This window comes from Pantoea sp. X-Soil-TKNS-1211 (genome assembly GCF_059730495.1).
Map to the genome: position 1 here is coordinate 1035686 of NZ_AP035953.1, position 220071 is coordinate 1255756.

Here is a 220071-nt window from a genome sequence, read left to right on the forward strand (position 1 = left end):
ACCGCTGGCATTCAATGCATCAAGGGCGTCCAGCGCGGTGTCGAGCGTTTCGGCATCCAGCGTGCCAAAGCCTTCATCGAGGAACAGCGATTCGATGCGGGTTTTGTGGCTGACGAGGTCGGATAACGCCAGCGCCAGCGCCAGACTCACCAGAAAACTCTCGCCACCGGACAGTGTGCGAGTGTCGCGAGTGGCATCGGCTTGCCAGGTATCCACCACATCCAGCTCCAGTTCATCCGTGGCACGACGCTGCAACAGATAACGGCCATGCAGGCGATCGAGCTGACGATTAGCCAGCCACACCAGGTGATCGAGGGTTAATCCCTGGGCGAAACGGCGGAATTTGTCACCTTTAGCTGAACCGATTAACTCGTTGAGTTGGCTCCATTGTGTCAGTTCCGCTTCGTGGCTGTCGATTTGCGCCAGCAGCGATTGCTGCTGCTCACGCAGTCGGGCATCGCTGGACAGCTGCTGCTGTGCCTCGCCTTGCTGGCGGGCATTGTCGCGTAACGCCATGCGCAGGTTTTCCAGCCGGGGGCCGACCTCTGCCGCCAGTTCATCGCTCAGTTCCGCCGGACGTTGTTGTTGATGGGCAATTAACCGTTGCGCCAGTTGCTGGTTCAGCGTGGTTTGCTGTTGGCGTTGTTGCTCCAGCGCCTGTAAACGCTGCCGCAGTGGCTCAACTTCAGCAACATCAAGCAAAGCGGCACGTAGCGCGGCTTCGTCGGCAAAATCGCTGTGCTGCAAGGCACTGAGGAAGTCGCTTTCTGCCGCCTCCTGACGTGCGGTTTGCGCCAGTTGCTGCTGCTCAAGTTGCGCGCGCTGGCCGTTCAGGCTGTGCACGGTGCTTTGTGCCTGCTGCCAGTTCTGTAATTGCTGCGTCAGCTCCTGTTCGCACAATTGCAGCGCGGCCTGATGCGTCTGACGTTCGGCCTGCACCTGACGAGCGCCAAACAGTTGCTGACGACGCTGTTGTTGTTCAGTGCTTTGCTGTTGTAACGCGCTGAGTGTTTGTTGGAGTGCCTCCAGCCGTTGCTGTTCACGCGCAAGATTCTGTTGCTGGTTGTGACGTTCGCTGTCGGCTTTCATCAGCTGCGGTTGCAAGGTGGTAAGTAACTGCTCACTCTCTTGCCATTTCTGCCAGCGTAGTTGCAGCGTGTTCAACCAGCCGTCACGCACATCGCGGGCGGGCAGGGTGAGCTGATGTTGTGCCAGTTGCTGTTCCAGTTGCTGACTTAATTGCTGCCACGCAGCGTGCTCAGTGCCGCTGCGCTGGCTGAGATCGTTTAACGCCTGCTGAGCACTGGTAATCTGCTGCTGCGCCAACTGTTGCTGCTGTAGATGTTCCAGCCACTCCCGTAGCTGGTTTTCCTGCTGATCCTGCTGCTGTTGCCAGCGGCTAACATCGTCCTGCTGCTCCAGCGTGCAGGTGAGCGCCAGCTCACCGGTCAGCCGTTGCCACTGCTCAGTCAGCGAGCTGAGTTGTTGCCCGATATCCTTGAGTTCCTGCTGCAACGCCTGCTGTTGCAGCAGTGACAGCCGCTGCTGCTCACCTTTGGCAGTGCCGGATTCTTTAAGCTGCGTCTCCTGGTGTTGCAGTGCGACCAGCCGCTGCTGATTTTCACCGGGTTCCAACTGTCGATATTCTTCGATGGCCGGATGTTGGCAGGAGCCGCATAAAGGGCAGGGTTGGTTTGGCTGTAACCGGGCGCGTTCATCCGCCAGGCGGGCGATGGTAAGTTCCAAATCACAGATTTTCTGCACATCAAGTCGCGCTTGATTGATGCGCTTCCACTCCTCGCGCAGCGCCTGTAAAACCTGTTCTTCGGCCTGATATTGCTGGGTTAATGCCTGCAATTTCTGCTGGCGCTGTTGCTGCTGCGGCTGGAGCGAGCGCCACTGCGCGGCCAGCAGGGTCAGCTGCTGGCGGGACGCACGTTGTGCCTGATGTTGCGCCAATGCATCCCGCACCTGATCGATAGCCGGTGGCGCTGCTGGCAGCGCCTGTTGGCGGGCAGCAAAAGCCTGTTGGAGCTGGTCGAGCTGCTGTTGCTGCTGCTGTTGCTGGTTGCGCAACTGGGTGATGGTCTGCTCACGTTCATCCAGCCGGGTGATATCGGACTGCCAGCGTGTGAGGTGTTCACCCCAGCCAGCCACGCTGGTCTCCTGGCTACGCCATTGTTGCTGCTCATCCCAGAGTTGTTGTAAGCGTTCACTCTCCTGTTGTTGCTGGCTGAGTGCGGTGCTGCTGTTCTGTACCAGGTGCTGCTGCGCAGCGGCCTCGCGCTGCTGATCACCGATCTGTTGTTGCAGAGAGGCGAGCTGTTGATCGAGTGGGATGACCTGCTCCGTCAGCAGTGTTTCCAGTTGCTGCTGCGCGTTCTGCGCCTGTTCGCGCGCCTGTTGCGCTGCCTGGTAGTGGGTTTCGCCTTGTTGCTGCGCTGCGAGCGCCTGCTGTTGTTGTCGCTGCACCTGTTGGTACTGCTGCGCTATGGCGATACTTTCCTGTTGCAGTTGGGTGCGTTGTTGCAGTTTATCGCGCAATTTTTCCGCGGGTTCGGCGCGTGCCAGCCGTTGGCGTTCTGGGGCAGCCTGTTGCCACGCGTTTTCTGCCGTCTGCATCGCCTGTTGCGCCTGCTGCTGCTCCTCAGCCAACTGTTGTGACTGGCTCAGCCACTGTTGTTGCTGCTGTGTGGAGGTCAGTTGCTGATTCAGGGTGGTTTCGGCAGCATTGAGTTGCTCCAACTGACTTGCCAGCTCTGCCCGGCGCACCTCATCCAGCAGCGACATGCCCCCGGCGCGCGCGCGCAGGGTATCAAGATCGGCACGTGCGCCTTTGTAACGCTCAAAAATCTGCATCGAGATTTGTCCGTAAATCTCGGTGCCGGTCAGTTCCTCCAGCAGTTCGGCTCGCTCGCCCGGTTTGGCGTTCAGAAAGGCGGCGAATTGTCCCTGCGACAGCATCATCGAACGGGTAAAGCGGGCAAAGTCGAGGCCGGATAATGTTTCGATCAACTTCAGTTTGTCGCCCACTTTATCGGCGACGATTTGGTTGTCGGCACAGCGCGCCAGCTCGACGCGCGGTGCCTGCAATTTGCCATCGGCCTGACCACGGGCGCGGTTCTGGCTCCAGAAGGCACGCCACGCTTCGCCTTTGATCTCAAACTCCACCTCGGCGAGGCATTCGGCGGTATCACGGGTGATCAGTTCATTCTGGGTTTGCGACAGCACGCCGAGGCGCGGTGTCTGGTGATACAACGCCAGACAGATAGCATCGAGCAGGGTGGTTTTACCGGCACCGGTGGCGCCGGTGATGGCGAACAAACCGTTACTGGCAAATGGCTCGCGCCGGAAATCGATAAACCATTCTCCACGCAGGGCGTTGAGGTTTTTAAAGCGTAACGTCAGGATTTTCATGCCGAGGGGGTCTCCAGCGCAGCAAGGGTGGTGCGGAACAGCTGGGTGAGCCGGGCAGCCTGCTCATCATCCAGATCTTCCTCGAGCGCCAGACGGCGCGCAAACACCTCCTCAACCTGTAACTCGCTCAGGGTTTCGTTATCCAGCCGTGCCAGGCTGTGGCTGCGCTGCTCACGACTGCGGCGGACCAGCAGCACCTCTACCGGTAAATTTTCCGTCAGTTGCTCCACGCGGCGCTGTAAATCGCTGAGGTGTTCCTGGGTGGTGATTTCAATATCCAGCCAGACCGGCAGCTCGCTATCTTTATCTTTAAACGCGGCCAACTGTTGTTCGATGTCCGCCAGCGAACCTTTTAGCATCTGCATCGGCTGGAACAATGGGATCGTCAACGGCGTTACCGCATCGAGACCGGTAGTGAAATCGAGCAGAAATACGCTTTTATCGCGGCCCAGCTCATCAAAGCTGAGCGGGATCGGCGAGCCGCTGTAACGAATATGATCGCTGTCGGCAATGCGCTGCGCGCGGTGAATATGGCCGAGGGCGATGTAATCGGCGGCGGGAAACGCCTGCGCCGGAAAGGCGTCGAGCGTGCCGATGTAGATATCACGTACCGAGTCGCTTTTGGTGACGCCGACGGTGGTGAGATGACCAGTGGCGATAATCGGCAGTGTACCACTCAGCGCCGCGCGTTGCGCCTCGGCGGCCGCAAAGCAGTGCTGATAATGCTGTTCGATGGCTTCCAGCAGCGACAGCTGCTTTTCCCGCCCGGACTGTCCGGCCTGGCTGCGCAGAATATCGCGCGGGCGCAGATAGGGAATGGCACACAGCAGCGCGCCTGGCGTACCGTCTCTCTGCTTCAGGGTCAGCACCTGCTGCTCGCCCTGCGGCGTAGCGCTGGTGATCACCTGGGTATTGAGGCAGGCGAGTAGTTCGCGCGATTCATTCAGCGTCGCCACCGAATCATGGTTACCGGCCAGCACAATCAGCTGGCACTGGCTACCCTGTAACGCGACGACAAAACGGTTAAACATTTCACGGGCATAGCTGGGCGGCGAACCGGTGTCAAACAGGTCACCGGCGATAATCAGCGCATCCACCTGATGCTGTTCAATTTGCTGTCGCAGCCAGTCGAGAAACGCCTGATGTTCAGCTGCGCGACTTTTGCTGTAAAAGAACTGGCCCAAATGCCAGTCCGCCGTATGAATGATGCGCATGGATGCTCCCTGCCAGTTAAAGCGATGGGCAATTATAACGGCTTCATCGCGAAAGAAAAAAATTCGCCTCGTCGCTGTCACATTTCTGTTTTTTAACTAAATATTCAGGGATGCGTTTTTCATAAAAGTGTCATAAAACTGACGCATAATGGCGCCGCAAATCCCAGTGACAGCCGTCATATCAGCAGGAGTAATAATGGCTAAGCGCATTTTGGTTGTGGAAGACGAAGCTCCCATCCGTGAAATGTTATGTTTCGTGCTGGAACAGAACGATTACCAGCCGATTGAGGCGGAAGATTATGACAGCGCAGTGGGGAAGCTGATCGAACCCTGGCCTGATTTGATTTTGCTGGACTGGATGTTACCCGGAGGCAGCGGTATCCAGTTTATTAAGCATCTGAAACGTGAAGCGATGACGCGTGATATTCCGGTGATGATGCTGACTGCGCGCGGTGAAGAGGAAGATCGTGTGCGCGGTCTGGAAGTGGGCGCTGATGATTACATCACCAAACCTTTCTCACCGAAAGAGTTGATGGCACGTATCAAAGCGGTGATGCGCCGTATTTCACCGATGGCGGTGGAAGAGGTGATTGAGATGCAGGGGCTGAGCCTCGACCCGTCCTCACACCGCGTGATGTCCGAAACCACGCCGCTGGAAATGGGACCGACTGAATACAAGTTGCTGCACTTCTTTATGACCCACCCGGAACGCGTTTACAGCCGCGAACAGCTGCTGAACCACGTCTGGGGCACCAATGTGTATGTCGAGGATCGTACTGTCGATGTACATATCCGTCGTTTACGTAAAGCGCTGGAGGTCTCCGGCCACGATCGCATGGTACAAACCGTACGCGGAACAGGGTATCGTTTCTCTGCCCGCTACTGAACGGAGTCTTTACCGTGCTGGAACGACTCTCCTGGAAGAGATTATTGACCGAACTGGTGCTGGTCTGTCTGCCGGCACTGATTATCGGTCTGGTATTTGGTTATCTCCCCTGGCTGCTGCTGATCACCGTGCTGGGCCTACTGCTGTGGCATTTCCGCAACCTGATGCGCTTGTCGCACTGGTTGTGGGTTGACCGTTCCATGACACCACCCGGCGGACGTGCCAGCTGGGAACCGCTGTTCTATGGGCTGTATCAAATGCAGCTGCGTAATCGTCGTCGTCGTCGCGAATTGGGAAACCTGATCAAACGCTTTCGCAGTGGTGCGGAATCGCTGCCGGATGCGGTGGTGCTCACCACCGAAGAGGGCATCATTTTCTGGTGTAACGGTCTGGCGCAGCAGCACCTCGGTCTGCGTTGGCCGGAAGACAATGGTCAGAACATCCTTAACCTGCTCCGCTACCCTGAATTCTCCCGCTATATTCGTCAGCGCGACTTTAATAGGCCGCTGACGCTGGTGCTGAATAATCAACACCATATGGAGTTTCGCGTGATGCCCTACAGCGAAGGTCAGTGGCTGATGGTGGCGCGTGATGTGACGCAAATGCATCAACTGGAGGGTGCACGACGTAACTTCTTCGCCAACGTCAGCCATGAGCTGCGGACCCCGCTGACGGTGTTGCAGGGTTATCTGGAGATGATGAACGATTCGGTGATGAATGAACGTTCACGCAGCAAAGCGTTGCAGACCATGACGGAGCAAACGCGCCGCATGGACAGCCTGGTGAAGCAACTGCTGACGCTGTCGCGCATTGAAGCGGCACCGGCCCTCGACATGAAAGAAACGGTAGACGTGCCGACCATGCTGTTGTTGTTGCAGCGCGAAGCGGAAACCCTCAGCCAGGGACGTCATGAGATCCATTTCCACACCGATCCGCACCTCAAAGTGCTGGGCAATGATGAACAATTGCGCAGCGCCATCTCCAACCTGGTGTATAACGCGGTCAACCATACGCCGGAAGGGACGCGCATTGATATCAGCTGGCTGCGTAATAAGCTGGGGGCCGAGTTTAAGGTATGCGATAACGGGCCGGGGATTAGCCCTGAACATCTGCCACGCCTGACGGAACGTTTCTACCGGGTGGATAAAGCGCGTTCGCGCGCCACTGGCGGCAGTGGCCTCGGGCTGGCGATTGTTAAGCATGCGCTTGGCCATCACAACGCGCGCCTGGAGATCACCAGCGTGCCGCATCAGGAGACCTGCTTCAGCTTTATCCTGCCGCCACGGTTGATTGTCGCCAGCCAGATACGGGAGAATGTGGCGCAATAAATTGCTCAAAAAACTGCGCGATAAATCGCGCCGCTACATGGAATCCCTGCATGAAATCGTTGCTGCTGTTCATTTTGCTGTCGTTCTCAGTGTTGGCGCAGGGGCAACAAACCATGCTGGCGGGCAATCTGAGCAGTGTCGGTTCCGATACCCTTGGCTACCTGATGACGTTGTGGGGTGAGGATTTCAGCCGCCAGTCACCGGGCGTGAACGTGCAGGTGCAAGCGGCGGGTTCGTCAACCGCTCCCACCGCGCTGGCAGCGGGCGCGGCCCAACTTGGACCGATGAGCCGCCCGATGCAGGTGGATGAGCGCCAGTTGTTCATTGCTCGTTATGGCTATCCCCCGCTGGCGGTGCCGGTCGCGATGGACGCGTTGGTGGTGGTAGTCAATCAGGACAATCCGCTGACGCAGATTGCGCCGCAGCAACTCGACGCGCTGTTTTCGGTGACGCGTCTGTGCGGTGCACATCAGGCGCCACAGCGCTGGGGTGATGTCGGCTTGACCGATCCGCAGTGGGCCACGCGCAGCATCCAGCGTTACGGACGTAACTCCGCATCCGGCACCTGGGGGTTCTTCAAGCAGCAGGTGTTGTGCAAGGGCGATTTCCGCGCTGATGTGGCGGAATTTCCCGGTTCGGCTGCGGTGGTGCAGGCGGTGGCGGCCACGCCCAACAGCATTGGTTACGCCAGTTTCGGCTTTCATCTCAGTGGGGTGAAGACGTTGCCGGTGGTCACCAACAGTGGCGAAAGCATCATGCCGGATGCGGAATCTATTCGTAGCGGTCGCTATCCGTGGTCGCGTCCACTTTATCTCTATATCAACAAAGCGCCCGGCAAACCGTTGCCGCCGTTGGTTTCGGCATTTCTGCATCAGGTGTTATCGCCCCAGGGGCAGCGTCGGGTCAGTGAGGCGGGATATCTGCCGCTGTCTGACAGCCAGATGGCGCAGGCGCGCGCCGCCATTGAGGAAAATTGAAGAACGTGCATCGCAACATGAATTTTCTTCATGTCACCTGAATTTTCTTCGTTTGCCCAAATCCGCTCAGCATGTCACTCTTCTTAGCCATATAGCCATCCAGATGGCTAAAAATAACCAGGTGAAATTATTACCTGACGCAACTATGCGTTTACGGCTTTAGCCAGGAGTGATCATGCAACGAGTAACCGCCCCGTTCCGTGCCGATACCGTCGGCAGTTTTCTGCGTCCCGCTGCTATTAAGCAAGCGCGCGAGCAGTTTGCGAAGGGTGAAATTGATGCCGCCGCGCTGCGTCAGGTCGAAGATGAGGCCATCCGTCATGTGGTGGAACAGCAGCGTGCCAACGGTCTGAAAGTGGTCACCGATGGTGAATTCCGTCGCGCCTGGTGGCACTTCGACTTCTTTGATGACCTGATCGGCGTCGAGCGCTACGAAGCGGAGCAGGGCATTCAATTCAACGGCGTGCAGACCAAGGCGCGTGGCGTGAAAGTGACCGGCAAAGTGGCGTTCAATCCGAACCACCCGATGCTGGAACATTTCCGCTTCCTGCAAAGCATTGCCGGTGATGCGGTGCCGAAGATGACCATTCCCAGCCCGAGCGTGCTGCATTTCCGTGGTGGTCGTAAAATGATCGATGCCACCGTTTACCCGGATCTGAAAGCGTACTTCGCTGATCTGGCGCAGACTTACAAAGATGCCATCCAGGCGTTTTACGCGGCAGGCTGCCGCTATCTGCAACTGGACGATACCGTCTGGGCCTATCTGTGTTCCACCGATCAGCAGCAGCAGATCCGCGAGCGTGGGGAAGATCCCCAGGAACTGGCGCGTATTTACGCTCAGGTGTTGAATACCGCGCTGGAAGGTAAACCGGCGGATCTGACCGTCGGTCTGCATGTGTGTCGTGGCAACTTCCGCTCCACCTGGATCTCCGAAGGCGGCTATGAGCCGGTGGCTGAGGTGCTGTTTGGTGGCGTGAATATCGATGCCTTCTTCCTCGAATATGACAACGAGCGTTCCGGTGGTTTTGAGCCGTTGCGCTTTATCAAGCCGGGCCATCAGCGGGTGGTACTGGGCCTGGTCACCACCAAAACCGGTGAGCTGGAAGATCCGGCCCAGGTAAAAGCGCGCTTAAAGGAAGCGGCGCAGTTCGTCAGCCTCGATCAGATTTGCCTCAGCCCGCAATGCGGCTTTGCTTCCACCGAAGAGGGCAATAGCCTGAGCGAAGATCAGCAGTGGCAGAAAATCCGCCTGGTGGTCGACATCGCAAATCAGGTGTGGTGATGCTGTAAAGTTGTGCAAACAGGCGCGTAAATCGCGCCTTTTGTGCATCTGAAAGCAAGGTTATGCGCGGATATCTCCTGTCCTGTGGAAAGTTTAAACAAATCATCTGATGTGATTTCGACCTTATCTATATTGATTCACTGCTTTTTATCTGTTTAGCGCTATATCATTCTGGTTTTCCGATCCCGTATTGCCTTTCTCCGCTATAAACGTTTTACTACGCGCCGTTGTCGATTCTTCCCTCTGTGAACAGAAGAAAAGCAGTTTAAATCACCTGCGCTTTAACCCTACGACGAGCATAACGCACTGGCGTTGACGGATAAGTCGTTGTTTTGGCGCGGTCAGGGAGCAACACAAACTCAACTTTCACCGCAACATCAGCTACAGGCAGTACAGAAGTTTATGACATATCGTTTAACCCCGAAGGATATCCTCGCGCTGGGCTTTATGACGTTTGCCCTGTTTGTTGGCGCAGGAAACATTATTTTCCCGCCGATGGTAGGTATTCAGTCCGGCGAGCACGTCTGGGTCGCCGCTATTGGCTTCCTGATCACTGCCGTGGGTCTGCCGGTGATGACCGTTATCGCGCTGGCGCGTGTTGGCGGCGGTATCGATGCCCTCAGCTCGCCGATTGGTAAAGCTGCCGGTTTACTACTGGCGACCGTTTGCTATCTGGCCGTTGGCCCGTTGTTTGCTACGCCACGTACCGCGACGGTATCATTTGAAGTGGGGATCGCCCCGCTGACCGGTGATGGCGCGCTGCCGCTGTTTATCTACAGCCTGATCTACTTCTCGCTGGTGATCGTGATTTCCCTCTATCCGGGCAAACTGCTGGATACTGTGGGTCACTTCCTCGCCCCGCTGAAAATTGTTGCTCTGACGGTACTGGGCGTTGCCGCACTGCTGTGGCCGGCTGGCGGTCTTTCCCCGGCGACGGCGGATTATCAGCGCGCAGCCTTCTCCAGCGGTTTTGTTAACGGCTATCTCACCATGGATACGCTGGGCGCGCTGGTGTTCGGTATCGTTATTGTTAACGCGGCGCGTTCGCGCGGCGTGGAAGATTCCGGCCTGTTGACCCGCTACACCATGCTGGCCGGTATCATTGCCGGTGTCGGCCTGACGCTGGTGTATCTGTGCCTGTTCAAACTGGGTTCAGACAGCGGCGCGATTGTTGATCAGAACGCCAACGGTGCGGCGATTCTGCATGCTTATGTGCAGCAGACTTTCGGTGGTATGGGCAGCTTCTTCCTTGCGGCGCTGATTTTCGTGGCCTGTATGGTGACGGCTGTCGGACTGACCTGCGCCTGTGCAGAATTTTTTGCGCAATACCTGCCGTTGTCGTATAAAGCGCTGGTCTTTATCCTCGGCCTGTTCTCAATGGTGGTGTCGAATCTTGGCCTGAGCCATCTGATTCAGATTTCCATTCCGGTGCTGACGGCGATTTATCCGCCTTGCATCGTGCTGGTGGTGCTGAGTTTCACCCTGAATTGGTGGAACAAGAGCAGCCGTATTATCGCTCCGGCGATGCTGGTGAGCCTGCTGTTCGGTATTGTCGACGCGATCAAAACGACCAACTTTAAAGACGCGCTGCCGTTGTTCAGTCAGCACCTGCCGCTGGCCGATCAGGGACTCTCCTGGTTACCGCCGTCACTGGTGATGCTGCTGATTGCCGCAGTGGTGGATCGCGTGAAAGGACGCGAACAAGTCGCCGTTCACCAATAAGCGACATTGCTGTTAATTTCGACCACGGGCCTGCCCGTGGTTTTTTCATTTGCAAGGTACTGTTGTTATGCAAGAAACCAATAAGCTCAAACGTGGACTGAGCACGCGCCACATTCGTTTTATGGCACTGGGTTCGGCGATTGGCACCGGGTTGTTTTATGGCTCGGCGGATGCCATCAAGATGGCCGGTCCCAGTGTGCTGCTGGCGTATATCATTGGCGGGGCGGTGGCGTATATCATCATGCGCGCGCTGGGGGAAATGTCGGTAAATAATCCGCAGGCCAGCTCCTTCTCCCGTTATGCGCAGGATTATCTTGGCCCGCTGGCGGGTTATATCACCGGCTGGACCTACTGCTTCGAAATTCTGATTGTCGCCATCGCCGATGTGACCGCGTTTGGTATCTACATGGGGGTATGGTTCCCCGAGGTGCCGCACTGGATTTGGGTGCTGAGCGTGGTGTTGATTATCGGTGCTATCAATCTGATGAGTGTGAAGGTGTTTGGTGAGGTGGAATTCTGGTTCTCCTTCTTTAAAGTCGCCACCATCATCATCATGATCATCGCCGGTTTCGGTATGATTTTCTGGGGCATCGGCAATGGTGGGCAGCCAACGGGTATCCATAACCTGTGGACCAATGGCGGCTTCTTTGCTCATGGTGTGGTCGGCATGTTGCTCTCCTTACAGATGGTGATGTTTGCTTACGGCGGGATCGAGATTATCGGTATCACCGCCGGGGAAGCCAAAGACCCGAGCAAATCCATCCCGCGTGCGATTAATTCCGTGCCGTGGCGTATCCTGGTGTTCTACGTCGGTACGTTGTTTGTGATTATGTCGATCTATCCGTGGAATCAGGTCGGCACCTCAGGCAGCCCCTTTGTCCTGACTTTCCAGCATCTCGGCATTGCCGCAGCGGCTTCCATCCTGAACTTTGTCGTGCTGACGGCCTCCTTGTCGGCGATCAACAGCGACGTGTTTGGCGTGGGGCGTATGCTGCACGGGATGGCACAGCAGGGGCATGCACCGAAGATGTTTATGAAGGTGTCGGAGCGCGGTATTCCGTGGGTCACGGTGCTGGTGATGATGGTGGCGATGCTGGTTGCGGTGTACCTCAACTATCTGATGCCGGAGAAGGTCTTCCTGGTGATTGCCTCGCTGGCGACCTTTGCCACCGTGTGGGTGTGGATCATGATTTTGCTGTCGCAGATCGCTTTCCGCCGCAAAATTGGTAAGCAGGAAGCTGGCAAGCTGCAATTCGCTCTGCCGGGTGGCAGCGCCACGGCATGGGTTGGGGTCGTGTTCCTTGCCTTTATCATCGCGCTGATCGGCTACTTCCCGGATACGCGCGTGTCGCTGTACGTCGGATTTGCATGGATTGTGTTGTTGCTGCTGGCCTGGCCGCTGGTGAAGCGTAACAAGTAACGATCGCAAATGTTTGTAGCGGCGCGATTTATCGCGCTGTTGTTTTTTTGTCCCCTGACGGCATTGCGCGATAAATTGCGCCGCTACAATAACTTGCGAATAATCACCAGTTCTTACCTAACGCCATCTCGCCACCATAAGGGCTAAGGTGGTTGTTATCGTAATACAGTGGCAAGCCACCGTTGGCAAACATGCAACCATTGTCATTACAAAGCTTGTCACGCAAAGACAGCACCCGTACGTCTGACGTCTGATAACTCTGCAACAGTTCATCCACTGCGGCTTCCGGGTACTGGAACAGTTTGGTGCGCGCTGTCGGTAACGGTGGCGTATCCCAGCGGCCCAGCCAGTCACTCAACTCGCGGCGAATCGGGATGTTGCGATTGTTGCTGTAACGCAACGGATCGATATCCAAGGATGGGGCGTCCTCAATAATGGTGACTTTTTTCCCCGCTTTGCGCAGTTCAGCAATCACATTATCCATGCCAACTTTCAGCGCCTCCAGATTGTCCTTTTCCGGGTGTGCCAGCTCGCGAAAGCCCGCCTTGGGCAGGATACTCATGCCAGAGGCCCAGTAAGCGCTGATCACCACTTCATCAATCTTGTCACTCAGCACCATTTTCAGTACTTCGCGATTAAAATCGACGCATTGTTGTGCATGTGTCGGCACCTGGCTCACCACCCGTGTCACACCAATCAGGAACGGGCAAGACGCTTTGGTCAACTGGAACAGCGGTTTGTGCTGACGCAGGGCATATTCCGCCACCGTGGCGCGCAGCGCCGCAGCATGGCTGTCGCCGATTAAGGCGATACCGGGTTGGTCAGTGACCGGATGGCATTGCGCATCAAGTGACGGGAAATTCGCGCCGTAATCCAGCAGGCAGGGATTGCGTTGCGCCGAAATCTTCCAGGATTCGCCGTTGACCACCAGCTCGCTGACCCGGTATTTCATCCCACCGGTCTGCCACACCACCACCATGGCACCGGCAGCCAGCAGCGACGAGGCGCAGTAAACCGGGATCACCAGGCGAGTGCCGCGTTGCGGATGACGGAAAGGTTGCTCGACAAAGCGCCATGACAGCCAGGAAATCAGGAGGGCAAAGGCGCTGATCATCAGGCCCTGCCACGCGGTTAAGGGATGATCGCTAAAGATCCGCGCCAGACTAAGCAGCGGCCAATGCCACAGATACCAGGAGTAGGAGACGGTGCCGATAAACCGCATCACACGGTTTTCCAGCAGCAGCTGGTTCAGGCGGCCACGCGCACCAATCATCAGACAACCTGCCGCCACCGGCAGGATCGCCAGCCAGCCCGGAAAGTCATCCTCTCGGGTCATGAACATGGCGCTGGCGACAATCAGCAGCCAGCCCAGCAGATTGCACAGGTTAGCGCCGCGTCCCACTTTGGGTTGCGGCTGCCACAGCGCCAGCAGTACCCCGGCACCCAATTCCCAGGCACGGGTCGGCAGCAGGTAAAAAGCATGGGTACTGTCCCTGGGGGTCAACCACAGGCAGGCGACCAGTGAGGCGATGCTGAGGACTAAAATCACGCCAGCCATCGAACGCTTAAAACGGGCGGCCAGCAGCAAGATAAAGGGCAGCACCACGTAGAACTGTTCTTCGATACCGAGGGACCAGGTCATCAGCAACGGATTTAAATCGGAATCGCTGCTGAAGTAGTCGCCGCTTTTCATCAGCAGCATATTGGGTACGGAGATGAATACTGCGACGCTGTATTTTGCCAGTTGGCTGAACTCAAGGGGGGACAGCAGGATATAGCCGAGTAGCAGCAGAATGGCCATCATAAAAAACAGCGCAGGCGCGATACGTCGAATACGGCGTAAATAGAATTGATAAAAGGAGAAACGCCCTGCGGTGATTTCACGGCTAATAATGCCACCGATTAAAAATCCGGAAATAACAAAAAAGATATCAACCCCGATAAAGCCACCCGGCAGAAAGCTCACGCCGGAATGGAACAACACCACCGACAGAATAGCGACAGCGCGCAAGCCATCAATATCCGCACGATAACGGAAACTATCCGAATTGGTCATAATACCGCCCGTTGATTTTTAATTACCTGACGCAAATGGCGAAAAAATAAATCGGCGACTCCTTGTCGCCGAAAAACAAGGGTAAAAAAATAATGAATCAAGGGATGATTGACACTGACAGGTTAACCCGAGGTTAAAAGAATCCGAATGCCTGACGGGAAATATAGAAAATCCTCAGAGGACACTGACGAATAGCTTACGAAATCTTAATGATTGTATTTGGGTCAGATAAGCCAGAGGAACGTGCGCGTTCGTAGCGGCGCGATTTAACGCGCGGATTTTTCTGGCCGCGCGCGCAGAATTGCGCGATAAATCGCGCCGCTACGGATAATTGACGGGGATTATTGCCTGTTTATCCAACGCCTGGCTGAAGGTGTTCAGGGTGGATTGATAAGGGCACAAGGTACCGACTTCCGTCACTCTACAGTTTTTCTCATGCCACTCCTGACGCAGCAACGGATGGCGATCGTCCACCGGCGTTAAATGCCGCAAATCATCAAGGCTTTGCGCCTGGAAGTAAATGCGTACAAAACGTTGTCCCGTCGATATATCGCGCCAACGTTCAAACACCAGGCTACTGCCAGGGGGAACGTTACCGCGTGCATAGCCTGGCAATTGCCAGTTGAAGTTCATCAGGGTGCGCACCCGCGCGATATTGGTATCGTGCGCCACCAACAGCAGCCAGCGGGTATCCGGGGAGGCATTGCCGTCGCGGTTGACGCCTTGTTCCAGGCCTTTTATCACCGCGTCCAGCAAGATCGAGCCGCGGCGCTGTGCCATGTAAGGGACATCGTTGCTGAGGTCATAGCTGGCGGTCAGAATCGGCAGCAAGGCGGTGATCTGTGCGGAAGAGGTGATGTTGCCCCATGCCAGCTGGCTAAGCGGCAGGTTTTCGCTCCAGCCGAGACGCAGCGTTTCGACCATGCTGGCCAACACGCTCAGCCCCTGTACCCAGGTGTGGCCTGTTTTCGTTTCTTTTAATTGCCACGCTTGGGTAAACGCGGTGCAGTCACTGCCGGGCGCGCAGACCGCCTGTCTGAGTTGTTGTATGGCGGGTTGGAGTTGCTGTTGTAGCGCGGCTAAATCACCAGCTTTGGCGATGATAGCGGCCTGTTCTTTGGTCGGGTCAAGCTGGGCAAATGGCTCCTTTTCGCTCTGGAACAACGGATCGATATCGCCATCCACATGATGAATCGCCACACCACAGCCAGGAAAGGCACCATCAACCAGCGCTTCAGCGGTGGCGCGCGTGCGTTGCAACGGGCTGGCGCGCACATAGATATCCGTGGCAGTCGGGCACCCACGGGTGAGCAGACCCAGTTGACGATAATGCTCACCCTCCCAACGGCCTTTGTTCACCACCGCGGCATAGCCGTGGCCGGTCAGTTCGCCGTCGTGGGTGGTCCACTGCGTCCAGGCGCGCTGCGTGGCGGCTTCGATCTCTTTACGGTTGCCGGGCGTCGGTGGTCGCACGCCGTGGCGGCTGATTTCGACCACTTTTTCCAGTTGATAGCGATCCGCAGCCTGGCTATTACCGAGCAGCAGCAATAAGGCGCTGGCCAGCACCAGGCGGGCGGGCAGAGAAAATCGCACCGACATCAGCACATCCTTAATTACAGGAGAGAGGAGGAGGGCAGCATCGCTTTCAACTGCGGATAGAGCACCGCATTGGCGAGCAGCACCGGATTGCCGTGTTTCAGCCCGTCATTATGCAGATAATCATTGGTGACGCCGCCTGCTTCACGCATCAGCACGATACCGGGCAGGCCGTCCCACGGGTTCATGTGCGCTTCGTAATAGCCAATCAGCCGACCGGCCGCCGCCCAGGCGCTCATCAAGGCACCCGACCCGGTGCGTATAAACATACCGCCCTGTTGTAGCAGCGCCGAAATAAAGGAGGTGAGGGGTTCAGCGGGCTGGCTGTTGGAACTGCTGATGCCCAGTACGCCCTGATTGAGCTGCTGGGCGCTATGGGCCTGAATGCGCTTATCGTTAACCCAGGCCCCCTTGCCACGGCAGGCATGGAACTGCTCGTGATGATTGGGATCGCTCACCACGCCAATCACCGCCTCATCTTCACACACGATAGCCAGTGATACGCACCAGTTATGCAGGCCATTGACGAAACTGCTGGTGCCATCAATCGGATCCACTACCCAGACAAAACGCGCACCCTGGGTGTCGCCGCCGCTCTCTTCACCCAGCACTGCATCTTCGGGAAAGCGTTCGGTAATCATGTACTTAATCAGTTGTTCCACATTACGATCGGCTTCGCTGACCACATCCTGGAGATCCTTCTTATGCTCGACTACCAGTTGATGGCGTTGCTGATACCAGGAGAAGGCGCGGCTGGCAGCGGCGGTGGCGACATCACGGGCAAAATGGTAACGCGCGTCAAGTTCAGTAAGTGATGCTGATGACATCTTTCCCTCTTATGATTTATACCCTTCGAACGACTCGCCCCCTTCGGGGATTGGGTAGTGTGACAGGCGAAATGGCTGTGTGATCCAGGTAACGAAAGATAAGAAAGGCTTCATTAAGCCGCAGATGTTTGCGGCTGGCAAGAGGGGAGAGGATTCTGAATGTGTTACAGCTGCTGCGTACGCGCCAGTTCCATCAGTCGCGGATAAAGCTGGAAGAATTGTTGCTCCAGTCCGGCATAATTCTCGACGAAATCCTGATATGAATCGCGCAATGCGGCGAGACGTGGACGGCGCTGCGCCATGCCACTCAATACTCGCGCCAGACGGGCCGGTTCAGCGTAATGTTCCAGCCAGCGCTCGCGCCACATCACCGCGTTCAGCTCGATAAAACCGTCCGGTGTACCCTGTAATTGCGGCATAATTTCCCGTTCTGCCGCAGCAGAGAAGGCCGCCAGCGATTGCGAGGGATGGAACTGATCCCAGTGACGTGCCAGGAAATGATCCCAAATCACATCCAGGGTGATCGGTGCCACGCGCCGGGTTTCTGCACGAAACCACTGACGCGCCTCGCGCACTTCAGGCAGGCTATCGGTCAGGCTATCGAGACGCCGATGCAGCAAAATGCCGTCGGCAATCGGGGTTGGCCATTGTTGATGCGGATTACCGCGCACAAAGTCGGCCATTAAGTTGCCGAGCAATGAGCTGTCAGCTAACTGGGCCAGATGGAGGTGAGCGAGAAAGTTCATACCGCATTATATACACGTCATCCTTCAAGTTACAGGTGCGTTGGCTACGCGCGCTCACCCCAGTCACTTACTGGTGTAAGCTCCTGGGGATTTACGCACTTGCCGCCTTCCTGCAACTTGAATGATTTTGTGTATAGACAGAATCAATGAAGCACAGCCAGTTGTTCAGAATTGGTCGCTTTTCCGCTAAACTATGCCGCCTGTTTTTAGTCCTGAAGAAGTTGAGCATGCGTGTAGCGGATTTTTCCTTTGAATTGCCAGAATCTTTGATCGCCCATTACCCCCAGGCGCAGCGCAGCGGTTGCCGTCTGTTATCGCTGGATGGCCCAAGCGGTGCGCTGAGTCACGGCGTGTTTACCGATGTGCTGGAGAAGCTCCATCCGGGCGATCTGCTGGTATTCAATAACACCCGCGTGATCCCGGCGCGCGTTTATGGCCGTAAAGCCAGCGGCGGTAAAATCGAGATGCTGGTGGAGCGCATGCTGGACGACAAACGGGTGCTGGCGCATGTGCGTGCGTCAAAAGCACCGAAGCCGGGAGCAGAGTTACTGTTGGGCGATGACGAAAGCGTCAAAGCGACTATGGTGGCGCGTCACGATACGTTGTTTGAAATTGCGTTCGAAGATGACCGTGCGGTGCTGGATATCCTCAACAGCGTCGGCCATATGCCGTTGCCGCCGTACATCGATCGCCCGGATGAAGAAGCGGACCGTGAGTTGTACCAGACGGTGTACAGTGCACGCCCGGGTGCGGTTGCCGCGCCGACCGCCGGTTTGCACTTTGACGACCCACTGTTGCAGGCGCTGAAGGAGAAGGGCGTGGAGATGGCGTTTGTCACGCTGCACGTCGGTGCCGGGACCTTCCAGCCGGTGCGCGTCGAGACCATAGAAGATCACACCATGCACTCCGAATATGCCGAAGTGCCACAAGAAGTAGTGGATGCGGTGCTGGCCTGTAAAGCACGCGGCAATAAAGTGGTAGCGGTAGGCACCACCTCGGTTCGCTCGCTGGAGAGCGCCGCGCAGGCAAGCAAAGATGCGCTGATTGCGCCTTTCTTCGATGATACTCAGATTTTTATCTATCCCGGCTATCAGTATCAGGTGATCGATGCGTTGATCACCAATTTCCACCTGCCGGAATCCACCCTGATTATGCTGGTGTCGGCGTTTGCCGGTTATCAGCACACCATGGCGGCTTATCAGGCGGCGGTGGCTGAGCAGTACCGTTTCTTTAGCTACGGGGATGCCATGTTCATTACCCGTAATGTGAATGCACCTGACGAAAACGTTGGGTCTTAACCGTCAGACTGTTTCTCTGATGCTCAGAGTCAGTCGTCACAGGATGGCGCGTGATATTCAGCAGTTAAAACATTAACTTACGAGTGATATTTTCGCTGCTCTTTTTTCATATTCGTCGTCCTGTGCCAGAAATGTGACAACACCGCTAAATCTGCTCAAATGTTCGCCACTCAGGTGAGCATATTTATTGACCATTTCCAGCTTCTCCCATCCACCAAGTTCTTTCAGTACCATCAGTGGTGTTCCGTTCTGCACATGCCAGCTTGCCCAGGTATGGCGGAAGTCGTGGAAGCGGAAATCACTGATGCCTGAAAGTGATAATGCCTTCCTGAAATCATCCCTGTTTATTTCGTTCATCTTCTTCCCGTGATGAGCGAAGACATAGGCACTGTCACGCGGCAGATTATTAAGAATGTCCACGGCAACGTCATTGAGCGGAACGGGACGTGCGCGCCCTGATTTAGCGTCCTCTGCTGCAATCACAGCAACCTTCCTTCTCAGGTCGACGTTTACCCACTTCAGAGAAAATATTTCCCCCTTCCTTGCGCCGGTCAGAAGTGCAAATGAGCACACTGCCTTCATCCATTCCCCCGACAGATTATCAATCAGTATTCTCGCCTGATGCTTTTCTATCCACCGGACACGCACCTTTGGCTCGCGCAGTGACGGCACAAAAACTTTCCTGTCCAGCCACCCTGATTTCTGCGCCAGAGAGAATGCCCTCATGACAAACGAGCGATAACGATTTTTCGTGGCGTTCGCCAGCGGTTTCCTGGTTGTGGCATTATGCGTCGGCAGTGAATTCAGTATTTCCTCGCCCGTTATTGATGACACAACCCTTCCCCCAAAGAAGTGCAGAAAGTAACGGGCGTAAATCTGCTTGTTCTCAAATCCTGATTGCCCCTCCGCATCGCGCAGCGCGGCAACCATTAGGTCTTCGAACGTTCGCTCAGGCTTCTTGTCCAGATTGCTGACAGACCACATTTCATGCTTCAGCTTGTCATGCAGTTGCTGGGCCTTTACTTTTTCCTCGGTGCCAGCAGATCGCCTAATTCTTTCTCCGTCTGGCGCTGAGATATCGATCCAGTACGTTTTACCCCTTTTGTAGATCGGCATACTTTCCTCTCCTTACCGCCTACAACAGCCAGCCGGAGAACATTGTTATCTCTTGCTGACTGCTGTTCAAATTTTTTCATACTGTCGATGTTCGCGCGCCAGCCGCAGCCAACTTTGAACATGTGGTATTTTGCAGGGTCCCGATAAATAGTTGACGCCGACACCCGGATAAGTGCGGCGTACTCCCTCACTTTCATGAAGGCTTCAGCGTCAGGCATGCTTACTCCTGTTATAAAATTGAGATATCAGCGGTTATGTCGCCATATGGTTACAACGCATATGGCAACGAGGATGATGAATGTGAGGGTGAGGATGATTTTATGGATGGTCATTCACTATCCCGGTCATTACTTCGGGGCGCACCACGATATCTCGGCTTTGCCTGTTTGGTAGGTTTGCGAATAGCGTTAGCGAGAATGGCATCCCACACAGCCTTTTTATTTGGCACCCACATTCCGCCATCACCATCAATCCAGCCCGGCGCAACATCAACAGCAAATCCCTCCAGGAGAGCGCATGGAACGGCCAGCGTGTGATAGCTGTTGTTGTAATACGAAAGGTCTTTCATGACTTCTGACTTGGCATATCGCCCTGATGTCCCAACCCGTGCCCGATATCCGCTATCATTCGGTCCCCACAATGTGATGTATGGGTTTTTCCTTTCTGTCCATTTCACGGACACGATGAAATATTCCGTCTCTTCAGACATAACAACTCCTCACGCAGAGCGCGATAATTAAATGGGGTGGGGGATTATTTGGTGAGAAACTGAAGCTTGTTTATGATTTCGCTAACATCCACATCATTATTTTCAGCGTGCTCGCCGAGTAACTCCGTAATAAGCTCCACATCCTCTTCCGTGAAATGGTCATCGCGATAATCGAAAAAAGAAATAGATGACGCCTTTCCTCCGAGGATGTCTGTTGTGAAGCCAATTGCTGGCTCTTTACCATCGGGGAATTTCACCACTAACGTATATACACTCATTTAATTGAATCCTTTTTTCGTGGCTTCGTCTTCTGCCGACAGTCATTCCATACCTGTTCAGCAAACTTAATACGCTCAATGGACCAGCCATCCTTGCGCTTTACAGGCTGACCTGCTTCCGTCCATGCGACACCATTGAGATATTCGGTAAAGTCTGGGTCGCGAACTTTTAGCATTACGCCACCCTCCGATTCTTCAGCGCGTGCAACTCCTTCGCATGGTCTTCACAGCATTCCCGGCTGCAATAATTACTCCCGCTTTGAGATGGCTCTCCGCAATCTCCATTCATGCAAACTGCTGACCGAGGTGCCGGTTTCTGTCTGTTAGCCAGAGCAACGATAATCATCTGCTGCTCACGTTCTGCTGCTTCATCAATCGGGTCTGCGTGGTTCATGATGCAGCCTCCATGAATGCCTGCTCACACTGCAATGCCACGCGGTTGATGTGCTGCTCCATTGCCTGCAACGACTGAACATCAGAGAGCTGCACATCCAGGTTAATCAGCGCTGTAATCGCCTGGCTGAGTTTCGGGAAATAGCCGACCAGCGAAAGGTATTCGCTACCGGCGTTCTTGCCATCCTTGACGGTTTTCTTTTCCTGAACGATGTACTGATATTGGTCAGCGGTGAGCACATATTTGTCACCGAGTTCGATATGCATGGTCATTTCTCCAGGTTCGGGTAATAAAAAACCCCGCCGTGGCGAGGTTGTCTTTTTTATCTTGTTTCGAAAATTCTTCCGCAGTCGTAACAGATAAATCTCTTTATTCCAGGGGCTGAACGCACCTTAAATGAACTGCATCCCGGACAGCGGGGCTTTATTGAAAACAACATACTCTTTGCACTCCTTTTTTAACGGGGAATTTCCCGCTATAGGAGTATATCCCGGCACTATTTTCAGTGGTTAAATCGAGGAAAAGTCTTATGCCAGTTTAGGAGCTGGAAGGGTTACTCGGTTGGTGGGGAAGGGAGTGGTTGCATTGTTTCTACAGACATCAGCGCATAATGCTGCGCCTGCGATTCGTTGACATCCTCCCAGCCATAAAGGTGGGATTCCTACCGTGTTCAGGCCGTAGCCTGGATCACTTCAGTGGGTTCCTGATTCATCGGGTGGCCAGAATGCACCATCCCTCCACAGGCAAGTACGGCATGTCCTGCCGCTAAAATATTACGTGCGCCGTTGATATCGGCATTCTCCGTGTATCCGCACTCGTGGCATTCAAATTTACTTTGTGTCTGGCGATTCTCTTTCGCTGTATGACCACAGCAAGCACAGCGCTGGCTGGTATATGCCGGAGGTACAGCCAATACCTGACCCCCGCGCCAGAGTTGCTTGTATTCAAGTTGACGGCGCAGTTCGTACCATCCCTGATCCAATATTGAACGGTTTAACCCTGATTTTGCCCGGACATTGCATCCAGGCTGAGCAATGGTTCCCGCTGCTGACTTCGACATGTTGGAAATCTTCAGGTCTTCAATAACAATGACCGCGTGGTTTTTGCTTATTGTCGTTGTGACCTTATGAAGATAGTCTCGGCGGATGTTGGCAATATGGGAATGTAGGTTTTGTACTTTATGCTTGGCCTTCTTCCAGTTCTTGCTGAACTTGACCTTACGGCTCATTTCGCGCTGGAGTCTGGCCAGTTTCTTCTGATTGGATTTGAAGCTATTTACAGGCTCGAAAATCGTCCCATCTGACAGAGTGGCCAGCTTTGCGATGCCTGCATCGAGCCCAACAATTGACGTTGAAAGATGTACTGGGTCAGCTACCTCATATTCTGTCTGGATACTGACATACCACTTACCGCATGACTGGCTGATAGTGACATTTTTCACCAAACCAATGACCTTCTGGCTATTGCGGTATGGCATCCATCCAAGCTTGGGCAGAAAAATACGGTTATTTTCCTGTTCTAGCTTTACACCCTGAGGATAACGAAATGAATCACTTTTCCCGCGCTTTTTAAATCTTGGGAATGCTGCCCGATGCTGAAAAAAGTTTTTGTAGGCGCGCTCAAGATCTTTTAACGCCTGCTGTAATGGCTGCGCTGGCGCTTCTTTCAACCACTGTGTTTCGGGAATGCTTTTCCACTTCACAAGCCAAGCGGCCATGTGGTTGTAGGGAATGTATTTACCTCCGGCCTCATGATTTTCATTCTGGGCTGCCAGTGATTTGTTGAAAACGAAACGACATGCCCCGGCAAAGCGCCGCATGTCACGCCCCTGCTGACCGTTTGGTCGTAATTGGAATTTGAAGGCTTTTAATCGTTTCATTTTTGTCATTATACCTTTACCCATGAAAAATTAAAATTATGCAGGTTCTACCAGACGAACAATAACAGGCATCATTTGGTTGGCTCCTTCATTCGTGACAATTGACTCTCCAGCCATTTAATAGTGAACTCCCGCGCTTCGTCTTTGGATTTAAATCCATCACCAATCAGAAATTCACGCCGGGTTTTGCACCCATATTGGTTTATCCCTTCATTGATTGACGTCCCGCCAATACGAACCTCAATTCCCCGACCACAGGTAACAATCTCTATGTTTTCGATGGTATCCTTCATACCCCTCCCTCCCCGACATGCCCACCGTTACGGAGTCGTGCGGCGAACTCGTTAGCAACTCGTGCCGAATACGCCAGTACAGCGTCATTCTGATGTGGTTTTCCTATTTTGGTGCGTTGGCTGGTCGCGAACATCTCCACGCCTTCAGCATGCATCGAATTGAGGTAATCATCAGTGGCTGGGGTTTCAGGCGATTCCACATACTGAGAATAATCACAATTAGGGCAGTCCTGATATCCACCATCAATGTTGCACGCCTTTTTCAGGGCCGCATTCTCCGCCGTCACAGCGTCCAGTTTCTGTCTTAGGGTTTCATAATCTTCGAGCAATAAGGCAACCATATCTTTCAGTGCCACATTCTCATCATCCACTGCATCCAGCCTCTGTTGCAGGTCGATGATTCTATTTTCTCTGCTCTCTGATATCGCCTCTGCTGCATGCAGCTTCTGTTGTAGCTCAGCAATTCTTTCGTGTAAGTCCATATCTCACCCCATACTCAAAATTGATAATCCCCACCAGAACATCAGCAGAGAGGTTATTGTTGCTATGACTAACCACTGACGTTCTTACCAGGCCATGATTACTCCTGCATTTGCGCCCCGAACCTGCCGCGAATGGTGTTGGTAAAGTCGCGCCAGTCTTCCATTGGCCGCGTGACGTAGATGACAGGCAGCATTGGGCGGCGTGACATCTCTCTGTGCTCAATCTTCTTAATTGCCAGAATGTAGAGCGATTCCTTTCGCTCTTTGGTCAGCAGGCGAGGGTGGTCACGACCTTCCTTCTGTGCTGCTAAGGCCGCCATGACACCTTCCAGTGCTTCCTGTTTGCGTCGCTTAATCTCGCTTTCAGATGCTTTCAGGCGTGCGTAATACGCCGGTAGGTCCGGTGATGGAAACATGGTAGCGGCCTTAGTGGTGGGTTAAATCAGAAGTCTTTGACTGGAAGTGAGGTGAAAAATTCTGATAGCTCATTGTCGCCAATCTTGTAATCAGCCCACTTGCTCGCCAACGTTGATGGTATTGCAATAGTGGATGAGCTTGTTGCTACTTCATTTGGTAGCAGGAAGACATGCTGGACGGCGTTGTCGTTGCATAAAGCGTATAGGACAAAAAAATCCGATTTGTCCTTCTGCTTGTTCACACAGAAAGCCCAACGGTCACTGCACTTCTTACCTCTTGAATTTCTTCCTCCATTATGGATTTTCGAGGTTTTAACATCTACGGTGTACCCCAACACCGTGAAGTCCACAGTTGACTGATATTCCATCTCATTGTTGTCTATCGCGAATGGAACGGCGACTTTAAACAGTGATTCACCAATCACCGCTAGCCTGTCTGTGACCGAGCCATATCTCGCCTTGTCTCCGGTTACTGGAATTCCGCATTTCCTTAAGTGCACATAAACAGTTTGCCATGGTATGCCTAGCTCTTTTCCTGTGAGCTTAAGGTTTTTAAGTCTTCCGTAACTTTCAATACATTGCTCTGATATGGTCATCTTTACTCCTTAAAACGGGATCATCTCATCATGTTCTTGCAATCCGGATTGTTGCTGCCGTTGAGATTGTTGTCCGATGCTAGTACGTGGTGGCAGGTCGATGTCGCTGACCAGGATGGTTGGAATTGACGCCTTTGTGCCGTCATTTCTTTCCCACTCTTCCAGGACGAAAGCGCCGCTTACTGTGACCTTTGCGCCTTTTACAATGCTCTGTGATAGCTTCTCAGCCATCGCGCCAAACATTTTGCATTGCAGCCAGGATGTTTTTTCGTTCTCACCAAAGCCAGATTTGGCAGGCAGTGAGAATGTGGTGATGTGCTTGCCGTTCGGCGTGACGCGAAGAACTGCGTCCTTACCCACATTCCCTGAGATGGTTATTACGTTGATAGGCATCAGGCTGCCACTCCTTCTAACTCTGATTTGCGATCGAGATATACAGACAAGGCTTTGTCGTGCTGCTCAGTTCCGGACAGCGTTTTATCCGCAGACTTCCATGCGTTTTCCAGCTCGCTGATTGTTGCCTTCATGGCATAAGCAGTGAAGTCGGTAAGTAGCTGCTGAGGTGTTCGCTGGTCGGCGTGAGGCCTCTGCTGAGGTGAGACATTGTGAACCTCGGCATCAGGGTCAGTGGCGGTCTCTTCCGTCGGGATACAGAACGCCTGAAATGCCGCGTACTTGTAGGCGATAGACATGGCTTTGTTGGTTGCCTTGTCGCCGCTGTCCATTGCCTCACCGTAAGTCACAACCGTGTGGATGCTTCCATCTTCCGTCGCCACAAAATCAAACTCAGCTTTCACCACGACATAAAACAAAACGCCGCCTTTCTGCGTGGTTCGTTCGGTAACAGTGCGCTCGGTAATTCGTGGCAGAATGACCAGACCGTGCTTTGCCAGTACCGGTGCCAGCGCGTTATAAACCTGGTCGATACCGCGAAACTGAAACCCCTGTTGTACGTTCTTGCGATCCTTGCTGATGCCTTTCTCAGCCATTTCCTTGGCTACTGCGCTGATCGCCTGATAAACCTTTCTTGTTTCCATATGAACCTCAGAACGGGCATTCCCCGATAAAGAATTGTTGTTTCAGCTTTTCGCACTTCGCCATATTCAGCTCGACCATCATGCGAACACGATCACCTTTCTTGCGGTACATCAGAGCACTTGCGATGTATGACAGGCGGGCAAATTTGCTGACCTGCATTTCAATCTCTGGTGTCATTTGCTTCATCTGCGCTCTCCCATGCCGAGGCTTCTCAGCATCAGATTGATAAAATCAAAGTCCTTCGACTTCTCCAGCATCTCGCGCTGGCGTTCTAACTCTTCCTGCTGCTTGCGGTAGTGTTCCGCCTGTTGCTGGCTCATAAGGGATGTCCTTTCTGTGAAACGACATCAACCAGGCGCTCCCACAGCTGCTGTAAGCGGCTCTTTGGCTGCCAGTGCATAACGTCTGCGCCGGTTAATTTGAATGCGAACTGGTGATATACGGGCGTGTTGAAGCTAGGGCGAGCCACGATGGCATCGCCCGCGATTGCATATGACATCGTGGGATCCTTAATTAAATGGTGAGAACTCTTTGTTCAGGGTGATTGAGGCTTTTTGATATGCCTCATTGGCTTCTTCTGCAGTGGCAAAACCACCAATTCTTTTTATCTTTCCGTGAAATGTTATGGAGGCAATAAATCTCTTGTCCCTTTTGCAGAAGTACACCCCTTTAAATCCAGAGGTGTTGGTTGAATACATGCCGGCATTTGCTGCGTTCTGCTCTTTTGTGGCAATCCGCAGGTTCTCTATGCGGTTGTCAGTTTTAATACGATTGATGTGATCAATTAGCCCGTCAGGCTCCGAACCGTTTAACAAAATCCAAATGAGCCGATGGGCTGCGTATAACTTCCGTTTTATCGTTATGTAGCGGTATCCATCCCGCTTAACTGAACCAGCCGGCATTAATGCACGGCTGCTAAATCGCGGGCTTCTCCATGTAAGAGTTCCGTCACTTTCCGAATACATGAAAAGCCGCCCAATCTCCGCTTGGGTTGGGTACATGGGTAACTCCTGATTAAATTTTGTTGGTCGGTGTTGGAAAAAAGAGGGCACCATTGCGGTGCCCGTCAGGGAATAAAACTGTCTGCTTATTTTCAATCTCTAAAGCGTTGGTGAATATCACCGTCAGCCACCCGTACACAGATGGCTTGCGCTGCTATTCAGTGTTCTCAGCCAACCAGTTAAGCAACGCCTCCATCGCCTCTTCTCTGCTGCCATAGGTATTTGGTAGCCAGTCTCCATTCCAGGCCGCAACCCAGCTACCATCTTCATAATCAACTTCCCACATACATCCCCCTGTTATTGGTTACTGGCCTAGCGCCTTTTTGATTGCAGCCATTGCCTTTTTGCCAACATCCTCATCTTCCAATTTCCAGAATCCAGCATCACCTGAGTCAGCGAGCTGTTTGTAATTGGCGAATAAATCCTGAAGCGCCTCCAAAAGATCAGGTGCTGCTGCTATCAGGTTGGCGTTGGCGGTCTGCTGCTCATCGGAAATCCAGCGGTGTGCTTCAGTGCTATCAGCCCAATGCTGGTAGCCTTTATCAGACCATCCTTCCAGAATTTGGCAACGAGGCGCATCAGCCACGCAGAATCCTGACGTATCAATCACGGTTGTGGAGTCTACGTAATATTCACTAGCCATCCACGGGCCACGCGTGCCTTTAAATCCTTCCATTTTACCTCCCACTTACCGCACAAAAATAAACCCGCTCGGGGCGGGCTATTTAATTAATCCGAACTCGTAATTAAGATTGGTTATCTGCTCCTTATCTGCCTCAAAGTCATAATCCCATACATTCTGGTCAAGGGATTCACTGGCTAATTGCCACCGCCAGCCGTCCTTGCTCATAACTCTGCGAACCTTTCTTGGAACCACTTTGTCAATGTCGAAGATAACCCCGCCACCAGAGCCTATTCCCATCCGCAGAACATCCAAATCAACTTCAATCACACGGCCCAGTTTTGGCATTCGATGCCGAGGCAATTTCATGATTTCATCAATGGTCATGCTCACCTCTCTCAATTAATGGAATGCTGTGTAAATCGAAATCCAGAACAATGCACAAAACGCAAATACTGATAACCAAGCAGTTCGTTTAGTCATGATTTATTCCTGGAAAGAAAAAACTGTATGTTGTGTTGGCTAATTTAATTAGCCATTCGGATTTCGATTTCTTCGTAGTCGTAGCTATATCCCTCGCAAAATTCTTTGGCTACTGAATCATCTACAATTCCCTCTCCATTACAGGTGTCGCATTTATTACCGCCATGGACCTTTCCCTTTGGATGATGGCCGCAAACCGGACATCCAATTCTTCCTTCATCAGTGAAGGAAAGAGCTGATAAAAGACCGTGGTCAGGGTTGTGGCATGTTTCAAGTCCATCCCCCGAGCAGTCAGGGCACTTAACTTTCATATTTCACCTCAAATCAAAGGAATCGACTTGCCACGAACTCTCTGCACCGCATGTATCTGGCGGCCAGCTTCGTTTGTGACTTTCATATGCTTGCGGACAGCTTTTTCACGCAATGTGCCGAACTCGTATTCATACAGATATGAAGCCCGGATAATCTGTCCCTTGTATTCCCGCGCTGACCAGAAGATGTCCTGTGCTACAAACTTGATGCATTGAGGCTCGTAACCGGGCTTCTGAGTAACCTCAACGAGGCCTGTCATATTCTGCTGACGACCAACAACTGAAGCGTTTGCTGCTGCCCATGCCTGCTGTTTTGCTTTCCGGCGCTCATCACGACGACTGCGGGCATTGGACTTGATGTTGTGCTCTTTAATCATGATGACCTCCTGAAATGATTCGGGTGATGGTGTGCCACGACGCTGATCTCCGTGGTTGCGCTTTCTCACGCTGCAATTCACACCATCCCAGACTCATCTCATCTGGCACATTGCACTTTTTCAGTGCTCGATTGTTCCCTTTAGGTTTCTACAGCGTCCTGCTGATGGAATTTAATGTACAGGCAAACCTGTATCCTGTAAACAGGCATTTTTGTATTTCTTGCCTGTTAATATTGTATTTGCCTGTTTTTTAATGTGAATTAATTTTGTATAGGCGAAAAAAAACCCGCCGAAGCGGGTGTTTTTTATTATCTTGTCACCGGAAGAACCTGCGACTGACTGCATACCAGAACACAAATCCTACAATTCTGATTCTGTTCGCATCCTCTCCAAGATAGTGCTCATCAGGGTGTTCATCGGAATTGAATGATCTCAACCTTATTCCACCACCAGGAAGCCTGTACAGCATCTTAACTCTGGCCATTCCTTCTTGGTCGATAGCATAGATTTCACCGTCTTTTATGTCGGTCAGGCTGGTATCAATAGCAACAGTTGCACCATCAGGTATTACTGGCTCCATGCTATTACCCCATACCGTCATACAGGCGGCATTTTCTGGATGAACCCCAAGCTTTTTGAGGCTGCGTAAAGAAAACTTAAGTTTACGACCTTCGCTATCAAGCTCTACCACTCGACCATCACCCGCAGCAAGTTGCGCTTCTTTGAAGAAGGGAAGATAAATATCATCATCGCTTAGATCATCTTCTTCGTGCCAAGCGTTAATTTCTTTTAACTCACTTGCATTAGATTCTACAACACCTGTTTTAAGCCAATGTGGAGAACATCGGAGTGCAGTAGCTAATTCGTAAAATTTTCGAGGGTTTTTTGTTTCTCCCTTTTCAATTTCCCCTATTGATTGTTGAGTCATACCAACCAAAGAGGCCAATTGAGTCTGTGTCAGGCCAAGCTCTACTCTTCTCGTCCTGACGCGATCAGCCAGGGTCATAATCTTTCTCCAAATTTCAGCAACAAATCAACTTTACAGGCATACCTGTCCTTGACAAAACAGGAGTTCCTATAGTTAAATACAGGTAAATTTGTTAGGAGACAGGTATGAAACAAGTGGAAACCATCTCCCAGCGAGTTAAGCAGCGACGGAACGAACTCAGCCTTACTCAGGCTGAGGTTGCAGAACTGGCAGGGATTACCCAGCAGTCATATCAGGCGATCGAGTCTGGAACAACTAAACGTACTCGACACCTGTTAGAAATTGCTAACGCACTCCAATGTGAAGCTGGCTGGATCATGTTTGGAAACGCACCAAAGTCAGCCGCCTAATCACCACCACCTCAATCGAGCGCTGAAAAAGCGCATCCCAATGAAAAAATCATGACGTGACTGCATTACGCATCGTCACGTAACTACTTATTCGATAAAGGAAATACTAAATGGACGTACATGCAAACTACAGCAAACCAACCGAGAGCGACATTAATCGCACTCAGACAGACCTGTTACTCGCAGTTTCTCAGATGACCGGGCGTGAATTCGCCAAAGGTGTTGGCTGCCACGAATCGAAAATCAGCCGTGTCGACTGGCGCTTTATTGCGGCAATTATTTGCACTGCCCGCATGGCGTGGGAAGTCAGCCCTATGGGGCGGTTAGTGCAGGAAACGATTGAGGCGATCAGCGCCAAAGAAAAAGCCCCAAACGCTGGAACGTTTGAGGCCTGATAGCAATTTGCGAACACAAATAACTGGAGGAAATTATGCCAGGACTAACTGGATATGTAAACAGTAAAGGGGGGCTTTATGGCTGAAGCAGCCCTTGATAACGTTTCACCAATCAGACCTGATTTGCAGGTCGTGGAGCGCCGCGTGGTCGATACCGATAATGGTTTCACCCGTATCGCTAATGAGCTGCTGGAAGCGTTAATAGGCGCTGGTTTATCACAGAACCAGATGCTGATAACTCTGGCGATCATCCGCAAAACATACGGGTACAACAAAACATCCGATTGGGTAGGGAACGCTCAGCTGGCAGAACTCACAGGTCTGCCGGTCACCCGGTGTAGCACGGAGAGGAACAGGCTGATCAGGATGAAAATACTGGTAGCAGACGGGCGAATGGTTGGAATCAACAAAGAAGTAAGCGCCTGGCAGTCAAAGGTTAACAGAATCGGTAAACCTGCCATTACAGAACCAGTAAATGTTACAGAAACTATAAACTTTACAGAATCTGTAAATAAAACATTTACGGAATCGGTAAATCCGGCTTTACAGAATCTGTTAAACACAAAAGACAATTCTACAAAAGACAGTAAAGACAATAAAAATAATAACCCTGTTGTCCCTTCCGCTGATTCTGATAAGCCATCCAAAGAAACAAAACGGGCTACGCAATTCCCCAAAGACCTTTCTCCGAATGATGGTAACCGGAAGCTCGCTGAAAAGCTGGGTTTGAATCTGGAAAACGAATTCGAAGCATTCTCAGACCATCATCGGTCAAAAGGTTCGACGTTCAAGGACTGGAATCTGGCCCTGAATACCTGGCTGAGACATGCAGCTAAGTATGCCGCCAAATCGTCTTATCGACCTCAGCCATCCCCAACTCGCGCAGTGGCTGAAAACTTCAACAGCAAAGACTACGGTCAGACTCAAGAGCCTGCATGGGCAATAGGAGTTGCAGATGAGCCATCATGACACCTTCGCGAAAGACACCCGCGACAAAATTGCCAAAGTTCAGCGACAACTGGCTGACCTGAACTCACCGCCGAAGCAGCTGGAGAACACTGTGTTTGAAGTTGTGCGTGCTGTATGTGATCGCCATGGTGAGTTTGAGCAGCGTTGCCGGACTATGGGGAGCCTTGTTCCAGGCGGCAAGGGGATTACCACCAAGAGCGACTGCCCAAAGTGCCTGACCGAAAAGTTGGAAGAGTTGCAGCAGGAGGATGCCAGGTATGAGGCTCGCAGGAAGGAAAGCAATATTGCCCGTTTGCTGATGGATTTGAATCTGCCTGAACGCTTTGCCAGTGCAACTCTGGAGAACTACCAGCCGGTCAATCCTGAAGCCGCCAGATGCCTGAAACTCTGCAAAGCCTACGCAGCAAAATGGGCGGATCGCCGCAAGCAGGGTGGCGGACTGGTGATGTGTGGCAAGCCCGGAACGGGCAAAAATCACCTGGCACTGGCGATTGCGAAACACGTCATCAGCGAGCATCAGCACGCGGCCATGTTCACGACAGCATTACGCGTTGCCCGCGCATTCAAATCCACGTGGGGCAAGAACGCCGAGCGCACTGAATACGATGTGATTCACGCCTACACCGATCCCGACCTGTTAATCATCGACGAGGTTGGCGTGCAGTTCGGTAGTGAGTCGGAAAAGCTGATCCTGTTCGAAGTAATCAACACCCGGTACGAGCAGATGAAGCCAACCATTCTGATAAGCAACCTGCCACTTGATGAGCTGTCAGCATTCATCGGAGAGCGCGTCATTGACCGCATGAACGATGGCGGCGGTTGCACGCTGGCATTCACCTGGGATTCGTATCGTTCGAGGGCGGCATCATGACACAGGTAATCCACGGCCTAACCCGCGATGAGCTGGTTAAGTTGACATTCGATCCAAAAGAGCGATTGCTGAAGGCGCTGATTGAGAACCGTGGCAATTACACCATCAGCAAAGATGGAATAGTCACGCCGAAACTTGAGGCGGTCAAATCGGCAGTGGTGAATTTCGGCAACCAGAAGCAGCGGGGTGGGGAATGAGCAAAGCATATTACATGAGAGACAATCACACTTTTCGGTTGCTACCAGAAAGCCTCATTGAGTGCATTCAGGTGCTGAAAGAAGAATTCGATGCAGGTGAAGAGCATGGAATGCTATGCACGAAACTTCCTGCTATGGAGCACAAGAAAGTGCATTGCGATGGGCGGTGGCGCGAGTTTGAATCAGCAGCACGAGAATGGCTTGCTGAATTCTTCTCGCATCAAGGTCAGGCCATGACCAGCAACGATGAGCTTGAGCGAAGTAAGTTTGAAGCGTGGATTATGTCTATGCCATTTGCCGAAGACGATGATATCCGGCGCGATGAAAAGGGAGGGTATTTCCACCTGCAAACGCATTGGTGCTGGAATGCCTGGCTTGCTCGCAGCAAGCAGGAGGGGTGAGATGGCAAGAAGAAGCAAAGCAGAAGACAAATTTTCGGAAGCGCTGGAAATGATGCACCGCACCGGAATAGACCCACTGAATTACATGCTGAGTTATGTCATGGGGTTTATGGAAGCCCGGCAGAAGGATGAATATGTCCATAACTTCGAGCATCGCCGAATGACCATTTCACTCAGCGATTACGACGACAAGCCGAAACTTACCCTCATCAAAGGTGATAAGCATGGAGATACCGAAAGAGGGCCTGAAGCTTCATAGGGGTAACTTCAATGCCATCGGGCAGCACCTTCAGCCCCTCCTCGAATCAGGTCAGTGTTACCGCCTCAAGTTAGTCCCCTGGAAAGAAAAACGCAGCCTCAGCCAGAACGCATTATCCCACATGTGGTACGGAGAAATCAGCGAATACCTGATTAAGTCCGGCCGCACTGACGCAACGCCAGCCTGGGTAAAGCGGAACCTTAAGAAAACATACCTTGGTAGCCAGCAGGTCGAATACACCGACTTTGTCACTGGAGAGAAAGTCAGCACATGGGAACCCCGGCACACATCGGAGCTTGATACAGGTGAGATGCATTTCTTCCTGAATCAGGTTGAGTTGTGGTGCGCGCAGTTCGGCCTGGCGCTGACGATTCCACACGATTCTGAATATCAGAAACTGAAGGAAAAGCAGAATGATTAAGACCCTTACCCAGCTAATAACCGAACTCCTCTCCGACCATCAATGGCACTCCTCCAGGGAGATAGTGAAATACTGCCTCGGACGTTCTGACAAAGACCGGGCAGCTATCAAAGTTTCTCTTCACAACATGGTCACACGTAACAGCGTTAAGCGCGCCAGGATGAACGAAGATGACGCAGATGTGAAATACCGGCTGGCAGAGGTATCCGGCTTTGGCGTCAGCGAAAGGATGGCATTACTTGACCAGTACCTGAGAAAAGCGAGGGAAGCTAATGCGACGGCCTAAGTCACCGACTCAGAAAGCCATAGACAGTTTGATATTCCAGCCTACAAAACTTTCAAAAAACAAACCCAAGCCCATTCCAGCAGCCAGTGAGGTTAAGTCCTACGACCACGCATGGGTGCTCATTAAGGCGAAGTGGGACCGCATGAGGAGAACGAGATGAGAAAAGTCAGGCGGCGATGTAAAAACCCCGACTGCCGCGAATGGTTCCATCCTTCATTCCAGAATCAAACGTGGTGCTCTCCAGAATGCGGAACCGTGATAGCGCTGGCGAAGCGGGATAAAGACCGGCAGAAAGCGATACAGGAAGCAGAGCGACGACGAAAGGAAACAGCCCAGCAGGAACGACGAAGCACCAAAATCCGCAAGTTAGCCATCAAGCCAGATAACTACTTCAAGAAACAAGCTCAAGACGCCTTCAACCAGTTCATCCGCCTTCGCGACCATGACCAGCCCTGTATCAGCTGCGGAGAAACAAACCCGCCTGATTTGCATGGCGGCCAATGGGACTGTGGTCATTTCAAAACAGTCGGTGGATTCCCGGAACTCCGCTTCGTAGAAAAAAACGCCTATCGCCAGTGCAAATCCTGTAATGCAGGGTCGGCAAAGCATGGGGCAAAGGCGGCAACAGTGGCGCAGCAGTACGAATCTAACTTGGTGAAAAAGTACGGACAGGAACTGGTTGACTGGCTTAACGGACCTCACGAAATGACGCATTACCGGCGCGATGACTTTATCCGCATCCGTGATGAATACAGGCGCAAATGCCGTGAACTGAAAAAGAAACTGGAGGCAGCGTGAAGATTCAGCATATCGACGAGGGCAACTTTGCCCGCATCTGGATTACAGGTCCGTTCTGGCAATTAGCGAAAGCACGAAAGCTGGCTGATGTGGGCTTTGACTCAGCTCCGGTGCACGGCTGGGAATCGAAAGGGCTTACCTTCCAGTTGACGTTATACGGAGCCAACAAGCACATCTTACGGGCATTCAAGGCGATCGCCGCCGATATGCGGAGGAAGGCATGACAACCTGGCTAACCAAACTACTCACTCACTTCACCCCCATCAAACCAGAACCCCAGCCAACTCATGTTCAATCGTGGGATGCGGTTGGCAAGAGAGGGAAGGGTAAAAGATGAAATTCGTCGAAGGGTTTGAAGGAAAGTACTCAATAACATCTGATGGGCGAGTCTGGTCTCATGCCAGAGCTGGAACTCGCGGGAATAACCTTAAAGGGAAATGGCTTCGTCCTGCAAAGAATCGAAGCGGTTATTTGCACGTTGGATTTTATACGAATGGGAAGGCCAAGTACTTCGATATTCATAGGCTGGTAGCGAATGCCTATATTCCTAACCCGGAATTAAAGAGAGAAGTGAATCATATCAATGGAGATAAATCTGACAATCGACTGGAAAATCTGGAGTGGGCAACAATTTCTGAAAACAGAAAACACGCAGTTGCAACGGGGCTTTTTTGTAATCAAGGCGTATCACACCCATTCGCAAAATTAACTGAGAGTGATGTGTATGAAATTAGGAAAAGCCATGAAAATCCTAAGTTTCTTGCTGAAGTATATGGGGTTTCGCAGGGGGCGATATACGACATCTTAAAAAGAAGAACCTGGAAGCATATTTAATTTGGAGAAAACTATGAGCCTCGAAAGTACAGTGCGTTTCCACTTTCCAAAGAGCCAGAGCTTTTCCGGCATGGCACCAAATACCTCACCAGACACGCTTACCGGCACTGACTACATCGCTGGCATGGGTATGACAATGGCTCGTGCTCCGATGGGCTACAGCGCGTTTATGGGGAAGGTTGGAGTAAGCGAGAACGACGCCCGACGCGCCGTTTCCCTGTTAACTGAATATGCACTTCAAACCTGCGATAAGGTGGCAGCCTTACGCAAACTCGAAAGCGATATTAAACCAGCGGTCATGCAAACACTCGCAACTTATGCGTACATGGATTACTGCCAGAGCGCGGCCAGCGTTAAGCCATGCGAGTGCTGTAATGCAACGGGATTTATTGAGGCTGACGTGTTCACGATGAAATCACGATTCGGCACGCAAAGGCCGGGGGCGGTAACGGAGATTAAGCGCCTGGATGAAGTTCTTCCGGAGAATGCAAGCTATCAGGTGAGGGATGTTGAGCGCGTTCTGTGCCTAGAATGCAAAGGGAAGTGTGTCGTCAGCACGTCCTGCCGGGATTGCAGGGGGCGAGGAAGGGCGGTAAACGAGAAGCTGTCAAAGGCGCAAGGGGTTCCTGTGTTGGCTGACTGCAAGCAATGCGGTGGTAAAGGATTTGAGCGCATTCCATCAACTGATGCCTTTCGGGCCATCTGCGAGTTAACGGATGCTATCAGCCTGGCAACATGGGAAAAAAGCGGGAAGAGATTTTACGAATCGCTGACGGTAAAGCTGGAAATAGAAGAGGCTTTTGCCAATGCGGCGCTCAATAAAGTGACGGCATAGCGCAATAAGAAATAGCTCATAAATTTATCGTGAGCTATTTACTTTTCCGGTTTCCAGGGATATGATTCCCAACAGTTGAAGTTGCGTCCTGTTGTTAAAAGCGCAAATAAAAGCAGTTCCTTCTCCTTGTTAACAACTAAATGTGATAATCAAAGCGCCCGAAGCCTCACCAGCTTGCGGGCGTTTTTTTATGCTCCACACATAAAGCCGTTATATGTGGACCTTACTCCACACATATCGTTCGCGTAGCTTAAATGGTTAAAGCACCCGACTCATAATCGGTCGATTGCAGGTTCAAGCCCGGCCGCGAACACCATAACAGAGCCGCAGCCCTAACTGGCAATCCAGCCTTCACCTGTGATTGTTACGCTGCGGCCTTCTAATCTCAAAATCAGGCAGTTTTGCGATTGGTTGAGATATCCTTCATTCAAGTAAACAAAAATGTTGACTATGTAAGCATAAATGCTTACTATAATCACATGTTCAACAGAATGGAGGAGTGGTGAAGCAAAGCGAGTTCAGGCGGTGGCTTGAATCTCAGGGGGTTGAAGTTTCAAACGGTACTAACCATCTGAAACTGAGATATAACGGGAAGCGAAGCGTAATGCCAAGACATCCCGGCGCTGAGATAAAAGAACCACTGCGAAAGGCCATACTCAAGCAGCTTGGCCTGAAATAACAAACCAGCCCTTCGGGGCTGGTACTCGCGGAGATTCATCAAAACGATATGCGATACCCTATAAATCTTGAGCCATGCGAAGGCGGATTTTTTGTATCGTTCCCGGATATCCCGGAGGCTTTGACGCAGGGTGATACCCGTGAAGAAGCATTAGAGATGGGGCTTGATGCGCTGGTGACAGCCTTAGAGTTCTATTTTGAAGACGGTAAGAAAATCCCGGCTCCCGGCGATATAACCGGTGATTTCGTGGAAGTTCCCGCCAGTGTGGTGGCAAAGGTACTTATGCTTGGCGCGTTCGTTGATTCCGGCTTAACTCAGGTTGAGCTGGCTAAACGTATGGGTGTTACAAAGCAGGAAGTGACGCGGATATTCAATCTGCAACACGCCACTAAAATCGACACCATCCAGAAAGCGATGGCGGCTCTGGATAAGCGACTGGAAATCAGCATCGCTTAATTTTCGCTAACAAAATGCTTAAAGGCTCACTTCGGTGGGCCTTTTCTTTTTTCGTCCCTGCCAATCACTGCGACCTTAAACCTTTCCTGAAGTGGCAAGCGGGCGATTTTTCCTTTGTTACTACAGACAGCCACCCCAACAAGCGGGAGGTGGAGATGAAGCGCATGCCGGAAAAAGACGTTGGGTTTTGGGCTAGCCTGATCGCCTGGTTATATGCCCACAAAAACGAATCAGGCTATGCCGGTCTGGCGGGTGTTATGGCGCTCCTGAGAGCAACTTACATTGGTAAAGATACATGGTCCCGGCGCCTCCTGGATGCCGCGATGTGTAGCATCTTTGCTTTTTTCCTACAGCCGACACTACAGGTTCTTGGCTCTGCATTTAACTGGAATTTCAGCGACGACACGACACGCGTTGCGGCTGTGTTCCTCGGCTTTCTCGGAGTGGACTGGCTTTCTACTAAGCTGCGCCGGGTGCTTGATAAGCGATTAGGGGATGGTAATGCTGACAGCCAATAAATTTCAGATGGCGACAGGTGTATCCCTCGGCGCTGCTGCTTCCTGGTTCACGTATATCGCCGGGGCAATGACTGATTTCCAGATCAACACACCATTACGTCAGGCGCACTTTCTGGCGCAAACGGGCCATGAGTCTACCGGCTTCACAAAAGTTGAAGAAGGGCTGAATTACAGCGAGAACGCATTAACGGCAATGTTCCGTAAGCGCATCACCGCAGAACAGGCCCGATTGTACGGCAGAAACGCAATGCACGCCGCTAATCAGAAGATGATCGCCAACATCATTTACGCCAACCGTAACGGAAATGGTGATGTTAATTCCGGTGATGGCTATCGATATCGCGGAAGGGGACTGATTCAGATCACCGGCAAGGCCAACTATGCCGCACTGGTTAAACAGCTTGGCGCTGACATTGTGGCGAACCCTGATTTACTGACCGGCTATCAGATGGCGGCAACCTCAGCGGCAGCATGGTGGAAGAATAACGGTTTAAACGAGCTTGCCGACTCTGATGATGTTGACCGCATCACCAGAATCATTAACGGCGGCACGAACGGACTGGACGACAGGAAATCCCGCTTAATCAAAGCTAAGGGGATTCTATGCTCAACGTAATCAGCTTCATCCGAAATTATTCTCACATCATCATCATTGGCCTGGTATGCGTCTGCCTGTGGGGGCTTAACGCCCGTAACTCACAACTGTCAGCAACCAATGACCGACTGGAAAAACTGACTGACAGTAAAGACAGCCAGATTAACGATCTCCGCTCCAAGAATGACGACCTTGCATCAAGCGTTAATGACCTGGTAAAAGCAGTGAACCAGCAGAACGCCGTAATGAGTGAGGTAGCAGAACAACGCGCCGTTACCGCAGAGCAGAACAGGAAACTACAGAATGAAATCAAGCGCTATCTCGCAGCGGATAAATGCGCTGCTGCTCCTGTTGACAGTCGCGCTGTTGAGCGGTTGCGGGACGCAGCGAAGTCAGCCAGTGGTGGAGTACCGGACAATCAGCCAGCCCCGGCTAAACCTGCCAGCGGAACTGACAAGCCCGATTAGTGTTCCTGCCGTCCCGGACCCGATGACGTTCGGGGATAGTGTCGGCCTCAACGCTCAGTTATATGACGCGCTCGGCCAGTGCAATATCCACAGGGCAGCAATACGCAAGATTGAGGCAGGACAGAAATGAAATTCATTGAATGGCTGAAAGGCCTGTTCACCAAACCCAAAGAAGAGAAAAGCGAAATGACCGATCAGGTTGTAGAAGTGCAAGCCGCACAACCAGCAGCGGCAGCTGACGTTCAGCAAGCTACCCCGGCAGCAGAAGTACAGACCGGCGTCAAAGACCTTAAAGCCGCCCTGGAATTCCTGGATGACGGCATTAAGCATCTTGGCGAAGGTGCCAAAGACGAACTGGTAGCGTTGGCGCAGAAATATCTGTAACACCCCCAAACACCGAACGGGCTGCCATCTGGCGGCCTTTTTTGTGCCCGCAGTAAACCCACGCGCATCTCACGCGCAATTCAACGAGAGCCTTTCAGTAAGCGAGCCTGAGAACTGCCGTTAGGTGGCGACCTACTCTCGGGCGGCTTTTCTGTGAGACAGGCTCACTTTCTAAAAGGTAAAACGCTATGACATACCCAACCGTTATTGTGAATGGCGTCTCTGTCCGTGTGGATAGGGAAGGGCGCTACTGTCTGAATGATCTGCACGCAGCCGCTGTTCTAAATGGTGAGGCAACAGAGTCTCAGAAGCCAAGCAAGTTTATCCGCAGTGGTTCAGTGAAGCGGTTTGTCCGGGCGCTTGATGCCAGAGGACAAAAAAGTCCTTTGGAACAAAATCAGTCACTTAAAGTAATTCGAGGTGGCGATTCGCAAAGCGTTTGGGGCGTCGAGATGATTGCCGTGCGTTATGCGGCGTGGATTAAGCCTGAGTTTGAGATTGATGTGTACAACACATTCATTGAGAGCCGAACCAAATCATTGGATGTTCTCAATCAGCTTAATCGACTGGATTACGTGATTAACGGCGAAACAAAAGACATCAGCCAGTGCGCAAGCAAAATGGGCAGATGGGGTTCAGGCGGTCGCAAAGCTTTGCTTAACGAAGCCCGGCAGAATCTCATAGACCAGCTTGATCCTGACATGGTGGCGTTGATGGAAGGTAAGGCAGCGTGACCATCACAAGGCGCACGCGCTAATGCGCCTGATTATACTTGCATTTATTACAACCACAGCCAACCATACATGAATCTTCATCAGAGGTTGGCTATGGAAACTTTAAGCGAAAAAGAATTCAAAAAGATTTGGCACGGTCTGTTGTGCATCCCAACTATTGATGAGCGTGAAGATGCAATCACATTAGCTCAGGGGATCGTAGACAAATATGAAGCTGGATTGTTGAGTATGACGGAAAAGCAATATAACTCACTTAAAAAGGGTTTGGTGCCTCTTGCTACCGAATTACCTCAGAATCGAAAACTAAAAAATACACAATGAACCGCCTCCGGGCGGTTTTTTATTGGAGTGAATATGGGATCGAACACATGAGCATGAATCGTCCACTCCCTCCAATTGAGTTTGTTGAAGAGTTCGCCCCCTATATCAAGCTCACCCCGGCAACTGGAGTACATGAGTGGGTTATAGAGCAAATCATCAGTGAAGAAGGTTTGCTGCATAACCCGGATCATCTGCATTTGCTTGAAGCTGATATTGCTTTCCTGTGGGCAGCTACCGCATTCACCAAGCAGGGCCGTACCGTACTCGGTCAGGCTGAAGAGGTGATGATGCGTGCCGGCGGATGGCAGAAGGCCAGAATGGAGCAGCAGCTCTATGAATGGTTCGGGCACAAACCCGATTTCATCATCACGCTGGCCGGTGACTTCTGCTCACAATGCAGCGACCTCGAATTCTGTGCACTGGTAGAGCATGAGCTTTATCACATTGCCCAGGCGACCGATGAGTTTGGCGCACCGAAGTTCAACAAAGCAGGCCAGCCAGTTCTGACTCTGCGCGGCCACGACGTTGAAGAGTTCGTGGGAGTGGTTCGCCGCTACGGTGCCAGCGCTGACGTGCAGGAGCTTATCGACGCCGCCAGCCAACCGGCAGAGGTGGCAAAAATTGACATCGCCAGGGCGTGCGGGACTTGCCTGCTAAAACTGGCATAAATCCAGGACAGGCCAGGACAAGAGGAGAACTATGGCGGCCCTCAATCGACACGTTAAAGCCTTTATAGTTCAATCTGTTGCGTGCTATGACTCCCCCTCTCAGGTGGTCGACGCTGTCCTTAAAGAATTCGGCTTAAAAATTAGCCGCCAGCAGATTGAACAGCACGACCCCACGAAGGCCAGTGGAAAGACTCTGGCAAAGAAGTGGGTAGACATGTTCAACACCACCCGCGAACGTTTTCAGACTGAAATTTCTGACATCCCGATCGCCAACAAAGCATACCGCCTGCGTGGACTTGACCGCATGGCGACCCGGACCGAGCAAATGAAGAACTTTGCACTCACCGCCCAGTTGTATGAGCAGGCGGCGAAAGAGTGCGGCGACGCTTTTACCAACCGGCAAAAGCTGGAGCATACAGGCAAAGATGGCGGTGCTATTCAGACCATCACGATGAGCAAAGAGGAATATAAATCCGCCCGGCAGGAGATGATGGAGGATGACGACTGCTGAGCAAAAACTATTCGCGCGCCGCATAGAGTGTGAAGAGGACGGCATGTACTTTGCCCGTTACTTCTTCAAGCAGCGCACCGGCGGCAAGATGATCGTCGCACCACATCACCGGGTTATACAGCAGACGCTGGATCGCGTGATTAATGGCGAGATCTCACGCCTGGTTATTAACGTTCCCCCCGGTTACACCAAAACCGAACTGGCAACCATCAACATGATGGGACGCGGGCTGGCACTGAATCAGCGCGCTCGGTTCATGCATCTGTCGTACTCACACAACCTGGCGTTGCTCAACTCATCGACCACGCGCGGCATGGTCAAATCGAGCACATTCCAGAGCATGTGGCCGATGGAGCTGCGCGACGACGCAGACAGCAAGGCTATGTGGTGGAACGAGTTCGGCGGCGGCGTGTATGCCTCATCAGCAGCCGGGCAGGTTACCGGCTTTCGTGCCGGGCACATGGAGCCGGGATGGCAGGGCGCGTTGATTATTGATGACCCGGTAAAGCCTGACGACGCCTACAGCGAGACGGTGCGCGATGGCGTTAATAATCGCTTCAACGAAACTATCAAATCACGCCTGGCGATTGAAACTACGCCGATGATCGTGATTATGCAGCGCATCCACTACCACGACCTGAGTGGCTACCTGTTGCGTGGTGGCAGCGGTGAGAATTGGCATCACCTGAATCTGCCCGTGCTGATCGACAACAGTCAGAGCTATTCCGAGCAGTATCCGGATAACACTCACGCCATGCCTATTGACCATGGGCTGCCTGATGGTTGGTTGTGGCCTTTCAAGCATAACGAGACACATCGCGTATCGCTTTTCTCTCACCGTCGGACCGCTGAAGCTCAGTACATGCAGAATCCTCGGAGGTTTAATGCAGAGGGCGCGCTCTGGACAGAAGAGATGATCGCTGCCGCACATGCTCTCAATATCTCTGAGAAACTGTCTCGCACGGTAGTGGCAATTGATCCGCAGGCGACCAACAGTGCTGAAAGCGATGAAACAGGCATCGTTGCCGCCAGTGCGTATGGCGTTGGTGAGCGCAAACAGTATTCAGCAGACGGCGATTACAGCGGCAAGTACTCGCCTAATGGCTGGGCGACTCGCGCTATGGATGCCTATAAACAGCATGACGCAGACGCAATTGTCATCGAGACCAACCAAGGCGGAGATATGGCCGAGGAAACTCTGCGAAATGCAGGCTTTAGAGACCGCATAATTCGAGTCCATGCCAGCAAGGGTAAGTTTGCCCGCGCAGAGCCAATATCAGCCCTCTATGCACAAGGGCGAGTCGCGCATCGCGGCAATCTCTATCAGCTAGAGAATCAGCAGATGGAATACGTACCAACCACCGCGAAAAAATCCCCCGACCGCCTTGATGCTCTTGTTTGGGCAATGACCGAATTGAGTGGTCAGGCACCAGGCGCAATCTTCTTCTAAGGAGTTCATCAGTGAGTGAACAAAGCAACGAGGTCACATTCCTCGTTAATGCCCTTGCTGATGCTATGGGCCGTCAGCGCATGCTGTATGGTGGTCATCAGGGCAACACCAAGCGAACGAAGCTCTATGAAGAGTTTGGTTATCCCAACAATCTGGATTTTGACCGCTACTATCGCGCCTATGAGCGCAACCCAGTGGCATATGCTGCCGTGCACAAGTTGCTGGATTCGTGCTGGGTAGACAAACCGACCATCATTGATGGTGATGAAGACAAGGAATCGACCACCACTACGACATGGGAGACTGCTGCGACCAAGCTGCTGGCGCGACACTGGCCGAAGATTAAAGACGCTGACCGACGCAATCTTGTGGGTAAATACTCCGCGCTGTTGATTCAGTTCCGCGATGGGCGTGAGTGGAAAGAGCCAGTAGACAGCGCTGTCATTAAGCGGTTAGGTGACCGGGCAGTTGTTAAGCTTATCCCTGCGTGGGAGTCGCAGATTAAGCCTGGCAACTTCGACACCGACACCATGTCTGAAACCTATGGCGAGCCGGTAAATTATCAATTCAACGAGCAGCCTGTTGGCGATGATGGCACATACGGACCAGTTCGCAGTGTCACTGTTCATCCTGACCGCGTCATTATCCTGTGCGAAGGCTCTGAGGATGAGAACATGCTTTCCGGCGTTCCTTATCTTCGCGCCGGCTACAACAAGCTTCTCGACCTTGAGAAAATATCTGGCGGCAGCGCTGAGGGATTCCTTAAGAATGCAAGCCGGCAGCTTGGTATTGCTTTTGATGCTCAGACAGATATGGCGACTATTGCGGGCCAAGCGAAAGAGGCCGGTTACGCAAACATCGGCGAGGCGATGAACGATAAGATAGCTCGCATGAACCGTGGCACTGATGCGGCGCTGGTTATGCAGGCCGGAACACCATCGGTTCTCTCTGTTGCAGCGGCTGACCCATCACCGTCATGGACCGTTGCCGCCAACGAGTTCTCATCATCAATTCAATGCCCGTTCACCATTCTGTTTGGGCAGCAAACCGGCCGTCTGGCATCTGACGAAGATAAAACGGACTGGGCCAAGCGCTGCAATGGTCGCCGCTGGGGGTTCATGACAGCGGTGATTAAAGCGATTCTGGAGCGATTCTGGACGCTGGGTGTGATTGATGCCCCCCAGTCGGGTGAAGTCACGCTGGCATGGTCTGACCTGCTCGCACCGAGCGAGAAAGAGAAGATTGCCAATATGCAGGCACTGGCAGACGTGGCGCAGAAAACGCAGGCTGCTTACGGCACGCCGGCAATAGAGCAGAACGAGATTCGCGCTGCAGGTGAGCTGGAGCCGATCGCTGAAAACGAACTGCCTCCAGTCGTACCACCGGGAGACCCGCTAAGTGATGACGCAGAAGTTAATCCGGACGCCGGTAATTCCCCGCAACAAATCTGACCCGACACAGTCAGCACGCCCCGTTAATCGAATGTTTCGCGACATTGAAGGGCGTTACTACCGCATTAAGGTGGCGCTGAAGCAGCTATTCGATGAGAAAATTACAGGGCGAGAGCGAGCCAGTAATCAGCAATCTCACGCAGTGCATGGCAATATCATATACCAGGTGAATGCGGGCGCGTACATCTACGACATGACGGCAACGCAACTGGCTGACCTGCTGCAGCGTATGCAGATCATCCTGGATGACGCGTTACTGGAAGGTGGCAGCAACAACCTGTGGGCGCTGAGCTATGTCTCTGATGAGTATGAGCGCGGCACACATCAGGCATTCACAAATCTCTCAGTGCAATCGCCGATATACGAGCAGCAGACAACACTGGCGCAACTGCTGAGCAGCCCGGCATATCAGAATCAGGTGGCGGCAGCCTACGTATCAACTTACAGCGACTGGCTGCTTGAATCTGACCGTGCTCGCGGTGATCTGGCTAACGTGATTTCAGATTCAATTGGTCGCGGCATAAACCCGCGAGAAACGGCTCGGATAGTTAGTCAGCGGCTGGATGTGTCTATGGCTCGCGCCAAGAACATGGCACAGACAGAGCAGGTTGGCGCGCTTCGAAAAGCTCAGTGGCAGGAAACGGACTGGGCACGTGAAAGGTTAGGGCTGAACACTGCAGTACTCTGGCTGTCTGCGCTTAAACCAACAACGCGTTCATGGCATGCATCACGTCACGGTAGGGTTTACACCACCGAAGAGGTTGAGGCTTTCTACGCGACCAATGGCAATCGTTACAACTGCTATTGCAGCCAGATACCAGTCATCCTCGATGATGACGGAAAGATTGTGAATACCGGCCTTGTTGAAAGGCTAGCCAAAGAGCGTCAGGAGTGGCAGCAGGCCGCTTAATCATCACTACACGAGGAAGCAGCATGAAACGCAATCGCGTTAACGTGCTGACCGTCGTCAACTCCGCTTCAAACATCACTACCGAAACCATCGACGGAAAGCCACATATCGTGGTTCGCGGCATCACGCCTGTTGTCGACGATATTGTGATGAACCGGAAGTTGTACCCGGCAGCAGAAATTGGCAAGGCCTACAACACGCTTGAACGTAACCCGATGCCGCTGGGGCATCCCAAAGTGGATGGCAAGCACGTATCGGCCCGTGATGTTCGCGCAGTAAACAACTACCACGTTGGTGCATGGCTGCAGAACGTGAGTCACACCGATGGCAGGGTGACCGGTGATATGTACGTTGATCGCCGATACGCCGAATCCAGCGATAAGGGTAAGCGCCTGATTAATCGCCTGGATGAAATGGCCGCCGGCACTAACTCCGAACCCATCCACATCTCAACCGGGCTGCTGTACTCAGGCATCGCTGCTAACGGCGAGTCAAAAGGCAAAAAGTACAACGAGATCGCCACCAACATGATGTTCGACCATGTGGCGGTGCTGCTTGATGAGCCTGGCGCAGGAACTCCCGATGAAGGCGTTGGCATCTTCGTTAACTCTGATGGCGAGGACCAGCAGATTGAAGTAGCCAGTCTCTCTGAGGCATCAAACTGCACCAAGGAAGGCCTTGTTAACAAAACAAGGTTCTTCTTCACCAACGCTTCCAATTTCAGCTTTGACGACATTCAGCGCGCCATCAGCGATCGGCTGCGTGAAGGTCGTGATGGCGATAACTGGCTCTGGCCCGAAACTGTCTGGCCGGAAAGTTTTATTTACCGAGATGACACTCGCTATTTCAAACAGAAGTACCTCATCGACGATGACGGCACCGCTCAATTCGTCGGCGAACCTGTAGAAGTCGTGCGCAAACCCACTGAGTACGAAATTAAAACCAACGGAGAAAACGATCCGATGAAAGACATCATTGTTAATGCGCTGAAAGCAGCTGGTAAGCCGACTGAAGGCAAGACCGATGCCGAGCTGATGGATGCATACAACCAGATGCAGGCTGACAAGGCAAAAACGCCAACTGAAACCCCGGAAGAGAAAGCGGCCCGCGAGAAAAAAGAGGCTGATGAGAAGGCAGCTAAAGAAAAAGCAGCCAACTCGGAAGATATGCCTGGCTGGGCGAAGTCGCTTTCCGAAGATATTGCCGGATTGAAAAGCCAACTCAACGCTAACTCTGACAAAGAGAAGGCTGACAAGCGGGCAGCTGTGAAGCTGGCAATGAACATGAGCGATGACGAAGTCGCTGATCTGGATGGCAAGGCCCTCGACCGCCTTTATGCCAACAGCCAGAAATCACATGGCCTGAACGGCGTTTTGCGTCAGGTAAACAACAACGAATCATTCAGCGAAATGCCGGAGTAAGAAATGGCTAAAGATGGAAAACATATCATCCACGCCGGTGGCGTGTACCCTAATCCGCTGCTTAACCGTGAAGGTGGTGCGGCTGCATCGACTCTGCCTGGCACCGTTGGTGTCTTCAGTACTGCCGACAAGTTCACGGCCTCTGTGGCAGGCGCAGAATTCGCCATCAAGTATGTGGCAAATAAAGACTACCTGCGTTGCCTGAGTGTTGATGACGCAATCCCAGCCAATGAGTTGGTTGTAGGCATCCATCCGCTGCCAGGAATGTTCCTGAACGTGCGTGCCGCCGCAGGCACTTACACCAAAGGCCAGCCTGTCGCCGTATCAAATGGTCGCGTCACTGCTGTTGTCGATGACGCCGCTATATTCGCTTATATCGAAGAAGATCAGCCAACCACTGCGGTTGCAGACGATCTGATTCGTGTTGTGTTCAAGTAAGGAGCAATGAATGTTTGTATTTTCCCGCTCTATCGGCGAGCGCACCGGCAATCTGGAAGTCAACCAGTGGCAGTTCAACAATCTGCAGCGCGAGCGTGATGCTTCCGCTCAGTCCATGGCTGACTTCCTTGCCCGCACCCGATTTGGTGAGCATGGCTCACTGGATGCAGTAAACGCTGTGGATGATATCCGCCGCCTTTACCGCGCATACGATACCACCGTTACCCAGCAGTTCGAGCCGAACACCGAGTTCACCCTGCTGAATGACCTGATGCCTCTGTCTCGATCTGTGCGTCTGGAGCAGTCTCGTTACGACTACGCACGCACCGGTGGTCGTGGTTGGGCTCACACATCCATGTCAGGCCAGATTGGTGCTGCGCTGGATGCGAGGACCTACACCTTCGACGGCACCATGGTTCCTATCCATGACTCTGGATTCAAGTTCGAATGGCGTGACCCAATCTTTAATAGCCCATCGGCGCTTCAATCTCAGGGTGATGCGCAGCGTGGTTCTGTTGATGATGTTCGCCGCAAGTATGTGGGCTACATCTTCAACGGCTTCAAAGACAAAGCCGGTAACTGGGCAGTGTTCGATGGCCTGACGTGGAAAGGTCTGCGTGATGATGAACGTGTGATGCAGATTGATTTGGGCGCCACTGGCCTGAATATTGACTTCAGCTCCGCTGCTGTATCTTCTGCTGACATTCGCAACGGCGCGATTGCGCTTCGTGACCAGATGCGCCGGATCAACAACCAGTATGCAGACCAGACCTGGTATGTATCTGGCGACATCATTTCAAACCTCGAACGCTTCTTCTCTGACAACTATCAGAGCGGAACCATCCTGGCTGAGTTGCTGAAGTTGACAGGTATCTCTGCGATCAAAGAAGACAACGAACTGAGTGGCAACGAAATTGTCATCGTTCCGCTGGGTGCTGGTGTTATCGCTCCGATCGTCGGTCAGGCAGTCGGCACCGTTGCTGAGCCGCGCCCTCACTACAACAGTGATTATATCTGGCGCACCTGGGGTGCGATGGGACTGATGGTTAAGCAGGACATCAACAACAAATACTCAGTCATCCACGCCTCAAGCTAAGGAGCAAACATGGCACTGGTAGAAATCACCTCAGGCAGTCTGCATGCCGGTGCCAACCTCCGCAAACTGGAGGTTGGTGAAATTGTGGAAGTTGATGATGCGACAGCTAAGCGCTGGATTGCATCTGGCAAGGCCGCTGAAACCAAAGAGAAGAAAGGCAATAAGCTGACTTCTTTCGAGGTTGCAACGCCTTCATCCGGTGACACGTCGGCATTGCAGGCGAAACTGGATGACGCTAACGCTCAGATTAAAGCCCTGCAGGATGCGGCAGAGGTCAAAGATAAGGAGCACGCTGCTTCTCTGGAATCTGAAGGCAAGCGCGCTGATGCGGCAGAGGCTAAGCTCGCTGAGCTGACCAAAACCGAGCCAACCAAGGATAAGTAATCATGGCAGTGCAGATAACAGCAGCGCAGGTGAAACAGCAGTTATCTGCGCTGGGTTACACCGTGCCCGATTTCATGATTGATGCCTACCTGTGCAAGCTGGACAGTATCAGTCAGTGCCTGGAGGCGGCTGGCTACGATGAGTGTGACATGGTTTTGATTCAGGTATACGCCGTAACCCTCATGGCGGTAACTGCATTCAGCCAGCGCATTAAATCACAGTCAGCGCCTTCAGGGGCGTCCCGGTCTTTCGATTACAGCGGCGATATAAAAACCATGCGGAATACGCTGGCAGCACTGGATAAATCAGGCTGCACTTCATCGTTGCCGATTGATGTTGGCGCGAGCGTAGGTTTCTTCGACGTGGTGGGGGGCTGCTGATGGAATGGAAACCGGCAGATCAGAAACCTAAAGCGTTTGAGCGGGTATGGGTGAAAACGTCTAACGGGCGCGAAACAACCGGGTATATCAACGGCAGTGGAGAATGGGTAATTAACTGTCGCCGTATCGCAGCCGAAAAGCCCACTGTAATCGGCTGGAGGGTATGACATGGCAATTGTGACGGGCAAAAAACTGATAGCGGTATTTTTTGACATCAAATGCAATATTGCGGGCGACCAAGAAAACTTCAGCGGCGAGACCAGCAATCCTTGGGCAATGGAGGCGTTGCTGAGCATCACAAGCGGTAATCCATCCTGCATTTTTATTCCCGTCGGTAACGATCGCTATATCAGCATTAAAACCATTGAGTCGGCACTCATTACAAAAGTGCTTGAGGATTGATATGTCGTCATTAGCCAACTGGTCATACACGGCTCAGGCGACCATCTGGAAGCGCTCCGGCACAACCAATTATTATGGCGATCCGGTGTTTGATGCTCCGATTGTCATCGCCTGTGACTATCAGGGCGGTCTGTCGAAACGCCTGGGTGATATCGGTGCTGAAAAGGTCGTGAAAAACACTATCTGGACCGAGTACGCCTTGGCCGATACCGGCGATTACATCCTGATCGGATCATCAACTGAGACTGACCCGATTGCTGCTGGCGCGGATGAGGTAATGCAATCAATTCAGTACGCTGACACGTTTGATCGCATCTCAGATGACTGGGCCATAATCACTGGAGTGTAGCCATGGGCATCAAAATACGCGGCGTCGAGCAAGCCAAGCGAAACCTTGATGCGGTCATCGATGACATTCAGGGGCGGAAGGCTTTGCGTGCCATCCAGAGTGTGCTGATCATCGGCTCATCTCAGGCTGCGCTTTACACGCCAATCGACACATCGACGTTACTTAATAGCCAGTATCGTGAGGTAACAGCGAGCGGTACGCGCATCGTTGGGCGTGTCGGTTATTCGGCCAACTATGCCGTCTACGTCCACGACCCCAACATCCCGCAAAACTTCAGGCGCTCAACCGCTCAGAAAGAGTTTCTGACTAAGGGCTTCGAAGATTCGCGTGATGCCATCAGTGCGGCGATCAAGAAGGAGATGGCGCTTTGAACCCTCCAATGCACACGCGGGTGCGCAATTACCTTGTGGATGCAGGCCTGACAGACGGGTTTAAAACGCAGTTGCTTGTCTGGAATGACACCGGAACAGCATCAGATAAATTCATGGTGTTTCGCCCCAATGGTGGTAGCGCGGTGCGCAACCAACTTGGTGCTGAATATTACGTCCTGCTGGATGTGGTCGGCGCCAAGGGGGGTAACGGTGTGGTGGATGAAGTGGTTCAGTCCATCATCTCCTACGTCCAGCAAAACCCAATGTCTGATAACTGCGTTGGTTATCTGCAAAACCTCGGCGGCATCCCGGCCCCCGTTCTTACAACCGAAGGCCGCCTGGTCTATCGGCTTCAGTTCGTCGCCACCTACGGCGATTAGTTAAACGTCAAAGAGGAATTACTCATGGCAAATTGCCAGAACAGCAACGAACGTTTGTTCGGTGGCGCGGTTGTGCTTGAAGTTGCTGACGGATGCAGTGACGTGGTCCCTGTTGAGTCAGAATGGAAGGCGCTGGCGGCAGGCACCAGTAAAACTTTCGACTTCAACCCAAACGCCACAACCAGTGATGCGGATGACGGCGGCGGCTATGTTGAAAGCATCATCACCAATGCCGATTTCACTATCAGCTTTGAAGGTGAAGTGCGTAAAAAGGATAAGCTGGATCAGTATGGTGTTGGCAAATTCATCAAATATTTTGCCACTGAGCTTGCAGCTAAGCGTCAGCCTGGTCTCTGGGTTCGCATGGAATTCGGTCCTGTCACCTTCCAGGGTTATATGGTGATCACCGCGCTCAGTTCAGACGGCGGCACCAATGACATCGTGACATTCTCAACCGAATTCAAGGTTGGTGATGCGTCAACTATTCAGGCTTACGACACGCCTGAAGACGTTCCAGTAACCGGTGTTACCGTCTCACCATCTACCGCATCAGTTGCTGTAGGTGCCACAATTCAGTTAACAGCAACCATCGCGCCTTCTGATGCAACCAACCCGGCAGTAACCTGGTCATCCTCCAACCCGGCGATCGCCACGGTGAATTCTTCCGGCATGGTGGCCGGTGATACGGAGGGATCTGCAACCATCACCGCCACAACCACCGATGGCAGCTTTACCTCTACCTCAGCGATTACCGTTACGGCATGAACGCCCGGCCAAGATCAGATTGGAGTTGATTTTGTTCTTGGTAGCTCTGCCATTTCTTAGTTACATGGGGCGCACTTTTAGTGCGCCGCATATAAGCGCGGGCGAATGAAATGCCGTTTGAAGATGGAAAAATACTCTATGCAAGCCAACTCAATCTGTTAGATACAGGGATCGAGTCGGGCGCATACCGATTAATATCCAATATGCGTGCCGGGCTAAGTGATGTAACCGTTATCTGCAACTCTGATTCCACCGGCATTACCGGTGACTATGACAATGTAACGTATTACAACAAGTGGCTGTATAAGCTGGCAGTCTGGCTGGGTGAGCAGTATCCAACCTACACCGTGCGCTACTACGATGTGGTGCCTTCATTTTACAACGCCGTCCAGATCCTTCAGACAGGAAAGAGCAAAGTTACTGCTGCCACTGTCGCATCAGGAGGTAGCGGCTATGCTACCTCTGACCACATCTATCTCGATGGTGGGGTAACCCTGAATGTGACTGGTGTAACATCCGGCGCAATCACCTCTGTATCCATTTTAGCCCCTGGCGCAGCTGATGCAGGTGGCTTGCCGACCAACCCGGCAGCACAGAGCAGCACCAACGGTTCAGGTACAGGCGCATCCTTCACACTGACGTGGGGCCAGGGGCCAACCCTGTATTTTTATAATGGTGCTCTTGCAGGTACTCAGCCAACTTATCTGATGGGTAACCGTCTCCAGGCTGTATTCAACCCGCGAAGTAACGCCGACTTAATCATTTTCAATCACGGGCACAATACCGATGGAAACGCCAGCGCCAACACGCAGGCAGGTATGGACATGGCCGCTATTTATACCATCCGAGGGTTCCATCCATCAGCGGGTGTAATCATCGTGTCTCAGAACCCTATTCGAGAAACCGACTCAGGCACTAACCGCAGTGTAGGTGCCCGCCAGGCAGGGATAGCATCTGGATTCAGTGTGCTGGATGTACATCAGATGTATCTGGAGGCTGGCAAACCTGAAGAGTGGTACAGGATTGTCCCGGACACACTGGTACGCGATACAGTTCACCCTGGAGCTGTGGGCGACGATAAGATATTTGAGCTGGCGAAGAATCTGTTTAACTGGCCGCTTGTGCCTAAGCATGTCCGTCCCGGCTTACAGTTTGGGCAGAACCTCCTGGTGAATGGAGCCTTCAGCGCCTGGACTGATACAGGGGCAGCACCTGACAGCTGGAGTATGTCCGGTGTGACGCTTGTGCAGAACACCACACCAGGTCTGTTTGAGTCAGGAACATGGAGTGTGCAGGCCACGAGCACAGGCACCTCAGAGGCTTATTTAGAACAGAGCATCCCCGCTGCGCTGGTTCGTCAGCTGGCCGGAAAGGTAGTCACTCTGACCCTCCGCTGCTACGTACCGAGCAGTAACACGTCGAGTACAGCCGCAAGGGTGAGAATCACTGAGATAGATAACTCGACCCCATACGGTATCCCTACTGGTGGGCGTGATGGCTTTATCTGGAAATCTGTGGTGGTGACCATTCCTGCTACAGCAACCACACTCACAATCCGCGTCACGGCTGATACGTCAGTATCTGGAAGCCTTTGTTATCTCGACAGGGTGTGTATGAGCGTGGGTGATGTACCACAGGATTTTTATTCATGACATATCAGAAATGAGTAGAAAAAGTTGGTAAGTATGACACCTCCACTGAAAGAAATTGGCGAGTGCCTTCTCAGCTTCGGTGATGAAGATTTTTTCCTGCGTCCGTCCTTCGCCAATATGTCACGCATTGGCGATCCTGAAGAAATCGTTCAAGCCTTTTACCATCTTCACAGCGACGAAATATCTCCACTTATACAGAGGGCGATAAAAGCCTATGGCGGCGTACCGGTATGGCTTATCAAGCATGTATCCGCGCCGCAATTCTCAAAGCAGGTTATTTATGCGGCAATGAGCGTGATACAGGCGTGTTGTGATACTGATGCATCTGCGCTTATTGGCGAGCTTCGTCCTGGCAAAAGTGGCAGGTGGGCGATGGTCTACAAAAAGGGCGCGCTGCCTGTCCATGAGCAGGTCATCATTGCCAGATCACTCATTGCGCATGGGATCATCGGTAAAGCAAAGGTGCGCAAGTTGCAACGCAATGAGACAGGAGAAAGAACCGCATCCTTTGTCGCATTCGAATATATCAATGCTGCGAGAAGTCATTTCGGGATTAGCAGGGAAGAGGCTGAGAAGCTGACGATGACCGAATTCCAGATGATGATGGCGATGAAGTACCCGGACCAGAAAGGATTCACTCGCGAAGAGTATGACAAGGTGGCTGATGATTACCTGGCTAAGAAGGCGAGGAAATTGGCTAAGGCTGCATAGCCCACTCAGGTGGGCTTTATGATGGTTATTCTTTATTGTTGGGTATCTCGACTAAAAAGCCACCGGCATCCAATGACTTTTCCATTACCTCGTAACCCAACTCCTTTAAACGAGAGAATGTCGGATCTAAAATCGTATAAAAATCATCAACCTCTAGGCCATCAAGCTCAAGATCATCAAGGTCTACGTGGAAAGATGCGTGCCCAATGCGAATCTTCTTATTAATTTCAGTAAAGGTTCTTTGGAACACAATTCCTGCAAGCTCGTACTTGGCTTTATTGATTATTTCCAACGCATCAACAGCAGAAATTTGCTCATCAGCTGATATCTCGCTTAGGAAACTCATGTCTAATCTATGCACGATTTCTGCATTCAAAGAACGCCCGTTAGTCTTTGCTGAATCTTCTACTTTTTCTTTCAATTCAATAGGTAGCCTGATTCTGAATTGAGGGTCTTCACGGCTCATTCTAACTCCAGTGTTAGAAGAAATTAGCAACTTCTAAAATTATGCCCCACGGTGGGGTTGACTTCAATGACGCACGGTGTGACACTTGGTTTGTCTCACGGTGGGGCACCAAAGGAGAAGGTAAGTGGAAAAAGCAAAAGATATGTATCAGCGCAAGATTCGTATCCCTGACGACATTAAGCGCGCAATTGAAAGCAATGGTGAGCGGCAGTGTCGTCAGTTCAACACCGAACTGATTTACCAGTTGAGGAAGGCTTACGGGTTGATAGGGGGTGAGTGCAGTGAGGTATAAAAACAGCGAAGCCCAACGGTGGTCAGACCGTCAGGCTTCATTTACCGAAAATCCCCAGCAAGGAATTAACGATATGAACATTGTAGCGAAAACCGAAATGAACTTCCACGGTATCAACCTGACGCCAGTATCAGATATGTCAGGTATCTGGCTGACGTCTGCGGATGTTGCTAAGGCCCTTCATTACAACAGCACCAAGTCAGTTACCAACCTATTCAACCAGTATAGCGATGAGTTTTCTCCCGGAATGACAATGGTCATTGAATCAGTGACCAATGGTATTAACGGTACTTCTCGCCGTATGAAGGTGAGAGTTTTCTCTCTTCGGGGCGCTCACTTGCTGGCAATGTTTGCCCGTACCCCAGTTGCTAAAGAGTTCCGCCGCTGGGTGCTGGATATTCTGGATCGTGAAGTTGAACACTCGCCGATCGCCAAACAGTTCAGCGACGAAGAGATTGTGCACCTCTGCTACATGCAACTGTGGATGGAGAAAACTCAGCGTATGAGCAAGGCGCTTTACCCGGCCATGAAGGAGTTGGGTTCAAACTTCTCAGGCACGCTTTACGACATGGCTCACGAAACCCGTTACTTCACCGACGAGACGCGCAAGGCTTTGCTTCGTGAGGCTGCACATCTCGACAAAAGCGACCGCGCGGTAAGTAACGCTGAAGGCATGTTCAGGATTTTACGTAATCAGGGAGTTCATTGATGGGCGCATGGGATGGCGCAAAAAGAAAAACCGCCAGGTAGGACTGGCGGTCATCACTAACTAAGCAGAAGGAATCACTTAATGCTTACAGGTAATTTAGCAGTGCAGAGTGAAGTTGTCACTATGTCCAGCCTGGAAATTGCCGCGCTGGTTGGCAGTCGCCACGATAGTGTGAAACGTGCCATCGAAAGATTGGCCGCCGCTGGCGTGATATCCAAGCCACCAATGGTGGATGGGGAGAAATCGGCTAATGGCGTTGTGACGAAAGTTTATGTTTTTGAAGGTGAGAAGGGCAAGCGTGACAGTATTGTTGTGGTGGCGCAACTCTCACCGGAATTCACCGCAAAACTGGTAGATCGCTGGCAGGAGTTGGAGAAACAGATTGCTGCTCCTGCATTCGACCCTATGGCAGCACTTAATGATGCGGAGTTTCTGCGCGGCACGCTGCTTACTTACAGTGAAAAGGTTATCGCCCTTGAGCATAAGGTCGAAGAGATGAAGCCGGATGTTGAAGCGCTTGACCGAATTGCCAAAGCAGATGGGAGTATGTGCATCACCAACGCCGCCAAGCATCTTCAGGTTCAGCCAAAGTTTCTTTTTAAAATGATGTCGGAAAATCACTGGATTTATCGGCGCGCTGGCGGGAAAGCGTGGCTGGCATATCAGGATCGTATTCAGTCCGGCTTTCTTGAGCACAAGGTAACTACGGTTGAGCGGTCAGACGGCAGCGAGAAAGTGGTTGAGCAAGTGCTCGTTACAGCCAAGGGCCTGACTAAGCTTTCTAAAATGCTTGGTATCAGCGGTGTAGCTGCTTAATCGGCTGACATTTCAGCCAATCAGCCGAAATCCCGGCCAATCTATCAACCCGCTTAACTGCGGGTTTCTTGCTTCCCTTTGCATTACTTTCCCTTTAGGATTTGTCAGAACATTACTTTTGGGGATAGGGATATGAAGAAAATAGTTTTATTAACTGTAATGTTGGCATGTTGCATGCCATTGCATGCCAGAGAGCTTACTTCAGATGAAATTAAAGCAGTTGAGTCAACGGTTAAGGACAGCCTAAAGGATCCATACTCTGCAAAGTTTGAGCATGGAGATTTCCCCGAGACGGATAAGAACAGCCTTTATTGCGGATTAGTCAATGCGAAAAATTCATATGGGGCATACACTGGTAACCAGTTATTTTCAGTTATGTTGGCAAAAAATAAGCATGGTGAAACGAAGGCAATTTCTACAGATAAAAATTTTTCCGACGACAAACCACTAGATCAGGAAATAATCGCCGCATCATGCTCTGGTGCTGGGTATCCAGTAAAAGTAAAAAGATATTTAGTGAAAAATGTAAATAAGGTTAGGCACGAAAAGGGCTTACCTGATATACCAAAATCGCTAATCATCAAATGAAAAACATAGACCTCGCTTCGGCGGGGTTTTTTTATTCCCGGAGATAAGTATGTCAGAAAAGGTTGGTCAGATTTATTACGACGTTGAACTGGAGACTGCCCAACTCCTGACTGGTGCCAATGAGGTTAAATCTGCGTTGTCTGACATGACCGGGAGCGCTAAGAACACCGGGAAAGCGGTTGATAATCTTGGTAAAGAGGCAAAATCTACAGCTTCTAATCTGGACCAGATCACCAGTCATGCAAAATCAATGGATGGTAGCCTCCAGTCGCTGAATACCACCTTTTCTGCTGTAGCTACAGCCATCAGCCAGGCCAACACAAACTCTCTTGCCGCCAGCATGACGCTGACACAGATGAATGCCGCCATGCAGACACTGATTTCATCGGTGAACTCTATGGCGAGCGCGATGAAAGAATCATCCAGCAGCACGGCGGCGGCATCAAGGGAGTATTCACGCGCCGAATCTATCATCGAGGGATTGGGCAACCAGATAGCCATTCTGGAAGAGGCCAGCGAGAATGGGGCGCGTAGCGCGGCTGTCTTGGCTGCACAGTTGCGGGCCGGTTCTGCTGCTACTGATGAGGAGAAGCAGAAGATAGGTCAACTGACAGGCCAGCTTTTCGACATGAAAAACAGTGTCGATCAGGGCACCAAAAGCCATGGGGCGTGGCGTCAGCAAATGCAGCAAGCCGGTTACCAGGTGCAGGACTTCATTGTCCAGGTCCAGGGCGGTCAGTCTGCACTGGTGGCATTCAGCCAGCAGGGATCTCAGCTGGCCGGTGCATTCGGTCCGAGCGGTGCCATTATCGGCGCGATAATCGCGTTGGGATCCGTGCTGGTAGGAACTCTGGTTAAGTCGCTGGGTAATGCCGAAGATAAAATGAAAAATTTGGCGGCTGCCACAAACGCGTTGGACCAAGTAATTTCTATTTCTCAGGGGGGAGTCGCAGCGCTTTCTGATAAATATGCATTATTGGCTCGGACGAATGCAGAAGCGGCAACAATATTAAGAAATCAGGCCGTTTTAGAATATAAACAGGCTGTGTCTGAACTCCCAGGTGCAATGAGCGATGCCGCAAAATCTATTGTGTCATTTGGTGATGCGTTAATTAGTGGAATCGGGGGAGGTTATGCATCTCTTGAAACTTTTTCATCAGCATTAAAAACATTGAAAATTGACACCTCAAATTATGAATCAGCGTTAAAGCAGGCTGATAATGCCGGAAGTGGGTTTTCAGCAACAATTAACAGCATGACTAACACAGTAGGAGCAATATCCAGCAAATTCGATATCTCTCAGCAACAGGCGTTTGAATTAGCGAGAGGATTAGATAGTGTTGCCGAAACCAAATCACCGGAAGCCTTAAGGGATTTGATTTCAAGAGTCCAAACATTTACCTCCACAACACCTGAGGGAACTAAAGCGCTATTAGCGTTTGTTAAGGGCTTGGTTTCACTATCATCACAAGCGTCGATAGCAGAAGGTCAGTTGAAATCCTTGCAGGCTGAAAGGGATAATTTTACTCAGGGGCAGAAGAACCTGATACAGCAGTCAGAACGGGACTTGGAGCTTTCGCAGAAGCAGGGTGCTGCTCGTGCCAGATTACAGGCACTTTACAAGGCCAGGGATGCAGGATTTTCTGATGACAGCCCCCAAGCTCTTCAGATGCAAAATGAGGCCGAACAGACATATAACAATGTCCAGGCTCAGCAGCAGCTGAAAAAGAGTGGATCGCAGCTGGCTAACCAGCAGGAAAGCGTTGCACAAAAGCTGGCAAACCTGAAACAGCAGTCTGAGCTGGCGGCTGGTTCAACTCAGGATTTAAGCAAGGAGCAAGCCATGCTCCGTGCGGAGCAATCATTAGGTAAAGGGGCTACTGCCGATCAGATCCAGCAGGCAAGAAGCTATGCTGCGGCGATATGGGATACGGCGGCGGCAATAAAGGCGCGAAACGCGATCCCTGAACTTAAAGAGAATGCAGACTATACCGCGCAGAAATCTCAACTGGACATGTTGAAAGATGCTAAGGATGCGCAAGGAAACCTGCTTATATCTCAACAGCAATACAATTCGGCATCTGAGGCGCTGGAGCAAGAGCACCAGGTCAATTTAGCCAAGATCCGGGCAGAGCAAAATTCCGGTGTTTCACCTTTACAGGATGCCCAAGGCGCAATTGATCCCGTCCAGCAACTTGCAAATGAGAACGCCCGTAAACTGGCTCTCATCCAGCAATTCGAAACTGAAAAGGGCGTGCTGACGCAGAATGGGCTGGCGCTTATGAATGCTGCCAACACTGAGTATGAGCAGGCGCGGATCGCCGCTCAGTGGCAGATTTACAAAGCGCAAAGTGATTCAAACGCATTATTGGGAACAGCCATTGAGTCTTTGGGTGGCGGAGCCACTAACGCTATCACCGGGCTTCTGAATGGTACTCAAAGCCTTTCGGAAGCATTCGCCAACCTTGGTACATCTGTCCTCAATGGCCTGGTAAGCAGTCTGGTCGAGATGGGTGTGCGATGGGTTGAATCGGCTGTCATGGGCCAGGCCGCGCAGACCACTGCGATCGCCAGTAACCAGGCAACCGCCGCAACCGCCCTGACAGCATCAGTTTTTGCCGGGTCAGCCGCAGCAGCTGAACTGCTGGCAGCATGGTCACCTGCTGCAATGGCGGCATCTGTAGCAACATCTGGAGGAGCTGCGGCAGCGGGCATGACGGGCTTCACAACGGCAATGACAACTGCCCAGGCAATGTCACTCACTGGTGCTCGCGAACACGGCGGCACAGTCAGCGCCAACAGCATGTATAAGGTGGGCGAGGGCGGTAAGCCTGAAATCTTCAAGGCCAGCAATGGTAGCCAGTACATGATCCCCGGTGATAACGGCTCGGTGATAAGCAATAGGGACATAGGCGGGTCGGGGGGTGGTAGTTCTTTCAATCCAACAATGAACTTAACCCTAAACACGACAGGTGGAATTGATAGCGACACCGTCAAGCAACTAAGGCAAGCATGGTCCACTGACATGTTGAAGATGATGAAAGACCAGCAACGGCCTGGTGGCGTCCTTCGTAAATAGCAGGTAATCCAATGCCAGAAACTTTCACATGGTCACCGCAGAAGGCTTACACCGTCTCGAGGCAACCGAACGTATCCGTTGTGTCTCTCGGAGATGGCTATGAACAGCGTCAGACCAAAGGCATCAATCCGCTGATGGACAGCTACTCGCTTAAATTCGTGGGTTATGACGATACAAAGTGCTCCCGGCCTAATGTGGCAAAAGAAGCCGAAGCCTTTATTAAAGCACGGATGGCGGTAGATTCATTTTACTGGACGCCTTCAGACACTGGAGTCCAGGCGCTTTTTGTGTGCCGATCCTGGTCGATGACTAAAACCGGCAATTATTACGAGTTAACAGCGACGTTTGAGCAAGTACCCAGATAACTCAGGAGAGAAGATCATGACTTTAGAAAAGCGTGTAGCAGACTTAGAGAAGGCGGTAGCCAACCTGACCTTGTCCAACGACAAAGCAGAAGAGCTATCAAAGATGATGCGCGATGTTGCGGAAGAAGCGATTAAGAATGCTTGCCGCCCGGGTGGAGTGTTGTACAAACTCGGTGAAGAGGCGGCCAAAAGTAATTTGACCGCATTTGAAATTGAGCCTGGCTCTGTGCATATCAGCCCAGCGCGAATCAGTGCTTCTGAGTTGGCGTGACTTCAACTGAGTCTAGTATTTTCAGTAGTGCTGTTTGCGCGTGTTTGTGGGCATCTGCCATTTGTTCGCTACTGCTTGTAGACTTGATGAAATCAGCAACAGCTTTCTTATTATCAGTCGATACCACGAATGCGCTGAATGCTTGGGCCAAAAGCTCAGTGAGTGCATAATTTTTGCGAGCTGTGTCATTCATCGCTGCTAAGATATCTTCAAGTTTTAATTGATTAGCCATTTTATTCCTTATCCAGAGGTAATCAGCCATCCCCCATTGCTGTTACGCCCATGCCCCAAACATGGACGGGCTGAATACTCAACATATCCTTATCAGTAAATCAGCAACATCCTGATATTCGATCAGTAATTAATCACTGGCTGCCGTATGGCGGCCTTTTTTATGGGTGCAACATGCGAGACATACCAGCAGAACTAATTATCGAAAGCGTTGATGCCGGTGTTGGCGCGATGCTCGATCTGTTCGAGCTTGACCTTCAGGCATTTGGCGGCGATGTGATCCGCTTCCACTCTGGTACAAACGGTTATTACAACAATGTGATATGGAAGGGGAATGCTTATTCAGCCTATCCGATTGCTGTAGAGGGGTTCGAAACCAAATCCGAGGGAACCTATGCCCGTCCTACGATGGCTGTCGCCAACTTGGACGGTCTGATTACCGGGATCAACAGTGATTTTAATGATGCAAGCGGAGCAATACTGACCCGCCGGCAGGTGCTGGTAAAACATCTTGATGCGGTAAACTTTCCGAACGGGAATCCTGATGCAGATACCACGATGGAGGCAGTGTCCCGTTATACCGTGGAGGAAATGTCTGAAGAGACACCCGAGCAGGTCACTTATAACCTTTCCACACCGGTAGACCAGGACAACGCGGTGATCCCCGGTCGGACCATTCTTGCTGATGTATGCCAGTGGCTTTATCGGGGTGACGGTTGCGGCTATAGCGGTGGTGCAGTGGCTGATGAGTTCGATCAGCCCACATCGGATACAACGAAAGACCGGTGTTCAAAACACCTCAGCGGTTGCCGTCTTCGTTTTCCCGCGCCAGCGGTTAAACCCTACGGGGGATATCCGGGCGCGAGTAAAGTATCATGACGCTGGAAGATGAATGCCTTCTCTACGCTGCTTCTTCCGATGATGAGGTGTGCGGCCTGATCCTCAATAAGGCGCGCCTTATCCGCTGTGAGAATGTCCACCCACAGCCATCCCAGCATTTCAGGATAAGCGATGAGGACTGGATAAGCGCTGAGGCAGCGGGAGAAATCACCGCCGTTTTTCATTCTCACCCGAAACCAAAACCTGTGCTGTCACCGGCTGACCGCACTGCACAGATTGTCACTGATATTGACTGGTGGCTGGCCAGCGCCGAATTGCTGCGCAAAATCCGTCCCGTTCCGCATCTGCTGGGCCGCCGGTTCGTTCATGGCATCACGGACTGCTATACGCTGTTTCGGGATGCCTATCACCTCTGTGGCATCGATTTGCCTGATTTTGAGCGCACGAACGGATGGTGGCTGCGCGGCGAAAATCTGTATTTAAAAAACATGGCAGCCAACGGATTTTATGAAGTTGACGCTGAAGATATCCAGCCCGGTGATGTCATTATCCGGCGCGCATTTCCCGAAGCGGACCCATGCCACGCCATGATATGGCTGGGGAATAACACCATTCTCCATCATGAGGTTTATGGGCGGCTGAGTCGCCGGGAGCAGTTGCGCCCCATTTACGTACCGCTGATCCATTCCATCTGGAGGCATGAACAATGCTCATCTTTAGATTTGCGGGGAATCTACGACGACATTTCCGCCAGATCGCTTTAAATGTTGATACCCCTTCTCAGGGGCTGCGCCTGCTGCTGGCTCAATGCCCCGCATTCAAACGTGATTTTTATAAAACCCGTCTGCGTATCCGCATCGATGGCGGTAATGTGTCCAGCGACAGCCTGGCATTTCATATGGACCGGCATCTGAAAGACGGTGCAGCGGTACTGTTTGTGCCGGTAGTTGAAGGGGCAATTACGGCTGCGGCTGCGGCCTGGATTATGGTGGCAGTCACGGTCGCTTCGGTTGCCTACTCGCTTTATATGACATCCACGCTGAAAACCGCCAGTTCATCGGAAAACGATTCGAACAGCATCACCAACAATTCATTTACCAGTGCCGAAAACCGGGTAGGTCAGGGGAGTCCGGTTCCGATTCTGCTGGGCGAGATGGTTATCGGATCGAATGTTGCCAGTCTCGGCATTGATACCAGCAACAATGAAGACTGGGATATCTCAATCGGCTGATAGCCAACAAATCATTCTTTTTCAGGGCTGCCTTATGGTGGCTTTTTTTTATGGGGCGCTCACATGAGTTCTGGCGGCGGCGGTGGCAGCACACCGAAACTGGTTGATGACAATCTCACATCAAAACAATTTTACAGGGTATTGGATTTGCTGTCAGAGGGGCCGATCTACGGACCGGTTGATCAGACTTACCTGTCCTCGTTCATGCTCAATGACACTCCTGTCACCGATTCCAGCGGTAATGTGTCAATTAACGGTGTCAGTGCCGCCTGGCGTCCCGGTAGTCTGACTCAGACGGCGATCACCGGATTTGACACCATTGAGGCAACAACAATTGTTAATACTGACGTGACTTATGACACTCCCCTTGTGCGTACTGTCAGTGATGAAGATGTCAGTCGGGTTCGTATGAATATTGGCGTGTCATCGCTGGTTGAGCAGGACTCAAAGGGCAACCAGAAAAACACGTCGGTCACAATGGTGATAGAGACCCGCACCGGTACGGCGGCATGGTCGACTGCTAAAACTGTGACCATTACGGGGAAAATCTCGGGGGAGTATCTGGAAGCGCATCTGATTGACGCGCCGGAAACCAAACCGTTTGATATTCGCCTGCGCAGAATTACCGCTGACAGCACCAGCGATCTCCTTAATAACGGCACCGTATGGAACAGCTATACGGAAATCACCGATGACAGCCTGTCGTACCCGTATACCGCTATTGCCGGGTGTGTTGTTGACCGCGACCAGTACACAGACACACCAACCCGCACTTATCATCTGCGCGGTCTGATTGTTGATGTGCCGGATAATTACGACCCGATTGAACGTACTTACACCGGGATCTGGACCGGTGGATTTAAGTCGGCATGGACGAATAATCCGGCCTGGCTGTTTCGTGCATTGGTGAAAAACACACGGTATGGCTTGGCTAAATATGCGGGCTATGTCGATGTTGATGACGGCACGTTATACGTCCTTTCCCAGTTCTGCGATCAGGAAGTTGATGACGGCTATGGTGGTAAAGAGCCGCGCATTACGATGAACGCATACCTGACCGACGCTTCCAGCGCCCGCGACACCCTCGATAAAATTGCCGGTGCGTGCCGGGGTATTGCACTCTGGGACGGTATGCGATTTTCGATGATTATCGATAATCCGGCAGACCCGGTTGCCGCCGTGACCAATGCCAGCGTGGTTGACGGTAAATTCACGTACAGCTCGATGAAGCGCAGCGAACGCTATAACGCCGTTGTCGTATCGTGGACAGACCCGAACAATGGTTGGAGCGCGTCGAAAGAATACGTTTCTGATGATGAGCAAATCAGCCTTTATAACTACAACGAAACGACGCTGGAGGCGTTCGGATGTACGTCCCGTGGTCAGGCCGTGCGGGCCGGAAAATGGCTGATTGAGTCCTGCAAGCGGGAATACCGCAAGGTTTCATTCCAGATGGCGCGCGATGCTATCGCTTTCATGCCAGGCGATATTATCGAGGTTGCGGATAACAACCGCGCCGGAACGCGGCTGGGTGGCCGGATAATGTCGCACAGCGGTGCACAAATTACCGTTGACGCTGATGTGACCAGCCTGGCCGGTAGCGGTGACTCGATGTCAATCATGGGATCTGACGGGAAATTTGTTAAACACACCATCTCAGCAGTTAACGGTCCGGTTATCACGCTTTCCGCTGCACCGGCCTGGGTGCGTGACGGTACTGTGTTTGCGATTTCAACGGGGCAGGTGGCAACGCAGCTTTTCCGGATCATGGGTATCACCGAAGATCAGAACAACTCTACTTATACCATCTCAGCTACCCGCCACGACCCGAACAAACAGGCGGTAGTTGACGAGGGGGCGGTGTTTGAAACGCCCAGCGATACGCTGAACGCATACCGCGTGCCTAACGTTGAAAACCTGACCATCATCAATACCAATTCTGAAACCGTCCAGGTTACTGCGAAGTGGGAAACCGCAACCACCACCAAAAAGCTGACGTTTGAACTCACGGTTTACACAGAAGCCGGATCGGTGGTGAAAAGCTATGAGACTGAAGCCTTTACCTATGATTTTTATGGGTTGGACGCGGGGAGTTATACGCTGGGTGTGCGTGGCCGCAACAGCAATGGGATGAAGGGGGCGGAAACGCAGGTCAGTTTGGTGATCGGCGCGCCGTCTGCGCCAACTTCTATTCAGTGGACACCGGGCATATTCTCGGCTGATATCGTGCCGGTGATGAATGTCACTGCAACCACGGATACCTCGTTTGAGTTCTGGTACACCGGCGAAGTGCAGGCCAGTAGCGTTGCTTCGATTGAGGATGAAGCGCAGTTCCTCGGTCGTGCGTCACAGTGGACATTGCACGGGCTGAAAGCCGACACGACATATTACATGTATGTGCGCACCAAAAACGCGTTCGGGGTATCTGCTTTCGTGGAAGCGTCTGGTATGGCGTCTGATGATATACCGGGGATGATTGACTATATCGACGAGGCTATACGCAATTCGGAGACATTCGAAAACCTGTCGAAGGAGGTCGATACCAATATCGAAGGTATCTTACAGGCCGCTCTCGACAGTGACTCAACCACAACACATCAGATGGTTCAGTCAGGTAAAAACCGGGCTGACATTCTGACTGTACAGACCACAATCGCCACCAATGACAAGGCATATGCGCAACAATTCCAGCAAATTCAGGCGTCAGTTGATGACAACACTGCTGTAGTCAACGAAACCGCCACAGCGCTGGCCGACACCCAGGGGAATCTGTCAGCTCAGTGGGGCATTAAAGTTCAGACGAACAGTAATGGCACCACATCGATTGCAGGAATGCAGCTCGGGGTTGAAGGGAATGGATCAACAGTCCAGAGCTATGCGCTTTTTAATGCTGATACGTTCGCCGTCTACAATGGCACGAATGCACAGACGCCATTTGCCATCACTAACGGACAGGTGTTCATAAACAGCGCGTTCATTGCTGATGCGTCAATAACTAACGGCAAAATTGGCGACAGCATCCAGTCAACCAGCTATGGCGTTAGTGGCGGCTGGATCATCAGCAAATCACAGAACAGGATGGACTTCACGAATGCCAGCAATGTTCTGAAAGTCAGGATAGGAAAACTTTCATGAGTGATTTTGGCTGGCAGGTATTTAACGATGACGGTACGGTTAAATACGACAACACGGTAATCATGAGCAGGTGGCTGGGCAGCATAGACGTACCACCAACTGGCACCACGTTTGACCGAATGTATTCAGGAATAAACTTTAATGGCGGGACCGGATTTGCTTATTTTGTGCCTTACGGTTATACCGCGCCATCAGGATATTCAGCAGTAAGGATTTTTCCGGCTATTAATGTAAATTCATCATCCGGAACAATAAGGATTGCCATCACGGGTGACATGACCGATTACGCCAATGATGACAGCAGTATCCCTGCATATTTTGGCGGCGGCACGGTGCATTACGGGGTATATAATGGCTGACTACGGTTTGCAGCTTTTTAATGATAACGGCTATTCAGTCGTTGACAGCAATAACCCGAACTTTGTACTGCGTTCATCTGGCACCATTGGTTCATGGCCCGCGAAATCAGGTAATATCAGTTATGCCGATGTTGACCTGAGTGCATTTAATCAGCCGTTACTATTCTTCCGGTCAACTAATTCAAACCAGCGCATTGCGCTTTATGCACCAGGAGACGCAGCCGGAGGAGGCACAGGTACGGTAGCGGGGAAGCAATTCAGGATTTACAAATGGTACAACCTTGATGCAAGTGGCCTTCAATACTACATTTTCGATCGCTGGATTCCTTCCGACCGTTCAACCTATGGGATTCAAATGTGGGATGATTCAGGGAATTTATCATTTGACTCTGGCTGGAATTTCCTCATGTTGAAAAACGTGCTGTGGTTAGATCCCGGCTATCCAAATCATAGTAATGAAACTGGAGGAAGTAACTGGACTCAGGTAGGCAGCGCTGGTAGTGGCACATTTGCATTATCTATGCCTTGCCCGCGAACATGGAAATATTTTATCGATATATCCAGCAGTCCTCGCTCACTTCTGGAATGTTTCCATCTTGATACTTCTAATAATATATACACCTCTCTGGTTCCTCAGGGTGTTTATATAAACGACTCGCCAGCTCTTAACGGATGGGCAGATACCATTACCAGAAGTCAAATTATGGTGGCTGATGTTAGCAGGCTTCCGATATCCCTTAATCCTGTGTCGTGGTCAGTTTATTAAAACAGGCAACCAAAATAAAATTACATAGAAACCGGCCATAGCGCCGGTTTTTTATGTTGGGAGAAAATATATGCCAGCAGGCACTATCACCTTAACTAATGGTTCAACTGCGGTTACAGGTAGCGGAACAGCTTTTACAACTGATGTGGCGGTCAATGGGTTTATCGTGGCGAGCGTTGGCGGTACGGCGTATACGCTGGGGATCAGCGCAATCACAAGCAATACGGCGCTGACATTGACGCAGGCATACACCGGCCCGACAACATCGGGTGTTTCATTTGATTATGTCCCTCAGGCAACGCTGAATCTGATAACGTCTGCGCTGGCTTCTCAGGTTACTTATGCCATTCGCGGGCTGAACCTGGACAAAGCGAACTGGCAGCAGATTTATACCGGAACCGGAAATGTCACCGTAACCTTACCTGATGGTACCACCTGGACAGGTCCGGCATGGAACGGAATTACAACTTCACTTGCAGGCAAAGCAGCGAGGGGGGCTAACAGTGATATCACATCACTAACAGGGCTAACCACTGCCCTGAGTATTGCACAAGGTGGTACGGGAGCAACAACGGCTTCAGCTGCTTGGGCAGCATTATTAAATGGACGAACAGTTGCTACAGCTCGAAATGACCTGGGCTTGTCCTCAACTGGTGCCCCCACCTTTGCGAGTTTAGAACTATCCGCTGCGACACCTTTTATAGATTTTCACTTTGCTAACTCAGCAGCTGACTATAGTGTCAGGCTTATAAATAACCTATCCAACTCCCTGCAATGCGTAGGGCAATTTGATGCTGTTACAGGTTTTACTTCAAGACTTGGCACTAATGGATCAACTGATGTTAACGTTCCGTGGAACTTTTATTGGGGTTATGGTGGTTCAGCAATTCTTGCTATGTACGTTGGAAATCAGCTGATTGGGAGTGTTGCAGTAAATGCCATCTCCGACAAGATGCTTAAGACTACGCCTACTTACCTTGACAATAAAGACTCGGTGCTTTCTGAAGTTTTAAGCTGGAAGGTTGCAAGGTTCAGATATAAGGCAAGGGGTATTATTCCTGAGTCCGATGATAAATACGGATTCATTGCCAACGATCTTGTTAAGGTTAGTCCAGAGGTTGTATTAGGAAAAGGCTTGCCGGAAGATTATGACATTGATAAGGACCTTAACAACCCTGATGCTTATAACTTGGACCAAGTTGCCATGATTGCCAAACTGACTCAGGCTATTCAGGCGCAACAGCAGACGATTACCAGCCAGGGCGAGACAATAACTGCTTTACAGGAACGTATCGCTGCGCTGGAGGGGGCCGGTTCATAAGCGCGGCACCACGGGAAAAACTAAATTCCCTTCATCCTCAATCCTTTTTCTGAAACCTCTCACAATCGACTTGATCGATTTTACCGATCGATAATACTGTATATGCATACAGTAACCTATCGGAGGTAATAGCCATGCCACGCTACTGCGACATACAGTTTGCTTTCAGACAGAGCATCACACTGGACCCGAGAGGCCAGAAGATCGTTAGGACAGATGATTTCGTTGCCGAGCTGGAGCGCCATAACTGGCACTGGAGCCAGAAAGAGGCCAATGACTGGATAGAGAATCAGATCAGCTATTTCATCGATATCACGCCTGACTTCAGCGAAAACCGGACATTCAAGCTGAATAGCCAGAACGGGCCGTACTGATATGGGGTTTCCATCACCTGCAAAGGACTATCTTGATAAACGGCTCGACTGGAACGAGCTGATGGTGCCGCGCCCGGCTGCAACGATGGTTGTGCCTACCTGCGACGGATTCGCGTTGGTCGACAAATCCATCAGGCCGAAAGAGGGCGACACGATTTACTTTGAGGCGTTCGGACAATGTCAGTTTGGTATGTTCGGTCCCGGTTACATCGTCTGCCAGGATGGAGACACGCTTGAGGGTGAGGCGCTGGAAGAGGTGACGATTGTCGGCGTGCAGACGTGGGGAGTGATATCGGTTCATGAGGATAACAGACCGACAATTTGATTCCCCCGTTTTGAGGAATCAAAGTACAAATTTTAAGCAAGTGGCGGCAGCGCCGGCGTTCACTTACGTGAGGGGTGAGGAAGTGCTTCAGTAGGTGAGACAAATTTGAGACACGCAAGGGTTTGAGCCTTCTTCAAACCTTTGCGTGTTTTCGTGTGGCGGGGTGTGACAGATTTGTGCCAGAGCCACGGCACAAAACGGAAGAAATCTGCAACGCATGACATACGCACATTTTGCTGGCTGGCTTGTGTAGCGGCTTTCACGGTTGTTAGAATGCGCTCCTTTTTATCAAGCGTCAGACTGTTTCTCTGATGATGAGGTTTATGTGAAATTTGAGTTAGACACTACCGACGGGCGCGCGCGCCGTGGCCGTCTGATTTTTGATCGCGGCGTGGTGGAAACCCCGGCATTTATGCCTGTGGGCACCTATGGCACCGTCAAAGGCATGACGCCGGAAGAAGTGCAGGATACTGGCGCGCAAATCATCCTCGGCAACACCTTCCATCTGTGGTTGCGTCCGGGCCAGGAGATCATGAAGTTGCATGGCGATCTGCATGATTTCATGCAGTGGAAAGGACCAATCCTGACCGATTCGGGAGGTTTCCAGGTGTTTAGCCTTGGTGATATCCGTAAGATCACCGAATCGGGTGTGCATTTCCGTAACCCGATTAATGGCGATCCGATTTTCCTCGATCCCGAAAAATCGATGGAAATTCAGTTCGATCTTGGCTCTGACATCGTGATGATTTTCGACGAATGTACGCCTTATCCGGCGGACTGGGACTACGCGAAGCGTTCAATGGAGATGTCGCTGCGCTGGGCAAAACGCAGCCGTGACCGTTTTGATTCACTCGGTAACAAAAATGCGCTGTTTGGCATCATTCAGGGCAGTGTTTACGAAGATTTACGTGATGTCTCCGTGAAAGGTCTGGTAGAGATTGGCTTTGATGGGTACGCTGTGGGCGGCCTGGCGGTGGGTGAACCGAAAGAGGACATGCACCGCATCCTGGAGCACGTCTGTCCGCAAATTCCGCACGACAAACCGCGTTATTTGATGGGCGTTGGCAAGCCGGAAGATCTGGTGGAAGGCGTTCGTCGCGGTATCGATATGTTTGACTGCGTTATGCCGACGCGCAACGCGCGTAACGGTCACTTGTTTGTCACCGATGGTGTGGTGAAAATCCGTAATGCGAAGCATAAAGATGACACCTCACCACTGGATGCGGAGTGTGATTGTTACACCTGTCGCAATTACAGCCGTGCATACTTGCATCATCTCGACCGCTGTAACGAAATACTGGGCGCGCGTCTCAATACCATCCACAATCTGCGCTATTACCAACGTCTGATGGCGGGTTTACGCCAGGCTATCGAAGAGGGTAAATTAGAGCACTTTGTTAGCGAGTTCTACCAACGGACGGGCAAAGCGGTTCCACCGTTAAACGTCTGATAATTCATCAATGAGGGAAATTTAATGAGCTTTTTCATTTCTGACGCTGTGGCTGCAGCAGGCGCACCGTCGCAGGGAAGTCCTTATTCTCTGGTGATCATGCTGGTGGTCTTTGGTCTGATCTTTTACTTCATGATTCTGCGTCCGCAGCAGAAGCGTTCCAAAGAGCACAAGAAGTTGATGGATTCCATCTCCAAAGGAGATGAAGTGCTGACCAATGGTGGTCTGGTAGGTCGTGTGACTAAAGTTGCTGAAACCGGCTACATCGCTATCGCCCTGAACGACACCACTGAAGTAGTGATTAAACGTGATTTCGTGGCTGCCGTTCTGCCGAAAGGCACCATGAAGGCGCTGTAATTTTTTCTTCCCGAAGGAAACTGCCGTGTTAAACCGTTATCCTTTGTGGAAGTACATCATGCTGGTCGTCGTGATTCTCGTCGGCCTGCTCTATGCGCTTCCCAACCTTTATGGTGAGGATCCGGCCGTTCAAATCACTGGTGCGCGCGGTGGCGCCGCCAGTGAGCAAACGTTGGATCAAATCCAGACTGCATTACAAAAAGATAATATTCAGAGCAAATCCCTCGTTCTGGAAAATGGCGCGGTTCTTGCGCGCTTTGCTAACACGGATGTGCAGCTGCGCGCCCGTGAAGCGATTACTAATGTGCTTGGCGAGAACTATGTTGTTGCCCTTAACCTGGCCCCGGCTACGCCGCGCTGGTTGAGCATGCTGGCTGCTGAGCCGATGAAACTCGGTCTTGACCTGCGTGGCGGCGTACACTTCCTGATGGAAGTGGATATGGATACCGCACTGAGCAAATTGCAGGAGCAAAATGCTGACGGCTTGCGCAGTGACCTGCGTGACAAAGGCATTCCTTACGTTAACGTAAACAAAATCGCTAACTATGGCGTGGAGATTCGTTTCCGTGACGGTACCAGTCGTGATGCGGCCATCAGCTATCTGTCGTCGCGTCATCAGGATCTGGTGATTTCCAGTCAGGGCAGCGATACCCTGCGTGCGGTGATGACCGATGCGCGCCTGAGTGAAGCGCGTGAATATGCTGTACAGCAGAACATCAATATCCTGCGTAACCGTGTTAACCAACTCGGCGTAGCCGAACCGCTGGTGCAGCGTCAGGGTTCTGACCGCATTGTGGTTGAGTTGCCGGGTATTCAGGACACTGCGCGTGCCAAAGAGATTCTCGGTGCGACAGCGACGCTGGAATTCCGTCTGGTGAACACCACGGTTGATCCGAGCGCTGCGGCCAGTGGCCGTGTTCCGGGTGATTCTGAAGTGAAAATGACGCGTGAAGGCCAGCCTGTGGTGCTGTACAAGCGTGTGATTCTGACCGGTGACCATATTACCGATTCCACGTCCAGCATGGATGAGTACAACCAGCCGCAGGTGAACATTTCACTGGATGGCGCGGGCGGTAACATCATGTCTAACTTCACTAAGGACAATATCGGTAAACCGATGGCGACCCTGTTTGTGGAGTACAAAGACAGTGGCAAGAAAGATGCCAATGGTCGTGCGATTCTGGTGAAGCAGGAAGAAGTGATTAACGTGGCGAACATTCAGTCGCGCCTCGGTAACAGCTTCCGTATTACCGGTATCAGCAACCCGAACGAAGCCCGTCAGCTGTCGCTGCTGCTGCGTGCCGGTGCGTTGATTGCGCCAATTCAGATTGTTGAAGAGCGTACCATCGGCCCAACCATGGGTCAGCAGAACATCACGCAGGGTCTCGAAGCCTGTCTGTGGGGTCTGATTGCCTCCATCGTCTTTATGGTGGTGTTCTATAAGAAATTCGGTTTGATCGCCACCAGCGCACTGCTGTGCAACCTGGTGTTGATCGTCGGCATCATGTCACTGCTGCCAGGTGCGACACTCACCATGCCGGGTATTGCCGGTATTGTGTTGACGCTGGCGGTAGCGGTGGATGCGAACGTACTGATTAACGAACGTATTAAAGAAGAGTTGCGTAACGGTCGTTCCGTGCAGCAGGCGATTCATGAAGGCTATAAAGGTGCCTTCTCCAGTATCGTCGACGCTAACGTTACCACGCTGATTAAAGTCATCATTCTTTATGCGGTCGGTACCGGTTCTATCAAAGGCTTTGCGATCACCACGGCTATCGGTATCGCGACCTCTATGTTTACCGCTATCGTCGGCACCCGTGCCATCGTTAACCTGGTGTACGGCGGCAAACGCATCAACAAGCTGTCTATCTAAGGAGTGCGTTGTGGCACAGGAATACAGTATTGAGCAGTTGAACCACGGGCGTAAGGTCATTGACTTTATGCGCTGGGACACGCTGGCTTTCATCATCTCCGGCCTGCTGATTGTGGTGTCAATTGCCATCGTCGGTGTGCGTGGCTTCAACTGGGGCCTCGACTTTACTGGCGGGACGGTGATTGAGATCAACCTGGAAAAACCGGCCGAGCTGGATACCTTGCGCGAAGCGCTGGTGAAAGCGGGCTTCGATGAACCGCTGGTACAGAACTTTGGCAGTAGCCGTGACGTGATGGTGCGTATGGCTCCGGTGCAAGGTCCGGCGGGCCAGGAGTTGGGCAACAAAGTGGTGACGGTGATTAACGAAACCGCGCAACAGAATGCCACCGTTAAGCGTATCGAGTTCGTGGGCCCGAGCGTGGGCAGCGATCTGGCACAGGCGGGTGCGATGGCACTGCTGTCGGCACTGATTGCGATTCTGATCTACATCGGTATCCGCTTTGAGTGGCGTCTGGCGCTGGGTACGGTGTTGGCACTGGCGCACGACGTGATCATCACCTGCGGCATTCTGGCGTTGACCCATATCGAAATCGATCTGACCATTGTGGCGTCATTGATGTCGGTGGTTGGTTACTCGCTTAACGATAAGATCGTGGTTTCCGACCGTATTCGTGAGAACTTCCGCAAGATCCGTCGCGGTTCGTCTTACGATATCACCAACGTGTCGCTGACCCAGACGTTGAGCCGTACCTTGATCACCTCGCTGACAACCTTAGCGATGATCCTGATTCTGTTCATCTTTGGTGGCGCGCTGCTGAAAGGCTTCTCGCTGACCATGCTGATTGGTGTGACCATTGGTACGATCTCATCAATCTATGTCTCTTCCGCGCTGGCGCTGAAGCTGGGCATGAAGCGTGAACATATGCTGGTGCAGAAGGTGGAGAAAGAGGGCGCCGATCAGCCTTCAATCATGCCGTAACTGCTGACCAGAAAGATCCAGGGCTGCCCAATGGCAGCCCTTTTTTTGTCTGTACGTTATCAGGGGAGGGGAGCGGCAGTCACATCATGCACACGCACATAGCCAAGTTGATCGGGAGACAGGCCACTCAGGCGCAGTGGCACCACTACGGAGCTGCGCGGCGTCAGGCTGCCGGGGGCATTGATGGTCTGACTAAGGCTGCCCGCGTTTAACGGTTTTCCGCTGGCCGGATCCATTTCTCCCCAAACCACTGTCGCATTCAGTGCCGGAACCGATTTGCCGTCGGTCGAACGGATCGTCAGAATGGCGCGACTACCAGTGGCTTCACCTTCAACCTGAGTCAGTGACAGGCGCAATTTACCCAGTTGGGTTTGTAGCTCCACCGGCGTATTGGCTTGGGGTAGCAGCCATGCTCCCTGGGTGGATTGGCTGTTCAATTGTCCCTGAATTTCCAGCGCGGCGGCCTGATTAGTCAGCTGGCGCATTTGCTGATTCAGCTGACCCACTTCCCGATGTAACTGAGTGACCTGTTTTGTCGTTGGTGTTGAACTACAGCCGCTAAGTACCAGCAAAGAAAGCGCTGCCGGCGCCCATAACATCCTGATCGTCATGCAATGTCCTTTCCATTGTGGGGGAGGGCTAATGTTGCGCGATAAATCGCGCCGCGACAACCCGTGCGATTTATTGCGCAGTTTTGACCACCGCCGCCCTTTTCTTATCAACGCATTTTGTTGAAACCGAGATCGCGCTACACTGTCTGGCCCAAATTCTCGCGACAGGAAACGTCATGCATTGCCCATTCTGCTCCGCTGTGGACACCAAAGTGATAGATTCGCGCCTGGTCAGTGAAGGCTCCTCGGTGCGTCGCCGTCGCCAGTGTCTGGTGTGTCATGAGCGTTTTACCACCTTTGAAGTGGCTGAACTGGTGATGCCGCGCGTGGTGAAAAGCAACGATGTGCGTGAACCCTTCAACGAAGATAAGCTCAGCAGCGGCATGATGAAGGCGCTGGAGAAGCGCCCGGTGAGTGCCGATGCGGTGGAGAGTGCCGTCAGCCATATTAAAACCCAACTGCGCGCCACCGGCGAACGCGAAATTCCCAGCAAGCTGATCGGCAATCTGGTGATGGACGAGTTAAAGAAACTCGACAAAGTGGCCTATATTCGCTTCGCGTCGGTTTATCGCAGTTTTGAAGATATTCGTGATTTTGGCGAAGAGATCGCCCGCTTGCAGGATTAACCCATGATCGACGAACGCTATATGGCGCGCGCGCTGGAACTGGCACGTCGCGGATGTTTTACCACCACCCCAAACCCGAATGTGGGTTGTGTGATTGTGCGGGATGGCGAAATTGTCGGTGAAGGCTGGCATCATCGCGCGGGTGAACCGCATGCGGAAGTCCATGCGCTGCGCATGGCGGGTGAGAAAGCCAGAGGTGCGACCGCCTACGTTACCCTTGAACCCTGTAGTCATCATGGACGTACGCCGCCCTGCTGCGATGCATTGATTGCGGCGGGTGTCAGCCGGGTGGTGGCGGCGATGCAAGATCCCAACCCGCAGGTGGCGGGACGTGGCCTGTACCGTCTGCAACAGGCAGGGATTGCGGTGAGCCACGGCTTAATGATGAACGAAGCCGAAGCGATCAATCGCGGCTTCCTGAAGCGGATGCGTACCGGTTTCCCATGGATTCAGCTCAAGCTGGGCGCATCACTGGATGGCCGTACCGCGATGGCAAATGGCGAAAGCCAGTGGATCACCTCTGCGGCAGCAAGGCGCGATGTGCAACGTTTTCGTGCCCAGAGTTCGGCTATCCTTACCACCAGTGCCACAGTACTGGCGGATAATCCTTCGCTGACGGTGCGCTGGAATGAGCTGAATGATGAGATTCGCCAGCAACTGGACGAGCAGCAACTACGCCAGCCGGTGCGGGTGGTGATTGACAGCCAGCAGCGCGTGACACCACAGCATCGGCTGATCGCCCAGCCGGGTGAAACCTGGCTGATGCGTAGCGAAGCCTGTCAGCAAGCCTGGCCGGAATCGGTCACGCAGATTGTCGTGCCGCAGCGTGAGAGCCAGCTGGATCTGGTGGCGATGATGATGTTGCTTGGTCAGCGGCAGATTAACAGCGTGTGGGTTGAAGCGGGTGCTACGCTTGCCGGTGCGCTGTTGCAGGCGGGGCTGGTGGATGAGTTGATTGTCTATCTGGCACCGAAACTGCTGGGTAATGCCGCCCGCGGCTTGTGTGAATTACCGGGTCTGGAACATCTGGCCGATGCACCAGCCCTGAATTTTAGCGATGTGCGTATGGTCGGTGAAGACCTGCGTCTGACCCTGACTCCACATGGAAAAGCCTGAGCGCGTCGCGAAAGAGTATGATAGAATCCGCCCCCTTCTGCGGGGCCATAAAACAACTCCCAAAGGATATGTATGAAAGTTATCGAAGCTCCTGTTGCCACGCCTGATGCCAATATCGCCATCGTAATTGCGCGTTTTAACAACTTCATTAATGACAGCCTGCTGGACGGTGCGGTTGATGCGCTGAAGCGTATTGGTCAGGTGAAAGACGAAAACATCACCATCGTCTGGGTGCCGGGTGCCTATGAACTGCCGCTGGCGGCGCGTGCACTGGCAAAATCCGGTAAACATGACGCGATCGTCGCGCTGGGCACCGTGATCCGTGGCGGCACGGCGCACTTCGAATATGTGGCCGGTGAAGCCAGCTCAGGGATCGCTAATGTGGCGATGACCAGCGAAATCCCGGTTACCTTCGGCGTGCTGACCACCGAAAACATCGAGCAGGCGATTGAACGCGCCGGCACGAAAGCGGGTAATAAAGGTGCCGAAGCGGCCCTGACTGCACTCGAAATGATTAACGTATTGAAAGCCATCAAAGCCTGATTTTTGTAAGGGGAATTTTGTGAAACCTGCTGCTCGTCGTCGCGCCCGTGAGTGCGCTGTCCAGGCGCTTTACTCCTGGCAGTTGTCCAACAACGACATTGCCGATGTGGAATACCAGTTTCTGGCGGAACAAGACGTCAAAGACGTCGATATCAGCTACTTCCGCGAACTGCTGTCCGGTGTGGCGACTAACAGCGCGTACCTGGATGGTTTGATGAAACCTTACCTGTCACGCCAGTTGGAAGAGCTGGGCCAGGTGGAGAAAGCCATTCTGCGTATTTCGCTGTTTGAACTGAGCAAACGTAGTGATGTGCCGTATAAAGTGGCCATTAACGAAGGTATCGAGCTGGCAAAAGTATTCGGTGCTGAAGACAGCCACAAATTTGTCAACGGCGTGCTGGATAAAGCCGCTCCGCAAATTCGCCCCAACAGAAAATAAAATAGTGCAAAAGGCCGGTCATCCGGCCTTTTTTCATTGAGACCTGACTATGTCCTGTGGTGAATTCGAACTGATCGCACGTTATTTTAACCGCGTCACCAGCTCCCGCCGCGATGTCGAAAAGGGAATTGGTGATGACTGCGCCTTACTTAACCTGCCTGAAAAACAAACGCTGGCCATCAGCACCGATACGCTGGTGGAAGGCGTACATTTCCTGCGTGATATCCATCCTGCCGATCTCGGTTATAAAGCCGTTGCGGTAAACCTGAGCGATCTGGCGGCGATGGGGGCCGATCCGGCATGGCTCACGCTGGCGCTGACGCTGCCGGAAGTGAATGAAAACTGGCTGGCGGCCTTCAGTGACAGCCTGTTTGAGTTGCTGGATTACTACGATATGCAGTTGATTGGCGGCGATACCACACGCGGCCCGCTGAGCATGACGTTGGGCATCCACGGTTTGGTCCCGGCAGGCCGAGCGCTGAAACGCTCCGGTGCGAAACCGGGTGACTGGATTTTTGTCACCGGCACGCTGGGTGACAGCGCCGCAGGTCTGGCGTTGTTGCAGCATCGTTATCGTTTGTCGGACCCGGCGGTGCACGAGACGCTGATCAAACGTCATCTGCGACCGATGCCGCGTGTTTTGCAGGGGCAGGCGCTGCGTGGCCTGGCGACCTCCGCCATCGACGTGTCGGATGGCTTGCTCGCCGATCTCGGCCATATTTTGCAGTCCAGCCGCGTAGGTGCACGGCTGAATGTCGATGCCTTGCCACTGTCAACGGCCCTGCGTGACCATTTCGCTGCTGATCAGGTGCAACGCTGGGCGTTGGCGGGCGGAGAAGACTACGAGCTGTGCTTTACGGTACCGGAAGTGAACCGTGGTGCGCTGGACGTGGCGCTCGGTCATCTCGGTGTGCCTTATACCTGCATTGGTCAGATAGCGCCGGAAGCCGATGGACTCACGTTGCTGGAAAACAGCAAGCCGCTGAGTTTCAATCACAAAGGATTTGATCACTTTGACGTTAAATAAAGATGTGGCCAAGAGCCGCCTGCGGATGTCCAATCCGTGGCATCTGCTGGCAACCGGTTTTGGCAGCGGGTTAAGCCCGATCGTACCGGGCACGGCGGGATCGCTGGCGGCGATCCCGTTCTGGTGGTTGATGACCTTTTTGCCGTTGCAGATCTACTCGCTGGTGGTGTTCATCGGCATCAGTGTAGGTGTCTATCTGTGTCATCGCACCGCGAAAGATATGGGGGTCCACGATCACGGCAGCATCGTCTGGGATGAGTTTATCGGGATGTGGATCACCCTGATGGCGATTCCGATGATGAGTTGGCAGTGGGTGCTGGCGGGTTTTATCATTTTCCGCATTTTTGATATGTGGAAACCCTGGCCGATCCGCTGGTTCGATCAGAACGTGCATGGCGGCATGGGGATCATGGTCGACGATATTATCGCCGGGGTGATTTCAGCGGTGATTTTGTACGTGTTAGGGCATGTGATGATCTGATTCCGTAGCGGTGCGATTTATCGCGCGCCCTGGTTTTTAAAACGCGCGATAAATCGCCGCTACGTATTATTCAAACCCCACCGCCGGATGTGGTTGATACACCGTCTCCAGTTCGGCAATATCCGTTGAACTCAGCTCCACCTCCACCGCTTTCACCAGCTCATCAAACTGCTGTGCACGGGATGCGCCGATAATCGGTGCCGTCACCACGGGTTTATGCAGCAGCCATGCCAGAGCAATCTGCGCACGTGTCACGCCTTTATCCGCTGCCACGGTAGCGATACGTTCCGCGATAGCCGCATCGTTCTCTTCGGTGTCGCGGTAGAGTTTGGTCATCACTTCATCCGATACCGAGCGTGCAGTGGTTTCTCCCCACGGACGTGTCAGCTTGCCACGCGCCAGTGGACTCCACGGCAGCACCGCGATGCCTTCGCGCAGACACAGCGGATGCATAGCGTTCTCTTCTTCCCGCTGAATCAGGTTGTACTGATCCTGCATACTGACAAATCGCGCCCAACCTTCACGAGCCTGGAGTTGTAGTGCTTGCTCAAATTGCGCCGCATGCATGGATGACGCACCGATATAGCGCGCTTTCCCCGCCTGCACTACGTCGTGCAGCGCTTCCAGCGTTTCTTCAATCGGTGTGTCGTAATCCCAGCGATGAATCTGGAGTAGGTCAACATGATCCATCCCCAGCCTTGTCAGACTGTCATCAATGGATTGCAGGATATTTTTGCGAGAAAGCCCCTGCGACAGATTGCTGAGTGGGAAATAAACCTTGGTGGCGACCACGATCTCGTCGCGGCGGGCAAAATCTTTCAAGGCGCGCCCGACAATCTCTTCGCTACTGCCGTCGGAATAGGAATTGGCGGTATCAAAAAAGTTGATGCCCGCATCCAGCGCCTGCTTGATCAGCGGGCGGCTGCTCTCTTCCGGTAACGTCCAGGCGTGATTACCACGCATCGGATCGCCATAGGTCATGCAACCTAAACAGAGACGGGAAACCTGTAATTCAGTCTTGCCTAAAGGAATTTTTTTCATTGGGGCATCTGCTCTCTTGCATCAGGGAAATCCCTTAAGCATAGCAGCAGGCTCGCTCGCCGGGCGGCGAGCGAGCAGGGGATTACTGTGCCAGCCAGGTGGCGATTTGTTGCTGAATACCGGCGGCATCCAGCTGGTAGTCATGACGCACTTCTTCCTGGGTGCCCTGCGGAATGAATTCATCCGGCAGACCGAGGTTCAGCACTGGAATACGCAGGCGTTTTGCCATCACCAATTCATTCACACCGCTGCCAGCACCGCCCATGATCGCGCCTTCTTCCAGGGTGATCAACGCGTCGTGGCTGCCCGCCAGTTCGACAATTAAGGCTTCATCCAGCGGTTTGACAAAACGCATGTCAACCAGAGTGGCGTTCAGCGCTTCGGCGGCCGCAGCGGCTTCCGGCAACAAGGTGCCGAAGTTGAGAATCGCCAGTTTTTCGCCCTGACGTTTCACCACGCCTTTGCCCAACGGCAGACTCGCCAGTGGTTCCAGCGTTGCGCCGGTGCCGGTGCCACGCGGGTAGCGCACAGCACTCGGCCCCTCCTGATAATGGTAACCGGTGTACAACATCAGGCGACACTCGTTCTCGTCGCTTGGCGTCATGATCACCATGCCAGGAATGCAGCGCAGATAAGCCAGATCGAACGCACCCTGATGGGTTTGTCCGTCGGCACCGACAATGCCGCCGCGATCGATGGCAAACAGTACCGGCAGTTTCTGGATAGCCACATCGTGGATCACCTGATCGTAAGCACGTTGCAGGAAGGTGGAGTAGATCGCCACAATCGGTTTGTAGCCACCAATCGCCATCCCTGCCGCGAAGGTGACCGCGTGCTGTTCGGCAATCGCCACATCGAAATATTGCTGCGGATAGTCACGGGAAAAACTCACCATGCCCGAACCTTCACGCATCGCCGGGGTGATAGCCATCAGACGTGCGTCGTCAGCGGCGATTTCACTCAGCCAGTTACCAAACACTTTGGAGTAGCTTGGCAAGCCGCCCGCGCTTTTTGGTAGCGAACCGCTGGCCGGGTCGAATTTCGGCACGGCATGCCAGGTTATGGGATCTTCTTCCGCCGGGGCATAACCTTTGCCTTTTTTGGTCATGATATGCAGGAACTGCGGGCCTTTCAGGCTACGCATGTTCTTGAGCGTACTCACCAGCGCCAGTACATCGTGACCGTCCACCGGGCCGATATAGTTAAAGCCGAGTTCTTCGAACAACGTACCCGGCACCACCATGCCTTTCAGGTGCTCTTCGGTGCGTTTGACCAGTTCTTTGATCGGCGGCAGGTTGTCCAGCACCCGTTTGCCACCTTCGCGCAGGCGTGAATAGGTTTTACCCGAGAGGATCTGCGCCAGGCGGTTGTTCAGCGCGCCAACGTTCTCGGAGATCGACATCTCGTTGTCGTTGAGGATCACCAGCATATCCGGCTTGATATCGCCCGCGTGGTTCATGGCTTCGAATGCCATACCCGCGGTGATCGCGCCATCACCAATGATGGCCGCCGTGCGACGACCTTTGCCTTCACGCTCAGCGGCGACTGCCATACCGAGGGCGGCGCTGATGGAGGTTGACGAGTGACCGACGCTTAAGACGTCGTATTCACTCTCTTCACGCCACGGGAAGGGGTGCAGGCCATTTTTCTGGCGGATGGTTCCGATGCGATCGCGGCGTCCGGTCAGAATTTTATGCGGGTAAGCCTGGTGGCCGACGTCCCACACCAGATGGTCAAACGGGGTGTTGTAAACATAATGCAGCGCCACTGTTAGCTCGACGACGCCCAGACCCGAAGCGAAGTGACCACTGGAGCGGCTGACGCTGTCCAGCAGATACTGACGCAGCTCGTCGCAGAGTGCCGGAAGCTTCTCTTTTGGCAGTAAACGTAATTCCTGTACCGTGCTTGCCAGCGCCAGTGTCGGGTATTTTGCAATATCAAAACTCATCAGAGACTCATTATGAAAGTTATTTATCGCGTTCAATTATGAAGCTAGCCAACGCTTGTAATGCTGTGGTGTTAAAGGATTGCGCGGCCAGAATATCCAGCGCGCCCAGCGCCTCCTGATAGAGGTCCCAGGCTTTTTGACGGGCATTATCCAGCCCCATCAGCGCCGGATACGTGCTTTTGCCCAGAGCCTGGTCGGCTCCCTGGGTTTTGCCCAATATCGCGGTGTCGCCGATGACATCCAGGATGTCATCCTGTACCTGAAATGCCAGTCCGATGGCATTGGCGTAGACATCCAGCACTGGCAGCGCAGCACGGCCTTGCTCGCCTGCCGCCAGCGCCCCCAAACGCACTGCAACACGGATTAGCGCACCGGTTTTATGGCGGTGAATTTGCTCAAGCTGCGCCAGGTCGATGCGTTTGCCTTCAGCGGCGAGGTCCAGCGCCTGGCCGCCGCACATACCTGCTACGCCACTGGCCTGCGCCAGTTCCGAGATCATGGTAATACGGGCTTCTGTACTTACGCCAGGCATCGGCTGGTCGGCCAAAATAGAAAATGCCAGCGTTTGCAGGGCGTCGCCTGCGAGAATCGCTGTGTCTTCACCATATTTGATATGGCAGGTTGGCTGCCCGCGGCGCAACGCGTCGTCGTCCATCGCCGGCAGATCGTCATGAATCAAAGAATAAGCGTGGATACATTCAACCGCAGCTGCGGGCGCGTCCAGGCTGGCCGGATCGGCCTTTAACATTTCACCGGTGGCGTAAACCAGAAAAGGGCGCAGACGCTTACCGCCTAATAGTGCCCCATATTGCATGGCATTCACCAGAGGAGAACTCTGAAAAGGAAGTGGATCTAACAGGCGCTCTAGCGCAAGGTTTACCCTTTCGTGATAAGCGCTTAGCAGTTTGGCGAAATCCATCAGTTATCTTCCGGGGTAAAAGGGACGAGCGCGGCATCTTTATCGTCACTCAGCAAAATCTGCACGCGCTGTTCTGCCTGTTGCAGGGTCTGCTGACCGCTACGTGCCAGTTGAACACCGCGTTCAAATTCTTTTAGCGCCTCTTCCAGCGGCAGCTCACCACTCTCCAGGCGGCTGACGATCTGTTCCAGCTGCTGTAATGCGCTTTCAAAACTGGCGGGCGCTTCGGCTTTTTTCGGCATAATCAGTGTCGACTCACAGGTTGGGACATCATCTTGCAGTCGGTCATGGTATCTGACGAGGATTAATTAGCAAAATAATGAATGTGACTGCGGTTGCAGAAGAAGTCACCTGACAAAGGTGATATACTCTCGCGCCTCGGATGCGGGCGCTCCTGCTCAGCCCGCAATTATATGATTTTACCAGTTAAGTGCCGATGCTTTTAGCACTTATTTACCCAACGAAGCTGTGTCGCCATGAAGTTTATTATCAAGCTCTTCCCCGAAATCACCATCAAGAGTCAGTCGGTGCGACTGCGCTTTATCAAAATTCTGACCGGAAACATTCGTAACATTCTGCGTACTCTGGATGATGAGATCGCGGTGGTGCGTCACTGGGACCATATTGTGGTCCGGGCGAAGAAGGAATCGTTGCGTGCGACAGTGATTGCCGAGCTGACGCGTATTCCGGGTATCCATCATGTGCTGGCGGTGGAAGATCATGAATACACCGATATGCATAACATCTTCGAACAAACGCTGGCGCTGTATCGTGAACGTCTTGAAGGCAAAAGCTTTTGTGTGCGGGTGAAGCGCCGTGGCAAGCATGAATTCAGCTCGCAAGACGTAGAGCGTTATGTTGGTGGCGGTCTGAATCAACATATCGAAAGCGCCCGCGTGCAACTGAATCACCCGGATGAAACGGTTAACCTGGAGATTGAAAACGATCGCCTGTTGTTGATTACCGGACGCTATGAAGGGTTGGGCGGCTTCCCGATTGGCACCCAGGAAGATGTGCTGTCACTGATTTCCGGCGGTTTTGACTCTGGCGTTTCCAGCTACATGTTGATGCGTCGCGGTTGTCGCGTGCATTACTGCTTCTTCAATCTTGGCGGTGCCGCGCATGAAATCGGCGTACGCCAGGTGGCGCATTATCTGTGGAATCGCTTTGGTCGTTCACATCGGGTGCGCTTCGTCGCTATCAATTTTGAACCGGTGGTGGGTGAGATCCTCGAGAAGGTGGACGACGGCCAGATGGGCGTGGTGCTGAAGCGTATGATGGTGCGTGCGGCGTCAATGGTGGCTGAGCGCTACGGCGTACAGGCGCTGGTGACCGGCGAAGCACTGGGCCAGGTCTCCAGCCAGACGCTGACCAATCTGCGTTTAATTGATAACGCCTCCGACACGCTGATTCTGCGTCCGCTGATTTCTCACGACAAAGAGCACATCATCAAACTGGCGCGTGAGATTGGCACAGAAGATTTTGCCCGCACCATGCCGGAATATTGCGGCGTGATCTCGAAAAGCCCGACGGTCAAAGCGGTGAAGGCGAAGATCGAAGCGGAAGAGACGAATTTCGATTTTGCCATTTTGGATCGCGTGGTGCAGGAAGCCAGCAACGTCGATATCCGTGAAATTGCGGAGAAAACCGAAGCAGACGTGGTGGAAGTGGAGACGGTGGCGTCCTTCACCGCCAATGATGTGGTGCTGGATATCCGTTCGATTGATGAACAGGATGACACGCCGCTGGCGTTGGAAGGCGTTGAGGTGAAATCGCTGCCGTTCTACAAACTCAGCACCCAGTTTGGCGATCTCGACCAGAGCAAAACCTGGCTGTTGTATTGCGATCGCGGCGTGATGAGCCGTTTGCAGGCGCTGTACCTGCATGAGCAGGGCTTTACCAATGTGAAGGTCTATCGTCCGTAGCGGCGCGATTTATCGCGCGGATTTTATCTGATGAGGCACTGTGCCTCATCAGATTTGCGCAATAAATTGCGCCGCCACGGGATGAGAGATCAGATTTATTCGAATTCCTGGTAGTTATAAATCCCCGCCGCCAGCACCAGTTGCGAGGCCACTTCGCGCGCTTTCTCTTTATTCACCAGCAGATCAATCAGTTTCAGCGCAAAATCTATCGACGTGCCCGGTCCCTGGCTGGTCAGAAGATTGACGCGTGGATCCCACACTACCCGTCGTTCCATCCATTTCCCCTCTGGGATGGTCTCTTTCAGGCCGGGAAAGCCGGTCATATTGCCCACCGGGAACAGATCGTGCGGCACCAGCACCGTGCCGGGTGCGGCGCAAATCGCTGCGACAATCCGGCCAGAGAGATGAAACTGGCGCACAGTTTCCACCAGCAGCGGGCTGTCGCGGAAGGTTTGTGCGCCTTTCAGGCCGCCCGGCAGCACAATGGCCGCGTAATCGTTATCCGCCACTTCTACCAGCGGTGCATCAGCCAGCAAGCGCACGCCACGCGAGCAGACGATCTCCCGGCTGCCATCGCTTTCAACACTGGCGGTGGTGACCTGTAAACCGCCACGCACCAACAAATCGATGGTGGTGACCGCTTCGGTCTCTTCACTGCCATGTGCCAGGCAAACCAGAACCGATGCGTTCATGCTCATATTGGGACTCCTTGCGTTTAATCAAATCATATAAACGGGTGTTCTCCGGCAATGCCATGCCCTGCGCACGTGCACGACGCAGCAGGTAGCCGGTAATGTAATCAATCTCGGTCTGGCGCTGCGCCCGGACATCCTGCAACATCGATGAGACATTGGCCGCGGTGGTGTCGATGACGTCATAGATGATGTCACGCAGATTATCGACCGCAATATGCTGACCTTCGCGTTCCATCACCCAGGCAATCTCCTCGCACAGTTTGGCGATTTGTTCAGGCCATGCGCGCAACGCACCGTTCTGGCAATCGTGCTCCACGGTCATCGGGTTGATCACGCAATTGACCGCCAGCTTGCGCCAGCAGGCCGAGGCGATGTTGTTATGCCAGGCAACATCGGGCAGCGCCTGATGCAGGATATCTGCGATATCGCTCATCGCTTCACTCTCACGACTGGCTGGCCCAATGTGGGTGATGCCTTGCGCCACATGTTTGATCACCGTGCCATCACGCATCGCCGCGTGGGTAGTGATGCCACGCAACAGCGGCTGCGCGAGATCCTTCAGTTCATCCAGCGTGCCCATACCGTTATGCAGCAACAGGATCGGTGCGTGTGTGGGGAATACGCTTTGCAGATTCTTCACCGCAGGGGAAACCTGCGGCGCTTTTAGGGTGACCAACAATAAGTGGCTCTCCGCCAGAAACAGCGGGTCGTTGGCGATAAAGGTCTGGTTGCTGACGTTGCCTTCAGGATCGACCACATTGACCGAACAATAGGGCTGCGGCACGCGCAGCCAGCCCTGAACATCATGTCCCTGGCGTGCGAGGGCGGCGAGCCAAATCTGGCCCAGGGCGCCGCAACCCAACACGGTAATTTTCATTGTGCCTCCCGCTGACGGGTTATCGTTTTCACTACACACTATCAGTATAGCTTTCGGTGTATCGTGTTTTATTAGCGCGACAAGACGCGTATTATGCATGTCACTTTAGCGTCAGGAGAAGACAAGATGCCATCTTTCGATATCGTTTCTGAAGTCGAACTACAGGAAGTCCGTAATGCGGTGGAAAATGCCAGCCGTGAACTGTCTACCCGTTTTGATTTCCGTAACGTCAGCGCCAGCATTGAGCTGAACGAAAAGAATGAGACCATCAAAATCACCACGGAGTCTGATTTTCAGGTCAAACAGCTGGTGGATATTTTACGGGAAAAACTGCTGAAGCGCGGCATTGAAGGGGCGGCGATTGAAGTCCCGGAAGAGATCGAGCATAGCGGTAAAAGCTGGAGCGTCGAAGCCAAACTGAAAAAAGGCATCGAAAGCGACGTAGCGAAGAAGCTGGTGAAGCTGATTAAAGACAGCAAGCTGAAAGTGCAGACCCAGATTCAGGGTGAAGAACTGCGTGTCACCGGTAAATCGCGTGACGATCTGCAAAGCGCGATGGCGCTGGTGCGTGGCGGCAATCTCGGCCAGCCATTCCAGTTCAAAAACTTTCGCGATTAATCGCGTTTATCGCGCGCGGCACGGCGATACAACGTGCTGCGCGCGATACCTAATGCCTGCGCGGTTTTACTGATATTGCCATTGAAACGTTGTAGCGTTTCAGCAATCAACCGTTCATCATGGCTTTGCCTGTCCTCGACCACCACCGGAGCCGCAGACCGTCGGTATTCGGCCGGCAGATGCACTTCACTCACTTCTTCCCCTTCATCCGCCAGTGCCAGCAAGACGCGTAACAGGCTGCGCAGTTGACGTATATTGCCCGGCCACGGCAGCTGTGCCAACGAGGTCAGCAATGCGGGCGACAGCTGAATATCGCGATCGCCACCCCCCAATTCCAGCCACAAACGCTGAATGAAGCCTGCGATATCCGGCCACTCGCGCAGCGGCGGAATGGTCATGGAAAACTCCTGAAGACGATAGAGTAAATCCTCACGGAACTCGCCCTCAGACACACGTTGCGCCAGATCGCGATGTGTGGCGCAAATCACCGCAAAGTTAACCGGCCAGCTGCGGCTGGACCCCAAAGGCGACACTTCTTTTTCCTGCAACACGCGTAGCAGACGGGTTTGTAGCGCCAGCGGCATATCACCAATTTCATCGAGGAACAACACGCCACCGTCAGCTTCGCGAATTTTACCGATATAGCCGTTTTTGCCCGCGCCGGTGAAGGCTCCGGGTTGATAACCAAATAATTCGGATTCGATCAGCGATTCCGGGATGGCAGCGCAATTGATAGCGACAAATTTTCCCTCACGCCAGCGGCTCTGTTGATGCAACGCGCGGCTGACGAACTCTTTGCCGCTACCAGTTTCCCCATGAATGCACAATGAAACCCCCGCGTTCAGCAGTCGCACCATTTTCTCGCCCTCGCGTCGCAGCGAGAAGGGCAGCTCAGTATGGCTGGCTGCGGGTGTGACAAAATGGGTACGGTGCGGCGCGCGCAGGCGGAACCAGAAGGTTTGTGCACAGTAATTCAACGGCAGAGGAATGGTGCTGGCGGCCTGCTCCAGATGGGGAAACAGTTGCTGGAACGTCAGGGAACCGAGCTGCTCGGCGCTGAGCGCCAGTTCGCGCATCGCCAGACGATTGGCTGCCATCAGCACATTATCGGAGAACACCAGCAGCAACTCGTCGCTGGTATCGATGCCCTGGGGCTGCGTATGCAGGCTCATCAGCCATTGTTGCGGATGCAGGCTCTGCTTCACCCACAAATATTCGATTTGTTTTGCCGCAGCTTTCACCCAACTGAAGGTTTGCGGATGCGGGAAGTGCGCCGGACCCGAGATATCCAGTACCCCGGCAATCTGGCCGTTCGGCATCTGGAGCGGCATGGCAGCACAGTACAACCCCTGGTTGCGTGTCAGAAAATGTTGCTGTCCGTCAATCTCGCAGCCATCGTCAATCGCCAGTGCCGTACCGATAGCGTTAGTGCCACGGCCACACTCGCTCCATAAATTACCCGGAGCCAGCGCATAGCGTTGCGCTTTTTCCATCGACTGCATGTCACCAAAGGTATGTAGCACCATGCCGCTGGCATCGGAGAGGATCACCACCGATTGTTTCTGCGCCATTTTCTGCGCCAGCTGATTGATCACCGGTTGAGCAAACTGCTGCAACCCGCTGTTACTGGCGAGCAAATCCGCCAGTTCACCCTGGCGTACGCGGGGAAAGTCATCAGCGGTGCGATCAAGACCGTAAAGTTGGCTGCGGAACCAGGAATCGCTCAGAAGCGGAGTGGCGTCGATCGCGGCGGATGAATTTCCCTGCATTGATAACCTCATGCCTTAGCAAAGTGTTGCGACATTGTAGCTATTTGGTTTTTGTGGTGTTGCGATATGCAACACAGATGGCGATTTTTACCGCACCATCCCATTGACTTGTTAGGGTTATTGTTTCCGTAACTCTCTGATGAGTATCATCATTTTTAAATCCATCGCAAGCTGAAAAAACTGGCACGCGCGCTGCAATAGCAATATTGGCAGCGGGCTGTTCAACCTGGCGACCCTCAGGTTGCCGCTGCCAGCTTCAGAACATCTGACCCTACATTAAGGAGTTTGCGATGCGTTATGCACATCCCGGCGCGCCCGGCGCTTTGGTTTCTTTCAAAGCGGCCTATGGCAACTATATTGCGGGCAAATTCACAGAGCCGCTCAGCGGCCAATACTTTACTAACACCTCGCCAGTTGATGGCAGCGACATTGCGCAGTTCCCCCGTTCGGACGCGCGTGATATCGATTTAGCACTGGATGCTGCTCATCAGGCCGCTGACGCCTGGGGAAAAACCAGCGTTCAACATCGAGCCAATTTATTGTTGCAGGTGGCGGATCGTATCGAAGCCAATCTGGAAATGCTGGCCGTTGCCGAAAGTTGGGACAACGGTAAGCCGATCCGTGAAACGCTGAATGCCGATCTGCCCTTAGCGGTGGATCACTTCCGTTACTTTGCGGGTTGCCTGCGCGCGCAGGAAGGTAGCACGGCAGAGATCGATGAACACACCGTCGCCTATCATTTCCACGAGCCGTTGGGGGTGGTAGGGCAGATTATCCCGTGGAACTTCCCGTTACTGATGGCGGCATGGAAACTGGCTCCGGCACTGGCTGCGGGTAACTGCGTGGTGCTGAAACCCGCCGAGCAGACGCCGCTGGGGATTACCTTGCTGCTGGAGTTGATCGGTGATCTGTTCCCGGCTGGCGTGCTCAATGTGGTTCAGGGTTTTGGCCGTGAGGCGGGGGAAGCGCTGGCGACCAGCAAACGTATCGCCAAAATTGCCTTCACCGGTTCGACCCCCGTTGGTCGCCACATCATGGCCTGTGCGGCGGAGAATATTATTCCCTGTACCGTCGAGCTGGGCGGTAAATCCCCCAACATCTATTTTGCCGATGTGATGGACGGTGAGCCGGAGTTTATTGAAAAAGCGGTGGAAGGGCTGGTGCTGGGCTTCTTCAATCAGGGCGAAGTCTGTACCTGCCCATCACGCGCGCTGATCCATGAATCGATCTATACGCCATTCATGGAGCGGGTGATGGCAAAGATCGCCACTATCCGTCGCGGCGATCCACTGGATACCGAAACTATGATCGGTGCCCAGGCTTCCCGGCAGCAATTCGATAAAATTCTCTCTTATATCGACATTGCACGACAAGAAGGCGGCCAGATCCTGACCGGCGGTGAACGTGCCAGCATTGCGCCAGCGTTCGATAACGGCTTCTACATCCAGCCGACGCTGATCAAAGGTGACAATCAGATGCGCTGCTTCCAGGAAGAGATTTTTGGGCCGGTGATTGGTGTCACCACCTTTAAAGATGAAGCCGAAGCACTGGATATCGCCAACCAGACGCAGTTTGGTCTCGGTGCCGGTGTCTGGACACGAAACACTAATCTGGCGTATCGCATGGGGCGTAGTATTAAAGCTGGCCGCGTCTGGACCAACTGTTACCACATCTATCCGGCGCATGCTGCCTTTGGCGGTTACAAGCAATCCGGCGTGGGCCGCGAAACCCATAAAATGGCGCTGAACGCCTATCAACAAACCAAAAACCTGCTGGTTAGTTACGACATCGCACCACTGGGCCTGTTTTAAGCCCGCAAATCCTTTTGGAGAGTGAATTGATGACTATGAAGATCAAAACCACGATGAAAGCGGCAGTTGTGAAATCATTCGGTGAGCCATTAGTGATTGAGGACGTGCCGGTTCCGGCGGTGGGGCCGGGCCAGATTCTGGTGAAAATCGCGGCCACCGGGGTTTGTCATACCGATCTGCATGCTGCGGAAGGTGACTGGCCAATCAAGCCGACCCCACCATTTATTCCCGGTCACGAAGGGGTGGGGCAGATCGTGGCAGTGGGTGAAGGAGTGAAACATCTCAAATTGGGTGATCGTGTTGGTGTGCCCTGGCTCTACTCGGCTTGTGGGCATTGTGAATATTGTCTCGATAGCTGGGAGACCTTATGTTTGTCGCAGCAGAACGCCGGTTATTCGGTCAATGGCAGCTTTGCGGAATATTGTCTTGCTGATGCTAACTACGTCGGTGTGCTGCCGGATAACATCGAGTTCAATGAAATCGCACCGATCCTGTGTGCCGGCGTGACGGTATACAAAGGGCTGAAGATGACCGATACCAAACCGGGTGACTGGGTGGTGATTTCCGGTATCGGTGGCCTGGGACATATGGCGGTGCAGTATGCGGTAGCGATGGGGCTGAATGTGGCTGCGGTTGATATTGATGACGAGAAACTGGAGTTTGCTAAACGTCTGGGTGCCAGCGTGGTGGCTAACGCCAAAAATGTGGATCCGGCAAAATTCTTCCATGAAAGCTTCGGCGGCGCTCACGGGGTGCTGGTAACGGCGGTCTCACCGAAAGCCTTTGAGCAGGCGCTGGGCACCATGCGTCGTGGCGGAACCATGGTGTTGAATGGTCTGCCACCGGGCAAATTTGACCTGTCGATCTTTGATATGGTGCTGGACGGCATTACGGTGCGTGGTTCGATTGTTGGCACCCGTAAAGATTTGCAGGAAGCACTCGACTTCGCCGGTCGTCACAAAGTGAAAGCCAATGTGGCGGTGGAGCCGTTGGTCAATATCAACGATATCTTCGCGCGGATGCATGCCGGTAAAATTGAAGGCCGCATTGTGGTTGATATGTCGTTGTAAACAACAAGCCCGGCGCAGTCCACAGTGGCCGGGCTTGGTTTTAACTGCTGGCGAGCAGCGCTTCCAGTTCGATGCGGCTCGTCACTTTACTGTCTATCTTGATGTAGGCACTTTTCTCTTCCGGCACGATAAATACCGAGGCAACCCCCGGTTGGGCTTTCAGGCGCTTTTCCAGGTTTGGCGCTGCCAGGACCGTATCGCTCAGCACAATGCGCAGGCTGCTGACGTAAGGCGGTTCATGCATCGACATGCTGATGAACAGCCAGATCGCCGCCACCACCGCACCGACCAGAAACACCGTTTGTGCGTCAAAATGACCAAATACCCAACCGCCCATGCTGCCGCCAATTGCGACACCGAGGAACTGGCTGGTGGAGTAGATTCCCATTGCAGTGCCTTTATAACCCGGCGGGGATTCTTTACTGATCAGTGACGGCAGAATTGCTTCCATCAGGTTGAAGGCAAGGAAAAACAGCTGCACACCAATGACCAGCGTCCAGAAGTGGCTGCCCGCACCCCAGAGTACGATTTCCGCCACCACAATCAATCCGACACAGCTAACAAACACGCGCTTCATGCGGCGTTTGACTTCGGCATAAATGATGAAAGGGATGACGCTGACAAAGGAAACCAACATCGTTACCAGATACACCTTCCAGTGCTCTGCTGCCGGGAATCCTGCCTGCTCAAACTGACCGGGCAGAGCGACGAAGCTCGACATCAGTAGGATGTGTAGACACAGGATGCCGATATTCAGCTTCACCAGACGTGAATTGGCCAGTACCGCGCGAATGCTGCCCTTGACCATGCCGGACTCGCGGTTCAGCACGTGGTTTGGGGCATTCGGTACCACCAGCAACGTGATGACAATCCCGAGACTGGCAAGAATCGCAATCATCCAGAACAACGCGTGTAGGCCGAGTGCATGGGTAACAATCGGACCGAGAACCATCGCGATGGCAAAAGTGACGCCAAAGCTGATACCAATAAAGGCCATCGCTTTGGTACGGTTCTGTTCACGGGTTAAATCCGACAGCAGCGCCATCACTGCGGCGGCAATGGCACCAGAGCCTTGCAGTGCACGACCCAGAATAACGCCCCAGATCGAGGTGGTACTGGCGGCAATCACGCTGCCCAGCACAAACAGCAGCAGGCCGCCGACGATCAGTGGCTTACGGCCAATACGGTCGGAGAGTAAGCCAAAGGGGATCTGAAACACCGCCTGTGCCAGGCCATAAATACCTATCGCCAGGCCAATCAGGGTTTCGCTGGCACCTTGTAACGCCATACCATAAGTGGTGAGTACCGGCAGTACCATAAACATGCCCAGCATACGCAGGGAAAAGACTGTGCCCAACCCCCATGTCGCACGCAGCTCCACTGGAGTCATTTTATTATCGTTCATTCCAACCTCTGAAAAATTGCTGCTTCTATTCTAGGGAGCAGGGCAGGGCGGGTAAAACAATTGTTTTTAAGCGATGGTAACAAAAAGAAAGGGCGCGAAAATCGCGCCCTTTCATGGATTTGCGGAGCAAAATTACCAGACGTAAGTCAACAGGTCTTTTGACGCCGGGGCCATAAAGTCCACCGACATCATTACGCTCAATGCAGTGACCGCAATGATCGAGAAGACAAACAGTTTACGCGCCCAAACTTTGTCGTTTGAGGTTTTGTAACCTGAAAGTGCCATCCCGAGCCACCAGACGCTCACTGCCGCAGCAACCACCAGATATTTGTAGCCAGCGTAGCCACCCAGCGACAACATCAGCGTGGCAATCATAAACGCCAGGATATACAGCGTGATATGGTTTTTCGCCACGGAGATGCCTTTCACCACCGGCAAAACCGGGATGTTCGCTGCCTGGTAATCTTTAAAGCGGAAGATGGCAATCGCGTAGGAATGCGGCATCTGCCACAGGCTAAAGATCGCCAGCAGAATCAGCGCGCCAGCATCAAACTCGTTAGTCACCGCGCAGTAACCAATCACCGGCGGCATCGCGCCGGAGAGGCTACCAATCAGCGTACCGTAGACCGAATTACGCTTCATGTAGAGGCTGTAAATGCCGACATAGACTACGAAGCCCAGCACCGCCAGCCACATGGCCAGCGGGTTAGCACCGAAATAAAGCAACGCAAAACCAGCAATACCTAATGCGGTTGCATAAACCAGGCTCACTTTCGCCGAGATAAGGCCTTTGACCAGCACTCGATTCCGCGTTCTCTCCATCTTGATATCGATATCGCGGTCGATCACGTTGTTGAAAACACAACCTGATGCGACAACCAGCGATACACCCACCAGTGAGATGACGAACAAGGTGTAATCAATGCTGCCCTTCGAAGCCAGCAGGAATCCACCGATCACAGAAATTAAATTGCCGAAAATAATTCCTGGTTTTGTTACTTGCAGGTATTGCTTAATCATCATGGGCGACTCTTAGTGGACCATCATGTTGTAGTTGAGGTTCCACATAATCCACAGTGAGCCTACTACGACAATCAGGATAATGACTGCCGCAAAGACAATGGCCACCATGTTCCAGCCACCCTCAGATTTGCTATCCAGGTGAAGGAAGTAGACCAGGTGCACCAGCACCTGAACCACCGCACACACCAGTACTACAGCCAGAATGGTGCCTTTAGAGGCGCTGCCATCCATCACCATCCAGAACGGGATCGCCGTCAGGATGATCGACAGGATGAAGCCAATCATGTAGGACTTCACGCTACCGTGTGATGCACCATGTTCGGTTGCTGAATGACTCATTACATGGCCCCCATCAGGTAAACAATGGTAAATACGCAGATCCACACCACATCCAGGAAGTGCCAGAACAGGCTCAGGCACATGATACGGGTGCGGTTCGTGGCGCTCAGACCACGTTTGGAGATCTGGAACATCAGCACTGCCATCCAGATCAGACCAGAGGTCACGTGCAGACCGTGCGTACCAACCAGGGTAAAGAATCCGGACAGGAAGCCGCTACGGTTTGGACCGAAGCCTTCCATGATCAGGTGATGGAATTCATAGATTTCCATCCCGATAAATCCGGCACCGAACAGGAAGGTCAACGCCAGCCAGCTGATGACCGCGCCCTTGTTCTGGTTGTTCATCGCAATCACTGCCATACCATAGGTAATGGAGCTAAGCAGCAGCAGCGCGGTTTCGACCAGGACAAACGGCAGTTCGAAGATATCTTTACCTGCCGGGCCACCGGCAGTGTTGTTGACCATAACTGCATAGGTCGCAAACAGGGTTGCGAAGATAATGCAGTCACTCATCAGGTAGATCCAGAAGCCAAAGATTTTATTGGCTCCTGCATCGTGATGCCCATGCTCCGCATGGGCGTCGTGGTGGTGTGTCGTCACAGTTTGAGTTGACATTATTTCAGACCTGCTTTGCTGATTTCGTCAAAGTGCTTCTTCTCGATCTGCTCGATTTCCGCAACCGGTACGTAGTAATCCACGTCTTCATCGAAGCTCTTCACAATCCAGGAGATGATCATGCCCAGGAAGGCGACAACCACCAGCCACCAGATGTGCCAGATCGCCGCGAAGCCGAAAATCGTACCGAAGGCAGCGATAACAATGGCAGCACCACTGTTTTTCGGCATATGAATTTCTTCATATTTAGCCGGCTGCTGATACGCTTCGCCTTTCTCTTTCATTTCCCAGAAAGCATCGCGCTCGTGAACGTGGGGGATTACAGCAAAGTTGTAGAACGGCGGCGGTGAAGAGGTTGCCCACTCCAGCGTACGACCACCCCACGGGTCACCGGTCAGATCACGGTTCTGGTCGCGGTCACGCACAGAAACGAAGAACATGATCAGCTGGCACAGGATGCCACAGGCGATCAGCGCAGCACCGAATGCCGCAACCACCAGCAGTGAGTGGAACTGCGGTTCGATGTCCTGGCTAACACGACGGGTCATACCCATGAAGCCCAGAGCATACAGCGGCATAAACGCAACGAAGAAGCCGATGATCCAGAACCAGAAGGCGCGTTTGCCCCAGGTCTCGTTCAGGGTGAAGCCGAAGGCTTTCGGGAACCAGTAGGTCACGCCAGCCATACAACCGAACACCACACCACCGATAATAACGTTATGGAAGTGCGCGATCAGGAACAGGCTGTTGTGCAGGACAAAGTCCGCACCCGGAACTGCCAGCAGAACCCCGGTCATACCACCGATAGAGAAGGTTACCAGGAAGCCGATGGTCCACAGCATTGCTGAGTGGAACTCAATACGACCCTGATACATGGTGAACAACCAGTTAAAGATTTTCACGCCAGTCGGAATCGCGATGATCATCGTCATGATACCGAAGAAGGCGTTAACGTTGGCACCCGCACCCATGGTAAAGAAGTGGTGCAGCCAAACGATGAACGACAGTACGGTAATGGCGATGGTCGCCCACACCAGAGAGGTGTAGCCAAAAAGACGCTTTTTCGAGAAGGTGGCTGTGACTTCAGCGAAGACACCAAACACCGGCAGGACGAGGATGTATACTTCCGGGTGGCCCCAGACCCAAATCAGGTTGACGTACATCATCATGTTACCGCCCATTTCGTTAGTGAAGAAATGGAAGTCGAGGTAACGGTCGAGAGTCAACAGTGCCAGCGTTACGGTCAGAACCGGGAACGCAGCGATGATCAGGACGTTAGTACACAGAGCAGCCCAGGTGAAAACCGGCATTTTGAACAGGTCCATGCCCGGCGCACGCATCTTCAGAATGGTAACGAAGAAGTTGATACCGGTCAGCGTGGTCCCGATACCGGATAGCTGGAGACTCCAGATCCAGTAATCGACCCCGACGCCGGGACTGTACTCCGCACCCGAAAGCGGCGGATAGGCCAGCCAGCCAGTCTGTGCGAACTCGCCCACACCCAGAGACAGGTTAACCAGGATCACACCGATCGCAGTGAACCAGAAGCTCAGGTTGTTCAGGAACGGGAAGGCAACGTCGCGAGCGCCAATCTGCAGCGGAACCGCGATGTTCATCAGACCTACCACGAAAGGCATCGCCACGAAGAAGATCATGATCACGCCGTGGGCGGTGAAGATCTGGTCGTAGTGGTGCGGCGGCAGTATGCCGGCTTCCCCGGCGGAAGCCATAACCTGTTGGGTACGCATCATCACCGCATCGGCGAAACCACGCAGCAGCATGACAAACGCCATGATGATGTACATGATACCCAGTTTTTTGTGGTCGATTGACGTCAGCCATTCAGACCAGAGATATTGCCATTTACCAAAGTAGGTGATGGCCGCAATCACAGCCAGACCACCTATGATGATACCGGCAACCGTAACCATGATAATTGGCTCATGGTACGGCACTGCATCCAGTGTTAATTTTCCGAACATCGTATTATTCCTCGGCTCCCGCGGAAGCGGCGTGACTCATGTCCATGCCTTTGTGCTCAGGCATGTCCATCTTCCCGTGGCTCATCATGAACTTATCAATAACTTGCTTGAACAGTTCCGGATTGGCCGTAGAGAAATATTCCACCGGGTGATTTTCGCTTGGCGCAGCCAGTTTCTCGAAATCATCCATGGTGGTCAGCGTGTTTGGAGCCGCTTTAACTTTGGCTACCCACTGCTGGAATTCCGCGTCGTCTTTGGTGGCAATGGCTTTGAACTTCATACCAGAGAAACCGCGACCACTGAAGTTAGCAGAGATACCGTCGAAAATTCCCGGCTCGTTGGCGATCAGGTGCAGTTTGGTCTGCATGCCCGCCATCGCGTAGATCTGGCTACCCAGCGTAGGAATAAAGAAGGAGTTCATGACGGAGTTGGAGGTGATCTTGAAGCTAACCGGAGTATTTGCCGGGAAGGCAATCTGGTTAACGGTTGCAATGCCCTGTTCCGGATAGATAAACAGCCATTTCCAGTCCAGCGCGACAACGTCGATCTCAACCGGTTTGACGTCAGAGGCCAGCGGTTTGCTCGGCTCCAGCGCATGGGTTGATTTCCAGGTCAGAACACCGAGGAAGAGAATGATCAGGATCGGAATGGTCCAGACCACGGCTTCCACTTTGTTAGAGTGTGACCAGTTGGGGGTATACTTCGCTTCGGTATTGGTCGCCCGATATTTCCAGGCAAAGAATACCGCCATAAAGACTGCGGGGATTACGACGATCAACATCAAGCCAAAAGCTGTCAGAATCAACGAACGTTGCTCCAGTGCAATCTGTCCTTTGGGATTTAACAACGCACTATCGCAGCCACTGAGTAATACAGCGCCTGCAATTAATGACAAAATCCCCAAACTTTTATTGTATTTCCTGAGTCTCATTTAACGACCTCAATGACAAAGGGCTCTATTGTCGTTTAAGTGTGCGCGCATTTTACGGGAAGGTTTATGCAGTGTAAACCTGCTTAAGGATGTGTCAGAAGGCTGTTGACACCTTTTGCTAAGGGTGTCACAGATGTTGCGCAGGGTGACAAATTATTAACGCAGACAAGCAGTTGGCATTATTATAACAAAATCAAATGATAGAAACCGCAGTAAAATCAGGGAAAGCATAAACCGTACTTTTAATACCCATTTATTTAACAATTTTGCATCATTTTTGCGATAATAAAGCTACAAAATAATTGCGCACCGGGTTTTAATATTTCCGCTAATTGTTAATTTAATGTTTCTTTTTGCCGTTGCAAAAAAATGCTATCTGATAAAATTTAGTCGCTGATATTTTTTCGTCAATTAATTCGACAACAAGAATATAGCGACTAAACCTGATGGGGGTTTATCCGGGGGTGTTTTCGCAAGGCGAGGCAATCCAGTGTCACCCCAGATGCCACTGCGATTAAGGCCAGTGCCATCCCTACTTCGAACAGGTGAGCCAGTAGATCACCCGGTTGCCAGAACCCTGCGGCGCTCAATGCCAGCGTTACCAGCCAGGCTGCCAGCAAGGCACAGCCAAGGCTAAATAATCGAACCGTCCAGCGATAACCTTGTTGCCATTGGCTGCGAGGGATGAATTCACCGGTTTGCTGGATGGCATTCAGGGTGTTGCGGCACACCCACAGCAGCAGCAGACCAGGTAGGCCAGCGACGACGGTAAAGGCGTAGAATGTTGACCATCCCCAGAGTTCAACCAGCCAGCCAGCGGCAGGCCCGACATAGACCCGGCCCACGGCGGAAAGCGCGGAGAGCAGGGCAAACTGTGTCGCGGAGAATGATTTGTTGCACAACGTCATCAGCAGCGCGACAAAGGCCGCTGTCCCCATGCCACCGCACAGATTCTCAATAAAGACGGCTCCCGCCATGCTCCACAAATGCGGTGGCGTCACCGCCAGCAACCAGTAGGCAAAATTGGAGAGCGCCTGCAACAGGCCAAAGATCATCAGCGCCCGGAACAGGCTCAGACGTTGCATCAGTACGCCGCCGTACAGCGCCCCGATAATGGTCGCCAGCAGGCCAAGCGTTTTATTCACCAGACCGACATCGCCCGGATTAAAGCCAACGCCACGGATAAGAAAGGTGGTGGTGAGTGAGGCCGCAAACGCATCACCCAGCTTATAAAGGATGATAAGCGTAATCAGTAGCCAGGCATTGTTACGCTGGAAGAAATCTTTCAGTGGTAATGAGACAGCCTGGCGCAGGTTACGGGGTTCATTCGCCGGGACTTCAGGCTCTTTGGCCAGCAAGGTCGCGATCAAGCCTGGCACCATCAATATGGCCATCAACCAATAAGTAGCCTGCCAGCCGAGATAGCGGTCAGCGAGCCACAGAGCGAGACCGCCGGAGATCAGCATCGCCAGCCGGTAGCCTAAGACGGTAATGGCCGCGCCACTGCCGCGTTCTTCGGGCGGCAATATGTCAGTTTTCCACGCATCAAACACAATATCCTGCGAGGCGGAACAGAAAGCGACCAGCACCGCGACGGCGGCCAGCAGGGTTAAATCACGAGAGGGCTGCATAAAGCCCATTGCCACAATGCCGCCAATCAGCAATAGCTGCGTGACCAGCAGCCAGCCACGACGACGACCAAGGAAGGGCGGGGTGTAACGGTCCATCATTGGCGACCACAGGAACTTAAAGACGTAAGCCTGGCCAACAAGGGAGAAGAAACCAATGGTTTTCAGATCAATATTCTCAACCGTCATCCACGCCTGCAACGTGCCAGCGGTTAACGCCAACGGGAGTCCGGAGGCGAAACCCAGTAATAGCAAAACGGCAGCGTTACGTTGGGTAAAAATGCGTAGATAGTGAGAAGTCATAGCAAACCTGAAGTGAAACCCGGCCAGTGATGGCCGGGGGAAGAACGACGTAATTAGCGGGCGTTCTGTTTAATAAAGTTGTGAACGCTCGTATCTTGCGCCATATCGGAGATGACGTCACTTAACGTAGAGTTAACGGCGTTAGTAATCTTGTCATTCGTTGCAGTGAAGGCGCCTTCTACACTATAGGTCTGGCGGTAGTTTTTAACCTGTTTGTTACCATTTTTCGCGGTAGCAATAATAGAAATATCTGCTTTGGTGGTGATGCTGTAGCGCACGTTACCTTGCGTGACATCGGCATACAGGCCATTGACCACGATTTGCAGGTCGACAGCGCCATTCGGACCCACCATATAGCCACGTGCGGTCATCTGTTTCTCCAGCACTTCCTGAAGCAGGAAACGCAGGTCACGGGATGGCGTGAGAGTGACCAGTTGACCATCGCGGTTGACTTTAGCCAGCGCCTGGTCGCTGCGCTGATCGGCACCGTTGATGCTGACGGTCACACCCATCAGGCTAGGATCCTGTTGGGGTAGCTGAATTTTTGGTTGAATATTCAGCGTGGTAGTATTGCTGGCACAGCCGGCCAAGATAAATGCAGCCAGCAGAGGAAATAACAGTTTTTTCAACATACTCATTCTCATTAGCGGTATATGGGTTGGTTTGCAAAACTGCGGCCATCATAGCATTGCATGAGTGCGAAAAAAGCCCTATGCCAGTGGAAATTGATTGTAAAGGGTTTTTTCAGAGAGATAGAGATAAACCCGCGTTGACCTGCGTGACAGTATGGTTAAGATGCTCTCCCGTTATTATTTTTTCCAGCTTCCCTGCGGAAATGGCGAAAAACCTACTAATATTTAAACAGATGAGGCACAGCGCTCGCCGTAGAGGAGTGTTACCAATGATTCGCGAAGAAATAGAAGAAAAGCTGCGTAAGGCGTTCGAACCTGCACACCTCGAAGTGCATGATGAGAGCTACCGTCATAACGTGCCTGCTGGTTCTGAAAGTCACTTCAAAGTGGTGATCGTCAGTGACCGTTTTACCGGACAGCGTTTCCTGGCCCGTCATCGCTCCATTTATAGCGAGTTGACGGCGGAGTTTGCTGGAGGTGTACATGCGCTGGCACTGCATACCTACACGCAAAAAGAGTGGGACGGTTTACAGGATACGGTACTGGCTTCACCCAATTGCCGTGGAGCTGGCACCCTCGCCTGATTCTTCTCACTTCATCTGACTAAAAAACGGCCTGCGGGCCGTTTTCTCTTCCTTATTTATGCTTAAACGCGATCTGCGGCGCAAAAAAGCAGCAAAACCGTTTAAAAGTGGTGACTTTGCAGCCTCGACTAGCCTGGATGATGCCGCTATAATGCGGCGTCTATTTTTCCGGAATGTCTTCGGGAGCTTCTGACAACAGGGAACAGGTTCTGTCAGCAGATGCCCTCCCGCTAGTTGGATACGGCGCATTTCTTATGTGTGGTGTCTGAAGTTGACCGAGCATGTGATTTTTTGAGGTAGCAAGATGACAGTTTCAGTAGAAACCACTCAGGGTCTGGGCCGTCGCATTACGATTACTGTTGCAGCTGACAGCATCGAAAGCGCAGTGAAGAAAGAACTGGTGGATGTGGCGAAGAAAGTCCGTATCGATGGTTTCCGTAAAGGCAAAGTACCGATGCAGATCGTAGCGCAGCGCTACGGTGCCTCTGTTCGCCAGGACGTGCTGGGCGATCTGATGCAGCGCAACTTTGTTGACGCCATCATTAAAGAGAAGATTAACCCGGCTGGTGCCCCGAACTACGTGCCAGGCGAATACAAACAGGGTGAAGATTTCACCTACGCGGTAGAATTTGAAGTCTACCCGGAAGTTGAGCTGCAAGGTCTCGACGCCATCGAAGTTGAGAAGCCGGTTGTTGAAGTGACCGACGCTGACGTCGATACCATGCTGGAAACCCTGCGTAAGCAGCAGGCGACCTGGAAAGAGAGCGATGCTGCGGCTGGCGCTGAAGATCGCGCTACCATCGACTTCTCGGGTTCTGTTGACGGTGAAGAGTTCGAAGGCGGTAAAGCTTCTGACTTTGTTCTGGCCATGGGCCAGGGCCGCATGATCCCAGGCTTCGAAGAAGGCGTTGTGGGTCACAAAGCCGGTGAAACCTTCACCATCGACGTGAAATTCCCGGAAGATTACCACGCGGAAAATCTGAAAGGTAAAGACGCGAAGTTCGAAATCGTACTGAAGAAAGTTGAAGTACGTGAACTGCCGGAACTGACCGAAGAATTCATCAAGCGTTTTGGCGTGGAAGATGGTTCAGTTGCTGGTCTGCGTACCGAAGTGCGTAAGAACATGGAGCGTGAGCTGAAAGGCGCAATCCGTAACCGTTTGAAGTCTCAGGCGATCGACGGACTGGTTAACGCTAACGCTATCGACGTACCGGCTGCACTGATCGACAGCGAAATCGATGTTCTGCGTCGCCAGGCGGCTCAGCGTTTCGGTGGCAACGAGAAGCAAGCGCTGGAACTGCCGCGCGAGCTGTTCGAAGAGCAGGCAAAACGCCGCGTTGTTGTTGGTCTGCTGCTGGGCGAAGTAATTCGCACCAACGAATTGCAGGCTGATGAAAGCCGCGTTAAAGCGCTGATCGAAGAAATGGCTTCTGCCTACGAAGATCCGCAGGAAGTGATCGAGTTCTACAGCAAAAACAACGAGCTGATGAACAACATGCGCAACGTAGCGCTGGAAGAGCAAGCGGTTGAAGCGGTGCTGGAAAAAGCGAAAGTGACCGAAAAAGCCACCAACTTCCAGGAACTGATGAACCAGACCGCTTCGGCCTGATTCGTTCGTTAACACGAAGTGCGAAGCCCGTGACAAAAATGTCGCGGGCTTTTTTATTTTCTCGCGCTGAAAAGTCTGGATTTGTCTTCTATTTGATTAATTAACCGGCAAATTATCCGCTAAGCTCTTTTTCCGTGTTAGCGAATGGGGAAAAGGTTGTTATGCTTGAAATAACTGGGCAGCATCCCCAGATACAGGGAGAATGCATGAAGACAGTGAAACTGACTGATTAACCGTCCTGTTGGTGTCGGAGTGAGGAGGCAGCGCATAGTTTTCATCGCGCGTCTCACGTAAAATCGGTACAGAATGTTGCCAACGAAATTTATCCAGGAGACGGTAATGTCATACAGTGGCGATCGTGAATTTACTGCACCGCACATGGCGCTGGTGCCAATGGTGGTCGAACAAACCTCGCGCGGCGAGCGTTCTTACGACATCTATTCCCGCCTGCTCAAAGAGCGTGTGATCTTTCTGACCGGCCAGGTTGAAGATCATATGGCTAACCTGATCGTGGCGCAGATGCTGTTTCTGGAAGCGGAGAATCCTGAGAAGGATATCTACCTCTACATTAACTCACCGGGTGGGGTGATTACCGCCGGTATGTCAATTTATGACACAATGAAATTCATCAAGCCGGACGTTAGCACCATTTGTATGGGCCAGGCCTGTTCAATGGGCGCGTTCCTGCTGACGGCAGGCACCAAAGGCAAACGCTTCTGCCTGCCTAACTCGCGCGTCATGATCCACCAACCGCTGGGTGGCTATCAGGGCCAGGCAACGGATATTGAGATCCATGCGCGTGAGATTCTGAAAGTGAAGCAGCGTATGAATGAACTGATGGCTGAACACACCGGCAAATCGCTGGAGCAGATTGAGCGAGACACTGAGCGTGACCGTTTCCTCTCTGCCAGTGAAGCGGTAGAGTATGGTCTGGTCGATTCTATTCTGACGCATCGCCAATAAGACACATCTGCCGGGCACCTGGGCTATAGTTAACAGGACAACAGGCAGATGAGTTGATTGAATATCGGCCGTAACGTGCGGCCAGTGCCGTACGCCCGTATGGCCCGAGAACGAAAAGAGGTTAGCTGATGACAGATAAGCGCAAAGACGGTTCAGGTAAGTTGCTGTACTGCTCTTTTTGCGGCAAAAGCCAGCATGAAGTGCGTAAGCTGATTGCCGGGCCGTCAGTGTATATCTGCGACGAATGTGTCGATTTATGTAACGACATCATTCGCGAAGAGATTAAAGAAGTTGCCCCGCATCGCGAGCGTAGTGCTCTGCCGACGCCGCATGAGATCCGCCATCATCTCGATGATTATGTTATCGGGCAGGAAAAGGCGAAAAAGGTGCTGGCGGTGGCGGTTTACAACCACTACAAACGCTTGCGCAATGGCGACACCAGCAATGGCATCGAACTGGGTAAAAGTAACATTCTGCTGATCGGTCCAACCGGTAGCGGGAAAACCCTGCTGGCAGAAACGTTGGCACGTTTGCTGGATGTCCCCTTCACGATGGCCGACGCCACCACGCTAACTGAAGCGGGTTACGTGGGTGAAGATGTGGAAAACATCATTCAGAAGCTGCTGCAAAAATGCGATTACGATGTGCAGAAAGCGCAGCGCGGCATTGTCTACATTGATGAGATCGATAAGATTTCACGCAAGTCAGACAACCCGTCCATCACCCGTGATGTATCGGGCGAAGGTGTACAGCAGGCGTTGCTGAAGCTGATCGAAGGCACTGTCGCTGCCGTGCCGCCGCAGGGTGGCCGTAAGCATCCGCAGCAGGAGTTTTTGCAGGTTGATACTTCAAAAATCCTGTTTATCTGTGGTGGTGCGTTCGCCGGTCTGGACAAAGTGATTTCTCAGCGTACAGAAACCGGTTCAGGTATTGGTTTTGGCGCAACCGTAAAAGGTAAATCACAGAAAGCGAGCGAAGGCGAACTGCTGTCTCAGGTGGAGCCGGAAGATTTGATCAAATTTGGTCTGATTCCTGAGTTTATTGGTCGTCTGCCGGTGGTTGCGACACTGAATGAACTGAGTGAAGAAGCGCTGATTCAGATCCTGCGTGAGCCGAAAAACGCCCTGACGAAACAGTACCAGGCGCTGTTTAACCTGGAAGGCGTTGAGCTGGAGTTCCGTGACGAAGCGTTAACGGCGATTGCCAGGAAAGCCATGTCACGTAAAACCGGTGCCCGTGGTCTGCGTTCAATTGTTGAAGCTGCCTTACTTGAAACCATGTACGACCTGCCTTCCATGGAAGACGTCGAGAAAGTGGTGATCGATGAGTCGGTGATTGAGGGCCAGTCCGAGCCAATGTTGATTTACGGAAAGCATGAAGCTCAAGCCTCTGGCGAATAAATAAACAATTAAACCACGTTGTTATCTTATAAAAGGGGAAAATCGTTTCCCCTTTTGTTTTTCTCACGCCTGTGACATTGAATGTCGGATAAGCATCCCCATATACTCAATATCCTGTGGGTTTAACTGCATATTGACGGTGTTCAGGCGGTTCCCATCACCTGGCGGACATTAAACTAAGAGAGAGCTCTATGAATCCTGAGCGTTCTGAACGCATTGAAATCCCCGTGTTGCCTCTGCGCGACGTGGTGGTTTATCCGCACATGGTAATTCCGTTGTTTGTGGGTCGGGAAAAATCGATTCGGTGCCTCGAAGCCGCGATGGATCATGATAAGAAGATCATGCTGGTTGCACAGAAAGAGGCTTCAACGGATGAACCTGGTATTAACGATCTCTTCTCTGTAGGGACCGTCGCTTCGGTATTGCAAATGCTGAAGCTGCCGGATGGCACGGTCAAAGTTCTGGTTGAGGGAGTGCAGCGCGCACATATCACCACGCTGGCAGATAATGGTGACCACTTCGTTGCCCAGGCTGAATATCTGATCTCGCCCGAAATCGAAGAGCGCGAGCAGGAAGTGCTGGTCCGTACGGCCATCAATCAGTTTGAAGGCTACATCAAGCTTAACAAAAAAATTCCTCCAGAGGTGTTAACCTCACTTAACAGCATCGACGATGCCGCCCGTCTGGCTGATACCGTTGCGGCGCATATGCCGTTGAAACTGGCCGATAAACAATCTGTGCTGGAGATGTCCGACGTCAATGAGCGTCTGGAATATCTGATGGCGATGATGGAGTCGGAAATCGATCTGCTGCAGGTTGAGAAGCGTATTCGCAACCGCGTGAAAAAGCAGATGGAAAAAAGCCAGCGCGAGTATTACCTCAATGAGCAAATGAAAGCGATTCAGAAAGAGTTGGGCGAGATGGATGATGCGCCTGACGAATATGAAGCGCTGAAACGCAAAATTGAAGCGGCGAAAATGCCGACCGAAGCGCGTGAAAAAGCTGAAGCGGAATTGCAGAAGCTGAAAATGATGTCGCCAATGTCAGCGGAAGCGACCGTAGTACGTGGCTACATTGACTGGATGGTTCAGGTTCCGTGGAATGCACGCAGCAAGGTGAAAAAAGACCTGCGTAAAGCGCAGGAAACGCTGGATACCGACCATTATGGTCTGGAACGCGTTAAAGACCGCATCCTTGAGTATCTTGCGGTGCAGAGCCGTGTCAGCAAAATCAAAGGGCCGATTCTGTGCCTGGTAGGGCCGCCGGGGGTGGGTAAAACCTCGCTGGGTCAGTCGATTGCCAAAGCCACTGGCCGTAAATATGTCCGTATGGCACTGGGTGGCGTACGTGATGAAGCGGAAATCCGCGGCCATCGTCGTACTTATATCGGTTCAATGCCGGGCAAACTGATCCAGAAAATGGCCAAAGTCGGGGTGAAAAACCCGCTGTTCCTGCTGGATGAGATCGACAAAATGTCGTCCGATATGCGTGGCGATCCGGCTTCTGCCTTGCTTGAGGTGCTGGATCCGGAGCAGAACATCGCGTTTAACGATCACTATCTGGAAGTGGATTACGATCTGTCAGACGTGATGTTTGTCGCGACCTCAAACTCGATGAACATCCCGGCACCGCTGCTGGATCGTATGGAAGTGATTCGTCTTTCCGGTTATACCGAAGATGAAAAACTGAACATTGCCAAACAGCATTTGCTGCCGAAACAGATTGAGCGTAATGCACTGAAAGAAAAAGAAATCAGTGTAGATGACAGCGCCATTATGGGCATCATTCGCTACTACACTCGTGAAGCGGGTGTGCGTAGCCTCGAGCGTGAACTCTCTAAACTGTGTCGTAAAGCAGTGAAAGCGCTGCTGATGGATAAAGCGAAAAAACACATCACCATCAACGGTGATAACCTCAAAGATTTCCTTGGGGTTCAGCGCTTTGATTACGGCCGTGCGGATAGCGAAAATCGTGTGGGTCAGGTGACCGGTCTGGCATGGACGGAAGTAGGCGGCGATTTACTGACCATCGAAACCGCCTGTGTACCGGGCAAGGGTAAGTTGACCTATACCGGTTCGCTGGGTGAGGTGATGCAGGAGTCCATCCAGGCCGCGCTGACTGTGGTGCGCGCGCGTGCGGAGAAATTGGGTATCAATGGCGATTTCTATGAGAAACGCGATATCCATGTTCACGTGCCGGAAGGCGCAACGCCGAAAGATGGCCCAAGCGCGGGTATCGCAATGTGTACCGCGCTGGTGTCCTGTCTGACCGGTAACCCGGTGCGTTCAGATGTGGCCATGACCGGTGAGATCACCTTACGTGGTCAGGTGCTGCCTATCGGTGGTTTGAAAGAAAAACTGCTGGCTGCACACCGTGGTGGCATTAAAACGGTGCTGATCCCGGACGAAAACAAACGCGATCTGGAAGAGATTCCACAGAACGTGATTGCTGATTTGACCATTCATCCGGTGAAACGCATTGAAGAGGTGCTGAACCTGGCACTGGAAAATGCACCTTACGGAATGCAGGTTGCGACCGCAAAATAGTGATTAACGGCAAAAACCGTTAAAAAGCGAGGCGGGCAGGCCAAATGGTGCTTGCCAGCCTTTTTTTGTGCCGCTAAGTTAAGGAGCTGCTGGATCAACGATTAAGACGAATACCGTTGTTTTGGCTCAACAGGCTTGATATAACTGGCTGCGCGTTCGTACCCGGCGGGAAGCGCGGGTGCGATGTGAATAATAAAAGAGGGGATGAATAGAGTGAATAAGTCACAGTTGATCGACAAAATTGCTGCAGATGCGGATATTTCTAAGGCAGCAGCTGGACGTGTATTAGATGCATTCATGGGTTCCGTTTCTGACGCGCTGAAAGGCGGTGATGAAGTGGCACTGGTTGGTTTCGGTACTTTCTCTGTTCGTGAGCGTGCTGCTCGCACAGGCCGTAACCCGCAAACCGGTAAAGAGATCACCATTCCGGCTGGTAAAGTGCCGGGCTTCCGTGCTGGCAAGGCACTGAAAGACGCTGTCAATTAATGACCGCTGTCACATCCGTTGAAGCATTTTCTTCAGTGGATTGAGGACGCAAAAGCCGTTCTCATGTAACATACGGGCACATCAATTTTGATGTGCCTTTTTTTATTCTGATGCGCAGCAAATGGCCCCTTTGGCTGTTGTCTCCGCAGGGTTGTCAGCTGCCAGCCTGAATTGCAGTTGCGCGATGATGACATCGTGTCAGAGCTTTACATTCACACTACAGCGGAGTGTTGTCATACCATGATGGACAATTTACGTGCGGCGGGTAATCACGTCGTGCTCAAAATCATTCTGGGATTGATTATCCTGTCCTTTGTACTGACCGGGGTGGGCAACTACCTGATTGGCGGTAACAGTGATTATGCTGCCAAAGTTAACGGACATGAGATCAGTCGTGCAGAACTGGACCAGGCTTATAACACTGAGCGCAATCGTCAGCAGCAGATGTTAGGCGATCAATTCTCTCAACTGGCCAGTAATGAAGGCTACATGCAGCAGATGCGTCAGCAGGCCCTTTCTCAGCTGATTGATCAGGCGCTGCTCGGCCAGTACATCAAAGATCTGCACATTGGCATCAGCGACGATCAGGTTAAAGACGCGATTTTCAATCAGCAGGCTTTCCAGACCAATGGTAAGTTTGACAACGTCAAATACAACGGTCTGATCACCAGCATGGGCTTCACCGCCGATCAATACGCCGAAGCACTGCGTAAGCAGTTGGCTACTCAGCAGCTGATTAACGCCGTTGCCAATACCGATTTCATGCTGAAAGGTGAAACCAGCAAGCTGGTGGACCTGGTAGCGCAACAACGCGAAATTCGTCAGGCTACCATTGATGTCAATGCACTGGCGGCGAAACAAACCGTTACTGATGACGAAATCAGCCAGTACTATCAACAGCATCAAAGCAGCTTTATGGCTCCGGAGCAGTTCCGCGTCAGCTATATCAAAATGGATGCGGCAAGCTTACAGGAAAACGCTAGCGAAGCGGATATCCAGAGCTGGTTCGATCAACATAAAGCCGACTACTCTCAGCCGCAACGTAACCGCTACAGCGTGATTCAGACTAAAACTGAAGCGGATGCCAATGCTGTGCTGGATGCGCTGAAGAAAGGCGAAGATTTCGCTACCCTGGCGAAAAGCAAATCCATCGACCCGATCTCTGCCCGTAAAGGGGGGGACATGGGGTGGCTGGAGCCGAACACTACGCCGGATGAGCTGAAAAACGCCAACCTGACCGAGAAAGGCCAGCTTTCGGGCGTGATCAAATCATCCGTTGGCTTCCTGATTGCCCGTCTGGATGATATTCAGCCGGAGCAGGTTAAACCGTTGTCTGAAGTGCACAATGCTGTTGCTGACAAAGTGAAGCAGGAAAAAGCGGTCGATGCCTTCTATAAAATGCAGCAGAAAGTCAGCGAAGCAGCCAGCAATGACAACGAATCACTGGCTGGCGCGGCGGAAGCTTCAGGCCTGAAAGTGGTAGAAACTGACTGGTTCAGCCAGGACAGCGTACCTCAGGATCTGGATTTCGACCCGGTTAAACAAGCGGTCTTCAACGGTGGTTTAGTCGGTCAGAACGGTGCGCCGGGTAATAACTCCGACATCATCTCGGTGGATGGCGATCGTGCCTTTGTCCTGCGCATCAGCGAGCACAAACCTGAAGCGGTGAAACCGCTGGATCAGGTGAAAGCGCAAATCGCCGATACCCTGAAGCATGATAAAGCAACTCAGCAGGCGAAAGAGCAGGCGAATAAGTTGCTGGCCGACCTCAACGCGGGTAAGCAGGATGGTCTGCAAGCTGCTGGTCTGACACTGAGCGCCAGCAAAACAGTTGACCGTAACGCACAGGACCCGATAGCACAGTCCGCATTTAACTTGCCGCAGCCGGCTGATAACAAACCGTCATGGGGCGTGAGCGAAGATATGCAGGGTAATGTGGTGCTGGTGGCACTGGATAAAGTCAGCAGCGGCAGTATGCCACAGCCGCAAATTGACCAGATGGTAAAAGGCGTGACGCAGAATAACGCGCAAATCGCCTTCGAAGCCTTGCTGGAAAACCTGCGTAAAGAGGCCAAGATCAAGTACGGCGCAGCCGCACAAATGCAGTAAGCCTCGCAAAAAAATCAGAACCGCTGCAACAGAGAAAGGCTGCTTATGCGGCCTTTTCCATTTCTTATATTCGGCTTTTGAGCCTGAATTCATCCTGTGACACTCTGCATCTGCTGTTAAACACAAGGAGAGACACAGCATGATCAAACAAACATTTCAGGTTTTATTCTTCTCGTTGGCCCTTGGCGGTACGGTGTGTTCCACCAACCTTGCTGCGGCAGAAAGTCCCAGTGAAACGCAGGCAACGCAGGTATCCCCGCCAGCGGAAGGGCAGGTCAGTATCAATCAGGCGAGTGCAGAGGAACTTGCGGCAGCGATGAATGGCATTGGCCTGAAGAAAGCGCAGTCGATCGTCAGTTATCGCGAACAATACGGTCCGTTTACCGCGATCGAGCAGCTTAAGGAGGTGCCAGGGATCGGTAGCGCGTTGGTTGAACGCAACAGCGCCCGCCTGAAATTGTGAGAAAGTTCGCGACTCAGGAAGGATGAAGCAAACCTGCATTTACGCTGTGCTATGCTCAACAGGTCCAACCAGTTGTCATTCTCAGCGTAATCAGGAGCAACAATGCAGACCACGATCAAAGTGCGCGGCTACCATCTTGATGTCTATCAGCACGTTAATAATGCGCGTTATCTGGAGTTTCTTGAGGAGGCACGTTGGCAATGGCTGGAAGATGTCGATGCGTTTAACTGGCTGGTGCAACAGAAACTTGCCTTTGTCGTGGTGAATATCAACATTAATTATCGCCGCCCGGCGGTGCTGGGCGACGTCCTTACCATTGAGAGCGAGATTGCCCAGTTGAATGGGAAGAGTGGGATTATCTCGCAACGCGTTTTGCTGGCCAGCGATGGCTCGCCGGTTGCTGATGCAGCATTAACCTTTGTCTGTATCGATCTGCGTACGCAAAAAGCGGTGCCGATGGAAGGGGAACTGCGTGAACGGTTGGCGGCATTGATGGTGTGAAGAGAGACTGGCGTCAGCGACGCCAGTATAGAGGCCGCGGGCTCAGACCAGCCCGCTTTTTTGTTTCATCTGTGCCATGATCGCGGCAGCATTGGCCTGATAATCAGTCAACCCGCGAGCACGCAGATGGCAGGCGGCACATTCGCCACAGCCATCACCTTTGATGCCGTTATAGCAGGTCAGGGTTTCTGCGCGTACCAGCGGCAGCTGCTGCCAGTAATCCGCGAGTGCCCAGGTCTCGGCTTTGTTGAGCCACATCAGCGGCGTTTCGAAACGAATATTGCGTGCCATACCGAGGTTGACGGCATTATTCAGCGCTTTGACGAATTCATCACGGCAGTCAGGGTAGCCAGAAAAATCGGTTTCACACACACCGGTGATCACCGCTTCGGCTTCGACCTGATAGGCGTAAATTGAGGCCAGCGTTAAAAACAGGATATTGCGACCCGGTACAAAGGTAGTTGGCAGACCGCTGGCATCCGGATCATACGCCGGAACCGGGATGTTATCGCGCGTCAGGCTGCTGACGGCCAATTCGTTCAATAGCGTTACATCCAGTACTTTATGCGCACGTGCACCCAATTTCTGTGCCAGTTCGGCGGCCACTTCGATCTCTTCGCGATGACGCTGGCCATAATCAAAGGTGACGCAATGCACTTCGTCATACTGCTGTAACGCCTGAATTAAACAGGTGGTGGAATCTTGTCCGCCACTGAATACCACAACGGCTCTTTTCATCTTTTCTTCCGTATAAAACCGAGCGCTTATGGTACTGGCTCGGATGTGTGATGAACAGTATCGACTGCAGCTGGCGGGGGGATCCAGGCGCGCGTAAAGTCGAACCAACCCAGGCTGTTGAGTTGAATGCCTTCCACACCGGGTGGGGCGGAGATTTGGTAGCGATAATTAAACAGCGGCAGCATGTAACCGGCGCGCATCAGTTGCTCAAACAGCTGGTGGCTAAGGATAGCACGCTGATCCGGGGCCTGCTGTTGCGCGATCTCACGCAGGTGGTGACGTAAATTGATCGCACTTTGCGATCCTCGCAGCGGCTGCCATAGCGGATCATTCTCCAGCCAACTGATCAGGGTAAACAGCGGTGCATCACCAATCAGGCGATCGCCCATCACCAGATCGGCTTCGGCCAGCTCACGTTCATCACGCCAGCTTTTGACATCATGAAAAATGCAGGTTAGCTGGCAACCCTGTGCGGCTAACAGTGGTTTCAATGCAGCGGCCATCACATGCAATTCAACCGGCAGATGATAATGCAGGGTCAGGGCTGCAGGCAGCTCGGTCATCGTTTCTTCCGGTGTCGGGACGGGCCAGCCGGGCAGTAATTCCTGACTCGGGGTGATTAATCCTTCTTCCAGCGGCAATTGTTGAATCATGCCGCTACGCTGAATCAGGCTAATTAAGGTTTTAGCCTGTGCGGCACTCAGTCGCGCGGAGATGCGAGGTGCCAGATAACAGAATCCCAGACTGATGCTGCGATCAACCGGACGCAGGGTATCCAGTTCATCTGGATCGCCAATGGCGATTTGCACCGGATGGCGACAACTGGTGCCAAGCGTTCGATCAAATAATTGGGGTGTGATCCAGTATTCAACTGCCTGAATTAATGGGCGTTGTAAATGCCAGCGCGCATGGCTTTCCAGTCGCACCAGGTCATCGGTGAAATGGGCCAGTTTCCATGCGCCGCTACCGATGTCATCGCGTTCGGGGTGAGGTAGCAGGCAGTGCTGGTGCGCCAGCCGTTGCGGCAGCCAGTAATCGCTGTGACGCAGGCGAATACGCAGCGCCAGTGGGTGCGGTGCAGTGATACTTTCTACAGAGGCAAGCATTCGCAGCCCTGGCGTGCTATGCCGGATCTTGTGAAACTGGCCTACCAGCTGCGCGGCATACAGCGGTTCATCGTTATGCCAGCTTAATTGCGGGCGCAGCCAGAAGAACCAATCGCAGCCCGTCTCGTCATGCTGCCAGTGGTGGGCTAAATCACCCACGGCATCATCCCCCTGAAAACGTGTCAGGCCAGAGAAAATCTGGCGCGCCAGGTGCTGTTCGGCCCGTCCGGTCAACCGCAGCGGACGCAAGGGTTCGAGGGCGCGATAATAGGGAATGCGTAATACCGGTGCCTGGTTGAGCCACTGTCCTCCCATCAGCGGACGCAGCATATTCAGCAAATGCTCCGGCTGTACATCCAGTACCTGCAATGCCTGCACTGCTTCGCCTGCGGCGAGTTGCTGCTGCAAAAGTTGCTGGCGCAGTTGTTCCGGAGAGGTGAGAAAGGTCAGGGTTCCCTGTTTGCCGCGCCCTGCGGCACCCTGCCAGCACAGCCAACCAGCGTCCTGCCATTGACGCAGCAAGGTGCGTATATGGCGTTCGCTGCAAAAGCAGTGCTGCGCCATGATCGAGACGCTCAGATGCTGTGACGCCCCCTGGCTGAGCTGCCAGAGCCGCTGAAATTGATTAACCCGATGAAGTTGCCGCATCGCCTAAACCCGGAACAGTTTTCTAAAAGTATTCACTATTAGTTCCGCAATTACCAGGCGATAGTAGTTACCTTACATAGACAGGAGAATTCGCATGGCACGCCTCGCGGCATTTGATATGGACGGTACGCTGTTGTTGCCGACGCATCGCTTAGGTATAGAAACCCTCGCCAGTTTGCATGCCTTGCATCAACGTGACGTCACGCTGGCGTTTGCCACCGGACGTCATCTGCTGGATATGCAGCCGGTGGTACGTGAGCAAGTTACGCTTCCCGCCTGGCTTATCACCGGAAACGGAACGCGCGTGCACGATCTGGATGGCAACCAGTTATATGGCTGTGATTTGCCGCCTTCCATCGCCGAAGAGGTGATTCATCGCCGCTGGCAAACGCCCGCATCCATCCATATTTTCAACGACGAAGGGTGGTTTACGGATAAGCCGCTGCCGTTCGTCCGTGAAGCACACGTGCTGAGTGGGTTCGACTATCAATTACGTGATCTGCAACGTATGTCGGCGCATGAAGTCACCAAAATCTGCTTTATTGCCCCGCATGAGACGTTGTGCGCGTTGAAAACGGAATTGGACGCTGCCTTGGGTGAGCGGGCGAATATCTGTTTTTCAGCCTGGGATTGCCTGGAAGTGTTGCCGCTGGATTGCCACAAAGGCGCGGCACTGGCGCGCCTTTGTCAGCATCTTTCCCTGTCGCTCGCCGACTGCATGGCGTTTGGCGATGCTATGAACGATCGTGAAATGCTTGAGCGAGTCGGTAACGGTTTCATCATGGGCAACGCCATGCACCAATTAAAAGCGGAGTTGCCACATTTACCGGTTATTGGTCGTTGCGAGACACAGGCGGTGTCTCACTATTTAAATCACTGGATGACCACACCACACCTCGATTATTCCCCCGAATGCTGAGGCTTGCAGTGAACCGGACAGGATGTCCGGTTTTTTATTGCAGCTCGCGCTGCCACGGCTGAATATCACCAATGTGCTGCGCCACCCATTCCGCATTGTAATAGGTGTCCGGATAACGCTCGCCGCTGTCACATAGAATCGTCACCAGCGCTCCCTGTTCACCTCGTTCGCGCATACGTTTTGCCACCTGCACCATGCCCCAGAAATTGGTGCCGGTGGAGGCGCCGGGACGACGGCCGAGAATCTGTTCCAGCTTCAGCATGGCAGCAACGGTGGCGGCGTCTGGCACTTTGATCATCTCGTCAATCACATCGGGTAAAAACGAAGGTTCAACACGAGGGCGGCCAATGCCTTCAATCATACTGCCGCGATCGCTGCTCAGTCCGCGCTCGCGGCTGTGCCAGAAATCAAAAAACACTGAATGTTCGGGATCAACGACCAACAGACGAGTGTCGTAACCCTGATAACGGATATAACGTCCGAGAGTGGCGGATGTCCCGCCCGTACCGGCGCTCATAATCAGGGTATGCGGCACCGGGAAGGGTTCATGCGCCATCTGGCGGAAGATACTTTCGGCGATATTATTATTGCCGCGCCAGTCAGTGGCGCGTTCAGCATAGGTAAACTGATCCATAAAATGGCCGCTCAGCTCCCGCGCCAGGCGCTCCGATTCGCTATATAGCTGGCAGGGATCGGTGACGAAGTGGCATTCGCCACCATAAAAGCGGATCAGCTCGATTTTACGTTTGGCAGTGCTGGCGGGCATTACGGCAATAAACGGCAGTCCCAGCAGGCGGGCAAAATAGGCTTCCGATACCGCAGTGCTGCCGGAAGAGGCTTCAATAATCGGTGTCCCCTGGCGGATCCAGCCATTAGCCAGACCGTACAAAAACAGCGAACGTGCCAGACGGTGTTTCAGACTGCCGCTCGGATGGGTGCTTTCATCTTTCAGGTAAAAACTAATGCCGGGAAAATCATCCAGGTTAAAGCGAATCAGGTGCGTGTCGGCAGAGCGCTGAAAATCAGCGTTAATTTCGTTAATAGCGTGACGAATCCAGGGCGTTTGCATGCTGAGTTTCCGCAAATTTGAATGGCCCCAGTGTAAGGCACTGGCAGGAAAAAGAGGTTGCTTTAATCGGTGTATAATGGCTCGATGAGAGAAAATTTTTCTCCCGGAGAGGCGAATGCTAGATAAAACTGACCGTAAACTGCTGGCTTTATTGCAGCAGGATTGCACTCTGTCACTCCAGACGCTGGCAGATGCGGTCAACCTCACCACCACACCGTGCTGGAAACGCCTGAAAAAACTGGAAGATGATGGCATTATTCGTGCGCGCGTAGCGCTGTTGGACGGCGATAAAATCGGTCTGGCGCTGACGGCGTTCATGTTTGTCAAAACCCAGCAACACAGCAGCGACTGGTATCAGCAATTTGTCAGCGTGGTCCAGCAGATGCCAGAAGTGATGGCGTTTTATCGTATGGCCGGGGAATACGACTATCTGCTGCGTATTCAGGTGGCGGATATGAAAAGTTACGATGGTTTTTATAAGCGGCTGGTGAATGGCGTACCGGGTCTGATTGACGTGACCTCCAGCTTCGCTATGGAAGAAATTAAATACACAACCGCATTGCCGGTGGCACCCTGACGGGTAAAGAAAGAGACAGTCTTGTGCGATTATTCAGTCAGTTAAGTTGGTATTTTCTGCGCGAGTGGCGGCGATATCTGGGCGCGGTCACTCTGCTCATCATCATTGCGCTTCTGCAATTGTTGCCACCGCATCTGGTGGGGGTGATTGTTGATGGCGTTACCCAACATACTTTAAGCACCGGGCGACTGATGATGTGGATCGGCGTGATGCTGGTCACTGCCGTGGTGGTTTATCTGCTGCGCTATGTCTGGCGCGTGCTGCTGTTTGGTGCCTCTTATCAACTGGCGGTAAACCTGCGTGAAGATTTTTACCGTCAACTTAGCCGCCAGCATCCGGCATTTTACCTTCGTCATCGCACTGGCGATCTGATTGCTCGTGCCACCAATGATGTTGATCGCGTGGTGTTTGCCGCCGGGGAAGGGGTGCTGACGCTGGTGGATTCGCTGGTGATGGGTTGCGTAGTGCTGGTGGTGATGAGCGTACAAATCAGCTGGCAGCTGACGTTGCTGGCGTTGGTGCCGATGCCAATTATGGCGCTGATTATCCATCGCTATGGCAACCAGCTGCATGACCGCTTCAAGCTGGCACAGGGCGCGTTCTCGAGCCTGAATGATCAAACGCAGGAGAGCCTGACCAGTATCCGTATGATCAAAGCCTTTGGTCTGGAAGATCATCAATCGCAGCAGTTTGCGGCCATCGCGCGGGACACGGGTGAGAAGAACCTGCGTGTGGCGCGCGTGGATGCGCGTTTTGATCCCACCATCTATATCGCAATTGGCTTTTCTAACCTGCTGGCGATTGGCGGCGGGAGCTGGATGGTATGGCATGGCAGCCTGACATTGGGGCAGCTCACCAGCTTTGTGATGTATCTCGGGCTGATGATTTGGCCAATGCTGGCACTGGCGTGGATGTTCAATATCGTTGAGCGTGGCAGCGCGGCCTGGAGCCGCATTCGCGTACTCCTGGCGGAAGCCCCGGCGGTTGCAGACGGACAAAAAATTCTGCCACCGGAGGTGGGGAATTTACAGGTCGCGATCCGCGAGTTTTGCTATCCGGCGAGTGCCAACGTGGCGCTCAGCCATGTCAATTTCCAACTCAAACCCGGCCAGATGCTGGGATTATGTGGCCCCACTGGCTGTGGCAAAAGTACCTTATTGAGCTTGCTTCAACGCCATTTCGATCTTGAGCAGGGCGACATTCGTTATCACAACACACCACTGTCGCAGTTGCGCATCGATAGCTGGCGCAGCCGCCTGGCGGTAGTCAGCCAGACGCCGTTCCTGTTTTCCGACACGGTTGCCAATAACCTCGCGTTGGGTCGGCCAAATGCCAGTCAGCAGGAGATTGAGCGTGTGGCGCAGATGGCCTGTGTTCATGAGGATATCCTGCGCTTACCTCAGGGCTATGAAACTGAAGTCGGTGAACGTGGCGTGATGCTGTCAGGTGGGCAAAAACAACGTATCGCCATTGCGCGTGCGTTGCTGCTGAATGCCGAGATCCTGATTCTGGATGATGCATTATCAGCGGTTGATGGACGTACCGAGCACGATATTCTGCACAACCTGCGGCAATGGGGTCAGGGCCGTACCCTGATTATCAGCGCGCATCGTCTTTCGGCACTGACTGAAGCCAGCGAGATTCTGGTGTTGCAGCAGGGGCAGGTGGCACAGCGTGGCGACCACGATGATCTGATTGCGCAAAGTGGTTGGTATCGCGATATGTATCGTTATCAGCAGCTGGAAGCGGCGCTGGACGAGGATGAGATCACCGAAGGAGCGAGTCGTGGCTAAATCTGTGCGTCTGTGGCCCACGCTGAAACGGTTATTGGCCTACGGTAACCCCTGGCGCAAATCGTTATGGCTGGCGGTGGGCATGTTATGGCTGGCGGCGGCGGCAGAAGTCACCGGGCCGGTGTTGGTCAGTTATTTCATTGATCATCTGGTGGCAAAGCATCAGATGCCGTGGGGCATTGTCGCCGGATTGGTGGTCAGTTTTATTCTGCTGCAACTGCTGGCTGCGGGTTTGCACTATTTTCAGGCGTTACTGTTTAATCGTGCGGCAATTGGCGTAGTGCAACAATTACGTACTGATGTGATGAATGCTGCGCTACGTCAGCCGTTGAGTGCCTTCGATACCCAACCGGTTGGGCAGATTATCTCGCGTGTGACCAATGATACCGAGGTGATCCGCGATCTTTACGTCACGGTAGTGGCAACGGTGTTGCGCAGTGCGGCGCTAATTGGCGCGATGCTGGTGGCAATGTTTGCGCTCGACTGGCGTATGGCGCTGGTGGCGATGGTGATTTTCCCACTGGTGCTGACGGTGATGTTGATTTATCAGCGCTACAGCACACCGATAGCGCGCCGGGTGCGTAGCTACCTCGCCGATATCAATAATGGCTTCAATGAAGTGATTAACGGCATGAGCGTCATTCAGCAGTTCCGCCAGCAGGCACGATTTGGAGAGCGCATGGGTGAGGCCAGCCGCTCGCACTATCTGGCACGCATGGAGACACTGCGACTCGATGGCTTCCTGCTGCGTCCGCTGCTGAGCTTGTTCTCTGCACTGATATTGTGCGGTCTGCTGATGTTGTTCAGTTTCGCCACGCCCGGCGTATTTGAGGTGGGAGTACTTTATGCCTTTATTACCTATCTCGGTCGTCTGAATGAGCCGTTGATTGAACTCACCACCCAGCAATCAATGCTGCAACAGGCGGTGGTGTCGGGTGAGCGTATTTTTGAATTGATGGATGCGGCCCAGCAGGATTACGGCATCGACAATCGGCCGCTGGCCTCCGGGTGTATCTCCCTGCGTGACGTCAGTTTTGCCTACCGCGCCGATCGTGACGTGTTAAGCCAGATCGATCTGGAGGTGCCTGCACGCGGGTTTATTGCGCTGGTCGGCCATACCGGCAGTGGCAAGAGTACGCTGGCGAACCTGCTGATGGGTTATTACCCGGTGACGCGCGGCAGCATTGAGCTGGATGGTCGTCCGCTGCCGCAACTGACGCATCAGGCGTTACGTCAGGGGGTGGCGATGGTGCAGCAGGACCCGGTGGTGCTGGCGGATACCTTGCTCGCCAACGTCCGTCTTGGGCGCGATATCCCGGAACAGGCGGTGTGGCAGGCGCTGGAGACGGTGCAACTTGCTCCACTGGTCCGCGCGATGCCGGACGGTATTCACACTCGGCTGGGCGAGCAGGGCAATAACCTGTCGGTGGGGCAGAAACAGCTGCTGGCGTTGGCGAGGGTGTTGGTGTCGTTGCCGCAGATATTGATCCTTGATGAAGCTACCGCCAATATCGATTCCGGTACTGAGCAGGCGATTCAGCACGCTCTGCGTGCTTTGCGCCAGCACAGCACGCTGGTGGTGATTGCGCATCGCCTCTCTACCATTACTGAAGCGGACCAGATTCTGGTGCTGCATCGTGGTCAGGTCGCCGAACGCGGTACGCACAGCGAATTGCTGGCGCAGCAGGGGCGTTACTGGCAGATGTATCAGTTGCAGCAGGCAGGCGATGAACTCGCGGCGGGCATTCCCTTAACGACTGAAGGGTGACTTGCACCTTTTCTGCGCACCTTTATCGGATTATTCTGTATAAATGCACTTCTTTGAGGCTTGAAGCACCAAAGAAGTGCAAACAATCTACTCTTTTCTTCCTTTCCTGTTTGTATTTGTGTTGCCCATCACAGAACGAAGCGCGCTGCGGTGCGGCTAATCTGCTGACTCTGCGCTTTTTTTATTTATGGCACACCCTTTGCTTATATCCCTGCGTGTCCGGTAAGACTCATTCATTAAATACCTGGAGGGGATCGTATGAAGCTGGTTACCGTGGTAATCAAACCATTTAAGCTGGAGGACGTGCGTGAAGCCTTATCCTCTATTGGCATTCAGGGACTGACAGTTACCGAAGTGAAGGGTTTCGGTCGCCAGAAAGGTCACGCAGAGCTTTATCGCGGTGCCGAGTACAGCGTGAACTTCCTGCCAAAAGTAAAAATTGATATCGCCATTGCTGATGATCAGTTGGACGAAGTCGTCGATGTGATCAGCAAAGCCGCTTATACCGGCAAAATTGGCGACGGCAAAATTTTCGTTGCGGAACTGCAACGCGTTATCCGTATTCGTACTGGCGAGACCGACGAAGCAGCACTGTAACTGGGCCTTGATTGTGATGGGATGGAAAGAAATGAATAAAATGATGACGAAGTTGGGCCTGACCAGCCTGGCGCTGTTACCGTCTCTGGCCATGGCGGCAGCTCCTGCCGTCGCGGACAAAGCCGATAACGCGTTTATGATGATCTGCACCGCACTGGTGCTGTTCATGTCGATTCCGGGTATTGCCCTGTTTTACGGCGGTCTGATCCGCGGTAAAAACGTGTTGTCCATGCTGACTCAGGTAGCGGTGACCTTCTCCCTGGTCTGCGTACTGTGGATGATCTACGGTTACTCGCTGGCCTTCAGTGAAGGCAATGCCTTCTTCGGTAGCTTCCAGTGGGCGATGCTGAAAAACATCGAGCTGAAAGCACTGATGGGCACCTTCTATCAATACATCCACGTTGCGTTCCAGGCTTCCTTCGCCTGTATCACTGTGGGCCTGATTGTCGGTTCTATTGCTGAACGTATTCGTTTCTCTGCTGTGCTGATTTTCGTCGCTGTATGGCTGACGCTGGCGTATCTGCCGATTGCGCACATGGTCTGGGCTGGCGGTCTGCTGGCATCTGATGGCGCGCTGGACTTCGCTGGCGGTACCGTTGTTCACATCAACGCCGCGGTTGCGGGTCTGGTGGGTGCTTACCTGGTGGGTAAACGTGCTGGCTTCGGTAAAGAAGCATTCAAACCACACAACCTGCCAATGGTCTTTACTGGTACGGCGATCCTGTACGTAGGCTGGTTCGGCTTCAACGCGGGTTCTGCTTCTGCTGCTAACGAAATCGCTGCTCTGGCGTTCCTGAACACCGTGATTGCGACTGCGGGTGCGGTACTGTCCTGGACCTTTGGTGAGTGGGCGCTGCGTGGCAAACCGTCTCTGCTGGGTGCGTCTTCAGGCTTCATCGCAGGTCTGGTTGCTATCACCCCGGCGTGTGGTTATGTCGGTGTTGGCGGTGCGCTAATTATCGGTCTGGTCGGTGGTTTGGCTGGTCTGTGGGGTGTGACCACCCTGAAGAAATGGCTGCGTGTTGATGACCCGTGTGATGTGTTCGGTGTGCACGGCGTGTGCGGCATCGTGGGTTGTATCCTGACCGGTGTGTTCGCGTCCTCTTCACTGGGTGGCGTAGGTTATGCAGAAGGCGTGACCATGGGCCATCAGGTGTGGATCCAACTGTTCAGCGTGGGTGTCACCATCGTTTGGTCTGGTGTGGTTGCCTTCATTGGCTTCAAACTGGCCGATATGATTGTTGGCCTGCGTGTTCCGGAAGATCAGGAACGTGAAGGTCTGGATGTTAACAGCCACGGCGAGAACGCTTACAACCAGTAAGAGCCGGGCTGCAAAAGAGAGCAGTGCGCTAAAATAATAAAAGGCAGAAGGGGCGAGAAATCGCCCCTTTTTTTATTCGCTGCGCTGGCGCATTACCCCTTCCTGCACCGTCGTTGCCACCAATGTCCCATCCTGAGTAAAAAACTCCCCACGGACAAAACCGCGTGCCCCTGATGCTGAAGTGCTGACGACGCTATACAGCAGCCACTCTGACAAGTCGAACGGACGGTGGAACCACATCGAATGGTCGATAGTGGCAACTTGCATATCAGGCTCAAGGAACCCTTTCCCGTGCGGTTGGAGAGCCACCGGCAGGAAGTTGAGGTCTGACGCATAGCCGAGCAGGTATTGATGAATACGACGATCCTGCGGCAACTGACCATTGGCGCGTACCCACACTTGACGCACTGGCTCGTCTACACGGCCTTTGAGTGGATTGTGAATTTGTACCGGGCGAATATCGAGCGGCCGTTCGGAGAGGAATTTTTCCCGCAGCTTGATGGGCAGATGCGCCGCCAGTTTCTGCGCCAGGTCCTGTTCCGATGGCAGATTATCGGGGGCGGGCACCTGCGGCATGCTGTTCTGATGCTCAAACCCACTTTCCGGTGCCTGGAATGAGGCCGTCATGTAGAAGATGGGTTGTCCATTTTGCACTGCGCTGACGCGGCGCGCGCTAAAGCTTTTGCCATCTCGCAGGGTTTCGACATCATAGATGATGGCTTTCTGGCTATCGCCCGGACGCAGGAAATAGCTATGAAACGAGTGGATAATACGCGCTTCCGGCACTGTCTGTTTCGCCGCATAAAGTGCCTGGCCAACCACCTGACCACCAAACACCTGACGCAGGCCGAGGTCTTCGCTCTGACCGCGAAAAAGTCCCTCTTCCAGTTTTTCCAGATTCAACAAATTAAGCAGGTTGTGCAGTGCCTGGCTCATAACGGATTCCTCAGTGATACCGGTCGGGCAAGTTTGAAAGATCCGACCAGTTGCCGTCAATCTTTTTGCCGTGATTTCAGCAATCTGAGACCAGTCTCAGGCGCATTGTGGATTTTTGTGCCAGAATTAAGGGCATTCGGCGGTTGAATAGCTGCACATTATTTTTGCCGCCGACAATCATAGTGTTCATAAGGAGACGACATCGATGAAACTTTGGCAAATGATTAGCGGTATGACACTGGCTGTGGCGGTAGCAGGGTGCGCAGACCACAGTAAACCGGTGGCAACGCCAACCTTAGGATCAACTGTTGCCGGGCAGCAGGCGGCCATTGCGCAGCCAAATGTGAGCGGTTCCATTTATATTCGCCAGCGCATTGCCTTACCGCCGGATGCGGTACTGACAGTGACGTTGTCAGATGCCTCGCAGTCCGACGCGCCATCCCGTGTGCTCGCCCAACACGTGGTGCATACTGAGGGTAAACAGGCTCCGTTCCAGTTTGTGCTGCCCTATAACCCGGCAGACATTCAGCCGAACGCGCGTATCCTGTTGAGTGCAGCGATTGCCATAGACGGCAGACTGGCGTTTATCACGGATACCGTGAAACCGGTGATTAATCAGGGTGGAACCAAGGTAGAACTGTTGCTGGTGCCAACAACTAATATGGCGATGCCAACGCAGCCGGGTGCGGCAACCACCGTGCCGTCCACCTCACCAACGCAGGTGACGCCGTCGTCTTCGGTGCCTGCGGCGACCAGTATGTAAAACGTATTCCGTAGCGGCGCGATTTATCGCGCGCCTTTAACGTTAATGCAGCGGACAAAAAGCGCAATAAATCGCGCCGCTACGAATATGTGCTGGTATCACTCCTGATCCCAGCGATAGCGCGCCAGTTCAATTTCACCCGCATCACTGACTTCAATGCCTTCCGCTTCTAATGCATCCCGCTGGCGAAACAAATCGTCGCCCTGTAGTGAAATTCGACCGTGGCGGTTAAGAACACGATGCCAGGGCAATTGACTGCCTGAGGGTAAACGCTTCAACACGCCGCCTACCTGGCGCGCTGCGCGCGGAGATCCGGCCAGACGAGCAACATCACCATAGGTCATCACTTTTCCGGATGGAATCGCAGCAACAATCTGCCAGACGCGTTGCGGAAAGCTATCGTGCTCGTTCATTAAGGTCATCCTGAATAACCGTAAATCCAGACTTTAACATGAACCGGGCCATGTATAACCGCCCATCTGTTCAAGAAAACAACGGTCATCAGGGGTTTGCTTGCAATTGCCGGGGGCTTACCTGATAATGCCAGCGCTCTCGTAACGAGGGCTAGTCAATGGGGGCCCTGTTGGTTCTCCCGCAATGCTAACTTGTGAACTCGGTCAGGTCCGGAAGGAAGCAGCCGCAGCAGGTGACGCGTGTGCCGGGATGTAGCTGGCAGGGCCTCCACCATTTCTGCCTCGTAAAAAATCCTTCTGATTCAATAAATAGCGTACTACTGGCACTCCTTTGCCAGTGAAAAGGTCAATCCCTGAAAATCGGTTGCTGCAACAGACTGGGCCAGAGAAGGGAAAAACTTAACGGACGAACTTCCAGACAGAACCGGGCACTTTATCGTAGAGCTTATTCATCGTCAGCTCTGCAAGGCGGTGATCGGCAGCAGAGTAAAATACCGCCAACTCGTCATCGGATAATTCATACTTGTTTTTTTCAATCACCCGCTCAAGGGTATCGATTGAGCGACAGCGGCGCAGTCGCATCAAATAATCGGTTTTGGTTAAGGCTTGATTGCTCATAAATAAATGGTTCTCATCTGATGCTAAAAGGAATGGCTGGGTTGCTGTAGAAAAGCGCACTCTTCGGCAAACAGGTTAAATAAGCGTCGTGCTGAACGTTGCCAACGTTGAAGATCCTGAGTATTGATTCCGTAGCTGCTAAACAACATAAAGGTATCGTCAAGATATTCATCGATTTGCGTAATCAGTGCTTCATCTTCAACATGCTTAATTTTGTAATTCATCGTGAAAGACGCGATATGCTCAATCAAATCGTTGAGCTGTAAATTGCTTTCCGAAGTGGGATCATTAACCCAGCCATGATGGCTGTCAGTTAATGTTGCCATACTTTCGTCAAACAGGTTCTCACACAGAAATTTAAGCTGGGCAATATCATGCCGTTTCGGTGAGTATTCGTCCATCTTTTTCCCCTCCATAGCTAGCACGGTTACCGCAGTGCGGCGAGATTTGGAAAAGCGGCCAGGAAGCGATCACGAATAAAATGAATTCAGCGACTCCTTAAAGATAATCCACATTCATTAGTTTTGCTCACCTCCATTACCAAATATTACAATTCATCGGCAGGAGAAGGGCGTGAATTGTCTATCACCTCGAACACCAGCCCGCCCGGCTGGATATGAAACAGAACATCTTCCTGGCGGGTAAAGGTTTCATTTAAATCCTGACAGGGACTAAATAAATTCCACTGGAAATCGTAAAGCATTTTAAATCGATTATTAGCGATAGTCTTGATAGAAATAATGCGAAAACTCTCGGGAACTAATCGTGCGTTTTGTGAATACCATTGTAAATCACCCGCCAATGCTGAGGCTATTTTGAGAATATTCCCTTGTATTATTGCCTGCAACTTTGAGCAGTCATCCTCATCCACAGCAATATCACAATGAATAATGGCCTGCATTGTTAATCCACTAAAAAGGGCGTTGTTTATATCATTGGGGTTTCTGGCAAACATTGCAAGCTCGCCTTAAGCATAAATAGCTATTGTTGTGATGGATTGCATTGTGTGGCAGGGGGAAAAGGAGGGGGGAGGATTGCCGCTGTTTAACTTTTGAAACACTTTCCTCTGACCAGGTGACAGAATAGTCTGATAGTGTATTGTTATGTTATAACATTTTGGTCGTGTTCAATGAATCACAGTGGATTACTGTTGTCGCTTGGCGGACGTTTGCTGGTCGCGTTGTTGTTGGTTGCCCTGCTGGTATTGGCAATCGTCTGGGGTATGCAGAAATGATGCGTTTTCATCACCTGCAAGCCGGGTATCAGGGACAAAGGGTTACGCCAACAATTAATGGCGAGCTGCCGTCAGGCAGCATGACAGCGCTAATTGGCGCGAATGGCAGCGGAAAATCCACGTTGCTGAAAACCATCGCCGGTTTACTGACACCGATTGCTGGCCGTTGCGATTTAGAGGTTTCCCGTAAGGAACTGGGTTGGTTGCCACAACGTACTGAGCTGGAAACGCGTTTTCCCATCACCGCTTATGAATTGGTGGCGATGGGGTGCTGGCCGCGCTGCGGCTGGTTTGGCGCGATTAACCGTACGCTGCGCAAAGAGATTGATATGGCACTGGATGCGGTACAGATGCGTGATTTTGCCGATGCCCAGCCCGCCACTTTGTCGGGTGGGCAGTTGCAGCGTGTGTTGTTCGCCCGCCTGATGCTGCAACGCAGCAAATTATGGCTACTGGATGAACCCTTTAATGGCATCGACAGCCAGACCGTGACCTTATTGATGTCGATCCTGCAACAACAACAACAAGTGGGCACTACCTTGTTGGTGGTATTACACGACCGCCCTTTGGTCGAGCGTTATTTTCAGGATGTCTTGTCGCTGGATGAACCGGAATCCGCGCACGCCCCCTTGTTGCGGAGGGTCGCATCATGACCTTACTGCAACCATTCATCGAATTCGGTTTTATGCGCCGTGCCCTGGTGGCCTGTGTCGCGCTGGCGCTGAGTGCCACACCTCTTGGGGTTTTCCTCTCGCTGCGGCGTATGAGCCTGATTGGCGATGCGCTTTCTCACGCGGTGTTACCTGGTGCGGCGATTGGTTATCTCATCTCTGGTCTGTCATTGGTGGCGATGGGGATTGGCGGGCTGATCGCTGGTCTGGCGGTCGCTTTGCTCTCCGGTGCCGTCAGCCGTTACACGCCGCTGAAAGAAGATGCCAGCTTCGCCGGTTTTTATCTCGGTTCACTGGCGCTTGGCGTCACTCTTGTCTCACTACGCGGCTCCAGCGTTGACTTACTGCACGTACTGTTTGGCTCGCTGCTGGCGGTGGATAACGCCGCGATTATGCTGGTCGGCGGCATTGCCGCGTTCACATTATTAATGCTGGCGATGATCTACCGTCCGTTGGTGATTGACGCCTTCGATCCCGATTTCCTGCGTGCACAAGGCAAATGGAGTGCGCCGCTGGTGCACGGCATTTTTCTCACCCTGGTGGTACTCAACCTGGTGGCGGGTTTTCAGGTGCTGGGCACCTTGATGTCAGTGGGATTGATGATGCTGCCCGCCGCCAGCGCCCGCTTCTGGAGTCGACATCTCGCCTGCATGCTCGGTGTTGCCATGCTGCTGGCGGTGATTGCCGCTCTGATCGGGCTGATATTGTCGTGGCACTACTCACTACCTGCCGGTCCGGCAGTGGTGCTGAGCGCCGCCGGGCTTTTTTTGCTTTCTGTTTTGACAGGACCATGTGGCGGCTTACTGCGCCGCCGATAACGAAACCAATAAGGGGATATGTATGAAGAAGTTACCGATTAGCCTGGCGGTGGGTGCCATGTTGATCAGCCCGCTGGCGCTGGCGAAAACGGTGGATGCGGTAGCAAGCTTTACCGTGCTGGCTGATATCGTGAAACAGGTTGGTGGCGATCACGTTAAGGTGAAATCGTTGGTGGGGCCAAATGGTGACCCACATACCTTCGAACCCACGCCACAGGATAGCCAGGCACTGGCGCAGGCTGATGTCGTGTTCGTCAGCGGTCTCGGGTTGGAGGGCTGGATGGATCGACTGGTAAGTGCGTCGGGCTACAAAGGTACGCTGGTGGTAGCGTCAACCGGTATCAATACCCGTGAGATGGTGGACGATGGTAAAACCATTACCGATCCTCACGCGTGGAACAGCATGGCGAATGGTGTGATTTACGCCACCAACGTCATGAACGCCTTGATCAAGGCCGATCCGGAAGACGCAGCCGCTATTCGCAAACAGGGCGAGAACTATATTCAGCAATTACAGAAACTCGACAGCTGGGCAAAAACGTCTTTTGCCGCCGTACCGCAGAGCAAACGTAAGGTACTGACCAGCCATGATGCGTTTGGTTATTTTGGTCAGCGTTATGGGGTGGAATTTCTTGCGCCGGTTGGTTTCTCAACCGAAGCGGAAGCCAGCGCCAGTGATGTGGCCTCTATCATCAAACAGCTCAAGGCTGAACACATCAATACCTACTTTATGGAGAACCAGACTGATCCGCGTCTGGTGAAGCAAATTGCCAGCGCAACCGGCGCAAAACCAGGTGGCGAGCTGTATCCGGAAGCATTGTCGGAAGCGAATGGACCGGCTGCCAGCTATGAAGCGGCATTCAAACACAACGTGAATGACATGCTGAAAAGTATGCAGTAATAAAAAAAGGCCGGGTATCAACCCGGCCAATTATCACGACACATCCTAACGTTTTTTCTTCTTTCTTCCCTGAACCGCTTTAAAGCGCGGATTAGTTTTACAAATCACATAGATACGACCTTTACGACGCACGACTTTGCAATCTTTGTGACGGGTCTTGGCTGAACGCAATGAACTCAATACCTGCATGTTGTGCTCCGTTATGCCTTGCTGCGGCTGAGGAAACGACCAAAACGCTGGTTGAAGCGTGCCGCGCTGCCTTCTTTGGCAAAATCTTTCTGCTTGCCGGTGTAGTACACATGCGATTTTGAAGAGACGTCGAGCGTGACATACGGCAGCACTTCGCCTTCAAACTCGATGGTGCGTTCCGTTTTGATAGTGGAACCGACTTTGAAATATTCATTCGCCGTAGTGTCGTGGAACACCACCGGGCGGTAGTGGGGATGGATATCAGGTTTCATAATTACGTGCCTTATGTAATGTTATTATATAACAATAGTATGAACCTGAGCGCACAACAATGCAACTCGTAGGGGCGCGATTTATCGCGTGGGTTGTGTCTGGGAGCAAAAAAAAAGGCCGCATCAGCGGCCTTTTCAGGGAGGGAAAATCTTAGTGGCTGTGGTCGACCGGATGGCCTTGTTCCAGTTCAGCATTATTCTTGCTGAAACGGCGGCGCACCACTACGAAGAACACTGGCACGAAGAATATGGCCAGCGCGGTGGCGGTGACCATGCCGCCCATCACGCCAGTACCTACGGCGTTCTGCGCGCCAGAACCAGCACCGGTACTGATCGCCAGCGGCAGTACGCCGAGGATAAAGGCCAGAGAGGTCATCAGAATCGGACGCAGACGCATACGGGATGCCTCCAGCGTTGATTCCACCAACCCTTTGCCTTCTTTCTCCATCAAATCCTTAGCGAACTCAACGATCAGGATGGCGTTCTTCGCCGACAGGCCAATGGTGGTAAGCAGGCCCACCACGAAGTAGACGTCATTGCTCAGACCGCGCAGGGTAGTGAACAGCAACGCACCCACCACGCCGAGCGGAACCACTAACATGACTGAGAACGGAATTGACCAGCTTTCATACAGTGCAGCCAGACACAGGAACACCACAATCAGCGAGATGGCATACAGTGCCGGAGCCTGGTTACCGGACAAACGTTCCTGGTAGGACATACCCGTCCAGTCGTAGCCGATACCCGCAGGCAGTTTTGCCGCCAACTCTTCCATCAGATTCATGGCATCACCGGAGCTTTTACCCGGTGCAGCCTGGCCGAGGATTTCCATTGACGGCAGGCCGTTATAACGTTCCAGACGTGGTGAACCGTACTGCCACTTCGCACTGGAGAAGGCGGAGAACGGCACCATCTCACCTGCGCTGTTGCGTACATACCATTTGCTGACGTCATCCGGCAGCATGCGTGAATCCGGCTGGCCCATCACGTACACCTTCTTCACGCGACCACGGTCGATGAAGTCGTTCACGTAGGAACCACCCCATGCCGCACCCAGCGTGGTATTGATGTCAGACAACGAGACACCCAGCGCCGACGCTTTTTCCTGATCGATAATCAGTTTGTACTGCGGTGTATCTTCCAGGCCGTTAGGACGCACGCCCACCAGAGTATCCGGGTGCTGAGCGATCATACCGAACAGCTGATTACGTGCTTCGGTCAGTTTCTCATGTCCCAGGTTACCCTGATCAATGAGCTGGAAGTCGAAACCGGTGGCGTTACCCAGTTCGATAATCGCCGGCAGGTTGAACGGAATGACCATCGCATCTTTGATGGAACCCAGCGCACGCATCGCACGAGCGGCAAGGGCAGGCACTTTCATATCGGCACTGCTACGCTCGTCCCAAGGCTTGAGGCTAACGAAGGCGATACCGGTGTTCTGTCCACGACCGGCAAAGCCAAAGCCGTTAACGGTAAACACCGAATTGACGCTGTCTTTCTCTTTGGTCAGGAAGTAATCCGTCACCTGGTCGAGCACTTTCTGAGTACGTTCCTGGGTGGCACCGGCAGGTAATTGCGCCTGAGCCAGCAGCAGACCCTGATCCTCTTCCGGCAGGAACGAGGTAGGAAGACGCAGGAACAGATACGCCATGCCCACGACGATGATCAGATAAAGTACCAGGTAACGGCCGGTGCTGCGTACGATATGACCGACGCTGTCCACATAGTGGCTGGTGCTCTTATCAAACAGGCGGTTAAACCAGCCAAAGAAACCGGTGGTTTTACCGTGGCTGCCTTTCTCCACCGGTTTCAGCATGGTTGCGCACAGCGCAGGCGTCAGAATCAACGCCACCAGCACCGACAGGGCCATCGCTGATACAATGGTGATCGAGAACTGACGATAGATCACCCCGGTAGAGCCGCCAAAGAAGGCCATCGGAATAAATACCGCCGAGAGCACCAGCGCAATACCGACCAACGCACCCTGAATCTGCTCCATCGAACGTTTGGTGGCTTCTTTCGGTGGCAGTCCCTCTTCGGCCATTACACGCTCAACGTTCTCTACCACCACGATGGCGTCATCCACCAACAGGCCGATGGCGAGCACCATCCCGAACATGGTGAGCGTGTTTATCGAGTAACCAAATGCGGCAATGATCGCAAAGGTCCCGAGCAGTACCACTGGCACCGCAATGGTTGGGATCAGCGTGGCGCGGAAGTTCTGCAGGAACAGATACATTACCAGGAACACCAGCACGATCGCTTCCATCAGGGTTTTCACCACTTCGAAGATGGAGATTTTAACGAACGGCGTAGTGTCATACGGATAAACCACTTTCATGCCAGCCGGGAAGAACGGTTGCAGCTTCGCCAGCTCGGCTTTTACTGCATCCGCCGTGTCCAGCGCGTTAGCGCCGGTCGCCAGCTTGATACCGATACCGGAAGCCGGTTTACCGTTGTAACGGGCAATGATGTCGTAGTTTTCCCCACCCAACTCAATCTTCGCCACGTCACGCAGACGCACCTGCGAACCATCGGTGTTGACCTTCAACAGAATGTTGCCGAACTCATCGGTCGATGTCAGACGAGTCTGGGCAATGATCGAGGCGTTCAACTGCTGGCCCGGCACCGGTGGTGTGCCACCTAACTGACCGGCGGCCACCTGGGTGTTCTGGGTCGTCAGTGCGCTGATCACATCAACCGGTGTCAGCTGGAAGTTATTGAGCTTGTGCGGATCAAGCCAGATACGCATAGCATACTGCGCACCAAATACCTGGGTATCACCTACCCCAGGGGTACGGCTGATCGGATCTTTGATGTTCGACGCAACGTAGTCCGAGATATCGTTCTGCGTCATGTTCGGGTCATCACTGACAAAACCGGCCACCATCAGGAAGCTGCTGGAGGATTTTTTAACCTGAATCCCCTGCGACTGCACTTCCTGCGGCAGCAATGGCATCGCCAGCTGCAGTTTGTTCTGTACCTGGACCTGAGCGATATCCGCGTCCGTACCGGACTGGAAGGTCAGCGTCAGGGTCAACGTACCGGACGAGTCACTGCTCGAGGACATATACATCAGTCCATCGATACCGTTCATATTTTGTTCGATGACCTGAGTCACCGAGTCTTGCAGCGTTTTCGCATCAGCACCCGGATATGAGGCCTGGATCTCAACTGCCGGTGGAGCAACATTGGGATATTGCTCGATAGGCAGACTGATGATCGATAGCGCACCCGCCAACATAATAATGATGGCGATTACCCACGCAAAAATGGGGCGATCGATAAAAAACTTAGCCATGTATTAACGGCTCCTGTTTATGAAGACGATTTTTCAGACTGTGCCTGAGATGCGGCAGCGGCTTTCGTGTCGTCTGATACTTCTTGTGGTGTTACCTGCGCACCGGGTTTGGCACGTTGCAGACCGACGGTGATCACACGATCGCCTGCTTTCAATCCTTCGGTGACCAACCATTTATCACCAATCGCCTGGTTGGCTGTCAGGTTGCGCAATTCAACTTTGTTATCGGCTCCGACCACCATGGCTGTGGCCTGGCCGGTTGGGGTACGGGTAACCGCCTGCTGAGGCACCAGCAACGCACTCGGATTGGTACCTTCATCCAGACGCGCACGGACAAACATGCCAGGCAACAGACGGCCATCCGGGTTCGGGAAGATCGCACGCAGGGTAATCGAACCGGTGGTTTCGTCGACGGTCACGTCGGAGAATTCCAGCGTGCCAGACTGTGCGTAGGTGCTACCGTTTTGCATCAACAGAACAACATTGGCTTTACCGTCGGTCTGTTTCAACTGACCGGCTTCCAGCTCGGCGCGCAAACGCAGGAAATCATCGCTGGATTGGGTCACGTCAACATACATCGGATCGAGCTGCTGTACGGTAGCCAGTGCGGTGGTCTGCGCACTTGATACCAGCGCGCCTTCCGTCACGGAGGATTTCCCAATGCGTCCGCTAATCGGGGAGGTCACCTTGGTGTATGCCAGATTAATGCGGGCGCTTTCTACGTTCGCCTGCGCAGCCTGTACGGCAGCGGCATTCTGTGCGGCGGTAGCGACGGCGGTGTCATAATCCTGCTGGCTGATGTACTTGGTACCCAGCAGCGGCTTATAGCGTTTAACCGTCAAATCTGCGATGCGCGCATTGGCTTGCGCTTCCGCCAGTGCACCTTTTGCATTGTCGTAAGTCGCCTGATAGGTAGCGGGATCGATCTGATACAGGGAAACCCCTGCTTTCACGTCACTGCCTTCAACAAAGTTACGCTTCAGAATGATACCTGAGACCTGAGGGCGAACTTCCGCAACACGGAAAGCCGAAGTGCGGCCAGGTAGCTCAGTAGTGATTTTCAGTGGCTCGTTTTTTAACGTCACAACACCCACTTCAGGGGGCTGCTGCTGGGCGGCTTGCTGGGATTTATTATCATCACATCCTGTCAATACAAAGCTGCCTGAAAGCATCAGGACGGCCGCCAGAGGGGCTAATCCTCTGTTTTTATTCATAAATAAACCTCTAGTGTCCGATATCAAATGATCAATGGATCACAAACCGTTAAACCCATTGCTGCGTTAAAACACGGGTCGTGCTATGGTACATACATTCACAAATGTATGTAAACTTGCCAGTTTGTAAAAAAAGTCCGCTATGGCACGAAAAACCAAAGCACAAGCACTTGAAACGCGTAATCAAATTCTTGATGCCGCGTTAGCTCACTTCTCAGAACACGGTGTTGCCGCCACATCACTGGCGGATATCGCTGCGGCTGCCGGCGTCACGCGGGGAGCCATCTACTGGCATTTTAAGAATAAAGCCGATCTGTTACATGAAATCTGGTTGCAGTGTGACGCTGGGCTTGATGATGTGGAACTTGAGTATCAAACAAAATACCCCGGCGATCCACTTTCTGTTATGCGTTCCATGTTGATCTATATCCTTGACGCTACTGCAAAGGATCCCAAAAGACGCGCACTAATGGAGATCATTTTCCATAAATGCGAATTTGTGGGTGAAATGGCAACCTTGCAGAACATGCAGCAAAGCTTATTGTTGGAATGTTACGATAGAATAGAAGAGGTACTGCGTGCTTGCATTGATGCGGGTCAGTTGCCCGGCAACCTCAACACCCGTCAGGCCGCGTTGATTATGCGTGCCTATGTGAATGGCATGATGGAAAGCTGGCTCTTCACGCCGGAAAGTTTTGACCTGGCGGCAGAGGCACCGAGCCTGGTCGAAGCCCTGCTGGATATGCTGCGGTTAAGTCCAACATTATCCAACGGTACTCATTCGTAGCGGCGCGATTTATCGCGCAATTCTGTGCGCAGTATTGGTAGAACCCGCGCGATAAATCGCGCCGTTACGGGGATTTTTCCGCTGCTTTTTTCTGCTCATAATCGCGCTGGATAATTGCCAGTGCGGCCAGCACTGTAGCAGTGGGAACCTGGTTCTCTTCCAGCAGTTGAATCAAATCCACAGCCAGTTTGATTTCGTCTGGTGCCGTTTCCAGTGACATCGCTTCTCCTAAATACGTAATTTCATCACCACCAGCAGCATCACCACGGCACCAGCCAGCGCCATGCCGAAGGTCGCAAAGCTGAGGGTTACCATATCGCACGCGTTAAAATAACTGGCGATATAGCCGCCGATCAGCGCACCTATTACCGCCAGTACCAGCGTAACCATAAACCCTCCAGGCCGCCCGGGAAACAGCACCCGTTTTAGCCAACCAGCGGCAAGACCCGTCAAAATCCAGGCGATAAAAGCCATATGCAACTCCTCATTTCAGGAAAGAAAAGTATAGAGGAAAGATCGCTGCGCTTACCGTGCGGTAAATTGCAGCTCCAGCTTATGGATGGCCTGACGACAGCGCCCCAGTCGCAGGTGAAGTTGCTCCAGTTCACGAATCAATTGCTGTTGGACGCTCAGGGTTTCGGCATGGTGCAGATGCTGCTCGCGTTCGGCGATCATCCCCAGCAACCGTGTCTCATAGCCGCGATACTCTTCGCGTTTCTGTTGTTTAACATCGGTGCGCGGTCGTTCGCGCGGCACACGCAGTTGCTGGCTTTGACACTCGCGTTGTAAGGCGGCGATCTGATCCAGCACTTTATCAGCCAGCCACTGACGGCGTGCAACATCCTGGTCAGCGGCGGTGAGCTGGGCGACATTGTGTTCCAGCTCTTGCAAATAGTCGGCCAGTCGCGTCCCTTTGCAATGGAACAATTGCGCATCAAAGCGCGGTTGACGGCAGCTGCCATCCGGTTGCTGCGCGATTTGCTGGCGCAGCAGCGCAAGGGTGGATTGAAGACGTTGTTGTGGGTGCGGCAAGGGCATCACTCTTTTCCCGACTGTGTTAACGTATTGCGGTATCGATTTTATCAGGCATCAGTTATGCAACGCATTTTATTACTGAGCCTTGGCTGGCTGGCGATCGTGCTGGGTACGCTGGGGATTGTATTACCTTTATTACCCACCACGCCATTCGTGTTGCTGGCGGCCTGGTGTTTTGCCCGATCCTCACCACGTTTTCATCACTGGTTGTTATGGCGCTCACCTTTTGGTCGTTATCTGCGCCACTGGCAGCGTCATCGTGCGATGCCACCGGGGGCGAAAGGTCGCGCCATGCTGCTGATTATCCTTACTTTTGCCGTGTCCATCTGGTTGGTTCACATGTTGTGGGTGCGCATTATGCTCGGCATCATGCTGTGCGTGTTGTTGCTGTTTATGTGGCGGATTCCGGTGGTGGCAGAAAGTACAGACGAACGCGAAACGTAGCGACAGGGTTGCATTTAGGCGACCATTTGCTTAGATTTGGGCCTCTTCGTGCGTGGCTTCCCTCTGTGAACTGACTTCGCTTAACCCGGTCTCCCGGGTGTTGGCGCTATGGAAGCTGCGCGAAATAGAGATTTCACCAGGCGTAACACTATGACCGCAACTGCTCAGCAGCTTGAACTCATCAAAAACAGCATCAAAAGCATTCCTGACTACCCCAAGCCGGGCATTCTGTTCCGTGACGTCACCAGTCTGATGGAGGACCCGCAAGCGTATGCGGCGTCGATTGCCATCCTGGTCGAGCGTTATCGTGACAAAGGCATCACCAAAGTGGTAGGGACGGAAGCACGTGGTTTCCTGTTTGGCGCGCCGGTCGCGCTGGGTTTAGGCGTAGGGTTTGTACCGGTACGTAAGCCGGGCAAATTGCCGCGAGCGACGTTTAGCGAAAGCTATGAACTGGAGTACGGTACTGACACGCTGGAACTGCATCAGGATGCTATTCAGCCGGGTGATGTGGTGCTGGTGGTGGACGATCTGCTGGCGACCGGCGGCACCATCGAAGCCACCGTTAAGCTAATCCGTCGTGCAGGTGGTGAAGTGAAAGATGCCGCTTTCATTATTAACCTGTTCGACCTGAGCGGCGAAGCGCGTCTGAAAGCGATGGGCCTCGATTGCTTCAGTCTGGTGAATTTCCCCGGCCACTAAGGCCAGCGCGCTCCGTCATGTGGCGGGGCGCATCTCCGCAAAGTTATAGGCATCTTTGGTGTTGGCTGTTAAACTACTGCCAAAATAAACAGGGTTTGCAAAGCAGCATTTTTCCCCTTTTTACTGACAGTGGGCTTCGGCTCTTTAGTCGTGCCGCTGTGCCAACTCAACCAAATCCAGTGATCGAATCCACATGAGCTATCAGGTACTTGCGCGAAAATGGCGTCCCCAGGCTTTCGCTGACGTAGTCGGTCAGGAACATGTGCTGACTGCGCTGGCCAACGGGTTGTCACTGGGACGAATCCATCATGCTTATCTCTTTTCCGGCACCCGCGGCGTGGGTAAAACCTCGATTGCGCGTCTGCTGGCGAAGGGTCTCAACTGCGAAACCGGTATCACCTCCACACCCTGTGGCGTGTGCGATAACTGCCGCGAAATCGAGCAGGGACGTTTTGTCGATCTGATTGAGATCGACGCGGCGTCACGCACCAAGGTCGAAGATACCCGCGATTTACTCGATAACGTGCAATATGCGCCAGCGCGTGGCCGCTTCAAAGTCTACCTGATTGATGAAGTGCACATGCTGTCACGTCACAGCTTTAACGCGCTGCTGAAAACGCTGGAAGAGCCGCCGTCGCACGTCAAATTCCTGCTGGCGACTACCGATCCGCAAAAGCTGCCGGTCACCATTTTATCCCGTTGTTTGCAGTTCCATCTCAAAGCGCTGGATGTGGAACAGATTCGCCAGCAACTGGAGCATATTCTTCAGCAGGAGCAGATCGCCGCCGAACCGCGTGCGCTGCAACTGTTGGCGCGCGCCGCCGAAGGCAGTATGCGTGATGCGCTCAGCCTGACCGATCAGGCGATAGCGATGGGGCAGGGCAGCGTCACGCGCGATAGCGTGGCGCAGATGCTCGGGACGCTGGACGATGAACAACCACTGGCGTTAATTGAAGCGCTGAGCGACGGTAACGGTGAACAGGTGATGGCGTTGCTGAGCCAGGCTGCGTCGCGCGGTGTCGAATGGGAAGCGTTGTTGGTGGAAATGCTACGCCTGCTGCACCGTATCGCCATGGTGCAATTGCTGCCCAGTTCCCTCAGCGATGATGATGTCAGCCAGGCACAACGTCTGCGCGAGCTGGGGCGCGTCTTGCCACCAGCGGATGTGCAACTTTATTACCAGACGCTGCTGATGGGGCGTAAAGATCTGCCACTGGCACCGGATCGCCGTCTGGGTGTGGAGATGACGCTGTTGCGTGCGTTGGCGTTTCACCCGCAGGCGTTGGTTGCCGAACCGGTTCCACGCCCGGTGCTGACACCTCAGGTGGCTCCGACTCCGACGTCGGTGGCGGCACAGCCACAAATGGCACCACCACAGACTGAAGTACCGCCAATTCCTGCCGATTATCCTGATATGGCTCCTGCACCGGAAAATCTGTCGGATGCGACCAGTCAATTGCTACAGGCCCGTACGCAGTTGCTGCGTCAGGGAGCCAGCAAAGCAAAAAAGAGTGAGCCGGCAGCGCGTTCCGCGCGGCCGGCTAATGCGGCACTGGAACGCCTGGCAAATGTCACGGAACGGGTGCAGCGACGTGCGTCTGAACCGGCGGTAAAAGCGGCGGCAAAACCGGAAGCTTACCGCTGGAAAGCACAAACGCCGACCGAGGTAATCGCCGAGCCAGTTGCGACGCCAAAAGCCTTGCGTTCAGCGCTGGAGCATGAGAAAACCCCTGAGCTGGCACAACGTCTGGCGGAAGAAGCGCAGCAACGCGATGCCTGGGCGGCGGAAATTGCCGCGCTGTCATTGCCGAAACTGGTGCAGCAACTGGCGCTCAACGCATGGAAAGAACAGGGTGATGGCGCGGTATGTCTGCATCTGCGTAGCAGCCAGCGCCATCTGAATTCAGGTGCCGCGCGGCAGGCGTTAGCCGAAGCGCTCAGCCATGCGGCAGGTCAGACGGTTGAACTGACCATTATTGAAGACGATAATTCTGCGGTATTGACGCCACTGGAATGGCGTCAGGCCATTTATGAAGAGAAACTGACGCAGGCGCGTCAGTCGATCATTAGCGATACCCACATTCAGACCTTGCGTCGTTTCTTTGACGCGGATTTGGATGAAGAGAGTATTCGACCCGTATGAACATGCTGCCGCGCGATGAGCGTGCGACGCAGCCCCAGCAGAGAGAGAAGACTATGTTTGGAAAAGGCGGATTGGGCAACCTGATGAAGCAGGCCCAGCAGATGCAGGACAAAATGGCCAAAGTTCAGGAAGAGATCGCCGCGCTGGAAGTCACTGGCGAATCAGGTGCTGGCCTGGTCAAAGTGACCATCAACGGCGCGCATAACTGCCGTCGCGTGGAAGTGGATCCGAGCCTGCTGGAAGATGACAAAGACATGCTGGAAGATCTGATCGCTGCCGCGTTCAATGATGCCGCGCGCCGTATCGATGAAACCCAGAAAGAGAAAATGGCTTCCGTGTCTGCCGGTATGCAACTGCCGCCAGGCTTCAAGATGCCATTCTGATGCAAACCAGTCCACTGCTTGAATCTTTGATGGAGTCGTTGCGTTGTCTGCCGGGTGTTGGCCCGAAGTCGGCGCAGCGTATGGCGTTTCATCTATTGCAGCGCGATCGCAGCGGTGGCATGCGTCTGGCGCAGGCGTTAACCCGCGCCATGTCGGAAATCGGCCATTGTGCCGATTGCCGCACCTTCACCGAGCAGGAAATCTGCACCATCTGCGCCAATCCGCGTCGTCAGCAAAACGGCCAGATTTGCGTGGTGGAAAGTCCGGCGGATATCCACGCCATTGAGCAGACCGGGCAGTTTGCCGGCCGCTACTTTGTGCTAATGGGCCATCTGTCGCCGCTGGATGGTATCGGCCCGCAGGATATTGGGTTGGATCGTCTGGAGCAGCGCCTGGAGCAGGAAACGTTGCAGGAAGTGATCCTCGCGACCAATCCCACGGTGGAAGGTGAAGCCACGGCCAACTATATCGCCGAGCTGTGCAGCCAGTACGGCGTGGATGCCAGCCGTATTGCACACGGTGTGCCGGTGGGCGGTGAGCTGGAGATGGTTGACGGCACTACGCTGTCGCACTCGCTGGCCGGACGTCACAAGATTAAATTTTAACCACTTGCCGGTATCAACATTGATACCGGCTTGAAATTCTCCGCACCATCCCCATCTCTTCTTCAACGTTCGATCAACCCGATTCAGTTGAGGTAGCAATGACCATGAAAGGACAAGAGACGCGTGGCTTCCAGTCAGAGGTAAAACAACTTCTGCACCTGATGATCCATTCCCTCTATTCAAATAAAGAGATTTTCCTGCGTGAACTGATCTCCAACGCCTCCGATGCGGCTGACAAACTGCGCTTCCGCGCGCTGTCGGCAGCGGATCTGTATGAAGGCGACGGCGATCTGCGTGTGCGGATCTCGGTCAACAAGGAAAATCGTACGCTGACGCTGAGTGATAACGGCATCGGCATGCGTCGTGATGAGGTAATTGAGAACCTTGGTACCATCGCGAAATCAGGCACCAAAGCGTTCCTGGAGTCGATGGGTTCTGACTCGGCAAAAGACAGCCAACTGATCGGCCAGTTCGGTGTCGGTTTCTACTCGGCATTTATCGTAGCTGACAAAGTCACGGTGCGTACCCGTGCAGCAGGTGCCAGCGCCGATGAAGGCGTGTTCTGGGAATCTGCCGGTGAGGGCGAATATACCCTCGCGGAGATCGAGAAAGCCGATCGCGGTACGGAAATCACCCTGCATATGCGTGAAGGCGAGGATGAATTTCTTGATGCCTGGCGTGTGCGCAGCATTATCGGTAAGTATTCCGATCACATCGCGCTGCCGGTAGAAATCGAAAGCAAAGATGAAGAGAGCGACACCACCAGCTGGGAAAAGATCAACAAAGCCCAGGCGCTGTGGACGCGTAACAAAGCTGAAATCAGCGACGAAGAGTACCACGAATTCTACAAACATATCGCCCATGACTTTAGCGAGCCGGCTGCCTGGAGCCACAACCGCGTGGAAGGTAAGCAGGAGTACACCAGCCTGCTGTACATCCCGGCACGCGCCCCGTTTGACATGTGGAACCGCGACCACAAACACGGCCTGAAACTGTATGTTCAGCGTGTATTTATCATGGACGACGCCGAGCAGTTTATGCCGAACTACCTGCGTTTTGTCCGTGGTCTGATCGATTCCAACGACCTGCCGCTGAACGTCTCGCGTGAAATCCTGCAAGACAGCCGTGTTACCCAGAGCCTGCGTGGTGCGCTGACCAAGCGTAGCCTGCAAATGCTGGAGAAACTGGCGAAAGATGACGCGGAAAAATATCAACAGTTCTGGAAAGAGTTTGGTCTGGTGCTGAAAGAAGGCCCGGCGGAAGACCAGGCTAACCAGCAGCAGATCGCGAAGCTACTGCGTTTTGCCACCACGCAAAGCGAAGGTGCTGAGCAGACCATCTCGCTGGACGACTACCTGAGCCGCATGGTGGAAGGTCAGGACAAGATTTACTACATCACCGCCGACAGTTATGCCGCCGCCAAGAGCAGCCCGCATCTGGAGCTGTTCCGCAAGAAAGGCATTGAGGTACTGCTGCTGTCCGATCGTATCGACGAATGGATGATGAGTTACCTCACCGAGTTTGACGGTAAAACCTTCCAGTCGGTGAGCAAAGCGGACGAATCGCTGAGCAAATTGGCAGACGAAGAGACCGAAGAACAGAAGGAAGCGGAAAAAGCGCTGGAGCCGTTCGTTGATCGCGTGAAAACCCTGCTGGGCGAGCGCGTCAAAGAGGTGCGTTTAACCCACCGTCTGACCGACACCCCGGCGATTGTCACCACCGATGCCAACGAAATGACCACCCAGATGGCGAAATTGTTCGCGGCGGCGGGCCAGGAAGTGCCGGATGTGAAATACATCTTTGAACTGAACCCGGATCATACGTTGGTTAAACGTGTGGCGGATACCCAGGATGAAAGCCGCTTTGGCGAGTGGGTCGAGTTGCTGCTTGATCAGGCGTTACTGGCTGAGCGTGGCACGCTGGACGATCCCAACCAGTTTATTCGTCGTATGAATCAGCTGCTGACCGCGTAAGATTAATCAGGGCGACCCCTCGGGGCGCCCTTCCATCTGTCGTAGCGGCGCGATTTATCGCGCGGGTACGGAGATTTTTAATGCTGCGCCTCATCCCTTAACCAATCACGGAACAAGGTAATCTCCGCATCATGCTGACGTGACGCCTTGGTCATCATCCAGGTTGCGCGATCCAGGCGTACAAAGCCAAGTGGCGCAATCAGCGTACCGTCGTGTAACTCCTGCCGTACCAGTAAACGCGGTGCCATAATCACCCCAAGGCCATTCCTCGCTGCCTGGATACCCAGCGTCAGATTGTCAAAGTGTTTTCCCACCCAGAAATTCCCGCGTGTGCCGCTGGTTTTGGCCCATTCTGCCCAGGCGTGAAGCCGCGTGTCGGCATGCAGCAGCGGTAAAGTCGCCAGATCCTGCTCATTCTGAAAACGTGCGGCAAATTGCGGTGCGCAAAGTGGGCCGATGTAATCATCGCTGACCAGAGTGGCATCGATATCTTCATCGGGCGTTTGTTCATAACTGTGAATCAGGACATCGGTGTGTTCGCTGCGCAACTGATCGATCTCCACCAGTTGCTGAAACTGGATCTCAATATCGGGATAGCGCAGATAAAAGCTGCCAATACGCGGGATCAGCCATTGGGAAAGGAAACTCGGCGCGCAGGAGACGCTGAGATGGTGGCGCATGCCGGTGCGAATACTTTCACAGGTGGTGGAAAGTTCGCTAAAAGCTTTCTGGCAACTGACCAGTAATCGCTCACCATGTGAGGTTAATTTGACACGTCCATTTGTACGGACAAACAGAGGCTTACCCATCCAGCTTTCCAGCTGTCGAACCTGATGGCTGATGGCGCTGTGGGTCACATGCAAACGTTCGGCGGCTACGCTAAAACTGCTGTGTAGTGCCGCCTGGTGGAAATAATGCAGTGCACGTAACGAAGGTAGCCCGGTCATACTCATCCCCTGTGTAAAAACCTAACAGGGATTGTCAGTTTATATCATTTTAAAGTCCAGCCGCATTGCCCTAACCTTTCCCCCTGATTCTGGCGGGTTGACTGGCAGGCGCCTCTGTGTTTACGCCGGTAATTTCCGCCATGGACCTGCTCCTCATCCGCCATCACACAGCACAATAAACAGAGAATAATCACGCGATGGCTTCACAGAATGCTTCTGCCAGGGCGGCGGCGCGCGATCAGCTTCGCGGCCAGCTTTCCCGCCATTACCGGCTTGAACAGTACGACCTGTTCTTTGCACCTTCATTGCATATTGCACGGGTATTGCTTTCCCAGTTGTTTTTACGCCAGGAACAGGCACGCAATCAGACACGCTACGCTTCTCAATATCCCGTCAGTGAATTGAGTGTGTTACCGTCGGTGCCAGTGATGGCAGGGAATATATCGTTGGTTGAACATGTTGATGTATTTCGTGGCCGCGTGCGTGCGCTGGTTGAATGCGAGAGCCAGGGCGTCACAGATGCATCCGAGTCTTTTGCCACGCTGCTGCACCGGCGTCTGATTAGCGAGGCACGGCTGTTTGTCACACGGCTCGATCGTCACGCGAACCTGGGCACAGATTTGGTACTGATCGCTTTGCGCACCCATGATTTCAGCACCCTGGTACGCAGTGAATTGCGCCTGTTCGAACACGGACTGGCGCTGGGTGGTGCACCGGAGCAGGCCTTGGCACAGATGACCGCTACGCAATGGCGGCCTTACAATATTGCCAGTGTTGACACTATTACCCTGGAAGCGCCGTTTTCGCTGCAATCTCTGCAACAACCCGGCTTGTCATTTGCGGTTCTGCCGATCATGCCGGGCAAGCTGCCACAGGCACCGCAGCCTGACCTCCATCTGTGGCCCGAGAAGGGGCGTGTACTGTTGTGCGCCAATGTGCGTGGCAGCGCCAACAAAAGCCAGAATATGACGGGAAAACTGACGAAGCGGCTGCGCGAGCTGTTAAGCAGCGGACGCAATTCTGAAAATGGGGAAAAATCCCGCGTCGGGCTGGTATCGGTGGCAAAAGGCAGTAAAGTAGGACATTAGCCGTAACCACGGCCCCTTTCCTTGTGGTGGGCGAGGCATAGTGGTATGGTCTTCGCCTTCTCAGATTGATCAATGCGATTCGCAAGGGGAATTACGCAATGCGTATTATTCTGCTCGGGGCACCGGGCGCAGGTAAGGGCACTCAGGCTCAATTCATCATGGAGAAATACGGTATTCCGCAAATCTCCACGGGCGACATGCTGCGTGCGGCAGTGAAAGCGGGCACCGAACTGGGTCAGCAGGCGAAAGCTATTATGGATGCCGGTAAACTGGTGACTGACGAGCTGGTGATTGCGTTGGTTAAAGAGCGTATTACTCAGGAAGACTGCAAAAATGGTTTCCTGCTTGATGGCTTCCCACGCACCATTCCGCAGGCTGATGCCATGAAAGAAGCCGGTATTAACGTCGATTTTGTGCTTGAGTTTGCTGTGCCGGATGAACTGATTGTCGATCGCATTGTTGGCCGTCGTGTGCATGCGCCGTCTGGCCGCGTTTATCACGTCACCTACAATCCGCCAAAAGTGGCAGGTAAAGACGACGTGACCGGCGAAGAGCTGACCACGCGTAAAGATGACCAGGAAGAAACCGTGCGTAAGCGTCTGGTGGAATACCATCAGCTGACCGCGCCGCTGATTGCTTACTACAGCAAAGAAGCCGAAGCCGGTAACACCCAGTACCACAAAATCGACGGCACCCGCCAGGTTGCTGAAGTGAGTACTCAGTTGGCTGCCATCCTCGGTTAAGTCAGATAAGGGTCGGTTTGCCGGCCCTTTTGCAGCAATTGCTTTCCCCTCCTGCTTTTTCCGCTACAATTTCCCACGATTTTGACCCATTCGTTTCGACAGCAAGGAAATACAATGAGGCAAGAAAAGCCCGGGGTTTTACTGGTTAATTTAGGCACACCAGACGCACCCACTACACCAGCGGTTAAACGTTACCTGAAACAATTCCTCGGTGACCCACGCGTGGTCGATACGCCGCGTTGGTTGTGGTGGCCGATTCTCAACTTTATCATCCTCCCGTTCCGTTCGCCGCGGGTGTCTAAGCTCTACGCATCGGTCTGGATGGAGGAAGGCTCACCGCTGATGGTGTTCAGTAAACGGCAGCGTGATGCGCTCGCGCAGCAGATCGATATGCCGGTCGAGCTGGGCATGAGCTACGGTCAGCCCAGTCTTGAAGGCGCAGTTGAGCGCTTATTGGCCCAGGGCGTCACCAAATTGATCGTATTGCCGCTGTATCCGCAATTCTCCTGCTCAACGGTTGCGGCCGTATGGGATGGCCTGTCTGCCAGCTTCAAACCGCTGCGCTCTTTGCCGGAAGTCGCCTTTATTCGTGATTATGCCGAACACCCGGCGTATATCGCTGCCCTGAAGGCGTCCGTCGAACGTTCATTCGCGCAGCATGGTGAGCCGGATCTGCTGGTGCTGTCGTATCATGGTATCCCTCAGCGCTTCGCCAACGAAGGTGATGACTACCCACTGCGTTGCAAAGACACCACGGATGCGCTGGCCGCAGCCCTCGGCATCGCGCCACACAAAATCATGATGACCTTCCAGTCGCGCTTTGGCCGTGAGCCATGGCTGACGCCGTACACGGACGAAACCATGCAAGGGCTGCCCGCCAAAGGCATTAAGCATGTGCAGGTGATGAGTCCGGGCTTTGCCGCAGACTGCCTTGAAACGCTGGAAGAGATTAGCGAGCAGAACCGCGAGTTCTTCCTGCACGCGGGTGGGGAGAAGTTTGAATATATCCCTGCTCTGAACGCCGATGACGAGCACATTGCCATGATGGTGCAACTGGTCAACGCGCGCCGTTAAGGGAGCGGCAGAGAATGTGTTATCATTCTCTGCCTGATTTTCCAGACGGCATCCTTCATGAAATTTCCCGGCAAACGTAAATCCAAACACTATTTCCCCGTCAGCGCGCGCGATCCGCTGTTGCAAGCTACGCAGCAAGAGCAGGTGGAGGGCAGTTGGGTCGTGGGCATTGATCAGACGCTGGTGGATATTGAAGCCAAAGTCGATGATGACTTTCTGCAACGCTACGGCCTGAGCGCCGGTCATTCGCTGGTGATTGATGATGCCACGGCTGAAGCGCTGTACCACGATCTGATGCGTGATGAGTTGATTAGTCATCAGTTTGCCGGTGGCACCATTGGCAACACGCTGCATAACTATTCGGTGCTGGCCGATGACCGTTCGGTGCTGTTAGGTGTGATGTGCAACAGCATCCAGATCGGCAGCTACGCCTACCGTTACCTGTGCAACACCTCCAGCCGGATGGATCTCAACTATTTGCAAGGCGTTGATGGCGCGATTGGTCGCTGTTTTACCCTGATTGGCGAGCAGGGCGAGCGCACCTTTGCCATCAGTCCCGGCCTGATGAACCAGCTAAAAGCCGACAGTATCCCGGAGGAGGTGATTGCCGGTGCCTCAGCGTTGGTGCTGACCTCCTATCTGGTGCGTTGCCAGCCGGGTGAACCGATGCCGGAAGCCACGTTGCGCGCGATTGCGTTCGCCAAAAAACATAACGTGCCGGTGGTGTTAACGCTGGGCACCAAATACGTGATTCAGGATAACCCGCAGTTCTGGCGTGATTTTCTGCGCGACCATGTCGCCATCGTGGCGATGAATGAAGAGGAAGCCTTTGCCCTGACGGGTGAGGCCGATCCGCTACTGGCGGCCAATATGGCGTTGGATTGGGTTGATTTGGTGCTCTGTACCGCCGGACCAACCGGGTTGTATATGGCGGGTTTTACCGAAGACGAATTTAAGCGTAAAACCAACCATCCGTTGCTGCCGGGAGCGATTGCTGAATTCAACCAAAATGAGTTTAGCCGCGCCATGCGCCAGCAGGACTGCCAGCAGCCGCTGCGTATTTTCTCGCATATTGCGCCTTATATGGGTGGTCCCGAGAAGATCATGAATACCAATGGCGCAGGGGATGCGGCCTTGGCTGCGCTGCTGCACGATATCACCGCGAACAATTTCCACCGGCAGAAAGTGCCGAATTCCAGCAAACATGTGCGTGAATATCTGACTTACTCGTCACTGGCACAGGTATGTAAATATGCCAACCGCGTTAGCTACCAGGTATTAAATCAGCATTCACCGCGTCTGACGCGCGGCTTGCCAGAGCGTGAGGACAGCCTCGAAGAGTCGTACTGGGACCGGTAAATATCACCCCGCAGCGGCGCGATTTATCGCGCCTCTGCGCTGTTAAATCAAATCGGGCACTCACGCACAATCGGCTTTTGCGCAATCTCTTCCTCCAGCATGCGCAGCATACTGTTGGCGATCTCACGTTCACCCATCACCACGCGATTGGCACCCCGTTCAAGAATATATTCCACTTCATCGTCGTAATGGGCGCGGGCAATAATCTCAATATTGTCGCGTTTCTCACGTGCTGCGGTGACCACCTCACCGGCTTCATAACCATTGGGAATGGTCAGCAGCAGCCAGCGGGCGCAGTCCAGACGCGCCAGCTCCATGGTATCGCTGCGGGCGGCATTGCCCAGCACCGCTTTGATGCCTTGTTCGCGTAACGCTTCCACCCGCGGCCGTGAATTTTCTACCACCACTAACGGCACATCGGCTTCCAGCAATTTTTGTCCCAGCAGGCTGCCGACACGGCCATAACCGACAATCACTGCGTGGTCGCAGATATCCACCGGGATCTGTTTCTCTTCTTCTATGGCCTCTTCCAGCGTCTGTTCTTCCATGGTCTCGGTTTTGTCGAGATAACGCTCCAGCAGGGTGAAGAGAATCGGGTTGAGCATAATCGACAGAATGGCGGCGGCCAGTACCAGATTGCGTCCCTCCTGGCTCAGTAAGCCCAGCGAGATACCGAGACCGGCCAGAATGAAAGCAAATTCGCCAATCTGCGCCAGGCTGACGGAAATGGTCAGCGCGGTGCGGCGCGAGTGACCAAGCAGCGTCACCAGTAGCCAGGCGGCGACCGATTTGCCCACTACGATAATCACCAGCGCACCCAGTACCGCCAGCGGTTGGTTGATCAGAATCATCGGATCGAACAGCATGCCGACGGAAACGAAGAACAACACGGCAAACGCATCACGCAGCGGCAGCGTGTCGTGCGCTGCGCGGTGGCTTAATTCAGATTCGTTCAGCACCATGCCAGCGAAGAACGCACCGAGGGCAAAGGAGACATCAAAGAATTCTACCGCACCAAACGCAATGCCCAGTGCCAGGGCCAGCACTGCCAGGGTAAACAACTCGCGCGAACCGGTGGCGGCGCTTTTTGCCAGAATCCATGGCACCACGCGGCGGCCTACCACCATCATCAGCACCATAAAGGCGACAACTTTACCGATAGTCAGCAGCAGATCCCACGCCAGCAGGGTGGGGCTGGCATTACCTTGCTCCAGCATGCCAGCGATGGCGGGCAGCAGCACCAGCGTCAGCACCATCACCAGATCTTCCACAATCAGCCAGCCGATAGCGATTTGCCCGCGTTGGCTGTCAATCAGCTGACGTTCCTCCAGGGCGCGCAGTAACACCACGGTACTGGCGGTGGAGAGACACAAACCAAACACCAGCCCGGTCATTATTGACCAACCTAATGCCCATGACAGCCCCATTCCCAGCAAGGTTGCCACCGCGATTTGCGCGACGGCACCGGGAATGGCAACTGACTTTACCGACATCAAATCTTTCAGCGAAAAATGCAGCCCCACACCGAACATCAGGAGAATCACACCCAATTCGGCTAATTCAGGTGCCAGATTCGTATCGGCGACAAACCCGGGGGTAAAGGGACCGGCCAGCACACCGGCCAGTAAATAACCGACCAGCGGTGAAATACGCAGGCGATTTGCCAACATACCAAGGAGAAATGCCAGGACCAGTGCCCCGACGATGGTGGTGATCAACGGTGTGGTGTGATGCATGCCTGTCTCCTTGTGTGCAAATGTATCCGCTTGTAACATCCTAGTTTACTGCACAATCGCTAACTGCGTTTAAACATTTGAGCGGGATAAGCAGAAAAAAATGAAAAAAAGAGAGAAAAATGCAACCGAAGCGTCATTTTCTTCACTTATCTCATCATATAGGCAGGATTCATGCTGAATAAAGGGGGGGCAGGGAAAAATAATCCCCCCCTAAACGGACTCAGACGTGACGGTTATCCGGCAGGAAAGCGGTCAAAAGGCCGATAAGTGGTAGCCAGGCACAGATTTGATATACCCACTCAATGCTGGTGTGGTCGGCGACTACGCCCAGCACGGCAGCACCCAGCCCGCCCATACCGAAAGCAAAGCCAAAAAACAGCCCGGAAACCATACCGATACGTCCCGGCAGCAACTCCTGTGCGTACACCAGAATGGCGGAAAATGCTGATGCGAGAATCAGACCGATAATTACGCTCAGCACGCTGGTCCACATTAAGGAAGCGTGCGGCAGCAGCAGCGTGAAAGGTGCTACGCCGAGAATTGAACACCAGATAACATACTTACGGCCAATCTTGTCGCCAATTGGCCCACCAATAATGGTCCCAGCCGCTACCGCACCAAGAAAAACAAACAGATGGAATTGCGATGCCTGCACCGAGAGGCCAAATTTCTGCATTAAATAAAAGGTGTAGTAGCTGCTCAGGCTGGTGAGATAGAAGTACTTGGAGAAAATCAGCAGCAGCAAAATGCTGATTGCCAGCGTGACTTTTTTACGCGGTAGCGGATTTGTCAGCGCCGTGGTCGCTTTGGCTTTATTGGCGCGCTGCTGGTGGCTATACCAACGGCTGACCTGCAACAACACGATGATACCCAGCAGGGCCGCCAGCACAAACCAACCAAGATGGCCTTGGCCATAGGGTGCGACAATCATCGCGGCCAGTAACGGGCCGAGTGCGCTGCCAAAATTCCCTCCCACCTGGAACAATGATTGCGCCAGGCCGTGACGTCCGCCAGATGCCATACGTGCCACCCGCGAGGATTCGGGATGAAATATCGATGAGCCGCTGCCCACTAATGCCGCCGCCAGCAGCACCTGGAGATAATCACTGGCGAAGGTCAGCAGCACCAAACCACACAATGTAAAGCCCATCCCGACCGGCAGCGACCAGGGTTTGGGGTATTTGTCGGTGTAGTAGCCGACCAGCGGTTGTAGCAGCGAGGCGGTCACCTGGAAGGTAAGGGTAATCAAACCGATTTGCACAAAGTTAAGGCTAAAATCTTTTTGCAACAGCGGGTAAATCGCCAGCAGCAGCGATTGCAACATATCGTTCAGCAGATGCGCGAGGCTGATCGCCCCTAAAATGCCGAACGCCGTACGGCCCGGTGCGCGTGCCGGGGAAGAGAGAGTATGATCACTTGCCATAAAAGTCCTGAGAGGGTCAATTTTCGTTATCAGATTGTTACTTCTCGCATGACTCTATAAGCCTTTCATCTTGAGTTAAAGTGCGATCTGTGCGACACAGAAAGGTGATAAAGCACATAAAGTCCACTGGTTAGTGGAAAAACGCAGAATAAGGAGATCGGCTTGTTGTTAATTCCGCGCAAAAGCCAGTGGTTGGCATTGATTATCCTGTTGCTGCCGATGCTGGCACAGGCATGGCAACCCGACCGCAGTTACCGTCTTACTATCCTGCATACCAACGATCAGCATGGACATTTCTGGCCCAACGCTCAGGGCGAATATGGCCTGGCAGCGCAGAAAACCCTGATGGATACCCAGCGGTATGATGCGCAATCGAAAGGGCGTGGTGTATTGATTCTCTCTGGTGGAGACGTCAACACTGGGGTGCCTGAGTCGGATTTGCTGGATGCGGAACCGGATATTCGCGGCATGAACCTGGTGGGCTATGATGCGATGGCACTGGGTAATCACGAATTTGATAAACCGCTCAGCGTGCTGCAAAAGCAGCAAAAATGGGCCAAATTCCCCTTTCTCTCCGCCAATATCTACGAAAAATCCAGCGGCAAAAGATTATTTAAGCCGTGGGCTGTTTTTACCCGTATGGAACTGAAAATTGCGGTGATCGGCCTGACGACTCCTGACACCCTGCGTATCGCCAATCCGTCCAGTATGGCGGATCTTGATATTCGCGATCCGGTCACTGAAACCGAAAAAGCGGTGGCCGAGTTACGTGCCAGCGTCAAGCCTGACGTCATCATTCTTCTCACCCATATGGGCCACTACGACGACGGTCAGCACGGTAGCAATGCACCGGGCGATGTTGAGCTGGCGCGCAGTCTGCCGCCCGGCACCGTGAACCTGATTGTGGGCGGCCATTCACACGATGCGGTGTGCATGGAAAAAGAGAACGTCAGTGTGAAAAATTATCAGCCAGGCCAGGCCTGCCAGCCGGATCGCCAGAATGGTGTGTGGATTGTGCAGGCGAAAGAATGGGGCAAATTCGTCGGACGCGGTGATTTTACCTTCCGCAACGGCGACCTGGCGCTGGATAGCTACCAACTGATCCCGGTCAACCTGAAACATAAGATCAAGAATGCGGATGGCAGCGAATCCTGGCTAACCTGGCAACAGGAGATCCCACCGAACCCGGCGATGATGAAACTGCTGACGCCATTCCAGAAACGTGCTGAAGCCAAACTGGATGTGCCGGTGGGCAGTAGCGACGGCGTATTTGTTGGCGAGCGCGACAAGGTGCGTTTTGTGCAGACCAATCTCGGGCAGTTGATTCTGCGTGCGCAGATGGCCGCTACCAAAGCCGATTTTGCGGTGATGAGTGGCGGCGGGATTCGCACTTCACTGGCGCAAGGGGCAATCAGCTGGCGCGATTTATTGCAGGTGCAGCCGTTCAGCAACCAGGTGGTTTCTGTCACCCTTACCGGCAACCAATTGCTGGATTACCTGGCAACCGTCGCCAATATCAAAACCGATGCGGGTGGCTTTGCGCAGTTTGCCAATATCAGCCTGGTTGCGGATGGTAGCGATGTCAGCGAGGTTATGATCAACGGTGAGCCGTTGCAGAAGGATAAAACCTATCGCATGGCGACCAACAGCTTTAATGCTACCGGTGGCGATGGCTATCCGCGCATTGATAACCTCGCAGGCTACAGCAACACCGGGTTGCGTGATGCGGATGTGCTGCGCGACTGGGTGAGCCAGCATTCACCGTTAAAAGTGAGTGATTACGCACCGGGAGAGGGGATTGTGCATCTCAGCGAGGAGCAGAAGCGCGATAGCGCACCGGAGAAACCAAAGAAGCGCAGTTATCCGAAAACGGTGCTGGCATGGATACTGCCGCATGCAGTGGAAAAATAACGTCCCTGCGCAGAATCGCGCGATTAATCGCGCCGCTACCGACCGTGTACGGTGATGTAGCGGCGTGATTTATCACGCGGCTTTTATGCCGCCCAATGCTCACGCCTGACAGGTTTTGTGCGTGAGCCAGCGCTGACGCAGGATATCCCACAGCCAGTTATACGCCACGGTATAGGGCAGGAAGAACAGGAAAAAAGCCACTTCCACCATAAACGCCTGCAACAGCGTGATGTTAAGCATCCAGGCGGCAATGGGTAAGCCAACCACAATAAAACCGCCCTCAAAACCTAATGCGTGCAGCACACGCAGGCCTGCGCCACGCTGTACCTGATCGCGTGGATACAGGCGATCAAATCCGGCGTTATAAATCACGTTCCACAACATGGCGACGGTCGACAGCATAATTGCCAGCAGCCCCATTTCGAACAGCGGTTTATCCATCGCCCAGGCGGCTAACGGGGAAACAGTCAAAATCGCCAGCACTTCAAAGCCAGCGGCGTGGAAAAAACGTTCTTTCAAGGAACGGGTACGCATAAAAACCTCCTGATTCATTACAGGACGCATTTTCTCACGGGCGAAAATTAAGATAAAATGAACACCTATCGATAAAAGCGATGGGTAACTATGAAATACTCCCCGGAATCCCTTGAGGCTTTTGTGCAGACTGTTGCCAGCGGTTCATTCTCTGCGGCGGCGCGTGCGCTGGGTAAAAGCCAGTCCACCATCAGTAGTGCGGTGGCGAATCTCGAAGATGATTTAGGTTTTATGCTGTTTGATCGGCAGGGGCGTCAGCCGGTGTTAACCGAACAGGGGCAGCGTGCACTGGCGCAGGTGCAGCAGATTCTCGCTGCCAGTCAACGTCTGGACGAGCTGGCGGTGCGCTTGTCGCAGGGCGTGGAGCCGCGCCTTAGCCTGGCGATCTCCGATTTCTGGCAGGCGGAATATCATGAAACGTTGCTGAAACGTTTTGAAGCGCGCTACCCGGATATCGAGTTTGAATGCATGATCGCCGAAGATGCCGACGTATTGGACCTGTTACAGGCGGGTCGTGTACATCTGGGGGTGGTGCGTGCGCAACCCGCTTTACCACCGGATATCGCGGTAGCGCGTTTACAGGTGGAGGCGCAGATGGCGATTTACCTGCATCAGGATCAGGCGCTGGCACAACAGCAACAGGTGACGGAAGCACAACTCGGCGCGTTGCGTCAGCTGCGCCTCAATACCTGGGTGGAGACACGTGAACCGATGCCCGTGGGCCGGGTGTGGTCGGCACCGTCCTATCTGTTATTGCTGGAGATGGCGGAGCAGGGATTTGGCTGGAGTATATTGCCACGCTGGTTGGTACAACAGTTTGGTCATCAGGTATTAAAGGAGTTACCAGTGGCGGGCTGGCCGCAACATATTGCGGTGGAAGCGGTCTGGTCGACGCGCAATCCACCGGGACCGGCCGGGCGCTGGATGATTGACCAACTGTGCGCCCAGCAGCCTGATTAATCGCGACGCGCCACATCAGCCAGCGGTGCGTCCAGCAGACGCGCCAGGTCCTGTGCCGCCAGTTCGATATCCAGGCCGCGCTTCCCACCAGAGATAAAGATGGTGGCAAATTCCGCCGCCTGCTGATCAATCACCGTCGGCAGGCGTTTTTTCTGCCCCAGCGGGCTGATACCGCCCACCAGATAACCGGTGACACGCTGTGCCAGCAACGGATCGGCCATATCGGCTTTTTTTGCCCCCAGCGCTTTGGCAACTTTCTTCAAGTCGAGCTGACTGGAAACCGGCGTGACGGCCACCGCCAGATGTTTCGCATCACCATTAAGCGCCACCAGCAGCGTTTTGAATACCTGGCGTGCATCGAGGTTCAGTTTGCGCACTGCCTCGTCACCAAAATTGGTTTCATGGCTGTCATGGTCGTAAGGATGCAGGGTAAAGGTGACTTTTTGTTTTTCCAGCAGTTTTACAGCGGGCGTCATTTTTTCGATCCTTGCTAAGGAAAATCTTATTTCAGATACGGTGAATAGTACTGGCGAAATTCTGAACTTTGCGCGAGAATTGGCCCGCGCCAGCCAGCAATGGCTGTGTGATAACCAAAATCATAAACAAATTCCTCTTTGACGGGCCGATAGTAATATTGGCCTTCTTTTTTTAACGCGCCTTTAACAGGCCCGGTAAATTATCATCCCCGTAAAGATGTAACGCCCCCACCGCCACCACATAACGTCCCGGTGGTAATGCCAGCAACAATTCGCGCCAGTGCTGATTGCGATTGCGCATTAGCGTGTCATTCAGTTCATTACTGAAAGTGGTGGGAAGCGCGACCGGCTGCTGCCTCGGCGGCGCATCCAGCCACCAGCTGATCATGGTTTGCAGCAAACGCGCATTGGTGTGCCAGTGTTCCAGCGTATCCAGCAGCAATGGCAAGCCATTCTCCGGCAGCGATTTCAACAGCGCGATTTGCGTATCCGGCCCCTCCAGTTCAATCACCGGCTGATGGGTTGCTTTGGCAGCCTGCAACAGTTGATAGTCAATGCCGTACTGTGGCCGCAGCCCAAGGCGCTGTGCCTGCTGTGCTTGCAACATCAGGGCAATCTGCCACATCGGTAGGTTGTCAAACATCGCGATCGACAGTGTGAGTTCGTCACAGAGCGCGGTCAGTCTGGTCAGTGTCTCACTGTCGAGACGTTCTGCCAGCGGTGGCAGGTTCTCACCCTCGGCAAAAGGTGATCCGCCCTGGGTGATATCGGCTTCCACGATCAATGCATCGGCCTTTGCCAGTTGGCGCAACAAGCGCGCCGGCAGTGGCTGCATGTCGCGTGTTCCCATATGAATGCTGCCAACCAGATGTAACTGGCGATTACCCAACCGGATGTCCATCGCTGGCCAGGCGTAGCTGGCCGGAAAAAGTCGCGATGCCAGCTGTGTTACGCATTGCCACAGGCTGCGTCTCATTCCCTGTCCTTTTTAAGTCAAAAATCCATGCTAGCGATTTCATCGCCGGAAAAACAGGGCAGGTCTTGCTATTCACGTACCGCTGGCTTAAACCGCAACAGACGATTGGCATTGCTCACCACCGTGATGGAGGAGAGCGCCATCGCCGCACCCGCTACAATTGGGCTAAGTAACATGCCGGTGAACGGATACAGCACACCGGCTGCAATCGGAATGCCAAAGCTGTTGTAAATAAAGGCACCCAGCAGGTTCTGCCGCATATTGCGCAACGTAGCGCGGGAAATCGCCAGTGCATCAGCCACGCAGTGCAGGTCGTTGCGCATCAGCGTCATAGCGGCGGTTTCAACCGCGACATCGCTACCGCCGCCCATCGCAATGCCGACATCTGCTTGTGCCAGCGCCGGTGCATCGTTGATGCCATCACCGACCATCACCACTTTGCGGCCCTGTTGTTGCAACTGCGCGATAGCCTGCGCTTTGCCTTCCGGCAGCACCCCGGCGATCACGTCGTCGATCCCGGCTTCAGCGGCGATGGCACGTGCGGTTTTTTCGTGATCACCGGTTAGCATGATCAACTGATAGCCCTGCTGATGCAGGCGTTGCAGCGCCGCGCGGCTTTCCGGGCGCAGGCTGTCGCGCAGGGCGATCAACCCCAGCAGTTGCCTGTCATCAGCCAACAATACCGGCGTGGCCCCCAGCGCCGCCAGACGTTCAATATCTTCACGGGCGGGCGTGCAATCCACTTGCTGGGCTTCCATTAGTGCCAGGTTGCCGAGCAGCAATGTTCTGTCGGTTACTTTAGCGCTGACGCCCTTGCCGCGTATTGTACAAAATTGCTCAACCTCAACGGCTGGCAGATCAGGCACTGCCGCAATAATCGCGCTTGCCAGTGGGTGGCTGGAGCCTTGTTCCAGTTGCGCGGCAGCGCGCAGCACCTGTTGGCGATCCCAATCGCTATACAACAACACATCGCTTACCTGCGGTGTGCCTTGCGTCAGGGTGCCGGTCTTATCAAACACCAGCGTGTCGACTTCGCTGGCGCGCTGGAGTGCATCGGCATCACGTACCAGAACCCCGAGTTCTGCGGCGCGGCCCACTCCGGCAATCACCGACATCGGGGTTGCCAGCCCGAGGGCGCAGGGGCAGGCGATGATCAGCACCGTGGTGACGATCACCAGCGTATAAGCCAGCTGCGGTTGCGGCCCGGCCAGATACCACACCAGTCCGCTGATCAGCGCAATCGCCACCACCACCGGCACAAACACGGCTGAGATGCGGTCGGCGAGGTGTCCGATATCGGGTTTACTGCTCTGTGCCTGACGCACCAGATTGATGATGCGTGCCAGCGTGGTGTGGCTGCCGGTAGCACGAGCGATAAAGCGCAGCGTACCGTCCTGGACCAGCGTTCCGGCATAGACTTTGTCTCCGGCCTGTTTGCTTTGCGGCACCGCTTCACCGGTCAGCATTGCTTCGTCGCACCAGCCTTCGCCACTAGCTACTTCGCCATCGACCGGGACGCGATCGCCGCTTACCAGTTTGATCAACATTCCAGGTTGCACTTCGCTGAGCGGCACCAGCGTTTCACCCTGATCGGTGATGACACGGGCTTGCGTCGGGGTTAAGTCCAGCAACCGTTCCAGTGCCTGGGATGCGCGTTGCCTTGCCCGTTGTTCCAGCGCATGGCCCAGATTGATCAGGCCGATGATCATCACGCTGGCTTCAAAATAGAGATGCCGGGCCTGATGTGGGAAGAACTGCGGCCACAGCGCGACGCCCATCGAGAAGAGCCAGGCGGCACCGGTGCCAAGTGCCACCAGCGTATCCATGGTGGCAGTGCCGTGGCGCAGGCTGCGCCAGGCGCTGCGGTAGAAATGGCCTCCGGCAATCAGCATCACCAGCAAGGTGATGACGCCCAGCGAGCGCCATAAGGTGATGTTGTTGTCGTTGAGCATCATATTGTCGCCCAGCATGCCCCAAATCATCATCGGCACGCCGAGCAACAATGCCAGCGCGGATTGCCAGCTAAAGCGGCGCATCGCCTGGCGGGCGCTGACCTGCTGGCGTTCCCGACGGGTTTGCTCATCTTCGATAATTTCTGCGCTATAGCCCGCCTGATCGACCGCGCTAATCAAGTCTGCGGGTAGTGCACCACCCAATACCAGGGCGCTACGTTCACCGAGGTTCACGCGTGCCTGACTGACGCCAGGCACTTTTTGTAATGCCTGCTCGACACGACTCACGCAACTGGCGCAACTCATACCGCCAATCAGCAGGTGTTGGACGGGCAGGGTGTCATCCGCCGGTTGCGATCGTTCCTCCGTTGTCAGCGCCTCCGGCTGCGGCTCTGATGCTGTCAACGGTTCAGACTTTGGGCTATCTTTCACGGCCGCGTGGTAACCCGCCTGTTCGACGGTGGCGATCAGATCGCTGGCGCTGGCCGCACCGGTAACACGTGCTTCCTGTTGAGTGACTTCAGCCTGTTCAACATCGCTGCGTTGTTCCAGCGCCTCTTTGACGCGTTTGACGCAGTGGCCACAGGACAGACCGTCCAGCGCCAGCAACTGTGTATGTGACATAATTAACTCCTTATGCGTTCAGGTTTGACTGCATGCAGACTTTGCATTAGTTATAAAGCCTAAACCTTCCATTCAGGGGAAGGTCAAGGGGAGTATATGAACATTAGCGATGTCGCCAAAAAAACCGGGCTGACCAGTAAAGCGATTCGTTTTTACGAAGAGAAGGGCGTGGTTACGCCGCCGCTACGCAGTGAAAATGGTTATCGCAGTTACAATCCACACCATATTGATGAACTCAATTTGTTGCGTCAGGCGCGTCAGGTGGGTTTCACCCTTGACGAATGTCGCGAGCTGGTGACGTTATTTAACGATCCTGCCCGCCATAGCGCTGATGTGAAAGCGCGCACCTTACAGAAAGCGGATGAGATCGCGGCCCATATTGAGGAATTGCACGCCATGCGAGCGCGTTTACTGGCGCTGGCTGAAGCCTGCCCGGGCGATGATGGCGCGGAGTGCCCCATCATTAATCATCTGGCAGGTTGCTGTCATCAGGCAGCCGGAAAGCGTGGCTGAATCATCAGCGTAATGCCGACCACGTCGGTGACGGTCACCTGCGTCCCGGCGGGCAAATCGCTTTCTGCCTGCACGCGCCAGCTGCTGTCGCCAATGCGCACATGGCCGGTGCCATCTTTCAGGGCGTTTTCCAGCGTGAAGTGCTGCCCGATCATTTGTGTGCCGCGCTGATTCAGCACATTGGGTTGCTGCGAGGCTTCGCGATAGCGCATCCAGCGATACCAGAAATATACGCACAGCAGCGTTAGCGCCGCGAACAGCAAGCCCTGATTGGTCCACGAGAAGGGAAATAACCACTCGATAAGGCCCACCAGCACCGCTGCCAGCCCGCTCCACAGCAGATAGCCACTGGTGCCGAGCATCTCAGCGGCCAACAACAGGCCGCCCAGCGTCAGCCAGAACCAATGCGGATGGGCAATCATCTCCATCAGGATCACGGTTTGCGCTCCCGGCCGCTCTCTTTCAGCAGCTCACTGATCCCGGCTACGGAACCGAGCAGGCTGGTGGCATCCAGCGGCATCATGACGACCTTGCTGTTATTGGCTTCACCAATTTTCTGTAAGGCATCGGTATATTTCTGTGCCACAAAATAGTTCACGGCCTGGATATCCCCAGCGGCGATCGCTTCAGACACCATACGTGTCGCATTAGCTTCGGCTTGTGCCTCACGTTCACGCGCTTCGGCGTGCAGGAACGCCGCAGTCCGTTCCCCCTCTGCTTTCAGGATTTGTGACTGCTTTTCCCCTTCTGCACGCAAAATCGCCGCCTGGCGTACCCCTTCTGCCGTCAGAATATCGGCTCGTTTGGTACGTTCGGCTTTCATCTGCGCGTTCATCGCAGCGATCAATTCCTGCGGCGGGCGCACGTCGCGGATTTCGATACGGGTGATTTTCACGCCCCAGGGGTTGGTCGCTTCGTCGACAATATGCAGCAGACGAGTATTGATGTTATCGCGCTGTGACAGCATCTCATCCAGCTCCATGCCGCCCAGTACGGTACGGATATTGGTCATGGTGAGATTGAGGATTGCCAGCTCAAGGTTACTGACTTCATACGCCGTTCGAGCTGCATCGATCACCTGCAAAAAGCAGACGGCATCGATCGTGACGTTGGCGTTATCTTTGGAGATCACTTCCTGGGAGGGGATGTCGAGAACTCGCTCCATCATATTGACCTTGCGGCCAATGCGATCCATGAAGGGGACGACTAAGGTCAGACCGGGTTGCAGTGTGCGGGTATAGCGTCCAAAGCGCTCCACCGTCCACTGATAACCCTGTGGCACAATTTTTACTCCGGCCCATACGGTCACCAACGCGAGTACGATGATGACCGGCATCACTGTTAACATACAACCTCCTGATTGTCAGATTGCAGGCCGAGTCGCTTCGGCCTGTTTTACCCTCTGTATTGTCAGTACAGCAACGAGTAGAGCTGGCGACGAAAGCGTGCAGCCAGCGCATCGCCGGTGCCCAGTGCCGCCAGAATTTCCTGCAACATTTTACGCACCTGACCGTCACCGGCATTGAGGTCGCTTTTCAGAAAACTAAACAGCAATTCAAGCGCTTCTTCGTTACGACCAACCTGATGCAGCTGTAACGAAAGTTTAGCAGCCAGCTCCGCGTTCGCGGGGTCCTGCGCCAGTTGTTCCTGCAATTGCTGAATTTCCGGGGTGTCGGCCGCCTTTTTCAGCAGTTCGATTTGTGCCACCAGACTCTGATAACGGGTGTCCTGATCCTGCAACGGCACCACATTTAACACCGCTTCCGCTTCATCGCTGCGGTTCAGGGTGATCAGTACTTCCGCCAGCAGAAAGCCAATTTCGCTGGCCTGGTTGCTGAGCTGCCAGGCGTCTTTCAGCAGCGGCAGTGCATCCAGCGGTTTACCTTCTTCCATCAGGGCTATGGCCTGCTGGGCTTTCAATTCTTCTTCACGCGGCAGCACTTTTTGCAGCAGGGCGCGAATCGCCTCTTCCGGCTGCGGCCCCTGGAAGCCATCGACCGGTTGGCCATTCTGGAACAGATACACCGTCGGGATAGATCGCAATCCAAATTGAGAAGCCACCATCTGCTCTTTATCGCAATCCAGTTTCGCCAGAATAAACTGACCGGCGTATTCCTGGGCCAGATGCTCCAGCACCGGCGTCAGTTGCTGGCAGTGCTGGCTACGATCGGACCAGAAATAGAACAGCACCGGCAATTGCATGGATTGTTCCAGCGTCTGATGCAGATTGGATTCGTTGATGTCGATAATCAAAGCGTGTGACATGAATGCGTCTCTTTGCTGAAAGTGTGTTGAGAATATGGGGGCAAGCAGCCCGGCTTCAAGTTCAAATCAGGCTTGCAGCCTATTTGCTGCGCAAAATGCGATCCAGCATCCAGCCTGGCAGCAACCGTTTTAACAGGCTCATGGCCCAGGCCACCAGCGTCACCGGATAACGCAGACGCGGATGCGGACTTTCCAGCGCATGGCGCAGCTTCGGTAAAATCGCCTCAGGAGGCAGGGAAAAATGCGCGGCTATGCCAGGGTTACGCACCGGTTTGTCGCTTTCCCCCTGATGGACGTTTTCCGTGAAGCGGGTATGGATCGGCCCCGGTTCAATCAGGCTGACACGCACACCAGTGCTGCGCAATTCCATACGCAGCGCATCGCTCCAGGCTTCGATCGCATATTTACTGGCGGCGTAAGCGCCGCGTCCTGGTGTGGAGATCAACCCCAGGACGGAACTGGTATTAATAATACGCCCATTGCCGCTGGCTTGCAGTGCGGGCAGCAGGCGCATGGTCAGTTGATGTGTGCCAAAGAAGTTGGTCGAAAATTGCTGTTCGAGCTGTTGGCGCGACAGGCTGGCAAGCGGCCCGTAAATACCAAAACCGGCGTTGTTGAACAGACCGTGGAGACGATTTTCCGTCAGCGCAATCACCTGATCTGCTGCGGCCTCGACGCTGGTTGGATCGTCCAGATCAAGCGCAATGCCGATAAAGCCGAGCGCATTCATTCGTGCAACATCTTCCGCCCGACGGCAGGCAGCGATCACGCGGTAGCCACGCATCAGCAGATCATTGGCGGCCACCAGGCCGATACCGCTGGAGCAGCCGGTGATAAGAATGGTTTTTTGCATAACTTTACCTGTTAAAAATCACGCGCCTGCGTTAATCATGCTTTACTAGCGGAGCCAGTTCCTGCGCCATCACACCGGCGATAAAGGGCTGCGCATCCGGATTAGGGTGAATACCATCCTGCTGCATCCATTCCGGTTTCAGATACACCTGCTCCATAAAGAAGGGCACCAGAGGAATGTTGTACTGCTGTGCCAGCTGCGGATAAATCGCGCTAAACGCCTGCGTATAACGACGCCCATAATTTGCCGGTAAACGAATTTGCATCAGCAGCGGCTGCGCCTTTGCCGCTTTCACATCGTCGATGATTTTGCTCAGGTCCTGAGCGATATTTTGCGGTGGAAAGCCACGCAGGCCGTCGTTACCGCCCAATTCGATTAACACCCAACGCGGTTGATGCTGTTTTAATAACGCCGGTAAACGCGCCAGCCCCTGTCCGGCAGTATCGCCACTGATGCTGGCGTTAATAATTCTGGGCTGCTGTTGCCACTCTTTATTCAACAGATATGGCCAGGCAACGTTCGCGGACATGCGGTAACCGGCACTCAGGCTATCGCCCAGCACCAGCAGCGTATCGGCCGCAGCAAGACGTGACACCAGCAGAAGCAATAACCACAGGAAGGAATAATGCCAGCGGAAAACATTGTTGAAGTTCATCATCTTACTAAGTCCGTCGGTCAGGGAGAGCATCAGCTGACCATCCTTACCGGAGTTGAGCTGCTTGTCAAACCCGCCCAGACCATTGCGCTGATTGGCGAGTCTGGCTCGGGCAAATCCACCCTGTTGGGCATCCTTGCCGGGCTGGACGATGGCAGCAGCGGTGAAGTGCATCTGCTGGGCGAACCGTTACATGCGATGGATGAGGAGCAGCGTGCGGCGCTGCGCGCGCGGGAAGTCGGCTTTGTCTTTCAATCCTTTATGCTGGTGCCTACGCTGAATGCGCTGGAAAACGTCCAGCTACCCGCGTTACTGCGCGGCGTCAGCGATCGCGAAAGCCGCGATCAAGCGGTGGAATTACTGACGCAGCTCGGCTTAAAAGCGCGTCTGCACCATCTTCCTGCCCAGCTTTCCGGTGGCGAACAGCAGCGGGTAGCGCTGGCACGCGCCTTTAATGGTCGTCCCGGCCTCTTATTTGCCGATGAACCGACCGGCAACCTGGACCGTCAGACTGGTGATCGCATCGCCGATCTGCTGTTCTCCCTCAACCGTGATTTTGCCACCACGTTGATCCTGGTGACGCATGATGAACAACTGGCGGCGCGTTGCGATCGTCGTTTGCGGTTGCGTGACGGTAAATTGTGGGAGGAGTCATGATTTGGCGTTGGTTCTGGCGTGAGTGGCGTTCGCCCTCGCTGTTGATCGTCTGGCTGGCCCTGACGCTGGCGGTGGCCTGCGTACTGGCATTGGGGTCGATCAGCGATCGGATGGAAAAAGGGTTAAGCCAGCAAAGTCGTGACTTTATGGCCGGGGACCGTACCCTACGCAGCAGCGCGCCAGTGCCGGATGCCTGGTTGGCGCAGGCACGGCAAGAGGGGTTAGCGGTCAGTCGCCAGTTGAGTTTTATGACCATGACCTTTGCCCAGGAAACGCCGCAACTGGCGGATGTGAAAGCGGTGGATGATGCGTATCCGATGTTTGGCACCCTGCAAACCGATCCGCCCGGCCTGCGTCCCAGGGCCGGGACGGTACTGGCGGCCCCCCGGCTGCTGGCACTGCTGAACCTGAAAACCGGCGATGAGATTGACGTGGGCGATACCACGCTACGTATCGCTGGTGAGGTGATTCAGGAACCTGACGCAGGTTTTAATCCCTTCCAAACCGCGCCGCGTCTGCTGATGAACCTGGCAGATGTGGAGAAAACCGGCGCGATCCAGCCGGGCAGTCGCCTGAGCTGGCGCTACAAATTCTCGGGCGATCCGGCCCCGCTGGCGCGCTACGATAGCTGGATTCAGCCGCAGCTCAAGGCGGATCAACGCTGGATTAGCGTGGAAAACTCAGAAGATGCATTGGGACGATCGATGCAACGCGCGCAACAATTTTTATTGTTGTCAGCCTTGCTGACTTTGCTGTTGGCGATCGCGGCCGTGGCGGTGGCGATGAGCCACTATTGCCGCAGCCGCTATGATTTGGTGGCGGTGCTGAAAACCCTTGGCGCAACACGCAAGGTGCTGCAACGGTTGATTATCGGCCAGTGGCTGGCGGTGCTGCTGTTGGCGTCGGTGGCGGGTAGCGTGCTGGGGCAGGGGATAGAAATCATCCTGCTGGTGATGCTGAAACCGGTGCTGCCTGCGGCGCTACCGGCGGCCAGCTTCTGGCCGTGGTTGTGGTCGCTGGGGGCGATGTTTGTTATCTCGCTGCTGGTGGGGCTGCGTCCTTATCGGTTATTGCTGGCAACCCAGCCGTTGCGCGTACTGCGTCGCGATGCGGTTGCGGATGTCTGGCCGCTGCGTTTTTATCTGCCGGTGATGGCGCTGGTGGTGATTGGCTTGCTGGCGCTGTTGATGGGGGGCAGCAAAATGCTGTGGGCGCTGCTGGCGGGCGTGGTGATGCTGGCAATGTTGCTGGCGTTACTGGGCTGGGGCACTTTGCTGCTGTTACGACGGCTGGTGGTGCGCAACCTCGCGCTGCGGCTGGCGATCAACCGTCTGCTGCGGCAACCGGCGATGACGCTCAGTCAACTGGCGGCGTTTTCACTCTCCTTTATGTTGCTGGCGTTGCTACTGGTGATGCGTGGCGATTTGCTTGATCGCTGGCAGCAACAGTTGCCACCTGATAGTCCCAACTATTTTTTGCTGAATATGACGCAGGAACAGGTGCCACAGGTACGTGATTTCCTGCAATCACATCGGATCAAAGCGGAGACCTTCTATCCCATTATCCGCGCCCGTCTGACTCAGCTCAATGGTAAAGATGCCGATCCGAATATGGATAACGCCCTGAATCGTGAGCTGAATCTGACCTGGCAGGCGGATCGTCCGGATCACAATCCGTTGGTGGCGGGGAGTTGGCCGCCGCGAACCGGGGAAGTCTCGATGGAGACCGAGCTGGCGGATCGTCTGGGGGTGAAGCTGGGTGACACCTTAACCTTCAGCGGCGATACCCAGCAGTTCAGCGCCAAAATTACCAGCCTGCGTAAAGTGGACTGGGAAAGCCTGCGGCCCAATTTCTTCTTTATCTTCCCTCCGGGGGCGCTGGATGACCAGCCGCAAACCTGGTTGACCAGCTTCCGCATGGAGAGTAATCCGGCATTATTGGCACAGCTGAACCGGGCGTTCCCAACCCTGAGTTTGCTGGATATTGGCAGCATGATGCGGCAGATCGGTCAGGTGCTGGCGCAAGTTAGCCAGGCGCTGGAGATTATGGTGGTGCTGGTAACGATTTGCGGCGTTCTGTTGTTGCTGGCACAGATTCAGGTCGGGATGCGCCAACGGCGTCAGGAGCTGGTCGTTTATCGCACGTTGGGGGCGAGCAAACGGCTGCTGCGTGGAACCCTGTGGTGTGAGTTCGCCTTGCTGGGCGTGGTGTCTGGCGTTGCGGCGGCACTGGGCGCGGAAGCCGCGCTGTGGGGTCTGCAACGGAAGATCTTTGATTTTCCGTGGGAACCGGACTGGAGTCTTTGGCTGGCGCTGCCGATCACCGGGGCGGTGCTGCTGTCGCTGTGCGGCGGCTGGCTGGGGGTGCGTTTGCTGAAAGGGAAAGCGTTGTTCAGGCGGTTTGAAGCGGCGTGATAGGGTTCCGTCGCGAACGTAATGGAGGTCGCCATTGCTGGCGACCTTTTAATTACAGCTTTTCAACGGCCCAGGCGATACCGCTCGCATACTCTGACGGCAGCAACGGCATCAGCGCGTTCAACGCGGCGGCCAGACGAACCTGGTCGCAATCGGTCAGATTGAGGTGGCCGACTTTACGTCCCGGACGTACCTCTTTCTCGTACCAATGCAGATGCACCAGCGGCTGATTAAGCCACGCCAGATTCACATCCGTACCAATCAGATTGACCATTACCGATGGCGCATACACCACCGGCTGCGGTAGCGGTAAACCCAGCACCGCACGCAGATGCAGCTCGAACTGGCTAATGGAAGCACCATTCTGCGTCCAGTGTCCGCTGTTGTGGACACGCGGTGCCAGTTCGTTGATCAGCAGGCCCTGCGGTGTAACAAAGCACTCCATCGCCATCACACCGACGTAGTTCAACTCATGCATGATCGCGCTGAGCATCGCTTCGGCCTGTTGCTGCTGCGCCGCATCGGCCTGCGGGAACGCCACGCTGGTGCGCAGAATACCGTCCTGATGCAGGTTATGGGTCAGCGGATAGAAAACCGTGCTGCCATCCTGCCCACGTGCGCCAACCAGCGACACTTCGCCGCTGAAGTTGATGCCCTGTTCAACGATGCATTCGCCGTAGCACTCATCCGGCAGGGTATCGGTTTCATTGGCGCGCAGACGCCACTGGCCGCGCCCGTCATAACCACCGGTACGGCGTTTAACGATGGCCAGTTCGCCGAGCGAGTTGAACACCTGCGGCCATTCGCTTTTATCCGCCAGCAATTGCCACGGGGCGGTGGCGAGATTCAGCTGATCGAGCAGCTGTTTTTGTGTCAGGCGATCGGCCAGACGCGGGAAAATATCGCGATTCACAAAGGCCGGATGGCTTGCCAGCTCACGCGTCAGCGCGGTTTCCGGCCAGCGTTCAATCTCCGCCGTGATCACGCTTTGCGCGATCGGTAGCGCAGAAGGTTCTGCATCCAATCCGACCGGGTAGACGGCGATGCCCAGCGGTTCACCCGCCTGGCGCAGCATACGGCCTAACTGACCATTTCCCAGTACGCAAACCGGCTTCATGCATCCCCCCGCGGGTCCGGGTTGTTCAGTACTTCGTCAGTCTGGGTCTGACGCCAGTTCGCCAGGCGAGTCGCCAGCGCGCTGTCGTGAATTGCCAGAATCTGCGCCGCCAGCAGGGCAGCATTGGCGGCACCGGCTTTACCGATTGCCAGCGTACCTACCGGGATACCGCGCGGCATCTGCACGATGGAGTAGAGGCTGTCGACACCGCTCAATGCAGCGCTTTGTACCGGCACGCCCAGCACCGGCACCAGGGTTTTGGCGGCCAGCATGCCCGGCAGATGGGCGGCACCGCCAGCACCGGCGATAATCACCTGGTAACCATTTTGCGCGGCGTTTTCGGCGAAGCTGAACAGTTTGTCGGGCGTACGGTGAGCAGAGACCACTTCCACGTGGAAGGGGACATCCAGGCTGTTAAGAATTTCCTCGGCGAACTGCATGGTAGCCCAGTCACTTTTGGAACCCATGACGATGGCGATACGAGCCGGGGCGGCGTTGGATGACATGCGGTCAACTCCTGTGAATATACAAACGAACCTGGCCGGGCGGGCAGGTGAAGAAGGGCACAGAGAATAGCATGAGATGGCAGCAAGGAAAACGGTTGCGTGGCCGGAAAACGGGCAAGATTGCCCGTTAATCAGAACGGGAATTCGATTAGCTGCACGCCAGCGGCATCGACCTGAATCATCGACCCCTGATGATGCCAGGCACCGAGCACCACGCGTTGGGCATTTTCACCCTGCAAAACAAAATCATGAATCGCCGGACGATGGGTGTGGCCGTGGATCAGCAGTCGTACGTGCTGGCGCGTCATCGCATCCATCACCGCCTGTTGATTCACATCCATAATGCTCAGCGATTTATGCTGATTGGCCTGTTTGCTGTTGGCGCGCATTTTGGCAGCGATACGCATGCGTAGCCTGAGCGGTAAGGCGAGGAACAGCTTTTGCAGCCAGCGCTGATGCACTTTGGCGCGAAAGCGTTGATAGCCTTCATCATCGGTGCACAGGGTATCGCCATGCATAATCAGCAGCCGCTTGTCGTGCAGGGTTAACACCTGTTCTTCCGGCAGCAACGTCATGCCGCTGGCACGTGCAAAGCGCTGGCCGAGCAGAAAATCGCGATTACCGTGGATAAAGAATTTCGGCACCGGCAGAGCCTGAAGCGCGTCGGCGATTTGTTGATGTAATGGATTGGGATCGTCATCGCCAATCCAGGCTTCGAACAGATCGCCAAGGATGTAAAGCGCATCGCATTGCTGCGCTTCCCGCTGCAAAAAATGCAGAAAACCGGCAGTGATTGCCGGTTCCTCTTCACACAGATGAAGATCTGCGATAAACAGCGTGCGCGACATTACTCGCTAACGGTCACTTTCTGGATGATCACGTCATCTTTCGGCACGTCCTGGTGCATGCCGCTGCGGCCAGTGGCCACTGCTTTGATTTTGTCGACCACGTCCAGGCCTTCAACCACTTCAGCGAACACGCAGTAACCCCAGCCTTGCAGGCTTTCGTCACGGAAGTTCAGGAAGTCGTTGTCTGCTACGTTAATGAAGAACTGCGCGGTAGCGGAGTGCGGAGCCTGAGTACGTGCCATCGCCAGGGTGCCACGGGTGTTTTTCAGGCCGTTGTTGGCTTCATTACGGATGTCTTCTTTGGTGGCTTTCTGCTTCATGCCCGGCTCAAAGCCGCCGCCCTGAATCATAAAGCCGTTGATCACACGGTGGAAAATGGTGTTGTCGTAGAAACCTTCACGACAGTAATCCAGGAAGTTCTTTACGGTTGCCGGCGCTTTGTCATCGAAGGTTTTAATTACGATATCGCCGTGGTTCGTCTGGAAGGTGACCATCATTCTCGTCCTGTAAAGGTTGTCGTCGGTGTCAATTGCCGCGCCTGCCTCAGAGCAGCGGGCATTTTTGTAGAGGCATCTTATATCACAAATTGTGATGACGCGTCAGCAAGGCAGCGGCAGTTGATATGCTGGCGTCGCGCTGAAGTAAAAAATACGGCACAATACGCAGCTAGCCTGGAAAGGCCATTCCCGCACACGTTAAATACGGAACCGTTCAATGCTAAAGATTTATAACACCCTGACGCGACAGAAAGAGGAATTCAAACCCATCCATGCTGGTGAAATCGGCATGTACGTGTGCGGCATCACGGTGTACGACCTCTGTCATATCGGCCATGGACGTACTTTTGTGGCATTTGATGTGGTGGCACGCTATCTGCGCTATGTCGGTTATAAGCTGAAGTATGTGCGTAATATCACCGATATTGACGACAAAATTATCAAACGTGCCAACGAGAATGGCGAAAGTATCGAAACCCTGACCAATCGTATGATCGGTGAAATGCATAAAGATTTCGCCGCGCTGGGGATCCTGCCGCCAGATCTGGAGCCGCGTGCGACGCGTCATATCGACGAGATCATCGAACTGGTCGGACGCCTGATCGAACGTGGTCACGCCTATGTGGCCGACAACGGCGACGTGATGTTTGATGTACTGAGCGATAAAGATTACGGCGTGCTGTCCCGTCAGGATCTGGAACAACTTCAGGCCGGTGCGCGCGTTGAAGTGGCCGAAGTGAAGCGTAACCCGATGGATTTCGTGTTGTGGAAGATGTCCAAAGCTGACGAACCGGCGTGGAACTCTCCCTGGGGCAACGGTCGTCCGGGCTGGCATATTGAATGTTCAGCGATGAACTGCAAACAGCTTGGCACCCATTTCGATATCCACGGCGGCGGTTCAGACCTGATGTTCCCGCATCACGAAAACGAAGTGGCGCAATCCACTTGTGCGCACGATGGCCCGTACGTTAACTACTGGATGCACTCCGGTATGGTGATGGTTGATCGCGAGAAGATGTCAAAATCGCTCGGCAACTTCTTCACTGTGCGCGATGTGCTGCAACACTACGACGCGGAAACCGTGCGTTACTTCCTGATGTCCGGCCACTATCGCAGCCAACTCAACTATGGTGAAGATAACCTCAATCAGGCACGTGCGGCGCTGGAACGTCTCTACACCGCGTTGCGTCATACCGATGTCAGCGCTGTCGCGGCGGGTGGTGAAGAGTTCGAAGCGCGTTTCCGCACCGCTATGGAAGACGACTTCAACACGCCGGAAGCCTACTCGGTGCTGTTCGATATGGCGCGTGAAGTGAACCGTCTGAAAGCAGAAGATAAAACAGCGGCAGATGCGCTGGCAGCGAAACTGCGTCAGCTGGCGGATGTGCTGGGCATTCTGCAACAGGATCCGGAACAGTTCCTGCAAAGCGGTGCGCAGGCCAATGACGATGAAGTGGCGGAGATCGAAGCGCTGATTAAGATGCGTAACGATGCGCGTAAAGCGAAAGACTGGGCGCAGGCCGATGTGGCACGCGACAAACTGAACGCGCTTGGCATCGTGCTGGAAGATGGTCCGCAGGGCACCACCTGGCGTCGTAAGTAACCAATAAAAAGGGCGAACTGAGGTTCGCCCTTTTTATTTCAGAGTTTATGCCACCACGGTAATACGCTGGCCGGCAAACTCTACCATCTGACCGGCGAGGATCTTGCAGCGTTTACGCGTTTCAATCGCGCCATCGACGCGTACTTCGCCTTCGTCGATCACCGCTTTGGCCTGCGCGCCGCTCTCCACCCAACCTTCAAGTTTCAGCAGATCGCACAGATCAACATGTGGGTGTTTACCCAGAGAAAACGTCGCCATTATGCGATCTCCTCGTCGTGATACTCTTCGCACGCCTGAAGGGTGTTCTGAATCAGGGTGGCGACCGTCATCGGGCCAACACCGCCCGGCACTGGCGTGATGTAAGAAGCACGTTCTGAAGCTGCTTCGAAATCCACATCACCGACCACTTTGCCGCTTTCCAGACGGTTGATACCGACATCAATCACAATCGCACCCGGTTTGATCCAGTCACCCGGAATAAAGTTGGGTTTACCTACCGCCACGATCAACAGATCGGCGTGTTCGATATGGTGACGCAGATCTTTGGTAAAACGGTGGGTCACGGTGGTGGTGCAACCCGCCAGCAGCAGCTCCATGCTCATCGGACGACCAACGATGTTGGATGCGCCAACCACCACGGCGTTCAGGCCGTAGGTATCGATGTCATAACGCTCCAGCAGCGTAACAATGCCGCGTGGGGTGCAAGGACGCAGCTTCGGCGCGCGTTGACACAGACGGCCCACGTTGTACGGATGGAAACCATCGACATCTTTATCTGGCACGATGCGTTCCAGCACTTTGACATTGTCGATGCCTGCCGGAAGTGGCAGCTGCACCAGAATGCCATCGATTTCTTGATCGTTATTCAGCGCATCGATCAAATCCAGCAGCTCGGCTTCGCTGGTGGTTGCTGGCAGATCGTAAGAACGGGAAACGAATCCCACTTCTTCACAGGCGCGGCGTTTGCTGGCGACATAGATCTGCGAAGCGGGGTTTTCACCCACCAGAACGACTGCCAGTCCCGGAGCACGTTTTCCAGCCGCCAGACGCTGCTGTACTTTTTCCGCAACCTCAAGGCGCACCTGCTGCGCAATCGTTTTACCGTCAATAATTTTTGCTGCCATCAGAGAGGAAATCCACTGTGTAATGTTGAATCGGGGAAAGGCGCCTATTCTGTCAGAAGCGCGTCGCGCTGTCAGGCACAGATTGTTCCTGAGGCGCGCTTTTGTTACTTCAGATTGCCCGCGTTAACCCGTATGATGCCCGGCAATGAATTTAGTGGAATGTTTATGATCTGGCTAATCCTTGCGACTTTAGTGGTGGTGTTTGTGGTGGGCTTCCGCCTGCTGACGGCCGGTTCACGCCATGCGGCTCAATCACTTAGCAAACGACTGCAACTACCGCCAGTCCATGTGGAATCGATGCTCTCGCTAATGGGCAAAGAAGCGGCGAAGGAGTTCACCGACTACATCACCGGCGACAATGAAAGCCATTTGCAGAATGCGGCAGCGGTGCTGCTGATTTGGCAGGTGTTTATTGTTGATGGCGGGGAAGGGAATATGCGGCGCTGGCACCAGATCCTCAGTCGGGCGCATTTTTCACCGGTGATCACCCAACAACAATTGTTGCTGGCGATGGGCTTTCTGCGCGAACTGGAGCCGGACCGGGAAGAGATGAACGCGATGCGCGAACGGTTTAACGGCTGGTTTACGCAGGGGATTGAGCTGGAAGGGGAGGCGAAGGAGGAGAGTAATTTGGTGTCGTTGAGTGAATATCGTAAACGTCATTGAGCGGGATTGGTTATATCATCAGCACTCTGCACTTCGCGGGTGCAAAAACGTTGACGAGGCCGCGTGCCAACGTATAATTCGACGCAACCGCATATGCGCCCTTAGCTCAGCTGGATAGAGCACCGGCCTTCTAAGCCGTAGGTCACAGGTTCGAATCCTGTAGGGCGTGCCATTTTTTCTTCTCTCATTGTCTACCAAAGTCCACAAAACCCCAGTAAGAAAGCACCTTCCCGGGAATGTCGTTATCTCAACGTCTACTAACATCTATTGAAATCAACAACGCTGTGGGGGTACATTTGGGGGTAGATTCCCGTTCAATGAAATGAGATACCCCCAAATTGAAACTAAATGCCCGCACAGTGGACGCTTCAAAGCCAAAGGATAAAGCCTACAAGCTCTCTGATGGCGGCGGTTTGTACCTTCTGGTGAATACCAATGGGTCACGTTACTGGCGTTTAAAGTACCGTTACGCTGGAAAAGAAAAGCTGCTGGCGCTGGGGGTATATCCTGATGTATCTCTGGCTGATGCCAGAGCAAAGCGTGATGAGGCCAAACGTACTTTAGCTGCTGGTGGTGATCCGAGCGAGGTTAAACAGTCAGAGAAGCAGGCAAAGATTCTGGCTGTCAGTAACAGTTTCGAAGCTCTGGCGGTTGAATGGCATGAGCATAAACGCCCTAACTGGTCGCAGGGTTATGCAAATGACATTCTCGAATACCTGCAAAAAGATGTATTCCCCTTTATTGGTAAGCGAGCCATCGCAGAAATCAAAGCCGCAGAAATGCTTATGGTGCTCAGAAAGATGGAGCAACGGGGCGTTCTGGATAAGCTGAAGAAAACCCGCCAGGCTTGCAGGCAGATATTTACCTATGCCGTTATCACGGGCAGGGCTGAGCACAATCCTGTTGTTGATTTAGCTGGCGCACTCAAAGCACCAAAGCAAAAGCACTTCCCTCATTTGCTTACTGACCAGATCGGCGGATTCCTTCGCGCCCTGAGTGAATATACAGGTAGCAGAATGACACAGAATGCTACTCGTCTACTTATGCTCACTGGCATGCGCACGATTGAATTACGCGCGGCTGAATGGTCTGAAATCGATATAGAAAAGGGCATCTGGCAGATTCCAGCAGAACGGATGAAGATGCGCCGCCCTCATGTTGTACCACTTTCCCGCCAGGCTAAAGCATTACTGGAGGAAGTCCACCTGCTTTCCGGGCGTGGCCGTTTTGTGTTTCCGGGACGTAACGATGCCGGTAAGACAATGAGTGAGGCCAGCATTAATCAGGTGATCAAGCGTATTGGCTACGATGGCAAAGCTACAGGTCACGGTTTCCGCCACACAATGAGCACCATTCTTCACGAACAGGGATATAACACCGCCTGGATTGAAACACAGCTTGCCCACGTCGATAAAAACTCTATTCGGGGCACCTACAACCATGCTCAGTATCTGGATGGCCGCCGTGAGATGCTTCAGTGGTATGCAGATTATATGGAGGCGCTGGAGAAAGGGGAGAACGTTGTGCACGGTACTTTTGGTAAACGTGCATAAAACACTGGACGAGTAAACAGTAGTGATCTATATTACACGCAAGTGGACATTATTTGCTCTTTAACATGCAGCCGGTGAAGAACCGGGGTATGGCTAGTTGAATATTTCAATCGAGCGCTGAATAAGCGCATTGGTGAATGTCTCAATCGAGCGCTGAAAAGTGCAAACGACGTTCCAACAAATCCATATGCCGGAAGATGTCAGCATCTGAAGAAGGCCACCGCTCTCTTAATAACGGACATGGAGTCCTACGTAGCTGAAAAAGCTAGTGCAAGATGAACAAATAACCATTCGTGGTTGCTCTTTAAAAAATTGGGTTGCTTTCAGGAGGTCAGAAAAATTTTCTATCTTATAAAATTAAGATGTCATGTCTTTCCGGCCAAATTAGGCAACTCATACGACGCTGAAAAGCGTTAGCTCTTTTTAAACTACTGGCACTCCTGAATCAGGAGAGATCGATGAGAAGCGATCATAGTTCACCCAATAACGGGCAAGGACAGTATTCATGGCACTGTCAGAACATAGCCATGCACTTTAAAAGTATGCACCCGTACTCCGCCCTTGTGGAGAATCCAGCTGTTATGGGAGAGGGTATTAGTTCTTCAAAATATGGCGCACATTCTATGAAACCCTTCGGATTCATTTCTATAAGCTGCTGCCAACCGGTTAGGGATGATTCGTCCCTTTGTAAAATAGCTACCGTGATAGGTAACTAACCAACATTTTTTGCTAATAACCAAAACTAACTCAATAAATTATATTACCGCACATGTTTATCATGTTGTGGCTTTTGCCATATCAAAAATCTGGAAATGAAATAAGCCCTTTCTTCTTAGATGGGGCTTTTTTTATGCCTATAGAAAAGGAAATGTTATGACTCCATCTAAAAAGTTAGTCCGTCTTTCAGAAGTATTATGTCGCACCGGTTACAGCCGCGCGTGGATTTATAAACTTATTTCACAAGGCCGCTTCCCTCAATCGGTAAAGATTGGATCACGCTCAATCGCATTTATTGAAAGTGAAATTGATGACTGGATTGAGCAACGCATCGCTGAATCGCGTGGTGAGGTGGCCTGATGGAAATGAAAAAACGCCCATTACAGGCGGCTAATCATGGAACTGACAACCCTGATGTTACGCCTGCCACAGTCATTAAGCCAGCACCTAAAAAGCACCGCGCGCGCCTCTACATGCTTCACAGCGGTATTAATGGTTTTACTGAAAACGAGCTGTTGCGTTACTGCCGCCTCTCATCCGGGCGCAATTACGCGAGTGAGTTAGAGCGCCAGCTTGATATCCGTCTGGAGCGTATCGATGAGAAAAATCCTGACGGAATCGGCAGTCATTTTCGCTACCGCTTCACATGTCGTGCTGACGTGATGCGGGTGATTCAACTCATGAAATACAACGCTCGTGCTGGGGGTTATTACGAGCTGGCGGAGCATGAAGTAAACGCAATCCTTTCACTCTACCCGGACGCTTTCGACGCAGCTTAACGGAGACAGATAAATGAAAATCGAAAAAAGCAGATTAATTTCTGAGGCCGCCCCTCAGCCTACCACCAGCATTAGCGATATTTCTGGTAATGACTTTGCCACCATTGTTCCGGTTATTTCCGGTCAGATTGGTGGCCGGGAAACCAACATTGTGAGCTCAAAAGCATTGCATAAAGCATTGGGGGTTGGGCGTGATTACTCGACGTGGCTTTCCGATCGCATCAAAGACTACGGGTTTGAGCAAGGGGTTGATTATGTGGTTTTTGATTCCCCCGTTTTGGGGAATCAAAGTGCAGAAATTAACCATTCCGATAGAGGCTGGATAACTAAGCGGGGAGGAGATCGTCGTAGCAAAGATACGGGGCTTTCTCTTAGCATGGCAAAAGAGCTGGCTATGGTGGAACGCAACGAGCAGGGCCGGGCCGTGCGCCGGTACTTCATCCAGTGCGAAGAAGCACTACAGCGCAGTGTGCCAGAGATTGCCGCACAGTATCGCCGCCAGCTTAAAGCCCGCATTGGTGCTGCGAACCTCTTTAAACCGATGTGCGCCGCTTTGGAATCTGCCCGCGCCGAACAGGGTAAACAGACTCAATCCCGCCACTACAGCAACGAAAGCAACATGATAGCCCGTATTGTGCTGGGTGGCATGACGGCGAAACAGTGGGCGCAGGTAAATGGTATTACTGGCGAGCCGCGCGACAGCATGAACACCGGGCAACTGGAACACTTTACCTATCTGGAAAGCACCAACATAACGCTGATTGATATGGGTATGGAGTACGACCAGCGCAAAGCAGAGTTAACGCGCCTGTCACAGCGCTGGTTAGCCAAACATTTGGGGGCTGACCATGCATAAATCCATCAGTACCCCGTTACCCAATCACTGCTACCGGGATTCCCACGGCTCACTGGTTACAGTGGTAAGCGTACAATTCAATCGCGTGACATTCTACCGCGAAGGCTATGAGTCGTCCTGTACTCAGCCGGTGGAGCGGTTTGTGCGTGAGTTTACGGAGGTAACGCAATGATTGCTGTCCACAGTAAGGGCTTACCGCAAGCTGGGTTGTTATCGCATTCTATGGTTTTGGACTTAGCCAAACTTGGCAAGAACCTGACAAAACCTAACATTCAAAACACTTCCAATTCGATTTTGAGTCAAGGCCAGTATGGGTTTATGAGTGATTCGGTCGAAAAAGATAGTCGGTCACGAAAATGTATTTCTGATATAGCGGGGGGAGGCCTTAGATGTTTTTCCGACATCCTTAATGGAGGCTCAAAAAAAGGATTATCTGGCCTCACATCGCGGGGATGTGAAGATTTATTTGGGGTCATAACGCGAGAGAAAATTGAGTTCTTGGAGTCCCAAAAAGTAGTCTGGATTGAGTTCTCGGAGTCCATAAAAAAGGGCTTGCTCCGGTCCTGTTATCCATACTATTCTCAACCTGCACTGGCAAAATCCAGTGCCAGGATTGGCGTCCTGGTAAAGTACAAGGCGACACATGACGCGCCTAGCGTCTTTTTTTGTGTCCTCGCATTCGTTCACCCTTTTTTCAGCGCTACGGTTATAATTCGTGCCGCTCGCAAAATTATGGTGGGCTGGATGGGGGCGGAGAAATCCGCGCCGGTTACCTTGTACGCCGGTTACGCCAACCCTGTTCAGCTCACCACCAGCGAAATTGGCGTTTCCGGTGGTGGGATCAAATCCCAGTACAAGGAGGCTGCCATCATGGCTACTACCCTCACCCAAACCACGCCCAAATTTGAGTTTCGTTTTCTGGCTCTGCAACGCGCTGACATGCAGGTCAAGCCCTGCCGCATATCTGTTCAGGCCTCTAGCGAAAAAGAAGCGCGCCGAATTCTGGCACCTAATTTCTTTCTGTCTTTAGCAGCACGCTTGCCTGTAATTACTTCAGATAACCATCATGTTTCTTTGTCAGATTCGGTCACAATTTCAACAATAAAATCCGACTTAACTTGCCCCAAATGGATTCATCTTCTTCACTTTGCGCATCCTGCCAGTACCAAGGCAGCGCCTCGGATGGCAGGAAACTCATATCTCAAAGTGAAACACGGAGGTTATTAATGAACCATTCAATTCCCCTCGAAATTGTGATGATGCGGATCACGCAGGCGCAGGCTGTTCTGTCAGTCTGGCTACAAACCCTGACTACGGACGATGGCAATGTGCCGGACATGATAGACGCAGTAACCACACTTCTGGACGGCCTCGCCGACGCTATAGCAATCAGCATGGAGTCTGGTAAATGAGCCTATACAACGATCTTACCAGTATGACCTTCACCAATGTTAACGGTGAAGAACTGAGCGGCATCCAAAGTCGAGCTGAACAAGCGGTGAACGATTTGTTGCTAGGTATAACCGCCATTGGGTCAATCATGTTTTGGGCAGCAGCTAACGAGGACTATGACCCCGAAGAGGCCAAAAGTGACATGTACAAAATCGGCGCAATGCTTCAGCCACTCACTGAAACAGTACGTGCACTAAGTGACCATGCAGACGAGGCCAGATATCGCTCTAGCAAAAGCGGGAAAGGGAGTAAAGCATGACTATCTGTCTTTTGGATGCAAAGTGTCAGGTGGAACAGGCTCAGGCAGTACTTTCTGTCTGGATGGAAGCTAACATCTCAGATGATAAGACTATGGAGATGATGGGCGCCTTGATGACTTTGCTGAGAGGAGTTCCTGATGCGATGGGAGAAGCCGATTATCAATTGGGCTACATGGGGTTAAAGCTAATGGATAAGGAAATTCGCCATGCATAACTTCAACTTGGAAAGCTACGAAAAAGATTGCCACCGCGTTCAGGCCATTATTGGCAACGATAGCTCACCTGATCTTGATACACCTGAAAATATCTCACGTGGCCGTCTGTTACGAGTGCAAGCTGGCCTGCACCACCTCCTGCTCGAAGTGATCCCAAAAATCACTGATGAGAAGCTACGCCATGAAGTTTATCTACTGGTGGACGGCATCCATGATTTAACTCGCTTCGAGCAATGCGATGTTGACAAAGAGCGCAAGGCTCAGGGGATGAAGGCATGAAGCATCTCTTAGCCCCTGCAGATATCAGACATGAGCTACCGGCTGCTGTCCTATCTGAACAGCAATTGCCGCTAAGGCTTGTGTCCATCGACATTAACAACGCTGATAAATACGCGAATCAGTTGGTCGAAATTTATAACGGCAGCGCACACACAACCCTTGCGGAACACGATCCCAAAGCCGCAGTGCGCATTGCCAGCCTTTTCGAACAATTGACCCAGGGAGGAGCTATCTGATGGCTATCTCATTTGCTGATATTGACCAGCAGGCAGTCAATCTGAAGAAGGCGCGCGCTGTTCTTTCCGTACTGCTCGATACGATGCCGGGCACCGGCATGAATGAGGATCTCGCATGGCTTATCAGCCTTGCACACGGCACCGTTCACGACACCATTGAGGCGCTGGAAGCAGCGGTAGATGCCGACCTGAAATCTCGCGACAAAGGAGCGCAGGCCAAACAATGACGATCACCAAAAACCTCCGTCTCAACGTACTGGCTGACCAGTACGCAACAGCGATTTATAACGTCTTGGTTCAGCAAAACAATGGCGACTGGTTCGTGGTATCAACAACAAATGGTGATATTAGGATTGATATTACCGGTGGTTTCTCAGGCATTCGCGATCTGGTTAACAGCTACGTATTGCTCGTATTAAAACTCCACCACAAGGATTGGGAGCACCAGGCTTTGTCATTGCTGGATGAATGCCTGGAAGGTGGCAATCTCACGAGCAGAGGGCATGAAATATGGGATTGCATGCTCTCGGATATTGCGGTGACTCTCCAGCAGCAAGGAGAGCCAAATTAATGCGAAGCATCGACCTCATACGTGAAACCACCAATGCGGCGGCAAATCGCTGGCCGCAGGTTCTTAGCCAGTTAGGTATTAACGTGCCGCAATCGCCACGCCAGCACTCATCATGCCCTGCTTGTGGTGGTAAAGATCGCTTTCGCTTCGATGACAAAGGGCGCGGGAGCTTTATCTGTAACCAGTGCGGTGCTGGTGACGGCTTAGATCTTATCAAGAGAGTAATCCATTGTGACACCACTGAGGCCGCCCGCATGGCGGCTGATGTACTGGGTATTGATTACCGGGAAACAGAAATTGACCAGCAATCAGCCAGTCAGAGAAGGCGGTACCTGGTAGAACAGCGCCACCAGCATGAGCAGGAACGCCAGCAGAAAGCGGCAGCAGAAGCTGAGCAGCGCCGTGAAAGTTTTGTCAGCCACTATCAGTTGCTCGCAGGCCGTGTAACGCATAGGGAAAGCGAATACCTGATTGCCAAAGGTCTGAGCGGTTTCACTATGCCGTGCCTGTTTGATGGATCAATTCTTCTGTCGCTGGTGGATGAAACCGGTAATGTCGCCGCAGCGCAGACCATCACACCGCAGGGTGAAAAGAAAGTGCTCTATGGCTCAGCGAAGCGCGGAGCCTGGCACCTTCTCAACCAGCCGCAGGAAGTTACCGCAATCATAATTTGTGAAGGGCTGGCAACAACGATTACCGCCCACTTGATGCGCCCAGATGCGCTGGCAGTTGTGGCGCTCGATGCCGGTAATCTTCCGACCGTAGCCAAGTCAATGCGCCGTCAATATCCGGATGCCGCAATCATTATTGCCGGTGATAACGACTGGTATGAACCTGATGAACTCGACGACCACGGAAAGCCGAAAGTAAACAGCGGCAGGATTTTCGCTGATAAAGCTGCTGAAGTCGCCAATGGGAGCGTTTCATTGCCTCCCACCAGCTACAAGGCCGACTGGGACGATTACCGCCAGCAGAACGGGCTTAAGGCCGCTACAGCAGCATTTAACGATTCACTGTATCAACCTCAGGGGGAAAACATGGGCGCTCAATTGGAAGTGATTGAGGGCGGTAAAGCAGTAGAACCGGACCGCGAAGCACTCAAACCCCGAATTGAAAGCCGTCAGGATGGCGTGTATTGGGTGGAACCCAATACAGACAAACAGAGCGGTGAAATCATCAACCGGGAAAGCTGGCTTTGTTCACCCCTGAAGGTTGCCGGAATCGGTCGTGACGATAAAGATCAGTTTCTGATACTGCGCTGGCAAGCACCAGGCTCTGATGCTGAAACCACTCAGGCAGTACCGCTGGCGGACATTGGGGAGCGCGAGGGATGGAGAATGCTAAAAGCTGGTGGCGTTAACGTGACCACCAAAAGCGGCCTAAGAGCCATTCTGGCAGACTGGTTACAACGTAGCGGCTCAAAGGATATCTGGCGCGTTGCGCATGCTACAGGGTGGCAGTGTGGCGCATATATCATGCCTGACGGGGAAATCATCGGTACACCTGATAAGCCGGTGCTGTTCAATGGGCGCAGCTCTGCTGCGGCCGGTTACACAATCAAAGGGAGTGCGGAAAGCTGGCGTGACTCTGTGGCACAACTGGCCGATGGGAACTACTCAATGATGACGGGTGTTGCTGCTGCGCTGGCGGCTCCGCTTATTGGTCTGTCTGGTGCTGATGGCTTCGGCATTCACTTCTACGAGCAATCGAGCGCCGGTAAAACCACGACTGCTAATGTAGCCAGCAGCCTCTACGGTAATCCCGATCAGTTGCGTCTGACGTGGTACGGCACTGCGCTGGGGCTGGCGAATGAGGCTGCCGCACATAACGATGCGCTGATGCCACTGGATGAGGTTGGGCAGGGCGCTGATCCTGTAAGCGTCTCACAGTCCGCTTATGCCCTGTTTAATGGTGTCGGGAAGTTACAAGGGGCCAAAGAGGGTGGTAATCGGGATCTGAAACGCTGGCGCTGTGTGGCAATCAGTACCGGCGAAATGGATCTGGAAACGTTTATTGCTATGACCGGCCGAAAGGCTAAAGCAGGGCAGTTGGTACGGCTGTTGAATATCCCGTTAAGCAAGGCGGTACGATTTCATCAATACCAGAATGGCAAACAACATGCTGATGCGCTGAAGGATGCCTGGCTGAACCATCATGGCGCAGCTGGCCGTGAATGGATTAAATGGCTCGCATCACACCAGCAACAGGCAACTGAGGCTGTCAGGGCAGCAGAGGCGCGGTGGCGCAATCTCATTCCCGCTGAATATGGCGAGCAGGTTCATCGTGTGGGTGCCCGTTTTGCCGTGATGGAAGCAGCGTTGGTAATGAGCCGGGAGATTACTGGTTGGGATGAGCAGACATGTCGTGATGCTATTCAGCACAGCTATAACGCCTGGGTGCGTGAATTCGGCACCGGCAACAAGGAGCATCAGCAGATCATAGCCCAGTGTGAAGCGTTCCTGAATGCCAACGGTTTCAGCCGCTTTGCACCTTTCCCGTATGACCCCCAGTCGCTGCCAATCCGGGACATGGCCGGATTTCGAGCCAGTGGAAGCCATGATGATTCACCTATTGTGTTTTACACCTTTCCGGCAGCTTTTGAGCAGGAGATTGCCAGTGGGTTCAACCCTAAGCAGTTCGCACGAGTGCTGGTGGAAAGTGGGATGCTGACGCCGCCAGCCAGCGGCAGGGGTTATCAACGTAAATCACCGAGGATTAACAAGCGGCAGTACAACGTTTATGTGATCCAATACCGGCCAGAGGGTGAAGCAGAGGGAGAGTAATCCTGTCATGTGAGAGAAATAGTGTTGGTTCAGTTAGTTCAGTTGGTTCAATTTTTATAGTGGCTTATTTTTTAAGGATTTTCGTCCATAAAATGAACCAACACTGAACCAACAAGATAGTGTTTTGAACCAACACTTAAAAGTTATTTTGGATATGTAGTTCTGGCAGGCCTGGGCATTAAAATTGACCGGCCCTTGCGGTCATCGGACCTGATTATTGTATTCTTGCACCGCGGCATTGGCTTTATTTATGGCGTCTTGCTGCGCTTCCTGAATCCGCTGAATGTCATAGTTTGCATCCTCAAGATACTGCTTTGCTTTAGCTGTGTATGCGTCAACTTCCTGTTTGTAGTTCTCCCAAGCGTATTGGTCATTAGTATATGGTGGCGTTGGTGCGACTTCGCTGAATTCCGGGTAGCCGCCAAAACCAAGGTTACTTCCTCCAAAAACTGTTGCAAGACATGCTGTCGGCATTAACAAAACAGATAAAAGTGGTAAAGCCTGGAGTGTTAATTTCATCTACGTCCCTTTGGTTATGAGCACCTATTCCTAAAGGTATAATTACTGACTCTTGGCATCAATCAGCACAAATGAATTTCTCTCCGCGCATTAGTCTATTTAACTGCCACAGGTATATCTGGCACTGGTGCCAGGCCTCTTTACGCCAAGATTGCTTATCCATACGATCGATTTTTTGATGCAAAAAATGAAATATTAAATTAAATCATTTCAATAATTGCAATTACAATGACTGTGTGAAATACAAGCAGGAAAATGAAATGAATAAAGCAACAGTGATGCCTGTTCTGTTAAGCCGCGAGCAGTATTCAGCTCTTCGCGAGCTTCAGGAGCGGGAACGTAGTAAATCAACATTGGGTGTAGCGCCAACCATCCATGTGATTGCACGACAATTGATGGACAAGGCGTTAAAAGAAATTAGCTAAGGTAAGGAGGAGAATAATCATGGGCGTAGTTGAAGGTTCACTGGCTGCCTATGCAGCAATCGCATCAGCCGCAGTAGGTGCTGGTACGGCAATTTATTCAGCCACACAAAACAAAACCCCTCAGCAGCAAAAAACAACTGGCGTGAATACAGACGCTGCCAGTGCTCAAGCAGATGACGAGTTACGCCGCAGATCACGTCAGGGCATTAACGCAAACCTTCTCAGTGGCACGGCTGGTTCCGGTTCGCCTGGTGCGACCTCAACAGGGCAGAAAACACTGTTGGGTGGTTAAAAATCGCTAATCGGGAATGATGATTTCTGGAGTCCGTAAAAGGAACTCTTGTCATCGCCTTTGATGATTTACACACCAGTACGCGCATGCGCGCGAGGGGGAGGATCTGAGACATGGCAGCTAGCACAAAAAAACAGGTTAATCGGTTCTTCAATGGAACGCCTACCAGCCGCCTGATAGTTACTGTTGAGATAGCGCTGGTGGATGAGGTGGACAGCCTGATAAAACGCCGAGGCGGTAATTTTAAGCATCCATGTTATGGGAACCGAGCAGAATTCGTGCGTCAGGCAATTGCTGAGAAGTTGCTACGCGACATTGCCTCGAATAATCACGGGTAAGACGGAATATGCTGGATAGAAAGTCGTTAGAGCTGACATTGATTCAGATGGTCCGCCGAAATGGCGAACCACTCGACAGGCATACACTTTATACAATCAGGACAGGTCTTGCCCAGGCTTTGCAGGCCACTGAGAGGAATCGTAGAAGGTTGGAGGCTCCAGAGTTCACATGGAAGAAGCCAGCCAGAAAGCGGTGATCGTAACCATTCCGCCCATTATATACGCATATAATGGGTAATTATGCTCCATTAATTAACCACATTCTCAGTGAGAATTTATCCGGGTCTCCTGGTGACCAGCTTATGAAAATTGGCACTGTCACCGGAATTCATAATTAGAATTTACTCCAATATCCTTGCTGGCTGGCGTATGTAGCGGAATCACCCATAAGAATTTTGAAGCGCGTTCCGTCACTCAGTTTTCCACTGCCCGAGCCATTTTCAAGATTGGCTCCTGTTCTTACAACCTGGGCACTACCGGTACGACCATCGTTACAAACAAAGTTAACTTTTAAAACAGGTGACTGCGTGAACTGGTCATAAGTACCGTTGCAGGACATACCTGAGAGATTTTCAACAGCAAAGTCACCTCTGGTGAGTGAGGCTGTCGCTGTTCCCATCAATGGGTCTTTTTGATCTTCGGTTTGAACAACCAAAGCTGTTGATACTGAACATCCTGCGAGGGTGAAAGCCATCAAAATGAGTGGTAAGTGCTTCATGCTAGCTTATCCATTTTATGAATGATTTTTAGAAACATACCATTCATTCAACCCAACATCACATTGTGATGATCAAAGCATTTTTAAATTTGAAGATGCTTATAGTTGGTAGTGTATTCCGTGAATAAGCAATGATATTTCAGCACAACATGGTGCTAAAGGGAGGTATAGCATGCCTGTCCGGAAGCGCGGCAATATCTGGTATTGCGATTACATTAACGCTACAGGGAAGCGTGTCAGGAAATCACTTGGGACGACAAATAAAGCGTTTGCCCAAGAGCTTTATGATCATCTCAAGGCTTCCTCATGGCGAGAATCCAGACTGAAAGAACCTCTGCCAATGCTTTTCGAACAAGCAGTAGCGCTATGGCTAAGAGACAAACAAGATAAACGATCAATTGGCGACGATAAAAGACGTTTGGATTTCTGGTTAACTCATTTCAAAGGAATCTACCTCTCTGATATAGATGAAAAAATGATTTATGACGCGGTCAGGGACATGACTAACAGAAAGCATGAAATGAATTGGCGCTCGATGATGGCTTCAAGTCAGAACAGAGATGAGACACCTCTAAAATTCCACCCCAAACCTGCGTCAAATGCCACCAAGTCGGCTCACCTGGCGGTCATTAAGGCACTGCTTAGAAAGGCTGAGTTTGACTGGAAATGTCTGCAAAAAGCCCCGCATATCGCCATCCAAAAGCCTAAAAATGAACGAGTGCGCTGGCTTAAACCCTATGAAGCGAAACGGTTAATATATGAGTGCCCTGAGCCATTAAAATCCGTTGTAATTTTCGCACTTAATACGGGTCTACGCCGCTCTAACATCATCAATCTAAGATGGGATAACGTAGACCTGGAACGTCGAGTAGCATATGTGGATGCAAAACAAAGTAAAAGTGGCCGCGCCATTGGTGTGGCACTTAATCAAACAGCCTTAGATATTCTTACGAAACAAAAAGGTAACCACCCAGTTTGGGTATTCGTCCACCAAAAAGGAGCCTACGACAAAACCGGAAAAGCTCTACCAGCATCACGGATAATGCGCATTGATAATAATACTGCCTGGCGAAGCGCTCTCAAACGAGCAGGCATTGAGGACTTTCGTTTCCATGACCTGAGACACACTTGGGCGAGCTGGTTGATTCAGGCCGGAGTACCGTTATTCGTTGTGCAGGAAATGGGGGGCTGGGAAAGTATCGAAATGGTGCGCCGGTATGCACATCTATCGCCAAACCACCTTTCTGAATACGCTATACGGTTAGATCAGTATTTTAATGACGAATAACCACCATTAGAACCTGATTAAACCGTCCATCTGAATGTGAATCAACGTATTGGCGAAAAGAATGGAATGACCGCCTGTATGTAAACGCCCGTAGCCGCCTTTAGCATAAAGGACACATGTGTAACAAGCCGGATGAGTAATGTTTGCACCTGAGTATAAGTTGAAGAAGCAGGCTGAAAGAAGAAATATTAGGCGTTAGGGTGCAAATGCTTATCGAGCGTCTCTTTGAGAAAGATAGCCGTGTTCCCCAAAGAGCTAATATCTAAAACCTGCTGCGCCTGGAAGGTTGCTGTCTCACCGATATTCATAGTTAGGTATACATCGAGACCATCAAGGACCAGCATATCCGGGGTATGACTCTGAGACGCTAAAGTGCGCGCCAACTTCTCGATTTTGGTTAATTCGGCATCGCTAATGGTCACTGTTAAAGATTCAGGCTCAGAATCAATGCTTGAGAGGTAGGTATATGAGAGGGCATTTCCCTCAATGGAATAGTGTTCCTGTGGATTAAATGGTGCCGAAGTTAGATCAAGTCTAAACCACTCATTCTGCTTTGATAATTCGTAGTGCCTGAGGTTTTTTTTGGCTTCCGCTTTGTCTAATCTGTAAAAACTATAGCCAGCCAGAGCCAAGGCACTAATAAGCGATATTCCTCCTCCGTTCCCCACACCTCCGTGGTGTGAGCAAGCTCCTTGGGTACCGATTGAATGTGATTGCCAGCCGTCCGCACACCCAATTCCTAATAGAGCTTTCATCACAAAGAACACAGCAACAAACACAATCCCCGGAACTATCCAAAAGCGTTTTTTCATTTTTCATCCATGCAGCGTCAACAAACTGACGCGTTGAGGTTACTCATTTCCTTGAATGGCCGCATCGATTTTCGTCTTATGGTCCCCCTGACGCTTCCAGGCGCTGTAAATGTCTTTATCCCATGCTTTACCGGCTTTTGTCTGATAACCAGCCTTGTTAAGCCTTTCCGCGATGATACGGCCATTATCAAAGCCCTGCCTGATGGTTTCCGACGCGATACGGATCACTGCTTCCTCATCATATGGCAAAGGTGGAATACCCTGCTTACCACCAATAAGCGCCGCTGCTGCTGACTCCATCCTTTCTACCAGCGCCATCATGCGTGTGTCAGGATTATTGCCTGGCCGGTTCAGTTTCTGCCGAATAGCATCGACCAGCCATGAGGTTTTATCACCACCAGCAGCACTCACAGCGCCGGTAAAAGCCTCGCTTAACTCAGCAGGCACACGGAAGGTTACGGACAGCGATTTGCTCATTGGACCACCAGCATCAGGGATAGAGAGGGTATTTTAACACCGTAAGACAGTGTAAGACGCTCGGTTTTGTTGGTTCACCCGTTGAGGCTTGTTGGTTCAAATCGGGATTGTGTTGGTTCAGTTTTCACAAAATATCCTTTAATAAACAATCATCTTTACAAATTGAACCAACTGAACTAACTGAACGACACGATTTTGCATATATAACGTGAGCGAACGGTAACACCGAGAAGATAGACGCACTGTGAATCATCTCGCTATCAAATCTCGAAGTATCCACCAGGTATCCACTAGAATGGCGCGTTTCCACTCGACAGATTTGCCAGGTGAAGTAGACGCCCTGTTCTGAACTCGCATCTACCTTTATTCTCCTTTACACATTCGTGGTGCGGATTGAGCGGAGCACCAGAAACGGCAAGTCGTTCGCGCAGAGGGCATGGAAAGGTTAATATGAGGAACGCAGCGATAAGTGCGTATGTTGATACGCAGGGAACACGGTTTTAAGGAGCAGGGAAATTGCTCTGGACCAAAAGCAAGATTCCCATCAATGCCTGCTCAAAAAACACCCAAAAGAAAGCGTCACAAAAACATTTGGGGGTATTTTTGGGGGTGTATGATAAATTTAAAACATGAAATATTGATATATAACATGCTGTTAGTTTTTATTATTCAATCCTGTAGGGGCCATTTCGAATCAATCACTTACCCATTTCCCTCAGCTTTCACTTTCTCCCCGTGGGACAGATTTGGGACGCGAGCACCAAAAATCGCATCAATCTGGCGTGCATGTTCGGTCAGGTGGTTCGGTGCCAGGTGAGCATAGCGCTGTACCATTTCGATGCTTTCCCATCCGCCCATTTCCTGTAATGCCGACAACGGAACTCCGGCCTGAATAAGCCAGCTCGCCCATGTATGCCTCAGGTCATGGAAACGGAAATCCTCTATCTCCGCTCTCTTCAGCGCAGCCCGCCATGCTGTGTTTGAATCGACACGCGTCTTTCTTACGGTCGGCGTTATCGTCCCATCACTCCTCTTCACCGCCTCGGTGTGCACGAATACCCAGTTATACGCCGTCTTCACGATGCGAGGCCAGTTAAGGTGATCGCATTAGCGGCCTAACCGCGTTAGTGCAACATTTCGGCACCTCCTGTTTGGTTAAACTCGTTTCCTCCTGCTAGAGAGGAACAATCCCATCAATGTTAAAGAGCGTCGGCTTCCTGCCGGTTGGTGCTGTGCTTCGTGCTGATGGGGGAAAAATACTCACAGTATTTATTTATGTAAATACTCAAAATATTCATTTTTTCATTTGAATATCTTAGATATTGATTTTGTGGGTTATTTATTTTTTAAATGCATGAAAAAGCCCGCGCAGTGGCGGGCTTAAAGGTGGTGGGGAAGTATTAGAACTTGCTCCAGTATCCTTGCTGGCTGGCCTGACTTGTTGCGGCACCGATTAGTATTCTGAATCGAGTGCCATCGCTAAGCCTTCCGCTACCTGAGCCATTCTCAAGATTTGCCCCATAGCGCATTACCTGCGCCGCTCCTGTGCGACCGTCGCTACATGTGAAGGTGACTTTGAGCATCGGGGTAGTAGTGAACTGGTCATATTTACCTGAGCAAGACAGTCCGGTGACGTTCTCAACGTAGAAATCACCGCGAGTTAGAGATGCGGTGGCAGTTCCCATAAGGGGATCTTTCTGGTCTTCAGTCTGAACTACCAGTCCAGTTGAAACGGCACATCCCGAAAGTATAAAAATAGAGAGTGCTATGATTTTTCTCATTTTCAATCCATTGCTGTGTGAATTAAAAAATTTATTAGAGCAGTTTCATTTTTGTCTCAATCGCGACGCCGATGATCCGGCAATTACCATTGATTTTTGTCATAGGCCACTGAGGGTTTAGGCCCTTCAGGTATTTCTGGCTGCCGTCGATAACGAGCTTCTTAAAGGTGGCTTCGTTGTCATCGACAAGTTTTGCGATCACAAGGTTGCCGTTGACCGCTTCGCGGCCAGTATCAAACAAAACAAATGTGCCTTCAGGAATGCTCAGGCCAGAAGGTGCGGTCATCGACTCACCCTCGACTTCAAGCCAGAAAGCATCCCCTTGCGTGTGCGCTTCAGAATCAAGCCAGTGATCAATATCTTTCAGCGTGTAGGCTTCTACCGCCTCAGCCCATGCCCCTGCCTGTACCTTGCTCAGTACCGGGTATCTGTTTCCTGGTTTGTAAGGGCGGAATCCAGTCACGTTGGCATCAACAGTACTGGCGTATCTGTTCACATCTTTTGCCAGAGCGGGGCTGATATCTGACACGGGAACGCTGAACAGGCGAGCAAACTCTGTAACCACCGGCACATTGAGAGCAATTCGCCCATTCATGTAATGACCGACAGCTCCCTGCGAAATACCAAGCGCATCAGCGATTGTGTACTGAGTGATTTTTAATTCTTTTTTCTTCGACTCATACAAAGCCTTCAGGCGCGCAGCGTCCGCAAGCTGTTCTGTCGTCAGGGACTTTTTGTTTTCCATTACCTCATTCTAATACCACAGGTAATCACATTCAAAATATCCAGGATATTTACATTAATGAATACCCGTAGTATTCTTTGTCGTGAATCTTCAAGGAGTGAGCCTATGAACCGAATGACACTTGAGGATTACGCAAAAATTCACGGTCAGGCAAAGGCCGCTAAAGATTTTGGCGTTATCCAGTGTGCTATCAGCAAGGCCATCCGGACAGGGCGACAAATTTTCGTGACCGTTCAGTCCGATGGAACCGTTAAGGGAGAGGAATTAAAGCCTTTCCCAAGTACCAAGAAATAATTAACACCGCTCTTTAAAACTCTGAAGCCGCTCCCGTCTAACCGCAGGAGCACAACCCAGTGACAAAGCTCACCGCAATGTCACGCAACAAATTCCATAAAGGAATATTACTTAATGGAATCAGCAAACTACAGCAAACCAACACAGCGGGAGATTGATCGCGCTGAAACAGACCTCTTGATTGTCATCTCGCAACTGACCGGGCGTAAGTTCGCGCAGCTTGCTGGCTGGCATGAATCGAAAATCAGCAAGACCAACTGGCGGGATATAGCGACCATTTTCTGCATTGCGCGAATGGCTGTTGAGGTAAGCCCGATTGGCCGGGCTATTCAGGACGCCTATCAGGCGATTGGAAAGAAAAAATCCGAACCTGCGCGAACAGATTCGGATTCTCAAATCACACTCAATTTCTGAGGTAATTATACATGCAATTATCTACAGCAGTAAACCCGACAATGAGCAGCCAGGAGATTGCTGATCTGGTTGAGTCCCGGCATGACAATGTGATACGAAAGTTGAGGTTTGCGGGCATGGTTTCAGGACTATGGCATGTAGTTCGTTAATCGAGTCGGGATTGTGGTCGAAGGATGCGGTTGAACGGCAGATGAGTAACCAGGAACGTAACTCTGTGCGTGCGGCTTGTATTTATAAGGCTGAACACTTGGGGGAGCGTAGGCTGATTGTGCAGTGTTGGGGGGATTATCTGGATGCGAATCGGGAGAAGGGGGTTAGCCCATTTGATTTTGCTAAGTTGAATAAGGGCTGATTAAAAGGATTTCTATAAGGCGCGCCTCAGGCATGCCTTAATTTTTTGCTAATTTTGGTGTTTGCAATTTATTGACTCAGCTGTGCCACTGCAGATTTTGCAACGCACTGATTTTGAACAAGGGTCAAAGACACTGCTCCGCGAGCAGGGCATAATACAACTATTAATCATTAGTACGGTTTCGTCTGATATGAGCACAATCACCCCCCACTACCGTAACGTACAGCAGTTGCTGCAAAGCCAATCCTTTTCTATCGATGAGTATCAGCGTGAGTACAAGTGGGAGAAGGAGAACATTGACGAGCTGCTGTCTGATCTTCAGGGAAAATTCTTTAACTACTACAAGCAGGGTGATGAAACCAGCGCTATTAGTAACTATGGGGAGTATTTTCTTGGCTCAATCATTGTCAGCAAACGCAATAACAAAAATTACTTGATCGATGGCCAGCAGCGAGTCACCTCTTTGACATTGTTGCTGATTTGCCTGTACCGATCTGCCGAGGAACAAAGGCTGCCGGTAGCCCAAACCTTAGCCCCACTTATTTTTAGCGACAACCTCGGTAACCCCAAGTTCAACCTCGACATCTCTGAGCGACTTCCTGTTATCAATGCCCTATTCAAGGGGGAAGCGTTCAATCCGGATGGTAAGGATGAATCCATACAAACCATGTACGCCCGTTATAGTGATATCGAAGCAAACGACTTGATGGCAGAGATAGGAAATGCATTGCCGCATTTCATCTACTGGTTGTTGACACGGGTAGGTTTGATAGAGATTGCCACTGATAATGACAGTTATGCTTACGCCATTTTTGAAACGATGAATGATCGGGGTAAGCCGCTTAGTCCGGTAGATATGTTGAAGGCATATTTATTGGCTCCGATTGAAGAACAGGATGCGCGACTACAGGCCAATCAAATCTGGAAACAGCAAGTCCTGGAATTGATCTCCTGGGGAGGGGAGCACGAACCGGAGCGAGATGCCAACTGTATTAAGGCGTGGTTACGGGCACAGTTCGCAGAAAGTATCCGTGAACGTAAGGCGGGATCGGTCGATAAAGATTGGGAGTTGATCGGTTCAGTCTTTCACCGCTGGGTGCGAGAAAACAACTCTCGCCTGGGTTTGGGGAAAGCTCAGGAAAATCAGAACATGATGGCTGTAAGCTTTCCATTTTTTGCCAAAGCGTACCGGCGTATCCTAAACAGCAGCAAGCATTACACACCGAAGCTACGAGCGGTCTACTACAACGCTCACAATGATTTTACTTGGCAGAATACAGTGCTCCTTGCATCGTTGATTGAAACTGACGACGACGAAACCGTAGACCGTAAACTGGCGGTCACGGCTACTTATTTGGACATCTGGTTGATGCGTCGAGTAGTGAATTATGTTCGGGTTGGATATTCTAGCGTGTCTTACGCTATGTGGTTATTGTGCCGGGATATCAGGCGTAAACCGCTATCGGAGTTGGTAGCTATCCTCCAGAAGAAGCTGGCAGATGATGATGTTACGTTCTCTGGCTACGCAGTAAAAGGACGAACGGGTATTGACGGTTTAGGGCTCAATCAATTCAGTCGCCGTTATATCTACCATTTGCTAGCACGACTGACAGAAGCAACTGAGATCGGAGCAGGACGTACTGAGACATTTGATCGATTGGTGGACCGTACTCTCAAGAATCCATTCGACATTGAACATATCTGGGCTGATGATTACGAAATCGTGAAAGATCAGTTCAGTACTGAGCAGGAATTTCAAGATTGGCGCAATCATGTTGCGTCACTTTTACTCTTACCAGCAGATGTTAACCGGAGTCTGCAGGACAAACCGTTTCCCCTGAAGCGGGTGCACTATGCCAAACAGAACTTCTTTGCCGCAAGTTTGGACTCCAGTGTTTACGAACATCAGCCACAGTTTCAGCAGTTTACTACCCAATATGAGTTGCCTTTCAAATTCACTGAAGTATTCGATAAAGCGGAACAACAGGTCCGCCGGAAACTGATTGCGGGATTAGTAGAATTAATTTGGTCACCGAATCGTTTATTTGAGGCCGCCCATGTCTGAGCAACCACTACAGAACTCACTTTTTGAGGACGATTACCTGCTACGGGAACTTGGGCAGGTAGCACATGTTCCACAGGTCGCTTTAACAGAGTTAGTTGCTAACGCCTGGGATGCCGGAGCGTCACGAGTAGACTTGGTTTTACCTACCGAAATAGGTGGAATATTGACTGTGACAGACGATGGTCATGGTATGACTCCGGAGCAATTTAAAAAGCGCTGGATGACTTTGCGCTACACCCGCGAGAAGTATCAAGGTTTCAATGTAGAGTTCCCTAACGGACGAACGGTCCGCCCGCGAAAGGCTAAGCCGACTATCCATATAATTCAGGCAGGAAGTGCTTTCATCGTTCTGGTTAAAGTCGGGACATGCCGGATATACGCTTTCCTGTTTGCCAGGCAGGACACGGCGAACATTGATTCTCAAGACCTATCTCGATTCCGTGAACTTCTAAAGCATTACACTGTTCTTTCAGACCAGAAAATTACCGCACCCTTGAAGATTAAAGAACTTATGGAGATTGCCCCTGACAGCAAAAACTAAATTCAAAAGCCCTGTATTCGAAGCTATCCATAGTACAGCTGCCGGTATGTTTAAAGCGGGTGTGATCTCACAGGAAACCATGCGTAGCTTTGATGCTACCTGCAAAAAAACTGGCTAACATAATGATGTGGCAGTCGTAACATTGATCCAAATGAATTAGGAGGCAAGTATGCATGGACCAGATCCGTCTGATAAGCATCCCATGGAGGGATTCCCTCAGGTTTGCTTTATAAAAAATACGGTAAAAAACCCCAATGTCATCGTTGGTGATTTCACGTATTACGACGATCCAGAAGACTCGGAAAACTTTGAACGTAATGTTCTTTATAATTTTCCATTTATTGGCGATAAGCTCATCATTGGCAAATTTTGCGCGATTGCAAAAGGTGTTCAATTCATAATGAACGGAGCCAACCACAAACTCTCTGGTTTCTCCACGTTCCCATTTTATATTCTCGGAAATGGATGGGAAAAATCGATGCCAAAGTCAGGGGATTTGCCTTACAAGGGAGATACGGTGATTGGTAACGATGTGTGGATTGGGTATCAGGCATTAATCATGCCCGGTGTGAAGATAGGCAACGGAGCGATTGTCTCCTCGCGTTCAGTGGTGACTTCAGATGTACCTGCTTATGCGATTGTAGGCGGCAATCCCGCGAAAGTGATTAAGAAGCGCTTTTCAGATGAAACCATAGCGGCGCTGCAAAAGCTGGCGTGGTGGGATTGGCCTGTAGAAAAGATCACTGAAAACCTCTCTGCAATAATGTCCAGTGACATTGAAGCATTTCGCGATTGATGGCTTCTGCCAAGCGTGCCGAATGTCCCGTTTTTAGCAGTGTGTTTTGTGCGATAGCGGCTATCGCACAAAACCAGCGGGGGCATTAAAAGAAAATTGAACGGAATTTACCCCCATAGATCATCAAGCTACGCCTTACTTTTCAATCCTGTAGGGCCATAATCTGTTTCTAATTGCATGGATGATCAGTAATATGTACACCAGAATACACCACTGTTTTTCTCATTATTTCCGTTAGGGGTTGCATGATGTGCTTTATGTGTTATGGTAAATGGATGTTGAATTATTTGAGGGTGGATTCAGGGCTTCGCAAATTACTGAAAGCGAAAGCGTCTGGAAGAAAATAACAATGCTGATTTCAGATTTTCTTGTTCTGCTTTTAAAATGTTCCACTACCTTTCTTTATTGAGCATGCCGTTATCAACTACGCGCGAACTCATCATGTCTTTTGTCATCATTCAATTCTCTTTCTATATGTAAAGATTCTCCCGCCATATCATAGTCAGAAAAAAAGGCCATTATTATGACCAGAAAAAAATTAATATTATTACCCGTCGCTGCTTTATTCTCTTCATCAGTGGCTTTTGCCGCAGATTTACCAGGGAAAGGAATAGACGTACATCCGGTACAGAGTACATTGCCTGAAGAGTCTTTCCAGACTGAATTAATCAACCGGGCATTGGAAAAGCTAGGTTATGATGTCAAACCCACTGAGGAAGTGGACTATAACGTTGCGTATACCGCTATCGCTGCCGGAGATGCAACTTACATGGCGGTAAACTGGGAGCCGCTGCAGAAAGATATGTACAATGCTGCCGGGGGGGATAATAAATTTTATCGCGAAGGTAGCTATATAACAGGTGCAGCACAGGGATACCTGATTGATAAAAAAACGGCAGATAAGTATCACATCACAGATATTTCACAGCTTAAAGATCCTAAACTGGCGAAATTGTTTGATGCGAATGGGGATGGAAAAGCAGATTTGGCGGGGTGTAATCCTGGCTGGGTTTGTGGGCAGGTCATTGATGCGCAAATTAAGGCCTATGGTTTAGGTGATACTGTTCAACAGAATCAAGGAAATTACTCCGCTATCATTGCAGATACGCTAACGCGCTATAAGTCAGGTAAGCCAGTTCTGTATTTTACCTGGACGCCATATTGGGTCAGTGATGAATTAAAACCAGGTAAAGATGTTGTCTGGTTGACCGTGCCTTTTTCTGTTACACCCGGTTCGCAGAAAAATGAAGATACTGCATTGCCTAATGGGAAAAATTACGGTTTCAAACCTAATAATGAGCATGTTGTTGCCAACAAAGCATGGGCAGATAAAAACCCGGCAGCAGCGAGATTGTTTGCCATCGTGAAATTACCCCTGGCCGATGTCAATGCGCAGAATCAACGGATGCATGAGGGCGAATCCTCCGCTGCCGATATTCAACGTCATGTAGATGGCTGGATCAAGGCACACCAGGCTACTTTCGATGGCTGGATTAAACAGGCGAAAGCAGCGGCTAATGCCTCCTGATGGTTTTTATGCCGCATTAATTAGGCCATAGCCAGGCTATCCCGACCTGTTCTCGGGTCGGGATCAACGTTGTCGCTGAGAAACTCGCTCTCCAGCTGTCGGCTCCAGCCGCACCATATCCCACACCCCAATGGCTGTCACCAACGCTATCACCCCAAACCCCAGCTTAAACCCGATCCCTGGCACCGAGGCGTAGCCCCAGTCGTCCCCCAGCACCGTCCCCAGCCGAATACACAACGCTCCCAGCGTTACCCCCAGACCACTCGCCAGCTGCAATGAGGTACTAAACAACGTATTTGCCGAGCTCATCTCCTGCGTTGGCACTTCAGCAAAAGCCAGCGAGCTAATCCCGGTAAACTGCATCGACCGACTCAATCCCCCCAAAAATAGCAGCACCAGCGTAATCATATGTGGTGAGGACGGTGTCAAAAATGCGCACAACAGCAGCGTCAGCACGCAAACCACGCCATTACCAATCAGCAGCTTACGAAAGCCGAAATAGCGAATCAGTGGCGTGGTGGCGGGTTTCATCGCCAGATTACCGGCAAAGACCGCCAGCACCAGCGAACCGGCCTGGAAGGCATTCATGCCGAAACCGACCTGGAACATCAGCGGTAGCATAAAGGGCGCGGAGCTGATGGTGGCGCGCAGCAGAAAACCGCCACGCATGGTGATGCGAAAAGAGGGCACCGAAAGCGATGTCAGGCTAATCAGCGGCGTTTTGCTGCGCCGCAGATGGCGAATGCTCCACACCAGTGTTGCCAGTCCCAACGCAATCGTCACGGCGGCACCGCTCAGGCTGGCGCTTTGCTGACTCAGCATCTCCAGGCCTGCCACCAGGCACAGCATGGTGATGCCAGTCGCGATAAAGCCGATGACATCAAACGGTCGGTGCTGGTGAGCCGAGTCGTTCGGCATCATGCGCAGCGCCAGTATGATCGCGATAATCCCCAGCGGGACGTTGAGAAAAAATATCCAGTGCCAACTGGCGTAGGTGGTGATAAATCCGCCCAGCGGCGGCCCGATAATCGGGGCGACCAGCGCGGGCCACGTCAGAGTGGCGATGGCTTTGATCAGCTGATCTTTGGGCGTGGTGCGCAACACCACCAGGCGTCCGACAGGCACCATCATGGCACCGCCAATCCCCTGTAAGATGCGCATCAGTACAAATTCGGTAACGTTGTGCGTCAGACCGCAAAACAGCGATGACAGGGTGAAAATGATTAACGCGAGGCTAAAAACATTGCGCGCGCCAAAGCGCTCCGCCACCCAGCCGTTGGCCGGTATCAGCACCGCCAGTGTCAGGAGATAGGCGCTGATACCGATGTTCAAATCGATAGCCGATACGCCAAAAGCTTTGGCCATATCCGGTAACGCGGTGGCGATCACCGTGCCATCGAGGAACTCCATAAAAAATGCGCTGGCAACCAGTAGGGCTAATCCCGAGATGCGGCCTGAACCGAAACGTACCGTTTGGGGGGCTTCTTCCTGAGTAGAATCTGATAAAGCCATCTGTAGATCTCAGAGTAATCCCTGACAAACAGGGAGATGTTAGACAGGTTGATGAAGTTGTTATACCAAAAAAACAAAATGCGGCAGAAGCGCTTCTTCTTTTTTATTTGGTAAATATTGATATCTGACAATAATTTCTGCTCCGCTCGCCCATATCTGGCACCCACGCAAATGCCGACTAAGCTATCCATCTCAACCTCCATCATTAAAGATGAATCTGATCATGGAATTTTCAGTGCCACTGCTGCTGGTCATCATTGGTTTTGCTTCGCTTGCTGCGCAATGGCTGGCGTGGATTATCCGCGTACCGGCGATTTTGACGTTGCTGCTGTGTGGGGTCTTACTGGGGCCACTGACCCATACTCTTCAGCCTGATGCGTTGTTCGGCGAACTCCTTTTCCCGCTGGTATCGCTTTCGGTAGCCATCATCTTGTTCGAAGGGGCGCTGACGTTGCGCTTTAGCGATGTGAAGGGGTTGGGGAGCGTGATCCGAAACCTGGTGACCGTGGGTATGCTGGCCACTTTTGTGGTTGTCAGCCTTGCCTGTTGGGCGATCTTGCACCTGACACCTGAAATCGCTGCACTCATTGGTGCTGTGACCGTGGTGACAGGCCCGACTGTGATCGCGCCATTGATGCGAGTGGTGCGACCCAATGCCAACATTAACCAGATATTACGTTGGGAGGGGATCGTTATCGATCCAGTCGGTGCCATCTTCACCCTGCTGGTATTTGAATTTATTACCCTGCGTCAGGAAACCAATACCGGGTTTCATCTGCTGGCGACCCTGGCCAAAACGCTCTCTGTTGGCATCGTGCTGGGCGGAATTGCTGGCTGGCTGTTGGGCAATGCCCTCAAGCGTGCATGGATCCCGGTTTATCTGCAAAACTTTGCGGTTCTGGCGCTGATTCTTGCGGCTTTCGGGGTATCCAATGCGGTGGCCGATGAGTCTGGCCTGCTGGCCGTCACGGTGGCTGGTGTGTGGTTGGCAAATATGCGCGATGTGGATATCAGCGATATTCTTGCATTTAAAGAGGAGTTGTCGGCCATTCTGATCTCGGCGTTGTTTATCATCCTCGCTGCGCGGCTGGATATCCATGCGCTGTTCAATATGGGGTGGCCACTGCTGGGTATGTTGTTGATCGTCCAGTTGGTGGCGCGCCCATTATGTATTGTGCTTTCTACTCTCGGGTCTCAGCTTAAATTACGTGAAAAGCTATTGCTTTGCTGGATTGCCCCACGCGGCATTGTGGCGGCAGCGGTCAGCTCACTCTTCGCCTTATCGCTGGAGCGGGATGGTTATGCGGGGGCCAGTCAGGTTGTCACCGTGGTGTTTGCCGTCATTATCGGCACGGTAGTGATACAGAGTTTGACCAGTTCACCGCTGGCGCGGTTGCTCAAAGTACAGCAGCGCAAACCCCGTGGCATTCTCATTACCAGTGCCGATGAGGTCGCGCGTGCACTAGGGCTGGCCTTGAAGAAACTCAATATTCCTGTCCAACTGGCTGATAACAATTGGGAATACTGTCGGCTCGCGCGTATGAACGGTTTACCGGCATATTATGGCAATCCGTGGTCGGAACATGCTGAAAACGCCCTCGACATCAGCAGCTTTGTTCAGGTGTTTGCGCTCTCACCGGACCAGCATCGCAATGCGCTTAGCGTTTATCACTTCCGCCATTTGCTCGGGGCTGAACATGTGCTCGCCATACGTTCCGACGCGGATGATAAAACCAGTATCGGTAATAAGAAAAGCCGCTTCGGCAGAGAGACCCGCTTGTTTGGGGCCGGCATCACATGGGAAAGTTTGAATAGCGTGTTGTCATCAGGTGGCTATTTGAAGGCAACCAATCTGAATGAAAATTTTGGCTGGACGGATTATCTGGAGAAAAACCACGGTGTAGTGCCGCTGTTTGCGGTGAGTGAAGAAGGGATGCTGACCCCACTCAGTAACAACAGTGCCCCACCGCTGCCGTTTACCCTTGTGGCTTTAGTGAAAGCATAAGGCACTCTGCAACCTTGCTCCCGGATGTTAATATCAGGCAATAATTATTCCCGGAAGAGGTCAGAATGAGTCAGGTCGCCACCGCGAAGCAGCGTGAAGTGCAGCGCATTGTTGATGCACTTTCTCTCGCCATCGCGCAGCATCGTTTAAAGCCTGGCAGACGGCTGGTCGAGGCGCAGATTGTCGAGGCGTTACAGGCCAATCGCAACCATGTGCAGGCAGCGCTGCAACGTCTGGCGTTGCAGCATATCGTGTCTATCGAGCCCAATATCGGGGCGATGGTGGCACATCCCGAAGCGCAGGAAGCGCGTGAGATCTTTATCGCGCGTCGTGCAATTGAAAGCGCGATTGTGGCGTCGATTACGCCCGCGCAGATGGCGCAGTTTGCGGATGAGATCGATGCGCAGCAAAAAGCGGAACATGCCGCCACCGGGCAGCAGGATCGCCGTGATATCGTGCGTGAGTTGAGTGCCTTTCATCTGCTGCTGGCAAAAGTCAGCGGCAACAAGGTGTTGAGTGAAATTCTTGCGAACCTGATGGTGCGCAGTTCGCTGATTGTCGCGTTGTATCAGCGTAATGATGTGCCATCGTGTCAGTGCGCCGAACACGGTGCCATCCTCGCGGCGTTAAAAGCGGGCAATACGGAGCAGGCGCAGCAAACGATGTTGGCGCATCTGAACGAACTGGAGGCGGAGCTGGATTTAACCGAAGTCGTGTCCGAGGATTTATCGCTGAGCCAGGCATTAATGTAACGGCGCGATTTTTCGCGCCATTACGCAGCCATCAAGGCCGATACAGCACGGCCTGCGGGCGGCTGAAGGTTTGCCGTCCACCTTTAAAACCGGCGATTGGCGGGGCAATCTGTGCCACAATCTGCTCAGCGCGCTTCACATCAAATACCACCATATCGGCCAGGCAGCCTGGCGTCAGGCCATAATCGGTCAGGCGCAACAGTTTTGCCGACTGGCTGGAGATCCAGCTCAGGCAACGCAACAAATCCCCTTGGGTTCCCAGCTGACGCACGTTGGCAAACAGGTTGGCCTGGCGTACCAGTGAGGCGTCGCCAAACGGGGTAAAGGGATTGGCGATATTGTTGGTGGAGAGGGAACACACCACGCCACAGTGATCCAGCTCATCCAGCGGTGCGACGCCGCGCGGTTGCAGTGCAAAGCGATCGCGTGCGGTGAGGAACAGGTCGGTGGCGGGCAGAGCGGTGACCTGCACTCCGGCAGCGGCCAGCTTCTGGCCTAATACACGCAGCGGCTCAATATCCAGAATCGATAACTTGGTGACATGCCCGACAGTGACGCGACCGCCCCAATCAGCGCGTTGTGTTTCCTCAATCACGCAATCGATCAGCCGATTTTCTGGCGACAGATCGAAATCCAGGTGGAAATCGAGGTCAACATCATAACGTTGGGCTAAGGCAAACAATCGCTGGATCTGTCCAACCGGATCGCTGTCGGTATACGGGCAGCCACCCAGCAGGTCCGCGCCCGATGCGAGCGCTTCGCACAGCAGCGTCTCGGTGCCCGGGTTATTCAGCATCCCTTCCTGCGGAAATACGCAAAGTTGCAGGTCCAGCGCCCAGGCGTAATCCGCCTGTAAACGGCGGATGGCGCGGAAACCGGTCAGGCCAATCACCGGATCGATCTCGATATGGGTACGCATGCGCGTGGTGCCTTGGGTAATTGCTTGCTCCAGCACACGGGCACCACGTTGATATACGTCCTCTTCACTGAAATCGGCTTTGGCACGCGCGGTTTCACGTATTGCCTCCGTCAGCGTGCCTTCCTGCTGACGGCAACGATCGATGATACAGGCCTTATCCAGGTGGATATGGGTTTCCAGCAGGCCGGGCAGCACCAGCGCACCAGCCAGATCCAGTGTCTCCGCCGGTTCGCTATGTGCAGCAACAAAATGCTCGCCGACGATATACAGCGTTTGTAACGCCTCTACGCCCGGCAGCCGGGCATTGATAATGGTCAGTCGTCTCATGCGTTCCCTGCTCCCAGCCAGGCTTCCGCCAAATCTGCCTGCGCCAGCAGATCCTGAGCGCGTCCAGCCTTTACCACTTCACCCGATTCCAGCACCAGCGCACGGTCGGCAATGGTCAGGGCAAGGTTCGCCATCTGATCCACCAGCAGCAGCGTGACGCCTTCATTTCGTAACCCCGCCAGCGCGTCATACAGCTCGCCAATCATCGCAGGTGACAGGCCAAGGCTCGGTTCATCCAGCAGCAGAATCGAGGGGCGCGACATCAACCCGCGTCCAATTGCGACCATCTGTTGTTCACCCCCCGAGAGTAGCCCCGCCTGACTGTGCAGACGATCGCGCAGGCGCGGGAAGCGGCGTAGGATCGCCTCCACTTCAGCCTGCGGATCGAGGCGTTCGCTACAGGCATATTGACCAATCAGCAGGTTATCCAGCACCGTCATCTGCGGGAACAGCTGGCGGCCTTCCGGTACCAGTGCCAGGCCTCGGGCGGCGATTTGCGCGGCGTTGAGTTCCTTGATCGAATGATCGTGCAGATAAATGGCCCCGCTGCGCGCCGGATGCAGTCCCGCCAGCGTTTGCAGAATGGTGGATTTCCCGGCGCCGTTGGCCCCGAGAATCGCCACGGTTTCGCCCGGATTGACGGTGAAGCTGACATTGCGCACCACCGGTGCGGCACCGTAATCGAGCGTCAGTTTATCCACCACCAGCCCCGGCTCCCCGCTGCTGCGCAATGGCATCACGCGCGGTTTGCCGCGATATTCGGTACCGCCGAGATAGGCAGCAATCACTGCCGGATTGCGCTGCACTTCCGACGGGCTTCCTTGTGCCAGCGGCTTACCGGCATCCAGTACTTGCAGCCGATCGCTGACCGCCATCACCAGCGCCATATCATGCTCAACCACGATCACCGCCAGACCAAATTTCGCCAGGCGCTTCAGCAGCGGGATCAGTGCATCGGTCTCTTCACGACTCAGTCCGGCGGCGGGTTCATCCAGCAACAGCAGGGCGGGATCGAGCGCCAGCGCGCGGGCAATTTCCACCAGCCGACGATCAACATGGGGCAGATCTTCCGCCGGGATATGCACCGATCCGCGATACCCCACCAGCGCCAGCAGCGCCATTGCCACTGCCTGTTGCTGTTTTGCCGGGTGACGCCACGGCAGACCCTGGCGTCCACATTGCTGCGCCACCAACAGGTTTTCCAGCACGCTCATGCCGCTGAACAGCTGGGTGGTTTGGTAGGTACGGGCGATACCGGCCCGCGCGACGCGCCAGGCAGGCTGACCACGCAGTTCCTGTTGCAGGCGGATGCTGCCGCTGTCGGCGCGATAAAAGCCGCTGATCATATTGAGTACCGTAGTTTTACCGGCACCGTTTGGCCCCATCAGGCCGAGGATCTCACCGGCACGCACTTTGAAGCTGACATCTTTGGCTGCCTGCACGCCACCAAAACGGATGCCGATCCCCTCGACACTCAGCACATCATTGCCCGCTCGCTGGAAGTGATGTTGCAGCAGGGCTTCATCAGGCGTGTCAGGGGCGAATTGCGCCGCCGGTTTTGCCAGCCAGCGCGCCAGCGTACCGAGCAGGCCGCGCGGTGCCAGCCACAGCACGCTGAGCAGCAGTACGGCAAAAATCAGCAGGCGATACTCCGCGAAGGAGGACAGCAGCTCCGGCAGCACCACAATCAACAACGCGCCGAGCAGTGGGCCGAACAGCGTACCGCTGCCGCCAACCACCACCGCCAGCACAAACAGGATCGACTGTGCGAACGGGAAAGAATCCGGGTTGATAAACATCATCAGCGGCGCGACGAAGGTGCCAGCGGCGCTGGCGAGCATGGCGGAGAGCGCGAACGCCAGCGTTTTGCTGACCACTGGGTTGAAACCCAGCGAACGGGCGGCAATCTCACTGGCCTTGACGGCACGCATCGCCAGTCCCCACTGGCTGCCTTGCAGGCGGGCAAACAACGCCAGCGCGGCCAGCATCAGCACGGCGCAGCACAGGGCGAGTCCGATATTGGGATCGAGCGGGCCAAAGTCGGGCATTGGGATGCCCATCAACCCATTCGATCCGCCCGTCACATCACGCCATTCAATCAAGACATGGCGTACCACCAGCGCAAAGGCGATGGTGATCATCGCCAGAAACGGGCCGCTGACGCGCAGCGCCGGGATCGCCAGCAAACCGCCGATTACCCCGCACACCACCATCGCGACCAGCATGGCAACACCGAGCGGCACGCCATTCATGGTCAACGCCGCCGAAATGTAGGCCCCAAGTGCGTAAAAGGCGATGTGGCCGAAGGAGATTTGTCCACTCAGCCCTAGCAAGATATTCAATCCGACCACCGTGGTGACGGCGAGGGCAAACAGGGAGAACACCAGCAGTGCATAGCTGCCCAACACGAAGGGCAACAGCAGGCTGATCAGCGCCAGTACCATGAGGGGGAGGGTTTTGATCATACTTTGACCCTTAATTTTTGCCCAAACAACCCGTTCGGGCGCAGTGCCAGTGCCAGAATCACCAGCGAGAAGGTGAATATTTGCGTGAAAGCGGAGCCGAACCACAACGTGACCAGCGCCTCGCTGAGACCAAACAGTAGCCCGGCGATCCAGATACCGCTGCTGCTGGCAAGACCACCGAGAATCGCCACCGCGAAAGCTTTCAGACCGAACAAAGTGCCCATATCACTTTGGATGCTGAACAGTGGGGCGATCAGCAGGCCAGCCAGCGCGGCAAATACGGTAGAGAGGGCGAACGCCACTGCCACCACGGTATTCACCCGAATCCCCATTAACTGTGCGGCGCGCGGGTTCTGTACCGTGGCTTCCAGTACTTTGCCGATACGGCTGTAACGACGAATCAACGTCAGCGCCACCACCATCACCACACCGGTGACGGGGATCAGCAGGTTAATCAGCGACCACGTGCTGCCAAACAGCGTAAAGGTGACGTCGGTCACCGGGAACTGGCGTGGTTCTTTACCGAAGGTAAACATCGCCAGGTTATCGACAAGTATCCCGCCCGCCACCGTTGCCATCAGCCAGGCTTCCGAATTGCGCGCCACAAACGGCCGTACCAGCAGGCGCTCAATCACTACGCCATACAATGCACAGCACAACAGAGTGGCGGGCAAGGCCAGCCACAGGGGCCAGCCGAAGGTCACGTACAGGCTGTAACCAAGGGTTGCGCCCACCATCATGGCGCTGCCCTGCGCGAAGTTCAGGGTACGGGACACAATCCAGGTGATATGAAAGCCGAGTGCCAGCAAGGCGTACATGCTGCCGAGGCTAAGTCCGGTGGACAGGGCGGTACTCCACATCATCCTTCTCCTTACTGGGTAACTGGCAGGATCTGCTCGCCTTCAAACCGGGCAAACACGTAGTCTTTTGGTCCCAGTGCGTCGTGCTGTTGCACCGTGAACGGCTGCTGATAATCTTTGATCAGGCCGTCATATGCCTTGATGGCATAGAAACCGTTGCGAATGTCAGTGCCATTGAGGCTGGTGGCGTTGTTCAGCGCCAGTGCGGTCAGGTGCATTGCATCGTAGGCGTTGGCGATCCCCACTGCGGGTGTGACATCCGCCAGCCCTTTGATTTGTGGATACTGTTTTTTCAGTTCATCCATCACCTGATTGCCTTTCGCCGAGTTATGGTCGGTAAAGACAAAGGTCTGAATGAAGGTCACCTGATCGGCTCCCGGACCGGCTAACTCGCTGAAGCGTCCACCGGCGGGTCCCCAATGCGAAACCACCGGTACCTGCCAGTTCATCTTATGCAGCGACTTCACCACCTGCGCCGAAGGGCCAACGTTGCCGACCATCAGTAGCGTATCGGCTCCGTCATTTTTCAGGCGGGTCAGTTGCGGCACCAGGTCCACATCGCTGTCTTCAATACGTTCAACTCCAGCCACCGGGATATTGTTTTTCTGTAATGCCGCGCGGAAGCCTTTTTCGTTCGATTCTCCCCAAGGGTTGTTCACGAGGATCATGCCGGCTTTTTTCATACCTTTCTTTTCGCTGGCGTATTCCACCAATGCCTCATCCACCAGCTCATCCACGGCGGAGACGCGAAATACGTAATTCTCTTTTGCGCCGTTGTGGGTGATGCCCGTACCTGCGGCCCATAAACCGACAAACGGTGTTTTCAACTGATTCGCCAGCGGTACGATCGCCAGCGAGACCGGGGTGTCCAGACCACCAAACAGCACCGCGACTTTCTCGCGCTGGATCAACTCACGTGCCGCCAGCATGCCTTTGCCGGGGTTGCTTTCATCATCACGACGTACCAGCTCCAGCGGATGACCTTTTACACCGCCCGCCGCATTGATCTCATTGATGGCGATGGTCAGCCCACGGGTCAGCGCTTCGCCCGATTTTGCCGATTGCCCCGACAATGCGGTAACCAGACCGACTTTGATCGGATCTGCTGCCAACGCGCTCACGGACATCATGGTCATCAGGGTGGCAGTAGCGCACAACCGCCAGTTTTTCAGTAACGATTTTCCGGACATCACTCACCTCATATGGATTGCTAGCAATAATATTTTTATTTCTAGCAATTTCAGTGCCAGTTTGTTATTGCTTAAAAACCGGCGGTTATTCCCGCCAGTTAGCGGCAAAATTGCGCCATTTTGGTGCTGATGCGCCAACGCTGTGCAAATTCACATCAGGAGGGTTTATGTCGGAGATTGAACAAGCGGTTGAGGTGGTGAAGGGGTTTTTAGCAGCATCAATGGCCCCGGATGCGGTGTTAGCCGCAACCTTTATGCACCCGCAGGTTAAGATTACCTTTACCGGGAAACGTGAGTTTCCCACGACGAAGGGAATCACTGATTTTAACGGTGCACGTTATAAATGGGTGAAGAAGTCAGTCGGACAGTTCGACTGGATGGATCGGGGCGATCACGTGGTGGTGTACTCCAACGGCACCTTGTATGGCGAGTGGCCGGATGGCCGACCTTTTGCCGGTAATCGTTATCTGGATCGTTATGAAGTATGCGAGGGGTTGATCGTGAAAATGGATGTGTGGAACGACAGCGCCGAATGGATTCTGGCACCGGAGATAGGGTTAGTGGAGTAGCTGTTATGCGTAGCGGCGCGATTTATCGCGCAGATTTTTCCGGTGCCAGAACTCCGCGCGATAAATCGCACCGCTACGGGAAGAGAAGCTAGCTGCTGGCGTTTTGTACCTCCAGGCTGATGAACAGATTTTCCGGTACGCTAAAAATCGCCTCCAGCGCATCGCTACGATGAGGTAACGACGGCTTGAGTGGGTATGGATGTTCATTGAGTATCAAAATGCTCAGACCGTCATGTTCTCGCCAGTCTCCGACACGTTTTAGTGCCAGATCATTTTTATCAGGCGTCGAGAGTATGCGTAGGGCTTCAGCATTATTATCCCTTAACGTATAAGTCTTAATAACGTGCGGAACAATCATTTGCGTTATTTTTTTATTATTAAAACCAATTAGAATCAAGCAGCACAGCAATGCACCCAGCACCGGCCAGTTGTTCATTTTTCTTGCCCTTGTCAATTAACCACCATGTAAATATGTATCATGAATCCGCCTGAAATACTGATTGTTCGCAAACTTTCCTGAGAAAATTAAATTTCATCGTTCTCGTTAAGCTTTGGTTTAATGTTGTTTACGCGATGTAGCCAGACTGGAGGCAGATAATAACTCTCAACAAACCGGTAATGACGGTGGCAATAATTTCTACCATGAAAAAGCTCTTACCGAATAACTAATTGTTTTATAATGTATTTATTGTGATCTTTGTTGCGCAAAAGGAAGGGTAATAAAAGCTGAGAATCTCCATATATAACCGGGCTGGAATTTTCTTATCATGGTAATAATTTACCTGTGTGACTAGCGATGGTTAAATCATCGTCATGATTTTAAACTGAGAAAAACATGATATTGGTCATCACGTACGCGGGAAATATTATTAAAGTATGATTTTTATTTTGGTCATAATTTATTAATTCAGTCCCACGGGGTAATTATGAATATCATTCCTTTTACAGTACGGCGAACGGATTCCGCCGAGCGTCCCTGGTATCAACAAGACAGCGCTGCCGCGTTCTCCGCATTTAACAGCTGTCCGGAAGGATTAAGTGGAGAAGAGGCGAGGCAGCGACTGCATACGCATGGGCCAAATATTCTGCCGCAGAAACGCGAGAAATCGGCGTTGTTGCGTTTTATCGCCCATTTCAAAGATGTGCTGATTTACATCCTGCTGGCGGCAGCAGTGGTCACGGCCATGATGGGCCATTGGGTCGATACCTTTGTCATTCTCGGCGTTACTGTCATCAACGCACTGATTGGATTTATCCAGGAAAGTAACGCCGAGAAGTCATTGAAAAGCATTCAAAATATGCTGTCGAGCGACGCTATTGTGCTGCGTGAGGGTTTACAGGCTACGGTGGCCACACAAAACATCGTGCCGGGTGATGTGGTGATGCTACGTCCGGGGGACAAAATCCCGGCCGACCTGCGCCTGTTTGAAGTCCACAGTTTGCGGGTGGAAGAGGCTATTCTCACCGGTGAATCCACCGTGGTGGCAAAAAGCACCGCTGCACTGGAGGGGGAGAAATCACTGGGCGATCGGCTCAACCTGGCGTATTCGGGCACCACGGTGAGTTCTGGTACCGCGATCGGCGTGGTGATCGCCACCGGTGGAGATACCGAGTTAGGCCATATTAATGCGATGATTTCGTCGATTGAAGAGGCGAAAACACCGCTGCTGGTGCAAATCGATAAACTGGGCAAAGCCATTTTCGCCATCATTTTGCTGATGATGGTGGCGCTGTTTGTGTTTGGCTTTTTGCTACGCGACATTCCGTTGGGGGAACTGCTGCTGTCAGTGATCAGCCTCGCGGTCGCGGCGGTGCCGGAAGGACTGCCGGCTATTATCTCCATCATTTTGTCGCTGGGCGTGCAATCCATGGCACGCAATCAGGCCATTATCCGCAAGCTGCCAACGGTGGAAACACTTGGTGCGATGTCCGTAATTTGTTCGGACAAAACCGGCACCCTGACCATGAATGAAATGACGGTGAAAGCGGTGGTGCTGGCGGGTAGCCAGTGGCGCATTAGCGGCGACAGCTATGAACCGCAAGGTGAGTTTCATCCAGTGACCAGTGCCAGTGGGCAAACTGCCGGGGAAGATAACGTATTGCAGACTTTTCTCCGCACTGTCGATCTCTGTAATGAGAGCCAGTTGCGCCGGGACGGCAACGGCCATTGGGGGATCGTCGGTGGCCCCACTGAAGGTGCACTGAAGGTGTTGGCAGCGAAAGCGAGTGTGAAGTCCGATGCGATAGAAGTGGTCAGCAAGCTGCCGTTTGATTCTCTTTACAAATATCAGGCCGTGAGCGCAGTAATGGATGGCAAACCTTGCATCTTACTGACTGGCGCACCGGATGTGTTGTTAGCGCTGTGCCAGCAGCAGCAGGGGGATCAGGGTAGCGAGCCAATCGACCGGGATTACTGGGAAGGTGCCATCACGACTTATGCCAGCGAAGGGTTACGTACTGTGGCGGCGGCATGGCGCTGGTTGCCGACCGTGAAGCATCGCATCGACCATGAGGATCTGCGTGATGGTATGACGTTGCTGGGCCTCGCCTGCATGATGGATCCACCGCGCCCGGAAGCCATTACCGCCATTCGCGACTGCCAGCAGGCGGGCATCCGTGTGAAGATGATCACTGGTGATCATCAGGAAACAGCAATGGCGATTGGACAGATGCTGGGTATCGGCAACAGCACTTCTGCAGTGACCGGTTATCAGTTGGAACATATGGATGATATGGAGCTGGCGCAGGCGGCGCAGGAATATGACATCTTTGCCCGTACCAGCCCGGAACATAAGCTACGGCTGGTAAAAGCGCTGGCGTCGAGCGGGGAAATTGTCGGCATGACCGGCGATGGCGTAAATGATGCCCCGGCGTTGAAGCAGGCCAATGTCGGCATTGCCATGGGGATAAAAGGCACGGAAGTGACCAAAGAGTCAGCCGATATGATCCTCGCCGATGATAACTTTGCCACCATCGCGGCGGCGGTGAAAGAGGGACGTCGGGTCTATGACAATCTGAAGAAAACCATTCTGTTTGTCATGCCGACCTGTTTTGCGCAGGGGCTGCTGATCATCATTGCTATCTTAATGGGCAACTTGTTGCCGCTGACGCCGGTACAGATTCTGTGGATGAATATGGCGACGTCCGCCACGCTCTCCTTTGGTCTGGCGTTTGAGCCTGCGGAGCAGAACATCATGCGACGGCCACCACGTAATGTGCGCAGCAATGTAATGGATGGGTTCGCCATCTGGCGCGTGTTGTTTGTCGGACTGTTGATCTCCGTTAGCGCGTTTATGCTGGAAGCCTGGCTGCAACCGCGTGGCTACAGCCCGGCGTTTATCCGTACGGTATTGTTGCAGATGCTGGTGACAGCGCAGTGGGTTTATATGCTCAATTGCCGTAATAGCGAAGGATTCTCACTTGATGCCGGGCTGCTGAAGAATCGGGGGATTTGGCTGGTGACGCTGGTGCTGATTCTGTTACAGGCGTTGATCATCTATGTTCCGCTGATGAACACCCTGTTTGGTACGCAGCCGCTGCCGTTGAAATACTGGCTTATCTCGCTGGTGGTCAGTACCGGGATCTTTATGTTGGTGGAGATTGAAAAACGCCTGACACGCGGCTGGCGCGTATCAGGTGATAAGGTGCTGGCGGGGTAGGATGGGCACGGGTGTCAGACGGCACCCGCTATCAGTCGCGCTGCTTCCCTTCTTCAATAAATTCTTCATCAATCTCTTCAACGTTGTCTCGGTTATCGCGGCCAGAGAGCAAATTCCAGCAGGCGATAAACAATGCGGCAATTAACGGACCGATGACAAAACCGTTGATGCCGTAGACTTCCATGCCCCCCAGCGTGGCAATCAGAATGAGATAGTCCGGCATTTTAGTGTCTTTGCCCACCAGCAGTGGGCGTAGAATATTGTCCACCAGACCGACCACCACGACGAAGAAGCCAACGAGGAACAAACCTTTCCACACTGCACCGGTAGCGAAGAAGAAAATGGCAGCGGGCACCCAAATGATCGCGGAACCAATCGCCGGAATCAGTGAGAGGAACGCCATCAAAGCCCCCCACAATAGGCTGCCATCGATGCCAGTGATCCAGAATGCCAGCCCGCCTAATATCCCCTGAACCACGGCAACCACCACTGTGCCTTTCACCGTGGCGCGCGACACGGCGGCAAACTTCAACAGGAGATGGTGTTTGACGTAGGTGGAGAGCGGCAGTGCCTCTAAAATCAGGTTTACCAGCCAGGCACCGTCTTTCAACAGGAAGAACAGCAGATACAGCATCACACCGAAACCGACGGTAAAGGTGAAGGTACCTTTACCAATGATGAATACGCTGCCCGCCATATACTGACCGCCCTTAAGGGCAAAGCTGGAGAGTTTTTGCTGGATTTGCGCGGCGTTATTCAGATGATGTTCTGACAAAAAATTACGCGCCCAGTCAGGCAGATGCTGAAACAGATCGGCAAAAACCGTTGGAAACTGCGCAGAGTTGTTTTGCAGCTTGTTGTAGACGGTATTGAGTTCCACTATCAGCGATGAGGTAACGATAGCCAACGGGGTAAAGACGATCAGACAGATGATCAGCAAGGTCACCAGCGAGGCCAACCCATTTCGATCCCCCATTTTTTGCCGTAAGAGTGATTTCAGCGGATGGAAAATTACCGCCAGGATGGCTGCCCAGAAAATGGCGGAGAAGTAAGGGGTGAGCACATCAAAAAACGCCACCGTGACGATGGCGAGGATGACGATGAAAAAGCCGATATTCAAACCTTTAACTTGCATTAACACGTCTCTTTAAAAAGGGGAACGCATGAACTATAGAAGCTCTGGTGACCAGCGTCACACATTGGGTTGCGTAACAGCGCGATACATCGCGCTGTTACGTCATATGCTGATGTCCTGATTTGTCCTTGCTGTGTCTGTCTGCGGGCTGGTCATAGCGGATTACAGCCGCGATGATGGATTTTTTTCTAACAGGAGAATCCCATGCTGGAACTGCGTCCGAACTGTGAATGCTGTGATAAAGATCTGCCACCGGAATCGCCCGAGGCGCATATCTGCTCGTTTGAGTGCACCTTCTGCGTTAATTGCGTCACCGAGGTCCTCGATGGGCACTGTCCCAACTGCGGCGGAGAACTGGTTCGTCGCCCCATCCGGCCCGCTGCTGAGTTGCTGCATCATCCGGCCTCAACGACACGCCGCCTGGCAACACGGTAAATTAACAGCGCCGCACTGTTATCCTGCTGGAGAGCAGGCAGGCGCTGGCTAACATTTTTCCAGCCGGTGTTTTTCCCGAGTAAATACCAACGTTGAGGTATTGCACAGGCATTTATTCGTTCCGGCTTACAGAAGTAGAAAGAAAAGAAGCACTCACGCTCTCTGCTTACGCAGAATTATCTGTTTTCTTCAGTTATTTCAAATAACGCTAATATTGAACACTGTATTAATCACTGTCAGGTATTAATTTGTTTTTGGGATTTTTTACGGATTTTATCAGATGAAAATTATCCATGAAAACAGTGTTTCGTTAAGGGATTCTGATAATCGAGAGGGTGTTGTTGGCTTACATGGTTGATTGGCATTGATTTTTTTTACGCACTGGTCTGTAGTGTTTGATAATGTTGTGATAACGAGAAATATCTCACTGCGTACTCTGGTCAGAGCACAGACCTTATTTAAGAACTATTGATTCTGTGCAGGGAATTATTTACCTCAACATCTAACTCCTTACGTATTTTTCTGAAAAAAAGTCATTTTTAAAAGAATTTTTCATTTTGAAATGGTATTGTTTACCGGCAATGCTAGTGATGTGGCGTTGTGTGCTTCAGTTTTACCCTCACCTTTGCAGGGTTATCCCTCTTTATGCAATAAATGGAAATTGATTCCTCCCGATCCCTGCGATCGGGTTTTTTTCATGCTTTGCTTTTTCCTGAAAATGATGAATTTTCGATCCACTTAATGTCAGTCCTGATACAAACGTTAAGAAAGCGATAACTCGAGGTAATATATTGTAAGTCGGCGGTTTTTTAGGATTTTTGGAAATGCGTTTTTGCCTCCATATCATTAATAGTATCTTTTAACGGCGCTATTACTGCCGTTATCCCTGGAGGTAACACCATGAAAAAAACAACATTGACTTTAGTCGCTTCGCTTATTGCATGCAGCACATTGATTTCCAGCGTTTCCTGGGCTGATGGCCCTGGTGATCAGCGCTGGCAGCAACACGGTGGTAATCAGCATCAGGATCACGGTAACGGTCCCGATCATGGTGGTAATCGTGGCCCGGACCATGGCAACAACCGTGGTCCTGATCGTGGCGCAGATCGGGGGCCTGGCCGGGGCAATGACCACTATGCTGGTCGTCCGATGCCGGAAGGCCATCACGGTGGTGATCGCTTCGCCTGGAACGGCCATGACTTCCGTCGTGGTTACCCGACACCACCGGAGTTCCGTGGCCCGCATTATCGTGTGGATGACTGGCGCGGGCACGGCCTGTATGCACCGCCGCGCGGTGAATATTGGTCCTATATCGACGGTAACTACGTCCTCGTTGCCGCAGCAACCGGAATCATCACCGCGATTTTGTTGAATAACGCCTTCAACTAATCCCCCTCAGACGGATGGCGGTTGCCATCCGCCTTTTCGCTGTTTTCTCCTCCCCACCAGGCTATCCTGTATAGCGATCTGTTTTCCTTTCAATGCGCTAAGGAGTCATGATGGCCGTGGTAAAAATGGTGGCGGTAGATATGGACGGCACCTTTCTCGACGACAAGAAACAGTACAATCGCGCACGTTTTCACGCCTGCTACACGCAACTAAAACAACGTGGCATCAAATTCGTGGTGGCCAGCGGCAACCAATATTATCAGCTCAAATCGTTCTTCCCTGAAATTGCCAGCGAGATCGCCTTTGTGGCTGAGAACGGTGCGTGGATTATTGACCGGGATGAAGAGTTGTTCTGCGGTGCGTTTTCGCGTGACGACGTTCATGCCGTGATGGATACGTTACAGCGTGGCCACTATCCTGACCTCAAATATCTGATTGCGGGTCGCAACAGCGCTTACTACTTTGCCGATGTTGATGAGCAATGGCTGACGAAAATGCGCCATTACTGTCACCGACTGAAAGCCATCGATAACCTGAGCGATACCGGCGATGACAAGCTGTTCAAATTCGCGCTCAATCTCTCCGACGAATACGTGCCGATTTTAATGGCTGATATTGAGCGTCTGCATCAAGGTGCAGCGGCGGCTACGTCCAGTGGACATGGATCGGTCGATTTGATTGTGCCAGGTCTGCACAAGGCTAACGGTTTACATCTGTTGCAGCAGCGCTGGGGGATCGCCGATAACGAGGTGATGGCGTTTGGCGATGGTGGCAACGACCTCGAAATGCTGGTGCAGTCTGGCTTCAGTTTTGCCATGCAGAATGCACCACTACGTGTGAAGCAGGCGGCGCGCTACCAGGCTCCGTCGAATAACGACGAGGGCGTGTTAGCGGTTATTGAGCAGATGCTGGCAGGGGAGGGGCCGTTCCAGGGTTGACACATGATCGTAGCGGCGCGCTTTTATTCCGGCGATGCTGGCAAAGACGCGCAATAAATTGCGCCGCTACAATTGTGCGCGTGACAGGATTAAACAATCTGCCAGGCTGCTGCGATCATCTCAGTCAAGGTTTCTTTGTCGTAATTGATCCAGCCGTTTTTACTGTTGACGCGCGCGACGATCCACTCAACCTCGGCGGCTGACAACGTCGGACCCTCTAGCCAGAACGGTATAATCGCGTGCTGCTGTAGCCATGCTTTGAGTGCCAACGCCGGTGGCGCAGGATCCTCCGGCAACAGTTGGTGCGCAAGCTGTGCCATCAGACGTTGCTGCCCGGAATGCTCGCTTTCGGCCAGCACATCGAGGAAGGGAAACAGCAGGCGACCACAGACTTCACCATGATGGAAGGGTTTTATCGCCCCCAGTTCCCCGGCTATACCATGAATGACCCCCAATCCGGCGCTGCTCAGGCAGACACCGCCCAACCAGGACGCCATCATCATCGCTTCACGGGCGCCATCACCCGATTGATCGGCGCGATTCAGTGCCGGCCAGGCCTTAAAGAACAACCGCAGGCCGTTCAGCGCCATCTGCTGGCTGAACAAATTGCCTTTGCGGGATAAATAGGCTTCAAACAGATGGGTAAAGGCATCAATGGCGCAGGTGGCCAGCACGCGGTCTGGCGTTCCTTTGAGTAGGTCAGGGTCGAGAATGGCCACCTGCGGTACAAACACCGGATGGCGCAGCGAGGCTTTTACCTGAATATGTTGCTGATCGGTCACTACCGCGTTTTGTGTCGTCTCGCTGCCGGTCCCGGCGGTGGTTGGGACTGCAATCAGTGGCAACGTTGCGGGCTGCACTGGCGTATCACCGACTTTCTCCAGATAGCGTGCGGTTGGCAGAGGATGTTGCATCATCGCACTGAAGGCCTTGGCCGCGTCCAGCACGCTACCGCCACCGATCGCCACTACGCGGTCAACATGGCCACGCCAGCGATTAACCCAACCATCGATCTCATCCGGCGAAGCTTCATGGCTGACGATCTCGTAGCCGAGGATATTCTCGTTGAGCGCCGCGCCCAGGCGCGCCCAGGCGGGGCCGTTCAGAAAAGAGCGGCCACAGAACAATAACGTAGGCTGCGGATTGGCGGCCAGCAATGGCACCAGCCGATCAATACTGCCACGGGCAAACAGGGTTTGTTGATTACTGTACAGCTCGATCAGATTCTCACTCACCTGTAGATCCTTTTTCATGGGCGGAAAGACCTTAGTGTAACCAAATCCCTCCCTGCTGCTGGGGCAAACATTCTGATAACCGATGGGCAAAAAGTTGATCACCTTCTCAAAACCGAAATTCACCCAGCGGGGCAGGTGATTTCTTCGTCGTGTTACCCTTAACATGATACCGGTAACAACATGCGACGCTATGTAACAACATATCAAACGCTGCTTTATCCATCGTCCTCAGGACTTATCACAACAAACCGCTGCCGGTGAAAGACCGGACAAAAAGTGGAGAAAAATTATGCCATTACTCTACGTGGCTATCGGTGTGGCGTTACTGCTGCTGCTGATGATTCGTTTCAAACTGAATGGGTTTATCGCGCTGATCCTGGTGGCGCTGGCCGTGGGTATGATGCAGGGCATGCCGGTCAACAAAGTAATTGGATCAATCAAAACGGGCGTCGGTGGTACGCTGGGTAGCCTCGCGCTGATCATGGGTTTTGGTGCCATGCTGGGTAAACTGCTGGCCGACTGCGGCGGGGCACAGCGCATTGCCACCACGCTGATTGCTAAATTTGGTCAAAAACATATTCAGTGGGCGCTGGTGTTGACCGGTTTTACCGTCGGTTTCGCGCTGTTCTATGAAGTGGGCTTTGTGCTGATGCTGCCTCTGGTGTTCAGCATCGCTGCGTCCGCACGTGTCCCGTTGTTGTTTGTCGGTGTACCGATGGCGGCAGCGCTGTCAGTCACCCACGGTTTCCTGCCGCCACATCCGGGGCCGACTGCCATTGCCACCCTCTTCAATGCCGATATGGGTAAAACGCTGTTATTTGGCACCCTGCTGGGCATTCCGACCGTCATTCTGGCGGGGCCAGTGTATGCACGTTTCCTCAAAGGCATTGATAAACCGATCCCGGAAGGATTGTGGAACCCAAAAACCTTTACTGAAGCGGAAATGCCCGGTTTTGGCGTCAGCGTAGCGACGGCTCTGGTACCGGTGATCCTGATGGCGCTGCGCGCGGTGGCGGAGATGGTGCTGCCGAAAGGGCATGTGGTACTACCTTACGCTGAGTTCTTTGGTGACCCGATCATGGCCACCCTGATTGCGGTGTTGATTGCGATCTTCACCTTTGGTCTGAACCGCGGGCGTAGCATGGATGAAGTGATGGGTACGCTGAGTGACTCGATCAAAATCATCGCGATGATGCTGCTGATTATAGGCGGTGGCGGGGCATTTAAACAGGTGCTGGTGGACAGCGGCGTGGATAAGTACATCGCCAGCATGATGCATGAAACCAATGTCTCCCCGATCTTTATGGCATGGTCAATTGCGGCTGTGCTGCGTATTGCGCTGGGCTCCGCCACTGTGGCGGCGATTACGGCGGGCGGTATTGTGGCCCCGCTGATTGTCACCTCCGGTGCCAGCCCGGAACTGATGGTGATTGCCGTTGGCTCAGGTAGCGTGATTTTCTCCCACGTTAACGATCCCGGTTTCTGGTTGTTTAAAGAGTATTTCAACCTGACTATCGGCGAAACTATCCGCTCCTGGTCGGTACTGGAGACCATCATTTCAGTCTGCGGTTTGGTGGGCTGTCTGTTGCTGTCGACGGTGATTTGATGTGCAAACGCTGAGGCTACTCGCCTCAGCATTGCGGTCTACTGCGCCAGCACGCGGAAGGCCGCTAACTCTTCTTCGGGCATACCAGCCTGCAACGCCGCCTGGCAAATTTTTTCCCAGCTATTGCTGTCGAGTGGGATGCCATCGCGTTCACGCTCCAGGCGATTATTCTCTTCCCATTCGCCCGGCACCTGAATGGGTGCATCGCCACTTTGTGGTGAACGTTTCACCCAATTAAGGAAGGCTTCTGCTTCCTGCTGCATCGCCGGGGCGTCAAAGGCATCTGGGTTGACAATGATGGTGGTCATACAATTGAAGATGGCGTCATGGCAGGTTACCAACGTCTCATCATGCGTGGTTCGGCCACCAGAGAGCGCACCGCCGAGGATTTCGCACATGGTTGCCAGCGCATAGCCCTTATGCAGACCAAATGGCAGCAATGAACCATAAGGTGTCTGATGCATCACGCCCGGTTCGGTGGTAGCCTGGCCCTGATGGTCGATCAGATAGCCTGGGGCTACCTGCTGCTCTTTGTTCCAGGCTACACGGGTTTTGCCAAAGGCAATGCCGCTGGTGGCGAAATCCAGCAATAACGGTTTGCCGTTGGTACGCGGGAACACGGCGCAGAAGGGATTGGTGCCAAAACGGCGGTCGCTGCCGTTAAACGGTGCCACCATCGGGTCGCCGGCAACATTGACGAAGTGAAAAGAGACAAAACCGGCGGCGGCGCACTGTTCCGCCCAGTGACCAATTCGCCCGATATGGTGTGAATCATGCAGACCCACGGCGGCGATGCCAAATTTGCCAGCGCGCTCAATCCCCAGTTCCATCGCTTCCCATGCAGCGACCTGACCAAAGCCGTTATGGCCGCTCAACGTAATGACCGCACCGACATCTTTTTCAATGGTGGTGTGCTGGTTGAGTTGCAAAAAGCCCTGGGTGAGCGAAACCATATAGCTCGGGATCATGCCGACGCCATGTGAATCATGGCCTGCCAGATTCGCTGCGACCAAATGGTCGGCGACCAGCCGCGCTTCGTCGGCACTGCTGCCAGCATGTAACCAGATAGCCTGCACAAACTGATGAAGACGGGAAGACGGGATACGATGAAGGGCACTCACGCGATTGATCTCCTTGATAAATGGAGACTCCATCCTGCGACGAATGGGTAATAACGGCAAGTGAGGATTATGTAAAGCAAGGGCCACAATGTGTGGCCCAAAAACTCAGTGCGGTTGTTCAAACCCCGCTTTAACCATCTGATCTCGCAGCGCGCGAGTAATCTCACGGTTCCCACCCGTGACAGGATAGATGACATTGTTGACGACATCGTCAAGATAATGTTCTTCAAATTCCTGCATGGTGAGCTGCGTGCCACCTTCATCGTTTATGGCAATGCTGCCACTGATATGATTGCCATAGTCCTTTGCCTTAAGGCTATAACGTCCCATGCTGGTATCTATCGTGCTCATATGATCTCCTTGTTACTTAGGCAGTGATAACAATTGAGGCCTGCTACAGGCGCTGTAAGTTTAGACAGTGCACGACCGGACAACGAAGCGGCAAACTTAAGAAAAATCCTCAGCTGCGATCCCGGTCGCAGAAATAATCTTCAGGTAAACGAAGCGATAGCAAGACGGTGTGATGGGTATCGCACAGGACGGCAGAAGCAGAGTTTTCATCTATACTGGAGTGAGTGGGCGCGATTTATAACGTAACAAGGAGCTGAAAATGAAAATAATCCTGTGGATCATCGCTATCATCTTCATTGTTGGACTTTTGACGATTACTGGCGTGTTTAAATTGATTTTCTGACATTATCTGGCACCTGCGGGTGCCGGTTCAGAGTCAATCTGCGTTGGTAAATGCAGCAGGTGAAGTGCGAGGTATTGGTAGTACCACATCCCTTAGGTTTAGCGGCTTACGGCACGCAGCACAGCAGGCACCGTGATGTTGTTCTCGGGTTAGCTTGGCACCATTCAAGGTATAAAAGAATCGCGCACATCCACAACGGCTACAACGGATAGTCATCAGCATTCCTCCTCATCTCCCTCCTGGAACACTGAGATTTATCTCATTCCCTGCCGCAGTTCAAACAATAAATTTTGTTAATTTATTTACGTTATCAACAATTAAATCCAGCTTGCTGAAAATTAAGCGATTTTAAGCAATAGGTCATGGATTGGCAGTGCACATTTTATCAATGTCGATAATGCCGGCTTCGTTTATCTCTTGTTCCAGTTACGACATCGCTTTAGCGGTAACATTCACTCCGTATTTGTCTGCACATGCAGGTAATTCCAGGTGCGATCAAGACAATGCCTGGAGAGTTTCAGATCTTTTTTTATTATGCTTTTCAGGTAATAGCAGTAATCTTGTGCAGACGTCAGATGAGTTTCTGATGCTTTGCCAAATATAAGAATTGTGTTACAGGAATAATTTTTGTGAATCGGTACGTTTCTACAGCTGTTATCGGCTGTATTTTGACCGTTGCGGTCGTCTCTTCTGTCCAGGCAGAAACCACCACCCAGGCCATCAAGTCCGGTTGGAATACGTTGACAGACAATGTGGCTCAAACCTGGTCGCAGCCACAAAACTATGATTTTTACCTGCCTGCCATAACCTGGCATAACCGCTGGACTTACGATCAAGAACATATCGACAAGTACAATGAACGTCCCTGGGGAGCGGGAGGTGGCATTTCGCGTTGGGATGACCAAGGGAACTGGCATGGCCTGTACCTGATGGCGTTTAAAGACTCGTTTAACAAGTGGGAACCGATTGGCGGCTACGGTTGGGAAGCGACCTGGCGTCCGCTGAGTGATGATAATTTTCACTTTGGCGCAGGCTTCACTGCCGGTGTGACAGCCAGGGATAACTGGAACTATATCCCGATTCCGGTATTGTTGCCGATGGCTTCGGTCGGATATGGCCCTGTTACCTTTCAAATGACTTATATTCCAGGCACTTACAATAATGGTAATGTCTATTTTGCCTGGCTGAGATTTCAGTTCTAGTCGGGGAACACAGACGGAAAGTGTAAAGGCTGACGAAAAAGGCGATATTTATCACTTTTTCATCAATTCGCACTGGACAAAGGCCACCGTAATTGCTGTACTAGGCGTCGACACAGTTTAGTGTCCATTTTTCATGTAAAGGTAATATTAGATGTCCAAGATCAAAGGTAACGTTAAGTGGTTTAATGAATCTAAAGGATTCGGTTTCATTACTCCTGAAGATGGCAGCAAAGATGTATTCGTACACTTCTCTGCTATCCAGAGCAACGGCTTCAAAACTCTGGCTGAAGGTCAGCGCGTTGAGTTTGAAATCACCGACGGCGCGAAAGGCCCATCTGCTGCTAACGTTATCAGCCTGTAAGTTAACACGCAGAATTCTAAAAACCCGCCTACTGGCGGGTTTTTTTATGCCTGCCACCAAATAATGGTCCAGGCAATAATGGCGAAACCGCTGATGGTGATTGCCAGCATCTCTTCCATTGTCCGCGGTAACATACTCTTCATGACGTCAGCCTCCTGTAAGGTTCAGGTCAGGATGGCAAAGCAATATTAACGCATCCTTAAGCCCTGATGACAGCTGCATGATAGGGCACGATCTGCGGGGTAACTCACAGATAATTCTCGTAACATCCTCATAACAATCCTTACTTGCAGCTTTTTCCCTGACAACGCTATATAACAGCTGGAAATGGATTATTGAGGAGGCAGGATGAACATACGTCAGGCACAGGTGAAAGACAGTTTTGCTCTGAGTGCGCTGCTGACTGAACTGGGTTACGCAGGCACTGAAGAGTTTATTGATGAACGTTTAGCACAGCTTTCCAGCCATCCGGATGAAGTCTTGCTGGTGGCGGAGCATGGTACTCAGGTACTCGGGTTTCTTTCTCTCCATTTTATTCCGCAGCTGGCGTTGGTCGGGGATTTTGCCCGTATCAGCTACTTCTGCATCGCAGAAGGTGAGCGCAGCAAGGGGAGCGGTCAGCGATTGCTCAGCTATGCCGAGCAGCTGGCACGCGAACGTGGCTGTGACCGGATGGAAGTGCACTGCCACGCCTCGCGGCTAAAAGCTAATCAGTTCTACGCGCGTGAAGGTTATGTCGAATCGCCGCGTTATCACATCAAGGATCTGGGTTGAGGTTATTTTCCCGTCCGGAGGCAATCACCAGCGCGTCAGCAATACTGTCAAGTTGTTGCAAGGGGAACATGGCAGTGCTGACGCGGATGAATTGTTCGGCATTGATACTGTAGCGTTCCCCGGGTACGGCGGCGATTCCTCGGGCGGCCAGCGTAATCATGGCATATTGTTCTGAAGCCACCGGAATATACAGGCTGAGTCCATCACGCTCAGTTAGCGCCAACCCACGCAGTCGCAGGGCGTTCAGCAGTTGCTGGCGTCGTTCACGATAGATCGCTTTTGCCTGTACCACTTGTTGCTGAGTAGGGGCGTCTGTCAGCATCCAGGCCACTGCATCTTGTAAAATTCGGCTGGTCCAGCTGACGCCGAAGTTACGCCAGGCCTGAATACGTTTTACCAGCTCACAAGGGGCGGAGAGTACAGCCAGTCGCAGATCCGGGCCATAGGCTTTGGAAAACGAATGCACATGCACCACACGCTCGGGAAAGTGGAAACCCAGACTCCACACCGGCCAGCACGACAGATCGCCAATCCCATCATCCTCAACAATCAGCGTTTTGCTGTTGGCCAACACGCGTGCGAGTTCGGCGCTACGTTGCTGCGTTACGGTATGCCCGGTGGTCGAATGGGTGCGAGGTTGATAGATAAACATTGCCGGGGATTTGTGCAGGTGTGCGGCGAGGGCTGATGGAATTGGCCCCTGCTCGTCGCACGGCAGCGGCAGAATTTCCGCACCAATGTTATCCAGCATGTCCAGTAAACGGGTTGCAGTGGGATCTTCGAGCACCACCCGATCACCGGGTGACAGCAGGGTTTGCACGATCACATTCATCGCATCAAAACCGCCATCCGTCGCCAGCCATGACTCAGCCGGGTAGGGCCAGCGTGGCTTAATCGCCGCCAGCAACTGAGGTGAAATGGCTTCACGATGATAGCTATTCAGCTGGGGCGACTGAATGCCTGCCAGCATCGCCGCTTGCAGATCAGGCAACAGCGCCGGATCTGGGGAGGCCATCGCCAGGTCAGCCCGGATGTTATCGCCATAGTTGCCAATCTTCTCAAAGCGAATTGGCCTGGGCATGACGGTGTTACCACTGACCCACACCCCGCTACGTCCTTTTCCGGCCAGTACTTTTTGTTTTTTCAGCTGTGACCAGGCCGCCGACACGGTCGCCGGACTCACGCCTAAGAGTTCTGCCAATTCGCGTACGGCGGGCATTTGCATGCCCACCGCAATCTGGCCGTCCCGAATTAATGTCGAAGCAACAAGCGTGATGCCTTTCACCGAAGCATCGGTAATTTGCGCGCTGAACCAGTCGATATCTACCGTTTGCGTCATAAGAAAAACCTTTGTTCAGTAACAAAGTATTTATTGTTCAGGTTAGTATTCCCGATTTAGTATCAAATTCAAGCACTATTTGCTGAATAACTAAACGCAGCCTGGCTGCATACGGGGAAACAACGCATATGGTAACCATCAGACTGGCGGTTCGTGACTGGGACTACTTTACACCGCTGGCACTCGGCGACATCAAGCCGGAAGGATTTCAACTGGAAATTGACCGCGTTGGTACGCTGGTTGATAACCTTGGCTCCAGCGACAAATATGACGCAGGCGAAGTCTCGTTCAGTCGCTATGCCCAGGCGCGTGCC

248 protein-coding genes, 2 tRNA genes, 1 other RNA gene, 3 pseudogenes and 1 other annotated feature (2 of these 255 only partly in view) are annotated in these 220071 nt (G+C 52.9%); of the genes and pseudogenes, 156 read left to right on the plus strand and 98 right to left on the minus strand.

Going from position 1 to position 220071, the window contains the following annotated elements; translation table 11 throughout:
* Together AC6I8W_RS04685 and sbcD are read right to left on the minus strand one after the other, a co-directional pair.
* Positions 1-3417: the 5' portion of an SbcC/MukB-like Walker B domain-containing protein gene (locus AC6I8W_RS04685; protein WP_497837175.1), read on the minus strand. 111 nt of this gene lie to the left of the window's left edge; the window shows 3417 of its 3528 coding nt (coding positions 1-3417); it begins with the start codon at positions 3415-3417; its stop codon lies beyond the left edge, outside the window.
* Positions 3414-4631 carry an exonuclease subunit SbcD gene (gene sbcD / locus AC6I8W_RS04690; RefSeq protein ID WP_497837176.1) on the minus strand — a complete coding sequence of 406 codons (1218 nt, stop codon included), beginning with the start codon at positions 4629-4631 and terminating at the stop codon, positions 3414-3416. Before sbcD ends, AC6I8W_RS04685 begins: the two co-directional genes overlap by 4 nt.
* Positions 4632-4827: 196 nt before the next feature.
* Between sbcD and phoB the strand changes: the two genes are divergently transcribed.
* The 6 genes from phoB to proY all read left to right on the plus strand — a co-directional run bounded on the left by phoB (position 4828) and on the right by proY (position 12246).
* Complete coding sequence (gene phoB / locus AC6I8W_RS04695) at positions 4828-5517, plus strand: phosphate response regulator transcription factor PhoB (protein WP_003852491.1); 690 nt, start codon at positions 4828-4830, stop codon at positions 5515-5517.
* A gap of 14 nt (positions 5518-5531) precedes the next feature.
* Positions 5532-6845 (plus strand): phosphate regulon sensor histidine kinase PhoR, encoded by a 1314-nt coding sequence (phoR, locus tag AC6I8W_RS04700; protein WP_497837177.1) that lies wholly within the window; start codon positions 5532-5534, stop codon positions 6843-6845.
* A gap of 50 nt (positions 6846-6895) precedes the next feature.
* Positions 6896-7822, plus strand: a complete 927-nt coding sequence (locus tag AC6I8W_RS04705) for a PstS family phosphate ABC transporter substrate-binding protein (RefSeq protein WP_497837178.1) — start codon at positions 6896-6898, stop codon at positions 7820-7822.
* A 175-nt stretch (positions 7823-7997) separates the two neighbouring features.
* Entirely contained in the window at positions 7998-9104 is a 1107-nt protein-coding gene (locus AC6I8W_RS04710; RefSeq protein WP_497837179.1) for a cobalamin-independent methionine synthase II family protein, read from the plus strand.
* 402 nt (positions 9105-9506) lie between these two features.
* Positions 9507-10826 carry a branched-chain amino acid transport system II carrier protein gene (brnQ, locus tag AC6I8W_RS04715; protein WP_480368822.1) on the plus strand — a complete coding sequence of 440 codons (1320 nt, stop codon included), beginning with the start codon at positions 9507-9509 and terminating at the stop codon, positions 10824-10826.
* Positions 10827-10893: 67 nt separating this feature from the next.
* Positions 10894-12246 carry a proline-specific permease ProY gene (gene proY, locus AC6I8W_RS04720; RefSeq protein ID WP_497837180.1) on the plus strand — a complete coding sequence of 451 codons (1353 nt, stop codon included), beginning with the start codon at positions 10894-10896 and terminating at the stop codon, positions 12244-12246.
* A 103-nt stretch (positions 12247-12349) separates the two neighbouring features.
* Here proY and AC6I8W_RS04725 read toward each other — a convergent pair whose 3' ends face one another.
* From AC6I8W_RS04725 to AC6I8W_RS04740, 4 genes are all read right to left on the minus strand, one after another.
* Positions 12350-14302, minus strand: coding sequence for an acyltransferase family protein (locus AC6I8W_RS04725; RefSeq protein WP_497837181.1), 1953 nt, complete (start codon positions 14300-14302; stop codon positions 12350-12352).
* Between the two features lie 321 nt (positions 14303-14623).
* The gene (locus AC6I8W_RS04730; RefSeq protein ID WP_497838103.1) at positions 14624-15904 is read right to left on the minus strand and encodes a histidine-type phosphatase; all 1281 of its coding nucleotides are present in this window, start codon (positions 15902-15904) and stop codon (positions 14624-14626) included.
* 11 nt (positions 15905-15915) lie between these two features.
* Positions 15916-16725 (minus strand): inositol monophosphatase family protein, encoded by an 810-nt coding sequence (locus AC6I8W_RS04735; protein WP_497837182.1) that lies wholly within the window; start codon positions 16723-16725, stop codon positions 15916-15918.
* 164 nt (positions 16726-16889) lie between these two features.
* The gene (locus AC6I8W_RS04740; RefSeq protein WP_497837183.1) at positions 16890-17471 is read right to left on the minus strand and encodes an acyl carrier protein phosphodiesterase; all 582 of its coding nucleotides are present in this window, start codon (positions 17469-17471) and stop codon (positions 16890-16892) included.
* Between the two features lie 227 nt (positions 17472-17698).
* Here AC6I8W_RS04740 and queA point away from each other — a divergent pair, with 227 nt between their 5' ends.
* Positions 17699-18769: a tRNA preQ1(34) S-adenosylmethionine ribosyltransferase-isomerase QueA gene (gene queA, locus AC6I8W_RS04745; RefSeq protein ID WP_497837184.1), complete on the plus strand. Its 1071-nt coding sequence runs from the start codon at positions 17699-17701 to the stop codon at positions 18767-18769.
* Positions 18770-18841: 72 nt separating this feature from the next.
* Here the strand turns inward: queA and AC6I8W_RS04750 are convergent, their stop codons facing one another.
* The 23 genes from AC6I8W_RS04750 to AC6I8W_RS04860 form a co-directional block, all read right to left on the minus strand.
* Entirely contained in the window at positions 18842-19885 is a 1044-nt protein-coding gene (locus AC6I8W_RS04750; RefSeq protein WP_497837185.1) for a tyrosine-type recombinase/integrase, read from the minus strand.
* On the minus strand, positions 19789-20103 hold the full coding sequence (locus AC6I8W_RS04755) for a hypothetical protein (RefSeq protein ID WP_497837186.1): 315 nt from the start codon (positions 20101-20103) through the stop codon (positions 19789-19791). The genes AC6I8W_RS04750 and AC6I8W_RS04755 overlap by 97 nt, the downstream gene beginning before the upstream one ends.
* A 110-nt stretch (positions 20104-20213) precedes the next feature.
* The gene (locus tag AC6I8W_RS04760) at positions 20214-20594 is read right to left on the minus strand and encodes a hypothetical protein (protein ID WP_497837187.1); all 381 of its coding nucleotides are present in this window, start codon (positions 20592-20594) and stop codon (positions 20214-20216) included.
* 44 nt (positions 20595-20638) lie between these two features.
* Positions 20639-20872: a hypothetical protein gene (locus AC6I8W_RS04765; protein WP_497837188.1), complete on the minus strand. Its 234-nt coding sequence runs from the start codon at positions 20870-20872 to the stop codon at positions 20639-20641.
* Positions 20869-21048 carry a hypothetical protein gene (locus AC6I8W_RS04770; RefSeq protein ID WP_497837189.1) on the minus strand — a complete coding sequence of 60 codons (180 nt, stop codon included), beginning with the start codon at positions 21046-21048 and terminating at the stop codon, positions 20869-20871. Before AC6I8W_RS04770 ends, AC6I8W_RS04765 begins: the two co-directional genes overlap by 4 nt.
* 214 nt (positions 21049-21262) lie before the next feature.
* Positions 21263-21532, minus strand: a complete 270-nt coding sequence (locus AC6I8W_RS04775; RefSeq protein WP_497837190.1) for a DUF5405 family protein — start codon at positions 21530-21532, stop codon at positions 21263-21265.
* 404 nt (positions 21533-21936) lie between these two features.
* Positions 21937-23145 (minus strand): RNA-guided endonuclease InsQ/TnpB family protein, encoded by a 1209-nt coding sequence (locus AC6I8W_RS04780; protein ID WP_497837191.1) that lies wholly within the window; start codon positions 23143-23145, stop codon positions 21937-21939.
* Between the two features lie 71 nt (positions 23146-23216).
* Positions 23217-23438 carry a hypothetical protein gene (locus AC6I8W_RS04785; protein ID WP_497837192.1) on the minus strand — a complete coding sequence of 74 codons (222 nt, stop codon included), beginning with the start codon at positions 23436-23438 and terminating at the stop codon, positions 23217-23219.
* A complete protein-coding gene (locus tag AC6I8W_RS04790; protein WP_497837193.1) occupies positions 23435-23920 on the minus strand; it encodes a hypothetical protein in 486 nt (161 codons plus the stop codon). Before AC6I8W_RS04790 ends, AC6I8W_RS04785 begins: the two co-directional genes overlap by 4 nt.
* Before the next feature lie 98 nt (positions 23921-24018).
* Positions 24019-24336: a hypothetical protein gene (locus AC6I8W_RS04795; protein WP_497837194.1), complete on the minus strand. Its 318-nt coding sequence runs from the start codon at positions 24334-24336 to the stop codon at positions 24019-24021.
* Positions 24337-24362: 26 nt separating this feature from the next.
* Entirely contained in the window at positions 24363-24932 is a 570-nt protein-coding gene (locus tag AC6I8W_RS04800) for a hypothetical protein (RefSeq protein WP_497837195.1), read from the minus strand.
* A gap of 9 nt (positions 24933-24941) precedes the next feature.
* Complete coding sequence (locus tag AC6I8W_RS04805) at positions 24942-25325, minus strand: single-stranded DNA-binding protein (protein WP_497837196.1); 384 nt, start codon at positions 25323-25325, stop codon at positions 24942-24944.
* Positions 25325-25969, minus strand: coding sequence for an ERF family protein (locus tag AC6I8W_RS04810; protein WP_497837197.1), 645 nt, complete (start codon positions 25967-25969; stop codon positions 25325-25327). Before AC6I8W_RS04810 ends, AC6I8W_RS04805 begins: the two co-directional genes overlap by 1 nt.
* Before the next feature lie 7 nt (positions 25970-25976).
* Positions 25977-26156, minus strand: coding sequence for a hypothetical protein (locus tag AC6I8W_RS04815; RefSeq protein ID WP_497837198.1), 180 nt, complete (start codon positions 26154-26156; stop codon positions 25977-25979).
* Positions 26153-26290: a hypothetical protein gene (locus tag AC6I8W_RS04820; protein WP_497837199.1), complete on the minus strand. Its 138-nt coding sequence runs from the start codon at positions 26288-26290 to the stop codon at positions 26153-26155. Before AC6I8W_RS04820 ends, AC6I8W_RS04815 begins: the two co-directional genes overlap by 4 nt.
* Positions 26287-26469 (minus strand): hypothetical protein, encoded by a 183-nt coding sequence (locus AC6I8W_RS04825; RefSeq protein WP_497837200.1) that lies wholly within the window; start codon positions 26467-26469, stop codon positions 26287-26289. Before AC6I8W_RS04825 ends, AC6I8W_RS04820 begins: the two co-directional genes overlap by 4 nt.
* Before the next feature lie 10 nt (positions 26470-26479).
* Entirely contained in the window at positions 26480-26971 is a 492-nt protein-coding gene (locus AC6I8W_RS04830; RefSeq protein WP_497837201.1) for an HNH endonuclease signature motif containing protein, read from the minus strand.
* A gap of 154 nt (positions 26972-27125) precedes the next feature.
* A complete protein-coding gene (locus tag AC6I8W_RS04835; RefSeq protein WP_497837202.1) occupies positions 27126-27257 on the minus strand; it encodes a hypothetical protein in 132 nt (43 codons plus the stop codon).
* A gap of 18 nt (positions 27258-27275) precedes the next feature.
* On the minus strand, positions 27276-27647 hold the full coding sequence (locus AC6I8W_RS04840) for an XkdD/Y8K6 family phage-associated protein (RefSeq protein ID WP_497837203.1): 372 nt from the start codon (positions 27645-27647) through the stop codon (positions 27276-27278).
* A 45-nt stretch (positions 27648-27692) separates the two neighbouring features.
* Positions 27693-27980: a hypothetical protein gene (locus AC6I8W_RS04845; RefSeq protein ID WP_497837204.1), complete on the minus strand. Its 288-nt coding sequence runs from the start codon at positions 27978-27980 to the stop codon at positions 27693-27695.
* Positions 27981-27995: 15 nt separating this feature from the next.
* Entirely contained in the window at positions 27996-28076 is an 81-nt protein-coding gene (locus AC6I8W_RS04850) for a YmiA family putative membrane protein (protein ID WP_497838104.1), read from the minus strand.
* 319 nt (positions 28077-28395) lie between these two features.
* Positions 28396-28764 (minus strand): hypothetical protein, encoded by a 369-nt coding sequence (locus AC6I8W_RS04855; RefSeq protein WP_497837205.1) that lies wholly within the window; start codon positions 28762-28764, stop codon positions 28396-28398.
* A gap of 316 nt (positions 28765-29080) precedes the next feature.
* Positions 29081-29770: an XRE family transcriptional regulator gene (locus tag AC6I8W_RS04860; RefSeq protein WP_497837206.1), complete on the minus strand. Its 690-nt coding sequence runs from the start codon at positions 29768-29770 to the stop codon at positions 29081-29083.
* A gap of 107 nt (positions 29771-29877) precedes the next feature.
* Between AC6I8W_RS04860 and AC6I8W_RS04865 the strand changes: the two genes are divergently transcribed.
* The 41 genes from AC6I8W_RS04865 (at position 29878) to AC6I8W_RS05065 (ending at position 53861) form a co-directional block, all read left to right on the plus strand.
* A complete protein-coding gene (locus AC6I8W_RS04865; RefSeq protein ID WP_497837207.1) occupies positions 29878-30102 on the plus strand; it encodes a helix-turn-helix domain-containing protein in 225 nt (74 codons plus the stop codon).
* Between the two features lie 110 nt (positions 30103-30212).
* Complete coding sequence (locus AC6I8W_RS04870; protein WP_497837208.1) at positions 30213-30497, plus strand: CII family transcriptional regulator; 285 nt, start codon at positions 30213-30215, stop codon at positions 30495-30497.
* 78 nt (positions 30498-30575) lie between these two features.
* Entirely contained in the window at positions 30576-31466 is an 891-nt protein-coding gene (locus AC6I8W_RS04875; RefSeq protein ID WP_497837209.1) for a replication protein, read from the plus strand.
* Entirely contained in the window at positions 31453-32337 is an 885-nt protein-coding gene (locus tag AC6I8W_RS04880) for an ATP-binding protein (RefSeq protein ID WP_497837210.1), read from the plus strand. The genes AC6I8W_RS04875 and AC6I8W_RS04880 overlap by 14 nt, the downstream gene beginning before the upstream one ends.
* A complete protein-coding gene (locus AC6I8W_RS04885; RefSeq protein ID WP_497837211.1) occupies positions 32334-32534 on the plus strand; it encodes a hypothetical protein in 201 nt (66 codons plus the stop codon). The genes AC6I8W_RS04880 and AC6I8W_RS04885 overlap by 4 nt, the downstream gene beginning before the upstream one ends.
* The gene (locus AC6I8W_RS04890; RefSeq protein WP_497837212.1) at positions 32531-32935 is read left to right on the plus strand and encodes a hypothetical protein; all 405 of its coding nucleotides are present in this window, start codon (positions 32531-32533) and stop codon (positions 32933-32935) included. Before AC6I8W_RS04885 ends, AC6I8W_RS04890 begins: the two co-directional genes overlap by 4 nt.
* A 1-nt stretch (position 32936) precedes the next feature.
* Positions 32937-33194, plus strand: coding sequence for a hypothetical protein (locus tag AC6I8W_RS04895; RefSeq protein ID WP_497837213.1), 258 nt, complete (start codon positions 32937-32939; stop codon positions 33192-33194).
* The gene (locus AC6I8W_RS04900) at positions 33160-33615 is read left to right on the plus strand and encodes a YbcN family protein (protein ID WP_497837214.1); all 456 of its coding nucleotides are present in this window, start codon (positions 33160-33162) and stop codon (positions 33613-33615) included. Before AC6I8W_RS04895 ends, AC6I8W_RS04900 begins: the two co-directional genes overlap by 35 nt.
* Entirely contained in the window at positions 33608-33901 is a 294-nt protein-coding gene (locus tag AC6I8W_RS04905) for a hypothetical protein (RefSeq protein ID WP_497837215.1), read from the plus strand. Before AC6I8W_RS04900 ends, AC6I8W_RS04905 begins: the two co-directional genes overlap by 8 nt.
* Positions 33888-34061: a NinE family protein gene (locus AC6I8W_RS04910; RefSeq protein WP_497837216.1), complete on the plus strand. Its 174-nt coding sequence runs from the start codon at positions 33888-33890 to the stop codon at positions 34059-34061. Before AC6I8W_RS04905 ends, AC6I8W_RS04910 begins: the two co-directional genes overlap by 14 nt.
* Positions 34058-34699 carry a recombination protein NinG gene (locus AC6I8W_RS04915; RefSeq protein ID WP_497837217.1) on the plus strand — a complete coding sequence of 214 codons (642 nt, stop codon included), beginning with the start codon at positions 34058-34060 and terminating at the stop codon, positions 34697-34699. The genes AC6I8W_RS04910 and AC6I8W_RS04915 overlap by 4 nt, the downstream gene beginning before the upstream one ends.
* On the plus strand, positions 34696-34923 hold the full coding sequence (locus tag AC6I8W_RS04920) for a hypothetical protein (RefSeq protein ID WP_497837218.1): 228 nt from the start codon (positions 34696-34698) through the stop codon (positions 34921-34923). The genes AC6I8W_RS04915 and AC6I8W_RS04920 overlap by 4 nt, the downstream gene beginning before the upstream one ends.
* Positions 34924-35032: 109 nt before the next feature.
* Complete coding sequence (locus tag AC6I8W_RS04925; protein WP_497837219.1) at positions 35033-35533, plus strand: NUMOD4 domain-containing protein; 501 nt, start codon at positions 35033-35035, stop codon at positions 35531-35533.
* A gap of 13 nt (positions 35534-35546) precedes the next feature.
* Positions 35547-36368, plus strand: a complete 822-nt coding sequence (locus AC6I8W_RS04930) for an antitermination protein (RefSeq protein ID WP_497837220.1) — start codon at positions 35547-35549, stop codon at positions 36366-36368.
* Positions 36369-36607: 239 nt separating this feature from the next.
* Positions 36608-36684, plus strand: a tRNA-Ile gene (locus AC6I8W_RS04935).
* 186 nt (positions 36685-36870) lie between these two features.
* The gene (locus AC6I8W_RS04940; RefSeq protein ID WP_009112605.1) at positions 36871-37047 is read left to right on the plus strand and encodes a type II toxin-antitoxin system HicA family toxin; all 177 of its coding nucleotides are present in this window, start codon (positions 36871-36873) and stop codon (positions 37045-37047) included.
* 48 nt (positions 37048-37095) lie between these two features.
* Positions 37096-37503, plus strand: coding sequence for a type II toxin-antitoxin system HicB family antitoxin (locus tag AC6I8W_RS04945; RefSeq protein ID WP_497837221.1), 408 nt, complete (start codon positions 37096-37098; stop codon positions 37501-37503).
* A gap of 155 nt (positions 37504-37658) precedes the next feature.
* A complete protein-coding gene (locus AC6I8W_RS04950) occupies positions 37659-38021 on the plus strand; it encodes a phage holin, lambda family (protein WP_497837222.1) in 363 nt (120 codons plus the stop codon).
* Positions 38005-38637, plus strand: coding sequence for a glycoside hydrolase family 19 protein (locus tag AC6I8W_RS04955; RefSeq protein WP_497837223.1), 633 nt, complete (start codon positions 38005-38007; stop codon positions 38635-38637). The genes AC6I8W_RS04950 and AC6I8W_RS04955 overlap by 17 nt, the downstream gene beginning before the upstream one ends.
* A complete protein-coding gene (locus AC6I8W_RS04960) occupies positions 38625-39083 on the plus strand; it encodes an Rz lytic protein (protein WP_497837224.1) in 459 nt (152 codons plus the stop codon). Before AC6I8W_RS04955 ends, AC6I8W_RS04960 begins: the two co-directional genes overlap by 13 nt.
* Positions 39019-39213 (plus strand): Rz1-like lysis system protein LysC, encoded by a 195-nt coding sequence (lysC, locus tag AC6I8W_RS04965; protein ID WP_497838106.1) that lies wholly within the window; start codon positions 39019-39021, stop codon positions 39211-39213. Before AC6I8W_RS04960 ends, lysC begins: the two co-directional genes overlap by 65 nt.
* Positions 39210-39467 carry a hypothetical protein gene (locus AC6I8W_RS04970; RefSeq protein ID WP_497837225.1) on the plus strand — a complete coding sequence of 86 codons (258 nt, stop codon included), beginning with the start codon at positions 39210-39212 and terminating at the stop codon, positions 39465-39467. The genes lysC and AC6I8W_RS04970 overlap by 4 nt, the downstream gene beginning before the upstream one ends.
* A 188-nt stretch (positions 39468-39655) precedes the next feature.
* A complete protein-coding gene (locus tag AC6I8W_RS04975) occupies positions 39656-40201 on the plus strand; it encodes a KilA-N domain-containing protein (protein ID WP_497837226.1) in 546 nt (181 codons plus the stop codon).
* Between the two features lie 93 nt (positions 40202-40294).
* Positions 40295-40522, plus strand: a complete 228-nt coding sequence (locus AC6I8W_RS04980) for a hypothetical protein (RefSeq protein WP_497837227.1) — start codon at positions 40295-40297, stop codon at positions 40520-40522.
* 53 nt (positions 40523-40575) lie between these two features.
* A complete protein-coding gene (locus AC6I8W_RS04985) occupies positions 40576-41190 on the plus strand; it encodes a putative metallopeptidase (RefSeq protein WP_497838107.1) in 615 nt (204 codons plus the stop codon).
* A 31-nt stretch (positions 41191-41221) separates the two neighbouring features.
* Positions 41222-41701, plus strand: coding sequence for a DUF2280 domain-containing protein (locus AC6I8W_RS04990; RefSeq protein WP_497837228.1), 480 nt, complete (start codon positions 41222-41224; stop codon positions 41699-41701).
* Positions 41688-43151 (plus strand): phage terminase large subunit family protein, encoded by a 1464-nt coding sequence (locus AC6I8W_RS04995; protein ID WP_497837229.1) that lies wholly within the window; start codon positions 41688-41690, stop codon positions 43149-43151. Before AC6I8W_RS04990 ends, AC6I8W_RS04995 begins: the two co-directional genes overlap by 14 nt.
* 11 nt (positions 43152-43162) lie before the next feature.
* On the plus strand, positions 43163-44602 hold the full coding sequence (locus tag AC6I8W_RS05000; RefSeq protein WP_497837230.1) for a DUF1073 domain-containing protein: 1440 nt from the start codon (positions 43163-43165) through the stop codon (positions 44600-44602).
* A gap of 31 nt (positions 44603-44633) precedes the next feature.
* Positions 44634-45512, plus strand: coding sequence for a phage minor head protein (locus tag AC6I8W_RS05005; RefSeq protein WP_497838108.1), 879 nt, complete (start codon positions 44634-44636; stop codon positions 45510-45512).
* Positions 45513-45535: 23 nt separating this feature from the next.
* Positions 45536-46933, plus strand: coding sequence for a DUF2213 domain-containing protein (locus AC6I8W_RS05010; protein WP_497837231.1), 1398 nt, complete (start codon positions 45536-45538; stop codon positions 46931-46933).
* Between the two features lie 3 nt (positions 46934-46936).
* Positions 46937-47371, plus strand: coding sequence for a hypothetical protein (locus AC6I8W_RS05015; RefSeq protein ID WP_497837232.1), 435 nt, complete (start codon positions 46937-46939; stop codon positions 47369-47371).
* Between the two features lie 10 nt (positions 47372-47381).
* Positions 47382-48467, plus strand: coding sequence for a major capsid protein (locus AC6I8W_RS05020; RefSeq protein WP_497837233.1), 1086 nt, complete (start codon positions 47382-47384; stop codon positions 48465-48467).
* Between the two features lie 9 nt (positions 48468-48476).
* Positions 48477-48851, plus strand: a complete 375-nt coding sequence (locus AC6I8W_RS05025; protein ID WP_497837234.1) for a hypothetical protein — start codon at positions 48477-48479, stop codon at positions 48849-48851.
* Between the two features lie 2 nt (positions 48852-48853).
* Positions 48854-49231 carry a DUF7370 family protein gene (locus tag AC6I8W_RS05030; RefSeq protein WP_497837235.1) on the plus strand — a complete coding sequence of 126 codons (378 nt, stop codon included), beginning with the start codon at positions 48854-48856 and terminating at the stop codon, positions 49229-49231.
* Between the two features lie 168 nt (positions 49232-49399).
* A complete protein-coding gene (locus AC6I8W_RS05035) occupies positions 49400-49633 on the plus strand; it encodes a hypothetical protein (protein ID WP_497837236.1) in 234 nt (77 codons plus the stop codon).
* A 1-nt stretch (position 49634) separates the two neighbouring features.
* Positions 49635-49982, plus strand: coding sequence for an uL10 family ribosomal protein (locus AC6I8W_RS05040; RefSeq protein ID WP_497837237.1), 348 nt, complete (start codon positions 49635-49637; stop codon positions 49980-49982).
* Between the two features lie 2 nt (positions 49983-49984).
* On the plus strand, positions 49985-50353 hold the full coding sequence (locus AC6I8W_RS05045; RefSeq protein ID WP_497837238.1) for an HK97 gp10 family phage protein: 369 nt from the start codon (positions 49985-49987) through the stop codon (positions 50351-50353).
* On the plus strand, positions 50350-50733 hold the full coding sequence (locus AC6I8W_RS05050; RefSeq protein ID WP_497837239.1) for a phage tail termination protein: 384 nt from the start codon (positions 50350-50352) through the stop codon (positions 50731-50733). Before AC6I8W_RS05045 ends, AC6I8W_RS05050 begins: the two co-directional genes overlap by 4 nt.
* A 24-nt stretch (positions 50734-50757) precedes the next feature.
* A complete protein-coding gene (locus tag AC6I8W_RS05055; protein ID WP_497837240.1) occupies positions 50758-51498 on the plus strand; it encodes a phage tail tube protein in 741 nt (246 codons plus the stop codon).
* A 110-nt stretch (positions 51499-51608) separates the two neighbouring features.
* Positions 51609-53150 (plus strand): SGNH/GDSL hydrolase family protein, encoded by a 1542-nt coding sequence (locus AC6I8W_RS05060; RefSeq protein ID WP_497837241.1) that lies wholly within the window; start codon positions 51609-51611, stop codon positions 53148-53150.
* Positions 53151-53183: 33 nt separating this feature from the next.
* Positions 53184-53861 (plus strand): DUF6246 family protein, encoded by a 678-nt coding sequence (locus AC6I8W_RS05065; RefSeq protein WP_497837242.1) that lies wholly within the window; start codon positions 53184-53186, stop codon positions 53859-53861.
* Positions 53862-53886: 25 nt separating this feature from the next.
* On the opposite strand, the gene AC6I8W_RS05070 is transcribed toward AC6I8W_RS05065, so the two are convergent.
* A complete protein-coding gene (locus tag AC6I8W_RS05070) occupies positions 53887-54327 on the minus strand; it encodes an Arc family DNA-binding protein (protein ID WP_497837243.1) in 441 nt (146 codons plus the stop codon).
* Positions 54328-54451: 124 nt separating this feature from the next.
* Between AC6I8W_RS05070 and AC6I8W_RS05075 the strand changes: the two genes are divergently transcribed.
* From AC6I8W_RS05075 to AC6I8W_RS05105, 7 genes are all read left to right on the plus strand, one after another.
* Positions 54452-54619, plus strand: coding sequence for an Arc family DNA binding domain-containing protein (locus tag AC6I8W_RS05075; protein ID WP_497837244.1), 168 nt, complete (start codon positions 54452-54454; stop codon positions 54617-54619).
* Positions 54620-54692: 73 nt separating this feature from the next.
* The gene (locus AC6I8W_RS05080) at positions 54693-55328 is read left to right on the plus strand and encodes a P22AR C-terminal domain-containing protein (protein WP_497837245.1); all 636 of its coding nucleotides are present in this window, start codon (positions 54693-54695) and stop codon (positions 55326-55328) included.
* Between the two features lie 81 nt (positions 55329-55409).
* Entirely contained in the window at positions 55410-56144 is a 735-nt protein-coding gene (locus AC6I8W_RS05085) for a phage antirepressor KilAC domain-containing protein (RefSeq protein ID WP_497837246.1), read from the plus strand.
* 132 nt (positions 56145-56276) lie between these two features.
* The gene (locus AC6I8W_RS05090) at positions 56277-56732 is read left to right on the plus strand and encodes a hypothetical protein (protein WP_497837247.1); all 456 of its coding nucleotides are present in this window, start codon (positions 56277-56279) and stop codon (positions 56730-56732) included.
* A 49-nt stretch (positions 56733-56781) separates the two neighbouring features.
* Positions 56782-59811, plus strand: a complete 3030-nt coding sequence (locus tag AC6I8W_RS05095) for a tail protein (tape measure) (RefSeq protein ID WP_497837248.1) — start codon at positions 56782-56784, stop codon at positions 59809-59811.
* Positions 59812-59822: 11 nt separating this feature from the next.
* Positions 59823-60176, plus strand: a complete 354-nt coding sequence (locus AC6I8W_RS05100; protein ID WP_497837249.1) for a phage tail protein — start codon at positions 59823-59825, stop codon at positions 60174-60176.
* A gap of 16 nt (positions 60177-60192) precedes the next feature.
* Positions 60193-60447, plus strand: a complete 255-nt coding sequence (locus tag AC6I8W_RS05105; RefSeq protein ID WP_497837250.1) for a hypothetical protein — start codon at positions 60193-60195, stop codon at positions 60445-60447.
* Here AC6I8W_RS05105 and AC6I8W_RS05110 read toward each other — a convergent pair.
* Positions 60425-60679, minus strand: a complete 255-nt coding sequence (locus AC6I8W_RS05110; protein WP_497837251.1) for a hypothetical protein — start codon at positions 60677-60679, stop codon at positions 60425-60427. The two genes, AC6I8W_RS05105 and AC6I8W_RS05110, sit on opposite strands and share 23 nt — an antisense overlap.
* Positions 60680-60852: 173 nt before the next feature.
* Between AC6I8W_RS05110 and AC6I8W_RS05115 the strand changes: the two genes are divergently transcribed.
* The 13 genes from AC6I8W_RS05115 to secF all read left to right on the plus strand — a co-directional run bounded on the left by AC6I8W_RS05115 (position 60853) and on the right by secF (position 73688).
* Positions 60853-61557 (plus strand): phage minor tail protein L, encoded by a 705-nt coding sequence (locus tag AC6I8W_RS05115; protein ID WP_497837252.1) that lies wholly within the window; start codon positions 60853-60855, stop codon positions 61555-61557.
* Entirely contained in the window at positions 61554-62282 is a 729-nt protein-coding gene (locus AC6I8W_RS05120; protein WP_497837253.1) for a C40 family peptidase, read from the plus strand. The genes AC6I8W_RS05115 and AC6I8W_RS05120 overlap by 4 nt, the downstream gene beginning before the upstream one ends.
* Positions 62225-62749, plus strand: a complete 525-nt coding sequence (locus AC6I8W_RS05125) for a tail assembly protein (RefSeq protein WP_497837254.1) — start codon at positions 62225-62227, stop codon at positions 62747-62749. The genes AC6I8W_RS05120 and AC6I8W_RS05125 overlap by 58 nt, the downstream gene beginning before the upstream one ends.
* A 63-nt stretch (positions 62750-62812) precedes the next feature.
* Entirely contained in the window at positions 62813-65884 is a 3072-nt protein-coding gene (locus AC6I8W_RS05130) for a TipJ family phage tail tip protein (RefSeq protein ID WP_497837255.1), read from the plus strand.
* Positions 65881-66243: a hypothetical protein gene (locus tag AC6I8W_RS05135; protein ID WP_497837256.1), complete on the plus strand. Its 363-nt coding sequence runs from the start codon at positions 65881-65883 to the stop codon at positions 66241-66243. The genes AC6I8W_RS05130 and AC6I8W_RS05135 overlap by 4 nt, the downstream gene beginning before the upstream one ends.
* Entirely contained in the window at positions 66236-67009 is a 774-nt protein-coding gene (locus AC6I8W_RS05140; RefSeq protein WP_497837257.1) for a hypothetical protein, read from the plus strand. Before AC6I8W_RS05135 ends, AC6I8W_RS05140 begins: the two co-directional genes overlap by 8 nt.
* A 70-nt stretch (positions 67010-67079) precedes the next feature.
* A complete protein-coding gene (locus tag AC6I8W_RS05145; RefSeq protein ID WP_497837258.1) occupies positions 67080-68330 on the plus strand; it encodes a tail fiber domain-containing protein in 1251 nt (416 codons plus the stop codon).
* 134 nt (positions 68331-68464) lie between these two features.
* Positions 68465-68704, plus strand: a complete 240-nt coding sequence (locus AC6I8W_RS05150; RefSeq protein ID WP_497837259.1) for a hypothetical protein — start codon at positions 68465-68467, stop codon at positions 68702-68704.
* Between the two features lies 1 nt (position 68705).
* Positions 68706-69029, plus strand: a complete 324-nt coding sequence (locus AC6I8W_RS05155) for a S24/S26 family peptidase (RefSeq protein ID WP_497837260.1) — start codon at positions 68706-68708, stop codon at positions 69027-69029.
* Between the two features lie 325 nt (positions 69030-69354).
* Positions 69355-70479, plus strand: a complete 1125-nt coding sequence (tgt, locus tag AC6I8W_RS05160) for a tRNA guanosine(34) transglycosylase Tgt (RefSeq protein WP_013508102.1) — start codon at positions 69355-69357, stop codon at positions 70477-70479.
* Positions 70480-70503: 24 nt separating this feature from the next.
* Positions 70504-70836 (plus strand): preprotein translocase subunit YajC, encoded by a 333-nt coding sequence (gene yajC / locus AC6I8W_RS05165; protein ID WP_013508103.1) that lies wholly within the window; start codon positions 70504-70506, stop codon positions 70834-70836.
* A 25-nt stretch (positions 70837-70861) separates the two neighbouring features.
* On the plus strand, positions 70862-72709 hold the full coding sequence (secD, locus tag AC6I8W_RS05170) for a protein translocase subunit SecD (RefSeq protein WP_497837261.1): 1848 nt from the start codon (positions 70862-70864) through the stop codon (positions 72707-72709).
* A gap of 10 nt (positions 72710-72719) precedes the next feature.
* Entirely contained in the window at positions 72720-73688 is a 969-nt protein-coding gene (gene secF / locus AC6I8W_RS05175) for a protein translocase subunit SecF (RefSeq protein ID WP_497837262.1), read from the plus strand.
* Positions 73689-73747: 59 nt separating this feature from the next.
* On the opposite strand, the gene AC6I8W_RS05180 is transcribed toward secF, so the two are convergent.
* Positions 73748-74299: a SadB/YajI family lipoprotein gene (locus AC6I8W_RS05180; RefSeq protein ID WP_497837263.1), complete on the minus strand. Its 552-nt coding sequence runs from the start codon at positions 74297-74299 to the stop codon at positions 73748-73750.
* Between the two features lie 176 nt (positions 74300-74475).
* Here AC6I8W_RS05180 and nrdR point away from each other — a divergent pair, with 176 nt between their 5' ends.
* From nrdR to pgpA, 6 genes are all read left to right on the plus strand, one after another.
* On the plus strand, positions 74476-74925 hold the full coding sequence (gene nrdR / locus AC6I8W_RS05185) for a transcriptional regulator NrdR (RefSeq protein ID WP_013508107.1): 450 nt from the start codon (positions 74476-74478) through the stop codon (positions 74923-74925).
* Positions 74926-74928: 3 nt separating this feature from the next.
* Positions 74929-76041 (plus strand): bifunctional diaminohydroxyphosphoribosylaminopyrimidine deaminase/5-amino-6-(5-phosphoribosylamino)uracil reductase RibD, encoded by a 1113-nt coding sequence (gene ribD / locus AC6I8W_RS05190; RefSeq protein WP_497837264.1) that lies wholly within the window; start codon positions 74929-74931, stop codon positions 76039-76041.
* A 72-nt stretch (positions 76042-76113) separates the two neighbouring features.
* Complete coding sequence (ribH, locus tag AC6I8W_RS05195) at positions 76114-76584, plus strand: 6,7-dimethyl-8-ribityllumazine synthase (RefSeq protein WP_497837265.1); 471 nt, start codon at positions 76114-76116, stop codon at positions 76582-76584.
* A gap of 19 nt (positions 76585-76603) precedes the next feature.
* A complete protein-coding gene (gene nusB, locus AC6I8W_RS05200) occupies positions 76604-77023 on the plus strand; it encodes a transcription antitermination factor NusB (RefSeq protein ID WP_013508110.1) in 420 nt (139 codons plus the stop codon).
* Positions 77024-77072: 49 nt separating this feature from the next.
* Positions 77073-78050, plus strand: coding sequence for a thiamine-phosphate kinase (gene thiL / locus AC6I8W_RS05205; protein ID WP_497837266.1), 978 nt, complete (start codon positions 77073-77075; stop codon positions 78048-78050).
* The gene (pgpA, locus tag AC6I8W_RS05210) at positions 78037-78531 is read left to right on the plus strand and encodes a phosphatidylglycerophosphatase A (protein ID WP_497837267.1); all 495 of its coding nucleotides are present in this window, start codon (positions 78037-78039) and stop codon (positions 78529-78531) included. Before thiL ends, pgpA begins: the two co-directional genes overlap by 14 nt.
* A gap of 66 nt (positions 78532-78597) precedes the next feature.
* Here pgpA and AC6I8W_RS05215 read toward each other — a convergent pair whose 3' ends face one another.
* The 4 genes from AC6I8W_RS05215 to xseB all read right to left on the minus strand — a co-directional run bounded on the left by AC6I8W_RS05215 (position 78598) and on the right by xseB (position 82681).
* Positions 78598-79572 carry an aldo/keto reductase gene (locus AC6I8W_RS05215; protein WP_497837268.1) on the minus strand — a complete coding sequence of 325 codons (975 nt, stop codon included), beginning with the start codon at positions 79570-79572 and terminating at the stop codon, positions 78598-78600.
* 82 nt (positions 79573-79654) lie between these two features.
* Positions 79655-81520 carry a 1-deoxy-D-xylulose-5-phosphate synthase gene (gene dxs / locus AC6I8W_RS05220; protein WP_497837269.1) on the minus strand — a complete coding sequence of 622 codons (1866 nt, stop codon included), beginning with the start codon at positions 81518-81520 and terminating at the stop codon, positions 79655-79657.
* A 19-nt stretch (positions 81521-81539) separates the two neighbouring features.
* Entirely contained in the window at positions 81540-82439 is a 900-nt protein-coding gene (ispA, locus tag AC6I8W_RS05225; RefSeq protein ID WP_497837270.1) for a (2E,6E)-farnesyl diphosphate synthase, read from the minus strand.
* Positions 82439-82681, minus strand: a complete 243-nt coding sequence (gene xseB / locus AC6I8W_RS05230) for an exodeoxyribonuclease VII small subunit (RefSeq protein ID WP_480369060.1) — start codon at positions 82679-82681, stop codon at positions 82439-82441. The genes ispA and xseB overlap by 1 nt, the downstream gene beginning before the upstream one ends.
* Positions 82682-82915: 234 nt before the next feature.
* Between xseB and thiI the strand changes: the two genes are divergently transcribed.
* Positions 82916-84364 (plus strand): tRNA uracil 4-sulfurtransferase ThiI, encoded by a 1449-nt coding sequence (gene thiI, locus AC6I8W_RS05235; protein WP_497837271.1) that lies wholly within the window; start codon positions 82916-82918, stop codon positions 84362-84364.
* Between the two features lie 95 nt (positions 84365-84459).
* Here the strand turns inward: thiI and yajL are convergent, their stop codons facing one another.
* On the minus strand, positions 84460-85056 hold the full coding sequence (gene yajL / locus AC6I8W_RS05240; protein ID WP_497838109.1) for a protein deglycase YajL: 597 nt from the start codon (positions 85054-85056) through the stop codon (positions 84460-84462).
* Positions 85016-85936 carry a 2-dehydropantoate 2-reductase gene (panE, locus tag AC6I8W_RS05245; protein WP_497837272.1) on the minus strand — a complete coding sequence of 307 codons (921 nt, stop codon included), beginning with the start codon at positions 85934-85936 and terminating at the stop codon, positions 85016-85018. Before panE ends, yajL begins: the two co-directional genes overlap by 41 nt.
* A 126-nt stretch (positions 85937-86062) precedes the next feature.
* Between panE and AC6I8W_RS05250 the strand changes: the two genes are divergently transcribed.
* Complete coding sequence (locus AC6I8W_RS05250; protein ID WP_480369071.1) at positions 86063-86554, plus strand: YajQ family cyclic di-GMP-binding protein; 492 nt, start codon at positions 86063-86065, stop codon at positions 86552-86554.
* Here AC6I8W_RS05250 and AC6I8W_RS05255 read toward each other — a convergent pair.
* Positions 86551-88323 (minus strand): sigma-54-dependent Fis family transcriptional regulator, encoded by a 1773-nt coding sequence (locus tag AC6I8W_RS05255; protein WP_497837273.1) that lies wholly within the window; start codon positions 88321-88323, stop codon positions 86551-86553. The genes AC6I8W_RS05250 and AC6I8W_RS05255 overlap by 4 nt on opposite strands.
* Positions 88324-88613: 290 nt before the next feature.
* Here AC6I8W_RS05255 and exaC point away from each other — a divergent pair, with 290 nt between their 5' ends.
* Entirely contained in the window at positions 88614-90134 is a 1521-nt protein-coding gene (gene exaC, locus AC6I8W_RS05260; RefSeq protein ID WP_497837274.1) for an acetaldehyde dehydrogenase ExaC, read from the plus strand.
* A gap of 29 nt (positions 90135-90163) precedes the next feature.
* A complete protein-coding gene (gene adhP / locus AC6I8W_RS05265; RefSeq protein ID WP_497837275.1) occupies positions 90164-91204 on the plus strand; it encodes an alcohol dehydrogenase AdhP in 1041 nt (346 codons plus the stop codon).
* A 40-nt stretch (positions 91205-91244) separates the two neighbouring features.
* Here adhP and AC6I8W_RS05270 read toward each other — a convergent pair whose 3' ends face one another.
* The 8 genes from AC6I8W_RS05270 to AC6I8W_RS05305 form a co-directional block, all read right to left on the minus strand.
* Positions 91245-92609 carry an MFS transporter gene (locus tag AC6I8W_RS05270; RefSeq protein WP_497837276.1) on the minus strand — a complete coding sequence of 455 codons (1365 nt, stop codon included), beginning with the start codon at positions 92607-92609 and terminating at the stop codon, positions 91245-91247.
* 132 nt (positions 92610-92741) lie between these two features.
* Positions 92742-93629 (minus strand): heme o synthase, encoded by an 888-nt coding sequence (gene cyoE, locus AC6I8W_RS05275; protein ID WP_497838110.1) that lies wholly within the window; start codon positions 93627-93629, stop codon positions 92742-92744.
* A gap of 12 nt (positions 93630-93641) precedes the next feature.
* Complete coding sequence (locus AC6I8W_RS05280) at positions 93642-93971, minus strand: cytochrome o ubiquinol oxidase subunit IV (RefSeq protein ID WP_013508126.1); 330 nt, start codon at positions 93969-93971, stop codon at positions 93642-93644.
* Positions 93971-94588: a cytochrome o ubiquinol oxidase subunit III gene (locus AC6I8W_RS05285; RefSeq protein WP_013508127.1), complete on the minus strand. Its 618-nt coding sequence runs from the start codon at positions 94586-94588 to the stop codon at positions 93971-93973. The genes AC6I8W_RS05280 and AC6I8W_RS05285 overlap by 1 nt, the downstream gene beginning before the upstream one ends.
* Positions 94588-96570, minus strand: coding sequence for a cytochrome o ubiquinol oxidase subunit I (gene cyoB / locus AC6I8W_RS05290; protein ID WP_497837277.1), 1983 nt, complete (start codon positions 96568-96570; stop codon positions 94588-94590). The genes AC6I8W_RS05285 and cyoB overlap by 1 nt, the downstream gene beginning before the upstream one ends.
* Positions 96571-96574: 4 nt before the next feature.
* On the minus strand, positions 96575-97501 hold the full coding sequence (gene cyoA / locus AC6I8W_RS05295; RefSeq protein WP_497837278.1) for a cytochrome o ubiquinol oxidase subunit II: 927 nt from the start codon (positions 97499-97501) through the stop codon (positions 96575-96577).
* 437 nt (positions 97502-97938) lie between these two features.
* Positions 97939-99432 (minus strand): muropeptide MFS transporter AmpG, encoded by a 1494-nt coding sequence (gene ampG, locus AC6I8W_RS05300; protein ID WP_497837279.1) that lies wholly within the window; start codon positions 99430-99432, stop codon positions 97939-97941.
* 53 nt (positions 99433-99485) lie between these two features.
* Positions 99486-100064 carry a lipoprotein gene (locus AC6I8W_RS05305; RefSeq protein WP_497837280.1) on the minus strand — a complete coding sequence of 193 codons (579 nt, stop codon included), beginning with the start codon at positions 100062-100064 and terminating at the stop codon, positions 99486-99488.
* A gap of 269 nt (positions 100065-100333) precedes the next feature.
* Here AC6I8W_RS05305 and bolA point away from each other — a divergent pair, with 269 nt between their 5' ends.
* The 9 genes from bolA to AC6I8W_RS05350 all read left to right on the plus strand — a co-directional run bounded on the left by bolA (position 100334) and on the right by AC6I8W_RS05350 (position 110725).
* The gene (gene bolA, locus AC6I8W_RS05310) at positions 100334-100648 is read left to right on the plus strand and encodes a transcriptional regulator BolA (protein ID WP_013508132.1); all 315 of its coding nucleotides are present in this window, start codon (positions 100334-100336) and stop codon (positions 100646-100648) included.
* A gap of 304 nt (positions 100649-100952) precedes the next feature.
* Positions 100953-102257 carry a trigger factor gene (gene tig / locus AC6I8W_RS05315; protein ID WP_497837281.1) on the plus strand — a complete coding sequence of 435 codons (1305 nt, stop codon included), beginning with the start codon at positions 100953-100955 and terminating at the stop codon, positions 102255-102257.
* A 339-nt stretch (positions 102258-102596) separates the two neighbouring features.
* Positions 102597-103220 carry an ATP-dependent Clp endopeptidase proteolytic subunit ClpP gene (gene clpP / locus AC6I8W_RS05320; protein WP_013508134.1) on the plus strand — a complete coding sequence of 208 codons (624 nt, stop codon included), beginning with the start codon at positions 102597-102599 and terminating at the stop codon, positions 103218-103220.
* A 128-nt stretch (positions 103221-103348) separates the two neighbouring features.
* Entirely contained in the window at positions 103349-104620 is a 1272-nt protein-coding gene (gene clpX, locus AC6I8W_RS05325) for an ATP-dependent protease ATP-binding subunit ClpX (RefSeq protein WP_497837282.1), read from the plus strand.
* 191 nt (positions 104621-104811) lie between these two features.
* A complete protein-coding gene (gene lon, locus AC6I8W_RS05330; RefSeq protein ID WP_497837283.1) occupies positions 104812-107166 on the plus strand; it encodes an endopeptidase La in 2355 nt (784 codons plus the stop codon).
* Positions 107167-107379: 213 nt separating this feature from the next.
* Complete coding sequence (hupB, locus tag AC6I8W_RS05335) at positions 107380-107652, plus strand: nucleoid-associated protein HU-beta (RefSeq protein WP_014606441.1); 273 nt, start codon at positions 107380-107382, stop codon at positions 107650-107652.
* Between the two features lie 240 nt (positions 107653-107892).
* Positions 107893-109761 carry a peptidylprolyl isomerase gene (gene ppiD, locus AC6I8W_RS05340; protein ID WP_497837284.1) on the plus strand — a complete coding sequence of 623 codons (1869 nt, stop codon included), beginning with the start codon at positions 107893-107895 and terminating at the stop codon, positions 109759-109761.
* Positions 109762-109900: 139 nt separating this feature from the next.
* The gene (locus tag AC6I8W_RS05345; protein WP_480369108.1) at positions 109901-110224 is read left to right on the plus strand and encodes a ComEA family DNA-binding protein; all 324 of its coding nucleotides are present in this window, start codon (positions 109901-109903) and stop codon (positions 110222-110224) included.
* A gap of 102 nt (positions 110225-110326) precedes the next feature.
* On the plus strand, positions 110327-110725 hold the full coding sequence (locus AC6I8W_RS05350) for an acyl-CoA thioesterase (RefSeq protein ID WP_480369111.1): 399 nt from the start codon (positions 110327-110329) through the stop codon (positions 110723-110725).
* A gap of 42 nt (positions 110726-110767) precedes the next feature.
* Here AC6I8W_RS05350 and queC read toward each other — a convergent pair whose 3' ends face one another.
* Together queC and AC6I8W_RS05360 are read right to left on the minus strand one after the other, a co-directional pair.
* Positions 110768-111463 (minus strand): 7-cyano-7-deazaguanine synthase QueC, encoded by a 696-nt coding sequence (gene queC, locus AC6I8W_RS05355; protein WP_497837285.1) that lies wholly within the window; start codon positions 111461-111463, stop codon positions 110768-110770.
* 26 nt (positions 111464-111489) lie between these two features.
* Positions 111490-113217, minus strand: coding sequence for an SgrR family transcriptional regulator (locus tag AC6I8W_RS05360; RefSeq protein ID WP_497837286.1), 1728 nt, complete (start codon positions 113215-113217; stop codon positions 111490-111492).
* A gap of 94 nt (positions 113218-113311) precedes the next feature.
* On the opposite strand from AC6I8W_RS05360, the gene cof reads away from it, so the two are divergent.
* Positions 113312-114136 carry an HMP-PP phosphatase gene (cof, locus tag AC6I8W_RS05365; protein ID WP_497837287.1) on the plus strand — a complete coding sequence of 275 codons (825 nt, stop codon included), beginning with the start codon at positions 113312-113314 and terminating at the stop codon, positions 114134-114136.
* A gap of 34 nt (positions 114137-114170) precedes the next feature.
* On the opposite strand, the gene AC6I8W_RS05370 is transcribed toward cof, so the two are convergent.
* Complete coding sequence (locus AC6I8W_RS05370) at positions 114171-115205, minus strand: PLP-dependent cysteine synthase family protein (RefSeq protein ID WP_497837288.1); 1035 nt, start codon at positions 115203-115205, stop codon at positions 114171-114173.
* A gap of 115 nt (positions 115206-115320) precedes the next feature.
* On the opposite strand from AC6I8W_RS05370, the gene AC6I8W_RS05375 reads away from it, so the two are divergent.
* The 5 genes from AC6I8W_RS05375 to amtB all read left to right on the plus strand — a co-directional run bounded on the left by AC6I8W_RS05375 (position 115321) and on the right by amtB (position 121261).
* Positions 115321-115782, plus strand: coding sequence for an Lrp/AsnC family transcriptional regulator (locus tag AC6I8W_RS05375; RefSeq protein ID WP_021185832.1), 462 nt, complete (start codon positions 115321-115323; stop codon positions 115780-115782).
* 23 nt (positions 115783-115805) lie between these two features.
* A complete protein-coding gene (locus AC6I8W_RS05380) occupies positions 115806-117575 on the plus strand; it encodes a SmdA family multidrug ABC transporter permease/ATP-binding protein (protein ID WP_497837289.1) in 1770 nt (589 codons plus the stop codon).
* The gene (locus tag AC6I8W_RS05385; RefSeq protein ID WP_497837290.1) at positions 117568-119343 is read left to right on the plus strand and encodes a SmdB family multidrug efflux ABC transporter permease/ATP-binding protein; all 1776 of its coding nucleotides are present in this window, start codon (positions 117568-117570) and stop codon (positions 119341-119343) included. The genes AC6I8W_RS05380 and AC6I8W_RS05385 overlap by 8 nt, the downstream gene beginning before the upstream one ends.
* A 258-nt stretch (positions 119344-119601) precedes the next feature.
* Positions 119602-119940, plus strand: coding sequence for a P-II family nitrogen regulator (gene glnK / locus AC6I8W_RS05390; protein ID WP_007886947.1), 339 nt, complete (start codon positions 119602-119604; stop codon positions 119938-119940).
* Positions 119941-119971: 31 nt separating this feature from the next.
* Positions 119972-121261: an ammonium transporter AmtB gene (gene amtB, locus AC6I8W_RS05395; protein ID WP_013508147.1), complete on the plus strand. Its 1290-nt coding sequence runs from the start codon at positions 119972-119974 to the stop codon at positions 121259-121261.
* Positions 121262-121333: 72 nt separating this feature from the next.
* On the opposite strand, the gene tesB is transcribed toward amtB, so the two are convergent.
* The gene (gene tesB / locus AC6I8W_RS05400; RefSeq protein WP_480369132.1) at positions 121334-122197 is read right to left on the minus strand and encodes an acyl-CoA thioesterase II; all 864 of its coding nucleotides are present in this window, start codon (positions 122195-122197) and stop codon (positions 121334-121336) included.
* Positions 122198-122402: 205 nt separating this feature from the next.
* Between tesB and AC6I8W_RS05405 the strand changes: the two genes are divergently transcribed.
* Positions 122403-122960 carry a YbaY family lipoprotein gene (locus AC6I8W_RS05405; RefSeq protein WP_497837291.1) on the plus strand — a complete coding sequence of 186 codons (558 nt, stop codon included), beginning with the start codon at positions 122403-122405 and terminating at the stop codon, positions 122958-122960.
* Positions 122961-123058: 98 nt separating this feature from the next.
* Here AC6I8W_RS05405 and AC6I8W_RS05410 read toward each other — a convergent pair whose 3' ends face one another.
* Positions 123059-123373 (minus strand): MGMT family protein, encoded by a 315-nt coding sequence (locus tag AC6I8W_RS05410; RefSeq protein ID WP_497837292.1) that lies wholly within the window; start codon positions 123371-123373, stop codon positions 123059-123061.
* A 168-nt stretch (positions 123374-123541) separates the two neighbouring features.
* On the opposite strand from AC6I8W_RS05410, the gene ffs reads away from it, so the two are divergent.
* Positions 123542-123638, plus strand: an RNA gene (gene ffs / locus AC6I8W_RS05415) — signal recognition particle sRNA small type.
* Between the two features lie 134 nt (positions 123639-123772).
* Here ffs and hha read toward each other — a convergent pair.
* The 3 genes from hha to AC6I8W_RS05430 form a co-directional block, all read right to left on the minus strand.
* On the minus strand, positions 123773-123991 hold the full coding sequence (gene hha, locus AC6I8W_RS05420; RefSeq protein WP_013508151.1) for a hemolysin expression-modulating protein Hha: 219 nt from the start codon (positions 123989-123991) through the stop codon (positions 123773-123775).
* Positions 123992-124014: 23 nt separating this feature from the next.
* Positions 124015-124392: an Hha toxicity modulator TomB gene (gene tomB, locus AC6I8W_RS05425; RefSeq protein ID WP_021185827.1), complete on the minus strand. Its 378-nt coding sequence runs from the start codon at positions 124390-124392 to the stop codon at positions 124015-124017.
* Positions 124393-124538: 146 nt separating this feature from the next.
* Complete coding sequence (locus AC6I8W_RS05430) at positions 124539-124892, minus strand: hypothetical protein (protein ID WP_497838111.1); 354 nt, start codon at positions 124890-124892, stop codon at positions 124539-124541.
* Between the two features lie 329 nt (positions 124893-125221).
* On the opposite strand from AC6I8W_RS05430, the gene AC6I8W_RS05435 reads away from it, so the two are divergent.
* The 3 genes from AC6I8W_RS05435 to AC6I8W_RS05445 are packed head-to-tail and all read left to right on the plus strand — an operon-like array spanning position 125222 to position 127615.
* The gene (locus AC6I8W_RS05435; protein WP_497837293.1) at positions 125222-125878 is read left to right on the plus strand and encodes a metal ABC transporter ATP-binding protein; all 657 of its coding nucleotides are present in this window, start codon (positions 125222-125224) and stop codon (positions 125876-125878) included.
* Positions 125875-126714, plus strand: a complete 840-nt coding sequence (locus tag AC6I8W_RS05440) for a metal ABC transporter permease (protein ID WP_497837294.1) — start codon at positions 125875-125877, stop codon at positions 126712-126714. The genes AC6I8W_RS05435 and AC6I8W_RS05440 overlap by 4 nt, the downstream gene beginning before the upstream one ends.
* A 22-nt stretch (positions 126715-126736) precedes the next feature.
* Positions 126737-127615 carry a metal ABC transporter substrate-binding protein gene (locus AC6I8W_RS05445; RefSeq protein WP_497837295.1) on the plus strand — a complete coding sequence of 293 codons (879 nt, stop codon included), beginning with the start codon at positions 126737-126739 and terminating at the stop codon, positions 127613-127615.
* 45 nt (positions 127616-127660) lie between these two features.
* Here the strand turns inward: AC6I8W_RS05445 and ykgO are convergent, their stop codons facing one another.
* The 4 genes from ykgO to AC6I8W_RS05465 form a co-directional block, all read right to left on the minus strand.
* Positions 127661-127804, minus strand: a complete 144-nt coding sequence (ykgO, locus tag AC6I8W_RS05450; RefSeq protein WP_013508157.1) for a type B 50S ribosomal protein L36 — start codon at positions 127802-127804, stop codon at positions 127661-127663.
* An 11-nt stretch (positions 127805-127815) separates the two neighbouring features.
* Positions 127816-128076: a type B 50S ribosomal protein L31 gene (locus tag AC6I8W_RS05455; protein WP_497837296.1), complete on the minus strand. Its 261-nt coding sequence runs from the start codon at positions 128074-128076 to the stop codon at positions 127816-127818.
* Positions 128077-128227: 151 nt separating this feature from the next.
* Complete coding sequence (locus AC6I8W_RS05460) at positions 128228-131377, minus strand: efflux RND transporter permease subunit (RefSeq protein WP_497837297.1); 3150 nt, start codon at positions 131375-131377, stop codon at positions 128228-128230.
* Positions 131378-131394: 17 nt separating this feature from the next.
* Positions 131395-132591, minus strand: a complete 1197-nt coding sequence (locus AC6I8W_RS05465) for an efflux RND transporter periplasmic adaptor subunit (protein WP_497837298.1) — start codon at positions 132589-132591, stop codon at positions 131395-131397.
* Positions 132592-132733: 142 nt separating this feature from the next.
* Here AC6I8W_RS05465 and acrR point away from each other — a divergent pair, with 142 nt between their 5' ends.
* Positions 132734-133378 carry a multidrug efflux transporter transcriptional repressor AcrR gene (gene acrR, locus AC6I8W_RS05470; RefSeq protein ID WP_497837299.1) on the plus strand — a complete coding sequence of 215 codons (645 nt, stop codon included), beginning with the start codon at positions 132734-132736 and terminating at the stop codon, positions 133376-133378.
* Between the two features lie 64 nt (positions 133379-133442).
* On the opposite strand, the gene rsmS is transcribed toward acrR, so the two are convergent.
* The 3 genes from rsmS to priC are packed head-to-tail and all read right to left on the minus strand — an operon-like array spanning position 133443 to position 134416.
* Positions 133443-133598 carry a pleiotropic regulatory protein RsmS gene (gene rsmS / locus AC6I8W_RS05475; protein WP_497837300.1) on the minus strand — a complete coding sequence of 52 codons (156 nt, stop codon included), beginning with the start codon at positions 133596-133598 and terminating at the stop codon, positions 133443-133445.
* A gap of 8 nt (positions 133599-133606) precedes the next feature.
* On the minus strand, positions 133607-133852 hold the full coding sequence (locus AC6I8W_RS05480; protein ID WP_497837301.1) for a GlsB/YeaQ/YmgE family stress response membrane protein: 246 nt from the start codon (positions 133850-133852) through the stop codon (positions 133607-133609).
* A 51-nt stretch (positions 133853-133903) separates the two neighbouring features.
* Positions 133904-134416: a primosomal replication protein PriC gene (gene priC / locus AC6I8W_RS05485; protein ID WP_497837302.1), complete on the minus strand. Its 513-nt coding sequence runs from the start codon at positions 134414-134416 to the stop codon at positions 133904-133906.
* 57 nt (positions 134417-134473) lie between these two features.
* Between priC and AC6I8W_RS05490 the strand changes: the two genes are divergently transcribed.
* The 6 genes from AC6I8W_RS05490 to htpG all read left to right on the plus strand — a co-directional run bounded on the left by AC6I8W_RS05490 (position 134474) and on the right by htpG (position 140663).
* The gene (locus tag AC6I8W_RS05490) at positions 134474-134857 is read left to right on the plus strand and encodes a DUF454 family protein (protein WP_480369169.1); all 384 of its coding nucleotides are present in this window, start codon (positions 134474-134476) and stop codon (positions 134855-134857) included.
* A gap of 150 nt (positions 134858-135007) precedes the next feature.
* On the plus strand, positions 135008-135559 hold the full coding sequence (apt, locus tag AC6I8W_RS05495; RefSeq protein WP_013508166.1) for an adenine phosphoribosyltransferase: 552 nt from the start codon (positions 135008-135010) through the stop codon (positions 135557-135559).
* A gap of 193 nt (positions 135560-135752) precedes the next feature.
* Entirely contained in the window at positions 135753-137702 is a 1950-nt protein-coding gene (dnaX, locus tag AC6I8W_RS05500) for a DNA polymerase III subunit gamma/tau (RefSeq protein WP_497837303.1), read from the plus strand.
* Positions 137044-137105: a sequence feature (DnaX frameshifting element), on the plus strand. Its footprint overlaps the gene before it by 62 nt.
* Before the next feature lie 53 nt (positions 137703-137755).
* Positions 137756-138085 (plus strand): YbaB/EbfC family nucleoid-associated protein, encoded by a 330-nt coding sequence (locus tag AC6I8W_RS05505; RefSeq protein ID WP_021182290.1) that lies wholly within the window; start codon positions 137756-137758, stop codon positions 138083-138085.
* Positions 138085-138690 (plus strand): recombination mediator RecR, encoded by a 606-nt coding sequence (recR, locus tag AC6I8W_RS05510; protein ID WP_208724971.1) that lies wholly within the window; start codon positions 138085-138087, stop codon positions 138688-138690. Before AC6I8W_RS05505 ends, recR begins: the two co-directional genes overlap by 1 nt.
* Before the next feature lie 98 nt (positions 138691-138788).
* On the plus strand, positions 138789-140663 hold the full coding sequence (gene htpG, locus AC6I8W_RS05515; protein WP_497837304.1) for a molecular chaperone HtpG: 1875 nt from the start codon (positions 138789-138791) through the stop codon (positions 140661-140663).
* A 77-nt stretch (positions 140664-140740) separates the two neighbouring features.
* Here htpG and AC6I8W_RS05520 read toward each other — a convergent pair whose 3' ends face one another.
* Positions 140741-141610, minus strand: a complete 870-nt coding sequence (locus AC6I8W_RS05520; RefSeq protein WP_497837305.1) for a LysR substrate-binding domain-containing protein — start codon at positions 141608-141610, stop codon at positions 140741-140743.
* A 197-nt stretch (positions 141611-141807) separates the two neighbouring features.
* Between AC6I8W_RS05520 and AC6I8W_RS05525 the strand changes: the two genes are divergently transcribed.
* From AC6I8W_RS05525 to AC6I8W_RS05540, 4 genes are all read left to right on the plus strand, one after another.
* Entirely contained in the window at positions 141808-142698 is an 891-nt protein-coding gene (locus AC6I8W_RS05525) for a DUF6024 family protein (RefSeq protein WP_497837306.1), read from the plus strand.
* Between the two features lie 98 nt (positions 142699-142796).
* Positions 142797-143441 carry an adenylate kinase gene (adk, locus tag AC6I8W_RS05530; protein ID WP_013508174.1) on the plus strand — a complete coding sequence of 215 codons (645 nt, stop codon included), beginning with the start codon at positions 142797-142799 and terminating at the stop codon, positions 143439-143441.
* Positions 143442-143555: 114 nt separating this feature from the next.
* Complete coding sequence (gene hemH / locus AC6I8W_RS05535) at positions 143556-144515, plus strand: ferrochelatase (RefSeq protein ID WP_497837307.1); 960 nt, start codon at positions 143556-143558, stop codon at positions 144513-144515.
* A gap of 57 nt (positions 144516-144572) precedes the next feature.
* The gene (locus AC6I8W_RS05540; RefSeq protein ID WP_497837308.1) at positions 144573-145874 is read left to right on the plus strand and encodes an inosine/guanosine kinase; all 1302 of its coding nucleotides are present in this window, start codon (positions 144573-144575) and stop codon (positions 145872-145874) included.
* 47 nt (positions 145875-145921) lie between these two features.
* Here the strand turns inward: AC6I8W_RS05540 and ybaL are convergent, their stop codons facing one another.
* Both ybaL and AC6I8W_RS05550 read right to left on the minus strand, forming a co-directional pair.
* Positions 145922-147610, minus strand: coding sequence for a YbaL family putative K(+) efflux transporter (gene ybaL / locus AC6I8W_RS05545; protein ID WP_497837309.1), 1689 nt, complete (start codon positions 147608-147610; stop codon positions 145922-145924).
* Positions 147611-147830: 220 nt separating this feature from the next.
* Complete coding sequence (locus AC6I8W_RS05550; RefSeq protein ID WP_497837310.1) at positions 147831-149033, minus strand: MFS transporter; 1203 nt, start codon at positions 149031-149033, stop codon at positions 147831-147833.
* 219 nt (positions 149034-149252) lie between these two features.
* On the opposite strand from AC6I8W_RS05550, the gene ushA reads away from it, so the two are divergent.
* Complete coding sequence (gene ushA / locus AC6I8W_RS05555) at positions 149253-150944, plus strand: bifunctional UDP-sugar hydrolase/5'-nucleotidase UshA (protein WP_497838112.1); 1692 nt, start codon at positions 149253-149255, stop codon at positions 150942-150944.
* Positions 150945-151043: 99 nt separating this feature from the next.
* On the opposite strand, the gene AC6I8W_RS05560 is transcribed toward ushA, so the two are convergent.
* Positions 151044-151478 carry a multidrug/biocide efflux PACE transporter gene (locus AC6I8W_RS05560; RefSeq protein WP_497837311.1) on the minus strand — a complete coding sequence of 145 codons (435 nt, stop codon included), beginning with the start codon at positions 151476-151478 and terminating at the stop codon, positions 151044-151046.
* A gap of 90 nt (positions 151479-151568) precedes the next feature.
* On the opposite strand from AC6I8W_RS05560, the gene AC6I8W_RS05565 reads away from it, so the two are divergent.
* A complete protein-coding gene (locus AC6I8W_RS05565) occupies positions 151569-152438 on the plus strand; it encodes a LysR family transcriptional regulator (RefSeq protein ID WP_013508181.1) in 870 nt (289 codons plus the stop codon).
* On the opposite strand, the gene ybaK is transcribed toward AC6I8W_RS05565, so the two are convergent.
* From ybaK to copA, 3 genes are all read right to left on the minus strand, one after another.
* A complete protein-coding gene (gene ybaK / locus AC6I8W_RS05570) occupies positions 152435-152914 on the minus strand; it encodes a Cys-tRNA(Pro)/Cys-tRNA(Cys) deacylase YbaK (protein WP_013508182.1) in 480 nt (159 codons plus the stop codon). The genes AC6I8W_RS05565 and ybaK overlap by 4 nt on opposite strands.
* A 172-nt stretch (positions 152915-153086) precedes the next feature.
* On the minus strand, positions 153087-153890 hold the full coding sequence (locus AC6I8W_RS05575; RefSeq protein ID WP_497837312.1) for a TraB/GumN family protein: 804 nt from the start codon (positions 153888-153890) through the stop codon (positions 153087-153089).
* Between the two features lie 68 nt (positions 153891-153958).
* Positions 153959-156466, minus strand: a complete 2508-nt coding sequence (gene copA, locus AC6I8W_RS05580; protein ID WP_497837313.1) for a copper-exporting P-type ATPase CopA — start codon at positions 156464-156466, stop codon at positions 153959-153961.
* A gap of 96 nt (positions 156467-156562) precedes the next feature.
* Here copA and cueR point away from each other — a divergent pair, with 96 nt between their 5' ends.
* Positions 156563-156979: a Cu(I)-responsive transcriptional regulator gene (gene cueR / locus AC6I8W_RS05585; protein ID WP_497837314.1), complete on the plus strand. Its 417-nt coding sequence runs from the start codon at positions 156563-156565 to the stop codon at positions 156977-156979.
* Here cueR and AC6I8W_RS05590 read toward each other — a convergent pair.
* The 5 genes from AC6I8W_RS05590 to tesA all read right to left on the minus strand — a co-directional run bounded on the left by AC6I8W_RS05590 (position 156955) and on the right by tesA (position 160755).
* Positions 156955-157413 carry an NfeD family protein gene (locus AC6I8W_RS05590; protein WP_497838113.1) on the minus strand — a complete coding sequence of 153 codons (459 nt, stop codon included), beginning with the start codon at positions 157411-157413 and terminating at the stop codon, positions 156955-156957. The two genes, cueR and AC6I8W_RS05590, sit on opposite strands and share 25 nt — an antisense overlap.
* A complete protein-coding gene (locus AC6I8W_RS05595) occupies positions 157413-158327 on the minus strand; it encodes an SPFH domain-containing protein (protein ID WP_497837315.1) in 915 nt (304 codons plus the stop codon). Before AC6I8W_RS05595 ends, AC6I8W_RS05590 begins: the two co-directional genes overlap by 1 nt.
* 62 nt (positions 158328-158389) lie before the next feature.
* Positions 158390-159244, minus strand: a complete 855-nt coding sequence (locus tag AC6I8W_RS05600) for a tetratricopeptide repeat protein (RefSeq protein ID WP_497837316.1) — start codon at positions 159242-159244, stop codon at positions 158390-158392.
* A 79-nt stretch (positions 159245-159323) separates the two neighbouring features.
* Positions 159324-160097, minus strand: a complete 774-nt coding sequence (locus AC6I8W_RS05605) for an SDR family oxidoreductase (protein ID WP_497837317.1) — start codon at positions 160095-160097, stop codon at positions 159324-159326.
* Positions 160098-160128: 31 nt separating this feature from the next.
* Entirely contained in the window at positions 160129-160755 is a 627-nt protein-coding gene (gene tesA / locus AC6I8W_RS05610) for a multifunctional acyl-CoA thioesterase I/protease I/lysophospholipase L1 (protein ID WP_497837318.1), read from the minus strand.
* On the opposite strand from tesA, the gene ybbA reads away from it, so the two are divergent.
* Positions 160723-161409, plus strand: a complete 687-nt coding sequence (gene ybbA / locus AC6I8W_RS05615; RefSeq protein ID WP_497837319.1) for a putative ABC transporter ATP-binding protein YbbA — start codon at positions 160723-160725, stop codon at positions 161407-161409. The two genes, tesA and ybbA, sit on opposite strands and share 33 nt — an antisense overlap.
* Positions 161406-163823, plus strand: coding sequence for a putative ABC transporter permease subunit YbbP (gene ybbP, locus AC6I8W_RS05620; protein ID WP_497837320.1), 2418 nt, complete (start codon positions 161406-161408; stop codon positions 163821-163823). Before ybbA ends, ybbP begins: the two co-directional genes overlap by 4 nt.
* 52 nt (positions 163824-163875) lie before the next feature.
* Here ybbP and purK read toward each other — a convergent pair whose 3' ends face one another.
* The 4 genes from purK to ppiB form a co-directional block, all read right to left on the minus strand.
* Positions 163876-164940, minus strand: a complete 1065-nt coding sequence (gene purK, locus AC6I8W_RS05625; RefSeq protein WP_497837321.1) for a 5-(carboxyamino)imidazole ribonucleotide synthase — start codon at positions 164938-164940, stop codon at positions 163876-163878.
* A complete protein-coding gene (gene purE / locus AC6I8W_RS05630) occupies positions 164937-165446 on the minus strand; it encodes a 5-(carboxyamino)imidazole ribonucleotide mutase (protein ID WP_497837322.1) in 510 nt (169 codons plus the stop codon). Before purE ends, purK begins: the two co-directional genes overlap by 4 nt.
* Before the next feature lie 131 nt (positions 165447-165577).
* Positions 165578-166294 carry a UDP-2,3-diacylglucosamine diphosphatase gene (locus AC6I8W_RS05635; protein ID WP_497837323.1) on the minus strand — a complete coding sequence of 239 codons (717 nt, stop codon included), beginning with the start codon at positions 166292-166294 and terminating at the stop codon, positions 165578-165580.
* Positions 166294-166788 (minus strand): peptidylprolyl isomerase B, encoded by a 495-nt coding sequence (gene ppiB / locus AC6I8W_RS05640; protein ID WP_480371498.1) that lies wholly within the window; start codon positions 166786-166788, stop codon positions 166294-166296. The genes AC6I8W_RS05635 and ppiB overlap by 1 nt, the downstream gene beginning before the upstream one ends.
* A 220-nt stretch (positions 166789-167008) precedes the next feature.
* Here ppiB and cysS point away from each other — a divergent pair, with 220 nt between their 5' ends.
* Positions 167009-168394 carry a cysteine--tRNA ligase gene (cysS, locus tag AC6I8W_RS05645; protein WP_497837324.1) on the plus strand — a complete coding sequence of 462 codons (1386 nt, stop codon included), beginning with the start codon at positions 167009-167011 and terminating at the stop codon, positions 168392-168394.
* A gap of 45 nt (positions 168395-168439) precedes the next feature.
* Here the strand turns inward: cysS and ybcJ are convergent, their stop codons facing one another.
* Complete coding sequence (gene ybcJ / locus AC6I8W_RS05650) at positions 168440-168652, minus strand: ribosome-associated protein YbcJ (RefSeq protein WP_497837325.1); 213 nt, start codon at positions 168650-168652, stop codon at positions 168440-168442.
* On the minus strand, positions 168652-169518 hold the full coding sequence (folD, locus tag AC6I8W_RS05655) for a bifunctional methylenetetrahydrofolate dehydrogenase/methenyltetrahydrofolate cyclohydrolase FolD (protein WP_497837326.1): 867 nt from the start codon (positions 169516-169518) through the stop codon (positions 168652-168654). Before folD ends, ybcJ begins: the two co-directional genes overlap by 1 nt.
* Positions 169519-169683: 165 nt before the next feature.
* Between folD and AC6I8W_RS05660 the strand changes: the two genes are divergently transcribed.
* From AC6I8W_RS05660 to AC6I8W_RS05735, 16 genes are all read left to right on the plus strand, one after another.
* A complete protein-coding gene (locus tag AC6I8W_RS05660) occupies positions 169684-170184 on the plus strand; it encodes a DUF1198 family protein (RefSeq protein ID WP_497837327.1) in 501 nt (166 codons plus the stop codon).
* Between the two features lie 95 nt (positions 170185-170279).
* Positions 170280-170356, plus strand: a tRNA-Arg gene (locus tag AC6I8W_RS05665).
* Between the two features lie 166 nt (positions 170357-170522).
* Positions 170523-171737: a tyrosine-type recombinase/integrase gene (locus AC6I8W_RS05670; RefSeq protein ID WP_497837328.1), complete on the plus strand. Its 1215-nt coding sequence runs from the start codon at positions 170523-170525 to the stop codon at positions 171735-171737.
* An 873-nt stretch (positions 171738-172610) separates the two neighbouring features.
* On the plus strand, positions 172611-172814 hold the full coding sequence (locus AC6I8W_RS05675; protein WP_497837329.1) for a helix-turn-helix transcriptional regulator: 204 nt from the start codon (positions 172611-172613) through the stop codon (positions 172812-172814).
* Positions 172814-173233 (plus strand): PM1773 family protein, encoded by a 420-nt coding sequence (locus AC6I8W_RS05680; RefSeq protein ID WP_497837330.1) that lies wholly within the window; start codon positions 172814-172816, stop codon positions 173231-173233. Before AC6I8W_RS05675 ends, AC6I8W_RS05680 begins: the two co-directional genes overlap by 1 nt.
* A 13-nt stretch (positions 173234-173246) precedes the next feature.
* On the plus strand, positions 173247-174089 hold the full coding sequence (locus tag AC6I8W_RS05685; protein WP_497837331.1) for an antA/AntB antirepressor family protein: 843 nt from the start codon (positions 173247-173249) through the stop codon (positions 174087-174089).
* Positions 174082-174261 carry a DUF4222 domain-containing protein gene (locus AC6I8W_RS05690; protein ID WP_497837332.1) on the plus strand — a complete coding sequence of 60 codons (180 nt, stop codon included), beginning with the start codon at positions 174082-174084 and terminating at the stop codon, positions 174259-174261. Before AC6I8W_RS05685 ends, AC6I8W_RS05690 begins: the two co-directional genes overlap by 8 nt.
* Positions 174258-175316: a host cell division inhibitor Icd-like protein gene (locus AC6I8W_RS05695; protein WP_497837333.1), complete on the plus strand. Its 1059-nt coding sequence runs from the start codon at positions 174258-174260 to the stop codon at positions 175314-175316. The genes AC6I8W_RS05690 and AC6I8W_RS05695 overlap by 4 nt, the downstream gene beginning before the upstream one ends.
* Positions 175316-175501, plus strand: a complete 186-nt coding sequence (locus tag AC6I8W_RS05700; RefSeq protein ID WP_497830209.1) for a hypothetical protein — start codon at positions 175316-175318, stop codon at positions 175499-175501. The genes AC6I8W_RS05695 and AC6I8W_RS05700 overlap by 1 nt, the downstream gene beginning before the upstream one ends.
* A complete protein-coding gene (locus AC6I8W_RS05705) occupies positions 175498-175800 on the plus strand; it encodes a ubiquinol-cytochrome C reductase (protein WP_497837334.1) in 303 nt (100 codons plus the stop codon). Before AC6I8W_RS05700 ends, AC6I8W_RS05705 begins: the two co-directional genes overlap by 4 nt.
* Positions 175797-176015, plus strand: coding sequence for a hypothetical protein (locus AC6I8W_RS05710; RefSeq protein ID WP_497837335.1), 219 nt, complete (start codon positions 175797-175799; stop codon positions 176013-176015). The genes AC6I8W_RS05705 and AC6I8W_RS05710 overlap by 4 nt, the downstream gene beginning before the upstream one ends.
* The gene (locus AC6I8W_RS05715) at positions 176008-176295 is read left to right on the plus strand and encodes a transcriptional regulator (protein WP_497837336.1); all 288 of its coding nucleotides are present in this window, start codon (positions 176008-176010) and stop codon (positions 176293-176295) included. The genes AC6I8W_RS05710 and AC6I8W_RS05715 overlap by 8 nt, the downstream gene beginning before the upstream one ends.
* The gene (locus AC6I8W_RS05720) at positions 176292-176531 is read left to right on the plus strand and encodes a hypothetical protein (RefSeq protein ID WP_497837337.1); all 240 of its coding nucleotides are present in this window, start codon (positions 176292-176294) and stop codon (positions 176529-176531) included. Before AC6I8W_RS05715 ends, AC6I8W_RS05720 begins: the two co-directional genes overlap by 4 nt.
* Complete coding sequence (locus AC6I8W_RS05725) at positions 176531-176758, plus strand: hypothetical protein (RefSeq protein WP_497837338.1); 228 nt, start codon at positions 176531-176533, stop codon at positions 176756-176758. The genes AC6I8W_RS05720 and AC6I8W_RS05725 overlap by 1 nt, the downstream gene beginning before the upstream one ends.
* Positions 176755-177102: a hypothetical protein gene (locus AC6I8W_RS05730; protein WP_497837339.1), complete on the plus strand. Its 348-nt coding sequence runs from the start codon at positions 176755-176757 to the stop codon at positions 177100-177102. Before AC6I8W_RS05725 ends, AC6I8W_RS05730 begins: the two co-directional genes overlap by 4 nt.
* On the plus strand, positions 177102-179885 hold the full coding sequence (locus AC6I8W_RS05735; protein ID WP_497837340.1) for a DUF927 domain-containing protein: 2784 nt from the start codon (positions 177102-177104) through the stop codon (positions 179883-179885). Before AC6I8W_RS05730 ends, AC6I8W_RS05735 begins: the two co-directional genes overlap by 1 nt.
* 201 nt (positions 179886-180086) lie before the next feature.
* On the opposite strand, the gene AC6I8W_RS05740 is transcribed toward AC6I8W_RS05735, so the two are convergent.
* The gene (locus tag AC6I8W_RS05740; RefSeq protein ID WP_497830216.1) at positions 180087-180404 is read right to left on the minus strand and encodes a hypothetical protein; all 318 of its coding nucleotides are present in this window, start codon (positions 180402-180404) and stop codon (positions 180087-180089) included.
* 260 nt (positions 180405-180664) lie between these two features.
* On the opposite strand from AC6I8W_RS05740, the gene AC6I8W_RS05745 reads away from it, so the two are divergent.
* The 3 genes from AC6I8W_RS05745 to AC6I8W_RS05755 all read left to right on the plus strand — a co-directional run bounded on the left by AC6I8W_RS05745 (position 180665) and on the right by AC6I8W_RS05755 (position 181459).
* On the plus strand, positions 180665-180829 hold the full coding sequence (locus AC6I8W_RS05745; protein ID WP_497830217.1) for a hypothetical protein: 165 nt from the start codon (positions 180665-180667) through the stop codon (positions 180827-180829).
* Between the two features lie 19 nt (positions 180830-180848).
* Positions 180849-181121, plus strand: coding sequence for a hypothetical protein (locus tag AC6I8W_RS05750; protein WP_497837341.1), 273 nt, complete (start codon positions 180849-180851; stop codon positions 181119-181121).
* Between the two features lie 113 nt (positions 181122-181234).
* Positions 181235-181459, plus strand: a complete 225-nt coding sequence (locus tag AC6I8W_RS05755) for a ribbon-helix-helix domain-containing protein (protein ID WP_497837342.1) — start codon at positions 181235-181237, stop codon at positions 181457-181459.
* A gap of 334 nt (positions 181460-181793) precedes the next feature.
* Here AC6I8W_RS05755 and AC6I8W_RS05760 read toward each other — a convergent pair whose 3' ends face one another.
* A complete protein-coding gene (locus tag AC6I8W_RS05760; RefSeq protein ID WP_497837343.1) occupies positions 181794-182177 on the minus strand; it encodes a hypothetical protein in 384 nt (127 codons plus the stop codon).
* A 172-nt stretch (positions 182178-182349) separates the two neighbouring features.
* Here AC6I8W_RS05760 and AC6I8W_RS05765 point away from each other — a divergent pair, with 172 nt between their 5' ends.
* Positions 182350-183465, plus strand: a complete 1116-nt coding sequence (locus AC6I8W_RS05765; RefSeq protein WP_497837344.1) for a site-specific integrase — start codon at positions 182350-182352, stop codon at positions 183463-183465.
* A gap of 188 nt (positions 183466-183653) precedes the next feature.
* Here the strand turns inward: AC6I8W_RS05765 and AC6I8W_RS05770 are convergent, their stop codons facing one another.
* The 5 genes and pseudogenes from AC6I8W_RS05770 to AC6I8W_RS05790 form a co-directional block, all read right to left on the minus strand.
* On the minus strand, positions 183654-184277 hold the full coding sequence (locus AC6I8W_RS05770) for a DUF3761 domain-containing protein (protein WP_497837345.1): 624 nt from the start codon (positions 184275-184277) through the stop codon (positions 183654-183656).
* Between the two features lie 39 nt (positions 184278-184316).
* Positions 184317-184754: a hypothetical protein gene (locus AC6I8W_RS05775; protein ID WP_497837346.1), complete on the minus strand. Its 438-nt coding sequence runs from the start codon at positions 184752-184754 to the stop codon at positions 184317-184319.
* Between the two features lie 702 nt (positions 184755-185456).
* Positions 185457-185822: pseudogene (locus AC6I8W_RS05780) on the minus strand (site-specific integrase); the annotation flags it as partial.
* Positions 185823-186154: 332 nt separating this feature from the next.
* Complete coding sequence (locus AC6I8W_RS05785) at positions 186155-186535, minus strand: hypothetical protein (RefSeq protein WP_497837347.1); 381 nt, start codon at positions 186533-186535, stop codon at positions 186155-186157.
* A gap of 34 nt (positions 186536-186569) precedes the next feature.
* A complete protein-coding gene (locus AC6I8W_RS05790) occupies positions 186570-187280 on the minus strand; it encodes a LexA family protein (protein ID WP_497837348.1) in 711 nt (236 codons plus the stop codon).
* Positions 187281-187385: 105 nt separating this feature from the next.
* Between AC6I8W_RS05790 and AC6I8W_RS05795 the strand changes: the two genes are divergently transcribed.
* The 8 genes and pseudogenes from AC6I8W_RS05795 to proX all read left to right on the plus strand — a co-directional run bounded on the left by AC6I8W_RS05795 (position 187386) and on the right by proX (position 193270).
* The gene (locus AC6I8W_RS05795) at positions 187386-187574 is read left to right on the plus strand and encodes a Cro/CI family transcriptional regulator (protein ID WP_480370733.1); all 189 of its coding nucleotides are present in this window, start codon (positions 187386-187388) and stop codon (positions 187572-187574) included.
* Positions 187575-187688: 114 nt separating this feature from the next.
* Positions 187689-187988, plus strand: a complete 300-nt coding sequence (locus AC6I8W_RS05800) for a CII family transcriptional regulator (RefSeq protein ID WP_497837349.1) — start codon at positions 187689-187691, stop codon at positions 187986-187988.
* Positions 187989-188079: 91 nt separating this feature from the next.
* Positions 188080-188340: pseudogene (locus tag AC6I8W_RS05805) on the plus strand (integrase); the annotation flags it as partial.
* Positions 188341-188494: 154 nt separating this feature from the next.
* Entirely contained in the window at positions 188495-190405 is a 1911-nt protein-coding gene (locus AC6I8W_RS05810) for a DUF262 domain-containing protein (protein WP_497838114.1), read from the plus strand.
* Positions 190398-190946, plus strand: a complete 549-nt coding sequence (locus tag AC6I8W_RS05815) for an ATP-binding protein (RefSeq protein WP_497837350.1) — start codon at positions 190398-190400, stop codon at positions 190944-190946. Before AC6I8W_RS05810 ends, AC6I8W_RS05815 begins: the two co-directional genes overlap by 8 nt.
* A pseudogene (locus tag AC6I8W_RS05820) lies at positions 190930-191049 on the plus strand (helix-turn-helix domain-containing protein); the annotation flags it as partial. The gene AC6I8W_RS05815 and the pseudogene AC6I8W_RS05820, both read left to right, overlap by 17 nt.
* A 66-nt stretch (positions 191050-191115) precedes the next feature.
* Positions 191116-191742, plus strand: a complete 627-nt coding sequence (locus tag AC6I8W_RS05825; RefSeq protein WP_497837351.1) for a Vat family streptogramin A O-acetyltransferase — start codon at positions 191116-191118, stop codon at positions 191740-191742.
* Between the two features lie 523 nt (positions 191743-192265).
* On the plus strand, positions 192266-193270 hold the full coding sequence (proX, locus tag AC6I8W_RS05830; protein WP_497837352.1) for a glycine betaine/L-proline ABC transporter substrate-binding protein ProX: 1005 nt from the start codon (positions 192266-192268) through the stop codon (positions 193268-193270).
* Between the two features lie 63 nt (positions 193271-193333).
* Here proX and AC6I8W_RS05835 read toward each other — a convergent pair whose 3' ends face one another.
* A complete protein-coding gene (locus tag AC6I8W_RS05835) occupies positions 193334-194782 on the minus strand; it encodes an MFS transporter (protein WP_497837353.1) in 1449 nt (482 codons plus the stop codon).
* Between the two features lie 223 nt (positions 194783-195005).
* On the opposite strand from AC6I8W_RS05835, the gene AC6I8W_RS05840 reads away from it, so the two are divergent.
* Entirely contained in the window at positions 195006-196787 is a 1782-nt protein-coding gene (locus AC6I8W_RS05840; protein ID WP_497837354.1) for a cation:proton antiporter, read from the plus strand.
* Between the two features lie 65 nt (positions 196788-196852).
* Entirely contained in the window at positions 196853-197539 is a 687-nt protein-coding gene (locus tag AC6I8W_RS05845) for a GntR family transcriptional regulator (RefSeq protein ID WP_497837355.1), read from the plus strand.
* Positions 197540-197570: 31 nt separating this feature from the next.
* On the opposite strand, the gene AC6I8W_RS05850 is transcribed toward AC6I8W_RS05845, so the two are convergent.
* From AC6I8W_RS05850 to AC6I8W_RS05865, 4 genes are read right to left on the minus strand one after another with little or no spacing between them, the layout of a single operon-like run.
* Positions 197571-198785 (minus strand): amidohydrolase family protein, encoded by a 1215-nt coding sequence (locus AC6I8W_RS05850; RefSeq protein WP_497837356.1) that lies wholly within the window; start codon positions 198783-198785, stop codon positions 197571-197573.
* Positions 198782-201250, minus strand: coding sequence for a branched-chain amino acid ABC transporter ATP-binding protein/permease (locus tag AC6I8W_RS05855; RefSeq protein WP_497837357.1), 2469 nt, complete (start codon positions 201248-201250; stop codon positions 198782-198784). The genes AC6I8W_RS05850 and AC6I8W_RS05855 overlap by 4 nt, the downstream gene beginning before the upstream one ends.
* On the minus strand, positions 201247-202113 hold the full coding sequence (locus AC6I8W_RS05860) for a branched-chain amino acid ABC transporter permease (RefSeq protein WP_497837358.1): 867 nt from the start codon (positions 202111-202113) through the stop codon (positions 201247-201249). Before AC6I8W_RS05860 ends, AC6I8W_RS05855 begins: the two co-directional genes overlap by 4 nt.
* A gap of 8 nt (positions 202114-202121) precedes the next feature.
* Entirely contained in the window at positions 202122-203300 is a 1179-nt protein-coding gene (locus tag AC6I8W_RS05865; protein ID WP_497837359.1) for an ABC transporter substrate-binding protein, read from the minus strand.
* Between the two features lie 167 nt (positions 203301-203467).
* Here AC6I8W_RS05865 and AC6I8W_RS05870 point away from each other — a divergent pair, with 167 nt between their 5' ends.
* Positions 203468-203869: a nuclear transport factor 2 family protein gene (locus tag AC6I8W_RS05870; RefSeq protein ID WP_497837360.1), complete on the plus strand. Its 402-nt coding sequence runs from the start codon at positions 203468-203470 to the stop codon at positions 203867-203869.
* An 88-nt stretch (positions 203870-203957) separates the two neighbouring features.
* Here AC6I8W_RS05870 and AC6I8W_RS05875 read toward each other — a convergent pair whose 3' ends face one another.
* Positions 203958-204305 carry a hypothetical protein gene (locus tag AC6I8W_RS05875; protein ID WP_497837361.1) on the minus strand — a complete coding sequence of 116 codons (348 nt, stop codon included), beginning with the start codon at positions 204303-204305 and terminating at the stop codon, positions 203958-203960.
* A 490-nt stretch (positions 204306-204795) separates the two neighbouring features.
* Here AC6I8W_RS05875 and AC6I8W_RS05880 point away from each other — a divergent pair, with 490 nt between their 5' ends.
* Positions 204796-207528: a cation-transporting P-type ATPase gene (locus AC6I8W_RS05880; RefSeq protein ID WP_497837362.1), complete on the plus strand. Its 2733-nt coding sequence runs from the start codon at positions 204796-204798 to the stop codon at positions 207526-207528.
* Between the two features lie 31 nt (positions 207529-207559).
* Here the strand turns inward: AC6I8W_RS05880 and AC6I8W_RS05885 are convergent, their stop codons facing one another.
* Positions 207560-208663 carry an AI-2E family transporter gene (locus AC6I8W_RS05885; protein WP_497837363.1) on the minus strand — a complete coding sequence of 368 codons (1104 nt, stop codon included), beginning with the start codon at positions 208661-208663 and terminating at the stop codon, positions 207560-207562.
* Positions 208664-208867: 204 nt separating this feature from the next.
* On the opposite strand from AC6I8W_RS05885, the gene AC6I8W_RS05890 reads away from it, so the two are divergent.
* The 3 genes from AC6I8W_RS05890 to AC6I8W_RS05900 all read left to right on the plus strand — a co-directional run bounded on the left by AC6I8W_RS05890 (position 208868) and on the right by AC6I8W_RS05900 (position 211425).
* On the plus strand, positions 208868-209098 hold the full coding sequence (locus AC6I8W_RS05890; protein ID WP_497837364.1) for a DUF1272 domain-containing protein: 231 nt from the start codon (positions 208868-208870) through the stop codon (positions 209096-209098).
* Between the two features lie 900 nt (positions 209099-209998).
* Positions 209999-210487 (plus strand): RcnB family protein, encoded by a 489-nt coding sequence (locus AC6I8W_RS05895; RefSeq protein WP_497837365.1) that lies wholly within the window; start codon positions 209999-210001, stop codon positions 210485-210487.
* Between the two features lie 110 nt (positions 210488-210597).
* A complete protein-coding gene (locus tag AC6I8W_RS05900; protein ID WP_497838115.1) occupies positions 210598-211425 on the plus strand; it encodes a Cof-type HAD-IIB family hydrolase in 828 nt (275 codons plus the stop codon).
* Positions 211426-211514: 89 nt separating this feature from the next.
* Here the strand turns inward: AC6I8W_RS05900 and AC6I8W_RS05905 are convergent, their stop codons facing one another.
* The gene (locus tag AC6I8W_RS05905; protein WP_497837366.1) at positions 211515-212825 is read right to left on the minus strand and encodes an iron-containing alcohol dehydrogenase; all 1311 of its coding nucleotides are present in this window, start codon (positions 212823-212825) and stop codon (positions 211515-211517) included.
* Between the two features lie 124 nt (positions 212826-212949).
* On the opposite strand from AC6I8W_RS05905, the gene gntT reads away from it, so the two are divergent.
* Complete coding sequence (gene gntT, locus AC6I8W_RS05910; protein ID WP_013508232.1) at positions 212950-214266, plus strand: gluconate transporter; 1317 nt, start codon at positions 212950-212952, stop codon at positions 214264-214266.
* Between the two features lie 38 nt (positions 214267-214304).
* Here the strand turns inward: gntT and AC6I8W_RS05915 are convergent, their stop codons facing one another.
* A complete protein-coding gene (locus AC6I8W_RS05915) occupies positions 214305-215387 on the minus strand; it encodes a malate/lactate/ureidoglycolate dehydrogenase (RefSeq protein WP_497837367.1) in 1083 nt (360 codons plus the stop codon).
* Between the two features lie 105 nt (positions 215388-215492).
* Complete coding sequence (locus AC6I8W_RS05920; protein ID WP_497837368.1) at positions 215493-215738, minus strand: hypothetical protein; 246 nt, start codon at positions 215736-215738, stop codon at positions 215493-215495.
* A gap of 259 nt (positions 215739-215997) precedes the next feature.
* On the opposite strand from AC6I8W_RS05920, the gene AC6I8W_RS05925 reads away from it, so the two are divergent.
* The 4 genes from AC6I8W_RS05925 to AC6I8W_RS05940 all read left to right on the plus strand — a co-directional run bounded on the left by AC6I8W_RS05925 (position 215998) and on the right by AC6I8W_RS05940 (position 218418).
* Complete coding sequence (locus AC6I8W_RS05925; RefSeq protein ID WP_017346848.1) at positions 215998-216081, plus strand: small membrane protein YohP; 84 nt, start codon at positions 215998-216000, stop codon at positions 216079-216081.
* 629 nt (positions 216082-216710) lie between these two features.
* Positions 216711-217283, plus strand: coding sequence for a lipid IV(A) palmitoyltransferase PagP (pagP, locus tag AC6I8W_RS05930; RefSeq protein WP_497837369.1), 573 nt, complete (start codon positions 216711-216713; stop codon positions 217281-217283).
* A 151-nt stretch (positions 217284-217434) separates the two neighbouring features.
* Positions 217435-217644: a transcription antiterminator/RNA stability regulator CspE gene (gene cspE, locus AC6I8W_RS05935; protein WP_006118399.1), complete on the plus strand. Its 210-nt coding sequence runs from the start codon at positions 217435-217437 to the stop codon at positions 217642-217644.
* Positions 217645-217992: 348 nt separating this feature from the next.
* Entirely contained in the window at positions 217993-218418 is a 426-nt protein-coding gene (locus AC6I8W_RS05940; protein WP_497837370.1) for a GNAT family N-acetyltransferase, read from the plus strand.
* Here the strand turns inward: AC6I8W_RS05940 and AC6I8W_RS05945 are convergent.
* The gene (locus AC6I8W_RS05945) at positions 218402-219757 is read right to left on the minus strand and encodes an aminotransferase-like domain-containing protein (RefSeq protein ID WP_497837371.1); all 1356 of its coding nucleotides are present in this window, start codon (positions 219755-219757) and stop codon (positions 218402-218404) included. The two genes, AC6I8W_RS05940 and AC6I8W_RS05945, sit on opposite strands and share 17 nt — an antisense overlap.
* A 128-nt stretch (positions 219758-219885) precedes the next feature.
* Here AC6I8W_RS05945 and AC6I8W_RS05950 point away from each other — a divergent pair, with 128 nt between their 5' ends.
* On the plus strand, positions 219886-220071 hold the start of the coding sequence (locus tag AC6I8W_RS05950) for an ABC transporter substrate-binding protein (RefSeq protein ID WP_497837372.1). It continues 774 nt past the right edge of the window; 186 of the gene's 960 nt are visible here — the first part of the coding sequence; it begins with the start codon at positions 219886-219888; its stop codon lies beyond the right edge, outside the window.

What these genes read in the sequence shown, in the direction of transcription:
- proY (WP_497837180.1), top strand. Translation starts at nt 10,894, where the DNA reads ATGCAAGAAACCAATAAGCTCAAACGTGGACTGAGCACGCGCCACATT.
- AC6I8W_RS05445 (WP_497837295.1), top strand. Translation starts at nt 126,737, where the DNA reads ATGAAGAAGTTACCGATTAGCCTGGCGGTGGGTGCCATGTTGATCAGC.
- AC6I8W_RS05155 (WP_497837260.1), top strand. Translation starts at nt 68,706, where the DNA reads ATGGGGTTTCCATCACCTGCAAAGGACTATCTTGATAAACGGCTCGAC.
- AC6I8W_RS04865 (WP_497837207.1), top strand. Translation starts at nt 29,878, where the DNA reads ATGAAACAAGTGGAAACCATCTCCCAGCGAGTTAAGCAGCGACGGAAC.
- AC6I8W_RS05605 (WP_497837317.1), bottom strand. Translation starts at nt 160,097, where the DNA reads ATGCAAAAAACCATTCTTATCACCGGCTGCTCCAGCGGTATCGGCCTG.
- AC6I8W_RS05700 (WP_497830209.1), top strand. Translation starts at nt 175,316, where the DNA reads ATGAACCATTCAATTCCCCTCGAAATTGTGATGATGCGGATCACGCAG.
- copA (WP_497837313.1), bottom strand. Translation starts at nt 156,466, where the DNA reads ATGTCACATACACAGTTGCTGGCGCTGGACGGTCTGTCCTGTGGCCAC.
- AC6I8W_RS05460 (WP_497837297.1), bottom strand. Translation starts at nt 131,377, where the DNA reads ATGGCTAAGTTTTTTATCGATCGCCCCATTTTTGCGTGGGTAATCGCC.
- AC6I8W_RS05065 (WP_497837242.1), top strand. Translation starts at nt 53,184, where the DNA reads ATGACACCTCCACTGAAAGAAATTGGCGAGTGCCTTCTCAGCTTCGGT.
- AC6I8W_RS05720 (WP_497837337.1), top strand. Translation starts at nt 176,292, where the DNA reads ATGAAGCATCTCTTAGCCCCTGCAGATATCAGACATGAGCTACCGGCT.
- AC6I8W_RS05270 (WP_497837276.1), bottom strand. Translation starts at nt 92,609, where the DNA reads ATGAACGATAATAAAATGACTCCAGTGGAGCTGCGTGCGACATGGGGG.
- AC6I8W_RS04880 (WP_497837210.1), top strand. Translation starts at nt 31,453, where the DNA reads ATGAGCCATCATGACACCTTCGCGAAAGACACCCGCGACAAAATTGCC.
- queA (WP_497837184.1), top strand. Translation starts at nt 17,699, where the DNA reads ATGCGTGTAGCGGATTTTTCCTTTGAATTGCCAGAATCTTTGATCGCC.
- AC6I8W_RS04885 (WP_497837211.1), top strand. Translation starts at nt 32,334, where the DNA reads ATGACACAGGTAATCCACGGCCTAACCCGCGATGAGCTGGTTAAGTTG.
- gntT (WP_013508232.1), top strand. Translation starts at nt 212,950, where the DNA reads ATGCCATTACTCTACGTGGCTATCGGTGTGGCGTTACTGCTGCTGCTG.
- AC6I8W_RS05440 (WP_497837294.1), top strand. Translation starts at nt 125,875, where the DNA reads ATGACCTTACTGCAACCATTCATCGAATTCGGTTTTATGCGCCGTGCC.
- clpX (WP_497837282.1), top strand. Translation starts at nt 103,349, where the DNA reads ATGACAGATAAGCGCAAAGACGGTTCAGGTAAGTTGCTGTACTGCTCT.
- AC6I8W_RS04960 (WP_497837224.1), top strand. Translation starts at nt 38,625, where the DNA reads ATGCTCAACGTAATCAGCTTCATCCGAAATTATTCTCACATCATCATC.
- AC6I8W_RS05790 (WP_497837348.1), bottom strand. Translation starts at nt 187,280, where the DNA reads ATGGAAAACAAAAAGTCCCTGACGACAGAACAGCTTGCGGACGCTGCG.
- AC6I8W_RS04780 (WP_497837191.1), bottom strand. Translation starts at nt 23,145, where the DNA reads ATGAAACGATTAAAAGCCTTCAAATTCCAATTACGACCAAACGGTCAG.
- AC6I8W_RS05095 (WP_497837248.1), top strand. Translation starts at nt 56,782, where the DNA reads ATGTCAGAAAAGGTTGGTCAGATTTATTACGACGTTGAACTGGAGACT.
- folD (WP_497837326.1), bottom strand. Translation starts at nt 169,518, where the DNA reads ATGGCAGCAAAAATTATTGACGGTAAAACGATTGCGCAGCAGGTGCGC.
- AC6I8W_RS05060 (WP_497837241.1), top strand. Translation starts at nt 51,609, where the DNA reads ATGCCGTTTGAAGATGGAAAAATACTCTATGCAAGCCAACTCAATCTG.
- AC6I8W_RS05795 (WP_480370733.1), top strand. Translation starts at nt 187,386, where the DNA reads ATGAACCGAATGACACTTGAGGATTACGCAAAAATTCACGGTCAGGCA.
- cspE (WP_006118399.1), top strand. Translation starts at nt 217,435, where the DNA reads ATGTCCAAGATCAAAGGTAACGTTAAGTGGTTTAATGAATCTAAAGGA.
- AC6I8W_RS05675 (WP_497837329.1), top strand. Translation starts at nt 172,611, where the DNA reads ATGACTCCATCTAAAAAGTTAGTCCGTCTTTCAGAAGTATTATGTCGC.
- AC6I8W_RS05280 (WP_013508126.1), bottom strand. Translation starts at nt 93,971, where the DNA reads ATGAGTCATTCAGCAACCGAACATGGTGCATCACACGGTAGCGTGAAG.
- tesA (WP_497837318.1), bottom strand. Translation starts at nt 160,755, where the DNA reads ATGATGAACTTCAACAATGTTTTCCGCTGGCATTATTCCTTCCTGTGG.
- AC6I8W_RS05070 (WP_497837243.1), bottom strand. Translation starts at nt 54,327, where the DNA reads ATGAGCCGTGAAGACCCTCAATTCAGAATCAGGCTACCTATTGAATTG.
- AC6I8W_RS04905 (WP_497837215.1), top strand. Translation starts at nt 33,608, where the DNA reads ATGATTAAGACCCTTACCCAGCTAATAACCGAACTCCTCTCCGACCAT.
- AC6I8W_RS04830 (WP_497837201.1), bottom strand. Translation starts at nt 26,971, where the DNA reads ATGTACCCAACCCAAGCGGAGATTGGGCGGCTTTTCATGTATTCGGAA.
- AC6I8W_RS04930 (WP_497837220.1), top strand. Translation starts at nt 35,547, where the DNA reads ATGAGCCTCGAAAGTACAGTGCGTTTCCACTTTCCAAAGAGCCAGAGC.
- AC6I8W_RS05945 (WP_497837371.1), bottom strand. Translation starts at nt 219,757, where the DNA reads ATGACGCAAACGGTAGATATCGACTGGTTCAGCGCGCAAATTACCGAT.
- AC6I8W_RS05055 (WP_497837240.1), top strand. Translation starts at nt 50,758, where the DNA reads ATGGCAAATTGCCAGAACAGCAACGAACGTTTGTTCGGTGGCGCGGTT.
- AC6I8W_RS04870 (WP_497837208.1), top strand. Translation starts at nt 30,213, where the DNA reads ATGGACGTACATGCAAACTACAGCAAACCAACCGAGAGCGACATTAAT.
- AC6I8W_RS05020 (WP_497837233.1), top strand. Translation starts at nt 47,382, where the DNA reads ATGTTTGTATTTTCCCGCTCTATCGGCGAGCGCACCGGCAATCTGGAA.
- exaC (WP_497837274.1), top strand. Translation starts at nt 88,614, where the DNA reads ATGCGTTATGCACATCCCGGCGCGCCCGGCGCTTTGGTTTCTTTCAAA.
- nrdR (WP_013508107.1), top strand. Translation starts at nt 74,476, where the DNA reads ATGCATTGCCCATTCTGCTCCGCTGTGGACACCAAAGTGATAGATTCG.
- AC6I8W_RS05635 (WP_497837323.1), bottom strand. Translation starts at nt 166,294, where the DNA reads ATGTCGCGCACGCTGTTTATCGCAGATCTTCATCTGTGTGAAGAGGAA.
- AC6I8W_RS05870 (WP_497837360.1), top strand. Translation starts at nt 203,468, where the DNA reads ATGTCGGAGATTGAACAAGCGGTTGAGGTGGTGAAGGGGTTTTTAGCA.
- AC6I8W_RS05005 (WP_497838108.1), top strand. Translation starts at nt 44,634, where the DNA reads ATGTTTCGCGACATTGAAGGGCGTTACTACCGCATTAAGGTGGCGCTG.
- AC6I8W_RS04800 (WP_497837195.1), bottom strand. Translation starts at nt 24,932, where the DNA reads ATGACCATATCAGAGCAATGTATTGAAAGTTACGGAAGACTTAAAAAC.
- AC6I8W_RS04805 (WP_497837196.1), bottom strand. Translation starts at nt 25,325, where the DNA reads ATGCCTATCAACGTAATAACCATCTCAGGGAATGTGGGTAAGGACGCA.
- AC6I8W_RS05695 (WP_497837333.1), top strand. Translation starts at nt 174,258, where the DNA reads ATGATTGCTGTCCACAGTAAGGGCTTACCGCAAGCTGGGTTGTTATCG.
- AC6I8W_RS05760 (WP_497837343.1), bottom strand. Translation starts at nt 182,177, where the DNA reads ATGAAGCACTTACCACTCATTTTGATGGCTTTCACCCTCGCAGGATGT.
- AC6I8W_RS05490 (WP_480369169.1), top strand. Translation starts at nt 134,474, where the DNA reads ATGCAACGCATTTTATTACTGAGCCTTGGCTGGCTGGCGATCGTGCTG.
- AC6I8W_RS04815 (WP_497837198.1), bottom strand. Translation starts at nt 26,156, where the DNA reads ATGAAGCAAATGACACCAGAGATTGAAATGCAGGTCAGCAAATTTGCC.
- AC6I8W_RS05035 (WP_497837236.1), top strand. Translation starts at nt 49,400, where the DNA reads ATGGCAATTGTGACGGGCAAAAAACTGATAGCGGTATTTTTTGACATC.
- lon (WP_497837283.1), top strand. Translation starts at nt 104,812, where the DNA reads ATGAATCCTGAGCGTTCTGAACGCATTGAAATCCCCGTGTTGCCTCTG.
- queC (WP_497837285.1), bottom strand. Translation starts at nt 111,463, where the DNA reads ATGAAAAGAGCCGTTGTGGTATTCAGTGGCGGACAAGATTCCACCACC.
- hha (WP_013508151.1), bottom strand. Translation starts at nt 123,991, where the DNA reads ATGAGCAATCAAGCCTTAACCAAAACCGATTATTTGATGCGACTGCGC.
- AC6I8W_RS05120 (WP_497837253.1), top strand. Translation starts at nt 61,554, where the DNA reads ATGACGCTGGAAGATGAATGCCTTCTCTACGCTGCTTCTTCCGATGAT.
- htpG (WP_497837304.1), top strand. Translation starts at nt 138,789, where the DNA reads ATGACCATGAAAGGACAAGAGACGCGTGGCTTCCAGTCAGAGGTAAAA.
- AC6I8W_RS05835 (WP_497837353.1), bottom strand. Translation starts at nt 194,782, where the DNA reads ATGGCTTTATCAGATTCTACTCAGGAAGAAGCCCCCCAAACGGTACGT.
- AC6I8W_RS04735 (WP_497837182.1), bottom strand. Translation starts at nt 16,725, where the DNA reads ATGTCATCAGCATCACTTACTGAACTTGACGCGCGTTACCATTTTGCC.
- AC6I8W_RS04810 (WP_497837197.1), bottom strand. Translation starts at nt 25,969, where the DNA reads ATGGAAACAAGAAAGGTTTATCAGGCGATCAGCGCAGTAGCCAAGGAA.
- AC6I8W_RS04840 (WP_497837203.1), bottom strand. Translation starts at nt 27,647, where the DNA reads ATGGAAGGATTTAAAGGCACGCGTGGCCCGTGGATGGCTAGTGAATAT.
- yajL (WP_497838109.1), bottom strand. Translation starts at nt 85,056, where the DNA reads ATGAACGCATCGGTTCTGGTTTGCCTGGCACATGGCAGTGAAGAGACC.
- AC6I8W_RS05215 (WP_497837268.1), bottom strand. Translation starts at nt 79,572, where the DNA reads ATGAAAAAAATTCCTTTAGGCAAGACTGAATTACAGGTTTCCCGTCTC.
- AC6I8W_RS05550 (WP_497837310.1), bottom strand. Translation starts at nt 149,033, where the DNA reads ATGGCAAGTGATCATACTCTCTCTTCCCCGGCACGCGCACCGGGCCGT.
- AC6I8W_RS05750 (WP_497837341.1), top strand. Translation starts at nt 180,849, where the DNA reads ATGGGCGTAGTTGAAGGTTCACTGGCTGCCTATGCAGCAATCGCATCA.
- AC6I8W_RS05360 (WP_497837286.1), bottom strand. Translation starts at nt 113,217, where the DNA reads ATGCGGCAACTTCATCGGGTTAATCAATTTCAGCGGCTCTGGCAGCTC.
- AC6I8W_RS05135 (WP_497837256.1), top strand. Translation starts at nt 65,881, where the DNA reads ATGAGTGATTTTGGCTGGCAGGTATTTAACGATGACGGTACGGTTAAA.
- AC6I8W_RS05115 (WP_497837252.1), top strand. Translation starts at nt 60,853, where the DNA reads ATGCGAGACATACCAGCAGAACTAATTATCGAAAGCGTTGATGCCGGT.
- AC6I8W_RS04900 (WP_497837214.1), top strand. Translation starts at nt 33,160, where the DNA reads ATGGAGATACCGAAAGAGGGCCTGAAGCTTCATAGGGGTAACTTCAAT.
- AC6I8W_RS05595 (WP_497837315.1), bottom strand. Translation starts at nt 158,327, where the DNA reads ATGTTAACAGTGATGCCGGTCATCATCGTACTCGCGTTGGTGACCGTA.
- tesB (WP_480369132.1), bottom strand. Translation starts at nt 122,197, where the DNA reads ATGAGCCAGGCACTGCACAACCTGCTTAATTTGTTGAATCTGGAAAAA.
- AC6I8W_RS05105 (WP_497837250.1), top strand. Translation starts at nt 60,193, where the DNA reads ATGACTTTAGAAAAGCGTGTAGCAGACTTAGAGAAGGCGGTAGCCAAC.
- priC (WP_497837302.1), bottom strand. Translation starts at nt 134,416, where the DNA reads ATGCCCTTGCCGCACCCACAACAACGTCTTCAATCCACCCTTGCGCTG.
- ykgO (WP_013508157.1), bottom strand. Translation starts at nt 127,804, where the DNA reads ATGCAGGTATTGAGTTCATTGCGTTCAGCCAAGACCCGTCACAAAGAT.
- AC6I8W_RS04925 (WP_497837219.1), top strand. Translation starts at nt 35,033, where the DNA reads ATGAAATTCGTCGAAGGGTTTGAAGGAAAGTACTCAATAACATCTGAT.
- AC6I8W_RS05575 (WP_497837312.1), bottom strand. Translation starts at nt 153,890, where the DNA reads ATGAGACGCAGCCTGTGGCAATGCGTAACACAGCTGGCATCGCGACTT.
- AC6I8W_RS05455 (WP_497837296.1), bottom strand. Translation starts at nt 128,076, where the DNA reads ATGAAACCTGATATCCATCCCCACTACCGCCCGGTGGTGTTCCACGAC.
- AC6I8W_RS05705 (WP_497837334.1), top strand. Translation starts at nt 175,498, where the DNA reads ATGAGCCTATACAACGATCTTACCAGTATGACCTTCACCAATGTTAAC.
- AC6I8W_RS05150 (WP_497837259.1), top strand. Translation starts at nt 68,465, where the DNA reads ATGCCACGCTACTGCGACATACAGTTTGCTTTCAGACAGAGCATCACA.
- AC6I8W_RS04795 (WP_497837194.1), bottom strand. Translation starts at nt 24,336, where the DNA reads ATGTTTCCATCACCGGACCTACCGGCGTATTACGCACGCCTGAAAGCA.
- proX (WP_497837352.1), top strand. Translation starts at nt 192,266, where the DNA reads ATGACCAGAAAAAAATTAATATTATTACCCGTCGCTGCTTTATTCTCT.
- AC6I8W_RS04775 (WP_497837190.1), bottom strand. Translation starts at nt 21,532, where the DNA reads ATGCATATCGAACTCGGTGACAAATATGTGCTCACCGCTGACCAATAT.
- clpP (WP_013508134.1), top strand. Translation starts at nt 102,597, where the DNA reads ATGTCATACAGTGGCGATCGTGAATTTACTGCACCGCACATGGCGCTG.
- AC6I8W_RS04765 (WP_497837188.1), bottom strand. Translation starts at nt 20,872, where the DNA reads ATGAGTGTATATACGTTAGTGGTGAAATTCCCCGATGGTAAAGAGCCA.
- ispA (WP_497837270.1), bottom strand. Translation starts at nt 82,439, where the DNA reads ATGGATTTCGCCAAACTGCTAAGCGCTTATCACGAAAGGGTAAACCTT.
- ppiB (WP_480371498.1), bottom strand. Translation starts at nt 166,788, where the DNA reads ATGGTCACCTTCCAGACGAACCACGGCGATATCGTAATTAAAACCTTC.
- AC6I8W_RS05405 (WP_497837291.1), top strand. Translation starts at nt 122,403, where the DNA reads ATGAAACTTTGGCAAATGATTAGCGGTATGACACTGGCTGTGGCGGTA.
- AC6I8W_RS04750 (WP_497837185.1), bottom strand. Translation starts at nt 19,885, where the DNA reads ATGCCGATCTACAAAAGGGGTAAAACGTACTGGATCGATATCTCAGCG.
- thiI (WP_497837271.1), top strand. Translation starts at nt 82,916, where the DNA reads ATGAAGTTTATTATCAAGCTCTTCCCCGAAATCACCATCAAGAGTCAG.
- AC6I8W_RS05255 (WP_497837273.1), bottom strand. Translation starts at nt 88,323, where the DNA reads ATGCAGGGAAATTCATCCGCCGCGATCGACGCCACTCCGCTTCTGAGC.
- cyoB (WP_497837277.1), bottom strand. Translation starts at nt 96,570, where the DNA reads ATGTTCGGAAAATTAACACTGGATGCAGTGCCGTACCATGAGCCAATT.
- apt (WP_013508166.1), top strand. Translation starts at nt 135,008, where the DNA reads ATGACCGCAACTGCTCAGCAGCTTGAACTCATCAAAAACAGCATCAAA.
- ppiD (WP_497837284.1), top strand. Translation starts at nt 107,893, where the DNA reads ATGATGGACAATTTACGTGCGGCGGGTAATCACGTCGTGCTCAAAATC.
- panE (WP_497837272.1), bottom strand. Translation starts at nt 85,936, where the DNA reads ATGAAAATTACCGTGTTGGGTTGCGGCGCCCTGGGCCAGATTTGGCTC.
- AC6I8W_RS05410 (WP_497837292.1), bottom strand. Translation starts at nt 123,373, where the DNA reads ATGAACGAGCACGATAGCTTTCCGCAACGCGTCTGGCAGATTGTTGCT.
- AC6I8W_RS05430 (WP_497838111.1), bottom strand. Translation starts at nt 124,892, where the DNA reads ATGCAGGCCATTATTCATTGTGATATTGCTGTGGATGAGGATGACTGC.
- AC6I8W_RS05745 (WP_497830217.1), top strand. Translation starts at nt 180,665, where the DNA reads ATGAATAAAGCAACAGTGATGCCTGTTCTGTTAAGCCGCGAGCAGTAT.
- AC6I8W_RS05565 (WP_013508181.1), top strand. Translation starts at nt 151,569, where the DNA reads ATGAAATACTCCCCGGAATCCCTTGAGGCTTTTGTGCAGACTGTTGCC.
- recR (WP_208724971.1), top strand. Translation starts at nt 138,085, where the DNA reads ATGCAAACCAGTCCACTGCTTGAATCTTTGATGGAGTCGTTGCGTTGT.
- AC6I8W_RS05880 (WP_497837362.1), top strand. Translation starts at nt 204,796, where the DNA reads ATGAATATCATTCCTTTTACAGTACGGCGAACGGATTCCGCCGAGCGT.
- ybcJ (WP_497837325.1), bottom strand. Translation starts at nt 168,652, where the DNA reads ATGGCGACGTTTTCTCTGGGTAAACACCCACATGTTGATCTGTGCGAT.
- AC6I8W_RS04770 (WP_497837189.1), bottom strand. Translation starts at nt 21,048, where the DNA reads ATGCTAAAAGTTCGCGACCCAGACTTTACCGAATATCTCAATGGTGTC.
- AC6I8W_RS04820 (WP_497837199.1), bottom strand. Translation starts at nt 26,290, where the DNA reads ATGAGCCAGCAACAGGCGGAACACTACCGCAAGCAGCAGGAAGAGTTA.
- AC6I8W_RS05775 (WP_497837346.1), bottom strand. Translation starts at nt 184,754, where the DNA reads ATGAGCAAATCGCTGTCCGTAACCTTCCGTGTGCCTGCTGAGTTAAGC.
- AC6I8W_RS05785 (WP_497837347.1), bottom strand. Translation starts at nt 186,535, where the DNA reads ATGAGAAAAATCATAGCACTCTCTATTTTTATACTTTCGGGATGTGCC.
- AC6I8W_RS05250 (WP_480369071.1), top strand. Translation starts at nt 86,063, where the DNA reads ATGCCATCTTTCGATATCGTTTCTGAAGTCGAACTACAGGAAGTCCGT.
- cyoE (WP_497838110.1), bottom strand. Translation starts at nt 93,629, where the DNA reads ATGATTAAGCAATACCTGCAAGTAACAAAACCAGGAATTATTTTCGGC.
- AC6I8W_RS04875 (WP_497837209.1), top strand. Translation starts at nt 30,576, where the DNA reads ATGGCTGAAGCAGCCCTTGATAACGTTTCACCAATCAGACCTGATTTG.
- AC6I8W_RS05145 (WP_497837258.1), top strand. Translation starts at nt 67,080, where the DNA reads ATGCCAGCAGGCACTATCACCTTAACTAATGGTTCAACTGCGGTTACA.
- ybaK (WP_013508182.1), bottom strand. Translation starts at nt 152,914, where the DNA reads ATGACGCCCGCTGTAAAACTGCTGGAAAAACAAAAAGTCACCTTTACC.
- AC6I8W_RS05080 (WP_497837245.1), top strand. Translation starts at nt 54,693, where the DNA reads ATGAACATTGTAGCGAAAACCGAAATGAACTTCCACGGTATCAACCTG.
- AC6I8W_RS05560 (WP_497837311.1), bottom strand. Translation starts at nt 151,478, where the DNA reads ATGCGTACCCGTTCCTTGAAAGAACGTTTTTTCCACGCCGCTGGCTTT.
- dnaX (WP_497837303.1), top strand. Translation starts at nt 135,753, where the DNA reads ATGAGCTATCAGGTACTTGCGCGAAAATGGCGTCCCCAGGCTTTCGCT.
- AC6I8W_RS04860 (WP_497837206.1), bottom strand. Translation starts at nt 29,770, where the DNA reads ATGACCCTGGCTGATCGCGTCAGGACGAGAAGAGTAGAGCTTGGCCTG.
- AC6I8W_RS05715 (WP_497837336.1), top strand. Translation starts at nt 176,008, where the DNA reads ATGCATAACTTCAACTTGGAAAGCTACGAAAAAGATTGCCACCGCGTT.
- AC6I8W_RS05680 (WP_497837330.1), top strand. Translation starts at nt 172,814, where the DNA reads ATGGAAATGAAAAAACGCCCATTACAGGCGGCTAATCATGGAACTGAC.
- adk (WP_013508174.1), top strand. Translation starts at nt 142,797, where the DNA reads ATGCGTATTATTCTGCTCGGGGCACCGGGCGCAGGTAAGGGCACTCAG.
- AC6I8W_RS04970 (WP_497837225.1), top strand. Translation starts at nt 39,210, where the DNA reads ATGAAATTCATTGAATGGCTGAAAGGCCTGTTCACCAAACCCAAAGAA.
- AC6I8W_RS05765 (WP_497837344.1), top strand. Translation starts at nt 182,350, where the DNA reads ATGCCTGTCCGGAAGCGCGGCAATATCTGGTATTGCGATTACATTAAC.
- AC6I8W_RS05855 (WP_497837357.1), bottom strand. Translation starts at nt 201,250, where the DNA reads ATGATCAAAACCCTCCCCCTCATGGTACTGGCGCTGATCAGCCTGCTG.
- AC6I8W_RS04725 (WP_497837181.1), bottom strand. Translation starts at nt 14,302, where the DNA reads ATGACCAATTCGGATAGTTTCCGTTATCGTGCGGATATTGATGGCTTG.
- hemH (WP_497837307.1), top strand. Translation starts at nt 143,556, where the DNA reads ATGAGGCAAGAAAAGCCCGGGGTTTTACTGGTTAATTTAGGCACACCA.
- AC6I8W_RS05180 (WP_497837263.1), bottom strand. Translation starts at nt 74,299, where the DNA reads ATGACGATCAGGATGTTATGGGCGCCGGCAGCGCTTTCTTTGCTGGTA.
- dxs (WP_497837269.1), bottom strand. Translation starts at nt 81,520, where the DNA reads ATGAGTTTTGATATTGCAAAATACCCGACACTGGCGCTGGCAAGCACG.
- AC6I8W_RS04740 (WP_497837183.1), bottom strand. Translation starts at nt 17,471, where the DNA reads ATGAACTTTCTCGCTCACCTCCATCTGGCCCAGTTAGCTGACAGCTCA.
- cysS (WP_497837324.1), top strand. Translation starts at nt 167,009, where the DNA reads ATGCTAAAGATTTATAACACCCTGACGCGACAGAAAGAGGAATTCAAA.
- AC6I8W_RS05030 (WP_497837235.1), top strand. Translation starts at nt 48,854, where the DNA reads ATGGCAGTGCAGATAACAGCAGCGCAGGTGAAACAGCAGTTATCTGCG.
- ampG (WP_497837279.1), bottom strand. Translation starts at nt 99,432, where the DNA reads ATGACTTCTCACTATCTACGCATTTTTACCCAACGTAACGCTGCCGTT.
- AC6I8W_RS04910 (WP_497837216.1), top strand. Translation starts at nt 33,888, where the DNA reads ATGCGACGGCCTAAGTCACCGACTCAGAAAGCCATAGACAGTTTGATA.
- AC6I8W_RS05925 (WP_017346848.1), top strand. Translation starts at nt 215,998, where the DNA reads ATGAAAATAATCCTGTGGATCATCGCTATCATCTTCATTGTTGGACTT.
- AC6I8W_RS04705 (WP_497837178.1), top strand. Translation starts at nt 6,896, where the DNA reads ATGAAATCGTTGCTGCTGTTCATTTTGCTGTCGTTCTCAGTGTTGGCG.
- AC6I8W_RS04755 (WP_497837186.1), bottom strand. Translation starts at nt 20,103, where the DNA reads ATGCCTGACGCTGAAGCCTTCATGAAAGTGAGGGAGTACGCCGCACTT.
- cyoA (WP_497837278.1), bottom strand. Translation starts at nt 97,501, where the DNA reads ATGAGACTCAGGAAATACAATAAAAGTTTGGGGATTTTGTCATTAATT.
- AC6I8W_RS05465 (WP_497837298.1), bottom strand. Translation starts at nt 132,591, where the DNA reads ATGAATAAAAACAGAGGATTAGCCCCTCTGGCGGCCGTCCTGATGCTT.
- sbcD (WP_497837176.1), bottom strand. Translation starts at nt 4,631, where the DNA reads ATGCGCATCATTCATACGGCGGACTGGCATTTGGGCCAGTTCTTTTAC.
- AC6I8W_RS05770 (WP_497837345.1), bottom strand. Translation starts at nt 184,277, where the DNA reads ATGAAAAAACGCTTTTGGATAGTTCCGGGGATTGTGTTTGTTGCTGTG.
- AC6I8W_RS05865 (WP_497837359.1), bottom strand. Translation starts at nt 203,300, where the DNA reads ATGTCCGGAAAATCGTTACTGAAAAACTGGCGGTTGTGCGCTACTGCC.
- rsmS (WP_497837300.1), bottom strand. Translation starts at nt 133,598, where the DNA reads ATGTCACTGGAAACGGCACCAGACGAAATCAAACTGGCTGTGGATTTG.
- ybbA (WP_497837319.1), top strand. Translation starts at nt 160,723, where the DNA reads ATGCCAGCGGAAAACATTGTTGAAGTTCATCATCTTACTAAGTCCGTC.
- AC6I8W_RS04785 (WP_497837192.1), bottom strand. Translation starts at nt 23,438, where the DNA reads ATGAAGGATACCATCGAAAACATAGAGATTGTTACCTGTGGTCGGGGA.
- AC6I8W_RS05285 (WP_013508127.1), bottom strand. Translation starts at nt 94,588, where the DNA reads ATGTCAACTCAAACTGTGACGACACACCACCACGACGCCCATGCGGAG.
- AC6I8W_RS05040 (WP_497837237.1), top strand. Translation starts at nt 49,635, where the DNA reads ATGTCGTCATTAGCCAACTGGTCATACACGGCTCAGGCGACCATCTGG.
- AC6I8W_RS05730 (WP_497837339.1), top strand. Translation starts at nt 176,755, where the DNA reads ATGACGATCACCAAAAACCTCCGTCTCAACGTACTGGCTGACCAGTAC.
- AC6I8W_RS05875 (WP_497837361.1), bottom strand. Translation starts at nt 204,305, where the DNA reads ATGAACAACTGGCCGGTGCTGGGTGCATTGCTGTGCTGCTTGATTCTA.
- AC6I8W_RS04835 (WP_497837202.1), bottom strand. Translation starts at nt 27,257, where the DNA reads ATGTGGGAAGTTGATTATGAAGATGGTAGCTGGGTTGCGGCCTGGAAT.
- AC6I8W_RS05140 (WP_497837257.1), top strand. Translation starts at nt 66,236, where the DNA reads ATGGCTGACTACGGTTTGCAGCTTTTTAATGATAACGGCTATTCAGTC.
- bolA (WP_013508132.1), top strand. Translation starts at nt 100,334, where the DNA reads ATGATTCGCGAAGAAATAGAAGAAAAGCTGCGTAAGGCGTTCGAACCT.
- xseB (WP_480369060.1), bottom strand. Translation starts at nt 82,681, where the DNA reads ATGCCGAAAAAAGCCGAAGCGCCCGCCAGTTTTGAAAGCGCATTACAG.
- phoB (WP_003852491.1), top strand. Translation starts at nt 4,828, where the DNA reads ATGGCTAAGCGCATTTTGGTTGTGGAAGACGAAGCTCCCATCCGTGAA.
- AC6I8W_RS05940 (WP_497837370.1), top strand. Translation starts at nt 217,993, where the DNA reads ATGAACATACGTCAGGCACAGGTGAAAGACAGTTTTGCTCTGAGTGCG.
- AC6I8W_RS05110 (WP_497837251.1), bottom strand. Translation starts at nt 60,679, where the DNA reads ATGGCTAATCAATTAAAACTTGAAGATATCTTAGCAGCGATGAATGAC.
- AC6I8W_RS05305 (WP_497837280.1), bottom strand. Translation starts at nt 100,064, where the DNA reads ATGTTGAAAAAACTGTTATTTCCTCTGCTGGCTGCATTTATCTTGGCC.
- AC6I8W_RS05045 (WP_497837238.1), top strand. Translation starts at nt 49,985, where the DNA reads ATGGGCATCAAAATACGCGGCGTCGAGCAAGCCAAGCGAAACCTTGAT.
- AC6I8W_RS05125 (WP_497837254.1), top strand. Translation starts at nt 62,225, where the DNA reads ATGCTCATCTTTAGATTTGCGGGGAATCTACGACGACATTTCCGCCAG.
- AC6I8W_RS05860 (WP_497837358.1), bottom strand. Translation starts at nt 202,113, where the DNA reads ATGATGTGGAGTACCGCCCTGTCCACCGGACTTAGCCTCGGCAGCATG.
- AC6I8W_RS04950 (WP_497837222.1), top strand. Translation starts at nt 37,659, where the DNA reads ATGAAGCGCATGCCGGAAAAAGACGTTGGGTTTTGGGCTAGCCTGATC.
- glnK (WP_007886947.1), top strand. Translation starts at nt 119,602, where the DNA reads ATGAAGCTGGTTACCGTGGTAATCAAACCATTTAAGCTGGAGGACGTG.
- AC6I8W_RS05660 (WP_497837327.1), top strand. Translation starts at nt 169,684, where the DNA reads ATGATCTGGCTAATCCTTGCGACTTTAGTGGTGGTGTTTGTGGTGGGC.
- AC6I8W_RS04850 (WP_497838104.1), bottom strand. Translation starts at nt 28,076, where the DNA reads ATGACTAAACGAACTGCTTGGTTATCAGTATTTGCGTTTTGTGCATTG.
- AC6I8W_RS04710 (WP_497837179.1), top strand. Translation starts at nt 7,998, where the DNA reads ATGCAACGAGTAACCGCCCCGTTCCGTGCCGATACCGTCGGCAGTTTT.
- AC6I8W_RS05435 (WP_497837293.1), top strand. Translation starts at nt 125,222, where the DNA reads ATGATGCGTTTTCATCACCTGCAAGCCGGGTATCAGGGACAAAGGGTT.
- AC6I8W_RS05890 (WP_497837364.1), top strand. Translation starts at nt 208,868, where the DNA reads ATGCTGGAACTGCGTCCGAACTGTGAATGCTGTGATAAAGATCTGCCA.
- AC6I8W_RS05090 (WP_497837247.1), top strand. Translation starts at nt 56,277, where the DNA reads ATGAAGAAAATAGTTTTATTAACTGTAATGTTGGCATGTTGCATGCCA.
- AC6I8W_RS05085 (WP_497837246.1), top strand. Translation starts at nt 55,410, where the DNA reads ATGCTTACAGGTAATTTAGCAGTGCAGAGTGAAGTTGTCACTATGTCC.
- AC6I8W_RS05480 (WP_497837301.1), bottom strand. Translation starts at nt 133,852, where the DNA reads ATGGCTTTTATCGCCTGGATTTTGACGGGTCTTGCCGCTGGTTGGCTA.
- AC6I8W_RS04915 (WP_497837217.1), top strand. Translation starts at nt 34,058, where the DNA reads ATGAGAAAAGTCAGGCGGCGATGTAAAAACCCCGACTGCCGCGAATGG.
- AC6I8W_RS05540 (WP_497837308.1), top strand. Translation starts at nt 144,573, where the DNA reads ATGAAATTTCCCGGCAAACGTAAATCCAAACACTATTTCCCCGTCAGC.
- AC6I8W_RS05885 (WP_497837363.1), bottom strand. Translation starts at nt 208,663, where the DNA reads ATGCAAGTTAAAGGTTTGAATATCGGCTTTTTCATCGTCATCCTCGCC.
- AC6I8W_RS05100 (WP_497837249.1), top strand. Translation starts at nt 59,823, where the DNA reads ATGCCAGAAACTTTCACATGGTCACCGCAGAAGGCTTACACCGTCTCG.
- AC6I8W_RS04990 (WP_497837228.1), top strand. Translation starts at nt 41,222, where the DNA reads ATGGCGGCCCTCAATCGACACGTTAAAGCCTTTATAGTTCAATCTGTT.
- ribH (WP_497837265.1), top strand. Translation starts at nt 76,114, where the DNA reads ATGAAAGTTATCGAAGCTCCTGTTGCCACGCCTGATGCCAATATCGCC.
- AC6I8W_RS04890 (WP_497837212.1), top strand. Translation starts at nt 32,531, where the DNA reads ATGAGCAAAGCATATTACATGAGAGACAATCACACTTTTCGGTTGCTA.
- AC6I8W_RS05375 (WP_021185832.1), top strand. Translation starts at nt 115,321, where the DNA reads ATGCTAGATAAAACTGACCGTAAACTGCTGGCTTTATTGCAGCAGGAT.
- AC6I8W_RS05825 (WP_497837351.1), top strand. Translation starts at nt 191,116, where the DNA reads ATGCATGGACCAGATCCGTCTGATAAGCATCCCATGGAGGGATTCCCT.
- AC6I8W_RS05800 (WP_497837349.1), top strand. Translation starts at nt 187,689, where the DNA reads ATGGAATCAGCAAACTACAGCAAACCAACACAGCGGGAGATTGATCGC.
- AC6I8W_RS04855 (WP_497837205.1), bottom strand. Translation starts at nt 28,764, where the DNA reads ATGATTAAAGAGCACAACATCAAGTCCAATGCCCGCAGTCGTCGTGAT.
- AC6I8W_RS05815 (WP_497837350.1), top strand. Translation starts at nt 190,398, where the DNA reads ATGTCTGAGCAACCACTACAGAACTCACTTTTTGAGGACGATTACCTG.
- tig (WP_497837281.1), top strand. Translation starts at nt 100,953, where the DNA reads ATGACAGTTTCAGTAGAAACCACTCAGGGTCTGGGCCGTCGCATTACG.
- yajC (WP_013508103.1), top strand. Translation starts at nt 70,504, where the DNA reads ATGAGCTTTTTCATTTCTGACGCTGTGGCTGCAGCAGGCGCACCGTCG.
- AC6I8W_RS05735 (WP_497837340.1), top strand. Translation starts at nt 177,102, where the DNA reads ATGCGAAGCATCGACCTCATACGTGAAACCACCAATGCGGCGGCAAAT.
- AC6I8W_RS04895 (WP_497837213.1), top strand. Translation starts at nt 32,937, where the DNA reads ATGGCAAGAAGAAGCAAAGCAGAAGACAAATTTTCGGAAGCGCTGGAA.
- AC6I8W_RS05505 (WP_021182290.1), top strand. Translation starts at nt 137,756, where the DNA reads ATGTTTGGAAAAGGCGGATTGGGCAACCTGATGAAGCAGGCCCAGCAG.
- AC6I8W_RS05845 (WP_497837355.1), top strand. Translation starts at nt 196,853, where the DNA reads ATGAGTCAGGTCGCCACCGCGAAGCAGCGTGAAGTGCAGCGCATTGTT.
- AC6I8W_RS04760 (WP_497837187.1), bottom strand. Translation starts at nt 20,594, where the DNA reads ATGTCTGAAGAGACGGAATATTTCATCGTGTCCGTGAAATGGACAGAA.
- AC6I8W_RS05920 (WP_497837368.1), bottom strand. Translation starts at nt 215,738, where the DNA reads ATGAGCACGATAGATACCAGCATGGGACGTTATAGCCTTAAGGCAAAG.
- AC6I8W_RS05840 (WP_497837354.1), top strand. Translation starts at nt 195,006, where the DNA reads ATGGAATTTTCAGTGCCACTGCTGCTGGTCATCATTGGTTTTGCTTCG.
- AC6I8W_RS04955 (WP_497837223.1), top strand. Translation starts at nt 38,005, where the DNA reads ATGCTGACAGCCAATAAATTTCAGATGGCGACAGGTGTATCCCTCGGC.
- AC6I8W_RS05905 (WP_497837366.1), bottom strand. Translation starts at nt 212,825, where the DNA reads ATGTTAAGGGTAACACGACGAAGAAATCACCTGCCCCGCTGGGTGAAT.
- AC6I8W_RS04790 (WP_497837193.1), bottom strand. Translation starts at nt 23,920, where the DNA reads ATGGACTTACACGAAAGAATTGCTGAGCTACAACAGAAGCTGCATGCA.
- AC6I8W_RS05525 (WP_497837306.1), top strand. Translation starts at nt 141,808, where the DNA reads ATGGCTTCACAGAATGCTTCTGCCAGGGCGGCGGCGCGCGATCAGCTT.
- AC6I8W_RS05010 (WP_497837231.1), top strand. Translation starts at nt 45,536, where the DNA reads ATGAAACGCAATCGCGTTAACGTGCTGACCGTCGTCAACTCCGCTTCA.
- AC6I8W_RS05685 (WP_497837331.1), top strand. Translation starts at nt 173,247, where the DNA reads ATGAAAATCGAAAAAAGCAGATTAATTTCTGAGGCCGCCCCTCAGCCT.
- AC6I8W_RS05850 (WP_497837356.1), bottom strand. Translation starts at nt 198,785, where the DNA reads ATGAGACGACTGACCATTATCAATGCCCGGCTGCCGGGCGTAGAGGCG.
- amtB (WP_013508147.1), top strand. Translation starts at nt 119,972, where the DNA reads ATGAATAAAATGATGACGAAGTTGGGCCTGACCAGCCTGGCGCTGTTA.
- AC6I8W_RS05025 (WP_497837234.1), top strand. Translation starts at nt 48,477, where the DNA reads ATGGCACTGGTAGAAATCACCTCAGGCAGTCTGCATGCCGGTGCCAAC.
- AC6I8W_RS05895 (WP_497837365.1), top strand. Translation starts at nt 209,999, where the DNA reads ATGAAAAAAACAACATTGACTTTAGTCGCTTCGCTTATTGCATGCAGC.
- acrR (WP_497837299.1), top strand. Translation starts at nt 132,734, where the DNA reads ATGGCACGAAAAACCAAAGCACAAGCACTTGAAACGCGTAATCAAATT.
- AC6I8W_RS05755 (WP_497837342.1), top strand. Translation starts at nt 181,235, where the DNA reads ATGGCAGCTAGCACAAAAAAACAGGTTAATCGGTTCTTCAATGGAACG.
- AC6I8W_RS05600 (WP_497837316.1), bottom strand. Translation starts at nt 159,244, where the DNA reads ATGTCACACGCTTTGATTATCGACATCAACGAATCCAATCTGCATCAG.
- AC6I8W_RS05345 (WP_480369108.1), top strand. Translation starts at nt 109,901, where the DNA reads ATGATCAAACAAACATTTCAGGTTTTATTCTTCTCGTTGGCCCTTGGC.
- AC6I8W_RS04975 (WP_497837226.1), top strand. Translation starts at nt 39,656, where the DNA reads ATGACATACCCAACCGTTATTGTGAATGGCGTCTCTGTCCGTGTGGAT.
- AC6I8W_RS04980 (WP_497837227.1), top strand. Translation starts at nt 40,295, where the DNA reads ATGGAAACTTTAAGCGAAAAAGAATTCAAAAAGATTTGGCACGGTCTG.
- AC6I8W_RS04985 (WP_497838107.1), top strand. Translation starts at nt 40,576, where the DNA reads ATGAATCGTCCACTCCCTCCAATTGAGTTTGTTGAAGAGTTCGCCCCC.
- ribD (WP_497837264.1), top strand. Translation starts at nt 74,929, where the DNA reads ATGATCGACGAACGCTATATGGCGCGCGCGCTGGAACTGGCACGTCGC.
- AC6I8W_RS05740 (WP_497830216.1), bottom strand. Translation starts at nt 180,404, where the DNA reads ATGAAATTAACACTCCAGGCTTTACCACTTTTATCTGTTTTGTTAATG.
- ybbP (WP_497837320.1), top strand. Translation starts at nt 161,406, where the DNA reads ATGATTTGGCGTTGGTTCTGGCGTGAGTGGCGTTCGCCCTCGCTGTTG.
- brnQ (WP_480368822.1), top strand. Translation starts at nt 9,507, where the DNA reads ATGACATATCGTTTAACCCCGAAGGATATCCTCGCGCTGGGCTTTATG.
- AC6I8W_RS05690 (WP_497837332.1), top strand. Translation starts at nt 174,082, where the DNA reads ATGCATAAATCCATCAGTACCCCGTTACCCAATCACTGCTACCGGGAT.
- adhP (WP_497837275.1), top strand. Translation starts at nt 90,164, where the DNA reads ATGACTATGAAGATCAAAACCACGATGAAAGCGGCAGTTGTGAAATCA.
- AC6I8W_RS04825 (WP_497837200.1), bottom strand. Translation starts at nt 26,469, where the DNA reads ATGTCATATGCAATCGCGGGCGATGCCATCGTGGCTCGCCCTAGCTTC.
- purK (WP_497837321.1), bottom strand. Translation starts at nt 164,940, where the DNA reads ATGAAGCCGGTTTGCGTACTGGGAAATGGTCAGTTAGGCCGTATGCTG.
- AC6I8W_RS05015 (WP_497837232.1), top strand. Translation starts at nt 46,937, where the DNA reads ATGGCTAAAGATGGAAAACATATCATCCACGCCGGTGGCGTGTACCCT.
- AC6I8W_RS05370 (WP_497837288.1), bottom strand. Translation starts at nt 115,205, where the DNA reads ATGCAAACGCCCTGGATTCGTCACGCTATTAACGAAATTAACGCTGAT.
- cof (WP_497837287.1), top strand. Translation starts at nt 113,312, where the DNA reads ATGGCACGCCTCGCGGCATTTGATATGGACGGTACGCTGTTGTTGCCG.
- cueR (WP_497837314.1), top strand. Translation starts at nt 156,563, where the DNA reads ATGAACATTAGCGATGTCGCCAAAAAAACCGGGCTGACCAGTAAAGCG.
- thiL (WP_497837266.1), top strand. Translation starts at nt 77,073, where the DNA reads ATGTCCTGTGGTGAATTCGAACTGATCGCACGTTATTTTAACCGCGTC.
- AC6I8W_RS04945 (WP_497837221.1), top strand. Translation starts at nt 37,096, where the DNA reads ATGCGATACCCTATAAATCTTGAGCCATGCGAAGGCGGATTTTTTGTA.
- AC6I8W_RS04995 (WP_497837229.1), top strand. Translation starts at nt 41,688, where the DNA reads ATGACGACTGCTGAGCAAAAACTATTCGCGCGCCGCATAGAGTGTGAA.
- tomB (WP_021185827.1), bottom strand. Translation starts at nt 124,392, where the DNA reads ATGGACGAATACTCACCGAAACGGCATGATATTGCCCAGCTTAAATTT.
- purE (WP_497837322.1), bottom strand. Translation starts at nt 165,446, where the DNA reads ATGTCATCCAACGCCGCCCCGGCTCGTATCGCCATCGTCATGGGTTCC.
- AC6I8W_RS04845 (WP_497837204.1), bottom strand. Translation starts at nt 27,980, where the DNA reads ATGACCATTGATGAAATCATGAAATTGCCTCGGCATCGAATGCCAAAA.
- AC6I8W_RS05350 (WP_480369111.1), top strand. Translation starts at nt 110,327, where the DNA reads ATGCAGACCACGATCAAAGTGCGCGGCTACCATCTTGATGTCTATCAG.
- ushA (WP_497838112.1), top strand. Translation starts at nt 149,253, where the DNA reads ATGCTGGCACAGGCATGGCAACCCGACCGCAGTTACCGTCTTACTATC.
- ybaL (WP_497837309.1), bottom strand. Translation starts at nt 147,610, where the DNA reads ATGCATCACACCACACCGTTGATCACCACCATCGTCGGGGCACTGGTC.
- AC6I8W_RS05710 (WP_497837335.1), top strand. Translation starts at nt 175,797, where the DNA reads ATGACTATCTGTCTTTTGGATGCAAAGTGTCAGGTGGAACAGGCTCAG.
- AC6I8W_RS05520 (WP_497837305.1), bottom strand. Translation starts at nt 141,610, where the DNA reads ATGACCGGGCTACCTTCGTTACGTGCACTGCATTATTTCCACCAGGCG.
- AC6I8W_RS05130 (WP_497837255.1), top strand. Translation starts at nt 62,813, where the DNA reads ATGAGTTCTGGCGGCGGCGGTGGCAGCACACCGAAACTGGTTGATGAC.
- AC6I8W_RS05900 (WP_497838115.1), top strand. Translation starts at nt 210,598, where the DNA reads ATGGCCGTGGTAAAAATGGTGGCGGTAGATATGGACGGCACCTTTCTC.
- AC6I8W_RS05725 (WP_497837338.1), top strand. Translation starts at nt 176,531, where the DNA reads ATGGCTATCTCATTTGCTGATATTGACCAGCAGGCAGTCAATCTGAAG.